The organism is Bacillus sp. FSL K6-0073, assembly GCF_038006085.1.
Lineage (GTDB): Bacteria > Bacillota > Bacilli > Bacillales > Bacillaceae_G > Bacillus_A > Bacillus_A cereus.
The window spans coordinates 1,952,557-2,183,242 of sequence record NZ_JBBOUN010000001.1 but is presented as its reverse complement, the minus strand read 5'-3'; the positions used below and the strand labels follow the sequence as shown (position 1 = coordinate 2,183,242).

Below are 230,686 nucleotides of genomic sequence, written 5' to 3'. Positions count from 1 at the left end.
TTTTTATATTGCTTCGCTAATGAAAAGCATGGGAACGCTGCATCTCCAAATTCATCTTGTTTCGGTGTTTCAATTAAATCTAAAATTTGTTTTTGCGTTAATTCATTCGTGAAAATATTAGATAAACTTTCCGCAAACTGCATTTTATAATCCATGATACAACCTCCTTATTTTTTAAAACACAAAAAACTCGTCTCTAAAAAAGAGACGAGTTTTAACCCGTGGTACCACCCTTGTTGTTCGTTACGAACCACTTTCCCGTTTATAACGAGGACAGAGGGCCTCGGCTTTCTCTACTATTCGTTCAAGAAGCATCTCCGAAGTGCGCTTCATCTTTTTCTTCCGTACTAGGCTCACACCATCCCTAGCTCGCTTTCCTTCTAAAAAAGACTACTCTCTTCATCACAGACAGTATATTTAATTAATTATTGCTTATTATACATCTTTTCAAACAATTAGCAAGGGTCAATTACACCAAAGTGAAACTTAGCACTTTTTCTTTTGTATACGTGGAAATTGTGTTTTTCAAATCTAGAACTACGAAAATGATCTTTTAAAACGACACGTTTTCTCGCCACTCGTTTTGCCTCCGCAATTGTTTCGTCAGTAATATCATGATACAAAGCGAAGTGTTTTAATCCTTTAATTCCGTCAGATTCTATGACAGTTTCTTCAAACATCGGATCAAGGTAAACGACATCGTAACTATTGTCTTCACATTGCGCTAAAAATGAAAAATGCTCCATTTGCTTTACTTGAATTCTTTGCATTGCTTCATCAATTTCAGAAACGGATGAAGACCATGTTTTCAAACCATTTTCCATAATATAAGCCATATACTCATTGCCTTCAAGTCCTGTTACTTTTCCGCTTTCACCAACAACATAACTAGCTACAATACTATCTGATGCCATACCGAGCGTACAATCTAACACTGTCATTCCTCTCTCTAATTGCGTGGCTTGTACAAACGGATCGTGTTCTCCACGCATTAACCTTTTCACACGAAACATCGCTGAGTTCGGATGAAAGAAAAACGATTCTTCCGTACCTTTCGGATAAATAGCTAATCGGTTCCTCCCTACGACAAGCACATCTTGTTCATACTGCTCATGCAGCTTATGTACTGGTATGTCATTACGTTTAACGAAAGAAGCATTTAATTCTGCTGCTACCTCGTTTGCATAATCTGTCATTTCTTTATTCGTTCTTCCTGCTGTTGTTACGATCATGGTTTCACCTCTATATAAAGAAAAGAGGGAGATTTACTCTCCCCCTTCTTTAGCAATTCTTTTCGAAAGCTTGTTCTAAGTTCGTAATAATTTCGTCCATAGTTGCACCTTCAATTTCATGACGGTGAATGAAGTGAACAACTTCTTTTCCTTTTAATAATGCCATAGATGGTGAAGATGGAGGAATTTCTCCGAAGTATTCACGCATTTTTGCAGTAGCATCTTTATCTTGACCTGCGAATACAGTTACAAGATGATCAGGTTGTTTTTCAGCACGAACAACCGCTTGACCTGCTGATGGACGTGCTAAACCAGCTGCACAACCACAAACAGAGTTTACAACTACTAAAGTTGTACCTGATGTATTTTCCATAAATTCTGTTACAGCTTCTTCTGTAGTTAACTCTTCAAACCCAGAACGCACTAACTCTTGGCGCATTGGGATTACCATTTGGCGCATGTATTCTTCATAAGCATTTGACATCTTGTAATCTCTCCTTCAACTTTCATTCCAAATTCATCATATCACGCTCTATTAATAGGTGCAAAAGAAAGATAACGATGATTTCATTTTTTTGTAGGGATTTCACAAACCCCACCGCGGCAATGTCCCACTGGAACAAGTTTTCTATTATTAGCGATATAATCGTATACTTTACTTCCAAAACCAAGTACGATAGATAGCTTTATAAAAGGAACTGCAAACCAATAAGATGGAACGGCCTTTGCTAATACATCTATGCTCTGAATACCGTCATACCACTTATTATTTTTAAAAATATACAGTCTTTGTTCCATCTTACTTTGTAGTTCTTGAGAAAGCTCATACTTCTCAACTACATCTTCATTTCGAAATGAAACAAATTTCATCTTACCCTTTTTATCTAATTTTTTCGTACGTTCTGCAACGGCCGTACACATCGGACACCAACTATCATAGAAAACAATCATACATTATTCCCCTTTACGTGACTCCGTCATTTGTTTCCATACAGAACCTTTTGCTTCTTCTCCGCCTTCAATACGCTCTAATGCTAGACGTGCTTGCATCGCTACTTCAAACTCTGGATCATCTTGCGCTGCTTTTAATGCTGGAATCGCACTTTCATCTCCAAGTTCAAATAAGAACATCGCTGCACGCCAGCGTACTAATTTACTTGGATCTTTCAGAGATTTAATCATAACGAACATCGCTGCCGGATCACCTACATCTGATAAACAATCTCCTGCAGTACGGCGAACACTTACAGAGCGATCTAACAACGCTTTATATAATAACGGTAATACTTCATCACCTTTTACCATACCTAAATACGCTGTTGCTAAGCGGCGTATTGAAACTTTTTCATCATCTAACGCCATCTTCAACACTGGAATATCTTCTTCAGTAGGATCCATTTGTTCTAATGCTGCAAAACGGTTTTTCCAGTCAGAATCTTTCATCATCTCTTCTGTTACTTTATATGGCTCACGCTTTTGAATCGTTACTTCAACAGCACCTGCTTGATTTAATAATTCTTTAACCGTTTCATTTACACGTTCTTCTGAATAAGCAGCAACAATCTCTTCCACTACTTCTTTCCCAATTTCTTCAAAATTACCGTAACGTGTACTTTGTTCTACCCATTTACGCTCTTTTACAACGTTTGGTGCAGACATTTGCACTTTCATAATTGATTCTTTAAAACGATCAGGTAAACCAACACGTTCTTCCGTCGTTCCATCTGTTAACTTTACTTGCATTGGAATTGTAAAGAACATTTGAACAAACACTTTCACTTCTCCAAAATGAGCAAGTTGTTGTTCTTCACTTTCTTCCACTACTTCTTCGCCGAAAACAGCACGAACTTGTTGTAATAAAACTTTCCAGTCAAACTTCGCATTTCGCTCCACTGCTAAAAAGTCAGCTACATGATACACACCTTTAATGCCTTCAATTTTCAAAATTTCTTGCACTTGCATTGGTGCTTGTTCTTTATTTTCATTTGTATAATTATTACGCGCTCCTGATGGTAATACTTCATTCAAAATAACTTTCATTGTATTTGGACTTGGCGTCGGTTCAATTGCTTTAATCTTCACGTAAAAAACTCTCCTTTATTGCATGTTCTTAGCTGTATTGTAACATGTTATCACTCTATACTCCTACTCGGATGCTTAATTTTACTACTTTCGTCCCGCTACCATCCTATTTCATTCTTTTTTACATTTCAAATTAGGAATGAGATTTTAAAAGATTTCGTTTCCGATGATTTTTATTTTTCATCCATTTCTTGAGGCATCGCCAGTATTTTTGAAAAAAACACGCTAAGCAAAAAAATATAATAAGCTATCCATATGGATAGCTTATTTACATAATTTTCGTTATTGGAAGACAACTATTTTTATAATACAAAAGGCAGAAAAGTATATAGATTCTACAAAATATTTTGATTATGATACATTTACAGAATCTCTTATTTTGTAATTAATGTCTTATTATTTTTTGGAGGGAATTCGATGAAAAAGTTTGTTTTGATATTTGGGCCACAAGCAGTTGGGAAAATGACAGTTGGACAAGAACTAGCAAAGATGACTGATTTAAAATTATTTCATAACCATATGACAATTGATTTATTGGAGCCATTGTATGGATTCTCTTCGGAAATGTGGCGATTGACCCATCTTTTTCGAAAGGAAATATTTCAATCATTTTCAAAGAGTGAACATTATGGAATGATTTTTACATACGTATGGGCGTTTAATGAAAAGAACGATTGGGATGATGTTGAAAGTATATGTAATATTTTTCGTTCCCAAGGGGTTGATATTTATTTTGTTGAATTAGAAGCTGATGTAGAAGAAAGACTTCAACGAAATAAAACACCTCATCGACTTGAACATAAGCCAACGAAAAGAAATATTGAACAATCTGAACAAAATTTATTAAGCACATTTGAAAATTTTAGATTAAATTCAAGAGAAGGAGAAATTACAGAGAAAAATTATATAAGGATCAATAATACGAATTTAAATGCTACAGAAGTAGCTGAAATTATAAAGAAAGAATTTCAACTATAGTTTTTTTAAACAAATTGAACAGTTCCAATTTTATGAATATAGTATACATTTCTAATTAACATAACGTCCTATTATCGGTAGCAACAAAAAGGAGGATTCCTTACTCTCAGAAGGAATCCCTTTTTTTATTTTCTATCACTCGATTCATCTTTTTATACATTCCTATCCTGTGATGAGTTTTACGATTCTCGTTTGTTACTGGATTAGCCAAAAAACGTTATAAAATTTTGTATACTCTTTACTTGTTTTTTCAAAAAAGCTGGCGGTATCCCCTCTTTAAGTTTATTAAAATACTTTCCACAATTTTTTCCGAAGCTATTACTTAAAATCACCTTTTATTACGATGCCCCCTCCCGCCTTCTCTCCAAAAAGGTAATACTCTCAATCACAACTTCAGTTCTATATATTCTCTTGCCTTGTTCATCATCGTAATTACTAGTCTGAATACGCCCTGTAATCCCAACGAGCGACCCCTTCTTACAATATTCAGCTACATTCTCAGCCGATTTGCGCCAAACGACACAATTAATAAAATCGACTTGTTGTTCACCTAAACTATTTCGAAATCCTCTATTCACCGCAACACATATTCGTGCATAAGCGACGCCTTGTTTTGTGTAGTATAATTCTGGCTCCTTTGTCAATCTACCGATTAATACAACTCGATTCATCATAAGTTATACCACCTCACATGTTTTTCTTCATTGTAAGGAGAAATGTTTGAATGGTAAAAAGCACAAAATGATATATCCGTAAGTAGAAAGTATTATTTTGGACCTTACAAAACAAAAAAAGAAACCATACATAGTTCAAACATGTATGGTTTCAAAATTTATTACACTTCAGTACAAGATATGTAATATCCTCCGCGGGCCATCTTTATTTCAGCACGGTACATTACATTTTCTAAGTAGAAAGTAATCGGTTTAACTTTACTCTCAAATTTTAGTCTTTCATTGCATTCAGTTGCATATCCTTCAATCGCTGAAGTAATAACTTTTGATGATGGATACGTTAAAGCTTCATCTAGTTCTATGAAAAAACTTTTAGAAAATAGTTTTTTCATAATCCCTTTCTTCTCTTTCATCATATTCCATCCCCCCTTAACTCAAGTTACCAATATCCATATTATACCATAAAATCAATTTATCTTTAAAAATAAAAAAATCCTGCATTTCTCATGCAGGATTTTTTTATTAGTCATTTTTCGTAAAGTAAGAAACGAAACGAAGAATTTCTAAGTATAACCATACTAATGTAAGCATTAGTCCCATCGCAGTATACCACTCCATATATTTCGGAGCTTGACTACGTACACCATTTTCGATTAAATCGAAATCTAGTAATAAGTTTAATGCAGCAACTACAATAACAACTGCACTAATAATAATACCGATTGTACCACCTTGGTGAATGTATGGAACAGTTACACCAAACATATTTAGTAGGAATACGACTAAATACATAACCATAATTCCAAGTGTTGCTGCCATAACGCCTGTACGGAATTTATCCGTTACTTTTACTACACGTGTTGCATATAACACTAACATTGCAAATAGAATTGAGATTGTTAGTAATACAGCATTTAAAACGATAGAATCGCCAAATTTCATTGTATAAACTGCTGAAATACTTCCTAACACAACCCCTTCTACCGCTGCATAGATTGGTGCACCAAAAGGTGAAATGCGCGGGAAGAACATAGACGCGAATGCGATGATTGCCGCAACGATTAAAGCACCAATTAATACTGGCATCTTCATCGTCCCCTGCATCATCTGTATGTATGAATAGACAGACGTTGCAAGTAGCAAGATAAGCATAATAAACGTTTTGCCTACTGTTCCGCCAATCGTCATCGCAGAAGCACTTGCTCCCTCTTTACGGAATGCCTCTTTTTTCAGCATTGGATTAGATGTTCTCATTTTTTCCCTCCTAAAATAGGTTCTACCAATAGTGTAAAGTTTTTCTCTTTACTTTTCAATATATGCAGCTTGTTTTTATTTTAATCCTTCAACGATGTCTGATAGTTCACTCCATCTTTCCATCTTTTTTTCTAGCTCTTCTTCTGTTTTCTGCTGTGCTTCAGATAATTCTTGTGCCTTTGTGAAGTCAGATCCAACTTTCGCAAGTTCTTCTCCAATTGACTCAATTTTCTCTTCAAGTTCGGCAATTGTATCTTCAATCGTTTCCCATTCACGCTGCTCATTGTATGAAAGTTTACGTTTACGTTGTTGTTTTGGAGCTTCTTCTACAACTTTTTTCTCTTTTTGAACTTCCGCTTTCTCCATAAGTCCTCTCGTTTTTTCCATTTCTAAATAATCTGTATAACTACCTAGAAACTCACGCACTTCGCCTCCGCCAGTAAAGATGAACAGTTCATCTACTACTTTATCTAAGAAGTAACGGTCATGCGATACAGTTAAAACGACACCTGGGAAATCTTCTAAATAATCTTCTAGTACTGTTAATGTTTGTGTATCTAGATCGTTCGTAGGTTCATCAAGTAAAAGTACGTTTGGTTCTCCCATTAAAATACGTAATAAATATAAACGTCTTCTTTCACCACCAGATAGTTTACCAAGTGGTGTACCATGTGAATGCGTCGGGAATAAGAAACGTTCTAACATTTGAGATGCACCAATTACTTTTCCATCTGTCGTATGAATAACTTCTGCAATCTCTTTAATGTATTCAATCATACGCTGATTTAAATTCATCTCTTCATTTTCTTGCGTATAATAAGCAACTTTTACAGTTTGCCCAACTTCAATTTCACCACTATCAGGAGATAACTTACCTGCAAGCATATTTAATAGCGAAGATTTCCCGCTTCCATTCGCTCCAATAATTCCGATGCGATCGCCTGGTTTCACGATATGATTAAAGTTGTTTAATACCGTTTTATCACCAAATTTTTTCGTTACATCTTTTAACTCAAGTACTTTTTTCCCAAGACGGCTACCGCTAAGTGCAATATCAACTGACTGTTTTGCAGCTGGTCCTTCTTGTGCCTTTAGCTCATCAAAACGCTGAATACGCGCCTTTTGTTTCGTAGAACGGGCTTTTGCACCACGACGAATCCAAGCAAGTTCACGACGATATAAATTTTGGCGTTTCGATTCTTGTGCCAATTCTTGCTCTTCACGAAGTGCTTTCGCTTCTAAAAATGTACTATAGTTTCCTTCGTAGCTATATAGTTTACCATTATCTAATTCAAAAATACGATTCGTCACACGATCTAAGAAATAACGATCATGGGTTACAAGTAATACCGAACCTGTATATCTCGCTAAATATTCTTCTAACCATTCAACTGTCTCATGGTCAAGATGGTTCGTAGGCTCGTCTAAAATTAATAAATCCGGTGTTTCAATAAAACATTGTGCCATTGCGATACGTTTTTTCTGTCCACCAGATAAATTCCCAACAATTGCAGTGAAGTCCGTAATTCCTAATTTCGTTAAAAGAGATTTCGCATTTGCATTTGCTTCCCATGCACTCATTGCATCCATACGTTGCTGCACTACAAATAATTGTTCCTGTACTTTTTCATTACTTGGATCTTTTTCAATATTTAATAGTGCTTTTTCATAATCACGAAGAAGACGAATTAAAGGTGTATCACCATGGAACACTTGCTCTAATACTGTCAGTTTTTCATCAAACTCTGGTTGCTGTGATAAATAACTAATTCTATACCCACGTGAATGCGTCATATCACCTGTATCAGGAGTTTCTAATCCTGCAATTATTTTTAATAATGTCGATTTACCAGTTCCGTTTACACCAATAATTCCGACACGTTGTCCTTCTGTAATACTACATGATAATCCATCAAATAACGGCTTTTCCCCATATGATTTTGATAAGTTCTCCACAGTTAACATTTTCATATTTGTGCATTCCACTCTTTCATAAATTGTTCAATAAACTGTTCCATATACCGATGACGAATTTCAGCCTCTTGTTTTGCTGCATTCGTATTCATTAAATCTTTTAATTTCAAAAGTTTTTCATAAAAATGATTTAAAGATGGATCATTATTTTTTCTATACTCTTCTTTCGTCATTTCTTCACGCGGCGGAATAGTTGGGTCATACATTAATCTCCCTTTCGCCCCGCCATATGCAAAGGTACGAGCTATTCCAATTGCTCCAAGGGCGTCTAAGCGATCCGCATCTTGAACAAGCTTCCCTTCAAGTGAATCCACTTTACCGCCATGACCACCTTTATAAGACATATTGGCGATGATATGAAGAATATGTTTACTTTCCTTTTCTTCAACACGTAGCTCTTCTAACCAATCAGAAACTTTTTTCATTCCTGCTTCTTCACTTTCATTTAGCTTTTCATCTGCCACATCGTGAAGTAATGCTGCCATTTCAATTATAAAACGATTTCCACCTTCTTGCTCAGATAAAGAAATCGCCATTTTATGTACACGTTCAATATGATACCAATCATGCCCACTCGCATCTTTTTCTAAAATATGTTTTACAAAAGTAATTGTTTTTTGAATTTTTTCTTGTTTTGTCATTTTATCTTCACCCAGTTACTTATTGTAACACGCCCGCATTTTTTCATCACATATTTTCTTGTCCGCCCATACACTAGGTGGTAGGCATCATCATGAAGGAGGAATAAACATGTTCTATAATAATCAACCGCCTTATCCAAGGCAACCATTGTATCCTCAACAACAAGAACAGAGATACACAGAACAATACGAAGAACAAGAGTTACAACAGCAAGAGCCACAATATGACGAAAACCCATATGCAACAAAGCAAAACCTAGAAACTGAATTTCAACAAAATCCATATGACACACGTCCAAATTATGAATATCCTCAAAATCCATATGCAGCACCACAAAATCAAGAACAGCGATATCCTCAAAATCCATATGTAATACCACAAAACCAAGAACAACAATATCAACAAAATCCATATGCAGTACCACAAAACCAAGAACAACAATATCCTCAAAATCCATATGTAGCACCACAAAACCAAGAACAACAATATCCTCAAAATCCATATGTAGCACCACAAAACCCATACACAACTCAACCACAACAACCGCAATACCAACAACAAATGTATCAACCAAACTACGACGCACGTGTCTCACCACCTAAACCACCAACAATAGATCCAACTCAACCACAAATTTTACCGCCTGGACCAACACTAGACATTACACAACCACAAATATTGCCACCTGGACCAATTACTGAACCAACACAACAACAAATTCAACAAGTTGTCGGTACACAGTTTTTACCTTTCAAGAAACCCGTACTAGATTTCGTAAAACCATGGGTAGATTACGGTTTAAATGAAGCAAAACATACATCACATGAACACGCATTAACAGAAGTTGCTGCGATTATGTTTTTAGTTGGTAAAGGCTTCAATCCGACGATTGCACATTATATCGTTGAATCTTGGGAGAAGAATGAGCAGTTTTAGGGTTGTTTATTTGATAAAATATAAAAAACACAAAAGTGCCAAACCCCTTATACCACAAGGGTTTTGGCACTTTTTAATATCTAAAACAAATTTTATTGAAATAATTATTTTTATAGATTTTCATACTTTTTTATATAGTACGTGAACATATACAGTACAAAAATACACCTTTGTATACACATTTTTAGAAACATCCTACGTTTATCAAACAATAACCAAAAGACGTACCTGCAACCTCATCATATAAATAATAGATATTAAAAAGAGGACACTATAAGCGCCCTCTTCCTTAGGTTTTAAATATGTTCTCCATGATCCATAAACACTTCAATTGCTTCGTTTTGTGGTATGTCTTTTACATTAGTAAGACCAAAAGTAAAAACAGCGGATAACATCATCATTAATAAGATTGCTTTTTTCATTTTAGCGCCCTTCTTTCTATGCTCTTTTTGTCTGCATCTAAAGCGATGTGCAAATACTTGCTTGCTTTTCTGTGATTTTCTGAACCATAGAATATTTCACCTAAAAGAGAAGCATATTCTTTTACCCAATCATATAATTCTTCTTTTTCAAAATACGAAATACCTTCTATAACCACATTTTCTAATTCTTCTTGCGGTACATAGTTATGTACTGCTTTTAAAATTCGGAAATGATGACGGTAACATAAGTCGCTAATCTTATAGCCATTCTCAATATATTCATTAGCGATATGACTATAACCTAACTTAAAATGTTCTCTTGCTAAAAGAAACATAGTTTTAGCGTTATTTTCTAATGAATCCTCTAAGTGTTTAATTGCTAACTCTGGCATGTTTTGACTTGCGTATAAAAGTCCTAAATTATGCTTAACTCGTTTAATAAGAAGTTCATCATTAGATTTTTGGAAGGTACCTAGTGCTGAAAGTAAATATTCCTCTGCACTTTCGAATTCATTTAGTCGAATGTGTGCCATTCCTAAAGTATTTAAGCATGCTGCAGTTTTTAATTCATACCCTGGACTAATTGAAAATACTTCATTCGCCTTTGTAGCAAATTGAACTGCTAAGATCGGTTTTAATACGTGATAGTAATGGACTGCAAGCCAATAATTAAATTCAGCTTTTTCAATTTCATCATGCATGTACTCTAAAAACGTTTCAGCTTTTTCAAATTGCATTCTTGCTTCACTATGGTTTGCTTTATTAATAGCGTAAATTGCTTTAAATAAATGATGATAGTACTCTAAAAATGTTTCTGTAGACTCTGGTAAAGGCTCGATTTTGTCCAGAATATCTTTTGTACTATCCATATCCCGAATTAGCAGTTTATACCGTGCATTCAATAAAGCGTAGTAGACTAATATTGTTTGGTCTTCCTTAATATTATTGATTTTATTTGCAATATCCTCTTTTATTTTCTGAGACTGTAATACACGTTGTGAAATCATAGCTTGATACCAGTCGTTTAATAATTTTGTGATTTCTTCTTTAGAAATAATGTCAACACTCATCTACTTCTACCCCCTTTTGTTAAATGTTACCACAGTATGTTTGTTTATATAAATGATTTTTCGAATATTCCAACTTGATAAACTTTTTTTGGAGTACCGCCAGCATTTTAGAAAAAACCCACGCTAAGAGTATGCAAGATTTTATACAGTTTTTCGGCTTATTCACTAACAAATGAGAACCTTAAAACCCACGACAAAATAGGAATGTATAAGAAGCGAATAAAGTGATAGAAAAGAAAAAGAGGATTCCTTATGAGGATAAGGAATCCTCTTTTTTCTTGCTACCGATAATGAGACATTATGTTAACAAAATATGTATAAATTATATAAATCTTAAAATATAAATATTTTTATATCGTTCTAAAAGGCAATATAAAATTAGTTCATTCAAGAAGAATCATTTATATCTCTTATTCTTCATAAAAATCGTGTCGTTTTTTATAAATGCCATTTTTCCCACTCATGCATTTACTAACTATGATAAAAATTTTTTAATGTTTAGTGAAAAAAAACGGAAAGATCTTATACCAGATAATTTTTTAAGTGCCCCTGCATTAGATCCAAATTTGATTGGTCCTACATTCCCACCTATTCCTTCTTTTACTTTGCCAACAGGATCTACAGGACCTACAGGGCCTACGGGAGACACCGGACCGACAGGACCAACCGCAACAATCTGTATTAGAACTGACCCCGATAATGGATGTTCTGTAGCAGAAGGAAGTGGGACCGTTGCAAGCGGGTTTGCCTCTCATGCGGAGGCATGTAACACCCAGGCGATCGGGGACTGTTCCCATGCCGAAGGACAATTCGCAACAGCAAGTGGAACTGCCTCCCATGCCGAAGGATTTCAAACAACAGCAAGCGGATTTGCCTCCCATACTGAAGGATCCGGTACAACAGCAGATGCAAATTTTTCCCACACCGAAGGAATTAATACCATTGTAGATGTACTTCATCCAGGTTCTCATATTATGGGGAAAAATGGAACTACACGATCTTCTTTTTCTTGGCATTTGGCAAATGGTCTTGCTGTTGGACCATCCTTAAATTCCGCTGTAATTGAAGGGGTAACAGGAAATCTTTATCTCGACGGTGTTGTAATATCTCCTAATGCTGCGGACTATGCAGAAATGTTTGAAACTATTGATGGAAACTTGATTGATGTCGGATATTTTGTGACTTTATACGGGGAAAAAATTCGAAAAGCAAATGCAAACGATGATTACATTCTAGGGGTAGTGAGTGCAACACCAGCTATGATTGCAGATGCAAGTGATTTACGTTGGCACAATCTCTTCGTAAGAGATGAATGGGGCAGAACTCAATATCATGAAGTTGTTGTACCAGAAAAAAAGATGGCGATGGAAGAGTAATTCATCCCTCCTTTACAAAAAGCGAACCTATATTAAACCCTGAGTGGGACTCTTCACAGGAGTATATCTCGCGGCTGCAAAGACCTGAAGGGGTTCCTGTAGGTCTTGTTGGAAAACTTCTGGTTCGTGATGATGGTACCTGTCAAGTAGATGGTTATTGTAAGTCCAATGATGAGGGGATTGCTACAACATCAATTAAAGGATATCGAGTAATGAAGCGTACAGGACCAAATCAAATTATGATTTTAGTTCGTTAAAAGATAAGCAATCATATAACATATTAAATTGATACCCTTCACTTCCAATAACGCTTATTATTTATTTCTTAGCGTACAAAATTCGCGTTTTGTTGGTGGTACCCCATCGCTATCAAGCTAATAAAAAGAAATGCCCCCTAAAATGAAAAAATACGCTATTCTTTCTGTAGAATCATAGGAAAGGATGGCGTTTTTTATGTCTGTTTCTGTGTCTAACGAATTACAACTATTTGCTCAAGAGATTCAAAGTGCCCTATCTCCAAATGCCTTACGAGATATTGCTAGAGATGTTGGCTTTGTACAACGAACCAGTAAGTACCAAGCAAAAGATTTAGTAGCTTTATGTGTATGGGTGAGCCAAAATGTAGCTATGACTTCTTTAACTCAGTTATCTAGCTGTTTAGAAGCATCAACAGAAGTACTCATCAGTCCTGAGGGACTGAATCAACGGTTTAATAAGGCGGCCGTCCAACTTTTACAACACCTACTAGCCGAACTACTAAGCAAAAAATTGGCCGCATCTATGCCGATTTCTTCTCCATACACTTCTGTTTTCAAGCGTATTCGTATTTTAGATTCAACTGCATTTCAACTCCCGGATATATTTTCATCGGTTTATCCTGGTGCGGGAGGATGCAGCCATACAGCGGGAGTAAAGATACAGCTTGAGTATGATTTATTAAGTGGACAATTCCTTCATATTCATACAGGTCCAGGTAAACAACATGATCGAACCTACGGTTCCCTGTGTGCCCCAACTGTAACAGCGAATGATTTATGTATCCGAGATTTAGGTTATTTTCATTTGAAAGATCTTCAACATATACAAGATAAAAAGGCCTATTATATCTCACGTATTAAATCGAATACACGTATTTATCAAAAAAATCCAAACCCTGATTATTTTCAAGATGGCAGAATTAAGAAGGGTACAGAGTATATCCAAATAGATATGGAGGTTTTAATGAACTCTCTTCAGCCAGGACAAACATATGAAATATCCAACGCTTATGTAGGAATGACTGATAAAGTACCAACTCGTGTGATTGTTCATCGACTAACAAAAGAACAACAACAAAAACGATTACACGATCAAACGGTAAGAGAAAAAAAGAAAGGAATGAAGTATTCTGCTCGTAGTAAACGACTTAGCGGTATCAATGTATATATGACAAATACCCCTATAGATATTGTCCCAATGGGACAAGTACATGATTGGTATTCTTTACGTTGGCAAATCGAGATTTTATTTAAAACATGGAAATCATTCTTTCATATTCATCATTGTAAAAAGATAAAACGAGAACGATTGGAATGCCATTTGTATGGGCAACTGATTGCCATTCTACTTTGTTCTTCTACCATGTTTCAAATGCGGCAATTACTTCTTATGAAAAAGAAACGAGAACTGAGTGAATATAAGGCCATATATATGATTAAAGACTATTTCCTTCTTCTATTCCAAACTATACAAAAAAACACCCAAGAGCTATCAAAGGTATTACTTCGCCTGTTCAATCTCCTACAGCAAAACGGGCGAAAATTCCATAGGTATGAGAAGAAAACAGTTTTTGATATATTAGGTGTCGTTTATAATTGTACTATGTCGGACAATCAAGCCGCTTAATTCAAAAAAGTGAAACCCGTTAGGGTTTATTTCGTATGCAAATCTTTCAATCACCTACACTTGCCCTTTAGAAAAAGGAACAATCTCGCCTAAAATTGACTTTGTATAAGCTTAGCTTGATAGCGATGTGGTGGTACCCCATGCCCATCAAGCTAACAGTGAGAAATCCTAGCTACACCTTGGTTTTTGTACTGTGACTAATGAGTTTTGGAAAAATAAACATGCCAAATAAACCTATGAAAATGTGATTTTTCTGCTAGGCAACTTGTCTTTTATTCACCGTCGTTTCATAGACAACACCAAGAATATCGAAGACGGTCATTTTTTTATACCGATGACATTTACGACCATTCTTTTTAAGCGATTGATAGAGGCGATGCAGAATCGCCGAGAGTTCATCTGTGTCAATTGCCATTGCTTGGAACAGTAACGGAAAGTAATCCTTAATCATATAAATTGCTTTGTATTCGCTTAGTTCTTGCTTCTGCTTTCCGAGTAGAAACTGTCGCATTTGAAACATCGTAGAGGAACAGATGAGAATGCCAATGAGTTGGCCATACAAATGGCATTCAAGACGTTCTTTTTTGATGCCCTTACACTCATCAATTTCAAAGAACGACTTCCATGTTTTAAACAAAATCTCTATTTGCCAACGCAGTGAATACAAGGAATGCACATAGTTAGTCGGTACTTCTTCTGGCGATGTGTTCGTAATATATACATTCATGCTCATCAAACGCTTACTTTTATCCTTCATGATAATCCCCTTTTTTTCTCACGTATTGCTTGATTTTTCAAACGTGTTTGTGTTTGATCGTCGGTTAAACGATGGATCATGACACGTGCTGGAAGCTTCTGATTTTGCCCAATATATGCCTCGGGGATTTCCATCGTTTCACCAGGGGATAGACTAGCCATCATTTGTGTCATATCAATTTGGATGTATTCTGTTTGTTTTTTTAACGTACCATTGTTGAAGTATTCTGGCTCAGGGTTCTTGATATAAATACGTGTATTCAGCTTCAACCTCGAGATATAGTAAGCCTTTTTATCGTGAATCGCTTGTAAATCACTTAAATCGAAGTAACCGAGATCACGCAAACATAGGTCTCCTTTTTCAACGGTTTCAAGACAAATGGTACCGTATGTTTTATCATTGTTCTTTCCTGGTCCAAGCTGTACGTTTAAAATTTGACCACTGAGTAAATCGTATTCAAGTTGAATCTTCCCCCCCGCAGTATTACTACTTCCGCCTGAGCCTTGATAGTCAATGGCGAAGGTATCTGGTAACTGAAACACCGTTGCATCTAAAATACGAATACGATTGAAAATAGACATCATGTGTGCAGAAAGCGATTGATTGGAACAGAGTTTTTGTGTGAGAAGAGAAGTAAAGACTTCTCGAAGAAATGCGACAGCTGCTGGATTAAAACGTTGATTCAATCCTTCTGGGCTCATTAGTACCCCAGTGGAAGCTTCTAATCGACTGCACAATTGTGTAAGTGATGTGCTAGCAATTTCCTGACTGAGCCATACGCAAAGGGCAATGAGTTCGTTAGCTTGATATTTACTAGATCGCTGTACAAAGCCAACTTGTCTGGCGATGTCTTGTAGGACTACTGGAGATAGAATGCATTGTAATTCTTGTGAGAATAGATGTAATTCTTCAGAAAGTGAGAGGTCCATAAAAAAATGCCATCCTTTCCTATGATTCTACAGAAAGCATAGCGTATTTTTTCATTTTAGGGGGTATTTTGTTTTGTTTGCTTGATAGCGATGGGGTGGGCTCCCTTTTTAACTTAAGGATAATTTATGTCGTATTTGCAATTATTCATTACATAATGCAAATGATTGTTTACATTTTGTCAGTGATCATTTACAATTACAGTAATTGTAAATGAGGAAAGGGAATTTGTGATGCTAGAAAATAGAGTTAGAGAATTACGAGCACGATTTAGATGGACTCAGCAAGACTTGGCTGATGCAATTGGGGTCACAAGGCAAACAATTGGATTAATAGAAAAAGGTGATTATTCTCCATCTGTCACTATGGCGTTAAAAATAGCTGCTGTATTTCAAGTTACCGTAGAAGAGGTTTTTTATTTAAAGGGAGAGGAACGATTATGATAAAACAGGTTTTAAGATCCCCACTCATAGGGGCCAGTATATTTGTGTTGATTATTGCATTTTTACTATTTTCTCTTATGAATACACAAGTCATTTTAGCTAAGTTATGTTTCGGGATTTTAGTGACGGTTACTTTTTTATGGCTCATTCTCACAAGAATTTATAACCGAAAGAATCCTCATGATAAGATCAGGTTATTTGGCTTTATACCATCTGAATTTCGTGAAATAGATGAAGGGCAGCAGTGGGTAACCTATAAGGCTTGTCGAAATGTGTATATTTACTATAGCATTACGCTTCCAGTAACGGCAGGGATTTGCTTCCTCTTTTCTCAACATAATTTTGTTCCGTTATTGTGCATTGGTTTACTAGGTGTAGGTCAATACACTGTCTATTGGTTAACTACTATTCTTATTTTAAATCGTATTTAACAAAGGGGATGAAACAATATGGTGGAGTGGGCTCAAAATGCAGGTGCATTATGGCAATATGTAGTGTTATTTCTTTTAGCTTTTGCCCCATGGATGGATGTATCAATCGTTATACCACTTGGTATCGCATGGGGGTTACAACCAATTGCAGTAGGAGTAACAGCATTTGCAGGAAATCTTATCTTGGTTCTATTACTCGGTTTTTTCTTTAAACAGTATGCCAAATGGCAAGCAGCAAGAAAACTAAAAAAAGGTATAACAACACCTTCTAAAAAAGAAACCCGATCAAGAAAAATATGGGAACGATATGGTATTCCAGGTTTGGCTCTTCTAGCTCCAATTCTCGTAGGGACTGATATTGCAGCCGTATTAGCTTTAACATTTGGATCTAACCGGACACACGTCATAAGTTGGATGACGGTCAGTCTTGCAGTATGGACAGTCATTTTTACAGTTGCTGCAATGTATGGGCTTAGCTTTTTAAATATTATTTAGGATATCATGATGATTTTAGGTAATCTAAAATCGTTCACTACCTAAAAATTATGGAGTGATGAAGTGAGTATAATATCAAGACAAAAGCTTTGACCAAAAACATTTGAACACTCAACTAGCTGTACGATATGGTCATAGTACCGTAGCTCACGAACCTATATGGATAGGGCCACATTAATATCAAGCTAATATTTTGAAGCAGTCCCAAAACAAAAAAATTGTGCATTTTCATCTGGAGATGTCAATTTTCTCGTTTTGGGGTATTTGCTTTTCTTAGCTTGATGGGCATGTGGTGGTACCCCATCGCTATCAAGCTAATAAAAAGAAATGCCCCCTAAAATGAAAAAATACGCTATTCTTTCTGTAGAATCATAGGAAAGGATGGCGTTTTTTATGTCTGTTTCTGTGTCTAACGAATTACAACTATTTGCTCAAGAGATTCAAAGTGCCCTATCTCCAAATGCCTTACGAGATATTGCTAGAGATGTTGGCTTTGTACAACGAACCAGTAAGTACCAAGCAAAAGATTTAGTAGCTTTATGTGTATGGGTGAGCCAAAATGTAGCTATGACTTCTTTAACTCAGTTATCTAGCTGTTTAGAAGCATCAACAGAAGTACTCATCAGTCCTGAGGGACTGAATCAACGGTTTAATAAGGCGGCCGTCCAACTTTTACAACACCTACTAGCCGAACTACTAAGCAAAAAATTGGCCGCATCTATGCCGATTTCTTCTCCATACACTTCTGTTTTCAAGCGTATTCGTATTTTAGATTCAACTGCATTTCAACTCCCGGATATATTTTCATCGGTTTATCCTGGTGCGGGAGGATGCAGCCATACAGCGGGAGTAAAGATACAGCTTGAGTATGATTTATTAAGTGGACAATTCCTTCATATTCATACAGGTCCAGGTAAACAACATGATCGAACCTACGGTTCCCTGTGTGCCCCAACTGTAACAGCGAATGATTTATGTATCCGAGATTTAGGTTATTTTCATTTGAAAGATCTTCAACATATACAAGATAAAAAGGCCTATTATATCTCACGTATTAAATCGAATACACGTATTTATCAAAAAAATCCAAACCCTGATTATTTTCAAGATGGCAGAATTAAGAAGGGTACAGAGTATATCCAAATAGATATGGAGGTTTTAATGAACTCTCTTCAGCCAGGACAAACATATGAAATATCCAACGCTTATGTAGGAATGACTGATAAAGTACCAACTCGTGTGATTGTTCATCGACTAACAAAAGAACAACAACAAAAACGATTACACGATCAAACGGTAAGAGAAAAAAAGAAAGGAATGAAGTATTCTGCTCGTAGTAAACGACTTAGCGGTATCAATGTATATATGACAAATACCCCTATAGATATTGTCCCAATGGGACAAGTACATGATTGGTATTCTTTACGTTGGCAAATCGAGATTTTATTTAAAACATGGAAATCATTCTTTCATATTCATCATTGTAAAAAGATAAAACGAGAACGATTGGAATGCCATTTGTATGGGCAACTGATTGCCATTCTACTTTGTTCTTCTACCATGTTTCAAATGCGGCAATTACTTCTTATGAAAAAGAAACGAGAACTGAGTGAATATAAGGCCATATATATGATTAAAGACTATTTCCTTCTTCTATTCCAAACTATACAAAAAAACACCCAAGAGCTATCAAAGGTATTACTTCGCCTGTTCAATCTCCTACAGCAAAACGGGCGAAAATTCCATAGGTATGAGAAGAAAACAGTTTTTGATATATTAGGTGTCGTTTATAATTGTACTATGTCGGACAATCAAGCCGCTTAATTCAAAAAAGTGAAACCCGTTAGGGTTTATTTCGTATGCAAATCTTTCAATCACCTACACTTGCCCTTTAGAAAAAGGAACAATCTCGCCTAAAATTGACTTTGTATAAGCTTAGCTTGATAGCGATGTGGTGGTACCCCATGCCCATCAAGCTAAGATTTTAAAACACCCCCATAACGAGAATTTTACTTTTTTACAGTTATTTATGAAAATTCCGCTTGTTTTTTTCATTTTTGGGGTGCTAGACCTAAAACTTCAGCAATATGCATAGACTGAAACATCTAGTTCTCACGATATAATTCTCAGCTAAATTCGAAAAAAAGAGCTTGAATTCCCAAGCTCTTTTAAATATTACTTAATAACTTTATAACCACCATTTTTCCTGTGGAATTAAAACTGTTTCAATATCAAAGTTATTCTCAAACCATTCCTTCATCAATGTTTTATGGACCAGATATTCTGATGCAGAATGGGAAACGCCGATTAAAGACATCGAAGTATTAGAAACATAATCCATCATTTGTTTGTATCTTTGTTTACCATATTCGTTATCAATATGGTAATGGATTTCGCCAGTGATATAGGCTTGAACTCCTCTTTTTTCAGCTTCCTCCATCCAACTTACTTTGTCGCCACAACCTGCAACGATAGCTATTTTCTTTACGTTATTTATGTTCTTACCTTCAAAATTAACATATGGAATATCGAATATTTCTTTTAAGTGAGAAGTTAGTTCACTTGTACTCTTTTCTTCAATGTTACAAATTAGAACTAGGTCTTCATTATTTACATAAGAAAATAGTAACTTGTTTTTAACTTAAAAAATAGTCTAAAACCTTAAGGTGACAGAAAGCAATCTAGTTTCTTACAGAATTAAACTAAGGACATTGTTTAACACATGTATTGCTATGATATATGCAAGGGATCTTTTAGAAATAAGATAAGCCACAGTAAATATCACCGAGCCTGGTAAATAAATAGCAAAATCGGAAAGGTTTTGTGAATGAAGAACTGTAAAAATTAGAATGGAAATGATTGATGCAATAGCAGTACCAACATAACTAGAAAATTTATTTACTAATATATGACGAAATATAATTTCCTCGACTATTGGACCTGCAACACCAACTAAAATCAATGCAAATATAAAAGGTACCTCTGAAGCGGCTTGATTAACGGCATCTTGATTCACTGACTGATCTGTATTTACTAGAAATTTCGTAACAAATTTTTCTAGAATTCCCGTAAGTAAAACCACCATAGGAATACTTACTACTTTCAAAATTGTTTTCTCTTTAAAATAAGAAAAACTTTGAATAATTTCTTTCCTATAGAAACTTATACCTATAATAGCAGGTACAATAAAAGCGGCGGCAGTATTGGCAAATTCTGATTCAACTAAATTTACATTAGTTAAAAGTGATACTCCTACTAATATGAGGACGCCAATCTGAAGTATTACAAACATTGTAAAAACTACTAACATAATAAGATCTTTTTTATTCGTTTTTATAAAGTTCACTTTATTATCCCCCTAATTAAATTGCCTAGAATCTTTAATTTTTCTTTCTGCATAAATTTCTCCTTTTAAATATATTCACACATGATTCCGGACCATTCGGTCCGGAATCTAATGATACTATATGTCTCTAATTTTTTAAACCCCTTTTTAAATTGTTAACGATTAGCCTTTTATAAATTGAAGTGAAATTAGGAGTAGTTTAAACCCTTTAGCTCAATATATTTATAAAATTATATATAGAAATAAAATACACATACGTTAAAATTAACTTTATTTTTATATTTTCGACGATTATAGGGGTCCCACCCCATCGCTATCAAGCTAATAAAACAAAATTCCCCCTAAAATGAAAAAATACGCTATTCTTTCTATAGAATCATAGGAAAGGATGGCGTTTTAGTATGAATTTATCGATTTCTGATGAATTAGAATTGTTTTCTAAAGAATTGCAACGATATATGTCACCTGATGCTTTAGAGCAATTAGCTAAAAATGTAGGATTTGTTAAACGAAAAAGTAAATACCGCGCACAAGATTTAGTGGCTCTATGTATTTGGTTAAGTCAAAATATCGCCCATACTTCATTGGTACAATTAAGTAGTCGATTAGAAGCTAACACAGGCATTTCTATGAGTCCAGAAGGACTCAATCAACGTTTTAATTCTCAGGCTGTTCAGTTTTTACAACAACTCTTAGCACATTTACTTCACCAACAATTTTGTTCTTCTAACAAGATTCCAACTTTGTATACAAACTATTTTCGACGTATTCGTGTATTGGATTCTACACATTTTCAAATTCCGGATAAATTCACTTCTATATATCAAGGTTCAGGTGGTAGTGGTCAAAATGCTGGTGTGAAAATTCAACTAGAGTATGATTTACTAAGTGGTCAATTTCTTCATGTTCATGTAGGATCGGGAAAGCACAATGATAAAACGTATGGTTCTACTTGTTTAGCGTCCCTTCAACCGAACGATATATGTATACGTGATTTAGGATACTTCGACCTAAAAGACTTACATACTATAGAAGAGTGTAATGCTTATTTTATTTCAAGATTAAAGCTCAATACACGTATATATCAAAAGAATAATGAGCCTGAATACTTTCAAAATGGAACAATAAAAAAGCACTCTGAGTACATCCAATTAGATATGGAGCAATTCATTGACCAATTACAGTCAGGTGAAACATATGAAATTCCTGAAATTTATATTGGAATGTATCAAAAACTTCCTGCAAGACTCATTCTGTACAAATTAACTGAAACACAAATGAAACGTAGGCAAAAGGATTTAGCATCTAAAGAACATAAGAAGCAAATTACCTATAAAGAACGTAGTAAGAGGCTTAGTGCAATTAACTTTTACATTACAAATATTCCTTTAGAATATCTACCAAAGGAACAAGTATACGATTTTTACTCCTTACGCTGGCAAATTGAACTTATTTTTAAAACATGGAAATCATTTTTTCGTATTCATCACTGTAATTCTGTAAAATTAGAACGACTAGAATGTCACTTATACGGACAATTGATAAGTATCCTTCTTTGTTTCTCCACCATGTTTCAAATGCGCCAATTACTCCTCATCAAGAAGAAACGAGAATTAAGTGAATATAAAGCAATTTATATCATCAAAGATTATTTTCCACTTATTTATCAATCTTTACAAAAAGACACCCAAGAATTAACAAAGATTCTCTTTCGTCTGTTTAATTTCTTACAGAAAAACGGACGAAAATCCCATAGGTATGAGAAGAAAACAGTCTTTGATATCTTAGGCGTCGTATACAACTTTTCTATGTCTCACAGTCATGTAGCGTAATCCAAAAAGCTGAAACCTGATAGGGTTTATTTGGCATGCAAATCTTTAAAGAACTTACATTTGTCTTTAGAAAAACGAAAAAATTTCACGTGAAATTAAACTTATATAAGCTTAGCTTGATGGCGATGGAGTACCACCACACATCCATCAACTTAAGGAGAATAAACGCTACCAAAACAAAAAAAGCTCCAAATTTTTCTTAAAAATAAGTTGGGGCTTTTGAACCAGAAAAGTATATTTTCAACTATGAAAACTACGATAAATTTTTCCTTTTTTCCTACTTGCTAAATTCAGCAAGTAAAATTTTTTTAAAAGGATTAGGACTGTCAGTTCTACCCAAACTATTCCAATTGACGACCAACGTATGCTTGCCTCCAAGTTTACCTCCAACAAGAGTTGTAAACCCTAGAATGCCACCTGTGTGTCCCCATATCGAAACACCGTTTGGAAGCTTAGTTTCATAGATTCCAAGACCATATCCATCGATTCCTTCTTTTCCTGTAGGAACTGTAGTAAGCATTTGTTTTAGTTGCTGTTCTTTCAGTAATTTGCCACCGAGCAAATAAAAGAAGAATTTGTTTAAGTCGTCAGCAGTAGAAATCATATCTCCAGCAGAGCTAGCTGCACTTGGGTTATAATAAGTAACGTCTTTTAGCTCACTTGCTTCGTCTGGTTGGACATATCCACGGGCATGGTTAGTGCCTGGAATAACACTTGAGTTGCCTGGTAGGAATGTATTCGACAATTCAAGTGGTTCAATAATTCGATTTTCAACCTCTTCCGCATAGCTGTTTCCAGTTACTTTTTCAATAAGGATACCCAGTAATACGTATCCTGTGTTTGAATAAGACCAGCCCTTTCCTGGAGCAAAGTCTGGGGGAAGAGAAATCCCCATCTTCACTAACTCTTCAGCTGTATACGATTTTTTTGTATCCGTAAAATCAACGTCTTTTGACCTTGAGTATTCAGCGATACCACTTGTATGGTTCAATATCTCCCGGATAGTAATCTTGTTACCATCATATCCATTTCCTTGAATGACACCAGGCAACCAATCTTCGATGTAGTCGTCTAGCTTCAGGCGATTCTCTCCAACTAATTGAAGTACAACTGTTGCGGTGAACGTCTTCGTCACACTCCCAATGCGAAAGCGAAAATCTGTTTTCATTGGTTTCTTGGTTCTCAGATCCGCTATTCCAGCGGCATACCCCCACATTTTTCCACCCTCAGAAGTTTTAGCAAGTATCCCCGGGTATCCAAGTTGCAATGTATCTCGCATTGCTTGCTTGACGGAAGTACGATCTCGTTGAGTATTTGTTTGTAACGAACTAGATACATTTTGAGCGGGCTCTGCTTTTACAATTGAGGTTGATGTTGTATATAACAGGGAACTTCCAGCTATTAAAAGGGCCAGACTTGCACATGTAATTTGACCACGTATTTTCATAAGGCATTCCTCTCCTCTATTCATATTGTATAAGTGTTTGCTTACTGTTCCTTACTTCCTGACAAGACTTAAGGAAAGGTCCTCACGCATATAAATTAAAGCCCCAGTACAAAGGTATCTATCAATACCAACAATTTGAGCCAGTTAAATCTCCATCCCTTCTATAACAAAATTATTCAAAGGTATGAAAGCATATTATGTACCCTTAGTTATTGTTAGGATTAACACAACATGAGACATAGCCCCAACCCATATTTTACTTTATTTATCCATGATATGTATTGAGAAAGAATGTAAATTCAAATCCTTTCCGTACCCCAACTATTGATCGTTTTTTTCACCTATTATAATTAGTTATTTTGAATTTCATAATAAAAAACTGTAAAAAAATAACGAGTCCCTTAACGTACAGGAAGCGGTTGAAAAATATGTCTAAACGCACAATTTTCTTTTTGATATGGTGACACCATCGCAATCAAGCTAAGGTTTTGAAGTACCCACTAAATGAAATTTCTCTTTCTCTATAGTTAGTTATTTTGAGAAGTCAACTCATTTTTTGTTTTTGGGATGTTTACTTTTCTTAAGTTGATGGATGTGGGGGAGCACCACATGGTCATCAACTTAAAGTTTTAATACACCAGAAATTAGGAAGATTTTATTCTGTTAGCTTGATAGTGATAGGGTACAGCCAACATTTCGGAAGCTTTGTATGTTAGACGAATTTCAACCTAAAAAAGTCGAATTCTTGTACGTGAAGTGCAGTGATATTTCATTCATATAATCCGTATTATCTGAAGTTAATAAAGTCTGTTACACTCTCTTCTTTAGGAACGTTTCCATAATATCCTTCTTGAACCATTCATAATCAAACTGAAAAGCTACATTATGCGTTTTATAGCCTGGATTAGTAACAAAACGAAAGTCTGCAATGCTTTGACCAAATCCTTCCCCTTGATCAGGAATCACTTTAATGGGTACCCTTGAAAGACTAACAGCCTCTTGATTCAGCAAATACCACACCGTTACAAAATCATGCATAGGACTTCCACTTATACCAGGATTAGACTTGGAGTAGAAATTATAATAATAATCTAACATAGGTTTGATGATGAGTCCTGCAAGATCCTGTGTACTCCGATGAAATGCATCAATTTGCTGGACCATTTCGGGTGTAACAATCGCGTGTTGAGTCACATTTAAAGGAATAATCGTCAAGTTCTTTGCATGCTGCAGAATTAAGTTTGCTGCATAAGGGTCTGCGTAAAAATTAGCTTCAGCCACAGCAGTTACGTTACCTGGATAGAAAAAAGCTCCCCCCATGCAAATGCATTCTCTTACATTTCGCATTGTTTCTAAATTTAATACAAAAGTCGTAGCTAGCGAAGAAAGTCTTCCTAAATTGATAATTGTAAGATCTTCTAAATTTGATTCTATAATTTGATAAATATCATTTAAAGGATAAACTGGATATGAAATTTCAGGTGGAATAATAGGTCCTAATCCAACTTTTCCATGTACCTCAGGGAAATACTGAATCACTATACCTGTCAACGGTACAGAAGCACCAAGGAATACAGGTATTTCTTCTCTTCCCGCAATGTACTTTAAATAGTTAATATTTCTTATTACATCTTCTCTTGATACATTTCCATAATCGGCCACAATTCCTACAAGTTGAATGTCTTTACGAAAAAAGGTGTACAGTATAGCAAACGCATCATCAATCCCTAAATCTGTAAACAGGAGAACCTTTTTTTGCATATCTCTTCCTCCAAAATTTATAGAATTCTACTTTCACCAATGATGCAGTGATTAGAATACGCTTGTATATATATTTTTTATGTATTCTTAAAGAGGCGATTCTATTCACTTGAAATAGCTTTGCTCATCTAAATTTAATTTTAATTTTATGTTCAAGCATAAGTTTCTGTTCTTAAGTCGATAAGCATGTGTTGCTATCCTTGAACAAAAAAATCAATGATTAGATTTTAAATCTAGTCATTGCTTTATCCATTGCATCTTGGTTTACTCCTATATATCTTAACGTTACTCGTTCACTTGAATGATTGAATATCTCCATCAGCAAAGCTATGTTCTTTGTCTGTATGTACATATGATATCCAAATGTCTTACGTAATGTATGTGTCCCAATCTCTTCTAAACCAAACTTTGCTGCTGTAGTACTAAGTATTTTATATGCCATGCTTCTTCCGATTGGTCGATTCTTTCCTTGTCTGCTCTTAATTAAATACTCATAGTCTTCCATATCTTCAATGTACCACTTTAACTCTCTTCTTAATGCTGCAGTAATCTGAATACGTTTCTGCTTACCTGTCTTCATTTCACGCATTGATATATGGCTGCCATTTAAATCTCCAACCTTCAGTTTTAAAATATCACTAATACGTAGACCTGTATTAATTCCCATTACAAACAAAATATAATTGCGTTCATTCTTTTTTTTTAGATATTCTTTAATTTGTTGTATTTGCTTTGGATCACGTATCGGTTGAACAAAATTCATTGTCCATTACCTCCAGTCTCTTCTGCCTCGTAAACTTCTAATCCAAGTGCAAAAGCGAGCTTATAAAATGCTTTAGACTTCCAACGTCGATAAGTACGCTCTGACATTCCGATTTCGTTATAAACCATGTAATCACATACGTCCTCTTCTTCTAAATAACGTTTATAGATAATATCCCTTTGGATAATTCCTGCACGTCCGTTTCCTAATCGATTTAGAAATTGATCAATACGTAATGACATTCTTTCAAGCCATTCTTCTCGTTTACTTTGTTGAATATTTGCTATAGCAACATCTTCTAATGGTTTTCCAACTGTATGTGTAGGACCGTGCTCATGTATTTCATAAGAAGGAGTGACTTTCATTTCTTTACGCATCATCCCAAATTGTCTATGTATACGTACGCTTTCCAACACACCTTCTAATTCCTCCTGTGTTGATGTTCTATCGATTTTTGGTAAGAAAGATAATTGTTTAGTCATGCAAGACCACTCCTTTTTATTTTTAAATTACTTTTGTCTTAATACTCCACGTCTACGCTCATAACAAGGTCTATGCATCCCCATTAAATGCTCAATTTCACGAGTACTTAATTTCTCTTTTTGTTTTTTCTTCTTTCCTTTCTTGGATTGCTTTTTCCACTCAAGTAATTAATCTCTTAGCACCTTCATTTCCCCATCTCCCTTTTCAAAATAAAAAGGACACCTATTCCTAAAACAGCTTTAATTACTGCTTTAATGAATTGGTGTCCTCTAGTTTTCTAGCTGGACGATATTCATTTCAAAGGATTATTTTGTTTGAATTCTCATAAAACACTTTTTAAATTCCTCAACATTGGAAATAGCTATATAATAAAAAAGATTAAATGTTAGGAGTGCTATAAATGTCTGATATGATTAAACTCTGTATTGTAATAGCCGTTGCCTTATTTTTAATGTTTTCGATAATATCAGAGTTTAAGAAACCTCAAAAAGATATGTTTTGGTTCTCAATTGACGTAATGTTTCTCCTTGCAGCTTTTTTACTAATAAAAGACTATATCGTCAAACATTTAACGTAATCGACTGAATAAAACCCAATATTATGTCCATAATGTTGATAGGCTGTATGCCAAAATCCATTTAGTTTTCTCTGTATCTCCTTGTATTGAGCAGTTAGCTTTTGCTAGCTGCTCTTTTTCTACAAAATTCAAATTTGATTAAAGTAACTGTGTTTTTCGTTCTTCCATACGAATTACTTTTCCACTTTGATATACAAATGATTGTTCACCAAATCCACCTTGGGGTGGTTCTATTAGTTGGACCTGACCATTTTTAACAACATATATTCCGTTTATTTTCAAATCTATTTCAGCTGTCATTTCTACAAAATTTTCTTTAATAATTCCCATTTAGACCACTCCCGTATGTTATGATTATTTTGTCGAAGCAAGTCGGGAGCAATCTCGACTTTTTTATTTTGTTATAGATATTCCACAACATTATCAGGAATAAATGATTGTTCTAATGATAAATAAAGTCGTATTGAAATCGGTTCTTTATTATCTCTCGCAGACTTGCAAAGCTCCTCCGCTTCTTCCCAATCGAACTGCTTATCTTCCACTCGCTTAAATCTCCAAATTCCAATTGTATATTCCTCAAATAATTCATACTGATCATTTGGCGCTGTTGTTGGTTTTAATTCATCAGTAGCTCTTACTTGCTTTGGTACTTGAACAACTACATCTGTAAAACGAACTTTAGAATTTAATTGATGAATGTGTGCTTTCTCAGTATCGAATGCTATTACAGGCTCAACATCAAATATAGTTAACTGCTTTGGCATTCCAATCCTCCTAAGCTTCTTTTTTATATTTAGATAACACTTTTTCTAAACGTTTCCGTTCAGCTTCTAATTCGATTTCATCGTGCTTTACAGGCTGAGATTGCGCTTCTGTATCTTGAGTATGTAACCAATCAGGAACAATTTCTTTTCGAGCATTACTTCTCCCACCACGAGACTGGTATTTCTTACGGAATTGAGTTTGTGCAGCTTCAACATCAGTAATACTCTTATACCCCTTAGCATGCCAATCTCTTAAAATACCTTGTACATAAGACATATTAGGTGCATTCTTTTCTAAAGCTATTTTCATTGCTTTGATAACAAGCTGTGCATTCAAATCTTCAATCCACGCATTAATCCCTTCAGCCACAAATGGTTTAAGAACTCCAAAATTTTGCTCATAAAATGCTATTGGATTTTCTTCTGCAACTTTTTTATCTCTTGAGCAGCTTGCTGCTTCTTCTTTTGTTTTTGTTTCTTCTTTTTCTTTTGTTTCTGTCTTTGTTTTTGTTTCTTCTTTTTCCTTCATAGGGTCTTCGAAGCCCCTTATAAGCCACTCAAAACGAGCTTGGAAGTAATCCTTAATACGAGGAATTTTAAAATCTTGCTGCTGTTCTAAATCTAAACATGTCTCATAAAAATCAATTAAAAAATCTTCACACTTAATATTCTGGATTTCTTTTAACACACACTTTTCAATATTCATATTTGTAATAGCATTGAATTTAAGCCAATTAATCAACATAATTTCTTTCGTCTTTTTGTTGTAATGAATTTTCCCGTAATCAGCAAACCGCTCTAGCAGCTTCTCAACCGTCTCACGGTTATATTATACCCTGTATCCATTTCTATCACTCGTAATGGAAGCTCATAGATACCACTCTGAGAAGTTTTGCTATTAGTCATCAAATACAGATAGAAGTATTTTTCCTCCGGTGTAAGATCTAAAACGAATGCATCTTGCCAATATGAAACTTGAACAGGTCTATAAATTGCCATATTATTCATCCTCCATTGTTTTACTTGATTTGCTTATACTTAATCCAATTCAATTTTTAGAAAAACTCTCTATAAGAGTCTAAAATCTATCACTCTGCAAAGTGATAGATTTTTTATTTTTTACGACTAACTAATGATGCGTTGATCCCCTGCTCTTGAAGACTTTTAACAACTACACGATAACTCTTTGATACATCGTGATCCTCTTTTTCATTACGAAGGCTCTTGAATTCTTTTGCGCATCTATTTAATTCCTTCTCCCAATGATTTGCTTCATCTAATGAACCAGCATTGAACATGTTATGAATACATGTCACCATGCAGTTATGTAATTCATTTGCAAAAGCAAAATCACATGGTAGAACTAAGTCGAACAGACGATTACATTCTACTTTCATAATTTGCTCCCCATTTTTAATAATTTGATACTGTACGCATCGTTATGACCAGAATGTAATGTATACTAAGCGGTTAGAGTTAACAAATCTTTCTGGTCATAACGACAAGCACAACAGCTTGTCGCACTAAATTGTTATATGCTATAATTTATCTACTGTCATGATTGGCTATCGCAGGCTACGCGGTAGCCTTTCCTTTTTTCTTTTTGTTTTTCAAAACAAATGCTGCTTCTATAATTCGAATTCTTATCTCCATTAATTTCTTCTCTTGTTTTAGGTCCCTAGCTTTCATATAGTCTCCACAAACTGCTGCAATTCGAATATCACCATATAAATTTGCTTCCTTACGAATTAGCGTTTTATATTGATTTAAAGTTGGACTTGCATAATCAATTGTCATAACTTAAACCTCCCCAATAAAATAATTAAATTAACCTTTTATATACTTCCTAGCTCGTAATGATACTTTCCAGTACTTAAAGATTTCTTTCATTGAAAAACCATATTGATCACATAGGACCGCTACGAGGCTCATCATCGAACCTGTAGCATCCCGGACTTCATGCATTACCTTTTTCAAATCCTCTTTCTCACTTTCGGACCAAGTTTGTGAAGGTTTAAACCAACATACTGTATCGAGTTGTTCCAAAGCTTCATTTGTCTCTTGATAAACCATGTATCTCATACTTGTAGGATGAAGATCTATTTGCTCCCCGTTGAAGAACGGAATACTTACATCCCCTGTTGCTTCACTCCACATTTTAAAAAATAACTGCGGATCATCAATTCCTTCAGTAATACATTTTCGTAAATCTTCTGGTAAGCGTCGTTGTTCAGTTTCATATTTTGCTAGTGACTCACGACTCACGGGGATTTCTAAGGAGAGTTGTTCTTGGGTGATTCCCTTTCGTTTTCGTGCCATAGCAACTTCTTTTCCTATGGACATCGTTTACTTCCCCCATTTGGTTATAAAAAAATTAAAAGTATTAAGCCCGTAATGATTCAAAGCTACTATGCTGAACTTAAAGAAAAAGGACTATCAAATGGTACAATCAGCAATATCCACCGCTGCTTCAGATGCATATTCAAACATGCAGTAGAATGGGAAATCATACATGATAATATAATGAATAAAGTAAAAAAACCACGTGAAGAGCAAGGTGAGATGAAGACATGGTCCAGCGAAGAATGTAATCGATTCCTCCAGTATCTAAAAGAAAAAAATATTAAGTACTATATGTTCTTCTTACTTGCAATTTATACAGGGATGAGACGCGGAGAATTACTTGCACTAACATGGAAAGATATTGACTTTGATAATAAACGTATCCTGGTTAATAAATCACTTGTAAAAACAGAAAAAGGACTATTTAAAGCTGCTACAAAAACTAAATCTTCAAATAGAAGCATTAGTATCTCTTCTTTTGTTATAGGGAAGTTACAATCCTACTACTCTTATAAAAAGAAAGAATTTTTCCGCTGGGGTATACACTTGAATGAAGAAGCCTTTATTTTCACCGGCAATACGATACATTCACCCTTACATATAGATGCTCCTCATCGCTTTTTGAATGATCACTATAAAAAAGCTGGTGTTCCTCGAATTCGTATACACGACTTACGACATACTCACGCTACACTCATGCTTCCGGCTGGAGAACATCCTAAAATCTTACAAGATCGCTTAGGGCATTCATCTATTCAAATGCCTTTAGACAATTATAGCCACATCACACAGAACAGGCAGCAGAAAACTTCGAGAGCATAATAAAATCTAATGAAAACACCTGATAAAAAATGAACAAATTTAATGTGAGCAAAATGTGAGCATCGAGGTGAATCACCACTTACAAACCTTGATATAATAAGGTTTCTCATACTATATCGTTGAATCTTGGGAGAAGAATGAGCAGTTTTAAGGTTGTTTATTTTTAAAAACATCAAAAATGCCAAATCCCTTATATCACAAAGGATTTGGCATTTTTAAGTATCTAGAACACGCGCTAAATTTAAGGAGAAATTAACAGACATGAGTCCGGTATAATGCCGTGTCCACACCCAAGGATCGGTTACATAAAATAACGTATCTAACCTGGGAAGTCTATTAGCTTTTTCCCTTATAGTAACGCTCTCTTCTACTAAGACCTTTTCTTTCTAGGGCCTACAATTAATTTAATCGCTGTTCTCTCTTCATTATTGATAGAAATCTCTTGAAACGCTGGAACAAAAGCTAAGTCAATACCACTTGGAGCGACGAACCCTCTTGCAATCGCAATTGCTTTAATCGCTTGATTTATAGCTCCAGCCCCAATCGCTTGAATTTCCACATTACCACTTGTTCTTAGTACTCCTGCTATTGCACCTGCGACTGAATTTGGGCTTGATTTTGAAGATACCTTTAATATATTTTCCATGTAAGTTGCTCCTTCTATTATTTAATCTCTCTTTCGTTACAATTTTAAATATTTTAGCGTATCTTTAATTACTATTCACACCAAAAACAAATGATGCTTCATATGTACATTATTCTATATTTTCTGACTTTTTCCTGCTCAGCTACGCAAATAAAAGATAAACTGAATAGCCTAATATACATACAGTTAAATATCATAACTTCACCAAATGATAACATCCATACAGCTAAAGGTAATATTTCTGTTTTGTCAGACTAAATAAATATAGTAAAGTAAAATTTTAATGAGTGGGGGTTTAATTCATCCCCCACCTAACTTCTTTGCTTTCGCTGAATTTTGAGGTGGGAGTCTTACTGCTCGGAAAATAGCGGGATAAACGTTTCCTCGTTACTTCAATCTATTTAGAAATTCCATTTATTTTTCTATCAAATTATAAACCTTATCATCTTCAAAAGGTGTTACAGGTAATACCCAAATACTACACTTCATCATTTGACCACTTTATATTCCAAATCTATCTCCTTTTATAGTACAAGCATACACGCCAATTGTGATTCATCTTCATAAACTACTATGTGATTTAAATTTATTAAGAATAGGAGGTAATATATTGGGTTCATACTATCATTCTTCAAACTCGTATAAAAAATGCTCATGCAAATCTTCTTCCAGTTCAAATAAAAAATGTTCATGTGACCATTCACATAAACGAAGCTGTCCTGCATACGGAACTTTTTGGCAAACTGAATTTATAACTGTTCCTTTTGGCGATCCTTTTTCATTTAATTACGTTGGACCTTTAGCAGGAGGCGTTTCCTTACTAAATCCTACTACTATACACTTTAGACAAGCTGGTGATTATAGAGTTTCGTTCATTTCCAGTATTAATACTACTTTAAATCCTGTATTTCCACATATCCCAGTCATAACTATATTTTTAAATAACAATCCACTTGCTGATAGTCAAGGTGATTTCGCTATTCAAATGAATACTTCATCAAATAACGAATGTCTTCAACTCGTTGGCGAAACGATTGTTACAGTGCCTGCTAATTCAACTCTTCAACTTAGAAATAATAGTGGTTTTAATCGTCAAAGTATTGTAACTTGTGACAATGGTATAAATTCAGTGGAATTAACAGTTACAAAACTAAGTTAAAATTATTTCTTCACATTCAGATGCTATTTCAGCATCTTTTTTTATTGAATAACAGTTTTTTTCAACTTCTATTATCTCTCCCCACATAAAAAAGTGCAGAATTCTTTCTAACACAAGATTTCTGCACTTTTTTATTATACTTATTTGTTCTTCCTTATTTCTCTACATAAACCGACTTAACAATCGTACGATTATATGGTTTTCCTTCTTTATTCATCCCTTTTATATCCATCGTAACGTTATATACTCCCGGTTGTTTTATATCTTTCAAAGCACCTGTAAATGTATTCGTATTAACATTTTGTAATTCATTAAATTCAGAGACTAACTTACCTTCTTTATTAACGACTCTTACTGTTATGGAAAGATCCCCTTTCATTTCAGGTGCTACAGGTGATTTTTTCAGTTTATACTCAGGTTTATTTACTTTAACTTTTGTAGGCATTCGAAGAACAAATGGTGCATCATCCTTGTAATCGCTTACAACTAAATATGCATCTTTCGACTGCTTCGCCATCATTTTGATTTTCCATTCGCCTACTTCCAATTTATCAAACTTAAACGTTCTAATTGTCGCCCCATTAAAGAAAGATTCGCCTTCACCAGTAGTTATAGCGCTATCTTTATTTGCATAGATTTTTCCTTTTGGAGATACCATTTGTACTTCTACATCAGAAGAAGCAGTTAGTACAGAAACTATTCCTTCAGCCTTTTTATCAACAGAAATACTTTGCTCTATCCACTGATTTTGTGGTAATTCGCCTCCTAAAATATTTTGATTTGAAGTTGTATTTAATTGTTCTAGATCTTCATTTGAACTAGTGCTGGATGCTACTAAAGCTGGTAATCCCACATTTGTCGTACGTAAATATGGTTCAATTCGTGCAAAAACAGCTGATCCTTTTCTTATATTGTCATGATCAAATCTGGAATCTGTAAATAAATGTGTACCGTACGATAGCTTCGTACTCCATTCATTTACTAGTCCATCATTTGAACCGTACGATGATAAATATAACCCGCCCATAGATAATGCAGAAAATGTTGGTCCCCAGCTAGTTCCAGTAGCCGTATAGTAACGGTTTAATTTAGCTGCTGGGTTGTTATCTATTATTGAACGAAACTTTGCCATTTCACCTATTTGTAACGAATACGTACCATCATCTTTTTGACCTAATATAGAAGCAAGCCACCCTGCCCACCAACTATATGACAAATCTGCTAAATTTGAGCCGTGATGCGGTGTAGCAAGTGTAATAACATTTCCAACAAATCGATTCGCACCATATTCAACTAATGCAGCTTGTGTATCAATACCACCTTTACTATGCGCTACAATATTAACTTTTTTACCGAAATGATTATATATTTCTTCAAGTTTTTGTGCTAACAATTTTCCGTTATCCCACTGACTAGCCGAACCTTTCCCTGCAGCATCATACAATTGTATAAACACTGTTTGATAGCCTGCTTTTAAAGCATAATCATACATATCATTTATATCATGATATACTGTCTTTCCATACCAACTATCAGCATTACCATTTCTTCCTTGTACAAAGAGAATTGGCGGTTTATTCTCATCATAATTAGCAGGTTTTTGGCCTAAAAACCATTCTCCAGGTGTGAATACTTCTGTATCAGGAAACCCCTTTCCAAGCTCTTTTACAACTTCTGCCTGTACATTTGTGCTAATCGTTGGAGCCATGATAAAAAATACAATTAGTAAGGCCACACATCTTCTCATCAGTCGCATATTACTCCCCCTATTTTTTTGAAAGAAGGTGTTCTTTATAATATTTTATATTTTCCCTTCCTTAATAATAGCTAATCTTTTATTTTTAAAAGATGTTAGCCCTATTTTTAGAAGGTTACTAGTTGTATACCCTCTTCCTTAACTCTCGTTATTCTCTTTGTTTCTACCTCTTCCTTTTGATAGAATACGACAAAAAAGTTTCTCAATAATTGTTAACTTCGCTACACCCAGATATTTTTTAAATCATTATTGTTTATATAAAGCATACAAATCTTGAAAAAATTTTAGTAAAAAAACATTTTATTACTAGTTAGTTATTTAAAAATATAATAAAGATATGTACTTTCTTTTCATTAAATACAAACTAATTTTAAAGGAGCTTGTATTATAAGACTTTCCTACGATTAAAAATTAAACTGAAATTTCCGAATAGAAAATCATTTTTCCAGAAACATATATTATGATAATTTCCGCACACTTGAATTAACTTTTTAGAAGTACTAACCTATCGGTGAACAGAAGAAAATTCTGTAAAAAGAAAGGAGAATACTTTATGATGACCAAATTACAAAAGGAGTTTTTTAAACGCTTAGAAATTCCTGCAAAAGAAATAACATTTGATGATTTAGATGAAATTCTCTTGAAAATGGGAATGATTCTCCCCTATGAAAATCTTGATATTATGGCTGGTACTATTAAAAATATCTCAAAAGATAACTTAATAGAAAAGTTACTTATTCAAAAACGAGGTGGACTTTGTTATGAATTAAACTCCCTATTGTATTATTTTTTAATTGATTGTGGGTTTCAAGTATACAAAGTAGCCGGTACTGTTTATGACCTTTACGATAATAAATGGAAACCCGATGATGGTCATGTCATTATCATATTAAGTCATGAGGATAAAGATTATGTTGTGGATGCAGGTTTTGCATCTCATCTCCCTTTACATCCAGTCCCTTTTAACGGAGAAGTCATCTCCTCTCAAACAGGAGAATATCGAATTCGTAAGCGAAATACTCGAAAAGGTACGCATATTTTAGAAATGAGAAAAGGAGCTAACGGGGAATCTACAAGTTTCTTACAATCTGAACCTTCAAACGAATGGAAAATAGGCTATGCTTTCACTGTAGATCCAATAGATGAGAAAAAAGTGAATAAGATTCAAAAAGTGATTGTAGAGCATAAAGAATCTCCTTTTAATAAAGGAGCTATCACTTGTAAATTAACTACTTATGGTCACATATCATTAACAAATAAAAATTATACAGAAACCTTTAAAGGCACCAAAAATAAACGACCAATAGAATCTAAAGATTATGCTCGCATTCTTCGTGACTCTTTTGGAATAACGCAAGAGAAATATGTAGGAAAAACACTAGAAAGAGGCTAGTTGACTACAAGTATTTCATAATAAAGCAGATTCTATATTTAGAATCTGCTTTATTTTATATTTTGTTATAAATTAATTTAATTTTGTTGTTACCCTTTAATTTTCAATTATATACTCATCATCATATTTATCGTATTGTAGCCCTTTCCCTATCTTTGACTCCGTAACTTGATCTCTTAAAAACGGTGCAGCATCCATTTTACTAGTTGCAATTTCAATTCCATATTTTTTCGTTAAATGAGCTAACTCTATTAAAAACCACTCTCTTCGCAATGTAACTGGAATATCCAATGTTTTTCTTTTCATATATAATAGCACCTCTTTTATTTTCATAGCTTAAAAATATCACTGGATTCACTTATTAAAACTACCTTTCGCCGCTAACATCCAATGAAACATTATAGTATATGCATGTCCATTTCAAACGTGCTATCATAAATATGATATTTAAGTTTACATAATTATATTATGTAATAGTAGAAAAGGAAGGCATGTCCCTTCCTCTTCTACTATAGAGATTTAAATTAAGAGCATCTTGGTACACCTAAAGCTAAAAATAAACCTGCTACTCCCGCAGTAATCGGTACTTTTAACGTAATAACATCATCTACCTTCGTTACTAAAAAGTAAGCATTACCTTCTTGTAATATACAAGTTACCAACAATTGAAATTCCATTCAAATCTCCTCCTTTCAATCGATATACTATAATTTATGAAATCTCTTTCAAAAAGTAATAGGAAATATATCCATTTTTCCTTATATACAAAATAAATGTTTATGAGTCTATTAAAAATATTAATTTTCTAAATTTATACAAAACGTGTAATATCCAATAAATTCCTATATAATCAATAAGAAGAATCTTACAAATGGAGGTATGAAAATGTCAATTTTAAGTAATATTGGTGCAGCTTTATTTTTTATTGCTTTTATTCTTTTAATCTTATGTATCATTTCATTCTTTAAGAAAAATGGAAAAGCAAAACAATATGGACGTCCTACCGTTATTCTTTTTATGATTTCTATTATATTAATAACGGCCGGTACAACAAAATCGGAACACCCCGTCGTCGAGTTTTTTTCTACTTTAAGTTTCATTCTATTTATATTCTTCCTTGTTCTAGCAATCTTATCTGTTATTAAGAAAACAGGTGTAGCGAAAAAACAATTTATTATTACAGCTGTATTATTTGTCATTTTTGTTGCGTTATTAGGTATTTCAGCTCCTTCTTCTGAAAAAACGACAGCAACTAGTACAAAAGTTGCCTCTAATAATGAAGAGCCAAAAGATAGCGAACAGAAAAAAGAGCTAGAAAAGAAAGAGGCGGACGAAAAAACTCAAAAGCAAGAAGATGAGAAGCGTCTAGCCGAAGAACAAGCTCGTAAGCAAGAGGATGAAAAACGTCTGGCTGATGAACAAGCTCGTAAACAACAAGAAGAACAAAAACGTCTGGCTGATGAACAAGCTCGTAAACAACAAGAAGAGCAAAAACGTCTGGCTGATGAACAAGCTCGCAAACAACAAGAAGAACAAAAACGTCTGGCTGATGAACAAGCTCGCAAACAACAAGAAGAACAAAAAGCACAGCAAGCTCAAACACAACCAGCTAATGGTAATACTGATAGTGCATACTACAAAAATTGTGCTGCAGTTAGAGCAGCTGGGAAAGCTCCTTTACATAAAGGGCAACCAGGTTATAGCTCTCATCTTGATCGTGATGGCGATGGAATTGCATGTGAAAAATAGTAATAAAAAAGAAGCTTTTACTAAGCTTCTTTTTTATTAACGTAAAACATTACCACTTATTACTTTCCCCCTTATTTTAATAACATTCTTCTTATTATTCTCAAAAACGACACAGAATAAGTGATTTCAATCACTACATAGATTTTAATTTATCGCTATTCTTAATTCAGATATTACATTAAAATTTTATGGAGGCATTCATATGGAACATACATTTACTGAAACTTCAATTGTTGGTGAGATTGTTACACAATTTCCGAAAGCTAGTGATCTTTTTAAATTATATAGAATAGATTTTTGTTGTGGCGGTAATAAGCCACTTATTGATGCAATTCATGAAAGAAATTTATCAGCTACTGAAGTGCTTACAGAGTTAAATATGCTTTATCATAATACGAAACGATTAAATGAATCGGAAATTGATTGGAAAAATGCTTCTTATCGTGAATTGATTGATTATGTTATAAATAAGCATCACCGCTATTTAAATGAAGAATTACCGCAGTTAAGTCCATATGTGACAAAAGTATTACGTGTTCATGGGGCAAGTCAGCCTCATTTAGCTCAAATTCATAAGCTATTTCATGAACTTAAAATGGAATTAGAACAGCATTTAATTAAAGAAGAAATGGAAGATTTTCCATTAATTTTAGAATTTGAACAAAATCCAACTAATGAAAACTATGCTAAGTTACGTAAAGTAGTAAATGAACTAGAAAATGAGCACAATCATGCTGGAAATATTATAAAAGAACTTCGTAAAGTGACAAATGACTTTACTCCTCCAGAAGGTGCTTGCGGTACTTATCGACTTGTTTACCAACGCCTCGAAGCGCTAGAGTCTGATTTATTTGAGCATATTCATTTAGAAAATAATATTTTATTTCCGCGTGCCATTACGAAAGCATAAATCAAGTGCAGGACATGAGTGTAAATACTTATGGCCTGCTTTTTCGTTTCGCGAAAAATATTCACATCCCCTTCACATAAAACCGAATTTTAACAATTTGTGAATCATTATAAAAATGTGATAAATATCACATCTCCCCCTTATTTGATTTTCTATAATAAAAATATAATCCTTTGTTCAATATTTCACATAAAAAGGGGAAACGAAAATGAAAAAACGTTTAGTTATGATCGGAAATGGTATGGCTGGCATTCGCTGTATGGAAGAAATCTTAAAACATGATAGTGATTCATATGAGATTACTATTTTTGGAGATGAACCGCATCCAAACTACAACCGCATTATGCTCTCTCATGTTTTACAAGGCAAAACAAATATGCAAGATATCATTATGAATGAATACAGTTGGTATGAAGAAAACGAAATAACCTTGTATACGAATGAAAGAGTGCAAAGTATTAATCGAGAAGAAAAAATTATTATTACAGAAAAGAAGCGTACTCTTACATACGACAAGCTCATTATCGCAACAGGTTCTAGTGCTTTTATTTTACCTGTTGAAGGTTCCGCACTTTCTGGTGTAACAGGATTTCGAACTATTGAAGATACACAATTTATGATAGATACCGCTAAAGAAAAGAAAAAGGCCGTTGTCATTGGTGGCGGGTTACTCGGTTTAGAAGCCGCAAGAGGTCTAATTGATTTAGGAATGGACGTACATGTTGTTCATTTAATGCCTAGCTTAATGGAGCAACAACTAGATACGAAAGCAGCTGCTCTTCTGCGTGAAGATTTAGAAGCACAAGGCATGAAGTTTTTAATGGAAAAGAAAACTGTAAAAATTCTTGGTACAGACCATGTTGAGGGCATTCAATTTGAAGACGGTGAAGTTGTAGATTGTGATTTAATCGTAATGGCTGTCGGAATACGCCCAAATACGCAAATAGCAAAAGATGCTGGTCTAATTGTAAATCGCGGTATTGTAGTCAATGACTATATGCTAACAAATGATGAGTCCATTTATGCAGTTGGAGAATGTGCAGAGCATGACGGTATCGCATATGGACTTGTTGCTCCTCTTTATGAACAAGGTGCGATATTAGCAAAACATATAACAAATTTACAAACTGATGGATATTCGGGCAGTATCGTCGGTACACAATTAAAAGTTGCTGGTTGTGATTTATTCTCTGCTGGCCAAATTTATGAAGATGATCAAACGAAAGCAATATCCATCTTTAATGAATGTAAACGTTCCTATAAAAAAGTATTAATTCGTGATAATAAAGTCGTCGGTATCGTTTTATACGGTGATACAGCTGACGGTACACGCCTCTTTAGCATGTTAAAGAAAGAAGAAGATATACAAGAATATACACCAGCTTCCATTCTTCACAAAGCTGGTGAAGAATGTGAACTTGACGTTGCTACTATGAGTGCGGATGACACAATTTGCGGATGTAATGGTGTTACGAAAGGCACAATCGTTCACGCCATTTTAGAACAAGAGTTAAAGACTTTTGAAGAAGTTAAAGGCTGTACGAAAGCCGCAGGGTCTTGTGGTAAATGTCGTCCGCTTGTAGAACAAGTTTTATCTCATACACTTGGAGATGCTTTTGATGCTTCTGCGCAGTCTACCGGTATGTGCGGATGTACACCTTTATCACGTGATGAAGTCGTAGCGGCCATTCATGAGAAAGGTTTAAAATCTCCAAAAGAAGTACGAAACGTTCTTGGTTTTGTACATGAAGATGGATGTTCGAAATGTCGTCCTGCTTTAAACTACTATTTACGTATGGCGATTCCAGAAGAATATGAAGATGATAAAGCATCCCGTTTCGTGAATGAAAGAATGAATGGTAACATCCAGCACGATGGTACCTTCTCTGTTATTCCACGTATGTACGGAGGCGTTACAACAGCAGATGATTTAATGAAAATTGCTGAAGTTGCGAAAAAGTACGATGTTCCACTTGTGAAAATTACAGGTGCGAGCCGAATTGGCTTATACGGTGTTAAGAAACAAGATTTACCTAACGTATGGGCTGAATTAAATATGGCTTCTGGATATGCGTATTCAAAATCTCTTCGTAATGTAAAATCATGTGTTGGCTCTCGTTTCTGCCGTTTCGGTACGAAAGATTCATTAGGACTTGGTATGTTGCTTGAACAATCATTAGAAATGGTAGATACACCTCATAAAATGAAGATGGGTGTAACGGGCTGTCCGCGTAACTGTGCGGAAGTACTGACGAAAGATTTTGGCGTTGTTTGTGTCGAAAATGGATACCAACTTTATATTGGCGGAAATGGTGGTACGGAAGTACGCGAAGCTGATTTTGTAATGATTGTCCCTACTGAAGATGATGTCCTTCGCATCGCTACAGCTTACATGCAATATTATCGTGAAACTGGTATTTATGGAGAGCGTACTGCCTACTGGACAGAACGATTAGGCTTCGATCACATAAAGGAAATACTGCAAGATGCAAATATGGTCACTAAGTTAAATGAACGTTTCCAAAAAGCTCGTGGCACATATAAAGAAGCATGGGGACAAGCACTAGAAACGAAATCATTAAAAACGATGTATGAAGTAGAAACTGTGAAATAAGGAGCTGTGATCTATATGATACAAACGAAAGAAAAAATAAAAGTTATGCGTGCAGAAGACCTTCCTATTCAAATCGGTAAAGAGGTACAAATGAAAGGTATGTCTATCGCCCTATTCCGCCTTTCAAATGGCGATATTCGAGCTGTAGAAAATCGTTGTCCTCATAAAAACGGGCCATTAGCGGAAGGTATTATATCTGGAGAATTCGTCTTTTGTCCACTACATGATTGGAAAATTTCACTACTAACAGGTGAAGTTCAAAAACCTGATGATGGTTGTATTCAAACGTATGAAGTAGAAGTTATTGACGGGGATATTTATATATACATGTAATTTACAAAAGGAAGCCTCCCCTGGCTTCCTTTTAAATAAAAATAGACGAGGTGCGAATATGAACGGATATGTATATTTAGTTGGTGCAGGACCAGGTGATGAAGGGCTTATTACAAAAAAAGCGATAGAGTGCTTAAATCGTGCAGATATCGTCTTATATGACCGCTTATTAAACCCTTCCTTTCTTAATTATACAAAAGAAACATGTGAACTTATTTATTGCGGAAAAATGCCAAAGAATCATACTATGCGTCAAGAAATGATTAACGCACACCTCCTTCAATTTGCGAAAGAGGGAAAAATCGTAGTCCGCTTAAAAGGCGGAGATCCATCTATTTTTGGCCGTGTTGGTGAAGAAGCAGAGACTTTAGCATCAGCAAATATTCCATATGAAATTGTACCAGGTATTACATCTAGCATCGCCGCTAGTATCTATGCAGGTATTCCCCTCACCCACCGTGACTACAGTAATAGCGTCACTTTATTAACCGGACATGCAAAAGGTCCTTTAACCGACCATGGAAAATATAATTCATCTCACAATAGCGACACAATTGCCTACTACATGGGTATAGAAAACTTACCTACAATTTGTGAAAACTTACTACAAGCAGAAAAAAAAGAAGATACGCCAGTAGCAGTCATTGAATGGGGTACAACTGGTAAACAGCGCGTTGTCACAGGGACACTGTCTACCATTGTTTCTATTGTCAAAAACGAAAATATTTCTAATCCTTCTATGACAATTATTGGTGATGTCGTTTCCTTACGGGATCAGATCGCTTGGAAAGAACGTAAACCATTACACGAGAAAAAAGTTTTATTTGCATCTGCAACGAATAAAACAAGTTCAATGAAGCAAAAGTTACAAGAAGCCGGTGCAGAAATATATCAAATTCCTACTTTCAAAAAGGTAGAATACACATTAACACTTGAACAAATCAATGAAATTTTTAACGTTAATCGTCTTGTTTTTTGTTCAGCTGAAAGTGTAGAAATATTGATGCAATCATGTAGTAAACACCAAAAAGATATTCGTTCTTTACAAGCGCAACTACAACATATGAACGTTGCCACTCAAGAAAAACTTATGCAATATGGGCTACTAAGTAAACAAGCAGAGTTCTCTTCCAATACAACAGTTTATTTAGGACGAAACATTAACCGAATTGCTGTTATTCAAGAAAAAATTGGTGCTGGTTCCTATATGATGACTCATGAGTACACAATTGATCATCGCTTCGATGAAATTCATTCACGTATGCTTTCTGAATTCTCATGGGATAGCATTGTATTTGAAGGTCGTGCTTCTATTGATACGTTTCTAGCAGAAATAAAACGCCTTGGCTTTATCAATATTCTTACTCTCCCATTCTCGTATACCGATGTTCCAACTTTATACTATGCAAATAAAGTTGGGTTTCATAACGTAGATCATCAATTACAAGAAACTCTTATGAAGAAAGACATGGTGAGACAATGAAAGGAATTGTATATGTTGGACATGGGAGCCGGCTACAAGAAGGTAATGAACAATTCATTCAATTTATTCAATCTGTTATGAAAGAGCGAAACGAAAGAATTCAAAAAATAGCTTTTCTAGAACTAACGACACCTACTATTTCGGATGCAGTTACAGAAACGATAATAGAGGGAGTAACTGAAATAATGATTGTACCTGTTTTATTATTTGCAGCAGCTCACTATAAACGTGATATTCCTTTTGAAATAGAACAACTACAAAAGAAATATCCACAAATAACATTTTCAGTTGTACCTCCTTTTAGTACACATCCACATATGGTGGAACTTGTAGTGAAAAGAATACGTGAAGCTATGCCAATGCAAAATAGTAGTATTTTACTCGTAGGACGAGGCAGTAGTGATACACAACCGATATATGAGTTACAACAAATCGGAGCAGCTATCGAACGAAAACTTGGTATGCCAGTATCCTGTTCCTTTTTAACGAAAGGAACTCCCTCTTTTACTGCCGAGCTCAAGGCTATAACATCGACTGCGTCCCATGTATATGTCATGCCATACCTTCTCTTTACCGGATTATTACTTCAAAAAATTGAATTGCATACAAAAAAATACAATCATGTTACGACTTGTAACTGTCTTCAGTTTGATACATATATGAAACTAACATTGTTAGAACGAATGGAGGAATGCATATATGTATAACATGTACCCTCTTATGTTTAATCTACAAAATAAAGTGGTTGTTATCATTGGTGGAGGTAAAATTGCATATCGAAAAGCGTCTGGATTAAAAGATACAGGCGCTTTCGTCACTGTTGTCAGCCCAGAAATTTGCGAGGAAATGAAGGAACTTTCTTATATTACTTGGAAGCAAAAAGCTTTTAGTAATGATGATATTAAAGATGCTCACCTTATTTATGCAGCTACAAATCAACACGCTGTAAATATGATGGTCAAACAGGCCGCTCATGATTTCCAGTGGGTTAACGTTGTAAGTGATGGTACAGAATCATCTTTTCACACACCTGGCGTTATAAGAAATAATGAATATGTTGTCACTATTTCAACTTCTGGTAAAGATCCATCATTTACGAAGCGTTTGAAGCAAGAACTAACATCTATATTGCCTAAACTTATAAAAAAGATTTCTCGTACACATAAATTGTAATCTATTTCTTAGTTAAAATAGTAATTACCTTTGGACAAACGTTTTTTAGGGGACGTTTGTTCTTTTTATTGTAGTTCTGTTCTTTTATTTCACAAGCAATCTATGAAGAAAATAAATGGTGTTTGCAACTTGTAAACAAATAAATTTCATGACAAGTGTAACATTACGAGCAACTCTTTCTATTCAGTTTTTATATTGGATATTCATTCAACCAAATTAGCGCTTGTTCATAATCATCAAAAAACTCCACGGATTCTTTTGTATTGGATTGTTGTAAATACTTCAGTATCTCTCCTTCTTCAAGAAGAAATGCAATTGCCTTACTATGATTCAAAATGGTTTCATTGAAGAACTTATCTTTCCATACTTTTTGAACAGAAAAATGATTTGGGGTATACCCTTTTCTATCCACCAACAATTTGTATTTCCGGCCCTCAGAAATAAATTGCTGACAAACCTGCTCAAAATCATTAAACCATTCATACACATCCTCTGTATTAATCTGGCCAATTAGATGGGTAACAATCAAATCTCCTGAAACTATTGTGCTGATATTCTGTTTACTCAACTTTTAATCATCTCCCTTAGTGGCAATTATGCATAAAATTCTTACTTGACACTCCCACCCCATCGCTATCACCCTAAGCTCATATAACTTTAATTATAAGCGAGATTGTGTCTTTTTTTCGCAAGTCTATATGTAAATACTTTAAAGATTTCCATACGAAATAAACCCTAATAAGTTTCTTTTTTTGAATTAAGTCACTAGATTTTGAAACATGGTACAATTGTAAACGACACCCAATATATGAAAGACTGCTTTCTTCTCATATCTATAGGACTTCTGTCCATCATTTACCGCCTCAAATCTTTTCGTTTTTGCACGTATATTCAAAACAAAATATATGATAAATAAATAACGACAGTTACTGTAATAATGCTGAAAATTGTTGAAAATAAAACGATTTGTGCATGTAATTCAGGCTCTATTTGATATTCCATAGCAATGGTTGATGTATTTCTTGAAGTAGGAAAAGAACTTGCAATAAATAACGATTGTGCAACAATACCATCGATGTTTAGTATGTATATTACAGCAAGTGCTAATAATGGTCCCATCAGTAACCTTCCAATTAAAGCCCATGTTATGACTCGATGGAAAAAATTAAGTTTAATGTTGGATAATTGCGCCCCTAGCAATATGAGTGCTATTGCAACAAAACCATTCGCAAGCTGATTAAGAGGTAGCAAGATAGAATTAGGTATTTGAATTTTAAAAGATTGAAAGAGAACCCCTAATACGAGCGCATGAAATACAGGCAGTCTTAGAAATGATTGAATAATACCTCCGATTGTTTTTGTTGCTGATAGTAAGTTATATATCCCATATGAATAAGTTAAAAGATTCTGGAAAATCACAATAAAAATCTGAATGGAAACCCCCACTGGATTGTGACTGAAAATCAATTGACTTACTGGTAACCCATAATTACCGGAATTCATTAACGAAATGCTATTTTTTAGAGCTGCACTTTCTCCTTTTTCTAACTTTAATGTTTTTGAAATGAAATGACTTACTATGATCAGACTCAGACTATAAAGCATTAAATAGTATATTATTTGGAGCAACAAACCTGTCTCTATACTAATATCATATATATTCACAAATACAGCCGCTGGCATTAAGCAATAAGTAATAAGTGTAGAAAGCTGCTTTAAGTTAAATTGGAACTTTCTTTGTAAGATTGCACCAATTAGCATTAATATTAATATTGGTAATATTACGTCTAGTATAATAAAAACAAACATGTAAAACCTCATTCTAAATATATTTTAGTTGGATTAAACACTTTACTAAATATGAATCACATTTAATCAGTCGGAAAACCCCTTCAATTCTCAATAATCAGAAAAACTTAAACCAATAATATGAAAATGTGCATCAAAAATTCTTATTTCATTTCCCTCTCCTCTCTTTTCTTTAACATACCAAATATAACTCATAAAGAAAATTATGGATTATTTATACAAATTCATAATTTTATCTTATTGACCTAAACTATCTTCTTTATTTTAAGTATACTTTTTCACAATATCCATTAACCTTACCAAAAAATTTGGCCCTAAAAAAATCTGATAATGCAGTTACTATGCGAAGGATACTTGCATCAATCCTATACTTGTCGCTTAAACTACCTAACACACCTGATACTTGTTTATCTTGAGTGGACTTATATTTTTTTCATCTAAACATCCCGATTCAATTAAATATTTGCATTCTAAAAATGAGTTCGATCTTTAGAATAGATTTAAGATTTCCTTAATTAATCTGCCCTTTAATTGAATAACTTTTGACATCTTCATTTTAAAAGCACATTCTTATAGAAAACAAGCGTTTATTGAGAGATCAATAAAAACATGTTGAAGCCTATTACTAAAAGAACCATCCCAAAATACTTTGGGATGGTTCTTTTTCCTTATTAATGATTCTTTAACATCACTAACAGCTTTTCTTGACTATACATCCACACTGTAATGATTAAACAAGCAAGTGCGACTTCTGATAATGCCATAAATCCAATTGCATAATGGCCTGTTAGTTGGAATAGTAATGTTAAAATTAGGGGCGGGAAGAACCCTCCTAGTCCGCCTAAAGCTGAAACGAGTCCATTTACAATACCTGCTTGTTCTGAGAAGTACATTGGAACGAGTTTAAAGATTGTACCATTACCAATGCCTGCACAAAATGCGACTAGTAAGCAACCAAATGTATACACGTTCATACTAGGCATGAATGATAAAATAATACCTGAAAGTGTTAAACCGATAAATACGAAGATTAATATTTTAAATGGATTAAACTTATCTCCGAGCCAACCACCAATCGGACGCATAATTGTTGCGAGTACGATGAATCCTGCAGTTCGCATACCAGCATCTACTTTCTCTAATCCGAAGTGAGATACTAAAAAGTTTGGTAAGTATACTGTAAATGCGACAAATGATCCGAATGTTAAAAAGTAAAAGATACATAAAAACCAAAGTTTCTCATTTTTATATACACCTTTTATTTGTTCCATTAATGGTGTATTCACCTTTTTCTCCTTACGATCACCTAATAAAAAGTTCATAAGTGCAAATGCTGCAAGTAAAACTAAATAACATTGTACTGTCGTTCTCCAGCCAACTGAAGTTGCGATAACAGGCGCTAAAAATGAAGTAATTGCTGTTCCGGCGTTACCGACACCGTAAATACCATTTACAAAACCATGACTCTCTTTCGGAAAGTATTTTGGTAAAGAAGTTACTCCTACAGAGAATACAGCACCACCGATTCCTACAAATAATCCACCAATAATTAAATCCATCATAGAATTGGCAACACTAATATAAAAGACAGGAAGTAATAATAGAATAAAACTAATAAAGAATAATTTTCTTGCTCCGAAACGATTTGTCCAATAACCAATTGGAATGCGAAGAACAGAACCTAAAATAACGGGTACTGCTGTGACCATAGAAATTTGCCCCGCAGTTAATGGGATATCCACTTTAATATAAGGCATTAATGATGATAAAATGACCCATACCATAAAACCTATAATTAGATTAGAAGTTTGTAAACTTAATTGAAAATTAGGACTTTTCATCCTGTTCCCTCCTATGTATGCATAGTTATATTCATTCTCTCCAGCCTAATCACGTCGTAACATGATTAGGTCGAAAAGAATCAACCACCACTTACTGGCGGAATCATCGCCACAGTATCACCAGTTTGAATGATGTCATTCTCATTTGCATACTCTTCATTTATAGCTACCATGATTTCATTTGAAATCGCTACGTTGTATTTCTTAATGAGTACCTTCTTTAGTTCAGCAACTGTAATATTTTCACAATCGATTTGTAATGCTGGCTTACTTACTTCTTCTTGTAAATGTGCAAATAATAGTACTTCAATCATATTCTCATCTCCTCTTCAGGCTCACCATTCTCATATGCTACATTCTCTAACTGATCACCAATCCATGATTCACCATCTTCCCAAAATTCTTTCTTCCAAATTGGAACGATTTGTTTTATACGCTCCATAATATATTCGTTCGCCTCATAGGCTGCTTTCCGGTGTGGTGTAGAAACAGCGACGACAACAGCAAGATCAGAAATTTGTAATGTACCAATGCGATGTGTAATGGCGACAAATGTCCCAGGCCACCTCTCTCCTACTTCAGTACCAATTCTCTCAAGTTGTTTTTCTGCCATTGTTTTATATGCTACATACTCTAAATGTAGCGTACGACGTCCTTTCGTAAATTCTCTAACAGTACCAACGAAAGTAGTAACTGCGCCACACTCACGACGAATTACTTTGTTTGTAACTTCCTCAATTGAAATAGGTGTATCAATTACTTCATAATACGTTTGTATCATTTTGCACCTCTTATCTTTGTATAAGTTAGTAATCTATTTTTCTATTATTTGTATGATCGAAGTGGTTCTTCCCAAGGCCACTCACTTCCAGCGTTTGATTCTAATAACAGTACCGAAACAGTTATTCCTGCTTCAAATCCTCTCGTTCCTCCCGGCAGGACGATAAATGCGTTCGCCTCTGCAAGTGAAGAAATTGCACTAGATTTATCTAAACCAACTGGTATAGCTTGCAATGTTCCATCTACAATTTCCACTTTCCCTCTTACAAATCGAGTAAATGGATTTGCTTTCGGAAAGTCTTTTTGTAATATTGCCTCTGCACGAAATACGTGCGGATTTTTCTTATACAAGTATGTTCGAATAACTGGCCGAACAAATAATTCACAACCGACATAGCAAGCAGAAGGATTACCAGATAAACCAAATAGTAGTTTTCCTTCTACCTCAGCTACAGTTGTCACACTTCCTGGTCGCATCGCTATTTTGTTAAAAAGTACATTAGCTTGTAACCTCTTATGAATAGCAGGTAAATAGTCATAATCTCCTACCGAAACGCCACCAGTTGTAATTAAAATATCGACTTCTTTCATCGCTTTTTTTACAGTGTTATAACACGTCTCTAAATCGTCAGCGAATTGCCCATAATACTGTACAACTCCGCCGGCTCGTTCAATTTGAGCAGCAATCATATAAGAGTTACTATTTCGAATCTTTCCTAGCTTTAATTGTTCATGTACTTCAAGCAGTTCGCTTCCTGTCGTTACAATTCCAATAACCGGCTGTTTTATAACATGTACGGAACTATAACCAAACGTAGCAAGAAGCGCTGCTACTCCAGGATTAATAACAGTCCCTTTTTTCACAAGGATGCTATTTTGGTTTACATCTTCTCCTTTAAAAGAAATGTTATCGCCAGAAGAGAAAGAACGTTTTAATACCATATAAATCTTTTCGTTTTCTTCAAATCCTTCCGTTAGCTCTAACATAACAACCGCATTACACCCTTCCGGAATTGCGGCACCTGTCATAATACGGACAGCTTGAAATTCTTTCACTTCTTCTGTAAAAACAAAGCCTGCTCCAATTTCGCCAATTACTTCAAATTGAATGGGGTTACTACTACTCGCTTCTTTTGTATCTTCCGCTCGAATCGCAAACCCGTCGTACGGAGAGCGATCAAAATGCGGAACATCATGATCTGCAATAACATCTTCTCCAAGTGTTCTACCGTAGCTTTCTATAAGAGAAACCTTTTCCATTTCACCTTGGTAGGCATATTTCATTACACGAGCAACTGCTTCTGCTACTGGAATTGGTATACGTTTATCTAACATTCTTTTTTCACCTCGTTTTAATAAGGAAAAAACGATTTTTCTGTTCATCCTATATATTTGGCGTATAATCGTTTTGCTATTTTTACATCATTTGTCCCATGAATAAATGCCCTACCGTCTATAAATAAAACAAAACGATATTCATCAACTAGAAATGATAGTAAGTAAGGCGTTTTTTTTACATGTACACTTTTTTGTAATCGTTTTTGAATTTCGGTTAAATTAAGATTTCTCTTTATTCCTGAACGGATTTGAACTGTATTCCGTCCGCATAACACTTCCGTTTTCATTTGCGCTTCAAATATTAGGCTTGGATACGTTCGTGATTTCCCACAAGAAGGACATGTACTTTTCTTCTGTCTATTTACTTTTAATGAGAGATATTGATTGTTCCAAATATCAAATGACAACATCGTCCCTCTTAATGATTCATAATCACCCACCAATATTTTCATCGCCTCTGTAACTTGGTGAGCAACGACCATTTGTACAGCTGGCTGAATGATTCCGGCTGTATCGCATGTTGCACCGCCCATAGGATGATCCATTAGACAGCGAAAACATGGTGTTTTCCCAGGAAGAATTGTATACGTTACACCGTAACTCCCAATGCATCCGCCATATATCCAAGGTATATTTTCTTTTTGTGAAATGTCATTTATAAGTAGACGCGTATCGAAATTGTCAGTCGCATCTAATATGAGATCCACATCTTTTGTTAACTCTTCTATTTCTCGCATTGTGACATCTGTTACAACTGGTACAATTTCCACTTCAGAATTAATCTTTCTTACATGTTCTGCTGCTGCAATTGCTTTTGGTTTACACTGCTGCGCATCTTCTTCTGTATATAACTGCTGCCGCTGTAAATTACTCCATTCGACGTAGTCACGATCAGCAATTGTCAATTTCCCAATTCCCATCCTAGCAAGTGCTTCTGCATTCGCAGCTCCTAGCGCACCCGCACCGATTAGGAGCACATGCTTTTCTCTTATTTTTCTTTGTCCCATTTCACCAATTCCAGAAAACAACACTTGTCTTGAATAACGCTCTTGCATAAGAAATCCTCCTTTCACTATCCACCAATGTAAGACATTTCAACTTTTGGACGTTTACTTGTATTCTCAACCGTTCTTTCATCTGAATATCGATCTGTTCTATATCGCCATGTATCATTTAAAATTTTTAATAGTGATGCATCAGAAATATTTTCTCGAAGAAGCGTTCGCAAATCCGTTCCTTTCGCTCCAAATAGGCACGTGAAAAACTTGCCGTCTGCCGAAATACGAGCTCTCGTACAAGAAGAACAAAATGACTCAGAAACAGAAGTAATAAATCCAACTTCTGCATTACTCCCTACATATCGATACAATTTCGCAACCTCTCCAAAATAACGAGGCTGAGCGGGCTCAATTGGATATACACGATTAATTTTCTCTATTAATTGTTCCTTCGTAATGACTTCTTCAAAATTCCATCCGTTTGTACTGCCTACATCCATAAACTCAATGAAACGGAGCTGAATTTCTTTTTCTTTAAAATAACGAGCCATATGAAGAATTTGACTATCATTCATCCCTTTTTTTACGACCATATTTACCTTTACTTCTAATCCAGCAGCATTTGCTGCTTCTATTCCTTTCAGTACAGGTTTTGTACTTACATTTCTTCCGTTAATTTTTTTGAAGACATGGTCCTCTATCGCATCTAAACTAATATTTACACGTTTTAATCCCGCGTCTTTTAGCGCCTTAGCTTGTTTTGCTAAATGAATTCCGTTTGTTGTGAGTCCAATGTCTTTTAAGCCTTCTAGATTTGTAAGTCTTGCAATTAATTTCGGTAAGTCTTTACGCAATAAAGGTTCACCGCCAGTAAGCCTAATTTTATTAACTCCCATACTTATAAATAATCTAGCTAACCTTTCTATTTCATTAAATGTTAATAAACACTCTTTCTGTAAAAAAGCATAATCAGGTCCGAACACTTCAGCAGGCATACAATATGTGCACCTAAAATTACAACGATCAATAACTGAAATGCGTAAATCTTGAAGTGGCCGCTTTAAAGAATCTTTCATGTTCTCGTGCATCTATATCCCTTCTTTTCTGCTGCAATCCTTAGTAAGCTTTCATTTTTTTATTTGCCTTCATTATAAAAAAGAAGCTACATATTCAATGTGACTTTTCTCACATCACTTTCCCCATTCAAAAAATTTTCACAAATCCGTTCGCATTTTGTTCACATCTTTAGCCACTCCTCCTTACTGTCATTGAAATTTCAATTTATTTTTAAATAGCTCTTGCATTTTCATCATACTTACACTCAAAATAGGAAATGTATTGCTTATAAGAAGAAAGGTGATCACTGTGGCAAACAGTATGACATTATCTCAAGATTTAAAAGAATTACTTGCATCTGTTGAATATAAAATGCAGATAAAAAAAGGTAGTTTTATTTTTCAAGAAGGTATGGAGGCAACAGAACTCTATATCATTCACTCAGGGAAAGTACAAATTAGTAAACTTAGTGCTGACGGACAAGAATTAACACTTCGAATTTGTTCGGAATATGACATTATTGGAGAATTAACATTGTTCACGGATAATGCAAAATATTTATTAAACTCAAAATGTCTTGAAGATGTTGAAGTAGGTGTAATAAAACGTGAAGCGTTAGAAAAAGCATTACTCCAAAAACCCGCTCTTGTATTTGAATTTATGAAATGGATTAGTGAACATTTAAGAAGAATGCAAACGAAGTTCCGAGATTTAGTATTACACGGCAAAAAAGGTGCCCTGTACTCTACTCTTATACGAATGACAAATAGTTACGGTGTATTAAAAGAAAATGGTATTCTCATCGATTTACCATTAACGAATCAAGAACTCGCTAATTTCTGTGCAACTTCACGTGAAAGTGTAAATCGAATGTTAAATGAATTAAAAAAGCAAGGTACAATTTCAATTCATAAAGGAAAGATTACAATCCACGATTTACAATTTTTAAAATGTGAAATTGCTTGTGAAGATTGCTCTGCTTCTGTTTGTAGCATTGATTAGCATCTTATTTAGATGCTAATCTTTTTTCAATTTAAACTACTTATTAACATTTATTCCCTATGTAAACAAAAACGAGGCCTTCCATATTAGACCTCGTTTCGTTTTAACCATTAGCTCCTATCCGTTTACAGCAGTATTATTTTTTCAACTCATTAGGAATACGTCTTCTGTAAATCACATAACTACGGCTTACATATTTAATTGGGGCACTAAATACATGTACAAGTCTTGTAAATGGCCACACTGCGAAAAGCCCCATCCCTGCGAGAATGTGAATTTTAAACCATATTGGTACTTCCATCATATATTCAACTTTCGGTTGGAAAATAAAGAGACTTCGGAACCAAGGGCCAATCGTTGTACGATAATCAAATCCTTTTGAATCGATATTTAAAAATGTTGAGGAAAGTCCTGCTAGCATTACGATAAGTAATAAAATAAGCGCAATATAATCTCCCTTTGTACTCGTTGCAATGATACGTTTTACAGTTACGCGGCGGTACGTTAATATAATTAAACCGCTAATAGAAGCAACACCTGCCGGAAGCCCAAAACTAATTGCTACTACATGATACATATGCTCAGAAATACCTACTGAACGGTATACAGCTTCTGGAATTAAAATCCCCATAACATGACCGCCAATTACGAACATGATCCCAAAGTGAAATAATAGACTTCCGAGTCGGAGCATTTTCTTTTCTAATAGTTCACTAGATTTTGATGTCCATCCAAATTGATCATAGTTGTATCTAAAAATATGTCCACCGATAAAGATTGCAAAAATGATATAGGGAAACAATACCCATAGAAATTGATCCATCATTTTAACAACTCTCCTTTCTAATTTGTCTGTACACCCCATGTTTCGATAGCGAGTAGAACAGCCGCAAGAATTGGTTCATACATACTGTCTGCTTCTTTTAATTGAACGTGTAACGCTTGTATATTCTCCGTGTATTTACTCATAATTGGTTCACTGTCTATCTCATTTGCATTTGCAAAGAACTCAAGCAATAGCGGTAAATAATCAGGTAATTCTTTATCTGTTACTTCAAAACCAGATTTTTTATAATGCTGTTTTAACTCCAGTAATTCAATACCTCTTTCTCTTTGTTCACCAGTGTTCATATAAGTAAGATACATATTTGTTTTCTTACCAAAATCGAATGTATATACGTAACTATCAATGAGTTGATCATTCGTTTTATCTAGCACTTGCTTTATAAAGGCTGTAAGTGACGCTTTAACGTCTTCCTGTTCTATTGTTTCAACCTCTTCTTGCAATTCAGTTACAGCTTCTCTCCACCCTAGTTCAGGATAGGAGAGAAGAAAAGAAGAACAAGAAAAAGCTGTTTGTAAACTTTGTCTCATAATTTTCTGCCCCCTTTATTTAAGAAATTGTCATACAAGAGCCTGGACCACCTGTGAATGATAAACCACAGCTTCCTTGTTCGCTATATAAATCTGCCACTTGTTCACGGTGAGATGTCGGGATAACGAAGCGATCTTTATATTTCGCAATGGCAAGAAGACGATACATATCTTCTACATCCTGTTTCGTTAAACCAAGTTCTTTTAATACAGCTTCATTTGGCTCTTTATTAATTTGCAGTGCTCTCATATATGTTCGCATAACAGCCATTTTTTTCAATGTAAGACGAATGTGTGATTCATCCCCTGCAGTGAGTAAATTCGCTAAATATTGAATTGGAATACGCATATTATCAATTGCAGGGAAAACCTCTTCTGCTTGCCAGTTACTACCTTTCCCTTCCACCATGTTCATAATTGGGCTAAGCGGAGGGATATACCAAACCATCGGCATTGTACGATACTCCGGGTGAAGAGGCAGAGCAATTTTCCAATCGATAATCATTTTATAGATAGGTGAATGTTGTGCTGCTTTAATCCATTCTTCAGGAATGCCTTGTTTTTTCGCTTCAGCTGCTATTTCTGGATCATTTGGATCTAGGAAAACAGTAAGCTGAGATTCATATAAATCTTTTTCGTCTTCAACAGAAGCTGCTTCTTTTACTTTATCAGCGTCATATAGCATTACTCCAATATACCTGATACGTCCTACACATGTTTCTGAACAAATTGTTGGCATACCAGCTTCAATACGTGGGAAGCACATTGTACATTTTTCAGCTTTATTCGTTTGCCAGTTAAAATACACTTTTTTATATGGACAAGATGATACGCAGAATCTCCATGCGCGACATGCATTTTGATCTACAAGAACAATTCCATCTTCTTCACGCTTATACATCGCACCAGATGGACAAGATGATACGCAAGATGGATTCATACAATGTTCACATATGCGTGGTAAATACATCATAAAGACGTTTTCAAAATCTGTTTTAATTTCTTCTTCCATTTTCTTTACGTTTGGATCTTGCAATCCAGTTATATGTCCGCCTGCTAAGTCATCTTCCCAGTTTGGACCCCATTCAATTTTGTCGATAAATTCGCCTGTAATTGCTGATTTCGGACGAGCAACTGGCTGATGCTTACGCTGCGGACTATTTGTTAACGTTTCATAATCATAGTTCCAAGGTTCAAAGTAATCATCAATCGTTGGTTGATCTGGATTGTGGAAAATATTCATAAGACGTTTCATGTTCGAACCGGATTTTAGCTGAATTTCACCATTTTTCAATTCCCAGCCGCCTTTATATTTCTCCTGATCTTCCCATTGTTTCGGATAACCAATACCTGGTTTCGTTTCTACGTTATTGAAATACATATATTCAGCACCTGGACGATTTGTCCAGGTGTTTTTGCATGTTACGCTACAAGTATGACAGCCGATGCATTTATCTAGGTTCATTACCATTCCGACTTGTGCTTTAATCTTCAAGCCAATCTACCTCCTTCAGTTTACGGATTACAACATTTAAATCACGCTGGTTCCCAGTTGGACCATAATAGTTAAATCCATAACTTAATTGACCATATCCACCAATCATATGTGTCGGTTTTACGTGAATTCGAGTTGGACTATTATGCGTTCCCCCGCGATTACTTGTTAATTTCGTACCAGGTACGTTAATGTGACGATCTTGCGCATGATGCATAAATGCCATTCCTCTCGGTATACGGTGCGTTACAACAGCACGCGCTACAACAACACCGTTACGATTAAAGCACTCAATCCAATCATTATCTGCAACACCCGCTTCAGCAGCGTCCTCTTTATTCATCCAAACAGTTGGACCACCTCTAAATAGCGTTAACATCGGTAATGAATCGAAGTACATACTATGAATCGACCACTTATTATGCGGTGTTAAATAGTTTAATGTAATTTCTTTCCCTTCTACTTCAGGTCGTGATTTACGGAACGGTTTATGTTGCAGAATTGGTTTAAATGTTGCCATCGTCTCACCAAATTCTTTCATCATGTCATGGTCTAAGTAGAAAGATTGTCGACCAGTTATCGTTCTCCAAGGGATGAGACGTTCCACATTTGTTGTAAACGGTGAGTAACGTCGTCCACCTTTTTCTGAACCTGTAAAGGCCGGAGAAGTAATTACTGTTTTCGGTTGTGCTGTAATTTGTTCGAATGTAAAGCATTCTTCTTCACGTTCTTCTGCTAAATCACGTAGTTTTAAATCTGTTTGTTTTTCAAGTGCTTCCCATGCTTTTACTGCCATATGACCGTTTGTTGTAGAAGATAGTGTTAATACCGCTTCAGCAGCATTGATTGCTTCTTTGATGTCTGGACAACCTTTCGCGATAGAATCCGTTCGAACGACTCCTAATTTGCTCTTTAATTGCTCATACTCTTTTTCTGCTGACCAAGAAATCCCTTTCGTACCAATCGGTTGTTTTCCGGCATTTGGTCCAAGCGCAGTCATTTTGTCATAAATCGTTTTATAATCCCTTTCAACAACGTGAATTTGTGGCATCGTTTTACCCGGGATTGGTTCACATTCACCTTTACTCCAATCTTTAATCTTGCCAAGTGGTTGCGCTAATTCTTGCGGTGTATCATGAAGAAGTGGTGTTGCAACAACTTCTTTCATTGATTCAAGATCAATTTTCTTCGCTAAATCTGACACAGCTTTAGAAAGTGAAGTGAAAATATCCCAGTCAGAGCGCGCTTCCCACGGTGAACCGATTGCCGGATTAAATGGATGTACAAATGGATGCATATCTGTACTGCTTAAATCGTGTTTTTCGTACCAAGTTGAAGCAGGTAAGACGATATCAGAATACAGTGCTGTTCCAGCCATACGGAAATCTAAATTAATGAGTAAATCAAGCTTCCCTTCTGGCGCTTCTTCATGCCACTTTATTTCTTCTGGTCGTAATGAATCACTGTCGTCATTCATTAACCCGTTTGTTGTACCTAATAAATGTTTTAAGAAATATTCATGTCCTTTACCAGAACTCGAAATTAAATTTGCACGCCATACGAATAAGTTGCGCGGGAAGTTGTTTTTGTTATCAGGATCTTCAATTGCGAATTTCAGTTCTTTTTCTTTTAGTTTTTGCGCAACGTATTTTCCGATTTCTTCTTGCGTTGTTGCACCAGCAGCAACAGCCTCTTTATATAATTCAATTCCATTTTTCTCGAATGTTGGATAAGAAGGTAACCAGCCAAGTCGTGCAGCTAATACGTTGTAATCACCGTGATGTTGATAACGAGAGTTACCTTCAACTGGTGATGCTAAATGTCCAACAGGTGTATCTTCATAACGCCATTGATCTGTTACGAAATAGAAGAAGGATGTACCGTTTTGTAATTTCGGTGGACCTTGCCAATCTTTTGCCATCGCGATTGTTTGCCATCCTTCTGCTGGTCTTAATTTTTCTTGACCAACATAATGAGCCCAACCACCGCCGTTTACACCTTGTGCTCCAACGAGAAGAACAAGATTTAAAACGGCGCGATAAATCGTATCAGAGTTAAACCAATGGTTAATACCTGCTCCAACAATTATCATTGAGCGACCATTCGTATCAACAGCATTTTGTGCGAACTCACGAGCGATTTGAATAATAAGCTCACGTTTTACACCTGTCATTTTCTCTTGCCATGCAGGTGTAAACGGTATGTCATCATTGAAGTCTTTTGGTCCTTGTCCGCCAAGCCCTCGGTTCACACCGTAATTTGCTAACGTTAAGTCGTATACAGTTGTAACGAACAATTCGCCCTCTTCTGTCATAACCTTTTTCACTGGAATCGTACGTTCTAATATTTTGTTTCCATCATCAGAGAAGTACGGAATTTGTACAGTTTGAACACTATCCTCCATTCCAAGTAAAGAAAGACGTGGATCAATCTTTTCACCTGTTTCTTCATCTTCTAAACGCAAGTTCCATTTCTTTTCATTATCCCAACGTGATCCCATTGTGCCGTGAGGTGTTGCAAAATCATTCGTATTCTCGTTCCAAAGAACAGGTTTCCATTCCCCTAACTTCGTTTCTCGTCCAATATCAGAAGCATTTAAGAACCGATCAGCAACGAATTGATCTCCTTTTTGTTTCAATGTGACGAAGAAAGGAAAATCAGTATATTGCTTCGCATAATTTGTGAAATATTCCACTTGATTATCTACGTAAAATTCTTGTAAGATTACGTGCCCCATTGCCATCGCAAGTGCACCGTCTGTACCTTGTTTCACACTAATCCAATCATCCGCAAACTTTGTTGATTCAGCGAAATCAGGACTGACAGAAACGACTTTCGTTCCTTTATATCGAACCTCTGCTAAAAAGTGTGCATCTGGTGTTCTCGTCATTGGTACATTTGAACCCCATGTCATAATGTAACCAGAGTTATACCAGTCACTACTTTCTGGTACATCTGTTTGATCGCCCCAAATTTGAGGAGAAGCTGGTGGTAAATCCGCATACCAATCATAGAAGCTAAGCATCGGTCCACCCATAAGTTGCATAAAGCGACTACCAGCAGCATGACTTAACATCGACATAGCTGGAATTGGTGAAAAGCCAACATTTCGGTCTGGACCGTATTTCATTACTGTGTACAGTAAAGAAGCTGAAACGAGTTGTAACACTTCATCCCAATTCGTACGAATGAATCCCCCTTTACCACGCGCCTGCTTATACGTACGTGCCTTTTCACGGTTTTCCACAATGCTTTTCCAAGCCTCTAATGGTGACTCGTTATTTTGCAATTCTTCTTGCCACATATTCCAAAGAACACCACGTACATACGGGTATTTCACACGAAGTGGACTATAAATGTACCAAGAAAAGCTTGCTCCACGTGGGCATCCTCGCGGTTCAAAATCTGGCATATCAGGACCTGTAGTCGGATAGTTAAGCTCCTGCCCTTCCCAAGTTACAATTCCATCTTTCACATATATATTCCAGCTACATGAACCAGTACAGTTCACGCCGTGTGTAGAACGAATTACTTTATCATGCTGCCAACGCTTTCTGTACACATTTTCCCATTCGCGATCTTCATATGTTTCTTGTGTATGATTATCGTTATAACGATCTATTGGTGAAAAATATTTTAAACGTCTCATTAGTGCTGAAGTTTTTTTCTTCATACTGTTCACTCCTTTAATACGTCTCTCTTACATACCCTTACTATAAGAGAGGTTGTAAAATACAGATGTGACATTTCGCACAGTTCAAGAGATTGTCAAAAATTCCGGAAAAAATATAAAAAAGTGAACATCTAATCAGTGTGGAGGGCTCACATCCTTCACTGACTGTTAAATTACTTCCTTGCTTCTAGCAAAGTTTAAGATGAAGTACAGATAATAATGAGCTTGCAAAAAATTTCTTATATAATAGAGACAGTAATTTGGGAGTAGTTAAATTTAATATACCTAAATCGTTAAATGAGTTAATAAATGAAAATACAATACTTTAAATCCACCATATCAAGGGCAACTATCCTGAAAATAGTTGAACAAAAAACGCTAGGAAATCCATATGAATTGTCAGCAACTTGGATTGAATCAATAGAAGAATACAACAAGAATGGCAGGATTTTAAGATAATAATACAAGGAGTATATTATGAAATTAGAACCGCTTTACGCAGAAAACATTATAGTAGCCGTCATATATAAAAATGAGTTTAGATGGTATGTAACAGATAAAGAACTATGGTTTTTAGATTATAATAAATTAGATAATGCATATAAAAATTTAGGTATAAGCATTGAAGATAATGACGAAACGGAAGAAAGAAATGGAATAAAAGTATTAGATCATGAAAATGTAGAAGTATTTTTAGTAAGGATTAATCAATATAAAACAACTAAAGAAGAATTAAATTATTTACTACTTGAAAATATTAAAAGGAAAAATGCAGGAGAAGATCTATTAGATTTTAGTCCAATCTTATTAATTAACTTTGATAATAAAATACTATATTCAATGTTTCCAGAACCGGCATCCTACGAAAACTATGTACCAAAAGATTGGAGTGGTACATATGAAGATTTCACTGAATTCATACCTACATCAGAGAAATATTGGATAGATAAGTTTAATAATAATCTACTTTTACTATAATTTAAGTAGGAAAATAGTGATGATAGTATAAGAATTTATTACCTTAATAGAGCTTATGAGATTAATAGAGAAGTAAATAGAGTCACTAAAGCCAGAAATAAAGGAGTAAAATAGTCATGAAATATCCATATAGTTTTGAAGTGCTTAACAGTAGTGATTTAGTTATGAGACTTCCTCAAGAAATTAAACTTGTTGAAACTTTTTTAGGAATTGAAGTTACAGCTTTTGGAGATTGGATTTTAGAAGAAATACATAATGTTTTAAACGGAGAAAAAAATTATGTAGTAGTAAATGGCAATATTTGTGGTTTAGAAATTCGGAACGACACAACTACTGTGTTAGACAATTTAGCCGAAGATGGTAAAGGAGAATATTGTGAGATTGAAACAATGGAATTGGTAGAATTAATTCATATTTGGTTAAATAAACGAAAAGAATATAAGAAAGATAAAAAATAAAAGAGTGTAATAATTTAAATAGCTGACCTCTTCATGTGAAGTCGACTTTATTTTTTATTCATATACATTTTAATCACAAGGCATATTAATATATGTTCCAAACTTTACGCGTAGGGTTTCCTACGCTATTTATTTTGCTCATTGAGGACAATCTTTCCTTCCCTTCCTATATGTTTTACCCACAACAATAGTTTATATCAAGATATATTTTACATAAAACTACAAATCATTATTTACTGTATTGCCCTTAGTTACGGAAACAATTATACTAGATATAATCAAAATAAATAATCTGAATATTCTCAGAATTAAAGGTGGAAGTTTTACTATCTACAAATAGAATTAGAAATATGTCCACTAAATAGATTAGAAAACGATAATAACATTAGGAGGATTACGATGCCCCAGCTTGATTCATTACATCCCACTGTAGAAAAAATAATCAATAATATTGAAAAAATAATGGTCGGAAAACGAAAAGAAACGATCTTAGCTTTGACAGCTCTCTTAGCTGAAGGTCATGTGCTATTAGAAGATGTTCCTGGTGTCGGAAAAACAATGCTAGTACGTGCTCTTTCTAAATCCATTGATGCTGATTATAAGCGAATTCAATTTACACCTGATTTATTGCCGTCAGATGTAACAGGAGTTTCTATTTATAATCCGAAAGAGCTCCAATTTGAGTTCAAGCCTGGACCAATTATGGGGAATTTTGTACTTGCTGATGAAATTAATCGTACATCTCCAAAGACACAATCTGCTTTACTTGAATGTATGGAAGAAGGAAATATTACAATAGATGGTATTACAAGACCTTTACCAAAGCCGTTCTTTGTCATGGCTACACAAAATCCGGTCGAATATGAAGGAACATATTCTCTACCAGAAGCTCAGCTCGATCGTTTCTTATTGAAACTAAAAATGGGATATCCTACACCAGAAGAAGAATTTGAAATTTTAAACCGGATGGAAAAAACAAATCCACTCTCTCAATTACAGACCATTACTACAATACAAGAATTAATTTATTTACAACAAAGCGTACGGGTAGTAAGTATGGACAAAGCAATTAAGCATTACATTGTAAAGCTTGTTAATCAGACTCGTACGTACAGTTCTATACAGTTAGGTGCAAGTCCACGTGGTTCGATTGCTTTAATGAAAGCTTCACAAGCTTATGCATTTATCCATGGCAGGAATTATGTTATTCCAGACGATGTTAAACTTTTAGCCCCTTACGTTTTAGCACATAGACTCATTATAAAAATGGAAGCAAAATTTGAAGGAATAACTGGCGAACAAGTTATCGCAAAAATCGTTGCACGAACTACCGTGCCTACTCAAAGGACAATGAACCCTTGATGAAACGAATGCTGCGAGCGCTATATCACGTTATGAAGTTATTGCTACTCCCTTTATGCCTAGTCTTAACATTTGTGTACGCTATGTTTCAAGGAGGGTTTGTCAGTTGGTTTTTATTTTACAGCATAATTCCCATTGCTCTTTATTCACTACTACTCCCCTTCTACGCTTTACGGGACGCTGAAGTAAAGCGAATAACAAACCAAAATGGATATGTAGTAGGAGAACAATTTGTAAGCACGATTACAATAAAAAGAAAATTTCCTTTTCCCTTACTTTATTTAGTTATAGAAGATGAACTGCCACCACAATTTATAAGTTGTAAACAAATAAAGATGAATAAGGTAGTACTCTTCCCAGGATTGAAACGAAATATTTCGTTTCAATATGTTATTGACACAATCCCTAGAGGCGAGCACACTTTTTCAAGCGTTCGTGTCAAAACTGGCGATTTATTCGGCATGATGGAGAAAGAAGTAACTTTTTCAGTTCCAGATACATTTTTAGTCTATCCCCAGTATGTAGATATAGCGTATCGACAATTGGAAAATCATTTCGAACAAGGAGCGCTTTCAGCAAATATAAATTCAGCAAAAGACTCTACAATCTCGGTCGGTGTCAGAGACTATAAACCTGGCGATCGCTTTTCATGGATCGATTGGAAAGCAACTGCACGAACAAACAATATTATGACAAAAGAGTTTGAACAACAGCGCAGCCATAATATCATGATATTCATAGACAGAACCGAGTCTCTTCTATTCGAATCAGTCGTCACATTTACTGCCTCTATCGTAAGGGCTGTCTTGAAACAAAATTCACCAGCATCATTCGTGTCTATCGGAAAAGAACAAACTATTTTCCCTTTAGACAATGGAGATACGCAGTTACAACAAATCCTTTGTCATTTAGCAAAAGTACAAGCAGACAGTGTATTCCCGCTCTCCCAGAGTGTAGACATGGAACTAAGAAAAATTTATGAGCCCGTCACGGTTATACTCGTGACCAGTAATCTTTCTCCCGATATTCAAAAGGCGGCTGATTGTGCTGCTATAAGAAATAGAAAATGTATGGTTTTTGTCGTGAAAGAAAAAGCGAATCAACTTTCACACCGAGAACTCAGTATACTAGAAACTCTAAAAAAACGACAAATATTTGTAAACACGGTTTATGAAAACCGGTATACAAACGTGTTTTTTGAGGTGAGCAAATGATGATATTACAAGCAAAATACAAGTGGGATACGAACAGATTCTTCATGCATGCATGTGTATTTCTTCTTTTACTAGAATGGCTAAGACCTCTTATAGGTATTACAAATGTAGGTAGATTAGATATTTTCGTAACATTTATAGGAATTTGCTTCGCTCTCTCTTTTTTTCAAACGAGGTGGCAGATTCCTATAAAAATTGTCACAGTCTTATTTATCATTCATTCCCTATATTATAAAAATGCTTTTATAAATCCATCTTGGCTAACAACATTCTTTTCTAATATGTTTCGAAATTCCTCCCTGTTTTTCCAAGGGAATTTACTAGATATTTCTCCAGTTTTTCCGACGGTTTTATTTTTTCTCTCATTTTGGTTTTTGAGTTCTTTCACTTCATTTTGGATTATTCATAAAAAACGTGGGTTTCTATTCCTTGTATTGACTATTATTTATATCGCAACTTTTCATAACTTACATTTATACAATGCAAACTACGCTATTATTCGTACTGTTGGCATCGGCTTTTTTATGCTTAGTCTTCTTCAAGTAGAACGAATAAAAGAACGTGAACACTTACAAAATTATGCTAGAGAAATCTCAAAATTACTTAGACCACTTACAATATTTATCGTATTATTAGCAACCATTGCATACTTTGCTCCAAAATTTGGCCCTCAATGGCCAAACCCAATGGATTTTTTAAAATTCAACACATCTGAAGCAAGTAAAGAACAAAAAATTTCTACAATTGGGTATGGTTTAGATGACTCGCGATTAGGCGGTCCTTTTAAGGCGGATCCTACAATTGTTTTCACAGCACGAACGCAAAACAAACAATATTGGAGAGTAGAAACAAAAGATTTTTATACAGGAAAAGGCTGGGAAATTTCTGAAAATCCGAAAAAGATTTCTTTTAAAAATAAAAACGACGTCGTAAGCTGGTACGAACAAAATACAAAAATGAAAACGACTGAGGCAACAATTACCATGCAAAAAAGTTACCCTCACCTTACCTATCCAGCAGGATTAGTATCAGTTGAGGCTGCTTCTGATGTATCATACAGTGTTGACTCGTTTTCAGAAAAAATTTATACAATGAATGGAGACTCTTCTACTACTTTACATTCGTATAAAGTAACATATGAGATCCCTGAGTTTTCCATAGAAAACTTGAAAGCTGTAAAAACAAATGAAGGTCAAGAAACAAATCCTTATTTTATGACAAAGTACACACAACTTCCCAAGTCATTACCACAGCGCGTAAAAGACTTGGCTGTCAATCTTACAAATGATAAAGACAACCGATATGATAAAGTATTAGCTATTGAAAATTACTTTACAGACAACTCTTTTACATACGAATCAACGAATGTCTTATTCCCTGCCAAGAGCCAAGATTATGTAGATCAATTCCTTTTCGATACAAAAAGCGGCTACTGTAATAATTTTTCGACGTCTATGATTGTACTACTTCGTTCTACCGGGATTCCTGCTCGCTGGGTAAAAGGCTATACAGAAGGAACTCTTGACAATACACTTGCCTCTGCAGAAGGTGAGGATGTTTATACAATCACGAACGATAATGCACACTCTTGGGTCGAAGTATATTTCCCAGGATACGGATGGATTCCATTCGAACCAACAAAAGGATTTACTAATCCCTATAATTTTATAAATAATACGCCTGCTCCTATTTCACAAAATAGCGAAGCAAATAATTCTAATAACACGCAAATACAACAACGAAATAATGAAGCAAAACTTAAAAGTTTAATAAAAAATACAGAAGAAGCTTCTACTAAAAAGGTCACAAATTCTCAAACTAGTTTGTCTTTGTGGTACGTATTCCTCTCTACGATACTAATTAGTATTATGGGATACATTCTCTTCACCACTAGAATGATATGGAGGACATTTCTTATTATTCATTTCTATAAATACCGAAAAGATGATGCTGTTTATCAAAAAGCTTACGGTGCACTTTTAAAACAATTTGCGAGAATTGGCATGCCACGGGGTGAAAGTCAAACATTCCGAGAATACGCTCTCCATATCGATACACTTTACAACTCGGCCGATATGCAACAACTTACTGCCAGTTATGAGAATGCTATGTATAAACAGGGGCAGGCTGCAGCAGAATGGAAGAAATCCGTACACTTATGGGAAGTGCTTATGAAAAAAGCAGCTTCTCTACCTAAATCAGATGGCTTTGATACAGTAATTTAATCTTGAAAATGTGAGTTTAAAGAAAACGTCTCAAAGAACTACATTGTTCTTTGAGACGTTTTTTAATAAAGTGAAACTCCTAATTATTCTCCAAGTACCTTCTCAATCTCAACCTCTAAATCTACCGGCTTCGTCTGTGGCGCAAAACGCCCTACTACTTTCCCGTCTTTTCCAATTAAAAACTTCGTAAAATTCCATTTCACTGCTTTCATACCGAGTAAACCTGGTGCTTGTTCTGTCATGTATGTATATAAAGGATGAGCCTTATCACCTTTCACATCAACCTTTGCAAACATTGGGAAGTTTACACCGTAGTTTAATTCACAAAAACTAGTAATGTCCGCTTCTGTACCTGGTTCTTGTCCTCCAAATTGGTTACAAGGGAATCCGAGTATTTCAAGTCCTTGGTCTTTATATTTATCATACACCTCTTGTAATCCTTTATATTGCGGTGTGAAACCACATTTACTAGCTACATTTACAATAAGAAGTGCTTTTCCTTCGTAATCTTTTAACGATTTTTCTTCACCGGTAATTGTTTTAGCTGAAAAATCATAAACTGTCATTGTCTTTGCCCCTCTCTTCACTATCATTCTATGTTTATACTATACTACATTCGTGAATATACATCTCTTATTACGTACTTATAAGATATAATGATAACGCTTTATTTCCGTTCAAAATTCGACACATACTACTAGACTTTTATGATGGAAAGTTTTACAATTGAAATGTGAACAAAATGTGACAGTTTATATTCCATTATAAAAGAAAAGGATGGTGTCCATTATGAAAACTGCACAACATGAAACGATTTCAAATCGCGAGTTTTATTTCGTACTATATATGATGTTATTGTATGTTACTGGCTGGGTAATCGATGTAAATGGTTTATTCTTAAGCTCCTACTTTAATTTAGCAGGAGAAATTATGCTTCCATTAGTAGGCGGGATTGTTGGACTGTTCATTATGTCTATTAATAAACAACAAACGAAATAATAATATTACAAAAAGGCAGAAGACGAGCTTCGTTTTCTGCCTTTTTTCTATTTTAGCGTATAATAGAAACATGCAGTATATAAGGAGTGGTAAATATGAAAAAAGTAGAGCAATTATCTTCTCACCTATATCTGATTGATGATTTCGATTTACAACATAATGAACGAACTGGTACGTACGTTTTATTAGGTGACGATATTACTTTAATTGAAACTTGTGCAGCCCCTTCTCTTCCGTATATTTTAGAAGGCTTACAACAATTACATATTGATTTAAACGCAGTTAAAAACATTATCGTTACACACGTTCATTTAGATCACGCAGGGGCTGCTGGTTTAATGATGGAAAAGTGCCCAAATGCTACTTTATATGTGCATTCTCGCGGTGCTCGTCATATGATTGACCCAACAAAACTCATTTTAGGTGCAAAAGCTGTATACAAAGAAGATTTTGATAAACTATTTGATCCAATTCTTCCTATAGAAGAAGAACGTGTTCGTATTGTACAACATGGTGATACGTTAAAAATTGCCGAAGAACGTATCCTTACATTTTACGATACACCGGGGCATGCTAAGCACCATATTAGCATTCACGATTCATTAACAAACGGGGTTTTCACTGGTGATACAATTGGAATTTATTATAGAGAACTCGCAAACGTTGGTGTAGAACTGTATCTACCATCAACGTCCCCTTCACAATTTCAACCAGATGCGATGATTGCTTCTAAAAATCATATTCAAAGTATGGATGTAGATACTATTTATTTCGGTCATTACGGCGCATCCTCTCATGTTACAGAAGTATACAATCAACTGGAACATTGGCTACCTATTTTCGTTCAGACTGGTAAGGAAGTCTTTGAAAAGTATAATGATTTCGATGAAGCGACTAAAGCTTTACAAACTTTGTTAATGGATAAAATCTCTTCTCATCTTACAAAGTTAAACGTTCCATCAGATCATTCCGTTTATAATATTTTACATCTAGATATAGAAATTAGTGCAATGGGCATTATTGATTATTTCACGAAGCAAGAAAAAGCAAACTCCACTATTAACTAACAGTAAAAGAAGAGATATACAACAGTAGTTATTGTATATCTCTTCTTTTTTTGAATATATTTTGAGTAAAGGATGGTGGAATATAATGCAAAAAGTGATGCTATACCTCTGCTTTACATTATTTATCGTCTTATTATTATTTGTAGGAGTAAAAATTCAATTTTATTTAGATACAGACACGCAAGTGAACTTTAACGTTTATCCAAGATTATTCTACTTTACACTCTTCCCTCTTATAGTTGGCATTTTATTACGATTCCTTCAATCTATTAATCGCGAAACAAGTAAACAAAACTGGAGCTTTCAACCGGATAAATTTATTGCTATTACAGTGCCTACACTATTCATTTCCTTTTCCCCAGCACTACTCTTTTCACCACTTGCAGAATACCTACCTTATTTAGTTAATATTATTCTAATAAATACAACTTTTGTTACGATAATTAGTTTAATAGCTGGTTATTCCCTTTTAGATTGTTTTATACAAAAAGATACTGCAAATATGAAAAAATATAATTGAACACTCTTTTTTTGTTTTAATAAAAAAGCTCAAAGCTAAAGCATTGAGCTTTGAGCTTATCTCACCTTTTCATCTACATACTCCATAAACTGCTCCGCTTGAATAAATCTTTCTTTGTACGCCTCAGGTACTTCTTCTACTTTCATCCCACCAGTTGATTTTGTCTTCACTTGTACGATTTCATATGTCATTAAAGCTTCCACATAACGGTCAAACTCTTTTTGTGTTAATACTTCTTTACTAGACTTATGACCATTTAATTTATCAAAGTATGGCTGAAGACCCATACTTACCTTTTTCATTTCTTCTCTTTTTGCTGGTGATAATTGATCATAATCAATATTACCGTTCGAATCTCCGTATGCAAGCTTTGCATTTGTTAATTTTTTTAGTTCTTTTGTAAACTCTTCATATTCTTTCGCACCCATTTCATTTTTTGCCTCTGATAATTTTGCACTAAAACGCATATACGCCTCTAATGTCATCGTTCCGGCATGTTTTTTTAAATTCTCGAAAGATCCGTATATACCATCCGCCATAATAGATTGATACGCAAAACCAGTCGTCGGGATTAAAAGAGCTGCTGCAAGTACTCCTGCGATAAGGCGTTTCTTCCTCTTACTCCGCCCGTGCTTCATTTTTATTTGTACAATTACTTTTTCTTTTAAATCCGGCGGGGCAACAATACCCTTTGCTTCTTCTTGTATAGATTCCCTAACTCTACAATCTAAACTCATTTCACATTCCCTACCTCTCCTAAAAAGATTTCTTCTACTTGCTCTTTTTGACGTAGTTTCTTTAATGCCGCATGAATTCTAGATTTCACTGTACCAATTGGAATATGTAATATTTGTGCTACTTCTTCTTGTGAATAATCGTGTAAGTATCTTAAGATAATAACTTGTTTCAATTTATACGGTAATTTATGAATGAGTTCAATTAGTTTTTGGTTTGATATTTTACTTACAACAGCGTTAGAAAAATCAATTTGTACTGGTTTTCTTTGCTCGTCTGCTTTTTTTATAATGCGTAGTCGCATCCACCTCTTTCTTCTATATGAATGAATTTGTTTAATCGCAAGTCCAATTAGCCAAGGACGAAATGGCTTCTCGCTATCATACTTACGAAGCGATTCATATAGTTGTATGTATATTTCTTGAACGACATCATCTACATCCGTTTTATCTTCAATTAAAAAATGTGCTGTTTTATATACTTCTTGAATCGTTTTATCATACAACTTGCTATATGCTTCTTTATTTCCTGATAAAGTTAATTGGATTAAATGTGCGTAATCTATTTCACCCTTCATATTCCAGCCCTCCTTTGTCTTACACTATATATTGGCAGGTAATTCATATTTCGTTCGATTTTTTTAAAGTTTTTTTATATAAATTAATATTATGATTCATTGAGTTCATAAGCTTCACTTATAACCACACATAACTATTATATATTTTTCCAATTTCTGATAAAGATTTAAAATAATTTATATAGTCAAATTTAGGAGGATATATGATGAAAGCTATCGTTGTAACGTCGTTCGGTGGTCCTGAAGTGATGAAATATACAGATTTGGATATACCAGCTATTTCAGAAGATCAAGTTTTAATTCGCGTTGTTGCTACTAGTGTAAATTTCGCTGATATTAAATCACGTTATGGTAAAAAAGGAAATAAAGCACTACCTTTTATTCCAGGTATAGATGCCACTGGTATTGTAGAACGTGTCGGTTCTCATGTGAAAAATATTCACCCTGGACAACGTGTCATTGCTTTTCCTCAAAATGGATCTTACGCAGAATACGTTGTTGCAAATGAAAATCTTACTTTCGTATTACCCCATGAAGTTGACTTTCAAACTGCAGCCGCTTGTCCAATCGTATCTTTTACAAGCTATAATTTACTCGCAAATGTTGCAAGGATTCAACAAGGTGAATCTGTACTCATTCATGCAGCTGCTGGCGGAATTGGCACTACTGCTATTCAACTTGCTAAACTATTAGGGGCTAGGACAGTTATAGGCACTGTCGGAAGTGAAGCAAAAAAAGAAATTGCTTTAGATGCTGGAGCTGATTATGTAATTTGTCATCAAGCTGAAGATTTTGTAGAGAAAGTCAATGGGCTGACAAACGGAGAAGGAGTGAATATCATTTTGGACTCTATTTCTGGAACTGTTTCTGAAAGAAGTTTAAACTGCCTTGCTGATTACGGTCGCCTCGTTCATTTCGGTAATGCTAGCGGTGAAATTGGTAACTTTCAAACGAAAGATTTACATGCAAGTTGTCGCTCTATACTCGGTTTTAGCTTTGGAACCACACGAAAAAAGCGTCCTGAACTGCTCCAAGAAACTGCAAATGAAGTTTTCCGTTATTTGCGTGACGGACGTTTACAAATTAAGTCTACGAAATCTTTTCCACTTCAAAATGCAGGGAAAGCACATGAATGGGTCGAAAGTAGAAAAAGTACAGGGAAAGTAATACTAACTGTTTAGTCCTCTTCCTGAAATGAATACTGGAAACAGAGGTGGCATTCATGGGATCACGAATTATGCATGTTATTATCGCTAGTGGTATTGCTGAGAAACTATCAATTCACGATAAGACTTCTTTCTTACTTGGAGCTGTAGCCCCTGATGCTGTTCATTCAAAAAAAGAAAAAGGAACCTCACATTTTTATACCGGTACAACGAAGAACTATACGAGAAGAATAGATTATGATTCATTTTTTCATAAATATGAATCACATATAGATTCCCCATTTATTTTAGGCTATTATACCCACCTCATTGCCGATGATAATTGGCTAAGTGGATTTTTTCTACCTTGGCTAAAAAATAGAATAGAGAATGACGAAACTATCGCACCCCTGTACTATAACGATTTTAAATTGTTAAATGCAAAGTTGCTTCATCATTACGATCAAGAACAACAGCTTTTCTCTCTTCTCAATCAAGAGGCTCACATTGTGGATATTGAAGAGGTTTCTAAAGAAAACGTTTTAGAATTTCGAAAGTATCTTTTTGAAGATATGTTATATCCAAAGCAACATTTGCATGAAGACTTACAGGTATTTACGTTTGACCAAATCGTTGGCTATATTGAGACAGCTATTGAAAAAGGAGTATTTTTTATTAAACAACTCTCTAATGAAAAATCCACTTCAAAAATTTAATCCCCCTCAAATATATTTGAGGGGGATTTTCACATAGCAATATTATTATTGGTTCTTCTCCATAACCGCAAAATAATTCCCTTCGCTATCAGCAAAGTTAAACACTTTACCAGAAGGCATGGTTACCATTTCTCCAACAGTAACATTTTTATTTGTTAAATCTGTATATAATTGATCAAGATTTTCTGAGAAGAACATTAGGGACGGTGTACCAAGATTCAATTCTGGGCTCATTTTCGAAATAACTTCTTTATTATGTAATATAATGCTCGTTTCTGCACCGCTTTTCGGAGCGATTTCAATCCATCTCATTCCTTGCTTATTATCTTCCTCTGCAACTACATGAAACCCTACCTTCTCCGTCCAAAAATTTACTGCCTCATCTTGATTATTTACATATAACATAATTTGTCCTACTTTATGGATCATTACATTTCCCCCTAATGGTTTTTATATTCTATGTAGCTTTCTACAAATACTATCGTTATTCCTTTTGAGTTGGTATGTACTTCTTTGCAAAATTTATCGACTGTTTCATCCCATCCAGTTCATCAAAATAATCATTTCTTTCAATCATGTTATATCCGTCGAATCCAATTTTATCTAATACTTTGAAGAATATATCGAAATCTACTTCACCATTCCCTGCTGCTACTTCTATATACTTACTTGAACTATTACTTTTCACTTCTTTACAATCTTTAATATGAGTTTGTACTATATAATCTTTTAATAGTAATAAACCTTCTAACGGATTTTCATTTACATCACTTATTAAATTTGCTGGGTCAAAGTTAACAGCTAGTCCTTTCGAGTTTGCAGTTTCTAAAAATCGTTTTAATACTATTGCTTTTTCAGATCCCGTCTCAATGGCGAAGAATCCTCCAACTCTGAACGCTAAGTCCCCTATTTCATTACAAACACGTAGCATTTTATCATAGTACTCACTATTTTCATCATCAGGGATTTTCCCAATATGGGCTGTTACTATGTTAGCTCCTAACCTTAACCCTTTATCAGTAATATATTTAAAACTCTCTATTACACATTCAGCTTCAGTTCCTATTATTCCATTTTCTCCGAAGCTAATTGCTAATGACGGGACTTGAATCTCATTAAAAGATAAGTTTTCTTTTAATGTATTCCATTGTATCTTTGAGATGTTAGCTAAGTTGAAAGTCGGATTCATAGCATATAATTGAATATATTCTAACCCCCATTCTCTCGCCTTTTTTATTCCTTCGTTTACTTCAATATATTTTGTATTCAAAAACATTCCTAATTTCCTATCCATATATGTACCTTCTTTTTATTATTTCGCATCATTTTAATATTCGACTTTTTTATATTATTTCCTCGTATAAACCAAATAAATAAACTACCCTTTTTTCGATACTCCCAGTAGAAGCATATATATGATAGGCACATTAAAAACACTAATACAATTCCCATTATCACTTGTTTACAAACAAAAAAGACGTAACTACAAATAGTTACGCCTTCTCCATCATTTATCTAGGCTTTTTCTTCCCAGTAAATGCTGGTTTCTTTTTCTTTGGTGCTTTCGGTTTCGTTTCTACGAATGATCCTTTGAACATTTCTTGCTTCGTAAATACGATGCCTAGTTTTTTCGCAAATTGCAGTAATTTGCGCTCTTCTTGTGGAGTTACAAGAGATACGACAGTTCCTTCTTTACCCATACGTCCAGTACGTCCTGAGCGGTGAATATATTGGTCTACTGTGTCTGGTAACTCTAGATGAATTACATGTGTTAAATCGTCAATATCGATACCGCGCGCTGCAATATCAGTAGCAAGTAGAATTTCTAATTTCCCTCCGCGGAAAGCACGCATTGTCGCTTCGCGCTCTTGTTTACTTGCTTCTGCATGAAGAGCCGCCGCTTTCATTTTACGGAATTTCAATTTCTCTGTAATTTCATCTAAACGGAATGGATCGTTTAAGAAAGCAACTGCTTTTACATCGCCCATATGCATAATTCTTCTTACGTAATCATTTTTTTCGCGTCGCTCACAAATGATATACGTATGCTCAACTAAGCTTTTTGATTCTGCACGTGTTACACGTACTAATTGTGGTTCCACTGCTAAATCACGTGCCGCATCTTCTGCCGCTTTTGTCATTGTCGCCGAGAAGAATACTAATTGACGATCGCGCATCGTTGATTTAATTACATCTTGCACTGCGCCCATCATTTTTTGCTTTACAATTTGATCAAACTCATCAAATACAATTGTTTTTACTTCATGCATTTTTAGCTTTTTCATACGAATTAATTCTAAAATACGGCCTGGTGAACCGACAATTACTCTTGGGTGTTTCTTTAATTTTTCAACTTGGCGCTTAATATCTGCACCACCAATTAAAGATGCACCTGAAATTTCAGTTCCTGCTGTAAACTTTTGAACCTCTTCATGAATTTGCATTACAAGTTCACGTGTTGGAGCTAAAACAACAACTTGTGGCTGTTTTACTTCAGGATTAATTTTATGTAAAAGTGGTAATAAGTACGCTAATGTTTTTCCTGTTCCAGTTGGAGATTCAGCTATAACGTCTTGTCCTTCTAAAATAGTTGGAATCGCTTGTTTTTGAATTTCAGTTAACTCTTTAAAACCAGCCTTCTCCCAAGCTTGTTGTAAAAATGGTTGCATATCTTTTATCATTTGTTTTTCTCCTTTATCTCTATTTTTGAAGAAAATGCTGTATTGTTCGCACCGTTTCTATCATGTGTGAAATAACAGCTATTAAATCATCAACATGGTCTTCTGTAATCGCTTTTTGAAATAGAACCTCTACCTTATTATGATATGAAATCGCTTGCTTATTATATTCGTATGAAACTTTCTGCATAATCATTCTTTCTTTTCCCCATATAGAACGCATTAATGTTTCAATTTCTTCGCATTTTACTTCTGGTTGTTCTAACGGGAATGAAAATGCTAGCTTCATTTCACAACCTGGTGTAAACTGAGGCACTTCTAGTATTTCACCAGACAAGTTCTTTGCATCCACAGATAATGAAAATGTTGCTTCTACTAATGGTTCAAACGGTTCTGTTAATTGAAATGAGATATGATATATACGACTTAATGAAGCAAGATCCATCATATCTTTTCGATCTGTTACAAGAATATCTCCATGTAGATCAAAATCATACACAGCACCTTCTACGATTACTTTTAAATTGTCAAAAGCAGTTGGATCAAACATAATTTCCTCCAAAAAACAGGCGCCTTTCGATGGAAAGGCGCCACTTGATGTATATATAGTTTACAGATAAACGAGATGAATTACAACCTTTTAGAATAAACCTACTGCTTTTCCATCTTCATTTACATCCATTTGAAGTGCTGCTGGTTGTTTTGGAAGACCTGGCATTGTTAACATTGTACCTGTTAACGCAACGATAAAACCTGCACCGATAGATGGTTTTAACTCACGAATTGTAACAATAAAGTCAGATGGACGACCTAATTTTGTTGCATCGTCAGAAAGAGAGTATTGTGTTTTCGCCATACAAACTGGTAGGTTACTCCAACCTTCTCCTTCATATTGAGCTAATTGCTTACGTGCTTTCGGAGCAAATTCAATATCTTTTGCGCCATATACTTTTTGAGCAATTGTACGAATTTTTTCTTCTAAGGGTAATTCTAATTCATAAAGTGGTGCGTAGTTGTTTTCACCTTTTTCGATTTCTTTTAGTACTTTTTCAGCAAGGTCAACTCCGCCTTGGCCACCTTTCTCCCAAACTTCTGTTAAGGATACTGCATAGCCACGCTCATTACACCACTCTTGTAAGTATGTAACTTCTGCATCTGTATCTGTAATGAATTTATTAATTGCAATTACGAAAGGCACACCGAAGCTTTGAATTGTTTCAACATGCTTCTGTAAGTTTTCCATACCTTTTGCTAATGCATCTACATTTTCTTCTTTTAATTGATCTTTTGCAACGCCGCCATGCATTTTAAGCGCACGAATCGTCGCAACAATAACAACTGCTTCTGGTTTAATGCCAGCTGCACGAGCTTTAATATCTAAAAACTTCTCAGCGCCTAAATCAGCACCGAATCCAGCTTCTGTAATAACATAATCACCTAATTTTGCTGCCATTGTTGTAGCGATAACACTGTTACAACCGTGAGCGATATTCGCAAATGGTCCGCCATGAATGATAGCTGGTGTATTTTCTAACGTTTGTACTAAGTTCGGCTTTAATGCGTCTTTTAATAATAGTGTTAACGCACCTTCTACACCTAAATCTTTAACCGTTACAGGTTGATTTGCAAAGTTATAGGCAACTACGATGCGAGATAAACGTGCTTTTAAGTCTTGAATATCTGTTGCAAGGCAGAACACGGCCATAATTTCAGATGCTACTGTAATGTCAAAACCGTCTTCACGTGGTACACCTTGTACAGGTCCACCAAGACCAATTACTACGTTACGAAGGGCACGATCATTTAAGTCAACGCAGCGTTTCCAAACGATTTTACGCGTATCAATTCCAAGTGTGTTTCCTTGTTGGATATGATTATCAATAAACGCTGCTAATGCGTTATTGGCAGTTGTGATCGCATGGATATCTCCAGTAAAGTGAAGGTTAATGTCTTCCATTGGTACGACTTGTGAAAAACCGCCACCTGCTGCTCCACCTTTTAATCCCATCGTCGGTCCAAGAGATGGTTCACGAAGTGCAATTACTGTTTTCTTACCAATTTTGTTAAAAGCTTGACCTAAACCAACTGTTACTGTTGATTTACCTTCTCCAGCTGGAGTTGGGTTAATTGCTGTTACTAAAACAACTTTACCGTCTTTCTCATCTTGTAAGCGCTTAAAAATATCAAGAGATAACTTACCTTTATAATGCCCGTATGGCTCTAATTCATCTTCTAAAATATTTAAATCAGCTGCAATTTCTTGAATCTTCTTCATACTCGCTTCTTGTGCGATTTCAATATCGGATTTCACTGTTGTAGTAGTTGTCATATACCCTAGTCCCCCTTTAATTGGTTCTGATGATATTGTATCAGTTTTTTGTATTTTCTGCACTTATTTACCTCCTAAAAATTCTTTCATTTCTTTATACGTTTTTTAACATAAATACCCATAAGAATGTTAACGATTGTTGCAACTCTGTAGGTAGTTGACCTAACATCTTCTCGTTTACTCCGCGCTTATATACGCCGATGCCATCTACAACTTTAAAACCTTGTTCTTTCGCTAACTGTTCAAATTCCCAAGGCATCATTGTATTACAAACAACGTCTTTTCCGTACAAGCGAGGATAACTATTCTCTCGTGGCTTTGCTGTCGGTCCTAAAATTGCAATACATGCATATCCATCTTTCTTTAACACACGCTTTATTTCATTTAACGCTCGTAATGGCTCTTCCGTCCATTCTAAAGAATTAATTGCCATAATTGATTCAAATTGCTCATTTTCAAATGGTAATGCAGAAAGATCTCCTTTTATAAAAGATAAATTCGGTCCTTCTCCGCGTTCCTTACCTTTTTGAATCATCACTTCCGATAAATCTACTCCCACTGCTTTATAGCCTGCGCGACTTAATTTATATGTACCGTACCCATCACCACAACCAACATCGAGCACTAGTGCTTCTTTCTTCACGTATTGTTCAAAAAACGGAATAATTGTGCTCCTACTCCCGCTGTCCCACATCTCTTGACTATTTTGATTCCAAAACTCTGCACTACTATCCCATTTCTTTTCTGCTGATTCATGCCAATTAAATTTCGTCATACATTCCCCTACCTTCACGTATTATCATTCATTTCATTCTACATCATTTTCCAAAATTCCTGTTTTATCCCGCTTGCAGTAAGATACCTACCTCAAAATTCAATGGATGCGGACCAGTTAATGGGAGAGAACTGCTCATAAAAATCCAATTGTTGCTGGCTGATAATCAGTCCTAGTGGAAAAAATCCCACACTTTATCTTCACTAGGAGATGGATATGTTAACGATGGAATGCGTATTCTCCAATTTTTGCTTTACTTGGGTTTAACTCATACTCATGCTCTTCTCATTTTGAAAGATACTATAGATACACCCAATTGAAAGAGAGGGATGTACATGCGAAGAAAAAGAAATCATCATTTTAAAAGTGGTGAAAAAAACGAAGAGTATGCTGCTGAAATATCACCAGCTGGCATTCCAATTAGACATAAGCGTAAAGAAATTGCAAATGAGATAGAAGGTACAAATACCGGCGCAATGGTAGGCTATGTCGCTTTATTTCTTTCGTTATTCTCCATTGCTTTTTATCCCGTTACGCTCGGCTCCCTAGCAATTTTAGTTGGCTTATTAGCTGTCAATTTCGGAGCAAGAACACTTGGATATACAGCAATTGGTTTTGGTAGTTTTTCTGTTTTATTTACTTTACTTTATCCGCTTGCTTTGTCAGCGTTTTAAAAAAACACACCAAGTTATACTTGGTGTGTTCATTCGTGATACAACATAATATGACCGCATCCACAACAATGTTTCGCTGTAATTTCTTGAAACACTGGATAATTTTCTTCATCTCGATGCTCAATAAATACTTTTTCAAATCGATACATGTTTGGTGCATATGCCCAATCTTGTTTCGTACGTGCATATAACGTTGAGGAAAAAAACTCCTCACCACCGCAAACGATACATGTGTTCTTCATCGCTATCCCTCCTATGCTTGTCTTACTTCATCTATATGAACATAAGCATAAAAAAAAGACCTTCTATTACTAGAAAGTCTTCTCTGAAACAAAAAGAAATGTACCAAACATTCCTACTCCGCTATATTCTTTTGAAACACCAGCTTCTGTTTTAAATGTTTGCTTTACAGTCATAAAGAATACACCATTTCGTGCATCTGTACTTTCAAATTGTAGTTTTTCTTTTTTACCATCTACATTTTGCGTGCATTCAAAACTACTCTCATTACAATTCAACGCATACTTATCCTCTACATACACTTTAAAATCTGATTCTTTCGGACAAGTTATAAGTAATATTGCCACGAGAATAATACTTATAATACCCACAATTGTATAATATTTCTTCATTTGTACTCCTTTCAAATGACAAGAAAACTTGACTTCATACGCCAAGTTTTCTTAGTCAACAACCCATTGCCACTCTTGTTCTTTCTTATCAAAAATGAGCCAACCTGTTTCTGTTGCTTCCTCTTTCAATTCATCGATATTATCTAACACCTCATCCGTACTTTCATACGAACCAACTACATATACCGGAATTTCAAGACCTCTTCTTGACTCAATCTTCCCTGCTAGATCTATGTAAAGACCATCTTCCATTAGTGGAATCAGTCCCATGATCAATTCTTTTGAAATTGCTGGGAAAATTTTTGATTTTTGGAAGAAAGAAAAACGTTTCTTACCGAAAGCACCGAGTTTATACGGAATGACTTTACTTAACATTCCTACAAAATCAGCAATTCTACGATAATACACTTTGTTGTACCATCCGTCATCATGTGAAAAATAAACAAATCGATTTTTCAACAGCGGAAAGAATGTTCTTGCAAGTGGTTCTTTTTTGTGAGCCAAATATAATAATTCTGCAATTTCTTTCGGCTCTAATTCATCTAAATCGCTTGCATCATCAAAATCTACCCAACAAAATTCATCAAATTCATCAATCTCTGCTTGAATTAACTTATGTATATTTTCTTCCTCAACATATTCAAATAAAGTATGATAATGAAAATCCGTCCATTCAAAGTTGTGCTTCAAAAGCAACACTTGATGAAGCGGTGAAGGGATGTTACTCGCAAACTCTTTAAACGTAATTCCTGATGTAATAAAACAATGACCTCGACGATTACCATTAATATATATCATATTCTTTACTTGGTCAGATCCTCCAGACAAAGCACCTAGCCACCTTCGTTTTATATGTTTCAATTCTATAGCATATTTTAACATGAAAAATTTTAGAAACATAGAAAAAACTTCAAAAACTATTTACAATTTCATGTGTTTTATTACATAGTGATTACAAGAAAAAACGCCTGCTCATAAGCAGGCGTTTTTAAAGGATTTCATCTGGGTTTTGAGGATGATGATTTCCCTCTTTCTTTTCTTCTTTTTGGAACATCGATTGAATTTTATCAATTGTTTGTGGAGCTAATTCAATCATTTTTTCTGCTAAATGTGTCGCATTTTGTAGATGAAGAATATTTACTCCATCTTTATTCACCACAAGAAATGCTACTGGTGTAATAGAAACACCACCCGCGCTACCGCCACCAAATGCAGCGTTACCGTTTGCTCTTTGTCCATCATTCGTTTGGAAATCAGAACCTCCTGCTCCAAAACCGAACGCTACTTTAGAAACCGTTAACACCACACCACCGTCAGCCGTTTGAACAGGCTCTCCAACAATCGTATTTACATCAACCATTTCTTTTAAATTTTCCATTGCTGCTTTCATTAACCCTTGAATTGGATGATCCACCGTTCATAACCTCCTTTGTCATATCTTTCCTAGTTTTTCCGAAAGTTTGTGAACTAAACATAAAATTTAATATTGATTTCAAAAAACTTAAGTTGTAATATTTAGAAAAATAAAAAAAGAGGTCGATTCGTTATGATGCGAAAATTAACAAAGAAAGATCATGAACAAGTATTCGCTTATCTAAAAGAAGAAGAAGCCCTTAACTTGTTTATTATTGGAGATATTGAAGCTTTCGGTTATGACACAGATTTTCAAGAATTATGGGGAGTATTTAAAGAGAATGGAACATTAAAATCAATTTTACTCCGATTCCACGATTCATTTATACCATATAGTAAAGAAGACTTTGTTACCACTGATTATGAGGCACTTCTTTCCGCATATAAGCCACTTAAACTCTCTGGTAAGTCAACTATCGTAGAACAATTTGAAACTGCTTCAAATATAGAACTAGGTACTAAAAATGAAATGTATTTTTGCGAATGTCTAAATGACAACAACTTACCTGACACGCCTATTCATGAAACGATTAAACTTGCGTCACTCCATGATATAGAACGAATTATGAAATTACGAAGTGACATTGCTGAATTTCCGACTACCAATGAATCAGAGAAAATATTAAGGCAGGCTATCGAAACGAATACAGGACGCACATACTATATTGAAAAAGACGGCGTGATCATCGCATCCGCCTCTACTTCCGCTGAAAATTCATTATCCGCTATGGTAGGACAGGCGAGTTAATTCACCCGAGGCAGGACAAGCCTCACAAGGTCAAGCTGAATGGTTGTCTATGACAGAAACAATATTCTCACAAGAGACCACTTTCTAGGTTACTCACAAGTAGCCTATGGAGGTGGTCTTTTTGTGCGTACTCAAGGGGGAAACTAAATGGCACTACTTAGATTTATGATTAAGGATTACCTAGAGGATAAAGAACTCAGTGGACTAGCTCCTAGGACCATACAGAGCTACGGAGATACACTCAATGAGTTTTCTCGCTGGCTCGTTGCTGAGAAGGAGATCATTAACATCGAGGATATTACTCCACAAGTTATAAAGGGCTACCTCCTCTACTGTTCCAAGGAGAGAGGAAACACAGTAGTTACTCGTAATGGTAAGCTCCAGCACTTGAAAACATTCTTTAGATACCTAGAGGATGAGGACATTATAGAGATCCGTAGCAATCCCACTAACAAGATTAAGCCTGCTAAGACGGACAAAGCCATCAAGGTGTACTCCGATGAACAGATAAAGCAAATGCTTAGATACTACAGGAGGATGCGTTCTCGAGAAAACACGTTGTATAGCTACAGAGGTCATACCGTGATAGTCGTCCTCGCTGGTACAGGCATAAGACTAGGCGAGCTGGTATCCATGAGGTGGGATTCCGTGGATCTACTCAATAAGACTATCACTATCTTCGGGAAGAATCGTAAGAGCCTGTCTACTCCGTTAACGGATAAAGTGGCTCGAGAGTTGTACGAGTGGAGATTATTCTGCGAGAAGTACTACATTAAGTTGCCTGCTCATGTGTTTAATGACCACAGAGGTAACCCACTCACAGTGAACGCTGTCAAGTTAATGTTCACCAGATTGTCTTCACGCATGGGTTTCAAAACTACAGCTCACATGTTTAGGCATACCTATGCGAGCAACTGTTTAAGAGCTGGCATGGATATATACACCTTGAGTAAGCTTATGCATCACTCCCAGATAAGAACTACTGAAGTTTACCTACATGCTTTCGGTAACTCGTTAGCTGAATCCAATGATAAGTATAACCCTCTCAATAGGTTTGACCTATAAGTAAACACAAAAGAGCCCTGCTCTAGTTTGGCGGCCAGACAGGACTCTTTCACAAAATAACTATGGAGCTATTTGCTTATATTGTACTACCCTAAGGTACACTCTGCAAGTAGCTCCTATTAAGGAGATTATTTACTATGAAGGAACTACGAAAATATCAATCTTTTAATTCGATTACTGAGATGGACAATTCTATTAGTGAATACCTGTCAGTGTACAAACTTAAAGAATCAGAGTACACAGTACTATGGAAGCTTGCTTGTTACTCATGCAAATTCATAGGAGTCAGCTACCTCAAGGTAGACTCTTTAGCTGATCTAACAGGTTACTCTAAGCGCACTATACAGCGCGCCCTCAAGGTTTTATCTGAGCTAGGAATTATTACTCGTATCAACCAATTCAAGCCTGTTAAGGGTGGCTATAGCGCTTCAATAACAGTGATCAATTCCTATGAGAGTCACCTTGCTAAGTCACCTTGTGAGGAATCTGTAGAGCCTACTCCTGAGCGAATTGAGGAGCCTCCTTCTCATACAGATACAATTACTTACAAAACTAAAAGCTCTAAAGATAATACATACGTAGACGAGCTAGGCATAGATCACTTAATTGCTGTTGGTGTCCCTGCTGAGTTCGCTAGCTTGGCTATCTCCTTCTTTGATGCAACTGAAGTGTACAAGTTATGGAGCCGTGTTCAATTAGCAGCACGTAAACATGCACCTGACTTGATGGAACTAACAGAGATCGCCGTCTCATCAGTACGAGCTAGTGTGCTGGCATCTAATGTTAAACATGTGCGTGACTTCACTGGATACTTCTACGGAGTTATCAGTCAGAAACTAACACAAGCTCAGCGTTCTCTTAAGTGTCGTCTGTTTAACTTCCTTCAGTAGGATTACTGTAAGTAATATTCCCTATCATCCGGTTCCTGCCTTATCTATGCGAACACCAGACGTGAAGCTATTTAGTGTATGCTCGATTGAATACTGGGTAGGCATTCAATCTGGTCGTTGTCCGTTCTCTGTTGGTACAAGTCTTTGGAGAGAGAATCTCCCTAAAGAGCTGGCAATTCATCAGGTATATGCTCGATTGGATACCGCACGAATCAATAATGACCTCTCAGATTGCTCTGTATGAGATTCTGCGAGACAAACCCTAGCGTTTGTACCTAAACAGGTTGAATCACCTGTACAGTCTCAATAGAACTCCTGTTAGATGGAGACAAGTTGTCCCTCTCTAAGAGGTACCCAAAACAGCTACTGTATACCGAGTGCAAAAAAGTTTAATAAAAGGGTTGCGCAACTTATTTAAGGCGTGTTAAGATGATTTCAAGCAAGGGAGGTGACAAACTTGCAGGAGAAACAACTGAGATACTTCACTAAGATTATGGACGCCTACTCCCTAGATTCAATCGAGGAGGCCCAGAGGTTCTACAAACTGTTCAGCGCCCTCAAGTTATTACCACCGAGTAAACGCAAGGAACTAGTAGACTTATCTTTTGAACGTATCAATGCAGGCAAATCCATTGTGGATAAGTAAACACAAATAGCCCTACCTAGCGAGCACCCTGAGAAAGTGGCTAGATAAGGCTATGCAATTCAGTCGAACCAATACAGGCTCTCCCTCCATAGTAACATGGGTAGGAATAGCTGTAAAGGTTCGACCTCAATAGGAGGCGATCTCATGAACGAAGAACTAAGAGAAGCCATCGTTGTTGTTAGTGGCTCTACAGCTTTCTTGTTTGGAGCTGGATACTTAGTCAGTTACTTAATCGTTAACTTCTAAGCTTTCACCTATCTCATAAAATACTAGGAGGAATACAAATGAATACAACTGTACAGGTAACTAAAGAGGATATTGTTATGCACGAGATCGACACATTAGTATCTCATTATCAGGATGTACTGGCTCGTGTTACTGATAATGAATGTGTAGTAGATACATTCCAACTAGGCCTTATATACGTAGTAACCCTGAGAGCTGGCCGAATCTTCAAGGCTCTTAGCTTCAATCTACAAGAGTTGACTGAGGAGGCAAACTAATGGCATATACTGTATTGACTGTCTTAGGAATAATTGGAATGAATGTGGCTATGGTGGTTATGAATTTAGAAGAAGACCAAACTAAGGGGGAACTCAAATGAACTTATTCAAACGAGTACTAGCATGGGAGAAACGTGAAAGAGAGAACCTATTCAGCCAGCTCAAGGGTGACATACAAACCCACAAAGACAGACTTGTTAGTGGCGCTGAGTTCTACCTAGACGGTGAACGCTGGGTAGTAACTGGTATGTCCGATCTCAAGGTGATTTGGAGCTACAGAGAAGCAAACAGACGTGCTCATATAATGACCAATCAATTGACAGGTGAGAAAGCTAATTTGAACATGAACCACATAAGTAAGATTAGAAAAGTTACGTACAATCCAGTGACTAATGAGGTAACAAGCCGATGAGCACTAACACCAAACTCACTATCTCGTATCACTAATAAAGTTTGCAAAGTAGATACATTCCAACTAGGCCTTACGTATGTAGTTATCTTACGAGCTGGCAAAATCTCCAAAACTCTTAGTTTTAATTTAAACGAGTTAACTGAGGAGGAATACCAATGAAGAAAAAACGAATGGTTGTTTTCCTGTCCAGCATTATCCTGCTGAGTGCCTGCAACAGTTCAACAATCTCCGAAGAGGAATACAATTCCTTAGAGGAAAGGATGACACTCTCAGAGGTTGCTGATCTTGTGGGCGGCAACGGAGAGCGTACCAGCTCTAACGGCTACACAGACGTAACCTACGATGGTGACGGTGAGGAAACTGGCGAGATTGACTTTGCAGTCATGGTATTCGAAAAGGGTAAACTAAGAGTGTGGGATCGAGAAGATAATAACTAAGGGGGAAGAAACTAAAATCTCTAGGACACTCCCCCTCGAGCTGACTCTCATTGAGTCGGCTCTTTTGTTTTTTCCTTATCGATATCATTACGGTAATTGAAATTATAATTTGTATTCATGTGAATACCCTTTATGAGAACGACCCACTGAGGTTACACCCGATGTTACCAATATGTATTTTCTCTATAAGTCTACATTCCCCATAGACACCTACCCCTCTAGCCATAAAAAAAGGTAGCCTCTCGGGATAGAAGCTACCTCAGTTAACCAAACAGCCATATGAAAGCTATCCAAAAGACAGTATTAAAGAATGCGCCTATCAAGACTCCTCTGTGGAGATCACTCATCGACATTACCTCCCCTTATAGACTCATCACTAAAGCGTACACAAAGCCTAACAGGAATACCGCTATAGCTAGTTTGTCCATCCCATCACACTCCTACGGCTAACTCATAGAGAACGAGTACAACAGCAAACAATATAGCTCCTCCAAACCATACAGCACCAGCTAGCAGGAACATCCCACCATAGATATACAAGTAGGACTTAGCTACATCCCACTTGTTATCCGGAGGAAAGCCTAGCTTCTTGAGGCCACTATTGCTCTTCTTCTTACGAGCCTGCTCTAATGCCTTCCTGTCCTCTTCCTCTAGCAGACTCTTAAACCTGTGTTCTAGTTTGACCACATTAGATCACTTCCTCTGATTGAATTAGATTCATTAGTTCATCTCTTATAGCACCACATCGAGTACGGCATAGAAATTACCGACGCAACCAAGTACTACTTAGTCAGCTTCACTTCGACCACTGTAGCCATATTAATGACCTCCCTCTAGGATTACTAGTTCTTTGTTGGATTCAAAATACTTTCTTGATACCTTACGAGTACGAACGCTGTTGAGTGTTCCTCCTAGTGGCTCGATAGACTCCCTCACTAACCTCTCAGTGTTCCCTCTCAGTTGTACCGCTGCTAAGACTGGGTTACCCTCCATAGCCACACACTGTTGAGTTTCCATGTGTTCGCCGTTCTCAATAAAGTTAACATTCACTTGGTAGTAATTCACCGTCTAACACCTCTTTTCTGTAGGTTAAGGTCTCGCTTGCCTTCTCTTGAGAGTGCGTGTCTTTTGTATTCAATCTCGCTTACTTCTCTAGGAGTAACACTAATGAGATCGCACTGAGTAATAACGAAAGCTTTCTCGTATGCTCGTTTGGTTGCCACTGAGTAGGCTTCCATTGTCTGTGTGATATCATCCTCAGTTTGGAACATACGGCTCTCTAGGAATCTCTCATTGTTTTGCTTGTAAGCTATGTCTATACAGAAATAATTCATTGGCCATCTCTCCTTTTAATAACCAAGGAGACCGAAGCCTCCCTAGTATTTTCTAATTGATTGTTGTAAACCTGTATAGTCCATTCCACTTAAGCCTTGCTCATAAGCTGTTCTTGTGACTCTCTGCTCTACAGTTGCTTTAAGTTGTTCTCCATTTACATCTACCTCGCCAGAAACACTATGCTCATGCTTATGGGTAACTGTGATAGCTGTCTTTCCTCCAGTGAATGCCTCCAATCCTGTACCAGCTAGAGCTACATTAGCCTCATTAGCAACCCCTTTGAAGGCACCTCCTACAGCGCGTTCCATCGATCTCACTTGTGTTAATGCTGCCTCGTACCAAGTAGGAAAGAATGCTTCACCTGACTTGTCTAGGTCTGATAGAGGCCCTTTCTTCGCAGGTGAGAATGGTAAGAACGCACGAACCCGTGACATACCTTCAGAGACCGCTGAAGCAGCTTTACCAAATCCTGCTGTAATACCATTAACGAACTCTCCAAGTAATCCTTTACCAGAGTTATAGAATGTTCTAAAGAACCCTGTGAACTTACTAACCATCTTGTCTACACCTTCGACAACCTTCCATGCTGCATCTGAGAATCCGTTTTTAATTCCGCTACCAAACTCCCTAAGCATATCGTCAGCAGCTTTACCCCATGAGCTAACCTTGTCTCTAGCTGCTTGAACCTGCTCATCAAACTTACGCTTAGTTTCATTTACTATTTCGCTAAGTTTGTTAGTTGCGTCAGTCTTCATTTGGTTGTATTTATCTATAACAGCTTGCTTCATTTCTTGAACCTTATCAGAAGCTTTTTGTTTTAGATCTTCCCACTTCTTAGCATTATCTGTTAGGATTTCAGTAAGCTTTTGGATAGCAGCAGCCTTTAACTCCTCATACTTAGCAACTACCTTGTCTTTCATCTCTTGAGCTTTCTCCTTAGCGTTGTCTACAGTCTCGTTCCATTTCTGCTTAGTTTCTGACCACCAGTCCTTAACGGATTGAACCATGTCGTTGTAGGCATCTCCTACAGCCTTAGTCATTCCGTTCCAAGCATCCTTAACCTTGTCCCAAAGCTCTTGAGCATACTTCTTAACCTCATCCCAGTTTTGATACAAGAGGACGCCAATAGCAATCACTGCTGCAATAGCTGCTACTACCCAGAACCAAGGAGAAGCCAACAGCGTCATACTCAACCGACCTAGCAACTTGATAGCGTCAAGTATCCATGAACCAAACAATTTACCTATCTCGATTACCTGATTGATAGCCTTTCCTGTATCATCAATCCATGTAGCTACACTAATAAGAATGCTGAATGTTTTAAACCCTGCCCAGAGAGCTGCTACTAGAGGGATTAACCAATTAGCATTATCTACTACGAACTGGATAGCATTGCTCACTAGACCTAAAGCAGTATCAAGAGCACCTGACTCCCTAGCCCACTCCATGAATCTATTAGCTAACTCGAATACTTGTATAGATACTGGCGCTAACGCTTGGATGATATCCCACAGAGTCAACACTAAGTTGCCTATGAATTGCATAATGACTGGCGTACTCGTCTTAACAAAGTTAACGAAGTCTTGGAAGGCTGTATTCGATTGTAATCCTGCTGCCCAGTTAGCGAACTTCTGAGTCAGATCTACCATGCCATTCCCTAAGTCCATACCTAGTGGAGTGAATGCTATCATAATGTCGCTGAACCCCTTGAGGATATTACCAGCAGACTTCATTACCATTTCGAACATCGGAACCGCAAAAGTATTCATATGCTCGAAGAACTTATCAGCTTTACCTTGAGTGATACCTTCGTTCATTTTGCCTATCATGTTGGAAAATGATTGTCCGACTCCTTGGAAAGAAGGGAACAATTTAGTCATTGTTAATCGGAGAAAATCTGTAGAGTTAGCTATGAGGTTTAACGTAGTAGGAGCCATTTGATTTTCCATCTCTCGCCAAGCATCACTGAGGTTGTTGATAGCTACTACAGCTTTCTTTTCCTCATCGGTGAGGCTCTCCATGATGGCTTGTATCAGAGCCATTTGTTTGGCATAACCTTTCGTGTCACCTGCTATCAGGGCTGCGTTAGCCTTGAGTTGAGCTTCCTCTAATTGGTTTGCCTTCTCCACAGTCTTCATTATTGTAGTAGTCGCTAAAGCACCAAACCCTGCAGCCGCTATACCAGCAGTACCAAACAAGGAAGCAACTGCTCCGAGTCCACCTAACAGAGCTGGAGTCATTGCGCTTGCTGCTATCGTGATACCGCCTATGATGGCTGCCATCTTCTTCGCTTCCGAAGAGGTTTGTCTGAATTGACCGCTAGCTCTATCTTGAGCTTGAATTATAATATCTATCACTGAGGCCATTTAGTAATCACATCCTTATGTTTATGAGAACGACAAATAAGCCCACCTGCAAAGTAGGCTAGTAAGATCCGTCCTCACTAGTTCTTATTTTTCCATCCCATCAAACAAGCTATTGAATAAATTTACGTTCGTAGAGTTAGATGAGTTCTCACGAGACTTCTTAAACTTACGAGACATACCTAAGTCGTCAAGTAACTTGATAGCCCTGTTCTCAAAGTCAACCATTGAGACCTTCTCATTGACTGCATAGCTCATCGACTTACCATTCTTTCTCCAACTCTTCAGTGTATTGATTAGAGCTAGGTCAAGTTTAGCAATGTCTAGGGGATCTAAGTCTTCGTAGTTATTCTTGTACCACTCCATAGTGTCGCTATACCAGTCCTTTTCCTCCTCGGTTAATGTTGCTAAGAAGTCTTTCTGATACAACCCATGTATAGGCTGTCTCCCTTTAGCTAAGTTTTCTTTCATTTTGTTTTTTCCCTCCTCTGTAGTTGCTCCTGTGCTTCTGCCTCCGTGGGCAATACAGCGACCGTTCTTATGAGATGGCGTCGTAGAACAAACACGACCACTCCCAGTCACAGCTCCACAGATAGTCATTTCAGCTTTCAATACCTTCTTGATTTCTTTCATCTCGTCAGAATCTCTCAGGAGTTCACCACTACGTATCCTATCTCTGATATCGTTTATGTACTCTCTGAGTCCTGCTTTTAGTTTCCTTGGGTTAGCCATCTTACTTCCTCTTTTGACCTAAGCCCAGTGAGGCCACGTATTTGTCGTACTCTGCTTGTTCCTGTGGAGTCATCTTACTAGGAGCTTTCTTCTTGCCAATGCTAATGAGATAGTTATCGTACTCCTCTTGGTGTTCCTTGTTAAGTTTATCCTTCTTGTTCTTCTCATGAGTCGCCTTCTCTTCAGCTAATTTCTTCTCAGCCTTGTTTAACTTCTGAGCGAACTCCTCGAATCGTCTTTCCATTCTCAATTGCATATCTTTCATTTGTTGCTTTGCATTCATATTAGTTTCCTCCTCGCTTGTATGCTTATCAGAAAGCCACCTGTTGTGTTATGGCTGTTTGTCTGTTGTGTAGATATCCGGTGGAGACAATTTACCGAGCTGGCTTCCTCCACCTGTGTAGTCTGGTTTCAGCGGTTACCAACTCAGCATCCATCTCTAGGGTAATGCTATAGTTAATCCTGTCTCATTAGATACGAGATAGGTTAATCAACGTTTGTTGAGATAACTCAATGCCATTCTTTTTGAATACATCCTTGATAGCTTCCTCAATCTCTCGAGCAATAGCATTAGCTTGTTCGTTTGCTTGTTTGTGGTCTTCATTGTTCATTTGTACTATCATCTTAAAGTCTTCGTTTTGGTCTTTCTCCCTAGCACTAACAGGTTGAAGACTTTGTGTATCCACGAAGCCATATTCTGTAGCTAAATCTTTAGACTCTACTGGTACTGATTTAAACTTAAAGACATCTTCCTCTATTCCTAATGCTTTATTGATACGAGCTGGAGCGACCACTGATAGGCGAGCCTTTACGTTATGCTTACGAGCTAAGTCTCCACGAGATCGGAACGTTTCTCTGATAGCTAACTGTTTCTTCTCAGCTACCTCCACTAACTTCTCTTGTGTAGACTCGATCTCCTTAGATAACTCCTCTAACTTGTCTTGAGCTTTCTTCTGTTGAGCTAGCGCTACTTTGTCATTCTCATCAATTACTAAACTAGCCTCCACTACAGTTAATGCTTGTTTGATTTTAGACTGATTAGATTGCGCTTTAGATAATTGACTTTGTAGATCCGACTCTTGAGTTAATACTTTGTCTAAATCTTTTTGTGCTGTCTCCTGTTGTTTAACTTTACCGCCTGCTAATAAGTTTTTAAAAGTGTTCATCATTTGTCATCTTCTCCTTTGGGTTTGGGTTTAGTTTGTATTGAGTCGGCTAAGGGGTAGCCTGTGAAGCAATAAGGTTAGAGGATTATTCAGTAATACCAATTAATCTAGCTATCTCTTGTGTACCTTTCTGGCTAACTAACATCTGTAGCTTACCTTTCTCTAAAGGCTTGTAACCGATGTAGCCTTCATCCTTCAAGTATGAATACTTAGCTGTATGAACCCACGAGCCTTTCTTTGTGTAGTAGATTACCTTGAGCTGTCTCAGTAGGTTGTTCAATTGTTGAGCACTTCTGAGACCAAGCTGTTTAGCTGTACTCTCCATAGTCGTAAACCCTTCGATGTCTAGCACCTTCTCGTGGTAAGCTATGGCAGGTGCCTGCTCATCCAACTGAGCTTGTAACTTCTCTGTTGCTTCCACCTGTTCGACTAACTGCAGTAGCGCTTCTTTGTAGGTAGTCGGTAGAGCTGGTTGCTGTACAGCCTTTTCCATTTCGTGAAAGCGATCAATGTAGGCTACCGTGAAGAGAACACCCTTTTCACCTGTCATCTTGTTGGCTACTAGCTCGCACCCTTTACGAGTTAGAAGGTATTTCCTTCTCGGTTCACCTTTAAGGTCGAGGTACTTAGCTGTTACGAAGTAATCTAACGAACGAACTTTTCCGTTGGTTAAAAATACTTCCGAGTATCCATCTATTGTTCTCAGTAAATCCGCGTGTCTTTTCCCTGTCATCTCAGCAACTTCTAAGCTATCAATGTAGTTTACCTCTTGTTGGTTTACACTCAGTTCATTTGTCATTCTCTCCATCTCTCCCTTTTGTTTAATCTTGGTTAACCTGCTCCTCCTGTAGTATGCCGTCAGTGGAATGGACTACCTACCTCACGGATGAACTCTCCGGTACGATCCATTAAGTTCTCGATATTGTAAGTAGTGATGTGCGTCTCAGAGGCAGCATCCTTGATAGTAACCTCTCCAGAGATATCTTCAATGCCATTCTTCCACTCGAATGCTTCTACAAAGCGAATACTCTTCTTAGGCTTGTTAGTCGCTCTCATGTCATTACCGATGTAATACGAGTTAGCGTGTACTCCTCGTTTAATATGGAGGTAACCCTTCGAGACTAACTCTTCTACGTGGCGCTTTACAGTTCTCAAGTTGTACCCTGTTAGGTTTGCCATATCAGTGTAAGTAATCTCTCCACCCACAGTAGCAATCACCTTAATAGCATCAAACGTCATTTGTACGTTCTCCTTTACAGCCACGTCCTCAAACAGTTCCTCAAGCTCCTTAGCTTCGATTCTAGATAGGTTTTCATTCTCTGTAGGCTCTCCCGTCTCAATTAAGTATTCATTGTATTGCTCATCTGTACTTAACCCTGTATAGCCGTTCTCTGTACGCCAAACTAAGTAGTCGCTCCATTGCTTGTCCATTAGATCACCTCCATATGTTTTTGTTTGAGTAGAGTGTACTCTCCCTCACTTATTTCTTTGCAGTCGATACTAATTAGGTAAGTAATACCTGAGTCATATACTTGTCTGTAAGCATCCTTTATGAGCCAGATATGCTCATCTTGTTTGCCTTCTCTACAAGCTGCAATGTGGTGAGTTAGCAATGTAGTATCCGTACCGGTAAAGCGCCACCTCACTAGGTAATGCAAGTAAGTTTTACCCATTAGCTTTTTACCCCCATTAGTTGTTTCATTGATTCAAAGTGTTTCTCCATCCTAGCTTGTCTCACTTGGATGTTATGTTCAGCTTCCACCCTCATTAGTTTTAACTCTAACTCACTTTGTCTCTTAAGCATCTTCACCTCAAATGTCCTTCTCATTATCATCCTCTCCCTTGGTTTATACTGTTTAGCGCTGACTCCTTGGTACCTTAACCTTTCATGACCTTGATAATCTTCTCTGGCTCGTCAATATTTAATGCTGTAGCAATTGAGCTGATCGTCTCTAACGTCCCTGACCCTGTAGCCTTTACCCGAGATAGCGTTGCTCTTGTGACTCCTGACTCTTCAGCAAGCAACGTGAGCGTCTTATTGTGCTGCTTGCATAGGTTTTCTAAATCAATGTAGAACATGATTGTCATATGGTTTCCTCCTCATTAGTTTTAATCTATATTGTCAAAGTTTAATGTATAAGCATATTGGCAGTTCATCCAAAAAGGAGCCAGCTCAGTAGTTAAACCAAGCTGGGATATCAATCATCTGGAGAGATGAAAATGACCTAAATGGATGTTTCCCCGTATCATTCTACACACGGAAGTCCTACATAGGAGGTGAAGTGTTCTTCCTCGCTAGCTACCTCTAAAAGGGGAAAGAGATAACCACCAAGCAAATACACTTGTTTAATTGCTTCATATATATAGTAAGGAATGCATGACCCTTATCGTGTTCTATTAATATAGTAGTGTCTACTTGCTAGTATCTCATCTTAAAAGGTTAACTCCTCCTATTGAATTACGTTTCAAAATAAGACACAAGATATACCTGCAAAGAACGAACAAAAGAGCTACCCTCCTCAGGTAACTCAACTTCATCAATACTAGCGATCATTTCTTATTTGACCTGATGCATGAATTGTATGCGTCAGCTTTTCGTCTTCCTCACGGTCAATCAGCACGTGTCCACCATTGAGACGGATATTCTTTAGGATTTTCTTTACTTCCTTTTTCCACTGTTTGGCGATTGGCTTGCGAGAAAGCATTAGCAACTCGTAGATTCCATCTTCTGTTAGGAACCAAGCATCTTTATTTCCAGTAGACGTATAAACAAAGTTTAGTCGTTTCTCATCCTCGTCCACAGATTTTAACATCATAGTCGGGTTACTGTGGTCAATCCACTCAGCAACATCCTTCGCTAGAAACAACGGATCCTCCACAGTTCCATAAACTTTAAAGTTTCTCCCTAGAACTTCCTGTTCATAGTCGATCTCATAAGTCTTAACCTCGGCAACCGTATTCTCCTCAATATTCAACAACTGAGTGCGGACTTCCTTGGCTACTTCCGAGTCACGTAGTAACATTCCTATTCGGAGGATTGCTCTCTTGGGGAAGAGTGCGTTGCTTTTGTTAGAAAAACTATACTCAGTTCCATCATCTGTTGTGACAACATATCTCCCGATTTTAGTTTTTATTTCTTTAAGGTTCATTTTGAACCTTAAAGAATCTGTAACTTCTTTTCCTGTTTTTGTTTTGTAACCATCAATCGTTAGTTCCTCTCTATGTCTTTTAATAACGTTTCTAAGTGAATCTAGACTAACATTATAGAAATCCGCAACCTGTTGAGTAGTAGCCACTTCCAACTCAGGTAACAACAGCAGGTTCTTTACTCTCTCCAGAACTTCCACTCGATTTACTAAGCTGTCACGCTCCACCTTGTTGTCGATTACCTCGATAGTTACTATTCTTGTATAGCAATATATCCCCTACCCCCTCCTCAACAACCCCTCCTAAAGTTGTACTTTTTCTGTCACTCTGATGCTATTTCGGCTACCTCAAAACAGCTATATCCCTTGGTATAACTAGGTTTACCTAGGAGTCGGACTAGTTCATCTAGCTCTATGCACATATACTCTAGAGACTAACCTATAGAGAAGTACCTAGAGAGATAAAGATATACAGAGAAAACTAATTAGAATACCTGTTAGTAAAGATTTAAATATTTAAAAGTCTACTAGAGGTAGATACTCTAGAGAATAATCTATAAAGGTTTGTCTATCTCGGTAACGAGAAGGTAAATCTTTATAGACCTTACTCTAGAGAATGCCTAATTAGTTCCCAGCTCCTATAGTTCTTGTTTTAAGTTCTTAAATAATTAAAGGACTACAGAGAAGGATCTAATTAGAAATACTCTAAGGTATTACTAACTAGGCTATCTCATATAGTCCTTTGTTTTTAAATCTTTAAATAATTAAATACTTATGGAGATGGGAACTAATTAGGTATTCTATATAGGTATTCTCTTAAGTTCTTTTATCTTTTCTTAAGAGGTTATTCTAATTAGTTTTACCTATCTAGTTAACTCTTTTAAGACACAGTAGTAAATAAGTGACTACGAGATGGCATTCTCTAAGTATTTCACCCCTAATTTTATACACTTGAGGAAGACTATTTGACATCTTAGGGAGTTATACCGTCATGTTACTACTTTTCATAATCTCACTAGTTAACTTGGGAGAGATAGCTAGTGAGGTGGCGGTCTCTAGGGCGTTACCCTTTGAGTTGGGACGAGGTAGGAATGTTTTCTATAAGATAGAAGAAGGGTTTCACATGCCAAAACAGGGTTGTGCCTTAGAGCCACAAGGGATAGAGCCACTTTTTATCGACGCATTTTTTTTACAATTTCGGGAGAATCGACGCATTTTTTTTACAATTTTGGAGTTCACTCTGGGAGGTGGCGGTCTCATGAAAGTTAAATTAAGAAATGATTTATACATATATCTTGTGTCTTATTTTGAAACGTAATAAAATATAAGCATGAATCAAAAGACATTAACATTAAATTATAACACCAATATTTCTATCTCGTCAATAATAATTTACTGGAGGATGATATCATGGTAACACTAAAGGAAGCTAAACGAGTATTATACGAGGCAGGATACAACACAGTATCACCTGCTCAAAGGGAAGCACAAAAAGAGTATGTAGAGAAGAAGGCACAACAAGACAAGCACCACTACAGCAGAATGATCCTCGATAGGTATGATGCTATCAAGGAGAACCTAACACTACAGCAACACGGACTCCTACTCTACTTAGCAACTTGTATGAGTATCGGCCATGAAGGTTTCTTGTGTGACGATAGAGGAGATCGCATAAGTGTTAAATCTCTGGTGAACAAACTAGGCAAGACTCGTTCTCAGATTAATAAAGTCCTGTCAGAGTTAGAAGCTAACGGAGTAATCACACGAGTGACTGAAGGGAAAACAACTTATGTAGATATGACTGATGCGGTTTACATCTGCGGCAAGCTAGAGGGTGAATACAAAACAGTTAAACTATTCAAGACTCACCTACACGAGAAGGCAAAGGGCTTATCCCTTAACACCCTAGGATTGTTCGCCTTGTTACTAACTCATATGAACTGGAAGACAAATCTAGTAGTAGAGAACCCAAATGAGATGGACGCTAGCAAACTTGTACTACTGAAGAGATCTCACCTAACTGACGCTCTAGGAATATCAAAACCTACCGTGAATAAGTTGATGGACGAGCTTAATAGAGCCAGACTAATTGTTGAAGTAAAGTCTATCACAGAGGCCATCTGCTTAGACCCTAAAGCTGTGAGTCGGCAAGCTAAGAAAATTACTTTTGAGGAGCTACTAGACAATATCGAAAAGGCTTCTCTCTCTCCTAATAACTTTAAGAAGTAATATCCCCTAACCTATTATCCCCACCGAGGCTACATCATTAGCCTCTCCCCTATTTTAATACCACTGAGGAGGAATACTCATGAGACAATTAAACCTAAGCATGTTACCTATCAATAGCGGAATTAGAATGCAACTAGAACGAGCGTACCTAGGAGGCAGCCAAATGGATATGTATACTAAGGAGACCGTACTCGAGGTGTTAGCTGAAATGAAGTACATAGGTAAGCCGATCTCAAGTGTAAGCCTACAGAGAGACCGCCCTCAATTGTACACTGCTGCGGTAGAACACTTTGGGTCTGTAGAGATGGCGGTCTCACAGGTGCCAACTGTAAAGTACAAGACTAAGAGTTTAGCTGAACGAGAGAGAGAGCACAATAGATATCTGCTTGGATTGCACTAGGAGGGTTACCTGTAGAGGTGAACCTCTATTTTTTTCTCTAAGTGACAAAATGAAACTTAGAGAAAACACTATGTTTCTACCTGCCTTCTTTTGAGGAAGGGAGTAAATAAGTTAGCGGTCTAATCTGCAACAAGCTAAACGATAACCCATACAGCACGAATCCATTTAGGTATAACTGTGTAGCATTCTCCTCTATATTTAACACCCGAGTGCGGACTTCCTTAGCTACCTCAGAATCACGTAGTAACATTCCTATTCGGAGGATTGCTCTCTTAGGGAATAAGCCATTACTTCCGTAACCTACTTTGTTTCCATCTATGAATACATACCCTTTCATGTTTTCGATTTTAGCCACCCTCTTTAAGATGACGGCTAAATCTTTTCCGTTAACAATCTTATATCCGTCTCCTGTAATTTCGTCTTTATTCTTTAACACTAAGTTGTCTATTACTTTCTTGTTAACCCCGTAGAAATCCGCAACTTGTTGAGTAGTAGCCATTTCCAACTCGGGTAACAAAAATAGTTGTTTCACCTTATCAAGAACTTCCACTCGTTCTACTAATTTGTCACGCTCTATCTTGTTGTCGATTACCTCGATAGTTACACTCATTTTACCCCCTCCTTTTTAGTTATCATTGTACGCCGTCTCTAGGAAATAAACAATAATATTTGTATATTCTGAATATAAGTCATACCTAGGTAATACCGGTGAAGTAGTCTCAATGTCCCGACTCTAAATTTTATTTTTCTAGGGAGGTGGAAACTCTGTAGGCGTACTCGTGGATGACAGGTCTGGGGAGGTGCTGTCTCAGGAGTCGATTTTCTGTATGTATATTTTCTCTGTATGGCTACTACCGAAGTACGTACACACCCCCACGGTTATAATACGATGAGGGGTACCTTGGTAGGTGGTGACTGATGAGACGGTGGCCACTGAGCTGGCTGTCTCATTGTACTGCTCCTTAGTCCACACTGTAGGCACACACCATTAGACACACCTAGCAGGCTTATACTGAGGAGGCAAGGTACTAGTCATACAAAACAACACAAGCCTCCCTCTTAGTCGCACTACAAAGCAATGTATGCTGTCTCATGTGTAGCCTAGTAGGCATAGCACTGAGGCCATACACATAGGCTTACACTGGTGAGGTAGCGGCACTGTAGCTGTACACTGAGGAGGCAGGACTAACAGGTAGTGCTATATGTACCCAGCTCATAGGAACCTCTCCTGATGTCTCATAGTGCTTTCACTTTCGGAGGTGCCTTACTTTCAGAGTGTGTACTTTCGGAGGGTGTGTCCAGTGAGGCGGTGTACTTTCATGGTGGTGGTGTACTTTCGTGACAGTGGACTGTATAGGATAGTGCCTTACTTTCATTGGTTGATTCAAGAACAATAGGAGTTGGCATCTATTGAGGTTCGCACTCTCTAGCTACACTGAGGAGGCAGGGCTAACAGTCTATCACTATATGTACCCAGCTCACAGGAGTCTACCTGATGGTGTATACTAGCGAGGTAATAGCTCCACTCATATAGCTTCCGTCTCATACAGGGCAATCTGGAGCGTTTAACAAGTATGTCTGTATGAGTACCACTGTAAGTTGTAGTGGTGAAGTAAGCTAGGTGGATCTACCTTAAGAGTTCGGCTACCATTACTATACGTTCAGCAAGGCTAAGAGCTCAGCCTAGTTAGCTACCTCTATTAGCCCTCGTACTTTCATTCATTAATCAAAGGTCTATATGAGGACGCAGACTACACAGCATACACTCTATGCCTGCCTCACTAGGCCTAACACACAGGTGTACTCATAGGTATACGCATAACTAATAGTGGTACACACAGCAGCAGGGCTACACAAGGTGCACTCTGCAGGTAGGACGCATATCTACCTCAACAGTACACACTGCACGGCGTACCGTTCAAGGCGTCTAGGAGGCTCATACAAAGGCGTACCTATATAAAGCAGTCTTGTTATATCCACTCTCCACAAGTACGCACAGAGGCAGACTCATGAGCTCACTCTGTAGAGTTCGGCTACCTCGCTTTCATATAGTTGTAACTAAAATAGTTACTACCCATAAGATTGGTTATGTAAACTAGAGGTGCAGCACAGTAGGTTTGCTGGTGGGTATATGACTCCTTGGTACATCTACACTGATCGTACTTTCACTAGTCCTTTGAATAAATTACTGTATGAGGTAGCGGTCTCCACAGGTATTCACCTAGTGTATATCTACTCAGTCGCATTCACTGCGAGGTGGCGCTAACTAGCATGGCTATAGGGTTGCTGTCTCCGTTGGTTATACACTTCCCTGTAGGTTCACCTCTGTAGTCGTACTCTGTGGGTAGTTGCGAGGAGGTATACTCTGGAGGGGTACTAGTTGGCTGACTCAAGGGCGATTACTTTCAAGGTCATATGACCTTATAGTTCCTAGATTGGATACCCCAACAGGCACCGCATCGAGGTGGGGGTTTACCTATTTAGTATCACCTGACAGTTACTTTAATTGCTTAGAGATTGCAGCTCGCTTACTTCTTTTTAGGTACATCACTCCATAGGAAGAACCAACTCCCTATAGCTACTACCAAGAACGCCACCGAGCCAACAACCCACTTGTTCATAAAGAACTCTTCCATTAGATTACCTCCCAAGTTTTATCGTCCTCATAGTACTTAATACGAGTATAGTCTGCTATCCACATAGGATTAATCCCATGAGTACGACCATCTAGCACGTTCTTAGCGTAAACCAATTTAGCTCTCTGAATGATAGCCATCTCTACAGAGCCAGCGTTCATTCCTACACAGATGAACTCTTTGCCTTGTAACTCAAAGTGGACACCTAACTTAAATTTACGTTTCTTTTCTTTATCTTTAAATAGTCCAAACATTTCGTTCCCCCCTTAGTTCTCATAAATAGTTATTCTATTCGCTCCCAAGGTTTTCCTATCAATCCCCCTGAAGTGGCTAACTCACAAGTTTTGTCTGAATAGTACACCTTGTTAATTAGTTCAGCTTTCTTACCTACCTCACAAGTATCCCCTGAATAATTTACCTCTGATAGTTATTGACTCACAAGTCTGTAACCTCTATAATTTTCCTAAACGAATAACTAAAAGAGTGGTCACTCATAGACAAAACCTCATCAGGCATCGCATCCGCCTCTACTTCCGCTGAAAATTCATTATCCGCTATGGTAGTTGGTGTATGTACACACCCGAATTATCGTGGAAATGGCTACGCTTCACTCATACTACAAAAAATGATTCAAGACTTTACGAAAGAAAGCCGAACACTTTGTTTATTTTATAACAATCCAGCTGCTGGACGAATTTATAAACGACTAGGATTTAAAGACATTGGGATGTGGACGATGTATCGATAATAATCAGCGACGTTTGCTTAATTACGATACTTTAGAGGGTGGAGACGTATAATGAGGAATGTTTTTGTTCAATACGGTTGTTGATACCGTTCACTCTTAACAATGTTTATCGTTATCCACATTTTACCGCACATCTTACTATTTGTACAAGCCGTAAAGTGTGGATTTCATTAAATAAATACCGCAATAAATTGCGTTTTCCGACGAAGTTATCTATAAAAAACTACGCCTCCTTCCGTTATGAAAAGGCACACTATAATAATTAACCCGATTCGCCCTCCTATTTAACAGAACTACAATTAAGTAAATAACTTGGGATTAAAACACCGTAAAATACGTAAGAATTCATATGTATATTATTGCAAAGGTTTGTAACGTAAATTGGACGTAATATATTATAGGTTGCTATTATAGAAGTATTAAATTCGAACAAACGATTACTTAAGCGTCGCAGTAAACATATAGGAGTGATTGAATGTTTCATCCGTATGAAATTGAAGAATTAATAGATGATGGAGTTATTTCTAGTAGATTTCCAAATTTTAATAATCCTATGGATTTCTATGAAGTCGTGAAAATTGACCTCACTAATATTAAAGAATGTATTTTAACGGTAGAATCAACTTTCAAACAAAAAGCCGATGATCCTACTTACTACTACAATATAAAAGATAATGAAAATCAAACAAAGAAAGTATTACATCCCGATAAAATGTTAGAAGTTTGGCACTGTTATAATACTTATCCTCAATTTATTCGCTATTCTTTTATTACAGGCATATATAGTCTTTTTGAAGAACGTTTTATGAATTTATGTTATAGATATGGCTATCGTTTTGAAAATGGTAATCTAATATCCATTGATGAATTCAAGAGAAGGAGGGAAAACAAGAGTATTAATGGGATATTTTTAGCGAAGAAATACTGTGCAGACATTTTAGGTATAAAAGTCGTTAACGATATGTGGGATGAATTAACTTATTATAACCAAATTCGAAACTGCATCGTTCATAGTAGAGGATATACACTTAAAACTCCCTATAAAAATAATAGCTGGAAAAAAGAAAGATTGGAAATAGCTATTCGCGGAATAGATGGGATTGACACAAAGGATGATCTTATTAAAATTAACGATACTGCTTGCCTTCATTTTATTCAAGTAACTGAAGAGTTCATTAAATCGCTCTGCAAACAAATCCCTATAGATAATACAAATTAGTAACCTAATCTAAGATGGCGGGCTCTCGAGCTGTGTGAAACCCGCCGTTTATCTTAACTCAATGGTTTACTCATTACATTACGAAATAGCCCTTTATAATATAATTAATCAATCCACTATGGACCGTTCGTTTTAACGAGAATATTATCAGTGAAATTTAGCCTTATAACACGTTTCTACCATCCTATTGCGTCAATATCTATCCTATTTTCCGATTGTACTTACGCATACGCTCTCGTGCTTGTCTCTTACGCACCCCGTCACGACAACCATCACAGTATTTAGCCCGATTGCCTTTAGCGATAAAATGATCGTTACATACCTCGCACACTTTACCATTTTGATCTTCGTTAAAATACAATGCGTATAATTCTTTATCAGCCGGTAACACATGTGTTTCGAAATATTCACAGCGTTTACTTTCAAATTTCACTTCTTTATCGCGGTAATGTATCGCGTGAAAAAATGGACATTTCGCCTTGTAAATACAATTACCTTCGTTCGGAGTATAACAGGCGCATGTATCTCGTATCAATCGTTTTACTTTAGTTTCTACTCTCACAATACCACTCCCTTTCGGTTATATACAAATAAAAAACGGCGTGCCCTTCCGCAATGGAAAAACACGCCTTCATAATTACTTAAAATATTTCTCCAAATTTATCCCGTTAAAAACTAACAATCTACCGTCCTCCTAAAAATACTTCTCTACGTCTTTTAACCGCTTCTTGCTCACCAGTAATATCATCAACAAATCTTGCAAACTCCTGCTTACCGAGTTGGACGTTAATATACGCTGGTTGCTTATCTCTAGACGTATGGTTTTCGTATTGACTCGGCTTATACATGCTTGGTGTAGGTTTAGCCGAACGGTAAACACCTAGTCCGTTAACACCTCTCGGTATGGAAGCACCTGTATCCACCGCTAACATTTCCGGCTTCATCCAATCAGACATTTGCTGCGTCGTACGTTGCACCGAGCTTTTCATTCCGTCAACACCGTTAATCCAGCCTTGCATCATATTCACGCCGATCATGTCGCGCATCCAACGCGAAGGAGAATGAATCGAAAATAGTCCGGTAAGCTTGTCCTTAATACCGTTACCAATTTCTGTAACTTTGTCCCAGATACGACTAGCCATCGAAGTTATACCATTTAACATACCTTCCATGATGTTCTTACCGATATCCATTAGGTTTATCCCTTTTAAGAATGATATTATGTTATTCCATATGTTCGAAATTGCATTAGACATCGCGTCTAAGATACTAGACGTTGCGGAACTAGCTGCATTCCAACCCGCAGAAATGATATTTCCAACTGCTGAAATTACTGATGAAATCACATTACGAATTCCATCAAATATAGATTTGACTACATTCCATACCGCATTTAATACGCTAGAGAAAATTGATTGGACTAAATTCAACCCGTTACGTACAATTACACCTATTAAAGAAATCGCTCCATCGATAATGCTTTTAATCAACGACATAACATTTGACGTAATTCCCTTAACCGCATCCCATGCGCCGCTCCAATCACCTTTCAATATAGACGTAAATAGTTTGATAATGTTCGTGATGATGCCGATAACAGATTTAATAATACCCATTACCGCTGGGAATACGGCCTGCACAATTTGTAAAATGAATTGAATCGCTGGAATTAATACGCCTTTAATAATCTCGGCTGCACCTTGTAACAATGCTGAAATTATAGGAATTACAGCCTGAATAATTGCTTGAATTACCGGAAAGACCTCTTGCACCGCTTGTAAGATAAGCGGAACTACAGTCGTAGCAATTATCGTTATAATCTCACCGAACAACTTAATAATTTCTATGATTATAGGAATAGCCGTCTCAATAATCGATTGAATGATAGGAAATACCTCTTGAACAACCGTAAGTATGACCGGTATCATCTCTTGCGCTACAATTACAAGAATTTCACCGAAAGTTTTTATAAGCATTACCCATACACCAACCGATGTTTGAATAACGTTTAATATTGCAGGAAACACTTCTTGTGCCACTTGTGAAAGCATCGGCATTACTTCAGCTGCTAATTCTGAAAACATTTGAGATAGCTCCTGGACTACTTGCGTAATTGCAGGCATGATTTCAATCGTTGTATCAGCGAATAGCTTCATTAAATCCGTAACCATAGGCATGATTAATTGAATATTTTCTCCGAATAGCTTAAATAAGTCCATTGCTACCGGCATTACTTGTTTTACAACGTCTCCAAAAAGACTCATGATAGTCGTTCCTAATTCACCAAACGCTGCGCCTAACTCTGCAAATGCTGGTTGTAGCGATGCGAAACTTTCCATGATGACTTGACCGGTCTTTTGAAACTCCGGTGCTAACGGTGCGAATGCGTCGATAAAACCTTGTGCTAATGAAGTAATTATCGGCATGATGACGGAAGCAACCGTGCTAAATACACTCTGAATCGATTCCCAAGCTGACATTAACGCTGCTTTTGCCTGATCATTCGTATTCACAAGTTTAAAAATCGTAGCGCCTAATGAAGCGACAATAGCGATAACCCAACCGATAGGACCAGATACACCTAAAAACGATAATCCCAAACGTACGATTAGCGGTGTTAATGTAGCGATTGTGTTACCGATTGATGAGAATGATGCTTTTATAAAATCTACAACCGGTGAAATCGCTGCCCCCATGCCCGAAAACTTAGCGGTTAATCCTTCAATAGCTGAACCGAAAGCTCCACTTATACTCTGGCCGATACCGCTTAACGTAGCGGTTACAGAACTAAAAAAGGCAACTATCGCAACGCCCATCGCTGTAAATTTAGCGGGGATTGTTGCAAGATACGCACCGAATGAGTCAAATGCCGCTTTCATAGATTCCACGGCTGATATAGTTGTAGTTTTAATCGATTCCCAAGCGCTATTTACTGCGTTACGGAATGTTTCGTTGTGTTTGTATAGTTGGACGAGTGCCGTTCCTAGTAAAGAAAGAGCTACGATTACAATACCAACTGGTCCTAAAAGCGCACCGATTATAGTCCCTAAGATAGTTATTCCTTCGACTAGTACGCTGATAAGTGAACCTAACTTACCTATCACTAGAAATAACTTTCCAAATACAAGTAAGGTGGCTCCTATAGCATTTATCATTATCCCAACAACAGTAGCTATTGCTAGAAACACGGTTATAGATGCGGCTGAGATAGCGACTACACTTCGCATGGTCCCTGACAACTTAGCAAACCAGTTAACCAATCCAGTAATAGAATTGGCAACTGCCTCTATAGCGGGGCCGAGTGCATCTACAAATAGTTTAGAGTTTGCATCTATAGTAGAATTCATCATCTTAAGCGCGCCGGCCCATCCTTTTAGCATGGAGTCCGCAGCTTCTTTAGCTACTCCGTCCGAATTCTCTAAAGCCTTGGTCATTTTGTTGATTTCTTCAGGCCCTGCCGACATTAGTGATAACATACCGGAAACAGCTTCTGTACCAAAGATAGCTGCCATAGCGGATGCCCTTTGGGCGTTAGTATATCCGCTCATACCGTTTTGAAGTTCACCTATGATTTTCGCTAAGGACTTCATTTTACCGTTTTGATCCGTTGTAGTAACTCCTAATTTATTGAGTTCTTTTGCGGCTTCGGCTGGAGGTTTTACTAAACGTATCATGGATGCTCGAAGCGCTGTCCCGGCTGATTCACCAGAGTGACCTGCATCCCGCATTATTCCAATAGCTGCTGCTAGTTCTTCCATCGAAATACCAAGCGCATGTGCCGGACCAGCACTGTACTTGAAGGCGTAATTGAGATCGAGTACGCTGGCAGCAGACTGATTCGCCGCTTGTGCAATCACGTCCGCAACGTGACCCGAGCGATTCGCTTCTAGTCCGAAAGCGTTAAGTGCCGAAGTAACCGTGTCAGTAACTAACCCTAAGTCTTCTTGTGATGCAGCCGCTGCTACAAGTACACCTGGTAATGCAGCGGTTGCTTTCGCTGCATCAAAGCCCTTTGCTCCTAACTCGGCGTACGCCGCTGCTACTTGCCCAGTTGAATAAACCGAAGTGGTCGCCATATCTAGGATATCTTTTTTAACTTTATTATAGCTACCGCCGGTAAGCACCGCTGCTCTACGAGTCTCAGATTCGAAGTTCATCGCATCTTTTACCATACGGCCTAGGAAGAATCCCGATGCTGTAGCGGCTGGCGCAAAGGCGTTCTGTACCGTCTGCCCTGCTTGTTGTACTCTATGCCCCACTTCTTGAACTCGGCCACCCACATTCTGAAACGTAGATTGCCAAGCAGACATATTTGGTGGTGGAGGCGGAGTCATATTTCGCATTTGACTGTTCAATTGTTGTACGTGTTGGCCCGCGCTTTGGACTGCGGAATTCCAACCACTCATATTAGGCGTTGGTATATTTATAGGCTGGCTTACTGCTTGATGGAAGTCCCTTAGTGTTCGAGTTATCTGCTTAAAACCGTTCTGCATATTCGATATGTCAGCGAATAGCTGCACCTCGATTCTGTTTGTTGACATACCTACCTAACCTCACGTTTTTTATGCAATTCATATTTTAAGGCGAGGCCTTCCTTCTCAATAAAACTACGTAAATTTTGGATTTCGTAAAGTTGTTTATTCATTACATCAGCAATACCATTCGTTCTTACAAACTCCTCACTCATAAGTACGACTAATCGACTCATATGAACTTTCGCTTCGTCTAAATCATTTGTAGCCGCTAATTTCTCTGTAACTTCCTGCATTTCTTGTAATCTCGCTAAAGTATCCATCTAATCTCTCCTTATTTTTTTATAAAATAAAAAAAACACCCGCGCAATAAGCGCAGGTGTCGTTCTATTAAAGGTATTTATATTGATATTATTAATTTACTAATAATGTATTTACCTTAATCCCATGAGAAGCTTCTTTCTTCGCCATTCCCAAGCGATATCATTTCGATGATCATTTAAAGCCGTATATAATCCAATCTTAGAATCAATTTCTACTTGAGCCTCACCAGAGGATGCTCGCTTTAAATCATCGTAAAGACTTCGAATTCGGGTACTTGCCATCACTCTATCGACTGTACTTTCTGACTTTAAGCTATCTAGATGCGTTTTAATGGTAGTGAACTGAGATAATAGCTCTCTAGCCACTTCTATATCAATAAACTCTAATTTCTCTTCAAGATAAGTAATAGCTTCCTTTAAAGAAGTTGTCATAATCACATCGGACGCAATAACTCCCGCTTCTCTTCTTACCTTATCGGAATCAAATTGAGCTTGTTGTTTTAACGCTGAGATACCCGCTTCTTTTTTTGCTTCCTCTAATCGACTTTTAATCTCTTCCTCATATAAACGTTGAATTGTAGCGAATTGTCTATCATACTTTTCAACCAAGGCCTGTACATCCTCAGTTTTCGCCGTCTCAGTTAATCGGTCGCTATCTCGGATGGCATCTCTTTCTTTTTGAAAATCTTCCAGTAATTGTTCCGATTTTTCACACCAATAATTTAATATGTAATCATACGGTTCCTTCCCCTTACCCTCTTTAATTAGCTCTTTCGCTCGACCTTCAGTAAACGTATAAATTTTTCCTGCTTGCGAATAACTTCCATCTATAGTCTCACTTACTAGCATATAAACATCCTTATAATCCTTCATAATTTAAGTTCCTCCTAAATGTTTTAATTGTTTTATACATAACGCCTTGTAGGCCTAATTTACTCAACCTCTTCTTCGTTCCAAACAGTTTCCTCCGGTGGTACTATCTCGAAAATTCCATCGTCATACCAGATCACTGTTTCCGTATTTTCTTGTGTTTGATTTCCGATTATTACATTAGATTCCTCTCGATAGACTTCAATTCGCATGTACTCACCCTCATTTCTAATTCGGTATAATTAGGATATTTTAAGGTAGTTTTCAAAAAAAACAAAAAATTCTTCGTTAAATTCAAACTTATCAGCTAGTTTCGCTTTTACTTTTGGCGTAAGCTCTAAGCTACCGGTTTCAATGCGTCCCACCGTCGCAAGGGAGACGCCGATAAATCTAGCAAACTCATTTTGACTCATGTTTTTATATAAACGAATTGCACGGAACATCTCGTTGGTCATCGTTCTACCTCCTTTTATTACTAGAAGTCTTAAAAAATAGGATTTCATTACTCCCTCTATACTTTTTTACTGTGGCTAATCTACTTCTTCATCCCTTCCGCTATATGGAACAGCACGTTTAGACTTTCGCTTCCCTCCGATCATTCCATCTCGTTGCTTCGCCGCATGTATTGCCGTTATTTTATTAGGAGAATAAGGCGCTTCGTACTTCCAGGTACGCTTTAACATTTCATATTCTTGTACGTAGAACGGATATTCAAGCCACCATACGTGACCCTTTTCCTTCTTCGTTTTCTTCGGATTCAATAACGCTTTATCCGCACGTATTATCGCTCTCCTTAACGTATCGAGATCAACTTTGCATTTACTACAACATGTTTTACTGTTATTCGGTCGAGTTTTATCTCGGTAGTAATAACCGCAATATGCACACCGCTTAATACGCTTGTCCGTTTTATCGTGCAGCCTTCCCTTTAAAAGTTGCCTGAGTATATGTAGCGCCTCATCACTCGCTAAATCACTAATGAAATGTTTCGCGAAATCAATCGCCCCTTCGCCTGGATTACAATAGATTATTTCATTCGTTTTAAACATCGTATTTAGCCCATTCTTTCAACAATCGACGCATTCGACTAGATGGAAGGTACAATTTTATAGGTTCTCCATTTCGTATTCCCGAACGCCACACCCACTGTAATAAATCAGAGACTGCAAGCATTTCCTCGTCCACCCTAACGCCATGATCTTCAAAGAATGAACGTTCTATTGGATTCAGAAATCGATTAAATACATACGCTAATGCACTTCGGCTAGCATACTCGTTTGTAGCCCGCATATTACATGGAATAAATCCTTTCGTATAGCCTTTTCCACTTAAATCCACTTTGCTATCCTTAATAGTTGTCCATAAAATTTCCTTAGCTCTAGCCTTCGTAACATTACGGAAATAGTTATAGATATTCTTCTGAATACTTTCTAGTAAATCATTATTTGCGCTTCTTAACCATGTAGCACTCAAAGCGTTCTTTCTATTAGCAAAATCGTTGAGTTTACCTTCATATAAATCGATTAATTCAAAGATTTCTTGACGCCCTTCATCTTCGCGATTATATTTTATTAATTCGTAATCCGTACCGTTATGTTTAACAGCTTTATATTCGCATTCCATCTTATGTAAATCATAGTAGTATCGTTGTATCTGTCCTTTAAATAAGTATGTCATTACAAATACTTCATCGAATGTTTTAAACACTTGGGGAGGAAACGACCATATTAAAAACTTTCCGCGATGATAAAACAAATTACCCGCGTTCGCCAAGAGCTTAATATCATAGAATCGACCGCTAACGTATTCTTCGTAGACCCAATGTACTTTGTTATCGATAATTTCCACATACTCGAGATCAAGTAGTGCTTTAATATCGTGATTAGTAATGTTGGCCTTTTCGATTACGTCCATTACCTCATCTAATATCAGCGTATAGCCCGCTCCCGTTAGAAGTTCGATGAGTTCATCGTCAGCCATCTGAAAAAGCGAGTGAGTCGCTACGATATCTTTGCTACTAACAATTAATTCTTTTAAACTACGTAACTTACGCCCTTCCTCGTTAGCATTGTTAGGTTCTACAAAACTACGATTTGTCACCGACTTTTTAATCCGCTCAACCTCATCTAAATATGGCGTAATATATATAAATTTCTTATACGACGGGCTTTCGTTAATATGTTGAATCGCCCAACTCGTTTTCCCGCTACCCATAATCGAATCAATCACCGTTATTTTCTCCATGCAATCATCCCTCCGTTTAGTTGCTACATCATACCGTTAACACTTTCCGAAGAAAAAAAGTGCTAAACCGACCTCACAAACGCTGATATGACAAGGTTTGTAAGCCCTCTTCCTTAAAGAGAAGTATATAAAAGTGCTAAATAATAAGACCCTGCACCCACCTTTTCCGCTACGCTCCAAAGGTGTCTGCTGCCATTCAATTCCTTCGCCGATAATATAATAAGTACATAATCGGAAATATATAAATGATAGTGGCGACGAGTGGAGGCGTTAGCCGGAACCGAAGTCGCAAGGTCTTGGCTTTTAATGCGTAAAAATTACTCATTGGAGTTACTTGAACAACATAGAAAATAAAAAGATCGTAATCAAATGACCTTAAATAAAACATATAAGTTAGCCGAAGTTATGACGACTTTCTACCTCAATTTTAGTGATGCGACCGTCGCTATCCTTTTTAGCGTACACGTCGTATGTACCATCCCCCTGTTTAAATCCAAAAGACAATGCCCACCCATTTAACACTTGGCTATGTGTTCCTTCGTATTCAAACGGCTCTAATCCTTTCGATATATAACAAGGATCAGAAATAAGAAGTTGTCCGCTATCTACGCCTACAGTACCTATATATTCGGTACAGATTTCTTCCTCTTCAATTTCTTTTATCATCAACAGAAAATCGATTAATTCGTCCGGGTTTAAACTACATTCCTTTATCGAATAACCTTTTGCCAAGTTAGATTGTCTATCTTCTAATTCTTCCTGGCTTTCAATACGTAGAATATCAATAATATTCTCTTCTCCGTTTTCCACTAGTACAACCTCATAAATATTTTTCATCATAACCTCTCCCTTTACGTAATTTTTATCTTTGCAGTTTCACATCAGATTATTACTAAAACTTTTTAGCTTACATAACGTTTGACGCATCACTTCGTAACTTCGCGCACTTTTTCGTAAATTTATTTCAAAAATTTTTTTCATGTCATGTAATTCCATATGAATATCTTTCACTTACTAAGCCGCGTGACGTGTCCTTTTCGCGCACTTTCCGATTAAATAAACACAAAAAAGAACGTGTGTAGGCTGCACGTTCTTTAATTATTCTATATATGAAATTGTCGTCGTTTTCGTCTTACCTTGCCAGGATTTATTTTATGACCAGTTGCCGCTGGTTTAATTCTGTCCTTCTAGTACCGCTTCGATAAATTGTACGGCGCTCATTTCGTGTATATTTTCGATTTCTGCTTTACAGCAAATTTCGACAGCTCTATAGCTATCTGAATCGTAAATCATTAACTCCTTTTTACCTCTTTCGCACAAAGGTATTTCTCGAAACGTAAGGTTTTCCCCATCAAACTCGTAATACACCGAATCCGATAATAAATACGCTTCATATTGCAATTCCTTTGATTCGCCTACGTCTTGGTAATGAAAATTAACCGTTATTTTCTCCACTTTTGTTTCCCCCTTTTTATTTATAGGCCGATGCAGAAAAGTCACACACAACTACGAGGTTGCCGTCTCGTATCTCCATGCCACCTTAGCGCACCACTTCGGTCGATTATTCACCTGCCTGCCTATCGCAGGCGAATATTACGACTCACCTTTTCGAATTTACAAAATAAACGCAATCGCCATATCGATTAAAAATAATGTACCACCTACACCGAAAACTCCGTAATACAAAATGCGATCCAAACGTGACTCTAAACCGAAGTAATCGTTTAATTTTGCGAACATGCTCAACGCCTCCCTTAATGCAAGTCCTTTTTAATTGCTGCAAGTGTTAAAAGAAAATCAAGTGCGCTCATGTTGCCGATTTGAGTAATATCGACCAAGCTTTCGTCTAAATCCCCTTGTAAATCTAATACCGTATCGCCAAGAAGAATTTCGCCATTATCACCATAAGTGAACTCTTCGATTGAAATTCCGTCCTCGTATATTGCTAGTACGTGTTTATCCGTAATTTTATAGGCTTTCTCAGTTAACGTTACTTTCGTTCCATCACCGTTCTCTACTATGATATTTACGTTTACCGCTTCGATATTCTGTAGATTCATTTTTATACCCCTCTCTTAATTACGTTTACCGTAACTGATGTCTATATCATAAATTACGTTAAACGTAATAGTCAACCCTTAAATTACATTTTACGTAATTCTCCTTTATCTATATAATATAGACAAGGGGGGATACATAGTGACAAAGAGAATTGAAGTTAAGCTACGTGACATATTAAAATCTCGCGGTATGGATCAGAAAGATTTAATCGATGATGAAAACGGATTATCTACTCGTACTATAAGCGAGTTAGCAAGTGGAAAAATGAAAAGATATCCGAAAGAGGCATTAGAGAAGATTGCTGATAAGTTGAATATTACCGATATGAATGAACTATTAACCATTGTAGAAGAAAAAGATTCTGAATAAAGAACCTCTTCTACCTAAATATATAATTCAAAAACCAAAATATGTTAAGCTATTAATATCAAATTAGTTTTTCTTTTTTGGAATCTAATATTATAAGGGGGAGAATTATATGTTAAAACCAGATAGAACAGTTCATAGATTTTTAATCTCTTCACCAACACGATTGGTTGGTGAATACATTTCAGAAGATCTAGTTATTACTCATGCTTGGAGTTCTGATCCTATTATTGAACATGCTATTGAAGGACCTTTTTCTCGAAGTTATTATATGATATCAATCAAACAAGAAAACACTATGGGGTTAGTTGGATTTGTCTCTAGAATAGAAATAGAACCAATAATAGTATATCTTAGTGTATTATTTGGTAAGCGTTTTGATTACCACGGCCCAGTACAAGAAAGTGGCATTTTTCACGTTCCAAATTTAGGAGAGCAGGGACACACTAAACAATTTAAACAAGGATTTATCAACCATCATCCTCGTGCAAATCTAAGTGTTCCATTGAACTTAGAAAACTTTCAAATTATGCGTCCTTTACTTGCCAATTCTGAAATTATTTCCATTTTCACTGCTGCAGGAAAATTTTATCTAAGGGCGCTACAAACTTATGAAACAAACCCTGGAAATGCCTATCTAGATTTGATTACATGCGGAGAGATATTATCTAATTATTTTAATTTTGATGATGAAAAAATGTATGATGAAGACCTTTTAAAAATGTTCAAAAAAATTGAAGAACAAATGGACGATGGCACGTCTGTAGTAAAAAATATTAAACAACGTCTATATCAAGTTAAGCGTAGATTTACTTTTACAATACTTGATTTATTAACTCCTGACTTTTTCGAAGCGAATGAAATTAACGAAGAACATGGCACACGTGCTTCATTAACGCCAGATACTATAGAGAAACGTATTAAAGTTGCTTATGATTTGCGAAGTATGTATGTTCACACCGGTGTACAATTTGGAAGAGAAATATCTGTACCTGATAATGAAGTTCCCACAGGAACTTGGGTAACTTTAGAAGGAAAAGAAGAAAAAACTCTTCTAAAAGCTCTAAACAATGCTCCAACCTTTAAAGGACTGGAAAGAATCATGAGATTTTGTTTACTCCAATTTTTACAAACTAATAACATTATCAATTTAACAGAATTATCTCAAACTGAGGAGCCCTCTGATACAGAAACAGAGATTTAAATAAACGAAAAAAATCAACCGCCTATGACCGGCGGTTTTCTTTTCGTATTCAATTCCCTTCCATCTCTTCCAATAGACGTACCTTCAGATATAAATACGCAGATATCTCCTCTTTCGTCATCCCTCTATCAGCGCATACTCCGTCTAACAATACCCATTCGGAATCTCCTACGAACTTCAAAAATCGACCGCCCGTAATAGGCGGTCTTTTCTACGTCCATTAACGTACATTAACATAAGTCGGACTAGCCGTAATGTAGTACGTATTCCCTTTCGAATTGTGCACGCGGTATTGAGGCGAACCGTTTACTTCGACTTTGGCGTCGATATTATACGTTTTAAGGTCGTTTTTCCTAGACAAGTATCAGCGAAATTAAGTACGTATATCCGAAGTAATGCAAATACCTTCCAAACGGCTTATATACTTTAAAACGTAGAGTACTATCTAGTGATATAGACCCGAAGTTATTTTTTAATTCACGGATTTTGCAGGCACCTGGCAAGCCAAAATTCCGAAAACCTCCCCCGCCCCTAAATAAAAAAGCCGGCATATCTACCGACTATAATTTTGCTTCGTATTCTTTTACTAATTTATAAAACGTTGTCTTACCTACTTCTGCTTCTTTCATCGCTGTAACGGCCGTTATTTCTCCTGCTTTCCATCGCTTATATACTTCGATAAACTCATCTGTAATCGTTGCTTTAGGTCTGCCTAATTCTTTCCCTTGCTTGCGTGCGTTAGCTATTCCTTCAGCTTGTCGAGTACGTATCTTCTTACGTTCTTCCTCAGCTATCCACGATAGTATTTGTAGTACCAAGTCCGCTACGAACGTACCGACACTATCCTTATACTTCGTCGTATCTAGTAACGGCATATCTATTACGATAATATCCGCCTGGATTTGTTGTGTTATCTCGTTCCATTCGTTTAGTATAGCGTCCTTGTTACGTCCGAGCCTATCAAGTGAATGAACGTACAATACATCCCCTTTACGTAACACACGTTTAAGCGTCTGATATTCTGGTCGGTCGAAGTCCTTACCGCTTTGCTTATCGATGTATATGTCACGCTCGGAAATCCCTAACTCCTTTAATGCTTCTAACTGTCTGCCCTCGTTCTGATCCCTAGCGCTTACCCTTACGTATCCAATCTTTCTACTCTCCGCCATTCCCCTCTCCCCTTTCGTTACATTTGATTCGATTGTAAATTAACCGTTCGTAAAAGTCAATAAAATAAATAAACGTTCATAAAATATTCCCTTATATTAAACGAACGTAATTTTACTTAATATTCGACCTGTTATCGATGGTTCGTAAAGGTATACTTTTATGAACGGAGGTAACGGACGGCTGGGTTGAAGTTTTCAAGGCACGTCTCTTCCGAAGGGGTGAAGCTGATGAAATCGGAAGTATTAAGAAAGGCACTAAACGAGTTTCTTCTATATATAGGCGAAAAATGACCCACTTCCGAAAATTCCAGGCGGGTGTGTGTAAGACGGCGGAGACTGATAAAATGTAAACCGTTGTAAACTACCGTAATCAATCTCTTCTATATATAGTGTTGAATTAAGCCGCTTTACACTTACGTTAAAAGTTTCGGAATGGCTGTATATAACAAGCCGAAAGCTGGCGAAATGGGAAGCGTTGGGAAATCGATATTTTAGTTATTTTTATATATACGAAGGCAAACAGCTACTTCCCATCGTTAGATATTACATTAGTTACGATGCAAGATTTCCGTGCGTGGGAGAAATTATTTTTTGTTTCCTTTATTTAAAAATGGTAAAATTTGAATATATTATAAAAATATTTGGAGGAATTATTAAATGGGAACTAAAATTAAAAACGATGCAATAGAACTACTCAAAGAGTCATTGAATCAATTAGAAAGTTCTAAAGGTAGTGTTTTAACAGGAGTACAGAAACTGTCTCGTGCTGCAAAGATTTTAGACGATGAAGACACTGTTATTTGGTGTGAAGTGCAGTTAGGGAATAAAGAGTATACATCAGAGTTAACTAAGGCTTTAGAAGTCCTAATTGAGTTAATAAAAGGAGATACACCTTCAGATAAATTATCTGAAGAATTCAATAAAGTTTATAAAGAATTAAGAGATAAGGGATATAATCCTAAAGTCCACTTTTCTAAGGAAGAGGTATTTATAAAAGGGAATGCGTCTGGAGGGGGTTATATAAGTATTGGATTTATTGAGGAAAAGTACCACGATTTAGTTCGTCTGAAGAAAGGAAATAACGGAACCCATTATAAAAATAGTTTAATGAATCACATCGAGTATGTTAGGAGAATAGCTCACAAAAAAGCTGAAACGCTTTATACAAAAATTGCATATACGGATAGCGCGCAAACTGCTTTCGACATTTTAAAAGGAGAAGTAGACGATAAATTACTTGATTTAAACCCAGAATTAGCTGAACAATTAATGTTAGCATTTAAATCTGTATCAACTGATAACCCTGAAGAATGGTCACAAGCACTAACTACATGTAGAAGGTTTATCGAGGGCTTAGCCGATGAATTATTTCCACCAATTGATGAAGAGGTAAATGGAAAAAAATTAGGAAAAACACAATATATTAATAGACTGTGGGCGTTTATGGATAAATCAATTGAGAGTAAATCTAATAAAGACTTAGCTAAGGCGCACGTTGATATCCTAGGAGTCTATCTTCAACGCATCCATAAGCTCAGTAATAAAGGAGTTCACGCTGGGTTAGAAAGAGAAGAAGCCGTTAAAACTGTATTCCACACATATTTAATGGTAGCAGATATCTTAAAATATCTTGATCCTTCGTATTCAACTAAGGAAGAACAGTTAAATATACATAAAGCCAGTTTAGATGAATTAGAGAGCTTATTAGGAATTCCACGTAGTATTGCAAAAGAGATTGTTAAGTTGAGAGTTAGAGAAAGAGCTTTAACACCAGAGATTTTAGGTAAAATTAAAGGCGTAGGTTCAAAAACACTATCTTTAGCACAGGAAGAGTTTTCTTTTGAACCCATAGCTTAAAAGTGAAGCCGCCAACACTGGCGGCTATTTTTCGTATGGCTGAAATAATGCTTCAACATCGATTTCATCAATATCATCTATTATGATTAATGGGACTTTGTTTTGATTTCTTATACGTGGGTGGGTCTTATTATTTTCATAATCTATCGCATGGATTAATAAAGATAGATAGTTTCCAGGCAAAGTACGACTATATTTAGGTAATAGTTGCTTTTCGATGAGAACATCTATCGAAATAGCATTAGAAATATTACTTCTATAGTTGAATATATCTTGTTCAGCATATTCGAGGGATTTTCCATAATCATATGAATTATCTGCGTATATTTGCGAGTTCATTTCCAGCATCTTAAAAACTTCAAATTCATTATGATCAATCTGCTGAATTATATGTCTATATGTAGGTATTATCGTTTTTAGTTCAAACAGGTAGTCAGTTACTATTTTTCTTTCAGTCTCCTTAAATAAACTTAAATCACATTCTAAGAAAGACATATACCGTATAATATCCCCTTCGTAATGCTCTTCTGTCAATTTTCTATCTTTCGCCTGTGCATAAAGTTCTTTCAGTTGTATTAACTCTGAACTACTCTCATCTAAGTGAACTGGAATTGATTGTAATTCTTTTTTCACCTTACAGTATAGTTCATCTATTTTATCCATAAGTTTTCCTAGCGTGCTATACCTTAATGCTACAAACTTCAAAAGGGCATCAACTGTAATTTTTTTACTTCCACCATATTTTTCTTCAGCTTTTCTGTTATTAGAGTAGAGACGCAATGAAAACTCTTGGCCATCATGAGAAGTGGACCAACTACTAAAAAAACGCACCTTTTTCTCAAAACCTTTTAGTTCAATTTCGTTTCCGTTAACTGAATGAATTCCAAACCAAGAACGGACTTCTTTGACATATTTCTCATCAGTATAATCCCTATCAAACTCTCTCTTTTTGAAAATACTACAATCATTAATATAAGGCTGTTTGTCTTTTGTTGATTGTCCGATAGATAACCACAAATGGTTTATCGCTTCTACAATCATGTCAATAGTTACAATAAAATGAGTAAACTCAAGGGAAGTCTTATTCATATTTCTATCCTTCCTAGGCTTCTCTATTCCTTCCACCGCAACTGTTAGCCAATCCATACAAGAACATATCTTACTCCAAATATCTATTCCTTCTGTACCATAGGAATTTTTATAATCCACAAAAAAGATTCTAACAAATTCATTATTATCATGAACTTTTCCCCTAAAATCATTAATCAACTTCGGGTCCAACTCAGGTATCAACTATCATTTCACTCCCAGTAATACAATATTTTTATTTATTTTAACATACCCATCAATTGTCCCCAAACATCTTATCTAGTTTATCCGCAACCTCGCGCTGCATCGTCGGCAGTACATGACTATACGTATTAATCGTCGTCTGTATATCCGTATGCCCCAATCGTTCTGATATCAGCTTTACATTCACGTTCTGCTGAATCAACATAGTCGCGTGCGTATGGCGAAGGTCATGGAATCTTATCTTAGGTAATCCGAGTTTCTCCGTTAAGTTATAAAATTCCTTGCGTAAGTTACGTGGAATCATAGGTCGGCCGTCACGTGTACATATTACTAAGCCATGATCCCGATAATCTCGTTGATAGTACTTCTTCTCTTCGATTATTCGTTTTTTGTGCAACTTTAGTTCTTCTATTAATTTCGCTGGAAAATGCACATTACGTACACTCGCGTTATTTTTAGCACCAGATTTAATTTTAGCGGTCTGGGTTAACGTTTGTCTTACGTATATGATTTGATTCTGAAAATCGATATCTTTCCACCGTAACCCCATAATCTCACCTTGTCTCATCCCCGTTAACAATGCGATTACGAATACAATATAACATCTAGTAAGTCGATGAACTTTCTTCGACTCATCTATAAAATAGTTAACTTGTTCTAAGCTCCATACGTTTATTTCTGGCTTTTTTCTCATCTTCGGCAGCGTAATCCCTATCGTAGGATTATCCCTTATCAATCTTAAAATTTTAGCTTTTCGTAAAGAAGCGCTCACTATCCTGAAAATAATATGAACAGTAGCCGGAGCATAACCTACATCGATAACTAAATCATTAACAAACTTTTGCATATGTATCGGTTCAATCTGCCTTAATTGAAAATGACCTATCCTCGGTTTAATTACGTTTTCTAAATACATTTTGTGAATTTCGTAAGTAGATTCTTGTAAATGAAATGATCGCTCTTTCATCCACTCGTCCACAAACGTAGCGTACGATAGTTTCGATAAATCCGAATGCTCACCGCCTAATATTTCCGCTTTTAACTTCACCATAGCATCGTGGGCTTCACGTCTCGTTTTAAATCCCCTTCTACGGATTTGCCTCCTCTTTCCAGTCAACGGGTCCTTCGTATTATCGAAACCAAACATCCATTTACCTGTCGATTTATCTTTCGTTACTGTACCGCCCATATTTATCGATTCCCTTCGTTATATATTTCGTATTTTCTTCTTAACTTGGTCGCTCTGTCCTTCATCATGGGATGAGCGGTAAGGACAACGGCTAGGACAGAGAACGTCTACCTTACATCGCTAAAACATATAGTTAAAGCGACATAAAGTAGACGTCCATTGTCACTTCCATGGTCTATCGGGTTAAGGTATCCGTGCAGTGTACACGCTGTTGGAACGTCGGTTTTCACCCACAACGAACTTTTTACAAGTAATGCTTGTCCTACTTGCGGAAAGACTTAGGGAAGGAATCGTACTACTGACGTTATCCTCAATTACTTGTAACCTAATTACGCCTTTCCATGATCGTCGCTACCCGTGCCGTAACACGCCAAGCAACCGTCCAGACCTTTTATGGCAGTCCTCGCCTAGACTAGACACAAACGCAACAGGGAACGCTTATAACGTGTCTACGCCTTATTTTCCGACATCGGCTAGGCTCACCTGTTCAAGTTTTACGAGTGTTAGGTCGTTCCTCGTTCGGAATACCGTAACCTAGTCCCTCATTACATCTATAATAGACAATAACTAAGTAAGCCCCTTGCTATCCATTTTTCAAAAATGGTATAATACAAGTGCTAGGTACACGGAATGTCCGTTATTTGGTTATACGTGAATGTTTCGAGTCTCCAGCGGCAACTGGGGACTTTTTTCTTTTACCTTGTTCTTTTTAGTTTGTTTAACGGCGAGAATTCATCATGGCTCTTTCTCATTTCTTTAACATCCATTTGTATATACCGTCTCATCGTTCGTATGTCAGCCCATCCGCCGATTTTTTGTAAAGTAAAAACATCGCATCCGTTTAGTATCATGTTTTTAGCCCATGTGTGTCGATAAACGTGTGCGGATACTTTCTTACCTTTAACTCCCGCTTTGTCAGCGTAATGCTTCAATCGCTTATTAAAATGAATGGGAGTCAATGGATCACCGTAGCTTGTTAAAAATATCAAATCATTTTTAAAATTTGCTTTGTTTTCATTTACAAGTTGTAGAACTAACTTAGTAACGTGTGTAGAAATCGGTACTAGGCGTGGCTTTCTATTCTTACTTCTATCCGGTGATATTGTGATAAACCGTGATTGAAAGTCGATATCTGCAATACGCAAACTAACAAGCTCTCGAATCCTTAATCCAGAATCAAGTAACAGATTAATCGCTACGAAGTCCCGAAACCCTACGAAATCTCTTAGGTTGGGTTGCTGCAATATCGCTTTGACTTCTTCGTCCTCTAAACAATTCGTTAAATCGATATCTTGTCTCAATAATTTAACTCTTTCCATCGGGTTCACTTGAATAATTTCTTCCCGTTGCAGATGATTAAAAATTGATCGTAACGTCCTAAGGTTAATATTTATCGTCGTATCAGCTAAACCAACTTTTCGGTTGTCTGTGTGAATTACTTTATGAGTATCGTAGCGCTTTTTATCGTGTTTCATATAATTAATATATTCTCGAAAGACTTCCGCTGTTAATTCATCGATATACTCTACGTCATAATTCGCATATAACCAATCAGTGAAATACCGCCACATTTTGATATAATCCTTTACGGTCCTTTCCCTACACCCTTCTGCACGCTTACCTGAGATAGCAAGGTCGAGCGCTTGTTGAATTGTTAGCTTAGGGTATTTTTTTCCGTCATTAGATATCTTCGTAATCCTTTTTCTCTTTTTTAACGACAAAATAAAAGACCTCCCTAACGATTAGATTTCATCGTTAAGAAAGTCGTTATCCACAACCGTATATTGAACAATTTAGTATTGTTTTCATCCCTCTAATACGCTTGTTTTATACGTTCACTCTATCGTTATCCACAATTCTTTTCCCATCTTATCGTTTTCCAAAAACGTAACAATCCAGCTGCTGGACGAATTTATAAACGACTAGGGTTTAAAGACATTGGGATGTGGACGATGTATCGATAATAAGAAGTACTCTATAAGAGGAAATAGTTGTAACTTAGCAATAAAAGCCGATTACACAAAAACTTCACACCGTTATTATGAAGATGGAGAAACTACTTGTAAAGCCGTGCCCCTAACTAAAACATGTCATGTATTCAAGCTAAATTTAGACAGATAAATGCCCCAGTTGCATCTACTCCAGCAATTGGGGCGTTTACCCTCAAATTCTTTCCACTATATTTATGAAACATTTATTCCACTTATGTCGCTATTATCATTACGTGCAAATGCTCTTTTTAATATTACTGCTTCTTATTATACTGTGCTTTAAAATCAATATATTCCTGTCTCGCGTCCTGATTATTACCTTGTTGACTATCAAAGTATGTGTGTATTTGTGATATGTGTTCTACTGACTTTCCTTCTTCATTTCTCTTTTTATAATTCACTACAATACTCACTTCCAATATCTGCTCTGAGCCCTTTGTAAACTCAATATGCAGTGCGATCGATCCACCACCATATTCATCATATTGTATTTTCAACTTATCATTAATAATATTTTGAAACTCTGATTCAGTTAATGTATATCCAACAGTACTAGGCTGACCAAACTTTTTTATATCACCTCCTGGCTTCATCTTTAGTTTCCCTATCCCTTTTAAACGATCTACAATTAAGTTCACGTATGAAACATCCAGACCTGAATCCGTACTTTGTACCTGTCCATTCTCATAACTAATATTTGTACTATAATTAACTTCTTCTTTATAATTTTTATTATCTACTTCCGAGGTAATTTCTTGTGTTGTATTTCCATATAAACTTTTATCTTTCGTATTATATATGCCTTTCGAAGTTTGATAGATTGTTTTACTGTGCTCTCCATCTTCCTTTTGCTCATATGTACTATATATACCTCTTTGTTTCACATAGGCATATCCATCATCACTAGCGGACATAACCTTTTTCATATCACCTTCATCCAAAGCTTTGACAAATGGCTCATATTCTATCTTTTTTTCAAAAAAACTACATGCTTGTAGTAGGCTGATTGTTATTATGATAGTAATCATTTTAGAAACCTTTTTTGTGTTCATTTCATCATCACACTACCCACTCTACATTTTCGATCAGATAACCTTCTAATCACTTTAATCACCTTACATAATTAAATTTTCTTTTAGAAGTTAAAATACTCTCCTGTAAATAATTACTTTTCTATCATCAAAACTTACAATACGCACTTTCTTTATGCCTTACGTTTCGATTTACCTTTTTTATTTTTCTTTCGATATCTTGGAGTCTCTCTTTTATGTTGCTCCCACGTTTTATTAAATGACGGAAATTTAAATCTGCAATATGCTAATAGCTGAAATTCAGCTGCACCTATGGCTATCGTATACATTAAAAAGGTCCCTACTATATACATAAATAAAGCATCAAACCCATAATCGTTATGAAAATATATCAAAATAAGAATAGTTACTGCGTATAGTGTAGCCCACTTCATCATCTTTCCTTTTGTTTTACTAAAGAAAGAAGCAGACCTCTCATCCATACTAAACGCACCTTCACTCGCTTGTTTAAACGTATCAATCGTTGTCACAATATGAACAACAACTGCTCCTAAAAATAACAATCCTGCATACAGTAATGTAATCTGATCAATTGAATTATTAGCCATTTTAGTACCAATCAAAACTACGAGTAATATTATTGCCATTTGAAATGCATTTAATAATACAACAATTGTTTGTAGCTTTTGAAATTTAAATTGAGCTTTTGGAAATAAATATAGAATGAAAAAAATTACTTGCAGAGCATATAACAACACTTCCAGCTTAACAATTCCTATATTAAGGAGAACCATACAGTAATCCCAATCACCTGATACAATAATAGAAAAAACGGCTATTGAACTATAAAGTATTCCTCCAAACATAAAGCCTGTAGCACCCTCAGGACTTAAACGATCATTACATGTCATCCTAAACTTATCTAAATCTTCTTCTTTTATATTCCACATCCTGGCTCTTCACCTTCTATACGTTTCAATTGTTTTTCGAGTACTAAAATTCTATTAATATATTATTTATCCCGCTTTAATGGGCAGTAAGACCCCCAGCTCAAAATTCAGCGAAAGCAAAGAATTTAGGTGGGGGATCAACCGCCCATAAAAGTCCGATTGGTTCAACTAATAATCAGTGGGGGATGAAGAAAACCCCCACTGATTAAAGTTTCACTTTATTTTTCGTTTTGAATTTCTTATTTTATTTTCGACTCTCCCACGCATTCTCTCATTCTCTTCCCACGTCATATGAAATGACTTGAATTTGAATCTACAATACACTAAGAGCTGGAACTCTGCCGCTCCTATTGCTACTGCATACATAATAACATTACACATAACATAACCAAACATTGTGTTTAATGAATAATTATTATTTATATAAATTAAAACAAGAAGAATTATCACATAAATTACAGCACCTTGTATAACATGTCCCTTTGTTTTACTAAAAAACGAAGCTGATTTGTCCTCACTACTAAATGCACCTTCGCTTGCTTGTTTAAATGTATCAACTGTTGTCACAATATGAACAATAATTCCACCTAATACTAATAGACCTACATAAACACGTGTATGGAGATCAATTGAATGCTCTATCATCCCAGAAAGTACAAATAAAGTGCATCCGATAGTTCCAAGTTGAAATGCATATAATAATATAACGAGCGTTTGTAATTTTTGAAATTTATAACGTGCTTTAGGGAATAAATATAGAATTAAAAACATTACTTGCAAACCATATAACACTAATTCAATCCTAACAATTACCTTATCAAACAAGGTAGTATAATAATCCATTCCTCCCACAAAAATAATAACCATAAATAATGAAGTATAAAATATCGTTCCGAGCATAAAACCCGCAGCACCTTCAGGACTTAAACGCCCTTGACATGTCATTCGAAACTTATCTAAATCTTCTTCTTTTATATTCCACACCCTGACATTTCACCTTCTATACAGTTTAAATAATTTCCATTCACTTCAATTCTATTTCCCTCTTATTTACTTTTCGATTTGGATTTTGTATTTCGCTTTCGAATTCTCCCACGCATTCTCTCATTCTCTTCCCATGACATATGAAATGACTTGAATTTAAATCTACAATACATTAATAGCTGAAATTCAGCTGCACCGACAGCAATTGTATACATTAATACAGTACCTACCACATAAAGGACTAAGACATCGAACGCATAATTAGTATGAAAATAAATCAAAACAAGAAGGGTTAGTGCATATAGTGTAGCCCACTTCATCACATTCCCTTTTGTTTTACTAAAAAATGAGGTAGATCTTTTATCCTTACTGAACGCACCTTCACTCGCTTGTTTAAACGTATCGATAGTTGTCACAATGTGAACAATGGCTGCTCCTAGGAATAACATACCTACATATATTAATGTAATTCTGTCAATTGAATCCTCCGAAATTCCAGGAAGAATCAACGCTGTGAATGTTATAGTACCTAATTGAAATGCATATAATAAAATTACAAAAGTTTGTAGTTTTTGTAATTTAAAACACACTTTTGGAAATGAATATAGAATTAAAAACATTATTTGTAAGCTATATAACACAATTTCAATTTTAACAATTGTTTTGTCAAAGAAAGTAGTATAATACTCCAAGCCCCCCATAAAAATAAAAAACATAAATACTGAAGTATAAACTACCCCTCCAATAAAGAAAACTACAGCACCTTCAGGACTTAAACGATTTTTACATGTCATCCTAAATTCATCTAAATCTTCTTCTTTTATTTTCCACATATAATTACACCATCTTTTCTAAAATCATGTAATAACTCTATATTTGTAAACAAACTAGGAGTAAATAAATGTTTTGGTATTTCATATTAAACTAGCCTTTTTTACTTTTTCTAATAAACATAAAATATAACAATAACATCGATATTAACCCTGTCCCACCGCCCAACACCCCTCCATATTCTTCTAGATATATGCAAGAAATATACTACCAATAAAAAATATTATTCCGAAGATAACAATCCACTTCCCCAGAAACTCTACTACTTTATATAGAATTAAAAAGATAAATATAATCCCCACAATAATAGGTGCTATTACACTTTCAAATAAACCTTTTTCTTTTTTTACAGCTTTAGAATCTTTATTCAAGATATTACATTCCTCCCTTTACTAGTTAATTTATGAATAATGTATTCATTCTATCTTCAATGTAAGTTTACGAGTATCATTTCAGTTTTTGTTTCGCTTTTGTTCTTTCTCTCTTATTCTTTTTCTATTTGCTATAAATTCTTGGCGTTCCTTTTCATGTTGTTCCCACGTAATATTAAATGATGGAAATTTAAAGCGACAATACACCAATAGGACGAATTCTGCTGATACTACAGCGAATATATATAATATTATTGTTTGTGTCACATAAATTTCCATTTCATCAAATGTATAATTAAGGTTTAAAAAAATTAATACAAGTAGAACTATTACACCGATCGTTATTCCAATCAATAAATATAATTTCGTGTTAGTAAAAAACGAGACAGCCGGTCCTTCTAATTTATATCCTCCATGCTTTGCTTTTCTAAAAACATCGATTGTTGCTACAATGTGAGTACAGATTGCACCTAATAGTATTAAACCGATATAAACCAATGTTTTATTGTCACATGGAAAATCATATATTCCTTCAACAACCATAACTATGAAAGGTAATGTCGCTAACTGAAAAGCATAAAATACAGTTACGATTGTTTGTAGTTTCTGTAATTTAAAAGCAATCTTTTTAGACATGAATAATATTAAAAAAACGAACTCCAAAACATACAACTTAACCTCAGTTTGTACAACTATCTTTTCAAAAGAAGTTAGAGAAATCTTATCACCGTTCAGCAAAACACCTAAAAACATGATGAGCATTGGTATAGAAGTATATGCAAAAACTCCCCCATAAAAGATTCTTATATAATCCGGACTTAATCGGTTTTTATTTGTAATTTGAAAAAACCTAAATCTTCTTCCTTTATTTTAAGCATTCATCTTTCCCCATTTCGACGCAAAACTTATTTTATTTCTTTAGTTTTCTTTTTTTCCTTCTCTTCATAAAGCTTTAGTCTTTTCTGACGCTCTCTTTCATGTTCCTCCCACGAAATATAAAATGATGGAAATTTAAATCTGCAATAGGCTAATAATTGGAACTCAGCTGCACCTATGGCTACCGCGTACATTACAAGAGTTCCTGCTATATACCCTACTAATATCTCTGTTTCATAATCATTATGAAAATAAATTAAAATAAGAAGGATTAGTCCATATACCGTAACACCAATCATTACGTTGTTTTTTGTTTTACTAAAAAATGAAGCTGCCCTTTCATCCATACTAAATGCTCCACTCTCTGCTTGTTTAAAGGTATCAATTGTGGTCACCAGATGAACAAAAACTGCTCCTAGAAACAATAAACCCACATACAATAATGTAATTTGATCAATCGAATAATTTGAAATTGCTGGAAGTATAAACAATGTGAATCCTATAGTTCCCAGCTGAAATGTACATAATAATATCACAAGCGCTTGCAACTTTTGACATTTAAAACGAACTTTTGGAAATAGATATAGAATTAAAAAGATTACTTGCAAGGTATATAAAACTAATTCAATACAAACAATTATTTTGTCAAAGAGATTTGGATAATAACCCCAGCCAAATTTAACTAATGCTCCAAAAATAAAAAGCATGAATAATGAACTATAAACAGTTGCGCCAAGTATAAACACCATGGAGCGTTCTGGGCTTAAACGATTTCTACATGTAATTCTAAATTCATCTAAATCTTCTTCTTTTATGTTCCACATTTGTTAACTCCACCTTTCCCCGAACTATAGTATATTACCAAAATAAAGATGCAATTTTCTTAGTCACTGATTTTATACCTTTTTATTTTCATCGCAACTCTTAACAATCTCTTTTGTTGTACTGCGCCTTGTATTTTAAATATTCCTGTCTCGCATCTTGGTTATTATCCTGTTTTCTATTAAAATACGTTATTATTTGGAACATATTTTCTATTAATTTTCCATCCTCATTCTTTTCTTTAAAATCTATATCTATCCTCATTTGCAAAATTTGTTTTGGATTATTTGGGGCATCCAGGTACAATACGATTGTTGCTCCATCAAATTCATCGTATTGTATCTTTAATTTATTATTAATAATATTTTTAAATTCAGATTCAGTTAGTCGATATCCCACTGAATTAGGCTGATCAAACTTTTTCATATCATCTTCAGGCTTCATTTTTAGTTTCCCTATCCCATTTAAACGATCTACAATTAAGTTTACGTATGAAACATCTAGATTTGAATCCGAACTTTTCACCTGTCCATTTTCATACTTAACATGAGTACTATAAATAGTTTCTTTTTTATAATTCTCATTTGTCCTTTTTCCCTTGTCTTTTTCTATATCAGTCGTAACTGTTTGTATCGCCTCTCCATATAAACTTTTATCTTTTGTATTATATACACCTTCCGTGGTTTGACGAATTGTTTTACTGTGCTCCCCATCTTTTTCTTGCTCAAACGTACTATAAATACCTCTTTGGGTCACATAAGCATAACCATCGTCACTCGCAGACATAACTGTCTTCATATCACCTTCATCCAATGCCTTTACTAATCTCTCATACTCTATCTTCGTCTCCCCAAAAACACATCCACTTAATAAATTTGCTATTATTGACAGAACTATCATCATCTTGGCTTTCTTCTTTAACTTCATACTGACACCCCGTTGATTTCTCTAGGCATTTTTAAGTTCATTATGTTCCTTTTTGGAAAGTAATACATTTCACCCTTATTTACTTTTCGTTTTAGATTTTGTATTTCGCTTTCGCATTCTCTCATCCTCTTCCCACGTCATATTAAATGACTTGAATTTAAATCTACAGTACGCCAATAGTTGGAATTCTGCTGCCCCAATGGCTACTGCATACATTAAAACAGTACCTATTACATATCCAATAAAAGTGTCAAACGTATAATCATTATGAAAATAAATTAAAATAAGTAGGATTAATGCGTATATTAAAGTCACTTTCATCATAGTTCCTTTTGTTTTACTAAAAAAGGAAGTGGATCTTTCATTCATACTAAACGCACCTTCACTTGCCTGTTTAAACGTATCAATCGTTGTCACAATATGAAGAATCACTGCTCCTATAAATAAGAAGCCTACATATACTAATGTAATTCCGTCGATTGTATAATCAGACATTCCAGGAAGAATCAGAGCTGTGAATAATATTGTACCTAATTGAAATGCATATAATAATACGACAATCGTTTGGAACTCTTGAAATTTAAATCGAGCTTTTGGAAATGAATATAGAATTAAAAAAATTATTTGCAAGCTATATAGCACAAGTTCAATTTTAACAATTGTTTTCTCAAATAAACTAGTATAGTAGTCCCAACCAAAGGTTACTAAAGTACCAATAAGAAAAAACATCATAACTGAAACGTACACTATTGTTCCTATCATAAAACCTAAAGCACCCTCAGGACTTAAACGGCTGCTACATGTTACTCGAAATCCATCTAAATCTTCTTCTTTTACGTTCCACATTCAGTTTTTCACCTTCTATACAGTTTAAATAATTTTCATTCACTAAAATCCCATTACATTCCTAATTTTTCAAGTACATTCATCTTTGTGTAACTAAATTTAGATAATCTTTTATGTATATCATCACTACATTAATTACCGTACATAATCAGAATGCTTTTGATAGTTCAAATAGCCTTCTTTCTCCTCAAAAGCTCTAAATATTCTTCTCTCTTTCACTTAAGCATATTCCTCATACTCTATTTTTGTTTCCCCCGAAACTGCACTTACTTAGTAAAAACGTTACTGTCGTCACAATTGTATCGAGATAATATAGCTTTAATTTTATCTTCAGAAAGGTGATAACCTTCCATCAACAATATGCTAGGAGGTTATTACAGTTATTTAAAATTTGTTTTTTATTTTAATGGATTCGATTTTTGCAAATAATAATGTTATTTAATTTGAGCAGCGAATATTAAAAACATACTGCTTAATAACTCGTAATTAAGTCTTCCCCCTCATATCTAGGGTCTTTCTCAACTTTACCATCTTTTGTTTTGATGACTTTTAGTCTACCTAACCACTCTGCTCCGTTATATGTCTCTTCACTTACCCATACATTATGCTTTTTACCATCTACCTCAACTACTAATGTGGGGTGTGTAAACATGAATTCCTTCTCTACATGCCTACCTACAATTTCTGCATGTAATGATGTACCTTCTTCAACTAATTTACTATTTTGATACCCTTCGATAATAGGTAATCCAATAAATACAAAGAATATGAGTCCAAATACGATTACTTTCTTCTTTGTACTCCATTTATTCTTTTCTTTCAATTCCTTCTGTCTCGCTTCTCTTTCTTCGCGTTCATCCAAACTCTCATTTAAAGCATCTTCCCATGCCTTAATTTCCGCTTCAATTTCTGCTTCAGCTCTTGCTAGTTTTTGTAATTGTTCATCGGTTGCTACCATCTCATATGAGTTATCTCCAACCAAACGAATTTCAGTACCATTTTCTTTTACTTTTCGCAAGTCTTTTTCTGTACAATTAAACTCTCGAATGATTTCCCCTTGTGTGTTTACCAATCTAACGTAAATGTTTTTTTTCTCCTTCTTCTTAAACATCTGCACTCCTCCTTATTTGTTTCCTATCATAGATAACCCTATTGCAATTAAGAGAAAGAAAACGATAATAAAGAAAGTCTTCCCTTTTCTTACTTGTGTTGTACAACCTTCCAAGACAGCCCATATAAAAATTGGGAAAAGAAGAATACCTAGGAGAATATCAACCAACTTGTTGCTACTCTTCTTTAGTGGTTTTTCTTCTACTATCGGTTTTATCTGAACTGCTTCTTTTCTTATTTGTTTCGGTTTCTTTTTCTTGCGTCTATGATTCCCCAAACTTACTCCGCCACATTTTAAACTTAGCTGCAAATTGATCTTCAATTCTTCAAAACAAATCAGCTCCCTTAGAATGATTTATTATTATGAAAAGACTTTTCATAATTCACATAATCTTGCTTCGCTTTCCTCTTTAACTTCATACTGTCACCAGTTACTCTAGGCATTTTTAGTTTCATTACGTTCCCTTATTGTTCCTATCATAAATCCTAAAGCATCCTCAGGACTCCAACGATGTTTACATATCATCCGGAATCTATCTGAATCTTCTTTTATATTCCGCATTCAAGTGTCCCACCTTTAACTACATTCATTTAAATCATGTAGATTAAATATAAAAACCTTCTCATTTTAATGAAAAGAGAAGGTTTTCCTGCTGTTATACATTCATGCTATATACAAAACTTTCCCTCTTCAAATAACGTATTATAGTTGTTAATCTTTGGATTTTTATTTCCGCTATTAATTTAGGCATTTTTACTTTTCTTAAAAAATACCAAATATGCAAATAATGATAAGATTAAGAGGAATACACCCGCCCCTATACCCTCATATATTTTAAAATAAACAGCAGCAATTATCACAAATATGGACATTATTATTATTAGAATCATTGTATATTTCATTATAAATTCTAACACTTTATAGATAGATACTATTTTCCTTTCAAAAAAACTTTTCTCTGTTTCCAAAACATTTCGATCCTTATTCAAAATAACACCTTCCCCTTTTTACAAATTGACTTTCGAATAAATTTTCCCTTTCGACATAAGAACAGAGCGAACTGCAGAACGTAACTACTACCCATTCAGATTGATCCAACTGAAAAATCTCATGTCGAATTATTCAATCAATTACATATAGATCTTAGAATAAAAAACCTCCTCATTCTAACCAGAAGAGAAGGTTTTATTAATCTCAGATATTCTTACATTATAATAATGATTCTTTTTGAGCTATTTCATAATGCTCTGCTATTTTTTTACACATCTTTTTATATTCCAGCATCCACTCTGCTATTTCTTCTATCTCTTCATCAGTGGACTTTTTCTTATATTTAAAACCGATCACTTTCATATCCGAAAACACTTCTTCTTCCATTTCTTCATCTACCGGAATACATTGGATAATAACTTTCGTTGTGTTTGAGACTTGTACAAAAATTTCAAATGTGCCAACAAACATAGCAACCGTTCGGAATAATTCTTTATTACTCATATATAAAACCCTTGCAAGTTCTTCTGCAAGTTCAGGATATATAAACAATACATCAATCATTTCAGCAGCTATTATACAATTATCTACTGATACTTTCTCCAATATTTGCTGCTTAATTAATTCCCCAGTTTTATCCTCACACTCTTGTTGAAAATACACAGTTTTTTCTTTTGAAAATAGCCACATATGTAGACTCCCTTCCTACTAAAAACAACAATTAGAACTCTTAATTCAAGAATACCTTTATATTATTCTTCTATAAAACGAAACTAAAATCTGGTTTTTACTTTTCATATTTCCAGAACTAAAAGTACACTAAATTATTATTGTGTATCCACTGCAATTTTTATTTCAACATACTGTAGCTCTTCATCACCGCTAAAAATATGATAAATAGGTGAAATCATATCAAGTTCATTATCTTCCATATACTGAAGCATCTCAGCATATGCATACTCGGTTAATGTTTCATAATCTCCTGTCAATCGTTTCACAAGCATGTCATCTACATAGTAATAGCTTCTAAATTTCATTGTTTCTAATGGTGGAACTTTATCCTCATATATCGGCATAAATAATTCAATATACATATTTTCATCTGAAGGAACATTTTTCAATGCATAAAATAGTGGACCTTTTGCTGTTAAGTTCGCTTTTTCTATTTCTAGCATAAAATCGTCAATCGAATCTTTCATATAGGTATAATGAATATAGTATTCTTTTGAAACAACATTTGTATATGCAATACTTTGACCTTCTATAATCATTTTACGGTTTCACCTACTTCTATAATAGGAGCGTAAATATCTAACCAAGTATCACCGTATACATCTAAGCATACATGATAAAAACTACTATCTAATTTAATATGGTTTTGATTTGCCACCTCGTGTATTAAATTATACACATCTTCAATATCACCATCTTCATCCGTAAAACGCACACTTAAAGCATCTTCAATTATTAAACCATCAATGTATTCATATGCAGAATCTCCCCCCAGTTCCACACGTTCATTTACCGGAACACAATATGTATATTCACCATATGCTGGTTCATTTTCAAGTGGTTTATATTTAAAAAGAACCGGTCCTACTGCATAAATCCCATTACGGATAACTTGATTTCTCAGCGCAATAGCAGGTAGTAACCAATCTTCTTTTTTGACGACTTGAGTAATACTAATTAAATTTAATAGTGATAATGCTTTATATTGAACTTTCACAACATCTACTCCCCTTATCTTTATTTCTTTCTAATTCGAATAGAAACTTGCAATTTCTCATTTCATACACATAAATTAACAACTTATGCTATAGCAAAAATTCATTTCTTTTATTATCTACTTTTCGATTTGTTTTTTTTATTATATTTTCTAAATTTCTGACGTTGTCTCTCATTCTCTTCCCACGTCATATTAAATGATTTAAATTTAAATCTACAGTACACTAAAAGTTGGAATTCAGCTGCACCTATGGCTACTGCGTACATTAAAATGCTCCCAACCACATACATTAGTAAAGCATCAAACCCATAGTCGTTACGAAAATAAATTAAAATCAGAAGGAGTGGTACGTATATCATTACTCCCTTCAGTACATTCGTCTTTGTATTACTAAAAAATGATTTAGATCTCTCATCCATACTAAATGCACCTTCACTTGCTTGTTTAAACGTATCAATTGTTGTCACAATATGAAAAAAAACTGCTCCTAGAAATAATAAACTTGCAAGCGTCAATGTAAAAACATCAATCGACTTATTAGCTATTTCAGAAACGATTAAAGCTGTGAGCCCAATCGTTCCTAATTGAAATGCGTATAATAACACGACAATTGTTTGTAATTTTTGAAATTTAAAACGAGCTTTTGGAAACGAATATAGTATTAAAAAAATGATTTGCACACTGTATAACAACAGCTCAAACTTTACAATTCCCATTTCAAAGAGAACCTTACAATACTCCCAACCACCTGATAAAACGATAGAAAATATAATTATTGAACTAAAGAGTATGCCCCCCATCATAAATCCTGTAGCTCCCTCAGGACTTAATCGTACTCTACATGTCATTCGAAACTCATCCAAATCCTCTTCTTTTATATTCCACATCATTAAATTGCTCCTTTTATGTCATCTAACTTAACATCAAAATAAAGACCAAATCTTTTTCGTTATTTGTTTGACTCCTTTTTTTGCATAATCGATTGCATTATCTTCTCCTCCCCACTTATAATTCATCACTGCTGTGGCAAATACCGCAACACCAGCTCCTACAACAGTGCCAACAGGCGGAACGAAAAACGATCCCGCTACTGCACCAGCTGCTGCTGCTCCAGCAGTTGCTCCAATATCTACTGCTGAATCTGTTGCTATATCAACTATATCCTCTCGCTGCCATCCATTTTTTTGAGCCTCTGCAATGTTATTTCCAACTGACACAACCGCTCCAAATATAGCGGCCCCTTTTAAAAACTTACCAGTTTTCCCAAGTTCTTTAAAAGCTTCTTTCCATTTTCCAGGATGTAAATCCTTTAACCCTTTTACATACTCCGTTTTAAACGAACTCCATCCCCTTTCTTTAATTGCAGTAGTTAATCCATTTTGACTCCGATCCTGATGAAATTTGTGAAAATCTTGAAATTCCGGTAACTTATAAATTCCTTTTCTTGCTTTTCTTACTTGTTCATTCGTGATTCTCGAATTTTCTACACCATCCATTTTAAGCCCATTTTTTACGTAACGAAATATACTATCATCACTACTATCCATCTTTAGTAATTTGAATACTTCCACTAAATCTTCTTTTTGACGTGTTGATAGTGTAAACTTCCCTTTTCCTTTTCGAGAATCAGGATCAAAAATTGCTTTAAAATCATAATTCTTTTTAGCATAATACATACGAGCAAAGGCAGCTATTAAAAATTTTGTTCCTTTTTGTTGTATATCAAACGCCGTCATATGATTCGAAATACCATTTATTAAGTTTCCATTCCATCCACCAGCCATAATTTTTTCGACTATCTTACTAGAAAAATCTCCATTGGCTGCTTGTATTTCTTTCATTCCCTTGTCTAATGAACTTAACATTTCATTAAAATGTTGAAGTTCATTTTGCTGACTATTATACGTTTCTAATTTTTCTAGCGTATCACTAATTTCCTTTTGACTTTTTTGGATTCCTTCAGATATTCCTGAAGATGATGGATACTGAGTTGGGACAATGTCTGCTATAGTCGATATAGTTTGTTTTGCTTCTTCATTAGAGCGATCAAATTCATTGCTGTATCCATTAATTTTTTTCTTTACATTATCTAAATAGTTCCCATAAATCTTTGTGTCACTATCACTATCAACTGTACTATTAAAACTCTCTATTGCTTTTTGAAATTCATTTTTTAACTCTTCCGCTGCAATTTGAAATCCAGCAATCGTAGTACCATGTACTCTAGAAAAATACCTCTTTATTTCATCTGCTGCTTTCCCTTGAAAAGAATTAAGTTGGTTCAAATCATCTATTTTCCCTAATAAAGTTTCAAAATATTGGTTTAGTTCGTCAGCACTTGTTTGAAATCTTTTTTGTAATTCGTTTACTTCTTGTAATTCAATATTTTTATCCACGTTTCTCTCCCCTTATTTCATTTTTACGTAGAATGTTTTTCTAGTGCTGCTGTATACCAACTTTTAGTTCTTGCCCAAGTTTTGCATCTTTCTCTACCATTTTTGCTCCAATTTCTTGTACTCTACTTATATCATTTTCTAACAATTTCTCATATCGCTGAACTTTCTGAGAAAGTTTTTCAATCGCTTCACAATATTTTTTCAGTTTACTTAAATTCGTACGATGTAACTGCATACCATTAAATTTAGTCTTACCTAAATCACTAGCACCACTTTTCAAATCACTTACTTTCGCATCAAATACCCCTTTATTTAATTTAATTTCCCCCATTTATCATTTCCCCGCCTTCTGTACTTCTACTTGAATACTAGCATCAACCATTGAAACACTTCTACTTAGAGAAAGAATACTAGACTCACATGTAGCGATTTCTCTTTCGAGCCGCCGTATGGCTTGATCGATGTCTTCTTGCACTCTCCCTAGTTCTCCGATAAACTTCCCTAAATTCGAAATGACTTGTTGTTCATACGTTTCTTTAAAAGTAGTTGCTCTTTGCCCTTTCCAACTACTCTCGTTTATTTCTAAAGACTTAAATTGCTCTTGATTTTGTTTAATTGCTTCAAGATTATTTACAAATTTCCCCTTAGCAGTTATTAGCCTTCGTAGTTTCATTTGTAATTCAGCCAATTGCCCTTGTTGATGACTTATACTACTTAATAAACCCGATTTTTGACTATTTAATTCCTCTATCCCCATGCAAATCCCCCCTTAAATAGTTGGCACTTTAATTCTAGTAGCAAAACGATTTTCAACAAAATACCCTTCAAATGGATTTAATTTTGTACTACTTAAATCTTTATTAGATACATCGAAGACCATTTGGCCTGATGATTTTCTAAGTAAAATAACATGAGATTGCGTTTTTATTGTTTTTGAAACTAAGTCGTATCGACTGTCAATTGAATCAACATCACAGCCAATTACGAAGTGGATGCCCATAAATGCACCATTTGTTATTAATTCCGCTAAACTATATATATCGCTATCTTCTAAATTACTTAAAATATCATTTACATCTGCAATTACGATTACAATCGGCTTAAATTTCTTAATAAATTCTGCCGGGTTCACTGTTTCACTTGATGCTTCCTGCTCCTCTTTAAACGCCGCTTCTCTCGATTTATAAGCGTTTGTAACTTGTTTAATCGTTTTCTCAATTCCTGTTTTTTCAGCTACATATAAAGCAGCGCTCTCTCTATAGTTTGAGAAATTTCGTGTTCTTGTATCAATTAAACCTAGGTCAAAGTGTCCACTGTCTGCTAACTGTTGAAGGAATTGATGAACTACATTTTCAACTTCATCTTTCTTAATTCCCCCTACAACAATATTAGACGCTTCCGTTAAATCTAATTCGAGAGGCGTAACGTTTTCTGTCTCTACACCAAATGTTAGTTTGCCTGCTTCAATAATTTTTCTTGTTTCTGGCCATGCAATGAATTCCTTGTATTCCAGAACTTCAGGTACCATAGGAATTGCTTTCGGTCTTTTTCCATCCCAGAAGGAATCCATCTCTTTTCCTTCAGCTTGTATATTTTCAATTCGAGTAAGGACATCTTCTCCATTTGTCGGTAAAGCTGTTTGGAAGATTGTTGGTTCGTCAATTTTAACTAAACCACGGCCTGCTAATTCTTCAATTTTTAAGTCTGTTCTTCCTACAATAGCTCTAGATTCTGCCTCATCTATCATATATAGAGCAATTTGTAGTTTAATATTTGTATTTACTTGTACTCTCAATGCATTTTGACGTGTAGCCGTAAGCATTAAATGAATTCCTACTGCTGCCCCTTCACGTACAATTTGTGCAATAATGCGTTCAAAGTCTTCGACAAATCCAGCTTCTCTAACAGCATCATAGTTATCTAACGTAATTAATATTGTTGGTAATACTTCTTTACTAGCTCTCTCATACATTTCAAGACTCGCAACACCATATTTACTTAGCAATTGCTTTCTATCTTTTAATAGGTCTTCTATGCGACGAAGAAATTTCTCGCATTTTTCAACTTGGTCTAATGTAATGATGTCTGCCACATGCGGTAAAGATTTTAATGGCATTAAGCCATTTGTTCCGAAGTCTAATAAATACACATGCAAATGCTCCGGACTATGCTGACGAGCTACATCCATAATGACTGATTGTAAGAATGTTGATTTTCCGTAGCCTGGACTTGAGAAGACCGCTACGTGTCCGTCTTTACTAATATCTAGTGTTAATGGTGTTTGTGATTGTAATTCAGGCTGATCTAGTAGGCCAATTGTTGCTTGTAATGGTTTCTTTTCTTTCGTCCATGCTTCTTTGAACTGAATAGCATGTAAGTCTTGTAAATATACGCTTTCTGGAAGTGGTGGTAACCACGGTCTTGCTAATGCTTCAATTTCATTTATTTCTGCGTAATCGTGAATGTAGTCAATAACAGCATCCAGTTCAGATGGTACGCTTATTACTTCTTTACTGCTACCAAGTCCACTTAAATCTTCACTTAATATTTCATATTGTCCTAGATCATTTATTGCATAGATTGTTGCGTCTAAATGTTCTTTATCCTCTTTGTTTTCTACATAGTCTGCTCCGCTCCAAGCTGATTGGAATAGTTCATAAATTTCATTATTCCCAACTTGTAAGTAAGCACGTCCTGGTAATGTAATTTCAGCGGCATCCGGTGTTTTTAAAATTTCATTACTATCTGACGTATTTTGAACTTTTAGTGCTAGTTTGAATTTCGAGTTACTCCAAATTTGATCATCTACAACACCACTCGGTTTTTGCGTAGCTAATATTAAATGGATTCCGAGTGAACGACCGATACGCGCTGTTGAAACTAACTCTTTCATAAATTCTGGTTGTTCTGACTTCAGTTCCGCGAATTCATCACTAATTAAAAATAGATGCGGCATCGGTTCACTTACTAAGCCTTCTTTATACAGTTTTTGATACTGATTAATATGGTTTACATCATTTTCCCCAAATAAGCGTTGTCTTTTTTGCAATTCAGCTTTAATTGATGCGAGCGCTCTCATACTTTGTGCTCCATCTAAGTTCGTAATTGTTCCTAATAAATGCGGTAAGTTTTTGAATAAATTCGCCATTCCGCCGCCTTTATAGTCAATTAGTAAAAAGGCTACTTCGTACGGGTGGAAATTGACTGCTAGAGATAAAATATACGATTGTATAATTTCCGATTTACCTGAACCTGTTGTACCTGCTATTAATCCGTGTGGTCCGTGTGCTTTTTCGTGTAAGTTTAAGTTTACGATATCTTCTTTACCACGTAATCCAAGTGGTACAGCTAAAGATTTATGCGCTGCATTTTTCTCCCAACGACTTGTGATATTCAGTTCTTTTACTTTTTCAACGCCGTACATTTCTAAAAATGTTACGCTTTCTGGAATACTATTTTTTAAGTTTTGCAAATGATTTAATGGTGCTAATGCCCGTGAAATATCTTCTAAATTGAACCCTTTCGGTACGTGATTTAGTTTAAATTGACGGTTAACAAGCTCTCCTTGCTCTAAGATGATATTCCCTTGTTTTGCATCTCTTATATCTATTACCGTTTTCACATGCTCCGGTAAACTTTGCATAACATCTTGTACAAATACAAGTGATACACCTAATTGACTCGGATCATCATTAAAGAATTCCATAACAACATGGTCTAATATTAGTTTTTCATCTGTAATGAGAACGACATAGTGCGGTGCAAAGTACATTTTTTCATTAGTAGAACTTTTTTCATCTAGTTTTAATTTTCGTTCTTTCAATATTTGATACAAACTATTTAACACTTGATCACGGCTACGATCATGGTATACAAATCCACGTACATTTATATCGCGAACACTTCCATGAGGTAACCAGCGCATCCAATCCCATTTTTCTTTTTCTTCTTCCGGAAAAATAGTAATAAACTGCAAGTCATAATAACTATGGAATAAAGCCGTTTGTGCAACTAATAATTGTAATTGCTCTAACACTAAAGAACGTTGGCCAATATAACCGACTGGTCCATTCATTAAATCTGTTACAACTGGTACATCTTCCAATGATAGATAACGCTGTCTTAGTTCACGTGCTATATCAATTAATTCATCTTTCGTTTGACTAAATTCTTCTTCATTAAATTGAATTTCAAAACTCGTATTAGCTTGTCCTGTTCCAACGCTAAATGTTAAGAAATCATGATGTAACATTGTTTTTTCATAAATTCTAGGATTTACTTGAACTGCCATATTACGTATTACTTCTACATTTGGATTGTGATAATGTAATGCGTGACGCTGTTTTTCACTTTCTGCATGTAAATCTTTCGTTTTTTGTTTTATATACTCTCTATAGCTTTTATCTCGTTCAACAATGTCGACTTTATATTGCTTCAAATTTTTAATATACGATGTGACAGAAACAATGATTGTTACTAATGTCATCGCAATCGATGCGATAATAAACATTCCATATTTCATGAAAATTGCAAGTAATACGGTTACGACAATCATGACAAGTGAAGGTGCAATGATTCTTGCTAAATGCTCCGTTGGTTTTGATGGCATACTTGAAGGCTTTGCAATTGTCATTTTCTCTTCTGGTTCACGGTAAATAATACGTGGTGAACGATGATAGTCTGGATAACCACTTTGATAATTCGTTTCTGATTCTACTAAAATAGGTAACGCAGATTTCACTTTATTTTCTGAAGAAAGTACTTGAATGTCTTCACTACCAATCTCCAATAAAATACCATCAAAATATAATACGTCTCCTGATTCCAACATAACGCTATCTTTTAACTTCGTATAATTATGAAATACATCCCCGCCATACACGTTCACTTTAAAAGAATCGTACAACGTTTCGCGAGATAGCATTAAATCTACACTAGTCCCGGTAATAGAAATATCATCGTAATCGTTTTGACTCACTGTAAGAGAATGTTTCGTTCCGATATCAAACACTTTAGTTGTGCCAACAATAGATATAAAGATTTTCAAGCTCACATCTCTTGTTTTCCCAATCTCAATTTCCTTATTGAATTCTATTAATTGATCCTGTACCATCCAAGCATTTACTTCATTATTCCACTTTAACTCTACTTCTTGTTCTAAACTTGGATTCGTAATATCATTTGTCCACTCTTTTCCAATCGACACTATTGATTGCTCATTTGGATGTAATGTGCACTTATATATTTTGTCTCCATAAGTCAATACTAATAGTTGCTCCATCCGTGTTCACTGCTCCTTTTCAACTGTCTCATCAAGTGCTTACTCTTTTTTCTCTGTGTCCGACAAATTTTTATCGTTTGATGAATTGCCATATTTCTTTTTATATTCATCTAATTGTTGCTCATATGTTTTTAACTTTTGATCACGTTCTTCCCCTGATAAATCAGGATTATTTTTCAGTGATTCAATTTGTTTAACAAGGCCGTACATAATAAGCTGAGGATCATCAAGTGTCTTAGCTAAATCTAATGATTTATCAAAATTACCTTTTCCGTTATACATCCAATACAGCAAATACTTTTCATCACTTTTCAAACTAATGTTTTTCATAATCGATTTCTTTTGAGCTTCACCTAGTTTTTCAGCTGTAATGTATGCAAATGCTAACTCATATTTAGATGCAATCGGTAATGATTCAAACTCCTCTTCATTCAATTGCGTAATGACTTTGTCATAATCAGTTGCTATGAAACTTGCATTTGCTTCTAACAATTTATTTTGATAAGGAAATTTTATAAAAGTGAAATATATTAAAGGAGCAGCTAAAATAACTGTCGCCGCTATGAAGGAAAAAGCTAAGTATTTAAATGATTTATAGCTTTTTTTAGGTACTAACTGCATATTTTTTTCTGTTTTTGTTTGTTCCTTCTCAAAGCTGTCATCAAGAAACTGCAGTAATGCATCTAAGCTTTCCATTTGAGCAACGGTCTGTTCAAATGTTGTTTCTTTTGCATCTTTTAGTAACCCAGCATACAAATCATCAAAGTTATGTTTTTGGGAGAATAAAGCAATAATTAAACACTTATATTGTGTTAAAAATTGCTCTTCTAATAACGGGGTTGGCGGAACAATATCTCGAATTCCTCTATGTATAATACTTGGTATTAAATTAGCATTAAAAACTATATTGTCTGGATGTAAAAAGAACGTGATTCGTTTATTTAAATATTTACGAAACTGCGCAACATTCCGAAGTAGTCTTAATTTCTCATTTCTTCCAAAACGGCTAAGATCGTCCCACTTATATAATTTTTTATCTACTTGATATAGAAACGTAAACATATCATCCGTTTCTTCTATTGTTAATGGTACAAATTCAGATGATTCGCCCGTAATTATATCGAATTGACGGAAGTCTTTTATACGTGTTTGAGATTTGGTCATCTCCAATTTCCAATTTTCTTTTTCTATTTGAAATTGATAGTTCATTGCATCAATTTGAATTATTTTTTCCGTCATGTTTATCCTCTTCTCCTTTTCTTTATAACCCGTAATAACTTATTTTCAAATAACTAAAAGTAAAAAATATTCTTTATAAAACTTGCAAAATATCTCCATCTGTTATTTGGTGATCAATTAAACGATCATTATCTGTTAAAACAATTGACTTATTTTTCACTTTAATTACAAAATGTGAACCTTCATGATTATCAATCTTTAGCGTATCTAATAAGTTTTTTAATAAATATTTAATAGATTGATGATTCGGAATACGCAAATCATATGTATTTCCATTCCATTTACTAAAATCTACTGTCACATTGATATGTGTTTGTATTGCCATCGCTTTACCTCCAACTTTTACGAAGAACCGTATAAATACCGATGCAAATAAGTAGAATGCCGCCGCCAAATAATAATATTATTGTTATACTAATTGGCTCTTCATTCATTGTTTCATTACTCGCTACTTCATCTGCACTTTTTCTGACAATGTATTCACTGCTAAACAAACTATTTTTCGTATCTTTAACACTATTATTCTCTTTTGGTTTTGTAAAAAGAGAATCTCGCAAAGCTTCCATATCTTTTTGTTCTTTCTTTTTCTTTTTCTCAATTTCTTCTTCTATATCTTTGTTAAATAACTCAATCGATGCTTTATCTAATTCTGTTTCCTTATGTTCCTTTTTATTTTTTTCTTGGTCGCTTTCTTCAAGTCGATCCACTTTAAACTTAATCTTCCCATCATCACCAAGATAACTGTCAGCCGCGCTCCTTATCGGTAGCGCGACAAACAGTAAAAGGATAGAGAGAAATGATAACTTAGCCACTATGCTCCATTGTTTGATCATTTACTTCTTTTTCCTCCCATTTCTTATGCCATACAAATAGATTACTAACCAATCCAATAATGGCAATTACAAACAATACGACAAAAATAACTTTCCCAGTATCTTTACCACTAATAAAATCATTTAGAAAACTTTCTATATACTGAAGCGGTGAGAATTGACGTATCTTTCCGACAGACGACATTTGATCTACTTTACTTCCAACTGCCTCAGTTAAAAATAGGTACATGCTTAAAAATACTAATAGTATAAACATTCCTACCATTTTTATTTGTCGTAATAAGTAGGTTGAGACTAATACAAACGCCATCATAATAAATGTGATGAACGCAATCCATAGTAAACTTTGATCCTGACCGAACTTTAAAAGACGCCCAGAAATGATACCTATACTAATCCCTTCCACAATTGATATACCGAAAGCTACTACTGTAGTTGGTACATTCATATCAATTAATGAGAATTTCTCTTCAAAATGATCTGATTGCATTCGTTTCTTTTCTTGATTCGCAATTGCGTATGCTGTAAATAATGCAACAATGAAACAAGTTAATACAATTAAGTATGGTGTAAAAGCATTTCCTGCTACAATTACTCCATCATTTTGCTTTTGAACTGGACTAGCTAAAAAGTCATATAGCATCTCATTTTGACGATCTCCAATACGGCTATTCGCTAAAATTTTCGTAAAGTTTTTGGAGAATGATTTATCATCTTCCATTTTCTTCGTAAAGTCATTTAATAATAAATCAGCTTTTGAAACAATTGTCGTTCCGCTGTCTTGAATTTCTTTTGCTTGTCCATTAATTTGATCAAATGTTTTATATACATCGTCTGAAGTTGCTAAACTATGCTTCGAACTTTCGACCAATGACTGACTTTGCATCATTAATGATTTAATACCAGAATCTAACGATAAAATAGCTGTTTGCTCACCAGCATGATTTGTTGTTAATACTTGCTGCTCTTCAACTAGCTTTAAGCTATTCTCACGCCATTTCGCTAAACCTTTTACATACTCTCCTAAATTTTCATTCATACTAGTTGCTTGTTGCGTCGTTCCATTTAATTTCTCCGCTAGTAGCATAGAATTTTGATCCGCACTAGTAATAGATTGTTGATAAGAGTTTATTTTTTGTTTTAAACCTGACATATCTTGCTTTATTTCTGTAGTAATACTTGATGAAACAAGATTTGAAATTAAATCAATTAAACTTTGTTTATTTAATACGTAGTACAAAGATTGATCCGTCGCAATTGCATCTAAACTTCCCTCTTCTAACTTAGGACCTACATCTTTCGTTCTTAAATCAATCCCATAATACATTTCGTAAAGGCTCATTAAACCTTGATAACTTTCGACTGTATCTACTGCTTCTTTAATTAATACACTAGATATATTTTTTGTTAATACTTCTGCTTTTTGATGTACAACTTGATTCGTTGTACTTTCAATAGTTTTTGAATTGCTACCATTATCTGTCCCAGTGTCTGGCTTCTCGCCTGTGTCAGGTTTTCCTCCCGTGTCTGGATTTCCTCCTGTATCAGGTTTCCCTCCTGTGTCTGGATTTCCTCCTGTATCAGGTTTCCCTCCTGTGTCTGGATTTCCTCCTGTATCAGGTTTTCCTCCTGTGTCTGGATTTCCTCCTGTATCAGGTTTTCCACCTGTGTCTGGATTTCCTCCCGTATCAGGTTTTCCTCCTGTGTCTGGATTTCCTCCCGTATCAGGTTTTCCTCCTGTATCAGGTTTTCCTCCTGTATCAGGTTTTCCTCCTGTATCAGGTTTTCCTCCTGTATCAGGTTTTCCTCCTGCATCAGGTTTTCCTCCTGTATCAGGCTTTACACTGTCACCATTATTACTCTGTTCTGTTTTTTGAATAATAGGCGTTTTAGCATTGTGTACTAACGGCATTATGCCATACTGTGATTTATGAACCACATTTTCCACCTTGCTATTTTCCGTTTGTGTTCCTTTATCTTCTTTGTTAGGTTTTTCTTTTTCAGGACTAGTTTCTTTTGTATGAGTCCCACTCAATTCCCACTGCCACATTACAGGAGAGAAAACATCTATATTGATGTTTGGATCTTTTAACTTCACATGCAGATCAATCTTTATATCCCCTTCATTACGAGGAGCTATTGTAATTTCTCCTGCTTCGCTTTGAAGAAAATCACTTGTACGATCCACATCATCAATATATAAAGCTTCTGTACTTCCATCTAGTTTAAATTCTTCTGGAATCTTTATCTTCAAAATTTGCGGAGATTCCATTTTAATTACTTTCGCAGTATCACTAAATGTAATTCCCTCTGTATAAAGTCTATCCTTTACTTCTTTAATAGCGTTTCCTAAAGATATTTTATTTACAGGATCATAATAAAAATTATTTTCTTTATTATATTTTTTTGTAAATTGAATTACATTTTGCAGTTGTAATTTCGTCGCATCTGGTAAATCGCTTTGACCGATTTCTTCCATGTTTAAACTAGGTAATTTCGCAATTAAATTCTCGATTTGTTTCTTTATTCGAGCATCTGGTTGTTTCATTAATGTATTTATGAAGATTTCTTGCTTTCCATCATTCGACATAGATTGCTTTAACTTCTTAATTACTGTCTCTTGAATATCACTTTCTAACTTTCCTGCAAGTTCTGTATCATATTCAGATACTTGTTTTTTTACATCTGCTAAATATTTTTGAATCGCTGCAGCATCAGTTAAAATATTTGGTTCTTTCTCTGAAAACGTAAATTGATTTGAAATACTTTTATTAGCGGATTCCAATGCACTTAATTGCTTTAAAGCATCGCCTGTATTCATATCATTCATATATTGATTGAATTGATTTGTGAAATTATTCGCTAACAAATTGTTATCAGTTTGCATTTTTTGAAAGTTATTAAAACCATCTAAGTACGTACTGTTAGATTTATTCCCTTCATCTAACGCTTGACCGAAACCTTTTAAAACATCCTGAAATCCTTTGAAACTATTAACAGAAACACCTGTATAATCTTGTACTGTTTTAAATTGATTTGTGTAATTTGCTAACGGACTATGTATATCTTTTTTATACATAGTTGTTTGAACGTTTCCTTTTTCAATTATTTTACCTATATTATCTTGTGCACCTTGTAGCTTACCGATAATACTCGCAAAATAAACGTCGATTATTTGCTTATTGAAATCTTCTAAAATAACAGAAGCTGTATTTTCTGCCTCAGCTTTCAAATCCTTATTCCCAGTTGCATTTACTTTGTAGTTTAACGTTAATTTCTCCGGAATCTCTGAATCAATCGCAACTGCTTTCCTAGAAAAATCATTTGGAATAACAATCATCATATTGTAATTATTATTTTTCAATCCATTTTCTGCTACCCCGCGACTAACTACGTACCATTCTTGTTTCGTATTTTTATTTACATTTTTAACAAATTGATCTCCAAATGCTATTTTATTGCCCTCAAATACAGTGCCCTGATCTTCATTTACCAACGCAACTGTCATTTTTGGTGTAGTATTCTCATTAGCTTTCTTAACATTTTGATTTAATGCTAAATAGGAGACCCCTGTCGATAGTACAAGAGCTAAAATAATAAACAACAAGATGCTCCATTTGAACTTTTTCACTACTTATCACTCCTGCGACTGCGAGTCTATCTGATGAAAGACTTCGTATCTTACTCTAGTTTTAAAGTAATTTAGCCATACAACGTATGGTTGCATGGCTAAATTATATATTTCTTTTTATCTGTCTTATTGTAGACCGAAATTACGAGAAAGATCTTCGTCATGTCTAGCAACAGCTTCTGCAGTTTTATTAAGCTGCATATTAATTTCTTGTAATAGCTGTGCGAAGTTTTGTACTTTTGGCTTTAATTGATTGAACTGTTGGTCAAAACCTTCGAAAGCACGACCTTCCCATTCTCCTCTTAATTCATTTTGTAAGTTTTGTAGTTGACGTAAAATGTCCTCAATTTGATTTGCACCTTGTCCATATCGAGTCGCTTTCGATTTAAGCTCCTCTGGTGACATACGAATTTGTCCTGCCATTATTAAATCCCCCTTAAAATTAAAAAATAGTAAAATTAACCAATAATCAATTCTACAAATTGATTATATCAATAATTTAAAAATTTCTAAACAAAAAAATGATATTTTTCCAAAATTTCTCTTTTACTATAATAACGATATATTATATAATACTAATTTATTTGTTTTTTAAGCACACTCTATAAATCTACTATAAAATAAAGGCAAACCATCTATTTTATACTTATTCGCTTTAAATTCCAGCGATAAAGTAGCCACTAAATCATTATTTTCTCTTCTCTCATTCAGACTATTCTACTCACTTCAAAGTCATAATTACCTGCCTTTCAACAAACCCAAACTCTTCGTACATCTCTTTTGCAAAATTCCCAGCAAATACATTCAACCGAATTTCTAAATACTTCTCCTTTAATTCCTTAATACCAGCTTCCATCAGTTCTCGCGATAATCCTCTCCCGCGATATTCTGGGAAAACGTACAATTCATATATAAATCCAAGTTTTTCACGAGAAAAATAGTCTGTATTTTCCCCAATTAATATCCATCCCATTACTTTATTTTTTTCTTTAACGATTAAATAGTATGCTCCTTTTTCTACAATCGGCTTTGTAATTTCAATCGCTTTCTCGGTACTTAATTGACAATTGCCTCTCGTCCCTTCAAAAAGCGATTGAGCCGCACATTTTAATATTTCATTGGTATCTTCTTGATTCGCCTTAATTATCATTTTTACAACTCCCCTTGAATAATAGGCATTACTATCGCTTGTTCAAGATTCTCCGCTTCCATAACAATTGCTGTTAATCCGTGTTCTGTACTTGTTTCATGGAGCTCTCCCTTTTCCCAAAACACAGCTTGTCCCGCCTCTATATTTATCTTTTCTTTATTTACCCCACATACATATCCTGCTCCTTTCACAATAAGAAGCAGTTGAGATACAACTGCTTCATGATTACCGATGATTCCATTCTCGTGTAAATGCATAACACCGATATGTATATTCCCTCGATGGTTTAATATTTTCGACATGATGAAATTAGATTGAAATACTGATAGGTGCTTTCCTACTTTTTCACTAAAATCAAAAATTTTCATTACTAGTCCTCCTTATACGTATAAAACCATCCTTACTGTCTGCATCATATGTCCTTCAAAGTCTTCTTCAAATTGCTCTAATTCAGCAAAACCTTTCGCTTCATAAAAGCGTTTTCCTTTTTCATTTGCTGCTTCTACATGTATGTACAATTTCCGTATCCCATTTAATGCTTTAATCCCTCTTTGTAATAAAGCACTTCCGATCCCTTTTCCTTGCTGATCTGGTAACAAATAAATCGCACCTAATTCCGCTTCATTTTGTAGTCTAACAGGTGAAAAGTTCGCAAACCCTATTACTTCACCCTCTTCTTCCGCAACGAATAAATGTGTATTTTTAAGACGATATTTCATTTTTTCATCAGAGTATGCCTCGTCTAAAAAACTATCTTGAATTTCTCTCGGAATAATGCCTTCGTATGTATCATGCCAAGCTATTTTTGCTACTGATTGTACAGCATGAATATCTTCTTGCTTCATTTCTCTAATTATATATGTCATCTCGATGTCTCCATTCTCTTTAAATTATATTCTGCTAATATACTAGAAGAAACGGCAAAACCATTTTCATAATTCACCTTAATTAATTTTAATTTCTCAATTGAAGCTGTTGCAAAATCAAACTTTCCATAAATATATTCCATTACACTTAAAAACTGCTTTGTATGTAATCTATTTGCAATTGTACAATGCGGAACCCATTTTCCCGGTACGTAATATGAATTTGGGTTGTCATGAAAAGTTTTAAAATAATCATGATAAGAATAATGAAGTTTTAACAATTCATCGGTAACGGTCGGCGCTAGAAAGACCGTTCCATTAGTAGGAAAAATTCCAACAGAAGGAAAAGTTACTGCATCCATATTTTCTTGAATAGCTACAAACTCCCCTAGTTTCTCAGTATACAAATGAACATCTAACTCATTATAATCAGCTAACGTAATATGAGGTTCTACTCCAGCTAATTGATTTGTTCCAATTACATTTGTTAATTCATTTTGCAATTCTGTAATTTTATTAGTAAACACACGATCAAATGTAGCAATAATAGCGTACAATCTTTCTCACCCCTTCGTTACACATAGCGCTTCCCATTCTTCACGAATCATGCCCATTCGAATAGAATCATAGTATGTTCCGTTATAATAACGACACTTTCGCATTCTACCTTCTAAGCTCATTCCTATTTTCTCCGCTACTTTCATCATTCGTTCATTGCCAGACCAAGTCGTGATTCCTACTCTACCAATCTCCATTTTTTCAAATAGCAAATCTCTATATAATGTCAATGTTTCTGTACCGTATCCACCATTCCAGTATGTTGGGTCATAAATCACAAGCCCCATCTCTAACCAACGCGTCGGTTTGTATTCCCAATAAAACCCAACTGTCCCAATGATTTGACCGTTATTTTCTATAATTAAATTGGATAGCGGTTCTTCTTGCAAACGAGTTTGCATCTTTTCCTTATAGGATGAGTATTCTTGCATTGAAAACGGAAAATACGGTGCATCCCATTTTTTCCATTCTGGATTTTCTTCTTTAAACACGAGATTCCATAATGTTTTTATATCTGATTCTTCAATTGTACGAATTGTTACTTTATCCCCTTTTACTATTACGCTATTCATAATTTCCTCCTACACTCCTCTTTATTTCATATATAATTATAATATTTTTTCTGAAAAATCAAAACAAATATCATTTATTATATTGTATAATTTTGTTATAAGGTACCAATTATTGATTTAGAAAGCTGGTGATTCAATGAATAAACGATTTAGTATTGCTTTATTTCTTACTATTATTATGACAAATATTATTCTCTATTTCTTCTTACCATTAAGTATTGTTACGAAATGGGACTTTAATGGAACGCCTACATCAACAATGGATAAAAGCACTTTTGTAATCATAAATATAATTATATGTTCCTTCTTATTCTTTGTATTTTTAGCTTTATCTAAAGCAGCGAGTAACCAGAAATTTCTCCATTGGATCGGCAACACAATGTTACTATTCTTATTTTTTGTCGATATTGTCATCGCCCTCATCGCTCTTGGCTTTTCACTTCCTCTTGATCATTTCATATTTTTAGCATTAGGGCTTTTATTTATATTAATAGGTTATTTCAGTTCCAAAATTGATACGACTAAATCAACCGTTTCATTAGAATGGAATGATAAGTACCTTGAAAAAAGAGCTTCAAATATTAGTAGTATTTCAATGATGATAGCAGGTATTTTTTTAGCGATACTTCCTTTTATCGTTTCTGCTCCCTATAGAGGTTATGCTATACTAGCAATTCTTTTAGGAATGACGCTTATCATTCTGCCGAGTACGATTTATTTACTTATTAAAGACAGCAAGCAATCTACTCCTTTAAAAAAATAGGAGGTTATATCCCTCCTATTTCAGCTTAATGTTTTATTTTTCACTTTTTCTATCTCAACTAAAATCCCTTTCTCTATCCAACCCTCTACGCCATCTTTTTTAATTAAATCATATCCTGAACAGCTATCATCAATGAGAGAAACGATATCTCCCTTCCTAACGCTTATTTGCGCACAAGAAATATCAGTTTTCACTGTATATTCACCTGACTTAAGTTGTTTCATATATTCATTTTTTACAGTGAGCACATTATTCGTTTCCTTTTGTTTACATACGGTGTAATCTTGCACCTTCTCGATAGGCTCTATGTAATAATACGGATATGTCACTCCGCCCTGCATTTCTGAATTCGCATTAAAATCCGCTATTACTTCGTACTCTGGAAAATAGTCTACATATGTATAAGAAAACGTATCGTCCGTTTGTTTCCTCTGAATAATAAATACGTTTAACTGCCCTGCTTCTTTAATTGCATTTCCTCCATCAATTGCAATAATTTTTTTCTCCTTATCAATAACTGGATTATTAGACGGTGCTTCTTCAGAATAGTTCACGACAGGCCAATGACCGACTATTACATACTTATTTGCTTTATGTGATTGATTGAAAAACTCCGGCATTGCTATCGCATTTTTGCGCTCAGTTTCTTTCCAATCTACTCTATCTTCTAGACCGGCATGCACAAAAATATAATCTTCTGTTTCAATCGCTGTTGGCAACTCTGTTAGCCAATATAGTTCTTGTGAAAATTCACTTAACAATGCTTCTTTCACTTCACGAATTGAAGTGCCCTCATGAACTGAAAAACCCAATTGCTCTAGCCATTCATTAAAAATTGAATGCTTCCTCGTACATAAATAATTAATAAGACCAGGATTTTCATTTAGAAGAGCATCAACTAAAACTTCACAATTCCCTTCAACAACGTGAACCTTTGAATTGTTCTTTACAAGATTCATAACGTAGTTTACTACGCCTACGCTATCTCGTCCTTTCTCGCAAAGATCTCCATTAATAATTAAATAATCTTCATCTTTAAAGTTAACTTTATGTAGTGCTTCTTTTAAAAGATTTAATTCTCCATGAATATCAGATATGACAATAACTCTAGCATCATTAGGGATTGATAGTTTCTTTATTTTTTTCAAGTATAAGCGCTCCAATCATTCTCTTTATTAAATTAAAACAATTCGACAAAATACACTATATAACCTTTTCAAATACATATACCATAACTTACAACCTATTTACGGTTCAATAATAACTTAAAAAATAAGAAGAATAACTCACCTTATCATACCCTTCTCTTTCATAAAAACGATGAGCATCAATTCTTGAAAATGCTGACGTGAGGACGATAGACTCACATTCGTTTTCCTTTCCCCAGTTCTCTATATACGAAAGTAATACTTTCCCATGTCCTTTTGAACGATGTGCTTCTGCTGTTACAAGGTCATATACGAAAACGTGTTTCTTATTATAAAAGTTCGTACAAATCGCTACACCTGCAAGGCTAACAACTTCATCATTCTCATTACGCAGCGAAAATAGTTTATAATTTTCTTCTTTCATATTTCGAAATAAAGAGCTTGTTTCCTCTTTTGAAAGTTTCATTCGTAATTGCTGTAAAACAGGTAATACTTCATGTAATTGCTCTTCTGTTACTACTTCTTTAACATTCATTTTTAACTCTCCTCTAACTATTTATTTAATTTTCTAAATGTTATATCATTATTATAGAAAGTAACTGTCCTTCACTTAAGTGACAGTTTAAGTGTTTTTTATAAGGCCAGTTTTAAAGGAGAGTTTTATATGGATTTTACTATCCCATTGCAATTACAAAGTAACACACCTATTTACTTGCAAATTTACGAATATATAAAAGCTGAAATTATACAAGGGACTATTTCTGTCGGCACACGTCTACCCTCACACAGAAATTTAGCATCACAACTTAATATTAGCCGCATTACTGTTGAATCAGCTTATCAACAATTATTAGCTGAAGGTTATGTAGAAAGTAAACCGAAACGTGGTATTTTTGTAGCAAATTTCGATATTGACGTTATCCCAAATAAAAAGCGAAATGCAGCAAAGAAGACGAGCAATTTGATAGACGAAAAATTTGAATATGATTGTAGCCAAGGACTTATTGATCAAAATGCATTTCCGATTACAAATTGGAAACGAGCATTACAAGAATCCATACTTACATACGAAAATGCACTATTTGCCAAAGAAGACCCTCAAGGTGAATTCGCTCTTCGAGAGCATATATCAACATATTTATATCATTCTCGTGGTGTCCATTCTTCACCTGATCAAATTGTGATTGGCGCCGGAACGCAGCCACTTCTCTGGCTACTACTTCAACTGCTTGGCCCTACAAAAGAATACGGCATTGAAAACCCTGGATTTCACCGTATACACGCAATCATTAAAAGCTGTGATAGACAAATTCATCCCATACCATTGGATGAAAAAGGTATTGATATTTCTAGTTTATACAATACAAATTCCAATGTCGCATACGTTACACCATCACACCAATTTCCACTCGGGATTATTATGCCTTTATCTAGAAGATTAGAATTGTTAAAGTGGGCTAATGATTGCAGCGGATACATTATTGAAGATGACTATGACGGAGAGTTTCGCTACGCTGGTAAGCCGATTCCTTCTTTACAAAGTCTTGATTCAAATGAACGCGTTATTTATATGGGAACTTTCTCAAAATCTTTTTTACCTTCTTTACGAATGGGATATGTTGTTTTACCACCACACCTTTTAAAAACATATCAAGAACTGCATGGAATTTTCAAACAAACAGTCGCTACAATACAACAACTTGCTTTTGCCAACTTTATACAAAGCGGGAATTGGGAACGTCACCTTAATCGGAGTCGTACACTATATAAAAGAAAACATCATGCGTTAGTAAAATCCATTATGAAAGAAATGGGGGCTAATGTTCAAATTCTTGGCGAACAGTCCGGACTTCATATTGTTTTATGTGTCCATAACAGTATGAATGAAAATGAACTGATTGAATCCGCTAAAAAACAAAGCGTTAAATTATACCCACTTTCTCCATATGATTTCGTGAATGATTTACGTAAGGAATCATACGTATTACTCGGCTTTGGTAGTATTCCAGAAAATAAAATTGAAACGTTGGCTACATTATTAAAAGACGCTTGGTTTCCTAGTTGCAAGGAAACTTTTTAACAGTGGATTTAACTTGTAACATGTTAACAATTCAACAAAATAAAAAAGAAGGCTGTTCCAAAATAACTTTTTGGACAGCCTTCTTCTAGTTATTCACCTGACCTAGCTTTCCTTCCCGGACGTTTCACACCAGTCGTTTCTGTTGAATAGGAAGCTTCGATTATAGCGGCTGGATCTACAGAGAGAACGAGATCTTTCATTTTCGGATAAATGAATCGGTTTGTAATGCAATAAATGATTCTCTTATGCTCCCCTAAAAAACCACCTTCTCCATGTAGATACGTAACAGATAGTTGCAATTCTTTCATAAGTAAATCGCCTATTTCTTTATTCTTACCAGAAATAATCATAACGCTCTTACCTTGATTAATACCATCTAATATAAAATCAATCATCTTCGTAACAATATAGAAAATTGCTAATGAGAACATCGCTTGTTCGATTGAAAATAAAATGGCAACAAAGATGAAAATAACTGCATTTACTGCAAGTAAAAATGTACTAATCGGTACATTAAAGTGTTTATTCATCCAAACTGCTAACATTTCCGAACCGTCAATTGCTCCACCCATTTTAACAACAATCCCAACACCAATTCCAAACAGTACTCCACCATAAAGTACAATTAATAACTCAGAAGTCGTAATTGCTGGAAATGGTTTTAAATAAATTAATCCGAGTGTTGTAACTACATTCGCATAAGATGTACGGATAAAAAATTTCTTTCCCATTACTTTTGCAGTAAATAATAAAATTGGGATATTAATTCCTAAGAACACACCATAAAGCGGCAATCCTGCAACTTTATTTGCCATAATAGCAATAGCCGTTACCCCGCCATCTACTAATCCATTAGGTGCTAAAATAAGCTCTAATGAACCTGCTACTATAATTGAGCCAATTGTTAATAATACGTATTCAAATACTTTCTTCATTCATTACCCCCAAAACTTATATATTTTCTTAGTATTATTTTAACGTAATTTTACTACTAATTCAAAGGTATCGATTTATATACACAAAAGTTTCTCCTTTATCGCTATTTTTATGTAACACATGTAACGCGTAATACTAAAAACACACTTACAAATTAAAAGTAAGTGTGTTTTTAACATCTATTTAATCTTTACGTACGGCTTCATTTTTAATTTGAATATTTCCTCAACTGCCCTTTGATATCCACCGGCATTTCTAAGCGACTCTCCCACTTTACGACTATTCTCCTTAAACGTCACATCATCCATTACTTTCTTTACAGTCTCACGTAATAATTCAGAAGTTAACTCGTTGCGATTAAGTCTTATTCCTGCCCCTACTTCAGTCAATCGTTTTGCAACGAATGGCTGATCTCCTGTTACCGGAATTACAACTAATGGAACACCGTAATATAACGCTTCACTCGAACTATTCATACCACCATGTGTCACGAATACATCAGCATGCTGTAAAACTTCTAATTGCGGGACATAATTATACAACTTAAAGTTTTTCGGGATATTTTCAAATTGACTTATATTTATCTTCTTACCAACGACTAATACGACTGTCGCATCAACATCTTTAAACGCTTCAAAACATTTTTCATACAAAGCAGGTTGTTCATTAAAAACTGTTCCCATAGAAATGAAAATCACTTTTTCATTTTTTAAATCTTCGGTAGGAAAACTCCCCACTTCTTTTCGAGTAGCAATTGATGGACCTACAAATTTATACGATTCATCAAATACCTCTGAACGCGGCTGATATTCTTTTGAAGTATATACAATCGTAATATCACCAGGATGGTTCATAATATCATACATACTATTACATTTCATTCCATACTGCTTATTCCATCTTTGCATTCCCGTTAAACAAGATTGATATAATGGATCCATTTCATCTACTTGTCTCGATTCTTGCTCATCATGAAAATTAATGTACTGATTAACAGCAAACGTTGTACAGGATGAAACGCTTGGTAATTGTAAAATATTCGCTATAATACGTCCTACTGGAAAATGATTATCATATATTAAATAATCGTATTTTTCCTCTTTTGTTTCTTCTACAATTTGAGTAACAATACGCTCTGATGCTTCAATCATATGAGATAGCATCGTCAAAGGGCTCCCACCTTCATTTACTCGTTCCATAATATTAATTTGAGAGAGAAAATTCTCAAACACTCGGAATTCCGCACCTGTTGCTTCAACCTTCTTTCTATAATCTTCAATACAATAAGAAACAACTGTTTCCCCTCGCTGAATTAACTCACTTACAATAGCTAAAGTCGGATTAATATGACCTTCCCCAGGAAAATTTATTACGAGTACATTTGCCATAAAATTCTCTCCTATCCAATTAATATAATAAAATTAACAATTAATTATATTAATTAATTTAAGTCTATTATAAATGAATGCATTCTACTTCTTCATGCTTTTCTCTTCATTTTATTATTGAGAAATATTTTCTATAGCCTACATTATTGTGATTCACAATCTTATAAATGAATGCTTAATTTTACTTTTACTCTTCATAGATTTAAAGATACGAGTCTTACATTAAAGTATTACCACCATTATTTTTAGACAATTCATACAAAAATAGAGAAATATAATATTTTTAATGAGTTTTCACTATAAATGTAAGTATGCTTTCAATCTTTTTATCTTTATCCTCATAACTCATCATCTGTTATATAATGAATTTATAGAATTTACAGAAAAAGAAGCACATGCCTTTAAAAGTGGTTACGAAACAATTATGTCTATTCCTCAATTAGAAGAATATAGACAGCCTTATCGTTATTTATACCGACTGTTATCTGTGCAAGGTAATGTGGAATTAAAGAAATGGTTAAGTCACCCATCCTATTTTTAAATACAAATGAGAGGGAGTATACAATGGATATTCAGAAAAAGCGTTCTGTAACAGAAAGTGAAATACAGCAAATGAAGGATTTGGCTTATATTTGTGGGCAACAAGACAATCTTGATTACTCTTCAGATTTACATATCAACTTTTTAAAAAATCGAAATGAAGATTATATAAACGATTTTCTTCTTTATAACGGTACTCAATTAATTGGCGCTTTAAATATGTATGATTTCGAAAGACCAACAAAGCTTGAACTAATAGGCTTTGTACATCCTCATTTTAGAAAACAACGTTTCGGAACTATCCTTTTACAAACTGCAATGAAAGAAATACAAAATAGAGAGACAGATGAAGCTCTTCTTATTATTAATGGGGATTCTATTTCTGGGAATGAATTTGTAAAACATATGAAGTTACCATATTTATATAGTGAATATAGTATGGAGTTCAAAACAAACGAAATTCAAAAAACAACAGATAATAATATACAGCTTACTCTTGCACCTTCAGAATCACTTCTTGATCTTATTGAAATTTCTGGTAAAGCTTTTGGTGATTCAGTAGAAAATACGGCTACATGGTTACAAAAAATGATGAATTCATCTTCCCATCAAGTTTACAGTGCCCTTATTGCTGGAAAAGTGATAGGAACAATTACAGTTTCTAAACAAGAGCAATCTACTACACTATCAGGATTCGCCGTTCATCCTTCTTATCAAGGTAAAGGATACGGAAAAGATATTCTTTGTAATATAGTACATACTCTTATTACAGAAGGAGTTTCAACAATTGAGTTAGACGTCGAAACGAAAAATATCCACGCTTTAAAACTATATACACAATGTGGTTTTGAAATTAACACGAGGCATGACTATTATAATTTAATTAATTTTTAGGTGAATACATATGTTAAAAAAACAATTTATTCTAATTATGATATTTTAGCAGACATCTATAATAAACATTGGGGACATTTTGTTGAATACTCCTATCCAGCCTCGTTTTACAAGATGCTCTTCCCTACTCTCGTATATTAGATCTTTGTTGCGGGACTGGTCATCTCTGCCGGTGATAGTTTAATTTAGTTGAACTAAAAAGTGTGTTTCGCAAAGTTTACTCCGTATTACATAACGAGGGTATATTCGCATTTGATATGAATAAAAAAATAAAAAAACTGAATCGAAATGATTCAGTTTTTTCTTAATATATTTACAATTGCAGTTGTTTCGTCATTTTCTTTATAGACACGCGGAATTCTTCTATCTAGCATACATGTAACTTCATAGTTTATTGTACCTAACATATCCGCTATTTCTTCTACTGCGATATTTTCTTCACCTTGTTTACCGTAGAATACTACTTCGTCTCCTACTTGTACTGGCATCGCTTTTGAAACATCCAACATTAACTGATCCATACAAACACGGCCAATAACAGGTACTCGAACCCCGTTAATTAACGCATAGCCTTTATTAGATAATTGACGATTATAACCATCAGCATAACCAATTGGTACAGTCGCAATCCATTCTTCACCAGTTGTTACATACGTATTCCCATAACTTACACCACGATTCTTCTTCGCATGTTTAATATGAGCTACTTTTGATTTTAACGACAACGCAGGCTGTAAAGAAACGACTGAATGATCCACTTCTTTTGATGGATACATACCGTACACTCCTATTCCAACGCGTACCATATTTTGAAATGTGTTACTTAATTCCATTGATCCCGCACTATTTGAACTATGAATATATGGTATTTGAATTCCTAATTCTTTCGCTGTATTAACAGCCTTTTCAAATAAACTTGTTTGCATATTCGTATATGATTTATCGATTTCATCTGCCGTAGAGTAATGCGTAAATATCCCTACTACCTCTACATACTTCATACGGTTTAATTCTTCTAAAAATGGTTTAACTTCTTCTTCTTGTAAACCGATACGACTCATTCCTGTATCAATTTTCACTTGAATTTGTACTTTCTTTTGAAGACGGTTTGCAATTTCATTTATACCATGTAAATCTTCTACTCTATAAACAGTCATCATAACGTCATATTGAATTACATCTTCTACAGCCGCTACTGGTGTGTATCCTAAAATTAAAATTGGTACAGTAATTCCTGCTTCTCTTAATTCTATTGCTTCATCTACAAATGCAACTGCAAGTTGATGTATTCCCGCTTCAATTGCAGCTTTGGCAACTTCAACTGCCCCATGGCCATACCCATTCGCTTTTACAGCAGCCATCATCTTAATTTCTTCATCATTTACATGTTTTTTTAATTCTTTTACATTATGTTTTACAGCATTTAAGTCAATTTCTACAATTGTATCTCTTCCATATTTCAAACTCATTGGTCTAACTCCTAACTCAATAATTGCATTCCATTCTATTTCACGTTTCATATGACCTTTTACAATATAATACTTTTCATTATGCTAGTCAAACTACTAGAATTTTCGGAATTTTGAGTATGATATAATATCCTCAAGAAACTATTATATACGGAGACGAGGAGAATTACAATGTTTGTTCAATCTGCATTGCATCAACTAAAAGTTGCTATTGATACTTCTATTTATATGCTTAACCAATATAGTGAAAACGATTTAAAAATACAACCGATTTACTCAAAACGATCATTATTTGAAATGTGTGCACATCTTTCTCTTATTTGTCATGCTGATTTACTCATTTTAAATGGTATTTCAGAAAAAGAATTACATACCTTTTATATAGAACATACGCCCGTAACAGTTGCTCACATGCAACAAACGATGATTGAAGGATACAACCTTCTCTCTAAAACATTTCTTTCCTACTCCCAAATAGAATTAGCAGAAGTTATGACTGCCTATTGGGGGATTTCTTATTCGCGCTTTGAATGGTTACTTGAAATCGTTGCACACTTTTATCATCATCGTGGACAAATTCATATTTTATTATGCGAGCATATGAAAGATCCTCGCATTCCTTTATTTGAGTGATTTTCCACTCATTCATTAATGATAAATAGAGAAGCTACAAAACCAATAAAAAGTATCATTCCTAATAAAATAAATGTTTGAGCATAACCTCCTATTTTCATAAGATAAATAGAAATGATAGGTCCTATACTAGTACCTAAAAATAAAATAAAAGTATATTCCCCTTGCTTTCCCTCCTAATTGACCTACAAGAGAAACTAAAGACGGAACGGATATAGCAATACCTATTACAAAACAGACACTCATCATTACAAGTAGAGATAGATCCGAAACAAAGCCCATTGAACTTAGACTAAAAATAGCAATCAACAATCCTCCTTGAAGAACCTTTCTTACTTCAAACCTCTTTGTTAAACGACCTGCAAGTGGTGACAGCAACATACCAAACAGCCCTGCTAAGCGAAAATAAAGGATTTGTTCTCCAGTTAAATTGTAAGTAGGAGAGCTCAAATAATTCCCTAAAACAGTATACATATTAACAAAAGCCATTATTAAAAAAGGATTTTTCACACTGACTAACTATTAGTTTTAAATAATTCGCAACTTCTTTAAGGCATAAGAAATTCCGCCTTCACTCGCCTTCGTTGTAACGAAATCAGCCCTTCTCTTCAACTCCTCTCCACCATTTCCCATCGCAACTCCTAATCCTACATACTGCAACATCTCAATATCATTTCCACCATCGCCAAAAGCAATGGCTTCTAATTTACTAATGTTTAAATGTTCCAATACTTTTTGAATTGCAGTTAGCTTCGATACTTTACTATCTTCCAATACATTTATAACGTAACCATGAAAACGCTCAAACGTAAGTGCTGGATATCTTTCAATGAATTTTTGAGCTTCTGTATCATCAGCATACAGACATATGCAATACATCTCATCTGATAAGTTTCTAACTTTGTCAGGATACCGCTCTAAATTTAAAGTTTCATTTAACGCTCGCATGACACGTTCATCTTTGGAAGCAATATTATTCATTGCAAATTCTTCTGTAAAGTAAGAAACACTGTGACCATGTAATTCAGCAAAATTTGAAATATCATGAACGATTTCGCTTGAAAGTACTGATTTATGTATAACTTCTTCCCCACATTTTATATGTGCACCATTTGCTGAAATAAACGTATTTATACCTAGTTCCTTAAATTGTGAGCATAAACTATACGGTCTTCCAGTTGTAACAACTACGTGAATTCCTTTATCTATTAACCTTCGTATCGCTTCTTTTATACTTTCGTGCATGCTTCTATCAATCTCACTTAATAACGTACCGTCAACATCGAAAAATACAACTTTGTACATAAGTCTTTACATCCCGTCCAAATGATTCGTATCATTAATGAAATGCACCGTTTTTTGTTCACCCTCAATTTCAATTAAACTTATTCCCGTATCTCCCATTTTGAAATAGTAGTCCATTGAAATTGGCATTTTGAAAAATGCACGTAATAGACTATTAATTACGCCTCCATGGGCAACAATTGCAATTCGATCATATGTATTCTCTATCATAATTTTAGAAAAGATTCCTTCTATTCTCATTCGAAACTCAATAAATGATTCTCCGTTTTCAAAACGGTCATGAAGAAACTTTGGCTCTGGATATTTCTTTGCTTCTTCAAATGATAAGCCTGCTTGCACTCCATTATTAAACTCCATTAATTCCTCTTCTAATTGAATTGGACAACCAATTGCTTCTGCTAATATTTCACCCGTTTCACGAGCGCGTTTTAATGTGCTTGCCCAAATGAAATCTGGCGCAAAATCTTTTTTCACTTTCTGTACAAGTCTTTGTACTTGTTGTCTCCCTTTGTCAGTTAACTCAAAATCAGCTCGACCTTCATGCACATGTAAAATATCAGCTTCTGATTCTCCGTGGCGTATTAGTAGTATTTGCATGTTTCTCTCTCCCTTTATTTAACATTCATAAAATTCCATTATATCACTTTTTAAGATTCCAAAATAAAAAAGGAACGGTCTCCCGTCCCTCATCCATTCACTTTTTCCGCATCATTCCAATAATATTTACTAAACGCTTCTGTTAACACATCAATTGTGTTATATAATTCATCTAACGTATTATCAACACCACCAACTTCAATTAACATCGCATTTTTCGATAAATCTTGGTTATAAACGCCATTTCCATCTTTTTTATACTTTGGAAAAATCCCTCTACTTAATCCGTAGTAGTTTTCATCTAAATAACTATTGATGGCTCTTGCAATTTTTTCATTTTCAGCATGGCCTTCATTTTCCATCCCAATTATAAAATATAATCTTGCATACGATTTTCCGTTAATTACTTTTGTTGTTACTTTCTTACGCTGATCGTCACGGTGTATATCAATTGGAAACGCAATTTTATTATTTTGTGCTAATGCTTCTTTTACATATTCATGAGACGCTTTATATGATTGCGGCCATTTCCATTTTTTACTCGCTAATAAATCACCCATATTCGTTTTATCGTGAACTACCGGAATTCCTTGTCCTTCAAGTTGCTCTTTCATACGTTTCCCTAGTAAAGACACATTTACATCTGGACTTGATGGATCCGTAGCCCCTGGTAATAATGGAAAGAAGGATTCCCAGCTATGTGTATGATAAATATATACTGCACTTTCACCTTTTTTCGCTCCGTTCTTTTTCTGAACCGGATTATTCTTTTCCGCTTCTGTAACTTTATCTTTTGCTACTTCCCTTTCTTTCGTTACTTCTTCAATCGGTACACTAGATTCATTTGGGATATTCGTCAAGTTTGTCCCTTCACCAGCTACGATAATATTAGAATAATACTTTGACATACCAGGTACTTCTTTACCGACGAATGTTCTTAAATCTTTAATTTTCAAATCTGTCGCAATAGAGAACATTAAATTTCCAACCGACTCTCTTTTATTCTTCTTAAAATAATCAAATCCGTAATAGCGATTCTCACTTTCTATCATTTGAACAAAACCTTGCATCGATACTTTTCCAAACCATTGATTTGCATAATTCGATTTCATTGTATGTAAAAATGACGTCAAAATCGACGCTATCATAATTACTATTAGCGCATATAAAAGGAGTAACGAAATCAGTTTCTTCCCATGTATTCGAGTTGCATACTTTTTCACTGCATCACCTTCTTTATACATGGATATGTACAAGCTTTTCGGAATATACGCAAAAAAAAGAGAAATGGTATCCCATTTCTCTTCCTCACTTTTATTGTTCTTTTCCTGTATCATTTGAAGGTAGTTTCTTCACTTGTTTTTCTTTAAATATTTCTCCAATTGCCCCAAGAGTACCAAGTGTTTCAATTGCATTAGACGGAATAAAGACTTTATTTGCTGGTCCTTTTGCAACTTCAGCTAATGATTCAAATGATTTGTAAGCAAGTATACGCTCATCCAAATTCGCTTCACGAAGCAATTCAATACGATTTTGTTCTGCTTTTGCGATTTCTTCAATTGCCCTTGCTTCCCCTTGCGCTTCTAATTCTTTTGCTTCTTTTATACCTTCAGCTTCGCGAATACGTGCTTCTTTATCCCCTTCAGCCATCAAGATTTTACTTTGCTTTTCCCCTTCAGCACGAAGGACTTTATCTTGTTTTGCTGCTTCAGCTTCTAAAATAATCGCACGTTTATTACGCTCAGCCTTCATTTGTTTTTCCATTGATGCTTGCACATCTTTTGGCGGGTTAATATCAACAACTTCGACACGTTCAATACGTACGCCCCATTTTTCTGTTGCTTCATCAAGCGCTAAGCGGATTTCTGTTGAAATTTTTTCACGACCAGATAACGTTTCATCCAGTTCCATTTTACCGATAATTTGACGCATCGTTGCTGAAGTAATATTACGAACACCATATTCATAGTTTGAAATACCATATGTCGCAAGTTCTGGTTCAACAATTTGATAGAAAATAATAGTATCAATTTCTACTTGAACATTATCTTTCGTAATTACCTTTTGCGGTGGTACATTCGTTTGTTGAATACGTAAGTCATGATATACACGAACACGATCTACAATTGGTATTAAAATATTTAACCCTGGGTGCATGATACGTTGAAACTTACCAAATCTTTCAACAACCCCAACTTTTTGCTGAGGAATAATTTTAATTGTTAATGCGATAAATGTAACTACAATTAGTGCGAATATAATCGTTAACGTTAATGCTACCATATTTATTCACTCTCCTTTTTCACTTGTAATATAGTACTATGCCTCTTTATAACAACGACTTTTTCTCCAGCATCAATTGAAGAATCTGCAATAGCTGTCCAAGTATCTCCATCCACCTTCACAATACCATTCGCTTCATTTGTAATCGCTTGCATAACAATCCCTCTTTTACCAACAAGCATATCTACTGTATCAGTAAAACCTTTTGCTTCTCGAAAGTTTTTTGAAATTCTTTTCGTAAAGAATGTCAAAGTTAAACTTACAATTGCACCAACAGTAACTTGTAACAGTAGTGCATCAGGAGCAAACAAAGCAATAAGACCTCCGACAACAGCTCCAATTCCAAGCCAAAGCATGTAAAATGTAATCGACAACATTTCCGCGATAAATAAAATACCAGCTATTATAAACCAAATTACCCAAGCAGCCATATGCAACCCTCACTTTCTTTCTCATTTTCTATATGTATATGAAGAAAAGAATGGTTTATCCGCCCTTTCTTACACTTGGGCGTTTGCTACAAGCTATTGTACATATTCACTGTTACAATGATCATTAATATAATACTATATCAATATATTCTTCATTATACATGAAAATCCCTTTCAAAAAGTGACAAAAAATTAAATTCTTTTAAAATTTTAATTTTTAAATTACAATTATTCTAATTACTAAATACTATTTTTTATAGAGGTGATATTCTTATTGAGAAACCTGTCACTAATCTACTATTTAGGTTCCAAAATATGCATTACTCTCGCTGACATCGTATATGTAATGATTATTACAACTCATATTTATATAGCAACTAAATCAGCTACTATTACTGCTCTTTTTCCATTATTACAAGTTATCACAAATCTAATTGCTAACATCTCTGCACCACTTATAATAAATCGTTTTCCATCTTATACGCTGTTATATACGCTCCAATGGCTGAAAACAGTCTTTTTACTATTATTAATGATTTTGTTCCCGGTCTTATCCACAAACATTATAGCTCTATTAACTTTTATTTTTGTCATTTCATTATGTAGTGGGTGGAGTGCTCCGTTATTATACGGTATTCTCCCGCGCCTTACACCGAAAGAAAAATTAGTAAAAGTAAATAGTATCTTTTCCTTTTCAACACAAATTGTGCAAGCCGCTGCTTATTCATTTACGAGTATTGTCGTTCTTCTCATTGGCGCTACTTCTACACTCATGATTAATAACATTTTGATGATTTTCGGATGCATTGCATTACATTTTTCATTACGTTCCATACATACTGAAAGAATAGCAGATTCTCCCTCTTCCAAAAGTACTGTTTTATTGGAAGGTTGGAAACTCCTATTTCAAAATCCTTCTCTCCGTACCGTTACATATATGGACTTAATTGAAACTTTCGCAGGGACAATATGGATTGGTGCTATTACGATGGCATACGTTACGACTATCCTTCATAAAGGCGAAGAATGGTGGGGATATATTAATACAAGTTATTATGTTGGCACGTTAATCGGTGGTCTATTAGCATGGAAAATGAGTTCCTATATTCAAAACAATTTAATACGATCTATGTCGATTAGCTCTCTTATATTTAGCATTCTTACATTTTTATATGGTATGACGAGCAGCGGATTTATTGCGCTTTTTCTATGTGTTCTAATGGGACCATGTTATCAAATTAGAGATATTTCCCAAACGACTGTTTTACAATCAAGTGTCGCCCCTGCTTTATTATCCAAAATGTATACAGCACATGGCGCACTTCTTTCAACAGCCTCTGGACTATCTATGCTTAGCATTGGCATTATTACTGATATGTTCGGTGTTCGTACAATTTATATCATCGCTTCTATTCTTATTTTATGTTCCGCTTGTTTATCTTTTAGTTTATTAAAATATCATAAGACAGAGCAGAACGATATTTCACTTTAAGCACTAAAACAAAGAGGACAGGGATTCCTGTCCTCTTTGTTTATTCTATTCATGATAAGTTGGGGATTTTTCTATGCTTTGTCGCTTGTTCAAAAGCATAAGCTAGCTTAATTAATATCCCTTTAAAGAAATTCACTTTCCTTATTTAAACACCTTTAATTTCCCGAAAAATAAAAAAAGTCTGAAACGGATTAACCTTCGCTTCAGACTCTTACATTACTGTGCGTATACTTCATCTAACAAATGTAAAAACTCACCTTGTTTCCCAGCTAATTCAGGGCATTTTGCAATATCAACCCATTCGTAGCAAAATACTAATCCTTTATCTTCCTCACCAGCACTTACAATATGTTCCCAAGTATCCTTTACATCTGTTAGTAAAGTTACATGAAAAAAGTGGCGTTTTTCATATTCCTGTTTTTCTTTCATATGTATGATGTAATCTGCTAAAAAACGTTCTATGCATAAATGACGCAATCCGGATTCTTCCTGTACTTCACGCAATATAGCCGCTTCTAACGTTTCACCTTCATCAACCGTTCCTCCTGGCACTTGAATACCAGCTTCATGTATATCACGATGTTTAAAAACAAGTAATTGCATAACCCCCTCTTTTTCTCTTGTAATATATGCATGTACTTTTTTCTTATATAACATCGTCATTATACGTCTCTCCCCTCAATCATTTACTCTGTTACTTCTTCAAGCGTCAGTTGATTATCATACAAATATGTAGCTTGTGGATTTCCCACATACCTTACGTGCCATGGTTCATACCGATAACCCGTAATCGTTTCTTTCGCTTTTGTGTATCGAATCACAAAACCAAATTTATGGGCATTTTCAGAAAGCCACTGACCTTCTTTCGTTTCCCCAAAAACCGTCTCTAACTGAAATTTAGCAGATTGAGACGTAATATCCATAGCTAGTCCAGTTTGATGTTCACTTGTGCCAGGAACCGCGCTAGACATTGCTGTTTTTGCTACCCCGTCTTGTTTTTTATACATTGTATTTAATGCTTTTTGTCGATCAAAAGATCTAAATCCAGAAACTGCAAACAGGAAAATACGCTCGTTGTCAGCCTGCTGAAACATATCCTCAAGCGCCCTCGCTGCTTCTTTTCTCATCTTTTTCTTTTCTTGATCACCTTCACTAGAGTAGCGTACTTTCGGAATAACTAAATCTGGCGGTCTATACCCATCTGGTAAACGCCTACTTTTATTCACAAGTACAAGCATTGAATTCGGATTATTAATTACCGCAATATCCCCATCCATATTAGCAATCGTTTCTTTCGCTTTCGGAAATACGCTATTTACACTTACTTCCCGCGCCTGCTTATCCTTATACATTTTATAATTGATTCCTGCTACTCCAACAATAATTATTGCAGCTACGATACCGAGTAGTGCCCATCTTTTTTTCATATAACGACCTCTTATTTTAATAATTTGGCCATTTCATACTCATCGATGTCCTTTCCATCGATAATAAGAGCAGCTTTTTTGACACCTTCTGTCTCAAATCCAGCTTTTTTATATAGTGCCTGAGCTCTTGTATTGTGGGCCATTACTGTTAATTCTAAACGCCATACATCATGTAATTTTGCCCACTTCTCAACCTCTTTAAACAATCTAGTCCCAATACCTCGCCCGTTATACTCTTGCAAAATACCAATTACAATGCTTGCCACATGCTTCTTTCTTTGAATGTTATTTCCATTCACTAATATAAAACCTACTATTCTCTCATCTTCAACTGCTACAAATATTGTTGCATATTCATTTTCTATAAATCGATGGATCATTTTTTCTTGTTGCTCAGCTGTAGTTTTCCTTTCTCCTGGTTCATATAACATAAACTTCGTTTCTTCATCTAATTGCTTACTTAATCGCAAAAATGATGCTGCATCTTCTATTTCGATTTCCCTAATCACTTCAATCACCCTACCAGTTTCATAATAAAAAGTTTTCCTTATAAAAAGATTTTCTCTACTTTCCCGAAAATTCCTTTGTAAATCTCCTACTATAAATTGACAAATTTCGATATTACTATAACAACGACAAATTATGTCTATTCTGTGACGTCTCACCATTACAAAGAAAAAACGCAAGCATTACACTTACGTTTTTTCAAAAATACTGTGAACTCATCCTCATCAGGTGAGGTCTCTCACCAATTTAAAATTCACTTTATCCATTCACTTTTTCTGCCTGCCAAAAATATTCACCAAATGCTTTAGCAAGTGCATCAATTGATCGATTCAATTCTTCCTCTGTATTATCTACACCGCCAACTTCTATTAATATCGCTTGTCCTGATAGGTCTTGATTATAGATTCCATTTCCTGTCTGGAACCCTTTTTGAATGACCCCACGGCTCACTCCTGGATATTTCTTATTAATCGCCTCATGTAAAGCTGTCGCTAATTGTAAGTTTTTTTCATAGTTTTTATTTCCTTTTCCTACTACAAATGCAAGCTTTGCATATGATTTATCTCCAATTGTTTTTGTCGTTACATTCTTTCGGGCACTATCACGATGCAAATCAAAAAAGTATTGAAGATCTTTATTTCCAGCCATAGCTTGCTGCACAATTTCCCGTGACATTTTATACGAACTATTACTGTTTAAACCTTTACTTATTAACTTTTGACCAACATCACTCTTATCGTTAGTAGCTCCAATCCCTTCACCTTCTAGTTGTTCACGGAAACAATCTCCTAATATAGAAATATTCGATACAGAACTCGTTGCTTTATTCGGATTCGGGTCATTCGTTAAGTTAAGTAAAGGTAAATAAGATTCCCAGCTATGTGTATGATAAATAAACGCAACTTGTCTCTTCCCAGTCGTTTGGGACGGCTGTTTTTTCTCTTTACTCGTATCTTGTTTAGGTACTTGTCCAGTTCCACTAGTCCGTTCCTTCACCACTTCTTCAAGAGGAACACTCGACTCTATCGGTAAGTTAGAATAATTTGTACCCTCACCCGCAATAACAATTTCTGTATCGTACTTACCAAACCCCGGGAGCTCTTTCCCGACGAAACTGCGTACATCATTAAAGCGAATATTTGTAGCCATAGAAAAGAGAAAAGAAGAAATTGAAAAATCTTGATTCAAATTTCGATACTCCTGTGTAAAATAATGATTCTCTTTTCCAAGTACATACATGTAACCATTCATCGATAACTCATTTAACCAATTATATAAATACGTTGACTTTGTCTCTTTCATAGAGGTTACCATCATACTAATAAGAAAAAAAGTCGCTAGCATTGTAGTAATAACAAATAAAACTAACTTACGCATACTTGTAAACTTCATAAAAAAAAAGCCCCGATTCATACTATCACCTCTCTATTTCAAGTTATGTACAAGCCCTAGAGAATAGACCGTTAAAATTTCGGCTATATTGTTAATGAGGTGAAATGAATTGAAGCTATTAATAGGAATATTACCAATCGCTCTATCATTCATTTTTTATTTGTCCGCTAAGCAACCAAAAATCTCTATTGTGCTACATATTTCTGCGTACTTGGCACTGTATGTACTCGGTATAATTATTTCCATTAATATATACGATGTTTTAATACAAGATTTAGTTTTCATGACGAGCATTCATGGAATTTTACTGAATCCATTTTTCCTTATTGCAGGAGCGTATATAGGAACATACACTTTGTACCTACTTTTGTCTCACATTATTATGAAAATAAAAAATGGAGCGTAATGAAATGCAACCACCATTTATCTGTCATACATGCAAAAAAAGAATTATGAAAAAGAAAGATCTTATTACAGCCACATGGTACTTCCGCTTTTATTTATTTCACAGTGATTGTTTTAAACGACAGCAAGTGTTCATCTCACGATTTCTCCCTGTGAATACACTTTTCAATTCCTTTCTTATTATATATGGACTTATTTTTGGCAGTATTCTTATGATTACAGAACCATCTATTATTTGGCTGACTTTCTTTTTTCCCATTTTTTATCGGTTTCTTTCTTATTATTATGTTGAACGTTTTTTCTCTACATAACGCGCAGACTGACCTCTCGGAATACTTAAACATTCCCACTCATTTTCTTTTAACATCTTCCCAATGTATATAATCTGACCAATATGCAATGCATAATGAGCAATTTGCCTTTCAATTGCTTGCATGACAGTATGTGCTTCACCGCGAATGTATACCGTCTTCAATAAGTGTTCCGGCGTTAAAGTATTCATCGTATTAAAAACATATTTCCATCCTTCTTGCCAAGCTATAAGGGTTTCTTCTTTTGAGTGATAGCATCCTTCAAATTCACCATCTCGATTACGATCTGTTTTTTCACCATCAGACGTTAAAAAATCCGTCCATCTAGAACGCATATTACCGTGAAGATGCTTAATAATAATCGCTATACTATTTGTTTCTTCATGAGAAGACCATTGTATTTGTTCATATGATAATTGAGAAAGTGCCCGCTCCCCTTGTTTCTTTGTTGCTTTAAAGTTCGAAATCGCACATTGCAAATATTCTCGTCCGATATCCATATTAGCCCCTACCTTCACCCTAGCTAATTTTTGTTCCATTTGGCAATTCCATATTAGGCTGAAGTAACACAACATCACCAGCTTCAGGAACACCACCAAGCACAAGTACTTCTGATTTGAATCCAGCTACACGCTTTGGTGGAAAGTTTACAACAGCAACGATTTGTTGGCCGATTAAATCTTCTGGACTATACCTTTTCGTAATTTGAGCACTTGACTGCTTTATCCCGATTTCTCCAAAATCTATTGCTAGTTTAATCGCTGGTACTCTCGCTTCTTTAAATTCCTCTGCATGTATTACAGTTCCAATTCTCAAATCCAAATTTAAAAAATCTTCAAAATTAGCCATTTATCATTCCCCCCAATTATTACTTAGACAAAATACAAAAATCCCCTTCAAAAAAAGAAAGGTGCCTAAGCACCTTTCTTTTGTAATTCACTTGATTCATTTGATTTATAGAAGAAGAAACCGAGAATCCCGCCAATACATGATGGAATTAACCATCCGATTCCTTCGTTATATAACGGTAACATTTGTAGTACATTAGAAATCGCGTCAATTTTAATTTTCGCACTTTCTAAACCGTTAAAGAAACTAATTAACAATGCACCTAAAATAGCTCCAATATAAATTGTATTACGCTTCCCAATCCACTTATGGAAATACGAAAGTACAATTAATACAATTGCAACTGGATAAATGATCATTAACACAGGTAATGTTACTGCGATTAATTGTGTTAAACCTAGGTTAGATACAATTAAACTAAATACACATACCATTGTTACAATCGTTTTATGCGAAAGTTTTGGGAATAAGTTTGTAAAGAAACCCGCACACGCAGATGTTAACCCAACAGAAGTTGTTAAACAAGCGAGTATAATAACAAGCCCTAATAAAATTTTACCACTCGTCCCATATAGCTCATTTACAACATTCGTTAAAATAAGACCACCGTTTTCTGAGATACCAAGTGATGTGCTTGTTGAACCAAGATAAGCAAGCGATAAATAAATTAACGTTAAACCAAGTACAGCGATAATACCTGATACTACTGTTATTTTTGCAATTTGACTACTCTCTTTTATCCCTTTAGAGCGGATAACTTGTACAACGACAATTCCGAATACGAGCGCGCTAATTGCATCCATCGTTAAATATCCTTGAATAAATCCACCAAAGAAAGCATTTTCTTTGTAAGCAGCTAACGGCGCAGCTGGCTCTCCAATTGGATCAATAATTGCCTTTCCGACAATAACAGCGACAATTAATACTAATAATGGTGTAAGAAACTTTCCGAACCAATCCACTAATTTAGATGGATTTAATGATAAATACCACGTTATTCCGAAGAAAACTATCGTGAAAAGAAATAGCATGTACCACTCTGAAACCATTGCCTCTGATAAAAACGGCTTCATACCCATTTCAAACGAAACAGCTCCAGTACGAGGAATCGCGAAAAATGGTCCAATTGCTAAATAACTAATCAATGGGAAAATAAACGCAAATATAGGGTGGACTCTAGAAGATAGCGCTTTCAAGTCCCCCTCTACAAACGCGACAGCTGTTACAGCTAGTAGGGGTAATCCGACTCCCGTTACAAGGAATCCTATTGTAGCAATCCAAACATTCTCTCCTGCTTGTTGACCTAAAACTGGCGGAAAAATTAAATTTCCTGCTCCTAAAAATAATGCAAATAGCATTAAACCAATTGCTACCGTATCACCTGGCCTTAAACGTCCCTTCATGCTCTTCATTTGCATAGCACTTTTTCATTGTTTATCTCTATATTTTACAATATGCTATGCATCCTCCTCTCTGCTCAAGATGATAAAATATGCCCCTTACAAAGCAGTGTCTTTCTCCATAATTTCTCCATTCCCCTTATTTTTACTCTAATCATTAATATAATTATTATTTTAATTTTTGATTTTTTTGAATTTTTAAATCATTAGAGTGTTATTACGTGGAGTATAGTTGTCAGACCTCTTTGTTTTTATCACACATATAGTAACATATTTAGTTGCAAAATAAAAACATATTTTCAAATTGATTTTTTTGAAAATCGAAATTATCTACATTTTTTATTCTCTTACACAAATATTGTTATAATCTCACCTATTATTCAATCGTTATTTTCAAATAACTTTATACACGTAACATACAAAAGCCATCTAATATAATTTAGATGGCTTTTGTATGTTACTCTATCGTTTCAACTTCACGTGGATTTTTCATCTCTTCCACATACACAACTCTAAATCCGTGATCTTCTAAATCTTTCAATAATGTCTCTAATTCACCGTCGTTAAACTCTTCTCCTAATGTAAACATAATTCTACGAACTAATAAGGCATCATTATCAAAAGTCATCAAACTTTGAATACCAGTGTATTTCTTTAAAACTGTCGATAACTTTTGGATTGCTCCATTATAGTCTTGCGTTCCAATCATGACAGAGTATTTACTAGAGTGAACACCCCATGCATCCTCTAATAACTCAAAAACTTTTTTATGCGTTAAAATTCCAAGGAAAACCCCTTTTTCGTCAACTACTGATAAATAAGGCAATTTTTTTATTGTAAAAAATACTTTAAAGAAAGATGAATCTTCTCTCACAAATCCTTCTTTATCGTTTAATAATTGTATTACACTCTCATCAAGTGATCCTTTATATTCTAAAATATCTACTTTATATATATTCCCTAAAAATTTCTCTTTTTTTTCATCTAAAACTGGTACACAACGATACCCCGTTTTATTTAAATGCTCTAACGCTTCCCCTATCGTAATCGAACTTGAGCACAGTAAAACTTCCCTTTTCGGTACGTAATTCCCTTTAATCCTCATAAATAGCCTCCTTATGTTAAAATACTTTCTGTGCCATAACTATATTATATTTTCAGAAAAAAATAAATAATTTATTTTATTTTTCTGAAAATTATTCATTTTCTTGTCATAATTTATTCATGAATCCTTCACTTGCATATTTTTGCTATCAAATCTTCTCTCTGAATTACTGAATGAAAAATATATTGTAACTTCTTTCAAAAAAAGCTAAAATAAGAATAAGAATTTTCTGAATATTCTAAGAGTAGGTGGTTATATGTCCTTATTACGCTCACATATATGTAAATTTATAATTGGTATTATTGTTATTTTTGCCATAAGTCCTATTCCAGCTCTTTTTATTACACACAATTATTCTTATCAAAATGGATTTATTAGCATTTTTCAAAACTTCGCACAGCTTTCTTCTATATCAATTCCAAAGGTTGATTGGATGCATGAATCTATCTTTTTCTCAGCAAACCAAATGGTACATACTTCTAATCATTCAACACCATTATTCCCTTACATATGGGAAATATATTTTATATCGATTGTTCGTTTTACTTTTACCCTTGCGATCGGATTTTTCATAAGTTTGGGTATCGGCCATTTATTTTTCAAAGTACCTAACTCGTTTAAAAAGTTTACTACTGTATTGAAATGGATACCTTACTCTTTTTGCACTGTAGTATTACAATGTTCAGTCTTATTACTACTTCTATACATCGCACAATTTATAAACCTTCCTTACTACTCATCATTTATCATCGTATGTAGTACTTCCATGATTATCGTTATGCAAGCAGTAAAAAAATGGATTCCTTTCTTAAAAAACACAAATGAATATGAAATAAAACATGATTCTTTTCTTGTGGATACATTGTTTTTGGCGCTTACTTCGAATCATAAATCAATTTTAGGTTCCATTATTCTTTCATTCGTTTTTATGGAATGCGTTTTTCATGCAAATGGACTGTTACAATTTATCGTTCAATTTGGCGGAAATTCACCCATAATTGTTACAATCGGCTTATTACTACTCTATATCCCATATAGCATACTTTCTTTCCTTCAAACACTATGGACCACAAACTACTCCAAGCAACAGTCATACACTTTAACGAGAAGTGTTCCAAAACCTTAATTTAAAATAACCCTCTATAATCTAAAAGTAGGGGGTTATTCCTTTTGTATAGCGGACAAAATAACAGCAAATTCAAAAACTATTACAGAAACATACCAATATTTACCCTTTTCCTTTGACTATTCTTTTCATTTGGATTTATTATAAAAGTATAACATAATTGCAGGAGGTGACATCTTTATTCCAAACCTTGGAATGGAGAACACGCTTGGACATATTAAATATTTTTCTCATCTTTGTACTTATTCTTATTTCTGGCTTTTTCGTTGCATCAGAATTCGCTGTTGTAAAAGTACGAAAAAGTCGAATTGACCAACTTGCAAATGAAGGTAATAAACAAGCTTTAGCTGCAAGAAGCGTCCTATCTAATTTAGATGTTTATTTATCAGCTTGTCAGCTCGGAATTACAATCACTTCTTTAGGGCTTGGTTGGCTTGGTGAACCAACTGTGGAGCATATACTACGACCGCTCTTTGAAAAAATTAATATTACTGGAACAATGGCTAACACTTTATCTTTTGTTATTGCTTTTAGTGTTATTACATTTTTCCACGTTGTATTAGGTGAATTAGTTCCAAAGTCTTTCGCAATTCAAAAAGCAGAAGCGATCACACTCAAATTTGCAAGACCGCTTATTTTATTTGATAAAATTATGTACCCATTCATTTGGCTACTCAATAGTACAGCTATATTTTTCACAAAATTACTCGGATTAGAACCTGCGAAAGAAAGTGAACTTGCTCATTCTGAAGAGGAATTGCGACTCATTTTAGGTGAAAGTTTTAAAAGCGGTGAAATAAACCAAACCGAATATAAATATGTAAATAACATTTTTGAATTTGATGATCGAGTTGCAAAAGAAATTATGGTTCCTCGTACCGAAATGATTTGCTTATCTACTGAAAATACGTTAGAAGAAAATATGGATATCGTCGCTACTGAAAAATATACACGCTATCCAATTATCGAAAAAGATAAAGATGATATCATTGGGATGATCAATACGAAAGAAGTATTCCATGATCAAACGAAAGGTATTTATAAACCACTTGAATCTTATATACATCCTGTTCTAACTGTATTTGAAACAGTTCCAATTCGTAAAACATTAGTCCACCTTCAAAAAAATCGCGTTCAGATGGCAATCGTTATGGATGAATATGGTGGTACTGCTGGACTTTTAACGATGGAAGATATTCTTGAAGAAATCATTGGAGAAATTCAAGATGAATTCGATGCGGATGAATCACCTATGATTGAAAAGCGTACACCTAAGCTTACTGTTTTAGATGGAAAGGTGCTTATTTCTGAAGTAAATGATATGTTTGGCCTACATATTGATGATAGTGATTTAGATACAATCGGAGGATGGCTTCTTTCTCAAGCAGTTGACTTAAATATTGAAGCTGGCTACTCCATTGAATATGCTGGTTTTCAATTTAAAGTATTAGAACTTGATGGACATCAAGTCAAAAAAGTTGCTGTACATAAACTAGATATTAAAAAGGAGCTATAAAGTGACTGTTTTATTAACAATTTGTATCATTGCCTGTTTCATTGTTTCATTTCTCGCCTTCATTTATCCAATTATCCCTGGCATACTAGCTGTCTGGGCTGGATATTTGATTTACCATTTCGGTATAAATGGAGGCGAATTAACAACTTCTTTTTGGATTATTCAAGTCATTTTCACTCTTTTCATTTTCGTTGCTGATTTTATTGCAAATGGATATTTCTTAAAAAAATACGGTAGTTCTAAATGGGGCGAACGTGTCGGAATGATTTCTATCATTGTCGGATCGTTCTTCTTCCCGCCATTCGGACTTATTATCATACCGTTCTTATCAGTATTTATAACAGAACTAGTGCATAAAAAAGCGCCAAAAGATGCCTTTCTAGTTGGAGTCGCTACTGTAGTTGGTTTTTTAAGCAGTACAGTAGCGAAAGCAATTCTCCAAATCATTATGATTATCATCTTCTTGTGTTATATCATCTTTTAACCATCCCGACTTCGGGATGGTTTTTTAATATGCAATACCTACTCGACTATTTTCATATATGTTTTTCTTACATAGATCCCATGCAAAGTGTGCTGTATCACCCACTGTAATTTTTGATCCACCCTCTGGCAATATATCTTTTTCAGTTCGATATACCTCTGTCGCCTCACCATCTATTAAATGTGTCGGACAAACAACTGTCCAACATAAATTATTACTATTACTTAGTACTTTATATGCAGCCAAATGATCTTCCGCTGCCGTTGTCGTTTTCCTTTTTGATTCCGTTGATTGAAAACGATATAAATTTAGATTTGTTCTTGCTTGTAAAATACCAGCTGTTCCTATTGTTATGATTCTACGAACCCCTTCTTCTTCCATTTGCTTAATGATTTGTGGCATACTCTTCCCTAATGTTCCATTTTGATCCGTTCCAAGTGCACTAATTACTATATCGCTTCCTTCTATCACTTTCTTTATATCATTTTCGTTCAATACATTACCTTCTATCACTCGTAGCCTTTCATGTTGTATTTCTATTCTATTTAAATCACGCGCTAATGCATTCACTTCAGCTGAATCCTTTAATGCTAAATTAATTATGTTTGAACCTACTCGTCCTGTTGCTCCCAATATACATACTTTCATTTGTTTTCCCCCTCTTTCATTCTCTTTCTATTTTTCAATAATCTCAATAAATTTACAACAAAAAAGCTTCCTCATATATGAGAGGAAGCTTTATTATTACTTTATTTCTTTTCTTTAGAATCAGTAGACTTCTCGGTTCCGCTTGTTTCTTTATCCTTTTTATCCTCTTGTTGTGTTGTTCTGTCGTCTTCTTTCTTCTTGTCCTCACCTTTACTACAACCTACCATTAATAAAGAACTTGCAAGTGCCATAGCAGTTAATGATTTAACCCATTTATTCATTTGCGTTTCCTCCTTGTGATAGAATATGTACAACCTCATATTACTCTCTATTTTTAAAGGAGAGATTGAAAAACAGTAAATATACGGTAAATTTTTGTAAATTTTCTGATAACAAAACCTGATTTTATTTCATTTCCAATCGATACACAATAAAACTAGTTTTTTCTCTCAATGGACGTAAAAAAACTAAGGCGCATACCATTTCGCCTTAGTTTCTCATGCAAACTTTTCATTTTCATATAGATGTGTAATCTTATATTCCTTCTTCATAACATATTGCCACACACTATAAGCGTAACGGTTCATTTTCAGGAAACAATTTTCCAAAAATGAGCGAAACTCTGGATTAGCAACTTCCACTGCAACTTGAGCAAACTTTAAAGCTAATCGTTTCAAGTGCGCAATATAACTGATTGCAATATGAATATCCCCTGTATATTTACTAACTGTTTCCTTTTCCATTTCATGCAAATCAAACTCCGTTGTTTCACAGGTTATATGCTGCACATTCTCTCCTTCTTGAAAATTTACTTGTTCATTATATGCTTGTAACATATATGGTAAATGGTGCTGTAATAGATTTTTTAATTCTTCGTCTCTGACCTTTCCAGCATACTCTCCAACCTTGTATATTAGCATATAACTATATCTCATTAATTCTTTCATACAGTCCATTAAAGCGCCTCCCTTCTCTTTTGTCCATATACTATAAATATGATGCTAAAACATTCGCTATTCTTGCTAAAAACCAATCCCATCTACTAATTTCCTCAAAATCTTCTTCAGAAAATCGTTTTGATTTATGAAAGTCTACCTGTAATCGACTCCATACTTCATCAACAACTGTTTTATCATATATGATACAGTTAGACTCGCAATTTAAATAAAAACTTCTATTATCAAAATTTGCTGTCCCAATATCAACAATTTCTCCATCTATGATTGTTACTTTCCCATGAAAAAATCCATTTCGATATTGATAAATCTCCGCTCCAGCATGTAACATATCTTTCAAATATGGATAGGCAGCTTGTTTTAACAATATGGCATCACTTTTAAATGGCACGAGAATTTTCACATTAACACCACGATTTAATGCAGCTTTTAACTCTTTCACCATTTCTTTACTTGGTACAAAATATGGTGTAGCTATAATTAAAGACTTTTTAGCTTTTTTTAAAAGTGCCCCATACTTTTCCCATAAGCCTTTTCCATTTGAAAATAAATATTGATATTTTATATTCCCTAATGTAGGTATACTTTCATGTATAGGCATTTTTTCTCCTGTATCTTCTTTCCAATCTTCGGCGAACTTTCTTTCCATATCCGCTGCACCCTCACCATGGATACGCACGTGATAATCACGCCATGGCCCAAACTTTGGATTTTGTCCAAGGTACTCCTTTCCGATATTAAAGCCACCAACGTATGATACCTTTCCATCTATCGTAACAATACGTCTATGATTCCGTTGATGCAAAGAATAGAACATATTTTTCAGTTTCGGTTTTTTACTAAATGTAAACTTCACACCGTTTTCTTTTAATCGGCTAATTACCTTTTTCTTCAGCTTATATCCGCCTACCCGATCGACTGACAATTTCACTTCTACTCCGCTAGATGCTTTTTTCTCTAATAACTGTAAAAACTCTTGGCTTATTTCGTCTTTTCCTACAATATAAAAATGGATATATATATACTTTTCTGCATCGTTTATATCGTCAAATAATTTTCTATATAACTCTTCACCGTTCGTATATAGTTGAAATTCACCTAATCGAACTTGTCCTAATTCATATTCACTAGCCATTTCCTTCCCCATTTCCACATCGATGTTCATCCAAATGAATACACCTATTAAACAAAGGATTATAGCGAAAAAGTGCTTCATGGATAAATTCCTTTCTCCACTTACTGTTATTTCTATATCTTCCCTTTTTTATTACATTATCATTCAAGAAAATATGTCATTGCATGATATATGTCCATATCAAACAATAGCTCATTTGCATATTGTATGTTGTATCTTAAAATAAAAGGAGGAAATAACAATGGGCTTCGCACATGGTAATGGATTTGCGCTATTAGTCGTATTATTTATCCTCTTAATCATCGTCGGTGCTGCTTGCTTCTGCTAAGTAGCTACTGTCATATGATATGTGGATGAAAAAACTATAAAAGCGGACACCTATTTTTAGGTGTCCGCTTTTCATTTTAAAACCATTTCCGACTGCTATAGTAACTTAAATGGCTAAATATTCATCTCAAAAGGTTAACAATGTGGCTACTTTCTTACTCTCTGCCTTACGTATATGACGCTGTTCTGCACGTAACACAGCAATACGATGTAATTCTTTCTCTTCTTCGGTTTCAGGGATAACACGCGGTACAGGAACTGGATTATTTTCCTTACTAAGTGCCACAAAAGTAACGAATGACGTTGCCGCTATACGCTTCTCACCTGAAATTAAATCTTCAGCCACTACCTTCACAAACACTTCCATCGAAGTTCTTCCCGTCCAAATTACGAAAGATTCATAACTAACACAATCTGAAGAACGAACAGGATGTAAGAAATCGACCCAGTCCATAGATGCTGTGACACATTCCTTTCTTGAATGTCTGGATGCTGAAATAGAAGCAACCATATCCATCTCCGCTAATATCTTCCCACCAAATAGCGTGTTATGATCATTTAAATCTGTTGGGAAGACTCGGCTCGTTTTGAACACCCTTGACTCATTGGCTGTTTTCCCCTTTACTTCTGTCATTGTTATCACCCCTTTAATGATCTATCCCTAATATTTCAATAATCACTATACTAAATGAACTACACGCTTAATATTAACAACATTCAGAACTTTTAGTCCACAAAAAAGAACCGATTTTATCAATCGGCTCCTCTAAATACATATTGTTCTTTCGGCTGTTCAACTTTATTCCATTTTGTTACTTCTAATACAGGAATATTCGCATGAAACGGCTGATAAAACTCAGTAGTTATCTCTCCTTCTACTTGAATCCAGTCATCATTATTCCACTCTACGCCTTCTGGCTTTTTCACTAACATACCATACACACCAGAATCTGCTACGCAATGTATAATACCGAAACGGAATAAGAAGTATTGTTCTTTTTTAGAAGAATCATCTCTAAAAACAAACCCTTTAAAAGATAATTTTTTTCCAGTAAACTCGCCAGGATAATTATAAATTGTTTCCATACCCTTTAGGAAGTCTTCATCTTTCAAATTAATATTATCTTTCGTAACAAACTCTTTCTTCCCTTTTTCCATTACACCGCGGTATCCTTCTTTCCCGTAATAAATGCTCGTATCAGGTCTTAGAAATTGTCTTGTCATAAATGGATCCTTACTTTCTGCTTGTGCAACAGGAAAGTGAAACCCTTTCGCTTTAACAATATCCGAATCTAGCGTCGCAATTGGGAAAAATAACCCTGAGATAATTGGAAAACAAAACAATGAGTACGAAAATGCTTTTTTCCACCATGTATTCTCATCTTTTGAATGATCATGTCCGCAATGACCATGGTCACAACTACAATCATTTTTCTCTTTTTCCTTTTGGTGTTCTTTTTGGAAAACGACGATAATTTGTACAATCGTTAAGAAACCTAAAATAATTGCTGCTGTTGTTGATAAATAGGCATACTTCATATTGATATACTTCGTAATGTTACCGGAAATATGAAGCTGCGCAATTAATATTGTAAAACCTAATAATATATATGCTCGAAACATAACCTACCACCCCATCGCATAAATGAGTAGTGAGCTTGCATAAACAACAAGAGTAACTGTAACTATAACAACAATTACAAATTTCGTTTTAAATGTCGCAAGCATCATAAACATATTTTTAATATCCACCATCGGTCCGTAAACGAGGAACGCGACAAGTGAAGCTGTTGAAAACGTACTTTGGAACGAAGAAGCGATAAATGCATCTGCCTCTGAACAAAGTGATAAAATGTAAGCAAGTCCCATCATAACAGCTGATGAAGAAAACGGACCTTGTCCAATAGCAAGAAGTGTTGAAGTTTGTACAAACGTTTGTACTGCTGCTGCAATTAACGCACCTAGTACTAAATATTTTCCCATTGAGAAGAATTCCTCAACAGCGTGTGTACATACATCCCACATTTTTTTACGCAGTGGACGCTTATTATTCACTTCTGGGAAGTGATCATCTCTTAATTGATGTTCTTTAAACATAAAGGATAATATAATTCCAACGATAATGGCTACGATAATCGCTACAATAGAACGATACCATACCATGTGCATACTACTCCCAAAGGCAACATAAGTAGCAAATAATACAACTGGATTAATAATAGGTCCAGTTAACATAAATGCAATCCCTGCGTATGGTGGAACGCCTTTTCCAATTAATCGTCTTACAATCGGAACAATTCCACATTCACAACCTGGAAACAACATACCTAAAAAAGTAGCTAATAAAACAGACAGAAATCGGTTCTTCGGCATCCATTTTGCCACCATATCTTCTGTCACGAACATTTGAATGAATCCTGAAATAAATACACCAATGAGCACAAAAGGAAGTGCTTCGATCAATATGGAGATAAAAATTGTATTCATTTGCAGGAATGCTTTCGGTAATTGAAACAATTCCATGATGTATTTCCTCCAACTTTTCATTAACAATATGTAATTTTAACCCCATTTCATTAATTGAACAAGGCTTATATGGAATACATACCCTTTATATACATTACATTGTACAAGTTATATTCTATTCAAAATTTGAGATTTCATAGCAAAAAAGCTGCTCTAGCGTAGTTGTATAACTATGCTAGAGCAGCTTTCTTATCGTTAAAAGTAACGTTTCTTCCAAAAAACAAAAGCTAACGTGAAAGATAGTGTTACACATATGATGAGTACAATTACAAAACCGTGGGCTTCCCCTTCAAACGGAACCTTTACGTTCATTCCAAAGAAACTAGAAACCATCGTCGGTAAAGATAAAATGATTGTAATTGACGTTAACAGTTTCATAACACTATTTAAATTATTTGATATAACAGAGCTAAAAGTATTCATCATTCCACTTAAAATGTGACTATATATTTCCGCCATTTCAATAGCCTGTTTATTTTCAATTAATACATCTTCTAATAAATCTTGATCGTCTTCATACATTTTTAAAAATGTACTATTACGCATTAACTTTTGAATTACAATTTTATTAGCCTTTAATGACGTTGTAAAGTATACTAAACTTTTCTCAAGGCCTAACAATGTGAAAATCTCTTTATTTTTCATTGACTGATTTAATTGATGCTCTAAATCAATTGTTTTTCGATTTATTTGCTTTAAGTATCTTAAATAATAAGTAGAAATCGTATATAAGAGCTGAAGTGCAAAGCGCGTCTTCTTAAACGTATAAAATTCTTTAATACGTTGATTAATAAAACGTTCAAAAATTGGATTCTCTTCTAAGCAGATTGTAACAAAACAATCCGGCATCACAATCATACCTATTGGAATCGTGTCATAAATCGAATTTCCTTCTTCGTCATGTCTAACTGTCGGAATATCGACGATAATTAAAGTATTATTGTCTTCCTTTTCAATACGAGAGCGTTCTTCATCATCCAAAGGGTCTTTAATGAAATCTAAGTCTACATTTAAAGTTTGTACTAGATATTGAATTTCTTCTTCTGTTGGATGAAGTACATTAATCCAGCACCCCTTTTGCATTTCCTCAATCTCTTGTAGTTTTCCGTTTCGGTCTGTTAAATATATATTTAACATACTATCACCCCGATTCTTTTTACATGTAGGAATCTACCTCTCTTAAATCACAGTTTTTAAACCGCCATTCTCAGCATATGAAACATACGTTTAAATTTCAATAGAAAAATTATTTTGAAAACGTTTTTATAAGAAAAATATTATAAAGTGAAACTTTAATCAGTGGGGGCTTCATCCCCCCACTGATTTTCAGCCCTCACCAATCGGACTTTTACGGGCTGCCCGCCCCCAACCAAACTTCTTTTCTTTCGCTGAATTTTGAGATGAGGATCTTACTGCCCGTTAGAGCGGGATAAACATAGAAAAAGACAGAGTGCTCTCTGCCTTAAAAGCTTATGTTGCCTTTATAACATATTTAGAAAGCATCCACAAGTTAAACCCGACTGAAATCGTATAGCCCGCGTATGTTGAAATGATAAAACTTACATAATCGAAATACGGAAGCAATACAATATTTAAAACTATCTTCACAATAATTCCAATCACTAGTCCTAGCACCGTCTTCTGCTGTTGATTGATTCCTTGTAGCATAGCAGCCGTTACTGTAAAAAGAGAAAATAGTATGCAAGCAGGAGCATAATACTGTAAAATGATTCTCCCCATCTCTGGATCATTTCCAGCACCAAATAAAAGGGTATATACAGGCTTGGCTAACACCATCATTCCAATTGCCGCCGGTACCGTAATCGCTACTACTAATACATTTGTTCTCGTAAAATGTTTGTACAATAGCTTCGTATTTCCTGCTGTATAAGCTTTCGTCATCTCTGGTACGAGAGACATACTAAAAGCTGTCGCAACGGATACCGGGATAAGCACAACCATTTGAACAAGACCAATTATCGCATTAATTTTTTCCGCTTCGCCTTGCATATACCCTATCTGTATAAGTAGTTTATTAATTGTAAATGTATCAATCGTCTGATACAACGGAATTGCTAAGCCTACTACAACAAAAGGAATAGAATATGTAAAGAGCTCCTTATAAAGCGAGAAAAAAGATTTCGTTGTTTGTGGTATACTTGCCATTTCTTTTTTCTTTAAGTGCCTTCTCCTTCTCATATAATACGCACTTAAAACAGTTAATCCACCTACAGCTCCCATAAAGGCACCGAACGTTGAAATACCAACTGCTAGCGAAACAGAAGCTTTTAAAACATATAAAACGACAAAGCTTCCTATTAAAATGGTTAAAACCCGAAAAAATTGCTCTACAACTACACTTAATGCAGAAGGCCCCATCGATTGAAATCCTTGAAAGAAGCCCCTTAATAAACTCATTACTGGCACAAGTATTAACGCAAAACTTACAATTCGAATATTAGTAGTAACCGCTCCTACACTATTCCCCGTTTGATCATTCCCATCGATGACAAGTTTAGCTAAATGCGGAGCTAGCATATATAACGTAAAACACGAAATGACTCCCATTATAAACATAAACACGATTCCACTTTTCAACACTCTCTTAACCGTATGATAATCATTCAGTTGATCATATTTTGATACCATCTTTGAAACAGCTAGCGGTAATCCCATTGTTGCTATGCTGAGCATGATGGTATAAGGACGGTATGCATATGTGTATAGAACGTAACCACTCGTACCGACCATCGCTGTAAATGGTATAACATATATAAACCCTAACATTTTTGATATCATCGTTGCCATCGTTAAAAATATCGTTCCACGTATAAACGGTGACCCTTTCATCACATTCCTCCGCTACGCTTTATTATTACACATTATGGACAACTCCTTTTCTTTAGAACCGAAACAAACAAAAAAAGCCAATGAATTATCATTGACTTTAACGCGCTGCTTTTTTCTTTTTGAAATACTTTAAACCAAAGTATAGAGCAATAAAAAGAACAGCTCCTATAATTATGTAATGTGTGTAATCAGATGCATACTCTTTAATTTGTCGCCAATTCCCACCAAGTTTTTCACCTAAGTATATAAATAGAATTGACCATGGAATGATCGCTACAACCGTATAAAGTGTAAATAGTTTTAATGGCATCTTAGCTAGTCCTGCTGGAATAGAGATTGCATGACGTACTACTGGGATAAAGCGCGCAGAAAATATTACGCCTGCTCCATAACGCTTAAACCAACCTTCCGCTATGTCTAAATGATGTTTATTAATAAGTAGATATTTCCCATATTTCTCTACAACCGGACGCCCTCCGTAGTATCCAAGCCAGTATAAAAAGATTTGCGCTAAAGTACCACCAATCGTTCCGGCGATAACTGCACCCACAAAACTAATTTTACCATTCGCTACTAAAAAGCCAGCATACGAAAGTACAATTTCACTCGGGATTACTTCAATCATTAAAGCAAGAGCTACTCCAAAGTAACCTAAGCTTGCAAAAAATTGCAATAACTGATCTATTATGTTTGCTAACATGTTCTTTTTTATCTCCTTTTTTCTTCACATACCATCCCATTATTACATAAAGGCTGCAATCTGCCAATATCTTCATTTTAACAATATGTACAATTCAAGCAGGATTAATCTATTAATTTCTCTTTCTGCGGGTCTTTCATGTAGGCAAACATCTCTTTAATTTGGTCTTCTGTATTTCTAGCAATTGATAAATTAGGCAATTCATTTTCACCAAAAAACTCCACCTCTTCTGTTTCAATGCTAGTTTTCTTTTCTCCACCAATAATCTCACATCCAATGAAAATCTTATATACATGCGTCGCCGATGGAGATGGTTGATGTTTTTCTTTATCAAATATAGCTAGTAACTTAAAATGATCTACCTCATAACCAGTCTCTTCGAAAACTTCTTTTGCTGCAACTTCGGTTGGCGTATAACCGACATCAGCCCATCCACCTGGCAATGCCCATTTCCCATCGCTTTTTTCTTTCACAAATAATAACTTTTCATTTTGAAAAACAACCGCTCTTATATCAACTTTAGGTGTTTGATAGCCTGTCTCACTTGCAAATAATTTCTCTACGACTTCCCAATCTGTTTTCGTGTAATGTGACATCATTGAAATAGAAATATCTCGTAATTGCTGGAAACGCTCAATATCATACACATCCTTAGAATACGTTAAACCCGCTTGAGCTATAGATTGTATTTGTTTTACCCAATCAATCCATTTAATCGTCATATATCCGCATCCCCATTCTCTATCAAATATATTACTTCATTTTCATTGATACATCTTTATTATACAAAAAAAAGAGATTGATAACGTCTCAATCTCTTTCAAAATTAATCCAATTCATGTAAGTGGTCTTGTATATACTTTCTTCTTTTATTTATATATTCATAAATCATATCAGCCTCTTGATCAAATGTTTCTAATTTTTCTTTCATGTATGGATCTTGTAGTAAATATGGACGAATCAATTCACACAACCCTTCTACTTTCGGCCTCATAAACGAAACTGTAAATTGATCTTCTAATATTTCTTCTAAAATACTTCGATACTGCTTTCTAAATACAGGTATGTCTAGCAATCTTGCACTCAACGTATTATAACCTTGAATGCGAATATATTCATGATTAAGCGGTCTCCCTTGTACATCTCGCCCCCAAGTCGCATCATAATCCCACGGTATAACTTCGAATAAATTTGTTTCATCGTTATGATATAGTGCATAATTATGAACAAAACCATCAAAGTTTTGCGTAAAAATAACTCCTGCTAACCATCGTAAATATTTATCTACATGTAGAAACTTCCCAATCTCTTTTTCATAGGCTTCCCTCGTCAAAGTATTCGCTTGAAATACAAATTCACTCAGCTGTTCTTCACTATTTTTATTCGAATATTTAAATTCATAACCCGCAAAGAGCTCTGTCTTAACATCTTTATCTCGTTCACTCATTAATGAAAAATTCGCATCATCATCTATCGCATAATAAATAGAACCACTCGGTAATCCTCTATTTTTTAAAAAATTTTCATCAACCGATTCTAACTGTAAGTACACACCTTGAATTTGACCATTAATTTTTATAAATACATGTTGTGATTTTGGCGAAAGTACACCAATATCATGAAAAAAATCTAAAGATAATTTATTTCTTATGAGAGACGGATCCATAAACTCCGAATTCAAATGAAACTCTTTCGCACCTTGAAATTTTTTAGGCTTATAAAACATAACATGATAAGACTTTTTCTCAAATTCGCGAATATGAGCTCCTCGGTATACGATATCAATGTCATATTTCTTTTTTCCATAAGTTAATTTTGCTGGCACTGGACTATCTGACCAAATGTCCTTTTTTAATTCCACTAAGTACATTGGATGAACAAAAAAATCATATGAAGGTAACATATTTTCTCATCCCTTCTCAGTTCTCTTCATTCAATGTATGCGCCTTATCTTGTCCATACATCCGCAATCATCTATTTATATAAAATTACACTCTTGTCCTGTTCAGAAAGATGCCTACATACATATCATGTTAAGGAAAAAGAATACCTTTTCACTTTAATACATGATAAGGAGGATTTCTATGAAACGTGATATTAGAAAAGCTGTTGAAGAAATCAAAAGTGCTGGGATGGAGGATTTCTTACACCAAGATCCAAGTACTTTTGAGTGCGATGATGATAAATTCACTCATCATCATTGTACAACTGGATGTAAATGTACAACTGGGGGTAAATGTCCAAGAACAAGATGTACTCGCGTGAAACATTGTACGTTCGTTACAAAATGTACGCATGTAAAAAAATGGACATTTGTTACGAAATGTACACGTGTACGTGTTCAAAAATGGACGTTCGTTACGAAAGTAACGCGTAGAAAAGAATGCGTATTAGTTACAAAGCGTACTCGCAGAAAACATTGTACATTCATTACAAAATGCATACGCTTTGAAAAGAAATTTTTCTGGACAAAACGAAGTTTCTGTAAAAAATGCGAATTCTTCCCTAACAGACACGGTCACTCTTGCGATGATTCATGTGATCATGGTAAAGACTGTCACGATAGCGGACACAAATGGAATGATTGCAAAGGCGGACATAAATTCCCATCTTGCAAAAATAAGAAATTCGATCACTTCTGGTATAAAAAACGTAACTGCTAGTTTTTATACCACCAAAAAAAGGCCGTTTTGCGGCCTTTTTTACATTTATTGAAAGTGACTTATATCTGCAAATTGTTTCACTTTACCATTACCCTCTTCAAATTCTATTATGCTCAAACTGGCACTATGCATAAATGGATCATCCCATACATTTTCTATTTCAATTCCCGCAAAATGTCCTACAAGTAATTTTGCTGCTGCCGCATGAGAAACAATCAATATGTTTTGTCCTTTATGCTTTTCTAAAAGAAGCCGTATTCCTTCAATTACTCTTTCATAAACGGCCTCAAAATTTTCGCCTGATGTTGACTGAAAAAGATGTGGCTCATTCCAAAACAGATGTACTTCTTCTGGAAATTGCTTTTCTATATCCCCGATTGTTTGTCCTTCCCATATACCCATGTTGATCTCATAGAAATGTTCATCCGCTATAATGGGTATATCACGTTCCCCTTTTATTAACTCTGCCGTATGAAGTGTTCTTTCGCTCGGACTACTATAGATCGCATGGATTGGTAAATCTTTCATTCGATTCCCTAATTGTTTCGCCTGAACTATACCATTTTCAGTTAAGGCAGAATTTTTCCGCCCTTGCATTCGTTTCGCTACATTCCACTCTGTTTCACCATGCCTTGTTACATATATAGTTGTTTTCATTTCTTACTCCCCCTCACCATTTTGGTCGTAATTCCCACGATTCAACTCTCCCTACAATCCACTCTGCTCGTTTACTTTCAATCCCTTTTATAACTCCATCAGCTATCTCTTCATGAGTAAGCCATCTTCCATATGTATCTTCTAAAATAAAACCTAAAATAATTCTATGATAAATACATCGCGTACTCCCTATTTTTTGTGCAGGCATACGTGATGCTTTACTACCTAAAATATGAAATAAACTATATGTTTTAGACGACAAATCTAGTTCTTTACAAATATTTGATAGTGCATGCTTTGCACTTTTGTGTACCCATGCAACAACTAATGTGATCGGGCCATTTTTCTTAATTGTACTTTTAATAGCTAGCTTTACATCTTCATCATTATGATAATCTAACGAAAGGCATGTAATATTTTCTGGTACAGAACTCATTCGCTTAACATTTTCTAATTTCACTTCATCTCGCCCGATAATAGAAACATAAAATCCTTTCTCACAAAGCCACATAGAAACTTTCTTTAGCATTCCTGTTCCACCAATTACAAGTGCATGCAAATACTATCCCTCCCTAATAAAATGTCATATGAGGTTTCTCATCTCTATAATAATTTAAACGGTCTTGCAGTGTCCCAGAGTGAAATTCAAATTTATGACCGTCAGGATCAACAAAGTATATAGATTCGCAATCTCTTACATCACGTTCTCTTCCTTGTAAAATATGAACATCATTTTCTTCTAATCGCTGTATTAGACATTTAAAGTCTTCTTGTTCAACAGAAAATGCAATGTGCGTATACGATTGATGAATCTCATTTCTCGGAATATGCGTCTCTTCATTAAGCGCTATCCATACTCCACATATGTTAAAATAAGCCAATTTTCTTCCTTTAACTAATAATTCTCCTTCTAATACTTTTTCATAAAACATAATAGAGTTTTCTAAATTAGATACCGAAAAACAAATATGATTGATTCCCCTTAACAACTATAATTCCTCCTTATACAAATAAAAGATGAGCGAAAATTCACTCATCTTTTATTATACTATTTTTTTGTAATATATGCCCATTTATAACTGAAGTCCCCGCCAAACGTATGGTTAGCAATGCCTTTTACAAACGGCTTCTCTAAATACGCTGTACTTTGTTGGTACGTAGGAGAAATTGCTGCGTCTTGACCAATTAAGATTTTTTCAGCTTCCGCAAGTGCATTCCAGCGTGCTTTATCATCTTTTAATAGCTCTCCTTTTGATTTCGCTACTAAATCATCATACTTCGGATTAGAATAATCCATTTCATTAAATGAGCTTCCAGTAACAAACATATCAATATAAGTCATCGGATCCGGATAATCAGGGCTCCATGCAGATAATGAGAATTCATATTGGAATTTCTTTTCTAAATCTAGCTTCTGCTTGTATGGTTGCTGTTTCAAATTCACTTTAATACCAGGCAAGTTTTTCTCTAGTTCTTCCTTAATAAAGTCGCCCACTTTTTTACGGCTACCGTTATCATCGTTTAGTAATTCAACCGTAATTGTATCTTGACCAAGCTCTTTCTTCGCTTCTTCCCATAATTTTTTTGCTTTCTCTGCATTATCTTTACTATCACGGAAGTTTTTATTTACAGAGCGAAAATCTTTTCCATCCGGACCTGTCGTGAATTTTTCAGGTACTAAGAAATATGCTGGCAATGAACCGTCATTTAAAATGACATCAGCAATTCCTTTTTTATCGTATGCTAAATCAATCGCTTCACGTACTTTTTGGTTTTTAAATGTTGCATTTTTTTGGTTAAAACGTAAGAAATATATGCGTGGATCTAACTTCGTTTTAAATTCATCTGGTTTATTCTTTTTATATTTATCAACAAATTCAGAAGTTAAAATAACTCGATCTGCTTGATCACTATCATATAAATTTACTCCCGTGCTTGTTTCCTTCACAATACTTACATTAATTTCGTCTAACTTTACAGTATCTTTATCCCAATAATTAGGATTTTTCTTTAACTGATAATTTTGTTCATGTTTCCATTGACTCATTGTAAATGGTCCATTATATACTAATTTATCTGCTTCTAATCCGTATTTATCTCCTTGCTCTTTCACATATTTTTCATTTAATGGGAAAAATGTAGGGAACGACGTAAGCTCAAGAAAATAAGGTGCTGGTTGCTCTAATTCTACTACCAACGTTTTATCATCCTTCGCTTTAACACCCAATTGATCTGCTGGTAATTCACCTTTATTTACTTTCTGTGCATTTTTTACATCAAATAAAATGAATGCATATTCTGCCGCTATTGCTTTGTCTAATGTACGTTGCCATGCATATACAAAATCTTGTGCTCGAACTGGATCACCATTTGACCATTTCGCATCACGTAATTCAAATGTATATGTCTTTTTATCTTCACTAATCTTCACATCTTTTGCCATACCTGGTGTTGGTTTATTATCTTTATCTAGACGATATAAACCTTCCATTGCATTTACAAATACACGGAAAGATACAGAATCCGTTGATTTAGACGTATCCATTGAAGGAATTTCAGCTGTTTCTAGCAAATTTAAAACTTGTTTATCTGCCATTCCCTTATTCGATTCTTTCTTCGTTGTCGAAGCCTTCTCACCATTCCCACACCCTGCAACCAATACACTCGTCGTTAACGCAAGTGCAGCAATTGTTGTTGTCTTTCTCTTCATTCTTCCTTCCCCCAATCTATATGTATAAGTTAAATACTATATAATATATTTTATTATACAAAAGATTCTGATTATTTTAAATATTTATTTTAACAAACATAGAAAAAAGCGATCGGAAATTTCTTTCCAGCCGCTTTCTTGAATAGCATTTACTTGTAATCCATCCTCTATATCAAATGGATTTTGAACTTTAAATATTTCTTCCATCAGCTTCAAAAACTCTTCTTCAGTTTTAGATTCACCATTAACCATAAGTGAGTATGGTTCCACTTCACCTAATTTATAATCGACAACAAATTGAATCTTCACCTTTTGTCTTGGCGTTCCGGTGTTATATCCTTGGAATTCTACTAATTCTAACCCTTCCGTTCCACGATAATATATCCAACCTGAATTTTGAAAATAATTTTCGAAAGATTCACCTATTGAAAAGAAAGGATATTCATAAAGCGAACTTGTACGAACCTTTTGAATAACGTCTCGATCAGTCGGAAAAAAGAAATGACTAAAAAATATGCTAGCAACTGCTAAAATAGTAACGATTGTCGCTCCCATTTTGCTCGTTCCGCCGCTATCATTGATTAGATAGTTTTCAACTGATTTATCTTTTATTTCTCTTGCTTTTATTCGGTATATACGTCTTTCCGCAAATTGATAGTACAATCCATTTGCAAAAATCCCCATTCCAAACAGAATAAAAATGAGTAATAAAAACGTAAGAGGCACCATATTAATGATTGGCAACGCTACATTAAATCCCATATAATACGAAAATGCATCACACGCTACTAATAACAACATAAATAAAGCAGCTGGTACATAATACTTACGATATCCTAGCCAGCCTATATTGAAAATAGCAGCCCAACCATTCCAGCTCCACCTAGCAATCCGCTTATTCTCAAGCTCCCATTTCCTTTTGTAATACGGATATTGTCTCCCTACATATACTTCTAGTTCTTTATCTATTAACGAGCTACCTTCATCTTGTTCATTATCCAAGTTTCGCTGACAACTTGCACAATTTAACTGTTCCTCCTCGCAAGGTTGCCCACAATTTATACATTTCAAAACAATCCCTCTTCCCATCCATACGTCATTTCAAAATACCTTCGTGTTTTAATAACCACTCTTTCCTCCATAAACCACCAGCATATCCAACAAGCTTTCCACTCTTCCCTATTACACGGTGACATGGAACAATTATTGAAATTGGATTCCGACTATTTGCCCCTCCTATTGCCCGTACAGCTTTTGTATTTCCAACTTTCTCTGCAATATCTAAATATGAAGCACTTACGCCGTACGGAATAGTATAAAGTGCATCCCATACATTTTTTTGAAATGCTGTTCCCTCCGCAGACAGCGGGACCGTAAACTCTTTTCTTTTCCCTTTAAAATATTCATCTAACTCATTTATACATTGTTCTATCATTTCATTTTTATTTTCTTCTTGTCGTTCATCAACAAATATAACAGACGTAATTCCTTCTTGATTCGCTGTAATTTCAAGCAAACCTACTTCGCTTTCATAATAAGCCTGGTACATATGCCATCCTCCAATTCAGTTCATATTAGTCATTGTAACACGAATATACAAAATTTTTCGTATAAGCGTTTTATTAGAGAAACAAAAAAGAGAATGATACAATGTAAGAAAATTCAATCTAGGAGGCTATTGGATGAATTCCGAACTTTTTTCACCTTATACAATTAAGGACGTTACATTAAAAAACCGGATTGTTATGTCACCTATGTGCATGTATTCATCGGAAAACGGGGATGGCCAAGTAACGAATTTCCATCTCATTCATTATGGAACAAGAGCTGCCGGTCAAGTTGGTTTAGTTATGATTGAAGCAACAGCCGTGTTACCTGAAGGTCGAATTTCAAATAAAGACTTAGGCATTTGGGATAACAGTTTAATTGAAGGCTTACATAAAACGACTACTTTTATACATGATAATGGTGCAAAAGCTGCCATTCAACTCGCTCACGCCGGAAGAAAAGCAGAACTAGAAACAGATGCGTTAGCTCCTTCAGCCATTCCATTTAATGAAACAATGAAAATGCCAATAGAAATGAGCAAACACCAAATTAAAGATACCGTATTAGCTTTTCAGCAAGCTGCAGTACGATCAAAACAAGCTGGATTTGATGTTATTGAAATACACGGTGCTCACGGTTATCTTATTAATGAATTTCTTTCTCCGCTTTCCAATAAGCGGACTGATGAATATGGTGGTTCACCTGAAAACCGCTATCGTTTCTTACGCGAAATCATTGACTCGATAAATGAAGTTTGGGACGGACCAATATTCGTTCGTATTTCAGCAAATGATTATCATCCTGACGGGCTAACGGTTCAAGATTACGTTCAGTATACAAAGTGGATGAAAGAACAGGGAATAGATTTAATCGATTGTAGTTCTGGCGCAGTTGTACCAGCACATATTGATGTGTATCCCGGTTATCAAGTACAATATGCCAAACATATTAAAGAGCATGCTAACATTGCAACTGGTGCAGTTGGATTGATTACGACCGGAGTACAAGCAGAGCAAATTTTAAATAATAACGAAGCAGATTTAATTTTCATCGGACGTGAATTACTTCGCAATCCGTATTTTCCGAGAATAGCGGCCAATGAACTTGGCTTTGAATTGCAAGAACCTCACCAATATAAGCGAGCACCAGGAAAAATTCATACGAATAAATAAAACCGAGAAGTCATTCTTCTCGGTTTTATTTATTCTATCGTTGTAATTTCATTTGAATTATAAGTATGGATACCCGATTCTTCTCGCAGCGCGGTTATATACATCCCTTTCGCCACATCTTTAGCTGAAATTGGTTTATATTTTTTGAAAGCTCCTTTAAAGATAAACGGAATAATACGAGATAACTTTTCAGCCATTCGTTCGCCGAAACGAAATTCTTGTCGATTTCCTACTAATAATGATGGTCTAAAAATGTGAATACCACCAATCACTAACTTTTGCAATTCTTCTTCCATTTTTCCTTTCACTTGTGAATAAAAGAAGAATGATTTAGGATTCGCTCCCATAGAAGACACGACAAGGAAATTTTGTACCCCTTGTTTTTCAGCTAAACACGCAGCTCGTAACGTATATTCATAATCTACTTTTTTAAAATTTGCTTTTGTTTTTGCTTTTTTTATTGTTGTTCCTAAGCAACTAAAAACATCATCCACAGCAAAGAACTCTTTATATTCCTCTAATACCGAAAAATCAACTTGTTTCTGCTGTAACTTCTCATGTTGCAATTGCATTGGCTCTCTTACAAAAATAGTAACCGAATCGTAGTAATCTGATCCAAGTAATAGACGCGTTATCTCTTGTCCAACTAAACCACTTGCACCAAGTATTAACGCTGTTCGCTTATTCATATATGCATATACCTCTTATTTTACTTTTCTCTCCTTTAGTAAAATACAACCTTTAGGAGTTTCCTGCTCTTATTTTACCACAAGTAAAACACTATGCGTACGCATAGTGCTTTACTCACTCTTTCTTCTCATCTCTCTCTTGTAATTTCGTTATTGTTGTAGCGTCCCCTAAATTACTTATTAATCTTCTTAAAAAAATTAATACGAAAGATAATGGCAATACTACCGCTAATATTAATAAAATAGCTTCCATTAAGTAACCCAAGCGCTCATCCCCCTCTTTACCTCCTTTTCAATATATGAAAACAGCGTTGTCACATATGCATGCATTTGCAAAAATAATACACCTATATTTGACAACTTTATAACAAAAACAAATCGGAATGATTATTATTTATTGCAACTTTATTAAAGATGTATTATACTAAGTTCGCAAACTAAAACGTAATTATTCCGTTTTGTATTAAAATGATATTTTTCTTCTATAATTGGGGAAAATATATCCGTAAAAAAGAAAAGAGGAGAACTTCATGCCTAAAAGATTGACTATATTTTCATTCTTACTTATTTTTACCTTAATTTTCGCTGGCTGCTCAAATAAAAAAGAAAGTAATGCCAAGAAAGATGGAAAGCTAACAGTTTATACAACGATTTTCCCAATTGCTGATTTCGCAAAGAAAATCGGTGGCGACTATGTAAATGTTGAAGCGATTTACCCACCTGGTGCAGATTCACATACATTTGAACCAAGTCAAAAACAAACAGTACAAGTTGCAAAAGCCGATTTATTTGTTTATAACGGCGCTGAATTAGAACCATTTGCTGAAAAAATGGAAAAAACATTACAAAAAGAAAATGTTAAAATTGTAAATGCATCTAAAGGTATTGAGCTTCGTGCTTCTACTGAAGAAGAGCATCATGATCATGGAGATGGCCATAAAGAAGATGAACATCATCACGATAAAGACCCGCATGTTTGGTTAGATCCTACTCTAGCAATGAAACAGGCAGAAAAAATTAAAAATGCACTTGTAGAATTACAACCTGAACATAAACAAGAATTCGAAAAAAACTTTGCAGCACTTCAAACTAAATTTACTGATTTAGACGATGGATTTAAGGCAGCTGTAGCGAACGCAAAAACGAAAGAAATTTTAGTTTCTCATGCTGCCTATGGTTACTGGGAACAACGATACGGCCTAAAACAAATTCCTATCGCTGGAATTTCAGCTTCTGATGAACCATCTCAAAAGCAGCTTGCTGACATTACAAAAACAGTAAAAGAACATAATCTAAAATATATTTTATTCGAAACATTCTCTACTCCAAAAGTAGCATCCGTAATTCAAAAAGAAACTGGTACAAAAGTTTTACGCTTAAATCACTTAGCTACTATTTCTGAAGATGATGCAAAAAATAATAAAGATTACTTTACTTTAATGGAAGAAAACATAAACACATTGAAAGAAGCAACAAACTAATCCATTATATTTTCTAGGCAGCTGAATTTGTTATTCAGCTGCCTTTTTATGTATTTATCCTTGACTTGACCAAAATAACAAGTAAAATTATCCATATTAGCTTTAAAGCTATATTAATTTAGAAGGTGAGTTGGAATTATGAATCTTCACATTTGTGAAGTAACAGCAAAAAATTGGCGTTCAGTAGTTGCTTTAGACGTCGCAAAAGATCAGCAACAATTTATTGAAAGTAACGCGTTTTCTTTAGCAGAATCATTATATGAAGGAAACGGAACGTCAGTAGGTTTATATGATGGAGAAACACTTGTAGGATACGCAATGTATGGATGGTATTCAGTAAAACATAAAAGTGTATGGCTCGATCGCTTTATGATTGACCAACAATATCAAGGAAAAGGATACGCAAAACGTTTCCTTCGCTTACTCATTCAATTCTTACAAGAAAAATTTGAATGCAAAATAATTTACTTAAGTTTACATCCAGACAACAAACTTGCAATGGGACTGTATGAATCATTTGGTTTCCGCTTAAATGGGGATATTGATGATGAAGGTCCAGTTGTAGGTGTTGTAATGGAGTTACTAATAGACGAAAATACAAGCCTGTGAAAACAGGCTTTTTATTATACATTTATCAATTTTTAGTTTCTCTCCCTTATTTAATTCTGTTTTACAATCTAATAGAATGCTCATAAAAAATAAGCCTGCAATTTACGCAGACTTATTTCACACACTCCTCGAAATGTTCTTGGAACCACTCTTTATTAATATCTCTTCCGATAAAAACTACTTCACTTACTCGCTCTTCTCCCTCTTGCCACTCTCTATCGTACGAAGCAGCAAATAACGTATGTACACCTTGGAAAACGATACGTTTATCTACTCCATCTATCGATAAAATTCCTTTGTAACGATATAAATATTCCCCTAGCTCTTGAACGACAGCTGACATCCACTCATTAAGCTTTTGTAAATCCAGCGGACGTTCTTCACGTAATACAAATGATTTCACACCTTCTAAGTGGTTATGTTCTTTATGAGGGTAAATTTGCAACGTATCTTTCGTTTTAAATGTTTGGATTTGTAATAAAGATGGTATATCTACCTCACAGTTAGTCGCCTCAATTAACTTTGCAGTCGGGTTAATCCCTTGAATTTCATGCAAGAGATTTTCTTTCTCATTCTCTTCAATTAAATCTAATTTATTTACTAAAACGACATCAGCAAACGCAATTTGCTCTTTTGCTTCTAATCCTTTTTCAAAATGTTTATGTATATGATAACTATCTACCACCGTTACAACACCGTTAATTTGGTAAGCAGATTGGATGACTGGATCTAAAAAGAATGTTTGAATAATCGGCCCTGGATTTGCAAGGCCAGTCGTTTCAATTACTAAACCATCAAAATCCATTTTCCCTTCTGCTTTTACGTCCAATAACTGTTTTAAAGCAACAAGTAAGTCTTCACGTACAGTACAGCATAAACAGCCATTTGTCATTTCCATAATTTCTTCTTCCACATTCATAATCAACTGATTATCAATGCCAATTTGCCCTATTTCATTTACAATCACCGCTAATTTCTTACCGTGATTTTCTGATAAAATACGATTTAATAATGTCGTTTTCCCCGATCCAAGAAAACCAGTTAATATTGTTACTGGAATCATTTCGTACATCTCCTTATAGCTATATGTTTCTATATTATAGCATATAGAGAAAATCGTTTTTGTAGCAAAACATATTTATTGTCTGTACACCTAATTAACTATATAATAACATGTAGTAAGAAAGCCTTTTCAAAACATTATTATTCTTCTAGGAGGTACTTATAATGGAGCGAGTTCAAATGGCTGAGACGCTAGAATTTTCTCGTATTATTCAAGGATTTTGGCGTTTAGCAGAATGGAATATGACGAAACAAGAATTACTTTCTTTCATTGAAGATTGTATGGATATGGGAATTACTACTTTTGATCACGCTGATATTTACGGCGCATATACGTGTGAAGGGTTATTTGGCGAAGCTTTACAATTAAAGCCTTCCTTACGAGAAAACATGCAAATTATTACAAAGTGTGGAATCGCTCCCCCATCACCGAAATTTCCAGAGCGATATGTTGCTCACTACAATACTAGTACAGAGCATATTATGCAAAGTGTAGAAGCATCACTTAAAAATTTACATACAGATTATATTGACGTATTACTTATTCATCGTCCCGATCCTTTTATGGATCCAAATGAAGTGGCAAAAGCATTTTCACAATTAAAACAAGAAGGAAAAGTTCGTTACTTCGGTGTATCTAACTTCTTACCTTCACAATTTAATATGTTAAGTTCGTACTTAGATTTCCCACTTATTACGAACCAGATTGAAGTTTCTGCATTACAGCTTGAGCATTTTGAAAAAGGGACAATTGATTTATGCCAAGAAAAACGAATCAATCCAATGATTTGGTCACCTCTTGCTGGTGGGGAGATTTTTACTGGTCAATCAGAACGCGCCGTACGTGTACGTGAAACTGTGCAAAAAGTTGCTACTGAGCTAGGTGTTTCTAGTATCGATACGGTTATGTATGCTTGGTTACTTGCTCATCCAGCTAATATGATGCCAATCGTTGGCTCTGGTAAATTAGATCGCGTAAAAACTGCCGCTCTTGCTACAAAAGTTAACTTAGACCGTCAACAATGGTTTACAATTTTCGAAAGCTCTAATGGACATCCTGTACCATAATGCATAAAAAGAAGAGCTGTTTTTTTACAGCTCTTCTTTTTCATATGTATTTCTAGTCATGGCAAATACACACATATCCCTTAATCCGTTTCCATCTACCGCAACACTCGCACTTTCTAACGTACCTTCTAACTTAAACCCTAATTTCTCAGGTATCGCTCTACTCTTCTTATTTAAAGAATCACAACGAATTTCTACACGGTTTGCTTTTAATTCAGAAAAAGCGTAATCCGTTATACCTTTCGCAGCCTCTACCATATAGCCTTTTCCGCTAAACCTTGTATCAATCCAATATCCGATTTCAAATTGAGGTATATCCCAATTAATACGATGTAATCCGGCTGAAGCAATAAATTCACCTGTTTCTTTCGAAAATACTAGTAATCTTAAATCCTCACGTTGCAAAAATTGAATATGTGATTTTCTAATACTTTCTTCTACTTCTTGCTCTGTTTGCTCTTTTTGTGCAAACATCATCCAAGGTTTTAGTTCTTGTATTGAAGCCTGAATTGCATCATATACAACTTTACCATCTCCTGGTTTCGGCATTCGAATAAAAAGCCTGTCAGTATAAAATTCAGAAGGAAAATCGAATAATAACGGATTCACTGTAAACACTCCCTATATTTCTTTTATATATAATAATATCCATCTCAAGTTATATAGTAAAGAATTTTCTGAATTAAAAACCTTTTACTCATTCACTTCCACCGCTACACGAATTCCAGATTCAATCGCACCTTGAATCCATCCGTGATATAGCGTTGTATGATCTCCAGCGAAGAATATTCTCCCCTCTGGTTTGACAATCGCTGGTTGCAGCTCAGATTCTTGACCTGCTTGAAAAAGTGCAAATCCTCCAAGCGCATACGGATCCAATGTCCAGCTTTTTGAAATTCCAGATATGAACTCATCATACACTTGACCACCTAATATTGTTGCTAAGTTGTGTAATGCGTAATAAATACGATCCCCTTTTGATAAACCATCCCATAACAACGCGTCATAAGACCATGTATAGCTACCTAACATCATAGCCGGTCCTTTCTCCCCAATTCCATAACTTGGATAATAGGCATAACGAATTGGCAAATCTGTTATAATTCTGCCACCTAATTGTCCTTGTTCTTCCCAAAATCGGCTTTTAAATTGAATTCCTATTTTCGTTGCAGGCATATAATGTAATTCACGAATTGCTTTCCATTTTTCATGAGATATAGAATCAAACGGATCTACTTCTACAAAACGCATTGTCGAAAACGGAATGGTAACAATAACTAAATCTCCTGTAATACTACTATATTCAAAAGTTTCCTCGTTCCGATAGAAAGCTGTCACACCATTATCGTGTTGATGTAACTTCATTAATTTTTGATTATATATAATATTTTCTTCTAATTGCGGTAAAAATGACTTTGGCAATCTATCATTCCCGCCCACAATTTCACAAAATCCGCTCTCCTCTTGCATAATGTATAGAAAGCGTAAAGTCTCTACAAACGATCGTTCCAAAAAACCTTCTAAATCTAATAGAACACCAATCATCTCAATTGTTACTGGCGAAAAGTAAGTATTATACTGATAAGGATGATACTTTAAAAATTGTCCAGTAGAGTATCTTCCAAAATCCTTTACAACAATATCCCAATTTTTTTCTGGGTTCTTTTTTATAAAATTTATAATGGGCTGTACCGCTAACATTAATAATTCCTCTGACGTTTTTCCAACTTCATTCATTTCCACAGGATATCTTAGAATACTTGGATCTTTTTCATATTGTTTTAACGTCGTTTTCCGTCCATTTACGTATATAATATCCGTCTCATTCCTATTAATAAAAGGTCTCACCTGTAGCCCAAATTTTCTTATATATGCCATCGTTAATGTATGCGAATACGGAATCCTCATTGCTCCAACATCTAAATATAATCCGGTATCTTCCATTCTCACTGTTTCTATACGGCCACCTACCCGGTTATTTGCTTCAAAAATTTTCACATCATGTCCTGCAGCCTTTAATAAAGATGCTGAAACTAACCCAGCCATACCAGCTCCCACTACAATAATCTGTTTTGGGCTTATCGTCTTCTTCAATCCTTTATCTATAACTTTTAACGCTTCATCCATTTCAGTGTTATACATTATATCTTTCTGCACAATTCCACCCCTTACTTCATCAAATGGACGTTAGTGGTTTAGTGCATTTTATTCATAAATCCCCATAAACATAACACCATTGCAATTTGAATATTCACTAAAAGTACATAAGAGACAGATCTCACTTTTCTTTATACTTCGTATAATATAGCAACTACAAAGAAGGAGTGGTTAAAAATGAAACATACTTATGACTACGATGCTACAAAAAAACATTTAGAATTAAAGAAACAAAACTTATGTAAAAAACTTAGCAATATGACACTATCTGAAAAAGAACGTGAACAACTAAAGCGTGAAATTGACAACTATGAATATATTTTAAATCTAGTCGAAATGAATCATTATGAACGCGGATTTTCTCGTTAAAAGCGGAAATAAGATTATCCGCTTTTCATTTTGAGCATTTCACTACGCATTTTTCATAAGTAAATATATAATAGGATGTACATTAAGATTGAGAGGTATATTCTATGATCAAGTTAAGTGTATTAGACCAATCACCTATTTCAGATGGTAGCACAGCAGCCCAAGCTTTTTCACATACAGTTACGCTTGCACAAGAAGTTGAAAAACTCGGATTCACACGTTTTTGGGTATCCGAACATCATAATTCCGTAAGCTTAGCTGGTTCAAGTCCAGAAATACTTATTTCTCATATTGCCGCAAAAACGGAACGTATTAGAGTCGGTTCAGGTGGTGTTATGTTACCGCATTATAGCCCATATAAAGTTGCTGAGAATTTCCGTGTTCTAGAAGCACTGTATCCGAACCGCATCGATCTCGGTGTTGGTAGAGCTCCTGGTGGTATGCCAATAGCAACTCGCGCACTTCAAGAAGGGAAAATGGTCTCACTTGATCAATACCCAGAACAAATTGCAGACGTTGCAATGTACTTACATGATCAAGTACCAGAAAACCATCACTATGCAAACTTAAAAGCCACTCCAGTTATCCCAACGTCTCCTGAAATGTGGATGCTCGGTTCTAGCGGAGAGAGCGCTAAAATTGCTGCAAACAACGGAGCTTCTTTCGCATTTGCACAATTTATTAACGGCTTCGGAGGCCCTGAAGTTATGAGGGCTTACCAAGAACAATATGAGCCTTCATTTTTAGGAGATAAGCCTAATTCAATCGTTGCCATCTTTGTTATATGCGGAGAAACAAATGAAGAAGCGGAAAAAATTGCTTCTAGTTTAGATTTATCAATCTTATTATTAGAGCAAGGAAAACGAACTACTGGTACACCTTCTATTGAAACTGCTCAAAATTATTCATACAGCGCTTATGATTTATTCCGTATAAAAGAAAATCGTCAACGTATGATTGTTGGTGATCCGTCTTCTGTAAAAGAAAAAATAATAAACTTAAGCAAAGCATACAATACTGACGAATTTATGATTGTCACGATTACTCATCAATTTGAACATAAATTAAATTCTTATCGCTTACTAGCAAATGCTTTTAATTTATAATTCTAAAAAGAGATGCATCACATGTGATGCATCTCTTTTTCTTACTACTTATTGTTTTCATTTCCTATATATTCAATAGCTTCTTTTAATAGCTCTTCAAAGTTAATAGGATAATCATGATCTAAGTCAGGCACAACTTTATACTTATGTTCTATATTTTTCTCTCTTAATAGTTGTACAAATTGCTGCGTGGATTCGAAACAATCTTCATCTTGATCCCCGCATACTATATATCCTTTTATATGTTTATCCTTCAGCACTCTTAGCAACTCATCCCATTCTTCAATCTCGGGAAGCCATGGTGCAATAAAAACAAAACCATCTACATTTATATCTTGTTGTAAAATCGTATATAAAGCTACTCTCGCCCCTGCAGAAAAACCACCAATGATTACACTTTCTACTATATGATTTTCTATAAACTTATTGTAATGCTCTTTTAATTCCTCTTTCCCTCTCTCTATATCCTCCCAAACAAATCCATCTGAAAACTCAATTTGTGAAGACTGTGGTAAAGCTAACGTATAATCTTGTATCAAAACAGATTTCCAATATGGTTCTACTATTTGCATATTTTCTTGGTTACCATGCAATGTAAGTAGTAGATTTCCTTCTTTCTTGCTGTATATATATTTCACATCTGGTCTTTCCTTTTTATGTGCTAATTCTTCTCTTTCTTTACATAATTGCACCATTGTATGAAATTCTTCAAATTTATGTAGTGATTTTAAATCTTCGTCGGAAATTAAATACTCATTTCCATACCAGAATCCCTTTTCTATAATGGCCTCTCTCATTAAATGTAATGCTTCTTTTTCAAGTCCCGATGCACTTGCGAGTGCATACTTAAAATTATATATTTGCGCCTCATTCCCTATTACACCTGTAGCGTTTTCCATTATATAATTGTACGCTTCAAAACTTCCTTTATTTGCATAACAACGTAACGTTTCATTTAATAATTGAATGTAAGTCATACTATTTTTCATGTACCAATTCCCCCGCAACTTTTTATAATATTTATTTTGCGAATCTTTATACCACTTTGTATAACCCACGCTAACAATACCTTATTCTCAGAATGATGCTTAATAGTTGCTCTTCCCTGTCCAATACATTTAGTATAAATAAGAATAGACTGAAAAATCAATATTTTAACAAACAAAAAAAGACAACAATATATGTATTGTTGTTTTCATTACGTCTACCCACTCTTTTGTTTTTTTCTATCTGGTTTACTTGAAACTAAATAATGTTTTTCTGAAATATATAAGTCTCTTTTTAAGCTACGATTTAAGTAAGGTCCTAATTTCATTCCACATATGAGGCGATCTTCGCTACCTTCAACAATTGGGAACATTTCTTTTTCTGTTACGTATTGATCTACTGCTTTTTGTACGACATCAATTTCTTTCACTAGGTTTAAATTTTCTGCTGTATGTTCAAATACCTCAAGCGTTTCCTTCGTTATGAGAAAAACATTTGTTGGAAATGCAGGTAAATATGGTTTTAACAAATCATAATTTACTGTATAATCATCATTTACTAATACTGTATAAACGATATTAGCATTCGTTTCTAAAAACTGAGCCATCGCTTGTTCTAATTCATCTTTCGTAATTTCCCGCTCTTCTTTTCCAGTTCTGAAAAAGCGAAACATCGCATCGCCTCCTTTTTACTATATTATAGCATAAAAGAAAACTGAAAAATCATAAAAAAACCCATTGAAATAATTTTTCAATGGGTTTCTATATATTTATCGTTATTTTAAGAATGCACTTAGCATCCATACATGCTGTTCTAATGTTGTATGAATTGCTAACAGCATGTCAGCTGATGTTTCATCGCCAGCTTCACCCGCAACTTCCATACCTTCTTTTAATTCTTGAATAAGTGCAGAATAATCATTCACTAATGTTTGCACCATTTCTTCTGCAGATTCTTTGCTTGTCCCTTCGCTGACACTAGATGTTGCGAGATATTCTTTCATTGTCGCTAATGGTTTACCTTCTAAAGCTAAAATACGTTCTGCTAACTCATCAATATACGTTCCAGCCTCATTATAAAACTCTTCAAATTTCTCATGTAATGTAAAGAAGTGTGGCCCTGTCACATACCAGTGATAATTATGTAGTTTAACATATAACACATTCCAGTTTGCTACCTGCTTGTTTAATACTTCAACAACATTTGTTTTCGTACTCATACAATCACTCCTCTTATCATTTTGTAATGTTTATCTTTTAATAACTTAATTACATTTTACCATACATTCCCTTTCCTTTCGAACAATTGGCTTATATGTAACAAAGTTTTAACACCTTTAATGCTTCCCTAATATCATTTAATTCATGTATTTTTTCAAACACTTCATACGTCTAATTGTCCAAGCTCATACATATGCATAATAGTACATCAAGCTCATCATAGTAGAAAGAGGGATAACATGGACAATCAACAATGGCAAGTAGCAAAGAAAGTAGCTGCTACTTATATCGGAACTGTCGTTGGAGCTGGTTTTGCTACTGGACGAGAAATTGTTGAATTTTTCACAGTGAATGGATTATACGGGACAATTGGCATATGTGTAAGTGGATTTTTTTTTATTTGGCTTGGCACAAAGATGATGTTACTTTCATCACAAATCGGGGCATTTTCAGCGCAAGAATTTAACAAATATTTATTTGGGGATGTATTTGGGAATGTTGTAAACACATTATTATTACTCGTTTTATTCGGCGTAACGAGCGTTATGTTATCAGGGGCTGGTGCAGTATTTGAAGAGCAACTTCGCTTACCAAGACAACTCGGTATTCTCATTACAGTTATCGCTTGTCTCATTATAAGTAGCCGCGGGTTACAAGGTGTTTTTGAAGTAAATACACTTGTCGTACCTATTATGATGATTTTTATTATAGGACTTGCTATTACAACCTTTTTTCACGGTACACCTCCTATTAATAACACTATTCCTGCAGAGAGCTGGAATATGAAATGGATTACTAGCCCTATTACATATGTCGCCTTAAACCTTTCTCTCGCCCAAAGTGTTCTCGTCCCATTAGCCAGTGAAGTAAAGGATCGAAAAGCCATTTTTTGGGGTGGGATTTTAGGTGGTGCTGGACTTTCTTTAATTTTATTATGCAGCCATTTAGCAATCTTATCAGTCGATCAATTTTATCAATATAACATCCCAATGGCTGAAGTCATAAGAAGATTTAATGCAACTTTTCACTTCTTCTTCGTCCTCATTATTTTCGGTGAAGTTTTCACAACTTTAGTTGGTAATGTGTTCGGAATGACAAAACAGATGCAATCTATTACTGGGTGGAAGAATCACAATATTATTTTCTTCATTTTACTAATTAGTTATTGCTTTAGTTACATCGGTTACAGTGACTTACTTCACATTCTATATCCTATCATCGGATGGGTAAGTATTGTTATACTTCCAATCATTGCGTTTAAACAACTTCAAAAAACATAAAAAAGCATCCATGTTATTGGATGCTTTTTTATGTTCATTCACAATCATCACATACTTCCCAGTACAGTCCCATTTCTAATGCTAAATACGGCTTTAACTGCAACCGAATCATTCGACTAGGCATGCGTTCTAAAACAAATTGAATACCTTCTTCATCTTCGTCTAATTCAACTTTTGAAATCGTAATTTTTTGCATAGTCGTAATGGGAATTCCATCTTTATATAAAGTGATTTTCACCTCATCGTATTCATTAAAATACAATTCGACACTCATTTGATTTTTCAGTATTTCATCACCAATTTTAAATGTATCATTTTGTTCTTGGATTATATATTTCCATCCGCCTCTATCTTCTTTCGGAGCTGTTTGAAATAATGTCTCCAAATCCTCGTATAGCATAAGATAACCCCTCTCTTACTAAAAAACGATGAGTATTTTATATACCCTTTATCTCTATCACTATCCATAGCTATTGTACCATATATCACCGTTCTTACCGTATTCATTTGCTTCATACACACTTATAAAATAACTAATTCTATCTCCATTATTATGTATATTACCTCATTACTCCATACACTCTTATAAGTTCAAATAACGACAGACTTTAATCCATGCAAATATTGTCTACTCTCCGCTTTTATTAGCTCACAGCATTCACAACTTTTACATATAGTAAGACTACCACAAATAAAAAAGGAGAGTGACTTATACCACTCCCCTTAAAAGAACTTCCCTATAGCTGCTAAAACTAATACGATTATTAAAATTGCAAATAATAATGAGACAATGAAACTAAAAATAGGTAACGCTTTCTTTTCATTTTTCTTAAATAGTAACTTTAAACTAAGAAAAATATTTACTGGTACAAGTATAAAATAAAAATATTTAACAATTTGCACCGAGCTATTCGAAAGTGTTTTTAATATAAACACTTCAATTAGAAAAACAATAAAAAATGAAATACTTAGCCAAAATGAGACGTAACTAAGCCAAGAATGTCTTTTTGTCCCCCAATACACTCCCATAATACTCTCCTTTTATTTGTATTCTATAGGTTAATAATTATACACAAAGCTAACAAATACCTCTATTTTTCGACAAATATTATACAAAATACCATTTTAAACGTCATAAAGGAAGTTTACATCTCCATTTGATTTTACATAATAAAACAGACTACCCTCTAGTGTCATAATGCTACTAGGGGTAGTCTGTTCTTTATTAAACTTTAAATCTCTCAATTAATACTTGCAACTCTTCAGCCATTTGAGATAGCGTACCCGCCGCTGATCCAATTTCCTCCATCGAAGCTAGCTGTTCTTCAGCTGAAGCCGCAACATTTTGTGTGCTTGTCGCATTATTTTGTGCTGTCATTGCAATTTGTCCTACTGAAATAGATACTTCATTTGCCCCTTTTGACATTCCATTAGCCGTTTCAACCATCGTCTTAATTTGATTAGCTATTTCATTTGTAGATTGTAAAATTTCAGCAAAATTTTGCTTCGTTTCATTTGCAATAACAAGTCCAGATTGAACTTCTTCATTTACATGATTCATTGATTTGACTGTCTTACCCATATCGTCTTGTATTTCGCCTATTAATTTACTAATTTCACTGGAAGATATGCTAGACTGCTCTGCCAATTTACGTACTTCATCTGCAACAATTGCAAAACCTCTTCCATGTTCACCAGCTCTTGCAGCTTCAATTGCCGCATTTAAAGCTAGAAGATTTGTTTGATCTGCAATGTTTTGAATTACTTCTAATATATCACCAATTTGTTTTGATTTATTATTTAATAACTGTATAACAGCATCTGATTGTGAAACCGATTCTGCAATAGACTGCATCTGGTTTACTGTTCTTCCTACTAGTTTCCCACCATCTTCTGCTTTTTCACGAGTATGAGCAGAAGCGATATTAATAGATGATGAACTATTTGCTACATGCTGAATTCCTTCCGTTACATCAAACAGTAACATAGCACCATTTTCTACACTTGTTGTTTGCGTCGTTGCCCCACTTGATATTTCATCCATTGCTGTTGTAATTTGCTCAGTTGCTTCACTCGCTTGTCTTACACTTGCAGTTAGTTCTTCTGATGCTGCTGCAACATGTCCTGCCGAAGTGTTAATCCTTCCAATTAACGTCCGTAATGAATTTGTCATCTCGTTAAAACCTTTCGCAAGTTGACCAATTTCATCATTAGAATGAATTTCAATTGTTTGCGTTAAATCCCCTTCACTTATTTCTTTAGAAGTGATAACTAATCTCTTTAAAGGCTTCGTAATTGAAAGTGTCACAAAATAAATAAGTACTCCACCTACTACTAACGAAATAAGCATAACAATTAACATATTATAAAATACAGGTTGAGCAGCTTCAATTACTTCAGTTGCGTACATCGTCCCACCAATTTTCCAACCTGTTTTTACGTTTGTAGCAAATACCATATTCTTTTCACTACCACCATAAGAATATGTAAAAGCACCATGATTATCTTCATAAATTTTCTTTGCCCAAGAATCAGCTGCTTTATCCCCTGATTTTTCTTGTGGATGAGCAATGATTTTTTGCTTTCCATCTAAAATGAAGGCATATCCTTTTTTACCAATATTGATTAACTTTGTTGTTTTTAATAAATTGTCTAAACTTAAATCTAGCGCAACAACCCCATTTTTATCTTCTGTTTGTTTTGCAATCGTTACGACAATATGTCCATTTCCTTTTGCCTTATATGGCTCGCTAACAACAATACCACCTTGTTTTGCCACTGCATCTTTATACCAAGGTCGTGTTGTTGGATCATAATCTGCTGCCATTTGTATATTTGGTTCCTGTACAAATTTCTTATCATTACCGGCAACATACACTTGTTCAACATCTATATTCAAATTGATATACTGAGATAATGTCTTTCTTAGCTCATCCTGATTATCCCCTTGATACATATTCCCTTGAATTACTCGTGCAAAGTTATTCACATCGTTAAATTTTGCTTCAATCATTTGATTGATTAAATTATCTAATATTTTTATATTATCGTTAGCACTACTCGTAATTTGTGATTCAAAATTCTTTTTAGCAGTTTGATAAGACATGCCCCCGATTATAGAAACGGCTGCAATTAAAATTACAAAGAATGAAATTAATAGCTTTTTTGCTACTTTCATATCACGAAACAAATTTAATAGTTTACCCATTATGAACCTCCTAATTTTCAAATTTAAAAGTTAAATTGAGTTAATTATGAATATTTCCCATTCCTTAATTATTATTTTCATAACCTATTATGGTGAATACTTTGTAAAGTTTAAACAATTAATTTCCCTTTGTCTATATATATGAATAATATTATTATAAAATTTACAAATAGAAAAAACCAAAGGGGCCCCTTTGGTTTTTACATTTTTTTATGTTGTTTAGAAATTTTCTTCCATTTATCACGCTCTGCTCTGGCAAGGATGGCATCTTGTTTCCTCATAAAATACGCCAGTTCTCTTTGTAATTTTTTATAGCTTTTCAAACGATCTATCGTAATAAGTCCGTTTTCAATTGCACTATACACCGCGCATCCTGGTTCATTCTCATGCTTACAATCACGGAAACGACATGTTGTCGCAAGTTCTTCAATATCAGAGAATGCTGTTTGAATCGCTTCGCTGCCTTCCCAAAGTTGCAATTCCCTCATGCCAGGCGTATCAATAACGAGAGCGCCACTAGGCAATTGGAATAATTCTCGATGCGTTGTCGTATGCCTCCCCCTACTATCCTCTTCACGTATATCTCCCGTTTTTGCTACATCAATTCCTATTAAAGCATTTAACAAAGTTGACTTTCCTACCCCTGATGATCCAACTAAAGCAATTGTTTTCCCTGAAGAAACGAATTGTTTCAACGAATCTATACCTGTATGCTCTAAACTATCAACAACGAAAATAGGAACACCAATTGCTATAGCTTCCGTTTCTACAATTTTCTCTTCCACATCATTACATATACTACTCTTTGTTAAAACAATAACTGGCATAGCGCCGCTTTCATACGCTAATAATAAATAACGTTCCATCCTTCTAACATTAAAATCATGATTAAGTGCATTCACTAAAAATAAATAATCTACATTTGCTGCTATAATCTGTTCTTCTGTTCTTGTTCCAGCCTCTTGTCTTGAGAAAGAGCTTCTTCGCTGGAAAATACGATGAATAATCGCTTTCTTTTCATCTTCTAATTTCTTTATATACACCCAATCACCAACTGCTGGATAATCGCCTTTCGTAACCGCTTCATGCCGAAACTTCCCAGACAGTTCTGCCATATATTCACCATCATTACAAATAATGCGATATATATGCTTATGCTCAAGTAAAATACGACCTACTTCATAATTTTTCTCTGTAACTTGTTCTTCAAAAAATGAATCCCAGCCGAAAGATTCTAAAATGTTTTGATTCAAATAAATATCCTCCCTAGTTTGTACTAAGTGGAAGGATTGCGAATTACCTTATATAATATCGCCCTTTCCATCCACCTTTGTATTTGGTTGATTATTCATATAAGTTATTTTCGCCATAATACATCACCCCGTTCTTATTTTAATTATTCTCATTATATGGAATTCTCCTATAAAAAGCTACATTATTTTACGTAATTTTCAAATAACTTTTTTTTGAGCATTCTAATTTGTCCTCGATGACTAATTTCATCTTCTAGCACATGAAACCATAGATAGTGCTGGTTATATGCTACACCGTTAGGCCACTTTCTTTCTGACATGAGCCACTCATCACCTTGTTCACTTAAATACTTCAGAGATTCTTCTCGAACACTTTGTAGAAGTTGTACATAATATTGTATTTCATGACCACGGATTGCTCTACCCGCTTCCCCTAAATACAGTGCATCTTCCCATATTTCTAATTCTTCTTTTGTAAAGTCACGATCTTGAAATGAAATAAGCTGATGAACTTTTTCAATAGCTGCTATATGCTTTAATAAGGCGCCAATTGAATTTCCGCTGCTTTGCATAATTAAATCTAATTGCTCAACTGATAAATTTTTTACTTCGCCTAATGTTACAGCTCTCGTATGCTCAAGCAGGCTTACTAATTCCCCTATTTTTTTGTATAACCAACTACACTTCTTATTCGATAATCTATATTCATATCACGCACCCCTTTCTGCATTCATATTATTGTAAAAATGATTCATATAATAGACTGAAATATATCTAAATTTTCTGTTACAATTAATTTGAATACAAATTATACCCAAACAAACTTTCTCAATATGCTTATATGAAATATTAAAAGGAATCAATATAAAATAATCGAATCTTATTCACTAAAAGGAGTGGATTCGATGGAGATGTATCAATGGCTAACCGCTGTTCTCGTTGGTGGCATTACCGGCTTCGTTTCCCATCTAATCAATAACCAAGGTAAGTTATTGCTTCCACGCCGTTTGAAAACATTTTTTCATTTTGGATTTTTAACTGATATTTTTACTGGTAGCCTAGCCGCACTTCTTGGGCTCGTTTTATTCGATGTCACCGCAATAAAAGAAATTATAAAAGTATCCATTGTAACTGCTATTTCCGGTCAAACTTTTTTACTACATCAAGCTCTTGGTGGCGAACAGGCTAAAAATACGCAAATTGGGAAAGCTGATGAGAAGATTCAAGAAATTGACAAATTATTGCGACGTTAGTGTATACTTTCTTTTAAAATTATTGTTATAATGAGAAATAAATATTTTCTATTGCGTCGTTTGTCAGGAGAAAGGGTGTTTCGTATGACAAAAAAGAAAATAGAAGATTTCTTAACAAACTCCGAAAAAGAGGAACTGCTAGAAAACTATAAATGTTTACGAGAAGCCCGCACAAAAAGCGAAGCTAACTATTTTGGCGAAGCAGTAAACCATCTATTAAATAAAGCAAAACAACGAATTATAAAAGATGCAGGTATACATGATGAAAATGCTGCAACTGTTCAATCAAAGAGAAAAGCACTGTTTTAGCTACATTAGCTAAAACAGTGCTTTTTATTACAATACTTTTCACATTACTTTCACATCTATTTCACAAATATAAGTAGTCCGATATGCTAAACTAAGTATATCCTTTTCCAAGGAACTATATGCCGATATATAAATCCCTATCTTTATAGGGATTTTTATTTTTTGATTCCTCATAACTTTGTTACAATACATTTCTTCTACTATCTCTATACTTTTAGTAACCACTTTAATTAAAAGCACATTCATGTATTCACACTCTTATTAATTCTGATTTGCGAAATATTTATACAAGCTTTATGATGCAATTCCTGTTTCACTATTTTCAGTAAGTTTTTCACTTTTTCTAAACAAAAATAAAGCTCCTATATATAGTAACGCAGTAAAACTACCTATAAGTATAAAATTGTGAGATATTGCAAATAACATTCCAGCTATTGCCGCACCAATCATTTGACCAATGTACATAGAAGCATTTGCAAGCGCGGCTCCTGTTCCTCTTGCTACACTAGACATGTTTTGTAAGTGCCTCATCATTAATACAAACAAAATTCCTGTCACAAAAAATAAAGCAAAGAACAATAACTCCACCAATACAATGTTCTTTACATGAGGAAGTAATACATATAGCACTGCTGTAAATATAATTCCACCATAGAAAGAAAGGTTATAACCAATTTTATTTACGATTCTAGGACCAAAAATATTACCAATTAAATTTCCTAATCCTAATACGAGCATAGCTGTACCTACTTCATGAACTTGTAAGACAAATTGAATGGAAAGCCATACACCAAAAAATGAAAATGCAGCAAAATTTCCGGTTTGAAAAACAAAGTATGCAAAATAAGAAAGTGAAACCTTTGAATCTGTAAGTAATTGTTTATAACGCTGTAAAATCGCTTTTTTATTTCCACCTATATGAACCGACTGTATTTCTGGTAATACAACATAAATAAGAATGACAAGTAGTGCTGATAATATACCAATGAAATAGAATGGAATTGTATAATGTATCGTTGCTAAATAAGCTCCCAGTGGCAGCCCTAAAATTTGAGAGATTGATACCCCTGCTGTTGCAACCCCAATTGCTTTCACAATTTGCTTCTTCTCTATAAGGAGCGGAATAGATGCCCACACTTGTGGAGATACAAAAGCTGCACTTACACCTGCTAAAAATCTAAATGTTAGCATCCATAAAAAACTCGGTGCAATTCCACAAAAAAACGTACTTATTGCAAAAAAACTCATACCTAGTACCATTACTTTTTTTCTGTTTAATCCATCTTATATAGGACCAGCCACAAGCGCAAATCCAGCATACCCTAAAGCATACGAACTCACCATCCATCCTGACAACTCAGTTGAAACATGATACACCTGTTGCAATGTCGGCAACAGTGGTGAAATTAAGAAAGTATCTGTACCGATCATAAACATTATCATAAAAAATACAGCTAGTACTCTGTTCATTTAGACCTTCTCCTTATATAAACAGAGGGTACTCTCCCTCTGTTTAACTAATCTTCTAAAATAGATTGGATTTCTTTCATGACTCTTTCATTCAATGCAACATCTACCGCTTTCACACTTTCTCTTACCTGCTCTGCCCGCTTTCCACCAGGTATAACAGTATCAATCCCTTCTTTATTTAATAACCATGCTAACGCTAAATGAGACACTTCAATATCATTTTCTTTAGCTAGCCCTTTTAACTTATTCACTTTCTTAAAATTACTCTTATATGTATTTTCTTCAAATAGATTTACATTTTGACGCCAATCGACTTCATTTAATTTAAAATCTTCTGTATATTTTCCGCCTAATATTCCAAAAGCAAGAGGCCCATATGGAATAAATGAAATACCCGCTTCTATACAATACGGCAACAGTTCTTCCTCAGCTGTACGTTCTAACATATTGTATGGAGATTGTACAACATCTATATGACCATGTTGATTCGCCTCTTTTAATTGTTCTATGTTTACGTTCGATATTCCAATTGAACGAATTTTCCCTTCTTCTTTTAAATGAGTAAGCTCTCCGATTGAATCTATGTAACTTGTTTCAGGATTTGTAAAATGTAAATAATATAAATCAATATAATCAGTCTGTAATCTTCTTAAGCTATTTTCCACCGCATTCCTTAAATAACTTGGTTCATTGTTAATATAAGTTTCTCCATTTAACAACGGTTGAATTCCACCTTTTGTAGCAAGTATAAACTCATGACGTTTTCCCTTTAATACTTCTCCTACTAATTCCTCTGATCTACCGAAACCATATGAATCTGCTGTATCAAAAAATGTAATCCCTTGCTGAATAGCTTCTTCTACTAATCGCTTTCCTTCTTCTTCATTCACATCAGCATATAAATTATGTCCCCCTACTGCATTTGTACCTAAACCCAACTTTGAAATATTTAATCCTGCCTTTTGCAATTTTGTATACTTCATTTTTTCTCCCCCTATATTTCTATTGTTCGAATATATTCGAACAATAGAAATATACCACTTTATATGTTATAGTGCAAATATCTTAACTTATACAAGTAGGTGAAATATGCGTACACTCTATCATCCAAATCGAGAAGAAATTCAATTTTCTTCTGTCTTATATGCACTTAGCGATCAAATTCGTTTACAAATTGTAAATATGTTACTAGAGAAAAATGAACAATCTTGTGGTGCTTTAAACATCCCTGTTGCAAAATCAACTTTATCTCACCATTTCAAAGTTTTACGTGAGTCAGGTGTTATGTACACGCGCCTTGAAGGAACACAACGTTTCATTTCAATTCGTGAAGAAGATTTAAATGCTAGATTCCCAGGTTTATTACAAGTTATATTACATGCGACAGAGCCATATTAAAAAACATCTCATATTCATATGAGATGTTTTTTTTATATGGCTATTCTTTTAATAAATCTATTAATCCATTCCCTTCAGATGTACGTTCGTACCCTAAAGGTACAGTTCTTTTAATGAGTTGTGCATATATTTCCGGCTCCGATAACTTTCGACCGTATTCTTTCTCACACTGTTTAATGAGCAAGGCGAGCGCTCCAGCAACATGCGGCGTCGCCATGGAAGTTCCACTTAACACAGCATATTTTCCTTCTGGATACGTAGATAATATTTCATCACCTGGCGCTACTAGATCAATTTCTTGATTTGAATTACTAAAACATGCAATCTTCCGCTCTAAATTAACGGCACCAACTTCAATTACCTCGGAGTACGCACCCGGAAAGTCTAGTTCCTCTGTTTCATCATCGCAATCTCCATTATTTCCAGCAGCACATACAACGAGAACATCCTGCTTTACCGCATTTTGAATTGCTTCATGTAATTCTGGAACATCTTGCGGACCACCAAGTGACATTGAAATAATTCTCACTTTCTCTTGATTCGGCCCTCTCCAATTTACAGCATAATGAATTGCCTCAATAATTTGCTCATAACTTCCAGAACCATCTCCCGCTAAAACTTTTAATACTAACATTTTAGCAAGTGGTGCAACTCCTAATACACCGACACCATTTTCAGTCGCGGCAATCGTTCCCGCAACATGAGTACCATGTCCGTTATTATCAAGATACACATTTGGATCAGCTTCATAATCTTTTGTGAAATTTCTTCCGCCGATAATACGATCTTTTAAATCTATATGATTAGTATCACACCCTGTATCTAATACGGCAACGACTACATCTTGCCCCTTCACACTCTTTTCCCATACTTGCGGAGCGTGAATCAGTTGTACACCTGGTGGAATTTCATTTACTTGTTCTACCACCTTATTTACGGTAAACGGAATCAATTGTATATCTTTTTGTTTATTCACTGTACTACTCATCGTAATCCCTCCTGAAAATGTATTATTTTCATTTCAGACCACTTTTGAATACGTGTAAATGTAACATTCGTTTTATTCTTTTTGTTTTCCTTCTTTTCAAATATTTCTCAACATCATTTACTACCTCTATAATACTTCTTTATTTTCCCTATGATTTGTAGGAAGTAACAACCCGAGTCGTTCAACTAATAACCAAAATAAGAGGACCAATTAATGGTCCTCTTACAGTCTTTTAAAAGAATGATATGTAATTTGAAAAATAATATAAATTAAGACTAAACCTCACTCTTGTTTAAAAACTTTTCTATTTCTTTTACTAAATATTCCGCTCCCTCTATACCAACTGTAATATTTCCATTTGCTAATGTAATATTCTGCCCTGAAACATCACCTGTGATTTGGCAAGCATTGTAAGGTTGATATTTTTGTAAAATGATTTTATCTGCTTCTACAAAAATTTCAAGCGGTGATTTGATTTGTATTCCCAATACATCGCGTAATTCTTTAGGGATAACAATTCGTCCTAATTCGTCTACTTTTCGAATAACTCCTGTTGCTTTCATATTTCTCCCCCCTTACTCTCTATTAATTTTTTCACCTCGCTTTTTCCATTTTATCACTTTTTGACAATACTTGCCTCTTTTTAGAAAATTTTGTACTCGAGTTAAAAAAACACATTTAATGCATACGTAATCTCTCTTTCAATTGTTTTACATAACGGGATCTTATAAGTAAGAAGTATACAACTTGAATACCTATGAAAATACTTAATACAACTGTATTTTCTTTAAACAATGAGTACTCAAACATTTGCCCTAACGCCGTTAAGGCTACTGCTCCATGTAATGTTGCAACACCAATTGGAACGAAGAATAAAAGGGCCAATCGAATTGTAACTACCTTCGATAATTCCCTACTTGTCAATCCAACTTTACGAATCATTTCGAACAAGCGAACATCATCCTCCAAATCGGAGAATAAACGGAAGTAAAGGAAACTTCCTGCGCAAACGAAAAATACTATACCAATAAAGAAACCTACAAATAAAATCGGTCCTGCAATTTGTAAACTTTGGTTTTGCTCGTACTCTTCCGCACTAAACGTTGAATATTCTTGATACGGTTTAATTTGATGCGTAAGCTCTTTACCAATTTCAATCTCATCTTTCGTTCTTTCAGTTTTATACATATAATCTTTTGTCTCTATAAACCCATCTTGTAATGAATCATATTGACTATTAGAGATTACATAAACATTTCCTCTTAATATTTTCCCCAATGAAGATGAAGTAACTTTTTTCACTTTTAAATTTTCATTCATATTAGGTAAAGTAATTTCTTTTCTTTCTTTCATCGTTGGCCCTGGTATATTAGCTGACAAAAATACAACTTCTTTATTTGCTACAGTATTAAATGGTTCTTCTGTTAACTTTGCATATTTCTTATAGTCTGATTCTTTTATAAAAATGGCGCTTCTTAACGACTGTTCCTCCGTTTTCTTTGTCGAAATATTAGTTTTTGAAGCTGCTATACTATGTTTCTTTAATCCTTTGTCAATCATTTGTATATGCTGTGATTCGTTACTATTCCCTTGCTTAGAATGGTAATGAAACGAAATCGGTCTCTCCATTATCCCTTTCGTCATGGATGCGAAGCCAACTAATGTCCCTATTGCGGAAAATGCTACAGTAGAAATAATGGTTACAATAAAGAACATTCTTGCGTTATCTCTCATGCGATACGCTAAATCTGATAACGTAATAATATTAGTCTGTGTCCAATAGAAACGTTTACTTTTTTTACATAATCGAATAATAAAGACACTCAGCTGCTTGTACAACAAATACGTCCCAATAATAACTACCGTTGTAACAGGAATCATCATAATAAATACCATTGCTCCATGTGATAGAAGAGCTCCTACATAGCCAGCACTAAGCAATACTACTGCTAATATGGAAGAAATGATTGATGCTTTCGGTTCCGGTTTCGCCTCTGCCGATCCTCTAAACAACTTCATAATCTTATTTTTACGAATCATTCCTGCACTAAACAATGATATGATCATAAATAAAATAAAAAACATAATACTCGTTACAACAATTGCTTTCATCGGTATGTAATAGGATAAGGAGATATCTAGTTTCAATATCATCGGAGCCAAAAATAGTAATACCCCTGAAAATAACATACCTGAAAGAATACCAAAAATAATTGCCCCTATTCCAATCATAATATTTTCAAAAAAGATTAGACGCTTTAATTGATATTTCGTCATACCTAACATCATTAAAATCCCTAGTTCACGCTTTCTCGTTTTTAAAAACATTCCCATCGAATATAAAATAAAGAAGAATGTAAATAAGTAAATAATAGACTGTGCAAAAGACATACTTACGAATACGTACTGACCTAATTCTCCTGCACTTAATGCCGGATGAAACGCAAAAAATGAATACACAAAAAAGGCCATAATTGCAAATGCACTACTCAAAAAATAGGCTGAGTATGTCCGTCTATTTCGGGTTACATTCCGATATGCTAGTTCTCTAATGTTCATATTACTTCTCCGCCCTTCTACTATCTATGTTTTTATATTAGTAAAGTGCGGAAATACCTTCCATCGATTCAAATGACAAAAACCTTACATTTTTGAAAGGTTTAAAAAAATTGCTTATACGTAGTACTTTATTTATAATGACTACATTCATATTCATACACACATCCTATTGTATATTCGTTAATTTTGCGAAATAATAAAGGATAGAAGTATGTACCATTATACATATAAACTTAATTACCGCTTTAATATGAATAGGAGGAAACATAATGACATTACAAGAACAGATTATGAAAGCATTACATGTTCAGCCTGTAATTGATCCAAAAATTGAAATTCGTAAACGAGTTGATTTCTTAAAGGATTATGTAAAAAAAACAGGTGCAAAAGGATTTGTACTTGGTATTAGCGGCGGACAAGACTCTACATTAGCAGGACGCTTAGCACAACTTGCAGTTGAAGAAATTCGTAACGAAGGTGGTAATGCAACGTTTATCGCCGTGCGTCTTCCTTATAAAGTACAAAAAGATGAAGATGATGCACAATTAGCATTACAATTCATTCAAGCAGATCAATCTGTTGCATTTGATATTGCTTCAACTGTTGATGCTTTTTCAAATCAATATGAAAACTTATTGGGTGAATCATTAACAGATTTCAATAAAGGTAACGTGAAAGCACGTATCCGTATGGTTACTCAATATGCAATTGGTGGACAAAAAGGGCTACTTGTTATCGGAACAGATCACGCTGCAGAAGCTGTAACAGGGTTCTTTACAAAATTCGGAGATGGTGGTGCAGATTTATTACCATTAACGGGATTAACGAAGCGTCAAGGACGTGCATTATTACAAGAGTTAGGTGCAGACGAGCGACTGTACTTAAAAATGCCAACAGCTGATTTATTAGATGAAAAACCAGGTCAAGCTGATGAAACAGAGTTAGGTATTACTTATAATCAATTAGATGATTATTTAGAAGGTAAAGCAGTTCCAGCTGACGTTGCAGAGAAAATTGAAAAACGTTACACAGTGAGTGAGCATAAAAGACAAGTACCAGCGTCAATGTTTGATGATTGGTGGAAATAAATGAAACATAAAAAAGAAGCTAATCTTCATTTAGCTTCTTTTTTATATGTTAACGATATACCCCTACTCTTTTCTCCAATAAATCTTGCAGGCAATCTTCATGTTGTTTACAAAATAACGGTGGCATGTCGTCTAACGGGAAAAACTTCAAATCCAACGTTTCATCACCATCTACTTTTTTGTCACCTCCAACTATTGAGAATGAAAAGAACATCACAATTGACTGGGCCTTGTCTCCATTTGGATATGATTGAAAATATTTTGTATACACTCCAATAAGCTCATTTATTTCTACATCATACCCGGTTTCTTCTTTTATTTCTCGGATTGCAGTTTCCGCAGCTGATTCTCCTATCTCCATTGCACCACCTGGAAATCCCCAAGCGTTAAAGTCTCCTCTTTTTTGCAGTAATACTTCTCCTTCCTTATTAAATACACAACCACCGGCAAAGTTTAAGAAAACATAATCATGTCCTACTTTTTCACGTAATTCTTTTATATAATTGGCCATTCTCTTTCCCCTTTTCATACCTCTTCTATCGCTATTTCTTATCTTTTTCAAGCAATTCAATGATTCGATCTAGCTTCTGGTTCATATTAATCACGTGGTGTTTCTTTGCAGCACTGCTTTGTAATACTCTTCTAATAAACAAAGTAAATGATATGAAAAACAAAACGATAAGTCCGATTACTAAACAAGTATATATCAATGTAAAAATATTACTTTCGAACAAGTTCATTCAGCATTCACATCCTCTCCTTTTTATTTTATCACATAATTCCCAAAATTTTAAAGTGATCGATAAATATAAAAAGAGCATCTTTTACAGATGCTTTTTCTCATTGCTTAATACGTAAATGTAATTGTCGCTAATGAATAACCCGCCAATGCACTGTAAGGCGCTACTTGATAAGACACACGCTTTGCACCTTTTGGCCAATTTATTTCATTTAATACTTTCTTTATATCTTGCATCGTCCCATCCATGGACTGCTTATATCGTACTTCTACTTTTTCTGGTTTAGCTGCAAACTGTTGCTGCAACTTTTGCTTAAATTCATTATAATTTTCTGCTCCGTATTCTGCAGATAAGTATTGTAAATTTGTTTCTTTTAACATCTGCTCATATACGACAGTTTTTGAGCTACCAGCTTTTATTTTATTTGTTAATTCACCAAAATAACTTGTAGTTGCCGCTGGATATTTGCTACGATCCCATTCATGATCTTTACTTAACTGTTCGTCAGACATATTAAAATATGAGTAAGTTGCACGCCCTGCTTTATCTGGTACTGGATCATCAAATGTAGTATCTAGGTGATACCATTTGTTTTCAATGTTCACTAAATTCCACGCGTGAGCTTGTCCGTTTCCTGTGCCTGTTACAATATGATTTTGAATACCTGCCTCTTTTAACAACTCATACGTCAATAATGTATATCCTTGGCAAACGGCAGAACGATTCGCTAATGCTTCATATGCTGTATACGCTTGATAAGACGTATCATAAGACACATGCTTAACAACGTAATCGTGAATAGCTTTTACTTTCTCATGCTCATCCATCCCTGGTTTTACAATTGATCCAACAATTGATTTCGCCTGAGCTTTTACATATTGAGTTTGTTCTTTTGATTCACGGTATTTTACTTGCAGTGTAAACGTATAGTCCCCTGGCATTCCTTTAATGGAATATCTAGTAGACGCTACATTATATTTTACATACTCATCAGCATCTACAATTTTATTAAACTCACCATACAATTGATCCATAATATTTCTAGCATTTCTATCTTTTGTTTTATATGTGATTGTAATATTTTCTTCTCGATTATCAATCTGTTTTTTTAATTCTTTTCTGAAATCATCTAATAACTTTACATCTGATTGTGCTGTCACTGTAGTCGGATTTGTAGCTGCATAAGATACAGATGACGCTTGTAAGCCTCCCATTACTATAGTTGAACAAAGTGCGGCAGCTGTCACATACTTACTTGTCTTTCCCATCTTGTCACTCCTTATATTCTATAACTATACGAAAAAGTATCGTATAGTTTCAGAGTATACAATACTTTTTCGTATAGGTCATATGAGATTATGCATATTAACTAATTCACATAAAAAGGTTGTTCTTTTAAAAAGAACAACCTTTTTTCATTAGCATGTTTGTAATACGCAGCATGTATTTTCAAAACGTTGATTTTTCAAATCTTCATTACTAATACAGAAATATAGCATCCCTAGTTCTCCCCAAACCATATTACAATTTTTATGATCTGAATCAATTTGGAATAAAAGAGTCATTTGCTGCGGGTCTACTCCCATATATTCTCCCGTCTCATATAACACTTCTTCTTGTACAGAGAATGGCTCACCAAACATTTGATGGTTATCGTAGTTATCCGGAATTAGCTCTTCAAGTAATTGCAAGAAACGATCTGAATCAGCCTCATCTTCAATGAAAAGTTCTGGTAATTTGTATGTCAGTTCAAAAGTAATTGCACACTGGTTATATTTCGCTTGTACTTCATTTCCTCTTCGTAATTGCTCTACAGGAACATCATAATAAAGTACACGCCCAGCCTCTGTTAGCTTCACATTTTCTTCAAAATAATTTTCAATGCAAAAGAAATACAGCATCCCCGTCTTAGGAAGATTGTGATCCATACCAACGTTTTGTAAATCACTTAAGTTAAATTGCGCGATAAATTGTAGTGGATTTCCTTTATGCTTTGGATATTCAAATAAAGCTGGTAAATCAGGAACTCCTCCCATTTTCGAACTACCTATCGCAACAGTTTCCTGCTGCTTTGGCACAACTTTTATACAAGGAAATACAGTATTAATAAGTTCCTCTTTCAAGTGTGTTAGTTCATATTTATCAATTAATACTTCAATTTTTTTATTCATAAATTCTCCTTACATTTACATACTTATTTATATCATAGTACAAAGATTATACTTCATTCTTTACAAAATCAACAAGCCTTCAAAAACGGGCTTATCCTTCGTACGCGAACAAGTTTAAAAAAGCATACTATACATTGTTCCTACAAACACGATAGTTCTTTAGTTCTTCCAGTACATTTTCCCCTCGTTCATTTTTATTTTTAATATAAGGAGGAATTCCACATGGGTTACGGATATAGTTGCGGCGGTTACGGTTACGGCGGTAGCTGTGGTGGTTGTGGTTACGGAGGTTTCGCTTTATTAATCGTTTTATTCATCCTTCTAATCATCATCGGAGCTAGCTGTTGGGGCGGCTTTGTAGGCTGCTAGTAAACTTAAAAACCATTGTAAAAAAGCACGTACAATACGTGCTTTTTTGCCATTTCCAAATCTTTTATTTGAAAGGAAGTATGTTTAATGAAGATTGATGGTGTTTTTGAAGGAGGCGGTGTGCGCGGTATTGCGCATGTTGGGGCAATTTGCGCGTTAGTCGAAAAAGGTTATGAATGGGAACGTGTAGCTGGAACATCAGCTGGTGCAATTATCGCGGCACTTTTAGCTGCAGGATATTCTTGTTCAGAGCTAAAAACCATTATAACTGATATCGATTATAACAAATTTACGAAGAAAACCTTTATTGACAAAATCCCCTTTATCGGAAAAGGACTAAGTGCATGGACTACTCTAGGTATATACTCTAATGTATTTATAGAAGAATGGATTGAAGAATTACTTCGAAAAAAAGGTGTTCATTTATTTACTGATTTACCGGATCTAAACAAACTCAAAATCATCGCTTCTGATATTAGTAATGGTAAAATGGTTGTCTTTCCTGACGACTTACCAAACTACGGATTTTTAAATTATCGCTTCTCTATCGCTAAAGCGGTAAGAATGAGTAGTACAATCCCCTTCTTCTTTGAACCCGTAAAATGGAGAACTCCAAAATGGAAGCAGCCTTGTTATATGGTTGACGGAGGAATTCTAAGTAATTATCCAATTTGGATCTTCGATTCACCTACCGCTCCTCGCTGGCCGACTTTCGGATTTCATTTTGTAAAAGATGAGATTCAAGCTGACCCTGCTCACTATAACGAGCCTATTTCCATGTTCAAAGGACTATTTAAAACAATGATGCAAGCTCATGATTTACGTCATTTAGATAAGGAATCAAAAGCAAGAACGATTACAATTCCAACAGGAACGATTACAAGTACTAATTTTGAACTGACGAAGGAAGAAAAAGACTGGCTTTACAATTCTGGTTATAACTCTGCTAATAAATTTTTACAAGCTTGGAACTTTAGGCAATATATTGATGAGTATAGAAAAGGAAATCAAGACCGAAAGACAAATCGATTTTTTCGTCAACTTGACTCATAATATTATTACTTTGCGTATAAATACGAGAACGTTTAACAACTTAATAGTAAATAAGCCTAGTAAATTCTTATATTACTAGACTTATTTACTTCCTATATAATCTCATACATTGTTTAAGGATACGTTAAGCCTTCGGCTTCTTCTGCAGTTATAACTATGTAACGATTTCCCGTTCTTAATCCTAACAGTTCTGCTTTTTCAATCGCCTCTTGCTTCGTCTCCGCATAAGCAGCTAAATATTTTTCTCCATTGATCATTTGGCAAATTACATATTGTTTCATTACTTTCTCCTCTTACTTTTTCATTAGTTGTGCAAGTTTTTTTATACCTATTTCAATTTCTTCTAACGTTGCGTATGAATACGATAGGCGCAAAAATTGATTTGCACTTCTATCATATAAAGTACCTGGGTTTAATAAAACCTTTTCTTGCAGAGCTTTATCAAATAAACTGCGATATGAAATGGGTACTTTTATATGTACCCATATATAAAACCCGCCTGTTGGTTCATGCCAAGTTGCTATTTCACGAAGATATTTATCTAACATTAGTAACATAAAATCTCTTCGTTTTTTCAATTCACTTCTTACAAATCGCAAATGCTCATCATATAGACCATTTGTAAACCACTCTGCTGCAATTTGCTGGGATATAGTGCTTGAACCATAATCTGTTTGCATCTTTATGTCTGACAATCTTTGAATTACTGGCTCAGGTCCAACAATCCATCCAATTCTTAAACCTGGACTAATTACTTTGGACATGCTTCCAATATGTAGTACGATTCCATTTTTATCATAGGCTTTTAAAGGTTTCGAACAAGGTGCATCAAACCATAAGTCTTGATACACTGCGTCCTCTATAATAGGTAATCCAATTTCATTACATATTTCCATCACTTCTATTCGTTTCTTCGCATTCATACTAAAGTTCGTTGGATTATGAAAAGACGGGATTGTATATAAAATAGAGGCATTAAATTGCTTCTTATATTTTGTAATATATGATGCATTTAAACCGTTCTCATCCATTGGTATTCCAATGAAACGCATTCCTGCGGATTGAAAAACATTAAGCGAATATAAATAGGATGGTTTTTCTAATAAGATGGATGCGCCTTTTGGAAGAAGCCCCATAGAGATAAGTTGCAGCGCTTGAATTGCTCCTGAAACAATTAATATAGAGTCAGGAGATACATATACACCATGCCCCTTTAAGTATTCGGAAATCTTTTCCCTTAAATAAAAATTTCCTTTTGGCTCTTCATACCCAAGCGTCACATTTGACTTTAAAAGCTTATTCATAATTTCTTTCATCTTTTTCTCAGGTAAGAGACTCGGCGCGAGCTCACCTGTTCCTAATCGAATTACATGTGGATAAAATTCAGCTTGATTAATCTCCTGAATAGCTGGGAGATTCGGATAATGAAGTCCTGTTTCTACATAAGACTGCCAATTAGGCGGGGGTGCGTAAGTTGAAACATTCTCATTATTATTTACAACAATTGTTCCTTTCCTGCCATTCCCTTCAATGTATCCCTTTGCAACTAGTTCATCGAAAGCCATTACAATTGTGCTTCGATTCACACCAAATGTATGGGCCAAATCTCTTTGTGAAGGTAATTTCGTTCCAACGGTCCATTCTCCATTAACGATCTTTTCTTTTATATACGTTTCTATTTGTTTATACAGCGGCGTCGCTAGAGACATATCCGGTTTCCAAACGAATCTTTCCATCATATCACCTTATATTCTTTTTGGTTGGTAACCTCCCCAACCATATGGATGGATACAAATTTTCATTTCTTCTATACAATATACACTATCATAATGAATTAAAATAGGAGGTAATATGATGAGTGAAGCAATTATTCATGGTATCATTCTTGCATTTGGACTTATCATTCCATTAGGTGTACAAAATGTTTTTGTCTTTAACCAAGGTGCGAGCCAACCAAACATTTGGAGGGCAGCCCCTGTAGTATTAACTGCCTCTATATGTGATACGTTACTCATATTGATTGCAGTGCAAGGTGTCTCCCTTGTACTCCTTACTTTTTCTTGGCTAACTAACTCATTATATATAATTGGATTTTTCTTTCTCCTATACATGGGCTTTGTTATTTGGAGAAGTAATCCTTCCAACGATGTAAAACAAGAAAAAAGTATGCCCTTAAAAAAGCAAATCCTTTTCGCAGCATCAGTTTCGTTATTAAATCCACATGCTATTTTAGACACAATCGGTGTAATTGGAACAAATTCTATTCAATACATAGGAAGTGAAAAATGGGCTTTCACACTTGCAACTATTATCGTTTCTTGGATTTGGTTTATAAGCTTAGCTTTAGCGGGGAAATTTCTAAAAAGACTAGACTCAACCGGAAAGACAATTTTATTATTAAATAAATTTTCTGGCCTCATCATATGGGGTGTCGCACTTTATATGTTAAAACAAGTTATTTATTCTTAATGAACGAAAGAGAATTGCATGTTTCTCAAAACATCATGCAATTCTCTTACAAATTATGAAGTAGGTTCCGGTTTCTGTTTTACCGCCTTTGCATCCTTTGCTGGTTTAATCCAAATGATTGCTATGACAGCACCAATGGCAGCGAAAATACTTGTCAAATAAAACACTTCATGGTCCGCCCCTTTCATGAAAAAAGAATATAAAGGTGGTCCAGCTGCTACACCGATAAATCGCATTGAACTGTAAAATGACGTAACCGTTCCCCTTTGCTCCTTTTCAATTCCTTGTGTAATGAGGGCATCTAAACATGGGAGTGCCATACCAATCCCTATCCCCATAATAACGAGACAAAGAAGTAGTAAATAAATCCCTTTTATAAATAAAGGAATGATGACTGATGCAGCTGCCATTAAAAAACCAATATAAATACACTTCTTCATAACATTTTGATTATCTCCAATTTTTTTACCGGCCATATATGAACTAAGTGACAGTACAAGTAACGGAATAGCAAGCACACACCCTTTCCATATACCATGAATGTCATACTTTGATTCCAGTATAGTCGACAAATAAAAGAGAATTCCGAATAAAATAAGCATAATAATTGCACCTAATGCAAAAATGGCAATTAACCATCTTCCTTTTTCTCGAAACGTAGACAGAATAGATTTTATAAACTCTTTAAGTGGTGGGACTTCTCCTTCTTGTTTCTTTGCCTTTACTAGAACAAGTAATAAAACAATTGATACTACGCATAAAATTGGAATCGCCCAAAATGGTAAGAACCATACAACGGCAGCAAGAGCAGACCCTAAAATAGGGCTCAGTACTTTCCCAAATGTATTGGATGTTTCTATGATTCCTAAACCTGTACTAACTTGTTTTTCGTCTTTGTATAAATCACCAACACACGGTATAACAACTGGCATTGCACCAGCAGCACCAATACCTTGAATCGCTCTACCAATCAATATCCAATTGTAGGGATTATCAACTTTCCAAGATACCCAACCAGTTATCGCTCCTCCTATAGCTGCAATCAGCAAACTCGGAACCATTACCATCTTTCGTCCCCATCTATCTGATAAATAACCAGCAATCGGTATAAGTAGAATAGCTACGATAGAGTAAATTGTAATAATCATGGATACTTGAAACGATGAAATATGTAATTTCTTTTCAATAGTCGGCAGAATTGGGATGAGCATTGAATTCCCTAATGTCATAACAAGTGGAACTGATGCAAGCGCAATTAAACAACAGTTTTCTTTTTTTAACATGTTGGCTTCGAAACCTTTCATCATATATTTCTTACCATATAATAGCCCCGCTGGAACGTAACTTTTCATTCCACCAGGGCTATTACATCTTTACTACTTCCCATTCACAACAAAAGAAATTGGGGAAATTATAGTATTATTCCTATTCTTTGAATCCAGTTCACAATATATCCATACCAATTAATTGAAAAAAAAAGAAAGGAAGAATCCTTCCTTTCTCCTATAACCTTCTACAATTAGCGAGTATATCCGCCACCAAGTTGTTGTTCTGCCATCGCTACAAGGCGTTTTGTAATTTCACCGCCTACAGAACCGTTTGCACGTGAAGAAGTATCAGCGCCAAGTTGTACACCAAACTCTTGTGCAATTTCATATTTCATTTGATCTAAAGCTGCTTGTGCTCCATGTGATGCTAATTGATTAGAATTACGATTTCTAGCCATTACCAATCACCTCCTTATTTATATATAAATTGTGTTAAATTCAAATTAAAATACATGGAAATTTTTGGTTATTTTTTACCATAAAAAAAGAGCCTCTAAAACGAGACTCTCACATCATTTCACATTACGAAGTTACTACTTCTAATTTTCTATTTATTAATACTTTCATTTCTTCTTTTAATATCTCTTTTGCATTATGTCCAAACCATTCTAAGGAAGCAAAAAGATCCGTACCTCTCACTTCCTGAATAATCTCATCATAATTTACAATACCTTCAAATAACGGAACCATACCAATACGACTTCCTGCTGCAGCATATACATTATTAGGTTCAAACACATGCAAATAATCCGCTGAAGATATATTCTTAAAATGGTAATGTAGTGTCCACGGCTTTAATCGATGGAAACTGTCTATTGGATCTGCGCCAGACTCCCATATATGAAGAAAATCAAGATTTATTTTTAAATTCGGATGATTTACTTCTTCTAATAGTTCTATAGTAGAAGGCAATGTGTCCGTTAGTGTATTGGGATGTGTTTCTAACAGCACATACATATTGTGCTGAGCAAACACATCACAAATCTTACGTATTCGCTTCACATACTCTTTTCTCTCTTGTTCCGAGAAGTCCTTGCTCCCTTTTTGCCCAGCAAACGTGCGAATTTTATTCGTATTAAACCAATTAGCTAGTACTACAAGTTGTTCACTTTTCTCTATCGTTTTTTCAAAATCTGCTGATAATGATATATCTAAGTAATCACTTATCATCGTAATTTCTAAGTTTTTATCCTTTAGAAAAGTCAATTCTCGTTCTGTCGTTTCGCGTTCTTGTATATACAAATTTTGTGCATGAGTCCCCCACAATTCAATTCCTTCAAAACCGTTTTCATATGCAAATTGAACAATATCAGTAAATGAAATTAATTGATGACGAAATGAAATGGTACATAGCGAATATTTCATAGCATTAAACTCCCCTATCTTAAATTCAGTTAGCTTATTAAAAAGTTGCGACAGACTGATTTGTTTTCATACCTTTCCATGATAGAAACTGTCTCTCTAATTCCTTCTTAATTTGCAGTTCAATTGCATTCATTTCATCCAGTTTTTCAATAATCGATACTAGCATACCTTTATTATTCGTCATTGCCATTTTAATTGCACGATACTGTACATTTGTAAATCCTTGTACAATATCCTCTACCCGATCACACCAATAATCAAATTCTTGCTCCGAATATTGCAACGTTTCACGGAAGTATGCAAAGGCATGCTCATAACTATATTTACGAATTGCAAGTACTGGTATTTGTTTTACTGCTGCTACAAGTCCAGAAAGCGCATATCCTTCTTCCTCATTTGCCATTTTTACAATTAAATTTTTCAGCTCCATAGTCAGTTCATTGTCGTTCTTTTTGAATGTTTCTGTGAAATAACTAGCTACTGTTTCTTGCGTTGGCTCCCCAATTCCTTCTATATCAATGAAATACCCTCCACCAAATGGGTTATCTTGAATAGAGTGAAGTACTTTTTCTCTTTCCATATTTCCTTCCCAACGAAAATCAGGATCTAGCATGAACCACTCTTCTTCTTTCTCTGTTTTTGATATCATTAAATAATGTGGAAACGGTTTTTGATGAAATTTATTTTCCCTCTCTGGTAATAGAGACATATCAACCATTACAATGACATAACGATTTTCCGGCTTGTTTTCTACTAATTCTAAAAACGTTTCTACATTGCTATCTTTATCTTTTGCATGATCATACCATTCGTTTACTTTAATACCGTACAATTTTTCAAACCAAAGTAAATAATGATCATGGTTAATGTTTTCAGAGTGATATGAAATAATTCCGCCTTCTGTTATATCAAAATCTCCATCCCATAGTCCAAAATAAAATGGACGAAAATCAATGTCGCTACGCCTTTTTATAATTTCACAAAAACAACTCACTAAACAGTGCACTTTAATTGAAGTCATACTCTCATCCACTTTCCTAAAGGTTAGTTATTCACATTTATTTCCTGTAACTCCTCCATAAAATCAAGCAAAGATCCTACAGTAAGAAATGCCTTTGGATCTACCTCATCCTCTGGAACACATAGCTTTACATCCATTTCTATGTATACAATAAGCTGTAACATCATTACCGAATCTATATATAAATCTTGATTTAAGCGCATCGTTTCTTCTAAATGCGTTACATTTTTCAGTTCCATTTTTTCAATCATAATTTTTAACACGGCATTCTTTAACGCTTCCCGTCTCATGTTGTAACCTCTCCCATATCTAGTAACTTTCTACTTACTTTTCCAGTTTTATTTTTAGGAATTTCATTTACACTTTCAATTTCATGGGGAACTTTATAAGAAGGTAAGTGCTGAATACACCATTCTCTTATTTGTACTGGATCAACATGAGAGATCACTTTCGCTTTAACTATTTCGCCCATGACAGGATGTTTCCCTCGATATACAATTGCCTCTTGAACACCTTCCAATCGAAGCATCGTTTCTTCTACCTCTATAGGAAAGACTTTTAATCCCGAAACATTAATTACATCGTCCATACGCCCCATAAAATGAATGCCACGCTCAGATTTATACCCTAAATCTTTCGTGAAGATTTCCTTATCATTCATTTTCACGACGATTTCTTCCGGTGCATTTTCATCTGAACCTATGCTTATACTCGCATGAGGTAGAGGGTTTCCTAAATCTAAATGGCTCTTCATATCATGACATATACTAATACAACCTGCTTCAGAACAACCATATTGCTGCATCATATATGTTGTCATTTCTTTTAGTTTATAAAATAGTGCTTCTGGCAAAGGCGATCCTGATGTCATAATTTTATGAAACTGGAACGTTCCTAATGGAAAACTCCCCATAATGTGTAACATAAGTGGTACTGCATATATAATATGTTTTTCTGTATTGCGAACTATATTTAATGCGAATTTAGGATTTTTATTCGTAATGATTACAGGCTGGCTCCCCCTCTTAATTGCTGATAAAGTACCACATATTAGTCCGTATGAATGTGAAACAGGAGCCATAACGATTGGCACTTCATCTACTTCACAGTTTAAAGCTTCATTATAAGCGGTAATTTCCGTATCAACTTCCGTCCATGCTCTACGAATTAGTTTCGGTTCCCCTGTAGTTCCAGAACTATATTGCAGTAAAGAAGGCTCTTCTAGTAAAAAGTTCCCTACTTCTAATTTTGTACAATCGCCATATTCTCCATATAAAATTCCTACACAATTTGCACGCTTTGCCATTTCAATAGCTGTTTCTTTTGGTGTATCTTCATGTATAAGTAATACTGATGATTTCTTTTCTTTTAAGAAAAACACAATCGTAATAATATCGAATGGATCTTTCAGACAAAGTGCAAATCTATTTCCTTCTGCTTCTTTAAATTGTTCCATTTCCTCATAAACTTTTAATCTTGATTCAAAATCACTTTTGCTATACTCTTGTTTATTAACGATTAGCATAATTTCCCCCTGTAACAGCTGATTTTTGTTTCATAAGTTGTCTTACTCTATACAATGGATTTGGAACTTCATGAACAAGCGATTCCAGATCCATATATAATCGACGTTTCGTTAATTGTTCAGCATAGAATGTAGGTGCATATAATTGAATATTTTCAAATCTACCTTTCAAATGTGGATATATTCTTAAATGATTTTCAATTTCTTCAACAACCA

At 35.1% G+C, this 230,686-nt stretch carries 244 protein-coding genes, 17 pseudogenes and 1 other annotated feature (2 of these 262 running past the window's edge); of the genes and pseudogenes, 76 read left to right on the top strand and 185 right to left on the bottom strand.

The window, feature by feature from the left end:
- From argS to MHB52_RS11490, 5 genes are all read right to left on the bottom strand, one after another.
- Positions 1-155 carry the beginning of an arginine--tRNA ligase gene (gene argS / locus MHB52_RS11510; RefSeq protein WP_000384914.1) on the bottom strand. 1,534 nt of this gene lie to the left of the window's left edge, so the window shows 155 of its 1,689 coding nt (coding positions 1-155); the start codon lies at positions 153-155; its stop codon lies off the left edge, out of view.
- Between the two features lie 45 nt (positions 156-200).
- Positions 201-415, bottom strand: a binding site (T-box leader).
- 40 nt (positions 416-455) lie between these two features.
- Positions 456-1,232, bottom strand: coding sequence for a class I SAM-dependent methyltransferase (locus MHB52_RS11505; RefSeq protein ID WP_061664229.1), 777 nt, complete (start codon positions 1,230-1,232; stop codon positions 456-458).
- A 49-nt stretch (positions 1,233-1,281) separates the two neighbouring features.
- Positions 1,282-1,716 carry a BrxA/BrxB family bacilliredoxin gene (locus MHB52_RS11500; RefSeq protein ID WP_000063706.1) on the bottom strand — a complete coding sequence of 145 codons (435 nt, stop codon included), beginning with the start codon at positions 1,714-1,716 and terminating at the stop codon, positions 1,282-1,284.
- A gap of 83 nt (positions 1,717-1,799) precedes the next feature.
- Positions 1,800-2,183 carry a thiol-disulfide oxidoreductase DCC family protein gene (locus MHB52_RS11495; RefSeq protein WP_000634884.1) on the bottom strand — a complete coding sequence of 128 codons (384 nt, stop codon included), beginning with the start codon at positions 2,181-2,183 and terminating at the stop codon, positions 1,800-1,802.
- 3 nt (positions 2,184-2,186) lie between these two features.
- The gene (locus tag MHB52_RS11490) at positions 2,187-3,314 is read right to left on the bottom strand and encodes a conserved virulence factor C family protein (RefSeq protein ID WP_016117719.1); all 1,128 of its coding nucleotides are present in this window, start codon (positions 3,312-3,314) and stop codon (positions 2,187-2,189) included.
- A 417-nt stretch (positions 3,315-3,731) separates the two neighbouring features.
- On the opposite strand from MHB52_RS11490, the gene MHB52_RS11485 reads away from it, so the two are divergent.
- Positions 3,732-4,292, top strand: coding sequence for an AAA family ATPase (locus MHB52_RS11485; RefSeq protein ID WP_000714951.1), 561 nt, complete (start codon positions 3,732-3,734; stop codon positions 4,290-4,292).
- Positions 4,293-4,630: 338 nt separating this feature from the next.
- Here MHB52_RS11485 and MHB52_RS11480 read toward each other — a convergent pair whose 3' ends face one another.
- The 5 genes from MHB52_RS11480 to MHB52_RS11460 all read right to left on the bottom strand — a co-directional run bounded on the left by MHB52_RS11480 (position 4,631) and on the right by MHB52_RS11460 (position 8,835).
- Positions 4,631-4,966, bottom strand: a complete 336-nt coding sequence (locus tag MHB52_RS11480) for a single-stranded DNA-binding protein (RefSeq protein ID WP_000982014.1) — start codon at positions 4,964-4,966, stop codon at positions 4,631-4,633.
- A 161-nt stretch (positions 4,967-5,127) separates the two neighbouring features.
- Positions 5,128-5,382, bottom strand: coding sequence for a DUF4318 domain-containing protein (locus MHB52_RS11475; protein WP_000975140.1), 255 nt, complete (start codon positions 5,380-5,382; stop codon positions 5,128-5,130).
- Between the two features lie 106 nt (positions 5,383-5,488).
- A complete protein-coding gene (locus MHB52_RS11470) occupies positions 5,489-6,220 on the bottom strand; it encodes a Bax inhibitor-1/YccA family protein (protein ID WP_001260655.1) in 732 nt (243 codons plus the stop codon).
- 75 nt (positions 6,221-6,295) lie between these two features.
- Positions 6,296-8,191, bottom strand: a complete 1,896-nt coding sequence (locus MHB52_RS11465) for an ABC-F family ATP-binding cassette domain-containing protein (protein WP_061664230.1) — start codon at positions 8,189-8,191, stop codon at positions 6,296-6,298.
- Positions 8,188-8,835, bottom strand: coding sequence for an HD domain-containing protein (locus MHB52_RS11460; protein WP_000165969.1), 648 nt, complete (start codon positions 8,833-8,835; stop codon positions 8,188-8,190). Before MHB52_RS11460 ends, MHB52_RS11465 begins: the two co-directional genes overlap by 4 nt.
- A gap of 109 nt (positions 8,836-8,944) precedes the next feature.
- Between MHB52_RS11460 and MHB52_RS11455 the strand changes: the two genes are divergently transcribed.
- Positions 8,945-9,772: a hypothetical protein gene (locus tag MHB52_RS11455; RefSeq protein ID WP_000499709.1), complete on the top strand. Its 828-nt coding sequence runs from the start codon at positions 8,945-8,947 to the stop codon at positions 9,770-9,772.
- A gap of 296 nt (positions 9,773-10,068) precedes the next feature.
- Here the strand turns inward: MHB52_RS11455 and MHB52_RS11450 are convergent, their stop codons facing one another.
- Together MHB52_RS11450 and MHB52_RS11445 are read right to left on the bottom strand one after the other, a co-directional pair.
- A complete protein-coding gene (locus MHB52_RS11450) occupies positions 10,069-10,194 on the bottom strand; it encodes a hypothetical protein (RefSeq protein WP_000709202.1) in 126 nt (41 codons plus the stop codon).
- A complete protein-coding gene (locus MHB52_RS11445; protein WP_000109855.1) occupies positions 10,191-11,264 on the bottom strand; it encodes a response regulator aspartate phosphatase in 1,074 nt (357 codons plus the stop codon). Before MHB52_RS11445 ends, MHB52_RS11450 begins: the two co-directional genes overlap by 4 nt.
- 494 nt (positions 11,265-11,758) lie before the next feature.
- On the opposite strand from MHB52_RS11445, the gene MHB52_RS36800 reads away from it, so the two are divergent.
- The 3 genes from MHB52_RS36800 to MHB52_RS11420 all read left to right on the top strand — a co-directional run bounded on the left by MHB52_RS36800 (position 11,759) and on the right by MHB52_RS11420 (position 14,524).
- Entirely contained in the window at positions 11,759-12,640 is an 882-nt protein-coding gene (locus MHB52_RS36800; protein WP_016117717.1) for a peptidase G2 autoproteolytic cleavage domain-containing protein, read from the top strand.
- On the top strand, positions 12,640-12,897 hold the full coding sequence (locus MHB52_RS11425) for a peptidase G2 autoproteolytic cleavage domain-containing protein (RefSeq protein WP_080451573.1): 258 nt from the start codon (positions 12,640-12,642) through the stop codon (positions 12,895-12,897). Before MHB52_RS36800 ends, MHB52_RS11425 begins: the two co-directional genes overlap by 1 nt.
- A 196-nt stretch (positions 12,898-13,093) precedes the next feature.
- Positions 13,094-14,524 (top strand): IS4 family transposase, encoded by a 1,431-nt coding sequence (locus MHB52_RS11420; RefSeq protein ID WP_061663672.1) that lies wholly within the window; start codon positions 13,094-13,096, stop codon positions 14,522-14,524.
- A gap of 256 nt (positions 14,525-14,780) precedes the next feature.
- Here MHB52_RS11420 and MHB52_RS11415 read toward each other — a convergent pair.
- Positions 14,781-16,210: pseudogene (locus tag MHB52_RS11415) on the bottom strand (IS4 family transposase).
- 228 nt (positions 16,211-16,438) lie between these two features.
- On the opposite strand from MHB52_RS11415, the gene MHB52_RS11410 reads away from it, so the two are divergent.
- The 4 genes from MHB52_RS11410 to MHB52_RS11395 all read left to right on the top strand — a co-directional run bounded on the left by MHB52_RS11410 (position 16,439) and on the right by MHB52_RS11395 (position 19,401).
- Complete coding sequence (locus MHB52_RS11410; protein WP_000979036.1) at positions 16,439-16,651, top strand: helix-turn-helix transcriptional regulator; 213 nt, start codon at positions 16,439-16,441, stop codon at positions 16,649-16,651.
- Positions 16,648-17,082, top strand: a complete 435-nt coding sequence (locus MHB52_RS11405; RefSeq protein WP_061663327.1) for a hypothetical protein — start codon at positions 16,648-16,650, stop codon at positions 17,080-17,082. The genes MHB52_RS11410 and MHB52_RS11405 overlap by 4 nt, the downstream gene beginning before the upstream one ends.
- Positions 17,083-17,100: 18 nt before the next feature.
- On the top strand, positions 17,101-17,577 hold the full coding sequence (locus tag MHB52_RS11400) for a small multi-drug export protein (protein WP_000230641.1): 477 nt from the start codon (positions 17,101-17,103) through the stop codon (positions 17,575-17,577).
- Positions 17,578-17,970: 393 nt separating this feature from the next.
- Positions 17,971-19,401 (top strand): IS4 family transposase, encoded by a 1,431-nt coding sequence (locus tag MHB52_RS11395; RefSeq protein WP_061663672.1) that lies wholly within the window; start codon positions 17,971-17,973, stop codon positions 19,399-19,401.
- A 364-nt stretch (positions 19,402-19,765) separates the two neighbouring features.
- Here the strand turns inward: MHB52_RS11395 and MHB52_RS11390 are convergent.
- Together MHB52_RS11390 and MHB52_RS11385 are read right to left on the bottom strand one after the other, a co-directional pair.
- Positions 19,766-20,182: pseudogene (locus tag MHB52_RS11390) on the bottom strand (Nif3-like dinuclear metal center hexameric protein); the annotation flags it as partial.
- Between the two features lie 84 nt (positions 20,183-20,266).
- A complete protein-coding gene (locus MHB52_RS11385) occupies positions 20,267-20,923 on the bottom strand; it encodes a CPBP family intramembrane glutamic endopeptidase (RefSeq protein ID WP_061663671.1) in 657 nt (218 codons plus the stop codon).
- 401 nt (positions 20,924-21,324) lie between these two features.
- On the opposite strand from MHB52_RS11385, the gene MHB52_RS11380 reads away from it, so the two are divergent.
- A complete protein-coding gene (locus MHB52_RS11380) occupies positions 21,325-22,755 on the top strand; it encodes an IS4 family transposase (RefSeq protein ID WP_016117711.1) in 1,431 nt (476 codons plus the stop codon).
- A gap of 277 nt (positions 22,756-23,032) precedes the next feature.
- On the opposite strand, the gene MHB52_RS11375 is transcribed toward MHB52_RS11380, so the two are convergent.
- The 4 genes from MHB52_RS11375 to MHB52_RS11360 all read right to left on the bottom strand — a co-directional run bounded on the left by MHB52_RS11375 (position 23,033) and on the right by MHB52_RS11360 (position 27,208).
- Positions 23,033-24,202 (bottom strand): serine hydrolase domain-containing protein, encoded by a 1,170-nt coding sequence (locus tag MHB52_RS11375; protein WP_016117710.1) that lies wholly within the window; start codon positions 24,200-24,202, stop codon positions 23,033-23,035.
- A gap of 810 nt (positions 24,203-25,012) precedes the next feature.
- Positions 25,013-25,963: a nucleoside hydrolase gene (locus MHB52_RS11370; protein ID WP_016117709.1), complete on the bottom strand. Its 951-nt coding sequence runs from the start codon at positions 25,961-25,963 to the stop codon at positions 25,013-25,015.
- A gap of 220 nt (positions 25,964-26,183) precedes the next feature.
- The gene (locus MHB52_RS11365; protein ID WP_061664936.1) at positions 26,184-26,726 is read right to left on the bottom strand and encodes a site-specific integrase; all 543 of its coding nucleotides are present in this window, start codon (positions 26,724-26,726) and stop codon (positions 26,184-26,186) included.
- On the bottom strand, positions 26,723-27,208 hold the full coding sequence (locus tag MHB52_RS11360) for an ArpU family phage packaging/lysis transcriptional regulator (RefSeq protein ID WP_061664937.1): 486 nt from the start codon (positions 27,206-27,208) through the stop codon (positions 26,723-26,725). Before MHB52_RS11360 ends, MHB52_RS11365 begins: the two co-directional genes overlap by 4 nt.
- A 401-nt stretch (positions 27,209-27,609) precedes the next feature.
- Here MHB52_RS11360 and MHB52_RS11355 point away from each other — a divergent pair, with 401 nt between their 5' ends.
- Positions 27,610-27,786: a hypothetical protein gene (locus MHB52_RS11355; protein WP_170962667.1), complete on the top strand. Its 177-nt coding sequence runs from the start codon at positions 27,610-27,612 to the stop codon at positions 27,784-27,786.
- A 138-nt stretch (positions 27,787-27,924) separates the two neighbouring features.
- Here the strand turns inward: MHB52_RS11355 and MHB52_RS11350 are convergent, their stop codons facing one another.
- The 6 genes and pseudogenes from MHB52_RS11350 to MHB52_RS11325 all read right to left on the bottom strand — a co-directional run bounded on the left by MHB52_RS11350 (position 27,925) and on the right by MHB52_RS11325 (position 30,893).
- On the bottom strand, positions 27,925-28,116 hold the full coding sequence (locus MHB52_RS11350; protein ID WP_061664938.1) for a DUF3954 domain-containing protein: 192 nt from the start codon (positions 28,114-28,116) through the stop codon (positions 27,925-27,927).
- 71 nt (positions 28,117-28,187) lie between these two features.
- Entirely contained in the window at positions 28,188-28,550 is a 363-nt protein-coding gene (locus MHB52_RS11345) for a hypothetical protein (protein WP_061664939.1), read from the bottom strand.
- A gap of 10 nt (positions 28,551-28,560) precedes the next feature.
- Positions 28,561-29,549 (bottom strand): annotated as a pseudogene (locus MHB52_RS11340) (DnaD domain-containing protein).
- A gap of 113 nt (positions 29,550-29,662) precedes the next feature.
- A complete protein-coding gene (locus MHB52_RS11335) occupies positions 29,663-29,947 on the bottom strand; it encodes a hypothetical protein (protein WP_061664940.1) in 285 nt (94 codons plus the stop codon).
- 178 nt (positions 29,948-30,125) lie between these two features.
- Entirely contained in the window at positions 30,126-30,347 is a 222-nt protein-coding gene (locus tag MHB52_RS11330; protein WP_000151152.1) for a hypothetical protein, read from the bottom strand.
- A 30-nt stretch (positions 30,348-30,377) separates the two neighbouring features.
- Positions 30,378-30,893 carry a helix-turn-helix domain-containing protein gene (locus MHB52_RS11325; protein ID WP_016117705.1) on the bottom strand — a complete coding sequence of 172 codons (516 nt, stop codon included), beginning with the start codon at positions 30,891-30,893 and terminating at the stop codon, positions 30,378-30,380.
- Positions 30,894-30,896: 3 nt separating this feature from the next.
- On the opposite strand from MHB52_RS11325, the pseudogene MHB52_RS11320 reads away from it, so the two are divergent.
- Positions 30,897-31,738, top strand: a pseudogene (locus tag MHB52_RS11320) (tyrosine-type recombinase/integrase); the annotation flags it as partial.
- Between the two features lie 347 nt (positions 31,739-32,085).
- On the opposite strand, the gene MHB52_RS11315 reads toward MHB52_RS11320, so the two are convergent.
- Positions 32,086-32,361, bottom strand: a complete 276-nt coding sequence (locus MHB52_RS11315; protein ID WP_000427801.1) for a stage V sporulation protein S — start codon at positions 32,359-32,361, stop codon at positions 32,086-32,088.
- A gap of 610 nt (positions 32,362-32,971) precedes the next feature.
- Between MHB52_RS11315 and MHB52_RS11310 the strand changes: the two genes are divergently transcribed.
- Positions 32,972-33,520, top strand: a complete 549-nt coding sequence (locus tag MHB52_RS11310) for a hypothetical protein (protein WP_000536154.1) — start codon at positions 32,972-32,974, stop codon at positions 33,518-33,520.
- Between the two features lie 154 nt (positions 33,521-33,674).
- On the opposite strand, the gene MHB52_RS11305 is transcribed toward MHB52_RS11310, so the two are convergent.
- A complete protein-coding gene (locus MHB52_RS11305) occupies positions 33,675-35,276 on the bottom strand; it encodes an esterase/lipase family protein (protein WP_001238707.1) in 1,602 nt (533 codons plus the stop codon).
- A 553-nt stretch (positions 35,277-35,829) separates the two neighbouring features.
- On the opposite strand from MHB52_RS11305, the gene MHB52_RS11300 reads away from it, so the two are divergent.
- Positions 35,830-36,669 carry an arylamine N-acetyltransferase family protein gene (locus tag MHB52_RS11300; protein WP_000988427.1) on the top strand — a complete coding sequence of 280 codons (840 nt, stop codon included), beginning with the start codon at positions 35,830-35,832 and terminating at the stop codon, positions 36,667-36,669.
- Positions 36,670-36,765: 96 nt separating this feature from the next.
- Here the strand turns inward: MHB52_RS11300 and MHB52_RS11295 are convergent, their stop codons facing one another.
- The gene (locus tag MHB52_RS11295; RefSeq protein WP_000824207.1) at positions 36,766-36,975 is read right to left on the bottom strand and encodes a hypothetical protein; all 210 of its coding nucleotides are present in this window, start codon (positions 36,973-36,975) and stop codon (positions 36,766-36,768) included.
- Between the two features lie 218 nt (positions 36,976-37,193).
- On the bottom strand, positions 37,194-37,346 hold the full coding sequence (exsG, locus tag MHB52_RS11290; protein ID WP_000395679.1) for an exosporium protein ExsG: 153 nt from the start codon (positions 37,344-37,346) through the stop codon (positions 37,194-37,196).
- 208 nt (positions 37,347-37,554) lie between these two features.
- Here exsG and MHB52_RS11285 point away from each other — a divergent pair, with 208 nt between their 5' ends.
- From MHB52_RS11285 to MHB52_RS11255, 7 genes are all read left to right on the top strand, one after another.
- The gene (locus MHB52_RS11285) at positions 37,555-38,418 is read left to right on the top strand and encodes an excalibur calcium-binding domain-containing protein (protein WP_086424311.1); all 864 of its coding nucleotides are present in this window, start codon (positions 37,555-37,557) and stop codon (positions 38,416-38,418) included.
- Positions 38,419-38,620: 202 nt separating this feature from the next.
- Positions 38,621-39,328 carry an iron-sulfur cluster repair di-iron protein gene (gene ric / locus MHB52_RS11280; protein ID WP_000401343.1) on the top strand — a complete coding sequence of 236 codons (708 nt, stop codon included), beginning with the start codon at positions 38,621-38,623 and terminating at the stop codon, positions 39,326-39,328.
- Positions 39,329-39,536: 208 nt separating this feature from the next.
- A complete protein-coding gene (gene nirB / locus MHB52_RS11275; protein WP_063263987.1) occupies positions 39,537-41,942 on the top strand; it encodes an NADPH-nitrite reductase large subunit in 2,406 nt (801 codons plus the stop codon).
- 15 nt (positions 41,943-41,957) lie between these two features.
- On the top strand, positions 41,958-42,275 hold the full coding sequence (gene nirD / locus MHB52_RS11270) for a nitrite reductase small subunit NirD (RefSeq protein ID WP_000616686.1): 318 nt from the start codon (positions 41,958-41,960) through the stop codon (positions 42,273-42,275).
- A gap of 58 nt (positions 42,276-42,333) precedes the next feature.
- On the top strand, positions 42,334-43,758 hold the full coding sequence (locus MHB52_RS11265) for a uroporphyrin-III C-methyltransferase (RefSeq protein WP_001014973.1): 1,425 nt from the start codon (positions 42,334-42,336) through the stop codon (positions 43,756-43,758).
- Positions 43,755-44,465: a sirohydrochlorin chelatase gene (locus tag MHB52_RS11260; protein WP_000676476.1), complete on the top strand. Its 711-nt coding sequence runs from the start codon at positions 43,755-43,757 to the stop codon at positions 44,463-44,465. Before MHB52_RS11265 ends, MHB52_RS11260 begins: the two co-directional genes overlap by 4 nt.
- A complete protein-coding gene (locus tag MHB52_RS11255; RefSeq protein ID WP_000282595.1) occupies positions 44,458-44,931 on the top strand; it encodes a precorrin-2 dehydrogenase in 474 nt (157 codons plus the stop codon). Before MHB52_RS11260 ends, MHB52_RS11255 begins: the two co-directional genes overlap by 8 nt.
- A 190-nt stretch (positions 44,932-45,121) precedes the next feature.
- Here the strand turns inward: MHB52_RS11255 and MHB52_RS11250 are convergent, their stop codons facing one another.
- From MHB52_RS11250 to moaA, 9 genes and pseudogenes are all read right to left on the bottom strand, one after another.
- Positions 45,122-45,499 carry an STAS/SEC14 domain-containing protein gene (locus MHB52_RS11250; protein ID WP_000043362.1) on the bottom strand — a complete coding sequence of 126 codons (378 nt, stop codon included), beginning with the start codon at positions 45,497-45,499 and terminating at the stop codon, positions 45,122-45,124.
- Positions 45,500-45,822: 323 nt separating this feature from the next.
- Positions 45,823-46,740: an AEC family transporter gene (locus tag MHB52_RS11245; protein ID WP_000497508.1), complete on the bottom strand. Its 918-nt coding sequence runs from the start codon at positions 46,738-46,740 to the stop codon at positions 45,823-45,825.
- Between the two features lie 304 nt (positions 46,741-47,044).
- A pseudogene (locus tag MHB52_RS11240) lies at positions 47,045-47,173 on the bottom strand (PspC domain-containing protein); the annotation flags it as partial.
- A gap of 238 nt (positions 47,174-47,411) precedes the next feature.
- A complete protein-coding gene (gene narK / locus MHB52_RS11235; RefSeq protein WP_000841857.1) occupies positions 47,412-48,581 on the bottom strand; it encodes a nitrate transporter NarK in 1,170 nt (389 codons plus the stop codon).
- Positions 48,582-48,661: 80 nt separating this feature from the next.
- Positions 48,662-48,895 carry a molybdopterin converting factor subunit 1 gene (gene moaD, locus MHB52_RS11230; RefSeq protein WP_000573682.1) on the bottom strand — a complete coding sequence of 78 codons (234 nt, stop codon included), beginning with the start codon at positions 48,893-48,895 and terminating at the stop codon, positions 48,662-48,664.
- Positions 48,892-49,362: a molybdenum cofactor biosynthesis protein MoaE gene (locus tag MHB52_RS11225; protein WP_000616829.1), complete on the bottom strand. Its 471-nt coding sequence runs from the start codon at positions 49,360-49,362 to the stop codon at positions 48,892-48,894. Before MHB52_RS11225 ends, moaD begins: the two co-directional genes overlap by 4 nt.
- A gap of 44 nt (positions 49,363-49,406) precedes the next feature.
- A complete protein-coding gene (locus tag MHB52_RS11220; RefSeq protein ID WP_000884820.1) occupies positions 49,407-50,696 on the bottom strand; it encodes a molybdopterin molybdotransferase MoeA in 1,290 nt (429 codons plus the stop codon).
- Positions 50,697-50,740: 44 nt separating this feature from the next.
- Positions 50,741-51,754 (bottom strand): molybdopterin-synthase adenylyltransferase MoeB, encoded by a 1,014-nt coding sequence (locus MHB52_RS11215; RefSeq protein ID WP_001158130.1) that lies wholly within the window; start codon positions 51,752-51,754, stop codon positions 50,741-50,743.
- Positions 51,755-51,771: 17 nt separating this feature from the next.
- Positions 51,772-52,785 carry a GTP 3',8-cyclase MoaA gene (gene moaA / locus MHB52_RS11210; RefSeq protein WP_000545033.1) on the bottom strand — a complete coding sequence of 338 codons (1,014 nt, stop codon included), beginning with the start codon at positions 52,783-52,785 and terminating at the stop codon, positions 51,772-51,774.
- Positions 52,786-53,062: 277 nt separating this feature from the next.
- Between moaA and MHB52_RS11205 the strand changes: the two genes are divergently transcribed.
- Positions 53,063-53,755, top strand: a complete 693-nt coding sequence (locus MHB52_RS11205) for a Crp/Fnr family transcriptional regulator (protein ID WP_000013866.1) — start codon at positions 53,063-53,065, stop codon at positions 53,753-53,755.
- A 136-nt stretch (positions 53,756-53,891) separates the two neighbouring features.
- On the opposite strand, the gene narI is transcribed toward MHB52_RS11205, so the two are convergent.
- Genes narI through MHB52_RS11185 form a run of 4 tightly spaced genes read right to left on the bottom strand, consistent with a single transcriptional unit; the run spans position 53,892 to position 60,297 of the window.
- Positions 53,892-54,581, bottom strand: coding sequence for a respiratory nitrate reductase subunit gamma (narI, locus tag MHB52_RS11200; RefSeq protein WP_000969222.1), 690 nt, complete (start codon positions 54,579-54,581; stop codon positions 53,892-53,894).
- Positions 54,582-54,598: 17 nt separating this feature from the next.
- Positions 54,599-55,129, bottom strand: a complete 531-nt coding sequence (gene narJ / locus MHB52_RS11195; protein ID WP_001249924.1) for a nitrate reductase molybdenum cofactor assembly chaperone — start codon at positions 55,127-55,129, stop codon at positions 54,599-54,601.
- A gap of 19 nt (positions 55,130-55,148) precedes the next feature.
- Complete coding sequence (gene narH, locus MHB52_RS11190) at positions 55,149-56,624, bottom strand: nitrate reductase subunit beta (protein WP_061663725.1); 1,476 nt, start codon at positions 56,622-56,624, stop codon at positions 55,149-55,151.
- Positions 56,614-60,297, bottom strand: a complete 3,684-nt coding sequence (locus MHB52_RS11185; RefSeq protein WP_000730784.1) for a nitrate reductase subunit alpha — start codon at positions 60,295-60,297, stop codon at positions 56,614-56,616. The genes narH and MHB52_RS11185 overlap by 11 nt, the downstream gene beginning before the upstream one ends.
- Before the next feature lie 477 nt (positions 60,298-60,774).
- On the opposite strand from MHB52_RS11185, the gene MHB52_RS11180 reads away from it, so the two are divergent.
- The 5 genes from MHB52_RS11180 (at position 60,775) to MHB52_RS11160 (ending at position 66,534) form a co-directional block, all read left to right on the top strand.
- Positions 60,775-61,275, top strand: coding sequence for a hypothetical protein (locus MHB52_RS11180; protein WP_044797210.1), 501 nt, complete (start codon positions 60,775-60,777; stop codon positions 61,273-61,275).
- Positions 61,276-61,391: 116 nt separating this feature from the next.
- Positions 61,392-61,733, top strand: coding sequence for a hypothetical protein (locus tag MHB52_RS11175; RefSeq protein ID WP_000877039.1), 342 nt, complete (start codon positions 61,392-61,394; stop codon positions 61,731-61,733).
- A 399-nt stretch (positions 61,734-62,132) separates the two neighbouring features.
- A complete protein-coding gene (locus MHB52_RS11170) occupies positions 62,133-63,095 on the top strand; it encodes an AAA family ATPase (protein ID WP_001135808.1) in 963 nt (320 codons plus the stop codon).
- Positions 63,095-64,309, top strand: coding sequence for a DUF58 domain-containing protein (locus MHB52_RS11165; protein WP_016117693.1), 1,215 nt, complete (start codon positions 63,095-63,097; stop codon positions 64,307-64,309). Before MHB52_RS11170 ends, MHB52_RS11165 begins: the two co-directional genes overlap by 1 nt.
- Positions 64,306-66,534: a transglutaminase TgpA family protein gene (locus MHB52_RS11160; RefSeq protein ID WP_016117692.1), complete on the top strand. Its 2,229-nt coding sequence runs from the start codon at positions 64,306-64,308 to the stop codon at positions 66,532-66,534. The genes MHB52_RS11165 and MHB52_RS11160 overlap by 4 nt, the downstream gene beginning before the upstream one ends.
- Before the next feature lie 83 nt (positions 66,535-66,617).
- Here MHB52_RS11160 and bsaA read toward each other — a convergent pair whose 3' ends face one another.
- Positions 66,618-67,100 (bottom strand): glutathione peroxidase, encoded by a 483-nt coding sequence (gene bsaA, locus MHB52_RS11155; RefSeq protein WP_000219434.1) that lies wholly within the window; start codon positions 67,098-67,100, stop codon positions 66,618-66,620.
- Positions 67,101-67,323: 223 nt separating this feature from the next.
- On the opposite strand from bsaA, the gene MHB52_RS11150 reads away from it, so the two are divergent.
- The 3 genes from MHB52_RS11150 to MHB52_RS11140 all read left to right on the top strand — a co-directional run bounded on the left by MHB52_RS11150 (position 67,324) and on the right by MHB52_RS11140 (position 69,120).
- On the top strand, positions 67,324-67,533 hold the full coding sequence (locus tag MHB52_RS11150; RefSeq protein WP_000844984.1) for a DUF3925 domain-containing protein: 210 nt from the start codon (positions 67,324-67,326) through the stop codon (positions 67,531-67,533).
- Between the two features lie 95 nt (positions 67,534-67,628).
- The gene (locus MHB52_RS11145; RefSeq protein ID WP_061663723.1) at positions 67,629-68,600 is read left to right on the top strand and encodes an MBL fold metallo-hydrolase; all 972 of its coding nucleotides are present in this window, start codon (positions 67,629-67,631) and stop codon (positions 68,598-68,600) included.
- A gap of 85 nt (positions 68,601-68,685) precedes the next feature.
- Positions 68,686-69,120, top strand: coding sequence for a hypothetical protein (locus MHB52_RS11140; RefSeq protein WP_001174544.1), 435 nt, complete (start codon positions 68,686-68,688; stop codon positions 69,118-69,120).
- 56 nt (positions 69,121-69,176) lie between these two features.
- On the opposite strand, the gene MHB52_RS11135 is transcribed toward MHB52_RS11140, so the two are convergent.
- Complete coding sequence (locus tag MHB52_RS11135; protein ID WP_000050677.1) at positions 69,177-69,857, bottom strand: DUF3600 domain-containing protein; 681 nt, start codon at positions 69,855-69,857, stop codon at positions 69,177-69,179.
- Positions 69,854-70,432, bottom strand: coding sequence for a sigma-70 family RNA polymerase sigma factor (locus MHB52_RS11130; protein ID WP_061663721.1), 579 nt, complete (start codon positions 70,430-70,432; stop codon positions 69,854-69,856). The genes MHB52_RS11135 and MHB52_RS11130 overlap by 4 nt, the downstream gene beginning before the upstream one ends.
- A 206-nt stretch (positions 70,433-70,638) precedes the next feature.
- On the opposite strand from MHB52_RS11130, the gene MHB52_RS11125 reads away from it, so the two are divergent.
- Positions 70,639-71,613 carry a quinone oxidoreductase family protein gene (locus MHB52_RS11125; protein WP_016117689.1) on the top strand — a complete coding sequence of 325 codons (975 nt, stop codon included), beginning with the start codon at positions 70,639-70,641 and terminating at the stop codon, positions 71,611-71,613.
- Positions 71,614-71,654: 41 nt separating this feature from the next.
- A complete protein-coding gene (locus MHB52_RS11120) occupies positions 71,655-72,293 on the top strand; it encodes a zinc dependent phospholipase C family protein (RefSeq protein WP_016117688.1) in 639 nt (212 codons plus the stop codon).
- 45 nt (positions 72,294-72,338) lie between these two features.
- On the opposite strand, the gene MHB52_RS11115 is transcribed toward MHB52_RS11120, so the two are convergent.
- The 6 genes from MHB52_RS11115 to MHB52_RS11090 form a co-directional block, all read right to left on the bottom strand.
- Positions 72,339-72,722, bottom strand: a complete 384-nt coding sequence (locus MHB52_RS11115) for a VOC family protein (RefSeq protein WP_000581467.1) — start codon at positions 72,720-72,722, stop codon at positions 72,339-72,341.
- A 55-nt stretch (positions 72,723-72,777) separates the two neighbouring features.
- The gene (locus tag MHB52_RS11110; protein ID WP_016117686.1) at positions 72,778-73,587 is read right to left on the bottom strand and encodes a sugar phosphate isomerase/epimerase family protein; all 810 of its coding nucleotides are present in this window, start codon (positions 73,585-73,587) and stop codon (positions 72,778-72,780) included.
- Positions 73,588-73,804: 217 nt separating this feature from the next.
- Complete coding sequence (locus tag MHB52_RS11105; RefSeq protein ID WP_000588613.1) at positions 73,805-74,974, bottom strand: DEAD/DEAH box helicase; 1,170 nt, start codon at positions 74,972-74,974, stop codon at positions 73,805-73,807.
- A 19-nt stretch (positions 74,975-74,993) separates the two neighbouring features.
- Positions 74,994-75,521, bottom strand: coding sequence for a hypothetical protein (locus tag MHB52_RS11100; RefSeq protein WP_000460219.1), 528 nt, complete (start codon positions 75,519-75,521; stop codon positions 74,994-74,996).
- A 90-nt stretch (positions 75,522-75,611) separates the two neighbouring features.
- Complete coding sequence (locus tag MHB52_RS11095; protein ID WP_014482011.1) at positions 75,612-77,300, bottom strand: formate--tetrahydrofolate ligase; 1,689 nt, start codon at positions 77,298-77,300, stop codon at positions 75,612-75,614.
- 94 nt (positions 77,301-77,394) lie between these two features.
- Positions 77,395-78,075 carry a class I SAM-dependent methyltransferase gene (locus tag MHB52_RS11090; RefSeq protein ID WP_000160041.1) on the bottom strand — a complete coding sequence of 227 codons (681 nt, stop codon included), beginning with the start codon at positions 78,073-78,075 and terminating at the stop codon, positions 77,395-77,397.
- A gap of 335 nt (positions 78,076-78,410) precedes the next feature.
- Between MHB52_RS11090 and MHB52_RS11085 the strand changes: the two genes are divergently transcribed.
- Positions 78,411-78,749 carry a hypothetical protein gene (locus tag MHB52_RS11085; protein WP_001253201.1) on the top strand — a complete coding sequence of 113 codons (339 nt, stop codon included), beginning with the start codon at positions 78,411-78,413 and terminating at the stop codon, positions 78,747-78,749.
- A 29-nt stretch (positions 78,750-78,778) separates the two neighbouring features.
- Here MHB52_RS11085 and MHB52_RS11080 read toward each other — a convergent pair whose 3' ends face one another.
- The 4 genes from MHB52_RS11080 to ytfJ form a co-directional block, all read right to left on the bottom strand.
- Positions 78,779-78,991: a hypothetical protein gene (locus MHB52_RS11080; RefSeq protein ID WP_000798747.1), complete on the bottom strand. Its 213-nt coding sequence runs from the start codon at positions 78,989-78,991 to the stop codon at positions 78,779-78,781.
- A 69-nt stretch (positions 78,992-79,060) separates the two neighbouring features.
- On the bottom strand, positions 79,061-79,381 hold the full coding sequence (locus MHB52_RS11075; protein ID WP_000761171.1) for a hypothetical protein: 321 nt from the start codon (positions 79,379-79,381) through the stop codon (positions 79,061-79,063).
- A 51-nt stretch (positions 79,382-79,432) separates the two neighbouring features.
- Entirely contained in the window at positions 79,433-80,209 is a 777-nt protein-coding gene (locus MHB52_RS11070; RefSeq protein WP_000014087.1) for an oxalate:formate antiporter, read from the bottom strand.
- A 160-nt stretch (positions 80,210-80,369) separates the two neighbouring features.
- Complete coding sequence (gene ytfJ, locus MHB52_RS11065) at positions 80,370-80,795, bottom strand: GerW family sporulation protein (RefSeq protein ID WP_000349986.1); 426 nt, start codon at positions 80,793-80,795, stop codon at positions 80,370-80,372.
- A 132-nt stretch (positions 80,796-80,927) separates the two neighbouring features.
- On the opposite strand from ytfJ, the pseudogene MHB52_RS11060 reads away from it, so the two are divergent.
- From MHB52_RS11060 to MHB52_RS11030, 7 genes and pseudogenes are all read left to right on the top strand, one after another.
- Positions 80,928-81,527, top strand: a pseudogene (locus MHB52_RS11060) (GNAT family N-acetyltransferase); the annotation flags it as partial.
- Between the two features lie 162 nt (positions 81,528-81,689).
- The gene (locus MHB52_RS11055; RefSeq protein ID WP_061663719.1) at positions 81,690-82,607 is read left to right on the top strand and encodes a tyrosine-type recombinase/integrase; all 918 of its coding nucleotides are present in this window, start codon (positions 81,690-81,692) and stop codon (positions 82,605-82,607) included.
- A 137-nt stretch (positions 82,608-82,744) separates the two neighbouring features.
- Positions 82,745-83,497: a helix-turn-helix domain-containing protein gene (locus MHB52_RS11050; RefSeq protein ID WP_061663717.1), complete on the top strand. Its 753-nt coding sequence runs from the start codon at positions 82,745-82,747 to the stop codon at positions 83,495-83,497.
- A gap of 457 nt (positions 83,498-83,954) precedes the next feature.
- Complete coding sequence (locus MHB52_RS11045) at positions 83,955-84,143, top strand: hypothetical protein (protein WP_017762677.1); 189 nt, start codon at positions 83,955-83,957, stop codon at positions 84,141-84,143.
- A gap of 323 nt (positions 84,144-84,466) precedes the next feature.
- Positions 84,467-84,646: a hypothetical protein gene (locus MHB52_RS11040; RefSeq protein WP_253703454.1), complete on the top strand. Its 180-nt coding sequence runs from the start codon at positions 84,467-84,469 to the stop codon at positions 84,644-84,646.
- A 97-nt stretch (positions 84,647-84,743) separates the two neighbouring features.
- Complete coding sequence (locus tag MHB52_RS11035) at positions 84,744-85,058, top strand: hypothetical protein (RefSeq protein ID WP_061663714.1); 315 nt, start codon at positions 84,744-84,746, stop codon at positions 85,056-85,058.
- A 155-nt stretch (positions 85,059-85,213) separates the two neighbouring features.
- Positions 85,214-85,495, top strand: a complete 282-nt coding sequence (locus MHB52_RS11030; RefSeq protein ID WP_061663713.1) for a hypothetical protein — start codon at positions 85,214-85,216, stop codon at positions 85,493-85,495.
- Positions 85,496-85,927: 432 nt separating this feature from the next.
- Here the strand turns inward: MHB52_RS11030 and MHB52_RS11025 are convergent, their stop codons facing one another.
- The 10 genes from MHB52_RS11025 to MHB52_RS10980 form a co-directional block, all read right to left on the bottom strand.
- The gene (locus MHB52_RS11025) at positions 85,928-86,182 is read right to left on the bottom strand and encodes a hypothetical protein (RefSeq protein WP_061663712.1); all 255 of its coding nucleotides are present in this window, start codon (positions 86,180-86,182) and stop codon (positions 85,928-85,930) included.
- A 689-nt stretch (positions 86,183-86,871) separates the two neighbouring features.
- The gene (locus tag MHB52_RS11020; RefSeq protein WP_061663709.1) at positions 86,872-89,196 is read right to left on the bottom strand and encodes a hypothetical protein; all 2,325 of its coding nucleotides are present in this window, start codon (positions 89,194-89,196) and stop codon (positions 86,872-86,874) included.
- A gap of 84 nt (positions 89,197-89,280) precedes the next feature.
- Positions 89,281-89,925, bottom strand: coding sequence for an HGGxSTG domain-containing protein (locus MHB52_RS11015; RefSeq protein WP_061663708.1), 645 nt, complete (start codon positions 89,923-89,925; stop codon positions 89,281-89,283).
- Position 89,926: 1 nt separating this feature from the next.
- Positions 89,927-90,208 (bottom strand): hypothetical protein, encoded by a 282-nt coding sequence (locus MHB52_RS11010; protein ID WP_061663707.1) that lies wholly within the window; start codon positions 90,206-90,208, stop codon positions 89,927-89,929.
- A 187-nt stretch (positions 90,209-90,395) separates the two neighbouring features.
- Complete coding sequence (locus MHB52_RS11005) at positions 90,396-91,094, bottom strand: hypothetical protein (RefSeq protein WP_061663706.1); 699 nt, start codon at positions 91,092-91,094, stop codon at positions 90,396-90,398.
- An 82-nt stretch (positions 91,095-91,176) separates the two neighbouring features.
- Positions 91,177-91,890 carry a Rha family transcriptional regulator gene (locus MHB52_RS11000; RefSeq protein WP_061663728.1) on the bottom strand — a complete coding sequence of 238 codons (714 nt, stop codon included), beginning with the start codon at positions 91,888-91,890 and terminating at the stop codon, positions 91,177-91,179.
- 59 nt (positions 91,891-91,949) lie between these two features.
- Complete coding sequence (locus MHB52_RS10995) at positions 91,950-92,522, bottom strand: hypothetical protein (RefSeq protein ID WP_061663705.1); 573 nt, start codon at positions 92,520-92,522, stop codon at positions 91,950-91,952.
- Between the two features lie 241 nt (positions 92,523-92,763).
- Complete coding sequence (locus MHB52_RS10990) at positions 92,764-92,919, bottom strand: hypothetical protein (RefSeq protein WP_172797018.1); 156 nt, start codon at positions 92,917-92,919, stop codon at positions 92,764-92,766.
- A gap of 50 nt (positions 92,920-92,969) precedes the next feature.
- Positions 92,970-93,179 carry a helix-turn-helix domain-containing protein gene (locus MHB52_RS10985; RefSeq protein ID WP_061663703.1) on the bottom strand — a complete coding sequence of 70 codons (210 nt, stop codon included), beginning with the start codon at positions 93,177-93,179 and terminating at the stop codon, positions 92,970-92,972.
- 455 nt (positions 93,180-93,634) lie between these two features.
- Complete coding sequence (locus MHB52_RS10980; RefSeq protein ID WP_253703452.1) at positions 93,635-94,465, bottom strand: BRO-N domain-containing protein; 831 nt, start codon at positions 94,463-94,465, stop codon at positions 93,635-93,637.
- Positions 94,466-95,647: 1,182 nt separating this feature from the next.
- On the opposite strand from MHB52_RS10980, the gene MHB52_RS10975 reads away from it, so the two are divergent.
- Positions 95,648-96,466, top strand: a complete 819-nt coding sequence (locus MHB52_RS10975; protein ID WP_061663701.1) for a MarR family transcriptional regulator — start codon at positions 95,648-95,650, stop codon at positions 96,464-96,466.
- Positions 96,467-96,629: 163 nt separating this feature from the next.
- Positions 96,630-96,866 (top strand): hypothetical protein, encoded by a 237-nt coding sequence (locus MHB52_RS10970; protein WP_253703448.1) that lies wholly within the window; start codon positions 96,630-96,632, stop codon positions 96,864-96,866.
- Positions 96,867-96,942: 76 nt separating this feature from the next.
- Here MHB52_RS10970 and MHB52_RS10965 read toward each other — a convergent pair whose 3' ends face one another.
- Positions 96,943-97,476, bottom strand: a complete 534-nt coding sequence (locus MHB52_RS10965; RefSeq protein ID WP_061663700.1) for a hypothetical protein — start codon at positions 97,474-97,476, stop codon at positions 96,943-96,945.
- A gap of 2,025 nt (positions 97,477-99,501) precedes the next feature.
- On the bottom strand, positions 99,502-99,756 hold the full coding sequence (locus MHB52_RS10960; RefSeq protein WP_061663699.1) for a hypothetical protein: 255 nt from the start codon (positions 99,754-99,756) through the stop codon (positions 99,502-99,504).
- Positions 99,757-100,010: 254 nt separating this feature from the next.
- Here MHB52_RS10960 and MHB52_RS10955 point away from each other — a divergent pair.
- Together MHB52_RS10955 and MHB52_RS10950 are read left to right on the top strand one after the other, a co-directional pair.
- Positions 100,011-100,250, top strand: a pseudogene (locus MHB52_RS10955) (GNAT family N-acetyltransferase); the annotation flags it as partial.
- Between the two features lie 475 nt (positions 100,251-100,725).
- Positions 100,726-101,469 (top strand): hypothetical protein, encoded by a 744-nt coding sequence (locus MHB52_RS10950; RefSeq protein WP_061663698.1) that lies wholly within the window; start codon positions 100,726-100,728, stop codon positions 101,467-101,469.
- A gap of 199 nt (positions 101,470-101,668) precedes the next feature.
- Here MHB52_RS10950 and MHB52_RS10945 read toward each other — a convergent pair whose 3' ends face one another.
- The 12 genes from MHB52_RS10945 to MHB52_RS10890 all read right to left on the bottom strand — a co-directional run bounded on the left by MHB52_RS10945 (position 101,669) and on the right by MHB52_RS10890 (position 111,438).
- Positions 101,669-102,031 (bottom strand): cysteine-rich VLP protein, encoded by a 363-nt coding sequence (locus MHB52_RS10945; RefSeq protein ID WP_061663697.1) that lies wholly within the window; start codon positions 102,029-102,031, stop codon positions 101,669-101,671.
- 121 nt (positions 102,032-102,152) lie between these two features.
- The gene (locus MHB52_RS10940) at positions 102,153-106,010 is read right to left on the bottom strand and encodes a phage tail tape measure protein (RefSeq protein ID WP_445661878.1); all 3,858 of its coding nucleotides are present in this window, start codon (positions 106,008-106,010) and stop codon (positions 102,153-102,155) included.
- 2 nt (positions 106,011-106,012) lie between these two features.
- Positions 106,013-106,264 carry a hypothetical protein gene (locus MHB52_RS10935; protein WP_061663139.1) on the bottom strand — a complete coding sequence of 84 codons (252 nt, stop codon included), beginning with the start codon at positions 106,262-106,264 and terminating at the stop codon, positions 106,013-106,015.
- Positions 106,265-106,375: 111 nt separating this feature from the next.
- A complete protein-coding gene (locus tag MHB52_RS10930) occupies positions 106,376-107,137 on the bottom strand; it encodes a hypothetical protein (RefSeq protein WP_061663140.1) in 762 nt (253 codons plus the stop codon).
- A 59-nt stretch (positions 107,138-107,196) separates the two neighbouring features.
- Positions 107,197-107,346 carry a hypothetical protein gene (locus tag MHB52_RS10925; protein WP_154698632.1) on the bottom strand — a complete coding sequence of 50 codons (150 nt, stop codon included), beginning with the start codon at positions 107,344-107,346 and terminating at the stop codon, positions 107,197-107,199.
- A 30-nt stretch (positions 107,347-107,376) separates the two neighbouring features.
- Positions 107,377-107,589: a helix-turn-helix domain-containing protein gene (locus tag MHB52_RS10920; protein ID WP_253703317.1), complete on the bottom strand. Its 213-nt coding sequence runs from the start codon at positions 107,587-107,589 to the stop codon at positions 107,377-107,379.
- 75 nt (positions 107,590-107,664) lie between these two features.
- Positions 107,665-108,183 carry a hypothetical protein gene (locus MHB52_RS10915; RefSeq protein ID WP_061663142.1) on the bottom strand — a complete coding sequence of 173 codons (519 nt, stop codon included), beginning with the start codon at positions 108,181-108,183 and terminating at the stop codon, positions 107,665-107,667.
- A complete protein-coding gene (locus MHB52_RS10910) occupies positions 108,176-109,378 on the bottom strand; it encodes a hypothetical protein (protein ID WP_061663143.1) in 1,203 nt (400 codons plus the stop codon). The genes MHB52_RS10915 and MHB52_RS10910 overlap by 8 nt, the downstream gene beginning before the upstream one ends.
- Before the next feature lie 393 nt (positions 109,379-109,771).
- Positions 109,772-110,215 (bottom strand): hypothetical protein, encoded by a 444-nt coding sequence (locus tag MHB52_RS10905; protein WP_061663144.1) that lies wholly within the window; start codon positions 110,213-110,215, stop codon positions 109,772-109,774.
- Between the two features lie 336 nt (positions 110,216-110,551).
- Positions 110,552-110,833 carry a hypothetical protein gene (locus tag MHB52_RS10900; protein WP_061663145.1) on the bottom strand — a complete coding sequence of 94 codons (282 nt, stop codon included), beginning with the start codon at positions 110,831-110,833 and terminating at the stop codon, positions 110,552-110,554.
- A 159-nt stretch (positions 110,834-110,992) separates the two neighbouring features.
- Complete coding sequence (locus MHB52_RS10895) at positions 110,993-111,118, bottom strand: hypothetical protein (protein ID WP_277996102.1); 126 nt, start codon at positions 111,116-111,118, stop codon at positions 110,993-110,995.
- A gap of 14 nt (positions 111,119-111,132) precedes the next feature.
- Entirely contained in the window at positions 111,133-111,438 is a 306-nt protein-coding gene (locus MHB52_RS10890) for a hypothetical protein (RefSeq protein WP_061663146.1), read from the bottom strand.
- 139 nt (positions 111,439-111,577) lie between these two features.
- On the opposite strand from MHB52_RS10890, the gene MHB52_RS10885 reads away from it, so the two are divergent.
- Together MHB52_RS10885 and MHB52_RS10880 are read left to right on the top strand one after the other, a co-directional pair.
- Complete coding sequence (locus MHB52_RS10885; protein WP_080451538.1) at positions 111,578-111,808, top strand: helix-turn-helix domain-containing protein; 231 nt, start codon at positions 111,578-111,580, stop codon at positions 111,806-111,808.
- 109 nt (positions 111,809-111,917) lie between these two features.
- A complete protein-coding gene (locus MHB52_RS10880; protein ID WP_061663147.1) occupies positions 111,918-113,009 on the top strand; it encodes a HEPN domain-containing protein in 1,092 nt (363 codons plus the stop codon).
- A gap of 49 nt (positions 113,010-113,058) precedes the next feature.
- Here the strand turns inward: MHB52_RS10880 and MHB52_RS10875 are convergent, their stop codons facing one another.
- The 3 genes and pseudogenes from MHB52_RS10875 to MHB52_RS10865 all read right to left on the bottom strand — a co-directional run bounded on the left by MHB52_RS10875 (position 113,059) and on the right by MHB52_RS10865 (position 114,178).
- Positions 113,059-113,190 carry a hypothetical protein gene (locus tag MHB52_RS10875; protein WP_277996103.1) on the bottom strand — a complete coding sequence of 44 codons (132 nt, stop codon included), beginning with the start codon at positions 113,188-113,190 and terminating at the stop codon, positions 113,059-113,061.
- 39 nt (positions 113,191-113,229) lie between these two features.
- Positions 113,230-113,343: pseudogene (locus MHB52_RS10870) on the bottom strand (N-acetylmuramoyl-L-alanine amidase); the annotation flags it as partial.
- Positions 113,344-113,569: 226 nt separating this feature from the next.
- The gene (locus tag MHB52_RS10865; protein WP_061663148.1) at positions 113,570-114,178 is read right to left on the bottom strand and encodes a recombinase family protein; all 609 of its coding nucleotides are present in this window, start codon (positions 114,176-114,178) and stop codon (positions 113,570-113,572) included.
- Positions 114,179-114,835: 657 nt separating this feature from the next.
- On the opposite strand from MHB52_RS10865, the gene MHB52_RS10860 reads away from it, so the two are divergent.
- On the top strand, positions 114,836-116,035 hold the full coding sequence (locus MHB52_RS10860; protein WP_061664511.1) for a helix-hairpin-helix domain-containing protein: 1,200 nt from the start codon (positions 114,836-114,838) through the stop codon (positions 116,033-116,035).
- 24 nt (positions 116,036-116,059) lie between these two features.
- Here MHB52_RS10860 and MHB52_RS10855 read toward each other — a convergent pair whose 3' ends face one another.
- From MHB52_RS10855 to MHB52_RS10845, 3 genes are all read right to left on the bottom strand, one after another.
- Positions 116,060-117,328: a hypothetical protein gene (locus MHB52_RS10855; RefSeq protein WP_061664510.1), complete on the bottom strand. Its 1,269-nt coding sequence runs from the start codon at positions 117,326-117,328 to the stop codon at positions 116,060-116,062.
- Positions 117,329-117,380: 52 nt separating this feature from the next.
- A complete protein-coding gene (locus MHB52_RS10850; protein ID WP_061664508.1) occupies positions 117,381-118,517 on the bottom strand; it encodes a site-specific integrase in 1,137 nt (378 codons plus the stop codon).
- Positions 118,518-119,212: 695 nt separating this feature from the next.
- Positions 119,213-120,238, bottom strand: coding sequence for a tyrosine-type recombinase/integrase (locus tag MHB52_RS10845; protein WP_061664506.1), 1,026 nt, complete (start codon positions 120,236-120,238; stop codon positions 119,213-119,215).
- A 168-nt stretch (positions 120,239-120,406) separates the two neighbouring features.
- Between MHB52_RS10845 and MHB52_RS36795 the strand changes: the two are divergent.
- Positions 120,407-120,481, top strand: a pseudogene (locus tag MHB52_RS36795) (GNAT family N-acetyltransferase); the annotation flags it as partial.
- 281 nt (positions 120,482-120,762) lie between these two features.
- Here MHB52_RS36795 and MHB52_RS10840 read toward each other — a convergent pair.
- The 30 genes and pseudogenes from MHB52_RS10840 to MHB52_RS10695 all read right to left on the bottom strand — a co-directional run bounded on the left by MHB52_RS10840 (position 120,763) and on the right by MHB52_RS10695 (position 148,502).
- A complete protein-coding gene (locus tag MHB52_RS10840) occupies positions 120,763-121,536 on the bottom strand; it encodes a DUF3952 domain-containing protein (RefSeq protein WP_016117683.1) in 774 nt (257 codons plus the stop codon).
- Between the two features lie 176 nt (positions 121,537-121,712).
- Complete coding sequence (locus tag MHB52_RS10835; RefSeq protein ID WP_061664504.1) at positions 121,713-122,489, bottom strand: hypothetical protein; 777 nt, start codon at positions 122,487-122,489, stop codon at positions 121,713-121,715.
- 213 nt (positions 122,490-122,702) lie between these two features.
- Positions 122,703-123,473 carry a hypothetical protein gene (locus tag MHB52_RS10830; protein WP_061664503.1) on the bottom strand — a complete coding sequence of 257 codons (771 nt, stop codon included), beginning with the start codon at positions 123,471-123,473 and terminating at the stop codon, positions 122,703-122,705.
- Positions 123,474-123,535: 62 nt separating this feature from the next.
- The gene (locus MHB52_RS10825) at positions 123,536-124,306 is read right to left on the bottom strand and encodes a hypothetical protein (protein ID WP_061664502.1); all 771 of its coding nucleotides are present in this window, start codon (positions 124,304-124,306) and stop codon (positions 123,536-123,538) included.
- Between the two features lie 91 nt (positions 124,307-124,397).
- Positions 124,398-124,675: pseudogene (locus tag MHB52_RS10820) on the bottom strand (hypothetical protein).
- Between the two features lie 81 nt (positions 124,676-124,756).
- Positions 124,757-125,553: pseudogene (locus MHB52_RS10815) on the bottom strand (hypothetical protein).
- A gap of 27 nt (positions 125,554-125,580) precedes the next feature.
- Positions 125,581-126,375 carry a hypothetical protein gene (locus MHB52_RS10810; protein WP_061664501.1) on the bottom strand — a complete coding sequence of 265 codons (795 nt, stop codon included), beginning with the start codon at positions 126,373-126,375 and terminating at the stop codon, positions 125,581-125,583.
- Between the two features lie 100 nt (positions 126,376-126,475).
- Positions 126,476-127,300: a DUF3952 domain-containing protein gene (locus tag MHB52_RS10805; RefSeq protein ID WP_170924526.1), complete on the bottom strand. Its 825-nt coding sequence runs from the start codon at positions 127,298-127,300 to the stop codon at positions 126,476-126,478.
- Between the two features lie 75 nt (positions 127,301-127,375).
- Complete coding sequence (locus tag MHB52_RS10800) at positions 127,376-128,146, bottom strand: hypothetical protein (RefSeq protein WP_061664500.1); 771 nt, start codon at positions 128,144-128,146, stop codon at positions 127,376-127,378.
- A 472-nt stretch (positions 128,147-128,618) separates the two neighbouring features.
- The gene (locus MHB52_RS10795) at positions 128,619-129,257 is read right to left on the bottom strand and encodes a hypothetical protein (protein WP_061664499.1); all 639 of its coding nucleotides are present in this window, start codon (positions 129,255-129,257) and stop codon (positions 128,619-128,621) included.
- 12 nt (positions 129,258-129,269) lie between these two features.
- The gene (locus tag MHB52_RS10790; RefSeq protein ID WP_061664498.1) at positions 129,270-129,533 is read right to left on the bottom strand and encodes a hypothetical protein; all 264 of its coding nucleotides are present in this window, start codon (positions 129,531-129,533) and stop codon (positions 129,270-129,272) included.
- 467 nt (positions 129,534-130,000) lie between these two features.
- Positions 130,001-130,246: a hypothetical protein gene (locus tag MHB52_RS10785; RefSeq protein WP_061664497.1), complete on the bottom strand. Its 246-nt coding sequence runs from the start codon at positions 130,244-130,246 to the stop codon at positions 130,001-130,003.
- Positions 130,247-130,466: 220 nt separating this feature from the next.
- On the bottom strand, positions 130,467-130,937 hold the full coding sequence (locus tag MHB52_RS10780) for a hypothetical protein (protein WP_061664496.1): 471 nt from the start codon (positions 130,935-130,937) through the stop codon (positions 130,467-130,469).
- A gap of 137 nt (positions 130,938-131,074) precedes the next feature.
- Positions 131,075-131,518, bottom strand: a complete 444-nt coding sequence (locus tag MHB52_RS10775) for a DUF5085 family protein (protein ID WP_000582721.1) — start codon at positions 131,516-131,518, stop codon at positions 131,075-131,077.
- Positions 131,515-131,976: a DUF5085 family protein gene (locus MHB52_RS10770; RefSeq protein WP_000868166.1), complete on the bottom strand. Its 462-nt coding sequence runs from the start codon at positions 131,974-131,976 to the stop codon at positions 131,515-131,517. Before MHB52_RS10770 ends, MHB52_RS10775 begins: the two co-directional genes overlap by 4 nt.
- A gap of 113 nt (positions 131,977-132,089) precedes the next feature.
- A complete protein-coding gene (locus MHB52_RS10765) occupies positions 132,090-132,863 on the bottom strand; it encodes a hypothetical protein (RefSeq protein WP_061664513.1) in 774 nt (257 codons plus the stop codon).
- Positions 132,864-132,899: 36 nt separating this feature from the next.
- Complete coding sequence (locus MHB52_RS10760) at positions 132,900-134,372, bottom strand: T7SS effector LXG polymorphic toxin (protein WP_000360012.1); 1,473 nt, start codon at positions 134,370-134,372, stop codon at positions 132,900-132,902.
- A 40-nt stretch (positions 134,373-134,412) separates the two neighbouring features.
- Positions 134,413-134,703 carry a TIGR04197 family type VII secretion effector gene (locus tag MHB52_RS10755; RefSeq protein WP_000503889.1) on the bottom strand — a complete coding sequence of 97 codons (291 nt, stop codon included), beginning with the start codon at positions 134,701-134,703 and terminating at the stop codon, positions 134,413-134,415.
- 3 nt (positions 134,704-134,706) lie between these two features.
- Positions 134,707-135,129: a YwqH-like family protein gene (locus MHB52_RS10750; protein ID WP_000510565.1), complete on the bottom strand. Its 423-nt coding sequence runs from the start codon at positions 135,127-135,129 to the stop codon at positions 134,707-134,709.
- Between the two features lie 12 nt (positions 135,130-135,141).
- Entirely contained in the window at positions 135,142-139,653 is a 4,512-nt protein-coding gene (essC, locus tag MHB52_RS10745) for a type VII secretion protein EssC (protein WP_016117667.1), read from the bottom strand.
- A gap of 39 nt (positions 139,654-139,692) precedes the next feature.
- A complete protein-coding gene (gene essB, locus MHB52_RS10740) occupies positions 139,693-140,892 on the bottom strand; it encodes a type VII secretion protein EssB (protein WP_000136611.1) in 1,200 nt (399 codons plus the stop codon).
- 73 nt (positions 140,893-140,965) lie between these two features.
- Entirely contained in the window at positions 140,966-141,217 is a 252-nt protein-coding gene (locus tag MHB52_RS10735) for an EsaB/YukD family protein (RefSeq protein ID WP_001007571.1), read from the bottom strand.
- A 4-nt stretch (positions 141,218-141,221) separates the two neighbouring features.
- Positions 141,222-141,725 (bottom strand): type VII secretion protein EssA, encoded by a 504-nt coding sequence (gene essA, locus MHB52_RS10730; RefSeq protein ID WP_000595655.1) that lies wholly within the window; start codon positions 141,723-141,725, stop codon positions 141,222-141,224.
- A complete protein-coding gene (gene esaA, locus MHB52_RS10725; protein WP_340767724.1) occupies positions 141,697-145,356 on the bottom strand; it encodes a type VII secretion protein EsaA in 3,660 nt (1,219 codons plus the stop codon). Before esaA ends, essA begins: the two co-directional genes overlap by 29 nt.
- A 126-nt stretch (positions 145,357-145,482) precedes the next feature.
- Positions 145,483-145,779, bottom strand: a complete 297-nt coding sequence (locus tag MHB52_RS10720) for a WXG100 family type VII secretion target (protein ID WP_000918601.1) — start codon at positions 145,777-145,779, stop codon at positions 145,483-145,485.
- 298 nt (positions 145,780-146,077) lie between these two features.
- Positions 146,078-146,506, bottom strand: a complete 429-nt coding sequence (locus tag MHB52_RS10715) for a GNAT family N-acetyltransferase (protein ID WP_000584232.1) — start codon at positions 146,504-146,506, stop codon at positions 146,078-146,080.
- A 2-nt stretch (positions 146,507-146,508) separates the two neighbouring features.
- Complete coding sequence (locus MHB52_RS10710) at positions 146,509-146,874, bottom strand: hypothetical protein (RefSeq protein WP_000688080.1); 366 nt, start codon at positions 146,872-146,874, stop codon at positions 146,509-146,511.
- Between the two features lie 12 nt (positions 146,875-146,886).
- Entirely contained in the window at positions 146,887-147,372 is a 486-nt protein-coding gene (locus MHB52_RS10705; RefSeq protein WP_000221050.1) for a GNAT family N-acetyltransferase, read from the bottom strand.
- Positions 147,369-147,929, bottom strand: coding sequence for a 2'-5' RNA ligase family protein (locus MHB52_RS10700; RefSeq protein WP_016117664.1), 561 nt, complete (start codon positions 147,927-147,929; stop codon positions 147,369-147,371). The genes MHB52_RS10705 and MHB52_RS10700 overlap by 4 nt, the downstream gene beginning before the upstream one ends.
- A 6-nt stretch (positions 147,930-147,935) precedes the next feature.
- Positions 147,936-148,502, bottom strand: coding sequence for a GNAT family N-acetyltransferase (locus tag MHB52_RS10695; RefSeq protein ID WP_016117663.1), 567 nt, complete (start codon positions 148,500-148,502; stop codon positions 147,936-147,938).
- A gap of 136 nt (positions 148,503-148,638) precedes the next feature.
- On the opposite strand from MHB52_RS10695, the gene MHB52_RS10690 reads away from it, so the two are divergent.
- Complete coding sequence (locus MHB52_RS10690; protein ID WP_016117662.1) at positions 148,639-149,265, top strand: DUF1648 domain-containing protein; 627 nt, start codon at positions 148,639-148,641, stop codon at positions 149,263-149,265.
- Between the two features lie 20 nt (positions 149,266-149,285).
- Here MHB52_RS10690 and MHB52_RS10685 read toward each other — a convergent pair whose 3' ends face one another.
- Both MHB52_RS10685 and MHB52_RS10680 read right to left on the bottom strand, forming a co-directional pair.
- A complete protein-coding gene (locus tag MHB52_RS10685; RefSeq protein WP_000721383.1) occupies positions 149,286-150,413 on the bottom strand; it encodes a metallophosphoesterase in 1,128 nt (375 codons plus the stop codon).
- A 106-nt stretch (positions 150,414-150,519) separates the two neighbouring features.
- The gene (locus MHB52_RS10680; protein WP_061664517.1) at positions 150,520-150,948 is read right to left on the bottom strand and encodes a GNAT family N-acetyltransferase; all 429 of its coding nucleotides are present in this window, start codon (positions 150,946-150,948) and stop codon (positions 150,520-150,522) included.
- Between the two features lie 129 nt (positions 150,949-151,077).
- On the opposite strand from MHB52_RS10680, the gene pdxR reads away from it, so the two are divergent.
- Positions 151,078-152,493: a MocR-like pyridoxine biosynthesis transcription factor PdxR gene (gene pdxR, locus MHB52_RS10675; protein ID WP_000348037.1), complete on the top strand. Its 1,416-nt coding sequence runs from the start codon at positions 151,078-151,080 to the stop codon at positions 152,491-152,493.
- An 89-nt stretch (positions 152,494-152,582) separates the two neighbouring features.
- Here pdxR and MHB52_RS10670 read toward each other — a convergent pair whose 3' ends face one another.
- Both MHB52_RS10670 and MHB52_RS10665 read right to left on the bottom strand, forming a co-directional pair.
- On the bottom strand, positions 152,583-153,428 hold the full coding sequence (locus MHB52_RS10670; RefSeq protein WP_000755125.1) for a YitT family protein: 846 nt from the start codon (positions 153,426-153,428) through the stop codon (positions 152,583-152,585).
- Positions 153,429-153,608: 180 nt separating this feature from the next.
- The gene (locus tag MHB52_RS10665) at positions 153,609-154,817 is read right to left on the bottom strand and encodes a macrolide family glycosyltransferase (protein ID WP_016117661.1); all 1,209 of its coding nucleotides are present in this window, start codon (positions 154,815-154,817) and stop codon (positions 153,609-153,611) included.
- A gap of 379 nt (positions 154,818-155,196) precedes the next feature.
- Here MHB52_RS10665 and MHB52_RS10660 point away from each other — a divergent pair.
- The 3 genes and pseudogenes from MHB52_RS10660 to MHB52_RS10650 form a co-directional block, all read left to right on the top strand.
- Positions 155,197-155,358 (top strand): annotated as a pseudogene (locus MHB52_RS10660) (nitrate reductase); the annotation flags it as partial.
- 23 nt (positions 155,359-155,381) lie between these two features.
- Positions 155,382-156,251 carry a GNAT family N-acetyltransferase gene (locus MHB52_RS10655; protein ID WP_000354424.1) on the top strand — a complete coding sequence of 290 codons (870 nt, stop codon included), beginning with the start codon at positions 155,382-155,384 and terminating at the stop codon, positions 156,249-156,251.
- A pseudogene (locus MHB52_RS10650) lies at positions 156,252-156,514 on the top strand (class I SAM-dependent methyltransferase); the annotation flags it as partial.
- Positions 156,515-156,544: 30 nt separating this feature from the next.
- On the opposite strand, the gene alr reads toward MHB52_RS10650, so the two are convergent.
- On the bottom strand, positions 156,545-157,720 hold the full coding sequence (gene alr / locus MHB52_RS10645; RefSeq protein ID WP_061664527.1) for an alanine racemase: 1,176 nt from the start codon (positions 157,718-157,720) through the stop codon (positions 156,545-156,547).
- Positions 157,721-157,891: 171 nt separating this feature from the next.
- Between alr and MHB52_RS10640 the strand changes: the two genes are divergently transcribed.
- Positions 157,892-158,353, top strand: a complete 462-nt coding sequence (locus MHB52_RS10640; RefSeq protein WP_016117659.1) for a DinB family protein — start codon at positions 157,892-157,894, stop codon at positions 158,351-158,353.
- A gap of 8 nt (positions 158,354-158,361) precedes the next feature.
- On the opposite strand, the pseudogene MHB52_RS10635 reads toward MHB52_RS10640, so the two are convergent.
- The 6 genes and pseudogenes from MHB52_RS10635 to MHB52_RS10610 form a co-directional block, all read right to left on the bottom strand.
- Positions 158,362-158,848: pseudogene (locus tag MHB52_RS10635) on the bottom strand (MFS transporter); the annotation flags it as partial.
- A gap of 33 nt (positions 158,849-158,881) precedes the next feature.
- Positions 158,882-159,658, bottom strand: a complete 777-nt coding sequence (locus MHB52_RS10630) for a Cof-type HAD-IIB family hydrolase (protein ID WP_016117658.1) — start codon at positions 159,656-159,658, stop codon at positions 158,882-158,884.
- 6 nt (positions 159,659-159,664) lie between these two features.
- On the bottom strand, positions 159,665-160,255 hold the full coding sequence (locus MHB52_RS10625) for a histidine phosphatase family protein (protein WP_001166433.1): 591 nt from the start codon (positions 160,253-160,255) through the stop codon (positions 159,665-159,667).
- A gap of 89 nt (positions 160,256-160,344) precedes the next feature.
- Positions 160,345-161,592, bottom strand: coding sequence for a stage II sporulation protein P (gene spoIIP, locus MHB52_RS10620; protein ID WP_016117657.1), 1,248 nt, complete (start codon positions 161,590-161,592; stop codon positions 160,345-160,347).
- The gene (locus tag MHB52_RS10615) at positions 161,570-162,538 is read right to left on the bottom strand and encodes an SPFH domain-containing protein (RefSeq protein ID WP_000226253.1); all 969 of its coding nucleotides are present in this window, start codon (positions 162,536-162,538) and stop codon (positions 161,570-161,572) included. Before MHB52_RS10615 ends, spoIIP (MHB52_RS10620) begins: the two co-directional genes overlap by 23 nt.
- A 2-nt stretch (positions 162,539-162,540) precedes the next feature.
- Positions 162,541-162,969, bottom strand: a complete 429-nt coding sequence (locus MHB52_RS10610) for an NfeD family protein (protein WP_000741976.1) — start codon at positions 162,967-162,969, stop codon at positions 162,541-162,543.
- A 274-nt stretch (positions 162,970-163,243) separates the two neighbouring features.
- On the opposite strand from MHB52_RS10610, the gene MHB52_RS10605 reads away from it, so the two are divergent.
- Positions 163,244-164,461 (top strand): MFS transporter, encoded by a 1,218-nt coding sequence (locus MHB52_RS10605; protein ID WP_016117656.1) that lies wholly within the window; start codon positions 163,244-163,246, stop codon positions 164,459-164,461.
- 216 nt (positions 164,462-164,677) lie between these two features.
- Here MHB52_RS10605 and MHB52_RS10600 read toward each other — a convergent pair whose 3' ends face one another.
- The 4 genes from MHB52_RS10600 to spoIIP (MHB52_RS10585) all read right to left on the bottom strand — a co-directional run bounded on the left by MHB52_RS10600 (position 164,678) and on the right by spoIIP (MHB52_RS10585) (position 167,808).
- The gene (locus MHB52_RS10600; protein WP_000178285.1) at positions 164,678-165,124 is read right to left on the bottom strand and encodes an NUDIX hydrolase; all 447 of its coding nucleotides are present in this window, start codon (positions 165,122-165,124) and stop codon (positions 164,678-164,680) included.
- Positions 165,125-165,147: 23 nt separating this feature from the next.
- Positions 165,148-165,888 carry a M15 family metallopeptidase gene (locus tag MHB52_RS10595; RefSeq protein ID WP_061664521.1) on the bottom strand — a complete coding sequence of 247 codons (741 nt, stop codon included), beginning with the start codon at positions 165,886-165,888 and terminating at the stop codon, positions 165,148-165,150.
- A gap of 11 nt (positions 165,889-165,899) precedes the next feature.
- Entirely contained in the window at positions 165,900-166,397 is a 498-nt protein-coding gene (locus MHB52_RS10590; RefSeq protein WP_061664523.1) for a GNAT family N-acetyltransferase, read from the bottom strand.
- A gap of 256 nt (positions 166,398-166,653) precedes the next feature.
- On the bottom strand, positions 166,654-167,808 hold the full coding sequence (gene spoIIP / locus MHB52_RS10585; protein ID WP_061664525.1) for a stage II sporulation protein P: 1,155 nt from the start codon (positions 167,806-167,808) through the stop codon (positions 166,654-166,656).
- An 88-nt stretch (positions 167,809-167,896) separates the two neighbouring features.
- Between spoIIP (MHB52_RS10585) and MHB52_RS10580 the strand changes: the two genes are divergently transcribed.
- A complete protein-coding gene (locus MHB52_RS10580) occupies positions 167,897-168,193 on the top strand; it encodes a hypothetical protein (protein ID WP_000770736.1) in 297 nt (98 codons plus the stop codon).
- A gap of 4 nt (positions 168,194-168,197) precedes the next feature.
- The gene (locus MHB52_RS10575; RefSeq protein ID WP_033682818.1) at positions 168,198-168,503 is read left to right on the top strand and encodes a hypothetical protein; all 306 of its coding nucleotides are present in this window, start codon (positions 168,198-168,200) and stop codon (positions 168,501-168,503) included.
- On the opposite strand, the gene MHB52_RS10570 is transcribed toward MHB52_RS10575, so the two are convergent.
- The 4 genes from MHB52_RS10570 to cbpA form a co-directional block, all read right to left on the bottom strand.
- Entirely contained in the window at positions 168,476-169,042 is a 567-nt protein-coding gene (locus MHB52_RS10570; protein WP_000435828.1) for a DUF1572 domain-containing protein, read from the bottom strand. The two genes, MHB52_RS10575 and MHB52_RS10570, sit on opposite strands and share 28 nt — an antisense overlap.
- Positions 169,023-169,352: a chaperone CsaA gene (gene csaA / locus MHB52_RS10565; RefSeq protein WP_001263017.1), complete on the bottom strand. Its 330-nt coding sequence runs from the start codon at positions 169,350-169,352 to the stop codon at positions 169,023-169,025. The genes MHB52_RS10570 and csaA overlap by 20 nt, the downstream gene beginning before the upstream one ends.
- Before the next feature lie 65 nt (positions 169,353-169,417).
- Positions 169,418-170,755 (bottom strand): branched-chain amino acid transport system II carrier protein BrnQ4, encoded by a 1,338-nt coding sequence (brnQ4, locus tag MHB52_RS10560; RefSeq protein ID WP_011110049.1) that lies wholly within the window; start codon positions 170,753-170,755, stop codon positions 169,418-169,420.
- A 454-nt stretch (positions 170,756-171,209) separates the two neighbouring features.
- The gene (gene cbpA / locus MHB52_RS10555; protein WP_001220526.1) at positions 171,210-171,857 is read right to left on the bottom strand and encodes a cyclic di-AMP binding protein CbpA; all 648 of its coding nucleotides are present in this window, start codon (positions 171,855-171,857) and stop codon (positions 171,210-171,212) included.
- A gap of 256 nt (positions 171,858-172,113) precedes the next feature.
- Here cbpA and MHB52_RS10550 point away from each other — a divergent pair, with 256 nt between their 5' ends.
- From MHB52_RS10550 to MHB52_RS10540, 3 genes are all read left to right on the top strand, one after another.
- Entirely contained in the window at positions 172,114-172,983 is an 870-nt protein-coding gene (locus MHB52_RS10550) for a hypothetical protein (RefSeq protein ID WP_061663511.1), read from the top strand.
- 208 nt (positions 172,984-173,191) lie between these two features.
- Entirely contained in the window at positions 173,192-174,499 is a 1,308-nt protein-coding gene (locus tag MHB52_RS10545; protein WP_000353738.1) for a hemolysin family protein, read from the top strand.
- Position 174,500: 1 nt separating this feature from the next.
- Entirely contained in the window at positions 174,501-174,983 is a 483-nt protein-coding gene (locus tag MHB52_RS10540; protein ID WP_000217334.1) for a DUF456 domain-containing protein, read from the top strand.
- Positions 174,984-175,007: 24 nt separating this feature from the next.
- Here MHB52_RS10540 and MHB52_RS10535 read toward each other — a convergent pair whose 3' ends face one another.
- The 4 genes from MHB52_RS10535 to cls form a co-directional block, all read right to left on the bottom strand.
- A complete protein-coding gene (locus tag MHB52_RS10535) occupies positions 175,008-175,631 on the bottom strand; it encodes an NAD(P)-dependent oxidoreductase (protein WP_000861639.1) in 624 nt (207 codons plus the stop codon).
- 101 nt (positions 175,632-175,732) lie between these two features.
- Positions 175,733-175,912 carry a hypothetical protein gene (locus tag MHB52_RS10530; RefSeq protein ID WP_061663510.1) on the bottom strand — a complete coding sequence of 60 codons (180 nt, stop codon included), beginning with the start codon at positions 175,910-175,912 and terminating at the stop codon, positions 175,733-175,735.
- Positions 175,913-176,128: 216 nt separating this feature from the next.
- Complete coding sequence (locus MHB52_RS10525; protein ID WP_000340540.1) at positions 176,129-176,587, bottom strand: spore coat protein; 459 nt, start codon at positions 176,585-176,587, stop codon at positions 176,129-176,131.
- Positions 176,588-176,618: 31 nt separating this feature from the next.
- Entirely contained in the window at positions 176,619-177,803 is a 1,185-nt protein-coding gene (gene cls / locus MHB52_RS10520; protein ID WP_061663509.1) for a cardiolipin synthase, read from the bottom strand.
- Between the two features lie 160 nt (positions 177,804-177,963).
- Here cls and MHB52_RS10515 point away from each other — a divergent pair, with 160 nt between their 5' ends.
- Positions 177,964-178,050 carry a YjcZ family sporulation protein gene (locus tag MHB52_RS10515; RefSeq protein WP_000505094.1) on the top strand — a complete coding sequence of 29 codons (87 nt, stop codon included), beginning with the start codon at positions 177,964-177,966 and terminating at the stop codon, positions 178,048-178,050.
- 126 nt (positions 178,051-178,176) lie between these two features.
- Here MHB52_RS10515 and MHB52_RS10510 read toward each other — a convergent pair whose 3' ends face one another.
- From MHB52_RS10510 to cotH, 8 genes are all read right to left on the bottom strand, one after another.
- Positions 178,177-178,683, bottom strand: a complete 507-nt coding sequence (locus MHB52_RS10510) for an acyl-CoA thioesterase (RefSeq protein ID WP_000141164.1) — start codon at positions 178,681-178,683, stop codon at positions 178,177-178,179.
- A 119-nt stretch (positions 178,684-178,802) separates the two neighbouring features.
- Positions 178,803-179,672: a TIGR03943 family putative permease subunit gene (locus tag MHB52_RS10505; protein ID WP_000488057.1), complete on the bottom strand. Its 870-nt coding sequence runs from the start codon at positions 179,670-179,672 to the stop codon at positions 178,803-178,805.
- 3 nt (positions 179,673-179,675) lie between these two features.
- Complete coding sequence (locus MHB52_RS10500; protein WP_000418716.1) at positions 179,676-180,572, bottom strand: permease; 897 nt, start codon at positions 180,570-180,572, stop codon at positions 179,676-179,678.
- A 198-nt stretch (positions 180,573-180,770) separates the two neighbouring features.
- A complete protein-coding gene (locus tag MHB52_RS10495) occupies positions 180,771-181,712 on the bottom strand; it encodes a magnesium transporter CorA family protein (RefSeq protein WP_000932389.1) in 942 nt (313 codons plus the stop codon).
- 333 nt (positions 181,713-182,045) lie between these two features.
- Positions 182,046-183,425 carry a putative polysaccharide biosynthesis protein gene (locus MHB52_RS10490; RefSeq protein ID WP_000678847.1) on the bottom strand — a complete coding sequence of 460 codons (1,380 nt, stop codon included), beginning with the start codon at positions 183,423-183,425 and terminating at the stop codon, positions 182,046-182,048.
- A 97-nt stretch (positions 183,426-183,522) separates the two neighbouring features.
- A complete protein-coding gene (locus MHB52_RS10485; protein WP_000880691.1) occupies positions 183,523-184,125 on the bottom strand; it encodes a DedA family protein in 603 nt (200 codons plus the stop codon).
- Between the two features lie 104 nt (positions 184,126-184,229).
- Positions 184,230-184,847 (bottom strand): NUDIX hydrolase N-terminal domain-containing protein, encoded by a 618-nt coding sequence (locus tag MHB52_RS10480; RefSeq protein WP_000153584.1) that lies wholly within the window; start codon positions 184,845-184,847, stop codon positions 184,230-184,232.
- 104 nt (positions 184,848-184,951) lie between these two features.
- Positions 184,952-186,028 carry a spore coat protein CotH gene (cotH, locus tag MHB52_RS10475; RefSeq protein ID WP_000937999.1) on the bottom strand — a complete coding sequence of 359 codons (1,077 nt, stop codon included), beginning with the start codon at positions 186,026-186,028 and terminating at the stop codon, positions 184,952-184,954.
- 181 nt (positions 186,029-186,209) lie between these two features.
- Here cotH and exsB point away from each other — a divergent pair, with 181 nt between their 5' ends.
- On the top strand, positions 186,210-186,788 hold the full coding sequence (gene exsB, locus MHB52_RS10470; RefSeq protein WP_000817498.1) for an exosporium protein ExsB: 579 nt from the start codon (positions 186,210-186,212) through the stop codon (positions 186,786-186,788).
- A 45-nt stretch (positions 186,789-186,833) separates the two neighbouring features.
- Here exsB and MHB52_RS10465 read toward each other — a convergent pair whose 3' ends face one another.
- From MHB52_RS10465 to MHB52_RS10440, 6 genes are all read right to left on the bottom strand, one after another.
- The gene (locus tag MHB52_RS10465) at positions 186,834-187,445 is read right to left on the bottom strand and encodes a phosphoserine phosphatase 1 (RefSeq protein WP_061663508.1); all 612 of its coding nucleotides are present in this window, start codon (positions 187,443-187,445) and stop codon (positions 186,834-186,836) included.
- 13 nt (positions 187,446-187,458) lie between these two features.
- Positions 187,459-188,004, bottom strand: a complete 546-nt coding sequence (locus MHB52_RS10460; protein ID WP_061663507.1) for a short-chain dehydrogenase — start codon at positions 188,002-188,004, stop codon at positions 187,459-187,461.
- 13 nt (positions 188,005-188,017) lie between these two features.
- A complete protein-coding gene (fosB, locus tag MHB52_RS10455) occupies positions 188,018-188,434 on the bottom strand; it encodes a FosBx1 family fosfomycin resistance bacillithiol transferase (RefSeq protein ID WP_000943769.1) in 417 nt (138 codons plus the stop codon).
- A gap of 59 nt (positions 188,435-188,493) precedes the next feature.
- The gene (locus MHB52_RS10450; RefSeq protein WP_000824273.1) at positions 188,494-190,155 is read right to left on the bottom strand and encodes a peptide ABC transporter substrate-binding protein; all 1,662 of its coding nucleotides are present in this window, start codon (positions 190,153-190,155) and stop codon (positions 188,494-188,496) included.
- Positions 190,156-190,239: 84 nt separating this feature from the next.
- Positions 190,240-191,244 carry a DUF2628 domain-containing protein gene (locus MHB52_RS10445; protein ID WP_074625995.1) on the bottom strand — a complete coding sequence of 335 codons (1,005 nt, stop codon included), beginning with the start codon at positions 191,242-191,244 and terminating at the stop codon, positions 190,240-190,242.
- 7 nt (positions 191,245-191,251) lie between these two features.
- Positions 191,252-191,704: a methylated-DNA--[protein]-cysteine S-methyltransferase gene (locus tag MHB52_RS10440; protein ID WP_000283913.1), complete on the bottom strand. Its 453-nt coding sequence runs from the start codon at positions 191,702-191,704 to the stop codon at positions 191,252-191,254.
- A gap of 133 nt (positions 191,705-191,837) precedes the next feature.
- Here MHB52_RS10440 and namA point away from each other — a divergent pair, with 133 nt between their 5' ends.
- Entirely contained in the window at positions 191,838-192,875 is a 1,038-nt protein-coding gene (namA, locus tag MHB52_RS10435) for an NADPH dehydrogenase NamA (protein ID WP_001083646.1), read from the top strand.
- 29 nt (positions 192,876-192,904) lie between these two features.
- Here namA and MHB52_RS10430 read toward each other — a convergent pair whose 3' ends face one another.
- Both MHB52_RS10430 and MHB52_RS10425 read right to left on the bottom strand, forming a co-directional pair.
- The gene (locus MHB52_RS10430) at positions 192,905-193,564 is read right to left on the bottom strand and encodes an oxidoreductase (protein WP_001042740.1); all 660 of its coding nucleotides are present in this window, start codon (positions 193,562-193,564) and stop codon (positions 192,905-192,907) included.
- A gap of 115 nt (positions 193,565-193,679) precedes the next feature.
- Entirely contained in the window at positions 193,680-193,829 is a 150-nt protein-coding gene (locus MHB52_RS10425) for a hypothetical protein (RefSeq protein ID WP_000540932.1), read from the bottom strand.
- A gap of 265 nt (positions 193,830-194,094) precedes the next feature.
- On the opposite strand from MHB52_RS10425, the gene MHB52_RS10420 reads away from it, so the two are divergent.
- Together MHB52_RS10420 and MHB52_RS10415 are read left to right on the top strand one after the other, a co-directional pair.
- Complete coding sequence (locus MHB52_RS10420) at positions 194,095-195,045, top strand: metal ABC transporter substrate-binding protein (RefSeq protein WP_016117645.1); 951 nt, start codon at positions 194,095-194,097, stop codon at positions 195,043-195,045.
- Positions 195,046-195,183: 138 nt separating this feature from the next.
- The gene (locus tag MHB52_RS10415; protein ID WP_001048677.1) at positions 195,184-195,654 is read left to right on the top strand and encodes a GNAT family N-acetyltransferase; all 471 of its coding nucleotides are present in this window, start codon (positions 195,184-195,186) and stop codon (positions 195,652-195,654) included.
- A 112-nt stretch (positions 195,655-195,766) separates the two neighbouring features.
- Here the strand turns inward: MHB52_RS10415 and MHB52_RS10410 are convergent, their stop codons facing one another.
- Positions 195,767-196,717, bottom strand: coding sequence for a CobW family GTP-binding protein (locus MHB52_RS10410; RefSeq protein WP_000613422.1), 951 nt, complete (start codon positions 196,715-196,717; stop codon positions 195,767-195,769).
- Between the two features lie 164 nt (positions 196,718-196,881).
- Here MHB52_RS10410 and MHB52_RS10405 point away from each other — a divergent pair, with 164 nt between their 5' ends.
- A complete protein-coding gene (locus MHB52_RS10405; RefSeq protein ID WP_044795773.1) occupies positions 196,882-197,784 on the top strand; it encodes an aldo/keto reductase in 903 nt (300 codons plus the stop codon).
- A gap of 24 nt (positions 197,785-197,808) precedes the next feature.
- On the opposite strand, the gene MHB52_RS10400 is transcribed toward MHB52_RS10405, so the two are convergent.
- A complete protein-coding gene (locus tag MHB52_RS10400) occupies positions 197,809-198,393 on the bottom strand; it encodes a GNAT family N-acetyltransferase (protein WP_001068740.1) in 585 nt (194 codons plus the stop codon).
- An 84-nt stretch (positions 198,394-198,477) separates the two neighbouring features.
- On the bottom strand, positions 198,478-199,941 hold the full coding sequence (locus MHB52_RS10395; RefSeq protein ID WP_001168113.1) for a flavin monoamine oxidase family protein: 1,464 nt from the start codon (positions 199,939-199,941) through the stop codon (positions 198,478-198,480).
- Between the two features lie 177 nt (positions 199,942-200,118).
- Between MHB52_RS10395 and MHB52_RS10390 the strand changes: the two genes are divergently transcribed.
- Both MHB52_RS10390 and MHB52_RS10385 read left to right on the top strand, forming a co-directional pair.
- Positions 200,119-200,310 (top strand): DUF3896 family protein, encoded by a 192-nt coding sequence (locus tag MHB52_RS10390; protein WP_000683359.1) that lies wholly within the window; start codon positions 200,119-200,121, stop codon positions 200,308-200,310.
- Between the two features lie 104 nt (positions 200,311-200,414).
- Entirely contained in the window at positions 200,415-201,416 is a 1,002-nt protein-coding gene (locus tag MHB52_RS10385; RefSeq protein ID WP_000594049.1) for an LLM class flavin-dependent oxidoreductase, read from the top strand.
- Between the two features lie 44 nt (positions 201,417-201,460).
- On the opposite strand, the gene MHB52_RS10380 is transcribed toward MHB52_RS10385, so the two are convergent.
- The 3 genes from MHB52_RS10380 to MHB52_RS10370 all read right to left on the bottom strand — a co-directional run bounded on the left by MHB52_RS10380 (position 201,461) and on the right by MHB52_RS10370 (position 203,622).
- Entirely contained in the window at positions 201,461-202,405 is a 945-nt protein-coding gene (locus MHB52_RS10380; protein ID WP_061663506.1) for an alpha/beta hydrolase, read from the bottom strand.
- Positions 202,406-202,620: 215 nt separating this feature from the next.
- Positions 202,621-203,076: a DUF3939 domain-containing protein gene (locus tag MHB52_RS10375; protein ID WP_000488206.1), complete on the bottom strand. Its 456-nt coding sequence runs from the start codon at positions 203,074-203,076 to the stop codon at positions 202,621-202,623.
- Positions 203,077-203,178: 102 nt separating this feature from the next.
- A complete protein-coding gene (locus MHB52_RS10370) occupies positions 203,179-203,622 on the bottom strand; it encodes a Dps family protein (RefSeq protein ID WP_000105199.1) in 444 nt (147 codons plus the stop codon).
- Between the two features lie 240 nt (positions 203,623-203,862).
- Between MHB52_RS10370 and MHB52_RS10365 the strand changes: the two genes are divergently transcribed.
- Positions 203,863-204,903 (top strand): YkvI family membrane protein, encoded by a 1,041-nt coding sequence (locus MHB52_RS10365; protein ID WP_000370203.1) that lies wholly within the window; start codon positions 203,863-203,865, stop codon positions 204,901-204,903.
- A 34-nt stretch (positions 204,904-204,937) separates the two neighbouring features.
- On the opposite strand, the gene MHB52_RS10360 is transcribed toward MHB52_RS10365, so the two are convergent.
- The 6 genes and pseudogenes from MHB52_RS10360 to MHB52_RS10340 all read right to left on the bottom strand — a co-directional run bounded on the left by MHB52_RS10360 (position 204,938) and on the right by MHB52_RS10340 (position 210,073).
- Positions 204,938-205,303: a DUF3979 family protein gene (locus MHB52_RS10360; RefSeq protein ID WP_016117642.1), complete on the bottom strand. Its 366-nt coding sequence runs from the start codon at positions 205,301-205,303 to the stop codon at positions 204,938-204,940.
- A gap of 323 nt (positions 205,304-205,626) precedes the next feature.
- Complete coding sequence (locus MHB52_RS10355) at positions 205,627-205,932, bottom strand: hypothetical protein (RefSeq protein ID WP_000539571.1); 306 nt, start codon at positions 205,930-205,932, stop codon at positions 205,627-205,629.
- A gap of 196 nt (positions 205,933-206,128) precedes the next feature.
- Entirely contained in the window at positions 206,129-206,947 is an 819-nt protein-coding gene (locus tag MHB52_RS36790; RefSeq protein ID WP_408732993.1) for a methyl-accepting chemotaxis protein, read from the bottom strand.
- A 123-nt stretch (positions 206,948-207,070) separates the two neighbouring features.
- Positions 207,071-208,009, bottom strand: a pseudogene (locus MHB52_RS36785) (HAMP domain-containing protein); the annotation flags it as partial.
- Positions 208,010-208,311: 302 nt separating this feature from the next.
- Positions 208,312-209,364 (bottom strand): ribosome small subunit-dependent GTPase A, encoded by a 1,053-nt coding sequence (rsgA, locus tag MHB52_RS10345; RefSeq protein WP_001073077.1) that lies wholly within the window; start codon positions 209,362-209,364, stop codon positions 208,312-208,314.
- 182 nt (positions 209,365-209,546) lie between these two features.
- A pseudogene (locus MHB52_RS10340) lies at positions 209,547-210,073 on the bottom strand (DinB family protein).
- Positions 210,074-210,269: 196 nt separating this feature from the next.
- Here MHB52_RS10340 and MHB52_RS10335 point away from each other — a divergent pair.
- Both MHB52_RS10335 and MHB52_RS10330 read left to right on the top strand, forming a co-directional pair.
- Complete coding sequence (locus tag MHB52_RS10335; RefSeq protein ID WP_000426317.1) at positions 210,270-210,617, top strand: DUF4257 domain-containing protein; 348 nt, start codon at positions 210,270-210,272, stop codon at positions 210,615-210,617.
- A gap of 84 nt (positions 210,618-210,701) precedes the next feature.
- Positions 210,702-210,926: a hypothetical protein gene (locus MHB52_RS10330; protein WP_000162602.1), complete on the top strand. Its 225-nt coding sequence runs from the start codon at positions 210,702-210,704 to the stop codon at positions 210,924-210,926.
- 39 nt (positions 210,927-210,965) lie between these two features.
- Here the strand turns inward: MHB52_RS10330 and MHB52_RS10325 are convergent, their stop codons facing one another.
- The 3 genes and pseudogenes from MHB52_RS10325 to MHB52_RS10315 all read right to left on the bottom strand — a co-directional run bounded on the left by MHB52_RS10325 (position 210,966) and on the right by MHB52_RS10315 (position 213,379).
- Positions 210,966-211,172, bottom strand: coding sequence for a hypothetical protein (locus MHB52_RS10325; RefSeq protein WP_001101741.1), 207 nt, complete (start codon positions 211,170-211,172; stop codon positions 210,966-210,968).
- Between the two features lie 48 nt (positions 211,173-211,220).
- Positions 211,221-212,396 (bottom strand): annotated as a pseudogene (locus MHB52_RS10320) (MFS transporter).
- A gap of 47 nt (positions 212,397-212,443) precedes the next feature.
- Positions 212,444-213,379, bottom strand: a complete 936-nt coding sequence (locus MHB52_RS10315; protein ID WP_016117639.1) for an aldo/keto reductase — start codon at positions 213,377-213,379, stop codon at positions 212,444-212,446.
- 106 nt (positions 213,380-213,485) lie between these two features.
- Here MHB52_RS10315 and MHB52_RS10310 point away from each other — a divergent pair, with 106 nt between their 5' ends.
- On the top strand, positions 213,486-213,794 hold the full coding sequence (locus tag MHB52_RS10310) for an ArsR/SmtB family transcription factor (RefSeq protein WP_016117638.1): 309 nt from the start codon (positions 213,486-213,488) through the stop codon (positions 213,792-213,794).
- 40 nt (positions 213,795-213,834) lie between these two features.
- On the opposite strand, the gene MHB52_RS10305 is transcribed toward MHB52_RS10310, so the two are convergent.
- From MHB52_RS10305 to MHB52_RS10295, 3 genes are all read right to left on the bottom strand, one after another.
- Positions 213,835-214,782 (bottom strand): serine protease, encoded by a 948-nt coding sequence (locus MHB52_RS10305; protein ID WP_061663504.1) that lies wholly within the window; start codon positions 214,780-214,782, stop codon positions 213,835-213,837.
- Between the two features lie 275 nt (positions 214,783-215,057).
- Positions 215,058-215,345: an AbrB/MazE/SpoVT family DNA-binding domain-containing protein gene (locus MHB52_RS10300; protein ID WP_000648325.1), complete on the bottom strand. Its 288-nt coding sequence runs from the start codon at positions 215,343-215,345 to the stop codon at positions 215,058-215,060.
- A 115-nt stretch (positions 215,346-215,460) separates the two neighbouring features.
- Positions 215,461-217,341, bottom strand: a complete 1,881-nt coding sequence (locus tag MHB52_RS10295) for an FtsX-like permease family protein (RefSeq protein WP_061663503.1) — start codon at positions 217,339-217,341, stop codon at positions 215,461-215,463.
- A gap of 269 nt (positions 217,342-217,610) precedes the next feature.
- Here MHB52_RS10295 and nadE point away from each other — a divergent pair, with 269 nt between their 5' ends.
- Complete coding sequence (gene nadE / locus MHB52_RS10290; protein ID WP_046945370.1) at positions 217,611-218,429, top strand: ammonia-dependent NAD(+) synthetase; 819 nt, start codon at positions 217,611-217,613, stop codon at positions 218,427-218,429.
- Positions 218,430-218,478: 49 nt separating this feature from the next.
- Here the strand turns inward: nadE and MHB52_RS10285 are convergent, their stop codons facing one another.
- The 4 genes from MHB52_RS10285 to MHB52_RS10270 form a co-directional block, all read right to left on the bottom strand.
- Positions 218,479-218,940 (bottom strand): NUDIX hydrolase, encoded by a 462-nt coding sequence (locus MHB52_RS10285; RefSeq protein WP_000024999.1) that lies wholly within the window; start codon positions 218,938-218,940, stop codon positions 218,479-218,481.
- A gap of 31 nt (positions 218,941-218,971) precedes the next feature.
- Entirely contained in the window at positions 218,972-219,169 is a 198-nt protein-coding gene (locus tag MHB52_RS10280) for a DUF4083 domain-containing protein (RefSeq protein WP_001048102.1), read from the bottom strand.
- 107 nt (positions 219,170-219,276) lie between these two features.
- On the bottom strand, positions 219,277-220,437 hold the full coding sequence (locus tag MHB52_RS10275) for a transglutaminase domain-containing protein (RefSeq protein WP_000520859.1): 1,161 nt from the start codon (positions 220,435-220,437) through the stop codon (positions 219,277-219,279).
- A 150-nt stretch (positions 220,438-220,587) separates the two neighbouring features.
- A complete protein-coding gene (locus MHB52_RS10270) occupies positions 220,588-221,340 on the bottom strand; it encodes a YwqG family protein (protein ID WP_001034836.1) in 753 nt (250 codons plus the stop codon).
- A 222-nt stretch (positions 221,341-221,562) separates the two neighbouring features.
- Between MHB52_RS10270 and MHB52_RS10265 the strand changes: the two genes are divergently transcribed.
- Positions 221,563-221,709: a YjcZ family sporulation protein gene (locus MHB52_RS10265; RefSeq protein WP_000540425.1), complete on the top strand. Its 147-nt coding sequence runs from the start codon at positions 221,563-221,565 to the stop codon at positions 221,707-221,709.
- 87 nt (positions 221,710-221,796) lie between these two features.
- Positions 221,797-222,762 carry a patatin-like phospholipase family protein gene (locus MHB52_RS10260; protein ID WP_061663502.1) on the top strand — a complete coding sequence of 322 codons (966 nt, stop codon included), beginning with the start codon at positions 221,797-221,799 and terminating at the stop codon, positions 222,760-222,762.
- A gap of 113 nt (positions 222,763-222,875) precedes the next feature.
- On the opposite strand, the gene MHB52_RS10255 is transcribed toward MHB52_RS10260, so the two are convergent.
- Positions 222,876-223,043, bottom strand: coding sequence for a DUF3933 family protein (locus MHB52_RS10255; protein ID WP_000816389.1), 168 nt, complete (start codon positions 223,041-223,043; stop codon positions 222,876-222,878).
- Positions 223,044-223,055: 12 nt separating this feature from the next.
- Positions 223,056-224,498, bottom strand: a complete 1,443-nt coding sequence (locus tag MHB52_RS10250) for an aminotransferase-like domain-containing protein (RefSeq protein ID WP_000439397.1) — start codon at positions 224,496-224,498, stop codon at positions 223,056-223,058.
- Between the two features lie 118 nt (positions 224,499-224,616).
- Here MHB52_RS10250 and MHB52_RS10245 point away from each other — a divergent pair, with 118 nt between their 5' ends.
- Entirely contained in the window at positions 224,617-225,231 is a 615-nt protein-coding gene (locus MHB52_RS10245) for a LysE/ArgO family amino acid transporter (RefSeq protein ID WP_001287303.1), read from the top strand.
- A gap of 53 nt (positions 225,232-225,284) precedes the next feature.
- Here MHB52_RS10245 and MHB52_RS10240 read toward each other — a convergent pair whose 3' ends face one another.
- From MHB52_RS10240 to MHB52_RS10210, 7 genes are all read right to left on the bottom strand, one after another.
- Entirely contained in the window at positions 225,285-226,514 is a 1,230-nt protein-coding gene (locus tag MHB52_RS10240) for an MFS transporter (protein WP_033667350.1), read from the bottom strand.
- A 236-nt stretch (positions 226,515-226,750) separates the two neighbouring features.
- A complete protein-coding gene (locus MHB52_RS10235; protein ID WP_000113545.1) occupies positions 226,751-226,957 on the bottom strand; it encodes an alpha/beta-type small acid-soluble spore protein in 207 nt (68 codons plus the stop codon).
- 124 nt (positions 226,958-227,081) lie between these two features.
- The gene (locus tag MHB52_RS10230) at positions 227,082-227,924 is read right to left on the bottom strand and encodes a sugar phosphate isomerase/epimerase family protein (RefSeq protein ID WP_000877670.1); all 843 of its coding nucleotides are present in this window, start codon (positions 227,922-227,924) and stop codon (positions 227,082-227,084) included.
- Positions 227,925-227,961: 37 nt separating this feature from the next.
- Positions 227,962-228,945: a DUF6005 family protein gene (locus tag MHB52_RS10225; protein WP_000200704.1), complete on the bottom strand. Its 984-nt coding sequence runs from the start codon at positions 228,943-228,945 to the stop codon at positions 227,962-227,964.
- A gap of 23 nt (positions 228,946-228,968) precedes the next feature.
- Positions 228,969-229,235: a petrobactin biosynthesis protein AsbD gene (asbD, locus tag MHB52_RS10220; RefSeq protein ID WP_001250561.1), complete on the bottom strand. Its 267-nt coding sequence runs from the start codon at positions 229,233-229,235 to the stop codon at positions 228,969-228,971.
- Entirely contained in the window at positions 229,232-230,470 is a 1,239-nt protein-coding gene (locus tag MHB52_RS10215; protein ID WP_061663501.1) for an AMP-binding protein, read from the bottom strand. Before MHB52_RS10215 ends, asbD begins: the two co-directional genes overlap by 4 nt.
- On the bottom strand, positions 230,457-230,686 hold the final stretch of the coding sequence (locus MHB52_RS10210) for an IucA/IucC family protein (RefSeq protein WP_001261836.1). It continues 1,609 nt past the right edge of the window; 230 of the gene's 1,839 nt are visible here — the last part of the coding sequence; the start codon falls outside the window, past its right edge; it ends in the stop codon at positions 230,457-230,459. Before MHB52_RS10210 ends, MHB52_RS10215 begins: the two co-directional genes overlap by 14 nt.

What these genes read in the sequence shown, in the direction of transcription:
- MHB52_RS10750 (WP_000510565.1), bottom strand. Translation starts at nt 135,129, where the DNA reads ATGGGGATAGAGGAATTAAATAGTCAAAAATCGGGTTTATTAAGTAGT.
- MHB52_RS11465 (WP_061664230.1), bottom strand. Translation starts at nt 8,191, where the DNA reads ATGAAAATGTTAACTGTGGAGAACTTATCAAAATCATATGGGGAAAAG.
- MHB52_RS10950 (WP_061663698.1), top strand. Translation starts at nt 100,726, where the DNA reads ATGTTTCATCCGTATGAAATTGAAGAATTAATAGATGATGGAGTTATT.
- MHB52_RS11295 (WP_000824207.1), bottom strand. Translation starts at nt 36,975, where the DNA reads ATGAAAAGAAAAACATTGGATATTCCAGTTACATTGCGAAGAGAGTGG.
- MHB52_RS11220 (WP_000884820.1), bottom strand. Translation starts at nt 50,696, where the DNA reads ATGTTAGATAAACGTATACCAATTCCAGTAGCAGAAGCAGTTGCTCGT.
- MHB52_RS11455 (WP_000499709.1), top strand. Translation starts at nt 8,945, where the DNA reads ATGTTCTATAATAATCAACCGCCTTATCCAAGGCAACCATTGTATCCT.
- MHB52_RS10270 (WP_001034836.1), bottom strand. Translation starts at nt 221,340, where the DNA reads ATGAATAAAAAAATTGAAGTATTAATTGATAAATATGAACTAACACAC.
- MHB52_RS11050 (WP_061663717.1), top strand. Translation starts at nt 82,745, where the DNA reads ATGAAGGAACTACGAAAATATCAATCTTTTAATTCGATTACTGAGATG.
- moaA (WP_000545033.1), bottom strand. Translation starts at nt 52,785, where the DNA reads ATGCACGAGAACATGAAAGATTCTTTAAAGCGGCCACTTCAAGATTTA.
- MHB52_RS11055 (WP_061663719.1), top strand. Translation starts at nt 81,690, where the DNA reads ATGGCACTACTTAGATTTATGATTAAGGATTACCTAGAGGATAAAGAA.
- MHB52_RS10920 (WP_253703317.1), bottom strand. Translation starts at nt 107,589, where the DNA reads ATGACCAACGAGATGTTCCGTGCAATTCGTTTATATAAAAACATGAGT.
- MHB52_RS11330 (WP_000151152.1), bottom strand. Translation starts at nt 30,347, where the DNA reads ATGACAATTGATTATGCAAGTCCAACTTTAAATCAATATAAAACGCTA.
- MHB52_RS11265 (WP_001014973.1), top strand. Translation starts at nt 42,334, where the DNA reads ATGAACGGATATGTATATTTAGTTGGTGCAGGACCAGGTGATGAAGGG.
- MHB52_RS10575 (WP_033682818.1), top strand. Translation starts at nt 168,198, where the DNA reads ATGCAACCACCATTTATCTGTCATACATGCAAAAAAAGAATTATGAAA.
- MHB52_RS10260 (WP_061663502.1), top strand. Translation starts at nt 221,797, where the DNA reads ATGAAGATTGATGGTGTTTTTGAAGGAGGCGGTGTGCGCGGTATTGCG.
- MHB52_RS11095 (WP_014482011.1), bottom strand. Translation starts at nt 77,300, where the DNA reads ATGACAACTACTACAACAGTGAAATCCGATATTGAAATCGCACAAGAA.
- MHB52_RS10825 (WP_061664502.1), bottom strand. Translation starts at nt 124,306, where the DNA reads ATGTGGAAAATAAAAGAAGAAGATTTAGATGAATTTAGGATGACATGT.
- MHB52_RS10250 (WP_000439397.1), bottom strand. Translation starts at nt 224,498, where the DNA reads ATGGAAAGATTCGTTTGGAAACCGGATATGTCTCTAGCGACGCCGCTG.
- MHB52_RS10335 (WP_000426317.1), top strand. Translation starts at nt 210,270, where the DNA reads ATGGAGATGTATCAATGGCTAACCGCTGTTCTCGTTGGTGGCATTACC.
- MHB52_RS10610 (WP_000741976.1), bottom strand. Translation starts at nt 162,969, where the DNA reads ATGGCTGCTTGGGTAATTTGGTTTATAATAGCTGGTATTTTATTTATC.
- MHB52_RS10720 (WP_000918601.1), bottom strand. Translation starts at nt 145,779, where the DNA reads ATGGCAGGACAAATTCGTATGTCACCAGAGGAGCTTAAATCGAAAGCG.
- MHB52_RS10275 (WP_000520859.1), bottom strand. Translation starts at nt 220,437, where the DNA reads ATGGGAAAGACAAGTAAGTATGTGACAGCTGCCGCACTTTGTTCAACT.
- MHB52_RS10225 (WP_000200704.1), bottom strand. Translation starts at nt 228,945, where the DNA reads ATGACTTCAATTAAAGTGCACTGTTTAGTGAGTTGTTTTTGTGAAATT.
- MHB52_RS10860 (WP_061664511.1), top strand. Translation starts at nt 114,836, where the DNA reads ATGGGAACTAAAATTAAAAACGATGCAATAGAACTACTCAAAGAGTCA.
- MHB52_RS11370 (WP_016117709.1), bottom strand. Translation starts at nt 25,963, where the DNA reads ATGCAAAAAAAGGTTCTCCTGTTTACAGATTTAGGGATTGATGATGCG.
- MHB52_RS10280 (WP_001048102.1), bottom strand. Translation starts at nt 219,169, where the DNA reads ATGAACTTGTTCGAAAGTAATATTTTTACATTGATATATACTTGTTTA.
- MHB52_RS11165 (WP_016117693.1), top strand. Translation starts at nt 63,095, where the DNA reads ATGAAACGAATGCTGCGAGCGCTATATCACGTTATGAAGTTATTGCTA.
- narJ (WP_001249924.1), bottom strand. Translation starts at nt 55,129, where the DNA reads ATGAGACAAAGTTTACAAACAGCTTTTTCTTGTTCTTCTTTTCTTCTC.
- MHB52_RS11015 (WP_061663708.1), bottom strand. Translation starts at nt 89,925, where the DNA reads ATGGCTAACCCAAGGAAACTAAAAGCAGGACTCAGAGAGTACATAAAC.
- MHB52_RS10985 (WP_061663703.1), bottom strand. Translation starts at nt 93,179, where the DNA reads ATGACAATCATGTTCTACATTGATTTAGAAAACCTATGCAAGCAGCAC.
- MHB52_RS11305 (WP_001238707.1), bottom strand. Translation starts at nt 35,276, where the DNA reads ATGCGACTGATGAGAAGATGTGTGGCCTTACTAATTGTATTTTTTATC.
- MHB52_RS10515 (WP_000505094.1), top strand. Translation starts at nt 177,964, where the DNA reads ATGGGCTTCGCACATGGTAATGGATTTGCGCTATTAGTCGTATTATTT.
- MHB52_RS10420 (WP_016117645.1), top strand. Translation starts at nt 194,095, where the DNA reads ATGCCTAAAAGATTGACTATATTTTCATTCTTACTTATTTTTACCTTA.
- MHB52_RS11315 (WP_000427801.1), bottom strand. Translation starts at nt 32,361, where the DNA reads ATGGAAAATATATTAAAGGTATCTTCAAAATCAAGCCCAAATTCAGTC.
- MHB52_RS10385 (WP_000594049.1), top strand. Translation starts at nt 200,415, where the DNA reads ATGATCAAGTTAAGTGTATTAGACCAATCACCTATTTCAGATGGTAGC.
- MHB52_RS11485 (WP_000714951.1), top strand. Translation starts at nt 3,732, where the DNA reads ATGAAAAAGTTTGTTTTGATATTTGGGCCACAAGCAGTTGGGAAAATG.
- MHB52_RS11040 (WP_253703454.1), top strand. Translation starts at nt 84,467, where the DNA reads ATGCACGAGATCGACACATTAGTATCTCATTATCAGGATGTACTGGCT.
- MHB52_RS10445 (WP_074625995.1), bottom strand. Translation starts at nt 191,244, where the DNA reads ATGGGAAGAGGGATTGTTTTGAAATGTATAAATTGTGGGCAACCTTGC.
- MHB52_RS11495 (WP_000634884.1), bottom strand. Translation starts at nt 2,183, where the DNA reads ATGATTGTTTTCTATGATAGTTGGTGTCCGATGTGTACGGCCGTTGCA.
- MHB52_RS11185 (WP_000730784.1), bottom strand. Translation starts at nt 60,297, where the DNA reads ATGAAGAAAAAAACTTCAGCACTAATGAGACGTTTAAAATATTTTTCA.
- MHB52_RS10765 (WP_061664513.1), bottom strand. Translation starts at nt 132,863, where the DNA reads ATGTGGAATATAAAAGAAGAGGATTTGGATGAGTTTCGAATGACATGT.
- MHB52_RS10755 (WP_000503889.1), bottom strand. Translation starts at nt 134,703, where the DNA reads ATGGGGGAAATTAAATTAAATAAAGGGGTATTTGATGCGAAAGTAAGT.
- cotH (WP_000937999.1), bottom strand. Translation starts at nt 186,028, where the DNA reads ATGTTACCTTCATATGATTTTTTTGTTCATCCAATGTACTTAGTGGAA.
- MHB52_RS10490 (WP_000678847.1), bottom strand. Translation starts at nt 183,425, where the DNA reads ATGAAAGGGTCACCGTTTATACGTGGAACGATATTTTTAACGATGGCA.
- MHB52_RS10255 (WP_000816389.1), bottom strand. Translation starts at nt 223,043, where the DNA reads ATGAAACAATATGTAATTTGCCAAATGATCAATGGAGAAAAATATTTA.
- MHB52_RS10465 (WP_061663508.1), bottom strand. Translation starts at nt 187,445, where the DNA reads ATGAAAACAACTATATATGTAACAAGGCATGGTGAAACAGAGTGGAAT.
- cls (WP_061663509.1), bottom strand. Translation starts at nt 177,803, where the DNA reads ATGAAGCACTTTTTCGCTATAATCCTTTGTTTAATAGGTGTATTCATT.
- MHB52_RS10245 (WP_001287303.1), top strand. Translation starts at nt 224,617, where the DNA reads ATGAGTGAAGCAATTATTCATGGTATCATTCTTGCATTTGGACTTATC.
- MHB52_RS11170 (WP_001135808.1), top strand. Translation starts at nt 62,133, where the DNA reads ATGCCCCAGCTTGATTCATTACATCCCACTGTAGAAAAAATAATCAAT.
- MHB52_RS11470 (WP_001260655.1), bottom strand. Translation starts at nt 6,220, where the DNA reads ATGAGAACATCTAATCCAATGCTGAAAAAAGAGGCATTCCGTAAAGAG.
- MHB52_RS11080 (WP_000798747.1), bottom strand. Translation starts at nt 78,991, where the DNA reads ATGAAGAACACATGTATCGTTTGCGGTGGTGAGGAGTTTTTTTCCTCA.
- MHB52_RS10865 (WP_061663148.1), bottom strand. Translation starts at nt 114,178, where the DNA reads ATGGCGGAGAGTAGAAAGATTGGATACGTAAGGGTAAGCGCTAGGGAT.
- MHB52_RS10910 (WP_061663143.1), bottom strand. Translation starts at nt 109,378, where the DNA reads ATGGAGAAAATAACGGTGATTGATTCGATTATGGGTAGCGGGAAAACG.
- exsG (WP_000395679.1), bottom strand. Translation starts at nt 37,346, where the DNA reads ATGGAATTTCAATTGTTGGTAACTTGTATATTACAAGAAGGTAATGCT.
- MHB52_RS10495 (WP_000932389.1), bottom strand. Translation starts at nt 181,712, where the DNA reads ATGTTAAATATATATTTAACAGACCGAAACGGAAAACTACAAGAGATT.
- MHB52_RS11445 (WP_000109855.1), bottom strand. Translation starts at nt 11,264, where the DNA reads ATGAGTGTTGACATTATTTCTAAAGAAGAAATCACAAAATTATTAAAC.
- MHB52_RS11100 (WP_000460219.1), bottom strand. Translation starts at nt 75,521, where the DNA reads ATGTTTGATCCAACTGCTTTTGACAATTTAAAAGTAATCGTAGAAGGT.
- MHB52_RS11140 (WP_001174544.1), top strand. Translation starts at nt 68,686, where the DNA reads ATGCAAAAAGTGATGCTATACCTCTGCTTTACATTATTTATCGTCTTA.
- MHB52_RS11035 (WP_061663714.1), top strand. Translation starts at nt 84,744, where the DNA reads ATGAACTTATTCAAACGAGTACTAGCATGGGAGAAACGTGAAAGAGAG.
- MHB52_RS10940 (WP_445661878.1), bottom strand. Translation starts at nt 106,010, where the DNA reads ATGTCAACAAACAGAATCGAGGTGCAGCTATTCGCTGACATATCGAAT.
- MHB52_RS10215 (WP_061663501.1), bottom strand. Translation starts at nt 230,470, where the DNA reads ATGCTAATCGTTAATAAACAAGAGTATAGCAAAAGTGATTTTGAATCA.
- MHB52_RS10485 (WP_000880691.1), bottom strand. Translation starts at nt 184,125, where the DNA reads ATGTTAGCAAACATAATAGATCAGTTATTGCAATTTTTTGCAAGCTTA.
- MHB52_RS11135 (WP_000050677.1), bottom strand. Translation starts at nt 69,857, where the DNA reads ATGAGTTTAGATTGTAGAGTTAGGGAATCTATACAAGAAGAAGCAAAG.
- MHB52_RS11110 (WP_016117686.1), bottom strand. Translation starts at nt 73,587, where the DNA reads ATGGATAGGAAATTAGGAATGTTTTTGAATACAAAATATATTGAAGTA.
- essA (WP_000595655.1), bottom strand. Translation starts at nt 141,725, where the DNA reads ATGATCAAACAATGGAGCATAGTGGCTAAGTTATCATTTCTCTCTATC.
- MHB52_RS10480 (WP_000153584.1), bottom strand. Translation starts at nt 184,847, where the DNA reads ATGACGATTAAATGGATTGATTGGGTAAAACAAATACAATCTATAGCT.
- MHB52_RS11130 (WP_061663721.1), bottom strand. Translation starts at nt 70,432, where the DNA reads ATGAAGGGTGAAATAGATTACGCACATTTAATCCAATTAACTTTATCA.
- MHB52_RS10960 (WP_061663699.1), bottom strand. Translation starts at nt 99,756, where the DNA reads ATGTTTGGACTATTTAAAGATAAAGAAAAGAAACGTAAATTTAAGTTA.
- MHB52_RS10850 (WP_061664508.1), bottom strand. Translation starts at nt 118,517, where the DNA reads ATGGGCGGTACAGTAACGAAAGATAAATCGACAGGTAAATGGATGTTT.
- MHB52_RS10405 (WP_044795773.1), top strand. Translation starts at nt 196,882, where the DNA reads ATGGAGCGAGTTCAAATGGCTGAGACGCTAGAATTTTCTCGTATTATT.
- MHB52_RS10310 (WP_016117638.1), top strand. Translation starts at nt 213,486, where the DNA reads ATGCGTACACTCTATCATCCAAATCGAGAAGAAATTCAATTTTCTTCT.
- MHB52_RS11150 (WP_000844984.1), top strand. Translation starts at nt 67,324, where the DNA reads ATGAAAACTGCACAACATGAAACGATTTCAAATCGCGAGTTTTATTTC.
- bsaA (WP_000219434.1), bottom strand. Translation starts at nt 67,100, where the DNA reads ATGACAGTTTATGATTTTTCAGCTAAAACAATTACCGGTGAAGAAAAA.
- MHB52_RS10665 (WP_016117661.1), bottom strand. Translation starts at nt 154,817, where the DNA reads ATGGCAAATGTACTCGTAATAAATTTTCCTGGGGAAGGTCATATTAAT.
- MHB52_RS10915 (WP_061663142.1), bottom strand. Translation starts at nt 108,183, where the DNA reads ATGTTTAAAACGAATGAAATAATCTATTGTAATCCAGGCGAAGGGGCG.
- narK (WP_000841857.1), bottom strand. Translation starts at nt 48,581, where the DNA reads ATGAAAAGTCCTAATTTTCAATTAAGTTTACAAACTTCTAATCTAATT.
- MHB52_RS10670 (WP_000755125.1), bottom strand. Translation starts at nt 153,428, where the DNA reads ATGAAGAAAGTATTTGAATACGTATTATTAACAATTGGCTCAATTATA.
- MHB52_RS10840 (WP_016117683.1), bottom strand. Translation starts at nt 121,536, where the DNA reads ATGATTACTATCATAATAACAATCAGCCTACTACAAGCATGTAGTTTT.
- MHB52_RS10285 (WP_000024999.1), bottom strand. Translation starts at nt 218,940, where the DNA reads ATGGCCAATTATATAAAAGAATTACGTGAAAAAGTAGGACATGATTAT.
- MHB52_RS11000 (WP_061663728.1), bottom strand. Translation starts at nt 91,890, where the DNA reads ATGACAAATGAACTGAGTGTAAACCAACAAGAGGTAAACTACATTGAT.
- MHB52_RS10835 (WP_061664504.1), bottom strand. Translation starts at nt 122,489, where the DNA reads ATGTGGAATATAAAAGAAGAAGATTTAGATAAGTTTAGGATGACATGT.
- MHB52_RS10925 (WP_154698632.1), bottom strand. Translation starts at nt 107,346, where the DNA reads ATGCGAATTGAAGTCTATCGAGAGGAATCTAATGTAATAATCGGAAAT.
- MHB52_RS10235 (WP_000113545.1), bottom strand. Translation starts at nt 226,957, where the DNA reads ATGGCTAGAAATCGTAATTCTAATCAATTAGCATCACATGGAGCACAA.
- MHB52_RS10965 (WP_061663700.1), bottom strand. Translation starts at nt 97,476, where the DNA reads ATGAGTGTAACTATCGAGGTAATCGACAACAAGATAGAGCGTGACAAA.
- MHB52_RS10325 (WP_001101741.1), bottom strand. Translation starts at nt 211,172, where the DNA reads ATGAATGTGCTTTTAATTAAAGTGGTTACTAAAAGTATAGAGATAGTA.
- MHB52_RS10570 (WP_000435828.1), bottom strand. Translation starts at nt 169,042, where the DNA reads ATGGAACAAAAATTAGCTAGGGTGAAGGTAGGGGCTAATATGGATATC.
- MHB52_RS10510 (WP_000141164.1), bottom strand. Translation starts at nt 178,683, where the DNA reads ATGACAGAAGTAAAGGGGAAAACAGCCAATGAGTCAAGGGTGTTCAAA.
- MHB52_RS10805 (WP_170924526.1), bottom strand. Translation starts at nt 127,300, where the DNA reads ATGAAGTTAAAGAAGAAAGCCAAGATGATGATAGTTCTGTCAATAATA.
- MHB52_RS10550 (WP_061663511.1), top strand. Translation starts at nt 172,114, where the DNA reads ATGTCCTTATTACGCTCACATATATGTAAATTTATAATTGGTATTATT.
- MHB52_RS10705 (WP_000221050.1), bottom strand. Translation starts at nt 147,372, where the DNA reads ATGACATATATAATTAGAGAAATGAAGCAAGAAGATATTCATGCTGTA.
- MHB52_RS10625 (WP_001166433.1), bottom strand. Translation starts at nt 160,255, where the DNA reads ATGCAAATACTACTAATACGCCACGGAGAATCAGAAGCTGATATTTTA.
- MHB52_RS10240 (WP_033667350.1), bottom strand. Translation starts at nt 226,514, where the DNA reads ATGTTAAAAAAAGAAAACTGTTGTTTAATTGCGCTTGCATCAGTTCCA.
- nadE (WP_046945370.1), top strand. Translation starts at nt 217,611, where the DNA reads ATGACATTACAAGAACAGATTATGAAAGCATTACATGTTCAGCCTGTA.
- MHB52_RS11085 (WP_001253201.1), top strand. Translation starts at nt 78,411, where the DNA reads ATGCGAAGAAAAAGAAATCATCATTTTAAAAGTGGTGAAAAAAACGAA.
- MHB52_RS10390 (WP_000683359.1), top strand. Translation starts at nt 200,119, where the DNA reads ATGAAACATACTTATGACTACGATGCTACAAAAAAACATTTAGAATTA.
- MHB52_RS11005 (WP_061663706.1), bottom strand. Translation starts at nt 91,094, where the DNA reads ATGATGAACACTTTTAAAAACTTATTAGCAGGCGGTAAAGTTAAACAA.
- MHB52_RS11500 (WP_000063706.1), bottom strand. Translation starts at nt 1,716, where the DNA reads ATGTCAAATGCTTATGAAGAATACATGCGCCAAATGGTAATCCCAATG.
- MHB52_RS11480 (WP_000982014.1), bottom strand. Translation starts at nt 4,966, where the DNA reads ATGATGAATCGAGTTGTATTAATCGGTAGATTGACAAAGGAGCCAGAA.
- MHB52_RS10375 (WP_000488206.1), bottom strand. Translation starts at nt 203,076, where the DNA reads ATGTTTCGCTTTTTCAGAACTGGAAAAGAAGAGCGGGAAATTACGAAA.
- MHB52_RS11475 (WP_000975140.1), bottom strand. Translation starts at nt 5,382, where the DNA reads ATGATGAAAGAGAAGAAAGGGATTATGAAAAAACTATTTTCTAAAAGT.
- MHB52_RS10930 (WP_061663140.1), bottom strand. Translation starts at nt 107,137, where the DNA reads ATGAAGGATTATAAGGATGTTTATATGCTAGTAAGTGAGACTATAGAT.
- MHB52_RS10895 (WP_277996102.1), bottom strand. Translation starts at nt 111,118, where the DNA reads ATGTTCGCAAAATTAAACGATTACTTCGGTTTAGAGTCACGTTTGGAT.
- MHB52_RS11335 (WP_061664940.1), bottom strand. Translation starts at nt 29,947, where the DNA reads ATGAAAGTAGAATGTAATCGTCTGTTCGACTTAGTTCTACCATGTGAT.
- MHB52_RS11105 (WP_000588613.1), bottom strand. Translation starts at nt 74,974, where the DNA reads ATGATAAAAGATATGCAACCATTTTTACAACAAGCTTGGGAGAAGGCT.
- MHB52_RS11225 (WP_000616829.1), bottom strand. Translation starts at nt 49,362, where the DNA reads ATGATACAAACGTATTATGAAGTAATTGATACACCTATTTCAATTGAG.
- MHB52_RS10810 (WP_061664501.1), bottom strand. Translation starts at nt 126,375, where the DNA reads ATGTGGAACATAAAAGAAGAAGATTTAGATGAATTTAGAATTACATGT.
- MHB52_RS11355 (WP_170962667.1), top strand. Translation starts at nt 27,610, where the DNA reads ATGTCTGATATGATTAAACTCTGTATTGTAATAGCCGTTGCCTTATTT.
- MHB52_RS10935 (WP_061663139.1), bottom strand. Translation starts at nt 106,264, where the DNA reads ATGGATACTTTAGCGAGATTACAAGAAATGCAGGAAGTTACAGAGAAA.
- MHB52_RS11505 (WP_061664229.1), bottom strand. Translation starts at nt 1,232, where the DNA reads ATGATCGTAACAACAGCAGGAAGAACGAATAAAGAAATGACAGATTAT.
- MHB52_RS11145 (WP_061663723.1), top strand. Translation starts at nt 67,629, where the DNA reads ATGAAAAAAGTAGAGCAATTATCTTCTCACCTATATCTGATTGATGAT.
- MHB52_RS10315 (WP_016117639.1), bottom strand. Translation starts at nt 213,379, where the DNA reads ATGAAGTATACAAAATTGCAAAAGGCAGGATTAAATATTTCAAAGTTG.
- MHB52_RS10305 (WP_061663504.1), bottom strand. Translation starts at nt 214,782, where the DNA reads ATGAGTAGTACAGTGAATAAACAAAAAGATATACAATTGATTCCGTTT.
- asbD (WP_001250561.1), bottom strand. Translation starts at nt 229,235, where the DNA reads ATGAGACGGGAAGCGTTAAAGAATGCCGTGTTAAAAATTATGATTGAA.
- MHB52_RS11260 (WP_000676476.1), top strand. Translation starts at nt 43,755, where the DNA reads ATGAAAGGAATTGTATATGTTGGACATGGGAGCCGGCTACAAGAAGGT.
- MHB52_RS11345 (WP_061664939.1), bottom strand. Translation starts at nt 28,550, where the DNA reads ATGCCAAAGCAGTTAACTATATTTGATGTTGAGCCTGTAATAGCATTC.
- MHB52_RS11020 (WP_061663709.1), bottom strand. Translation starts at nt 89,196, where the DNA reads ATGGCCTCAGTGATAGATATTATAATTCAAGCTCAAGATAGAGCTAGC.
- MHB52_RS11420 (WP_061663672.1), top strand. Translation starts at nt 13,094, where the DNA reads ATGTCTGTTTCTGTGTCTAACGAATTACAACTATTTGCTCAAGAGATT.
- MHB52_RS36790 (WP_408732993.1), bottom strand. Translation starts at nt 206,947, where the DNA reads ATGGATGAAATATCAAGTGGGGCAACGACGCAAACAACAAGTGTAGAA.
- brnQ4 (WP_011110049.1), bottom strand. Translation starts at nt 170,755, where the DNA reads ATGAAGGGACGTTTAAGGCCAGGTGATACGGTAGCAATTGGTTTAATG.
- MHB52_RS11255 (WP_000282595.1), top strand. Translation starts at nt 44,458, where the DNA reads ATGTATAACATGTACCCTCTTATGTTTAATCTACAAAATAAAGTGGTT.
- MHB52_RS10300 (WP_000648325.1), bottom strand. Translation starts at nt 215,345, where the DNA reads ATGAAAGCAACAGGAGTTATTCGAAAAGTAGACGAATTAGGACGAATT.
- MHB52_RS10365 (WP_000370203.1), top strand. Translation starts at nt 203,863, where the DNA reads ATGGACAATCAACAATGGCAAGTAGCAAAGAAAGTAGCTGCTACTTAT.
- MHB52_RS10970 (WP_253703448.1), top strand. Translation starts at nt 96,630, where the DNA reads ATGGATATGTATACTAAGGAGACCGTACTCGAGGTGTTAGCTGAAATG.
- MHB52_RS10615 (WP_000226253.1), bottom strand. Translation starts at nt 162,538, where the DNA reads ATGGTAGCATTAACGTTAACGATTATATTCGCACTAATTGTAGTTACA.
- MHB52_RS11350 (WP_061664938.1), bottom strand. Translation starts at nt 28,116, where the DNA reads ATGGGAATTATTAAAGAAAATTTTGTAGAAATGACAGCTGAAATAGAT.
- MHB52_RS11120 (WP_016117688.1), top strand. Translation starts at nt 71,655, where the DNA reads ATGGGATCACGAATTATGCATGTTATTATCGCTAGTGGTATTGCTGAG.
- MHB52_RS10695 (WP_016117663.1), bottom strand. Translation starts at nt 148,502, where the DNA reads ATGAATAGCGTAATAGTAAAAGGGGATAAAGTAACAATTCGTACAATT.
- MHB52_RS11075 (WP_000761171.1), bottom strand. Translation starts at nt 79,381, where the DNA reads ATGAAGAAATATTATACAATTGTGGGTATTATAAGTATTATTCTCGTG.
- narI (WP_000969222.1), bottom strand. Translation starts at nt 54,581, where the DNA reads ATGATGGATCAATTTCTATGGGTATTGTTTCCCTATATCATTTTTGCA.
- MHB52_RS11010 (WP_061663707.1), bottom strand. Translation starts at nt 90,208, where the DNA reads ATGAATGCAAAGCAACAAATGAAAGATATGCAATTGAGAATGGAAAGA.
- MHB52_RS10800 (WP_061664500.1), bottom strand. Translation starts at nt 128,146, where the DNA reads ATGTGGAACGTAAAAGAAGAAGATTTAGATGGATTTCGAGTAACATGT.
- MHB52_RS11125 (WP_016117689.1), top strand. Translation starts at nt 70,639, where the DNA reads ATGAAAGCTATCGTTGTAACGTCGTTCGGTGGTCCTGAAGTGATGAAA.
- MHB52_RS10880 (WP_061663147.1), top strand. Translation starts at nt 111,918, where the DNA reads ATGTTAAAACCAGATAGAACAGTTCATAGATTTTTAATCTCTTCACCA.
- nirB (WP_063263987.1), top strand. Translation starts at nt 39,537, where the DNA reads ATGAAAAAACGTTTAGTTATGATCGGAAATGGTATGGCTGGCATTCGC.
- MHB52_RS10505 (WP_000488057.1), bottom strand. Translation starts at nt 179,672, where the DNA reads ATGTTTCGAGCATATATATTATTAGGTTTTACAATATTAATTGCGCAG.
- MHB52_RS10430 (WP_001042740.1), bottom strand. Translation starts at nt 193,564, where the DNA reads ATGAATAAGCGAACAGCGTTAATACTTGGTGCAAGTGGTTTAGTTGGA.
- MHB52_RS10735 (WP_001007571.1), bottom strand. Translation starts at nt 141,217, where the DNA reads ATGGCAATACAAACACATATCAATGTGACAGTAGATTTTAGTAAATGG.
- MHB52_RS11115 (WP_000581467.1), bottom strand. Translation starts at nt 72,722, where the DNA reads ATGATCCATAAAGTAGGACAAATTATGTTATATGTAAATAATCAAGAT.
- essC (WP_016117667.1), bottom strand. Translation starts at nt 139,653, where the DNA reads ATGGAGCAACTATTAGTATTGACTTATGGAGACAAAATATATAAGTGC.
- MHB52_RS10355 (WP_000539571.1), bottom strand. Translation starts at nt 205,932, where the DNA reads ATGGGAGTGTATTGGGGGACAAAAAGACATTCTTGGCTTAGTTACGTC.
- MHB52_RS10715 (WP_000584232.1), bottom strand. Translation starts at nt 146,506, where the DNA reads ATGATAATTAAGGCGAATCAAGAAGATACCAATGAAATATTAAAATGT.
- spoIIP (WP_016117657.1), bottom strand. Translation starts at nt 161,592, where the DNA reads ATGATACAGGAAAAGAACAATAAAAGTGAGGAAGAGAAATGGGATACC.
- MHB52_RS10630 (WP_016117658.1), bottom strand. Translation starts at nt 159,658, where the DNA reads ATGTACAAAGTTGTATTTTTCGATGTTGACGGTACGTTATTAAGTGAG.
- essB (WP_000136611.1), bottom strand. Translation starts at nt 140,892, where the DNA reads ATGACGGAAAAAATAATTCAAATTGATGCAATGAACTATCAATTTCAA.
- ric (WP_000401343.1), top strand. Translation starts at nt 38,621, where the DNA reads ATGGAACATACATTTACTGAAACTTCAATTGTTGGTGAGATTGTTACA.
- MHB52_RS11450 (WP_000709202.1), bottom strand. Translation starts at nt 10,194, where the DNA reads ATGAAAAAAGCAATCTTATTAATGATGATGTTATCCGCTGTTTTTACT.
- MHB52_RS10990 (WP_172797018.1), bottom strand. Translation starts at nt 92,919, where the DNA reads ATGAGAAGGACATTTGAGGTGAAGATGCTTAAGAGACAAAGTGAGTTA.
- MHB52_RS10680 (WP_061664517.1), bottom strand. Translation starts at nt 150,948, where the DNA reads ATGAATGTTAAAGAAGTAGTAACAGAAGAGCAATTACATGAAGTATTA.
- MHB52_RS11180 (WP_044797210.1), top strand. Translation starts at nt 60,775, where the DNA reads ATGAAATTAGAACCGCTTTACGCAGAAAACATTATAGTAGCCGTCATA.
- namA (WP_001083646.1), top strand. Translation starts at nt 191,838, where the DNA reads ATGAATTCCGAACTTTTTTCACCTTATACAATTAAGGACGTTACATTA.
- MHB52_RS10525 (WP_000340540.1), bottom strand. Translation starts at nt 176,587, where the DNA reads ATGGACTGTATGAAAGAATTAATGAGATATAGTTATATGCTAATATAC.
- MHB52_RS10450 (WP_000824273.1), bottom strand. Translation starts at nt 190,155, where the DNA reads ATGAAGAGAAAGACAACAACAATTGCTGCACTTGCGTTAACGACGAGT.
- MHB52_RS11325 (WP_016117705.1), bottom strand. Translation starts at nt 30,893, where the DNA reads ATGTCCATAGGAAAAGAAGTTGCTATGGCACGAAAACGAAAGGGAATC.
- MHB52_RS10595 (WP_061664521.1), bottom strand. Translation starts at nt 165,888, where the DNA reads ATGAAAAAAAGATGGGCACTACTCGGTATCGTAGCTGCAATAATTATT.
- MHB52_RS11375 (WP_016117710.1), bottom strand. Translation starts at nt 24,202, where the DNA reads ATGAAAATACGTGGTCAAATTACATGTGCAAGTCTGGCCCTTTTAATA.
- MHB52_RS11460 (WP_000165969.1), bottom strand. Translation starts at nt 8,835, where the DNA reads ATGACAAAACAAGAAAAAATTCAAAAAACAATTACTTTTGTAAAACAT.
- MHB52_RS10640 (WP_016117659.1), top strand. Translation starts at nt 157,892, where the DNA reads ATGTTTGTTCAATCTGCATTGCATCAACTAAAAGTTGCTATTGATACT.
- MHB52_RS10780 (WP_061664496.1), bottom strand. Translation starts at nt 130,937, where the DNA reads ATGTGGCTATTTTCAAAAGAAAAAACTGTGTATTTTCAACAAGAGTGT.
- MHB52_RS10380 (WP_061663506.1), bottom strand. Translation starts at nt 202,405, where the DNA reads ATGAAAAATAGTATGACTTACATTCAATTATTAAATGAAACGTTACGT.
- MHB52_RS11395 (WP_061663672.1), top strand. Translation starts at nt 17,971, where the DNA reads ATGTCTGTTTCTGTGTCTAACGAATTACAACTATTTGCTCAAGAGATT.
- MHB52_RS11400 (WP_000230641.1), top strand. Translation starts at nt 17,101, where the DNA reads ATGGTGGAGTGGGCTCAAAATGCAGGTGCATTATGGCAATATGTAGTG.
- MHB52_RS11030 (WP_061663713.1), top strand. Translation starts at nt 85,214, where the DNA reads ATGAAGAAAAAACGAATGGTTGTTTTCCTGTCCAGCATTATCCTGCTG.
- MHB52_RS10265 (WP_000540425.1), top strand. Translation starts at nt 221,563, where the DNA reads ATGGGTTACGGATATAGTTGCGGCGGTTACGGTTACGGCGGTAGCTGT.
- MHB52_RS10890 (WP_061663146.1), bottom strand. Translation starts at nt 111,438, where the DNA reads ATGAATCTACAGAATATCGAAGCGGTAAACGTAAATATCATAGTAGAG.
- MHB52_RS11175 (WP_000877039.1), top strand. Translation starts at nt 61,392, where the DNA reads ATGAAATATCCATATAGTTTTGAAGTGCTTAACAGTAGTGATTTAGTT.
- MHB52_RS11380 (WP_016117711.1), top strand. Translation starts at nt 21,325, where the DNA reads ATGAATTTATCGATTTCTGATGAATTAGAATTGTTTTCTAAAGAATTG.
- MHB52_RS10330 (WP_000162602.1), top strand. Translation starts at nt 210,702, where the DNA reads ATGACAAAAAAGAAAATAGAAGATTTCTTAACAAACTCCGAAAAAGAG.
- MHB52_RS11245 (WP_000497508.1), bottom strand. Translation starts at nt 46,740, where the DNA reads ATGTTTGTTTTTATTATACTAGACGTAATATTACCAATATTAATATTA.
- exsB (WP_000817498.1), top strand. Translation starts at nt 186,210, where the DNA reads ATGAAACGTGATATTAGAAAAGCTGTTGAAGAAATCAAAAGTGCTGGG.
- MHB52_RS10795 (WP_061664499.1), bottom strand. Translation starts at nt 129,257, where the DNA reads ATGTTTAAGAAGAAGGAGAAAAAAAACATTTACGTTAGATTGGTAAAC.
- cbpA (WP_001220526.1), bottom strand. Translation starts at nt 171,857, where the DNA reads ATGAGGATTAAAGGGAATTACGTACCGAAAAGGGAAGTTTTACTGTGC.
- spoIIP (WP_061664525.1), bottom strand. Translation starts at nt 167,808, where the DNA reads ATGAATCGGGGCTTTTTTTTTATGAAGTTTACAAGTATGCGTAAGTTA.
- MHB52_RS11215 (WP_001158130.1), bottom strand. Translation starts at nt 51,754, where the DNA reads ATGCAAGAGCGTTATTCAAGACAAGTGTTGTTTTCTGGAATTGGTGAA.
- MHB52_RS11285 (WP_086424311.1), top strand. Translation starts at nt 37,555, where the DNA reads ATGTCAATTTTAAGTAATATTGGTGCAGCTTTATTTTTTATTGCTTTT.
- MHB52_RS11300 (WP_000988427.1), top strand. Translation starts at nt 35,830, where the DNA reads ATGATGACCAAATTACAAAAGGAGTTTTTTAAACGCTTAGAAATTCCT.
- MHB52_RS10500 (WP_000418716.1), bottom strand. Translation starts at nt 180,572, where the DNA reads ATGGAATTGTTTCAATTACCGAAAGCATTCCTGCAAATGAATACAATT.
- MHB52_RS10710 (WP_000688080.1), bottom strand. Translation starts at nt 146,874, where the DNA reads ATGAAAATTTTTGATTTTAGTGAAAAAGTAGGAAAGCACCTATCAGTA.
- MHB52_RS10995 (WP_061663705.1), bottom strand. Translation starts at nt 92,522, where the DNA reads ATGGACAAGCAATGGAGCGACTACTTAGTTTGGCGTACAGAGAACGGC.
- csaA (WP_001263017.1), bottom strand. Translation starts at nt 169,352, where the DNA reads ATGGCTAATTTTGAAGATTTTTTAAATTTGGATTTGAGAATTGGAACT.
- MHB52_RS11090 (WP_000160041.1), bottom strand. Translation starts at nt 78,075, where the DNA reads ATGACGAAATTTAATTGGCATGAATCAGCAGAAAAGAAATGGGATAGT.
- MHB52_RS10600 (WP_000178285.1), bottom strand. Translation starts at nt 165,124, where the DNA reads ATGACGATGTTATATAAGAAAAAAGTACATGCATATATTACAAGAGAA.
- MHB52_RS10530 (WP_061663510.1), bottom strand. Translation starts at nt 175,912, where the DNA reads ATGAATAAATGGGTTAAATCATTAACTGCTATGGCACTTGCAAGTTCT.
- MHB52_RS10775 (WP_000582721.1), bottom strand. Translation starts at nt 131,518, where the DNA reads ATGATTATAGAAGGTCAAAGTATTGCATATACAAATGTTGTTTCAAAA.
- MHB52_RS10690 (WP_016117662.1), top strand. Translation starts at nt 148,639, where the DNA reads ATGAATAAACGATTTAGTATTGCTTTATTTCTTACTATTATTATGACA.
- MHB52_RS10410 (WP_000613422.1), bottom strand. Translation starts at nt 196,717, where the DNA reads ATGATTCCAGTAACAATATTAACTGGTTTTCTTGGATCGGGGAAAACG.
- MHB52_RS10295 (WP_061663503.1), bottom strand. Translation starts at nt 217,341, where the DNA reads ATGAACATTAGAGAACTAGCATATCGGAATGTAACCCGAAATAGACGG.
- MHB52_RS36800 (WP_016117717.1), top strand. Translation starts at nt 11,759, where the DNA reads ATGTTTAGTGAAAAAAAACGGAAAGATCTTATACCAGATAATTTTTTA.
- nirD (WP_000616686.1), top strand. Translation starts at nt 41,958, where the DNA reads ATGATACAAACGAAAGAAAAAATAAAAGTTATGCGTGCAGAAGACCTT.
- MHB52_RS10230 (WP_000877670.1), bottom strand. Translation starts at nt 227,924, where the DNA reads ATGAAATATTCGCTATGTACCATTTCATTTCGTCATCAATTAATTTCA.
- MHB52_RS10360 (WP_016117642.1), bottom strand. Translation starts at nt 205,303, where the DNA reads ATGCTATACGAGGATTTGGAGACATTATTTCAAACAGCTCCGAAAGAA.
- MHB52_RS10975 (WP_061663701.1), top strand. Translation starts at nt 95,648, where the DNA reads ATGGTAACACTAAAGGAAGCTAAACGAGTATTATACGAGGCAGGATAC.
- MHB52_RS10415 (WP_001048677.1), top strand. Translation starts at nt 195,184, where the DNA reads ATGAATCTTCACATTTGTGAAGTAACAGCAAAAAATTGGCGTTCAGTA.
- alr (WP_061664527.1), bottom strand. Translation starts at nt 157,720, where the DNA reads ATGAGTTTGAAATATGGAAGAGATACAATTGTAGAAATTGACTTAAAT.
- MHB52_RS10440 (WP_000283913.1), bottom strand. Translation starts at nt 191,704, where the DNA reads ATGTACCAGGCTTATTATGAAAGCGAAGTAGGTTTGCTTGAAATTACA.
- MHB52_RS11365 (WP_061664936.1), bottom strand. Translation starts at nt 26,726, where the DNA reads ATGAATTTTGTTCAACCGATACGTGATCCAAAGCAAATACAACAAATT.
- MHB52_RS11360 (WP_061664937.1), bottom strand. Translation starts at nt 27,208, where the DNA reads ATGACTAAACAATTATCTTTCTTACCAAAAATCGATAGAACATCAACA.
- MHB52_RS10655 (WP_000354424.1), top strand. Translation starts at nt 155,382, where the DNA reads ATGGATATTCAGAAAAAGCGTTCTGTAACAGAAAGTGAAATACAGCAA.
- MHB52_RS11160 (WP_016117692.1), top strand. Translation starts at nt 64,306, where the DNA reads ATGATGATATTACAAGCAAAATACAAGTGGGATACGAACAGATTCTTC.
- moaD (WP_000573682.1), bottom strand. Translation starts at nt 48,895, where the DNA reads ATGATTGAAGTACTATTATTTGCACATTTACAAGAAGAAGTAAGTAAG.
- MHB52_RS10370 (WP_000105199.1), bottom strand. Translation starts at nt 203,622, where the DNA reads ATGAGTACGAAAACAAATGTTGTTGAAGTATTAAACAAGCAGGTAGCA.
- MHB52_RS10905 (WP_061663144.1), bottom strand. Translation starts at nt 110,215, where the DNA reads ATGAAAAATATTTATGAGGTTGTACTAGTGGAAAACGGAGAAGAGAAT.
- pdxR (WP_000348037.1), top strand. Translation starts at nt 151,078, where the DNA reads ATGGATTTTACTATCCCATTGCAATTACAAAGTAACACACCTATTTAC.
- MHB52_RS10535 (WP_000861639.1), bottom strand. Translation starts at nt 175,631, where the DNA reads ATGAAAGTATGTATATTGGGAGCAACAGGACGAGTAGGTTCAAACATA.
- MHB52_RS11405 (WP_061663327.1), top strand. Translation starts at nt 16,648, where the DNA reads ATGATAAAACAGGTTTTAAGATCCCCACTCATAGGGGCCAGTATATTT.